The following is a 229,525-nucleotide window of genomic DNA, read 5'->3' on the forward strand; positions in this document are numbered from 1 at the left end:
GGGCCGCCCATGGCGAGGCCGCATTCAGCCTGGAGGTGATCGAGACCTTCGACGAGGAGACGCTGGCCTATGTCCGCGACCGCGTGTTCGCGGAGCGTCAGGCACATTGGTGTGCCGTTCATCAGGCCGAGGCGATCTGACGCGGAGTCGCGCTGCTGTCATTGCATCGCAATAAGAAGGGAGCGGCGCGCGCGTCGCTCGGAGCGATCTCGACACTGGCGCGGGCGCGCCGGGTTGCTTAAGGAAGCGTTACCGCTCTCTTTGTATCCCGGCGGGAGAGTTCCTATCTCCGCAAGACTTCGTTGCGAACAGCGTCATATCTGCGTCATCCTGCCATAGCCGATCGGCTCGGAGGTTGACGTTCGAACGGCGGCAGTATTGGTACACCGGATGAATATTGCGACCACACGCGTGCCCAGCAAGACGTCGACGTCCCTGCCGAACATCCTGACCTATACGCGCATCGCCGCGATACCGGTCGTGGTCGGTTGCATCTACGCGCAGTCGATCATGGACTATCCGCTGTGGCTGCGCTGGGTCGCGGTGGCCGTGTTCATCGCCGCCGGCGTCACCGATTATCTCGACGGCTATTACGCCCGCATCTGGAACCAGCAATCGGCGTTCGGCCGCATGCTCGATCCGATCGCCGACAAGCTGCTGGTCGCCTCGTGCCTGCTGATGCTGGCCGCCGACAACAGCATTCATGGCTGGACCCTGTGGGCCGCGATCGTGATCCTGTGCCGTGAGATCCTGGTGTCGGGCCTGCGCGAATATCTCGCCGCGCTGCGCGTCAGCGTGCCCGTCACCAAGGTCGCGAAGTGGAAGACCACGATGCAGCTGATCGCAATTGGCTTCCTGCTCGCGGGCGAGGCCGGCGACCTCGTGGTTCCCGTGGTGACGATGATCGGCATCGTGCTGCTGTGGGCGTCGGCGATCTTCACCATCTACACCGGCTACGACTATTTCCGCGCCGGCATCCATCACCTCATCGAGGAAGATTCGCGATGAAGGTGAAGTATTTCGCCTGGGTGCGCGAGCGCATCGGCAAGGCCGAGGAAACGATCGAGCCGCCGGCCGATGTCCGCACTGTCAGCGAGCTGATCGCGTGGCTCACGGCGCAGGGCGAAGGTTACGCCTATGCGTTCGAGAAGCCGAAGGTGATCCGCACCGCGATCGACCAGACCCATGTGCAGCCGGAGACGGCGATCGCCGGCGCCCGCGAGATCGCGTTCTTCCCGCCGATGACCGGCGGCTGACGCCAACGAAGATTCGTCCATGACCGCGATCGTCACCGTCCGGGTGCAGCACGAGGATTTCGACACCGCCGCCGAGATCGCGGCGCTCGGCAGGGGACGCACCGATATCGGCGCCATCGTCAGCTTCTCCGGCCTGTGCCGCGGCAACGACCCATGAGACGCCGATCTCGGCGCTGACGCTCGAGCATTATCCAGGGATGGCCGAGGCCGAGATCATGCGCCATGCCGAGCAGGCGATGGCGCGCTGGCCGCTGCAGGGCCTCACCGTGATCCACCGCTTCGGCCGCATCACGCCCGGCGAGAACATCGTGCTGGTGGTCACCGCCTCCAGCCACCGTCAGGCGGCGTTCGAGGCGGCCGAGTTCCTGATGGATTATCTCAAGACCAACGCGCCGTTCTGGAAGCGCGAGGAAACCGAAGACGGCGGCAGCTGGGTCGAGGCCAGGAGCCACGACGATGCCGCCGCGGCGCGCTGGACGAAGTGATGGCGAAGACAGCGAAGGCGGCTGCGCCGCGCAAAACGGCGGCTCCGAGGCTGCCGAAGGTCAATGCCGGCGAGCTCGTCACGTTGCTCGACTACCTGCGCTATGCGGTGAGCTGCTTCCAGAACGCCGATCTGGTGTTCGCGCACGGCACCACCGATCCGGTCTCCGAGGCCGCGTTCCTGATCGGCGAGGCGCTGCATCTGCGCCCGGAGCAGTTCGAGACCTTCGTCACGGCGCGGGTCACCGCCGCCGAGGGCAAGACCATCCTCGACCTGGTCAATGCCCGAATCGCCACGCGCAAGCCGGCGGCGTATCTCGTCAACAAGGTCTACATGCGCGGCCTGCCGTTCTATGTCGACGAGCGCGTCATCGTGCCGCGCTCCTTCATTGGCGAGCTGCTGGAGACACATTTTGGCGGCGCCGAAGCCGACGGCACCTCGCTGATCGACGATCCCCTGGCGGTCGACAGCGTGCTCGACCTCTGCACCGGCTCGGGGTGCCTCGCGATCCTGGCCAGCCGCCACTTTCCGAACGCTGTCATCGATGCGGTCGACATCTCCAAGGATGCGCTCGCGGTCGCAGCGAAGAACGTCGCCGACTACGATCTCGGCGAGCGCATCTCGCTGCATCGCGGCGACCTGTTCGCGCCGCTGAGCCAGCGCCGCTACGACCTGATCATCAGCAACCCGCCTTATGTCGATGCCGAGGGCATGGCGGGCCTGCCCCGGGAATGCCGCGCCGAGCCGGCGCTGGCCTTCGACGGTGGCCCCGACGGGCTCGACATCATCCACCGCATCATCGCCGAGGCCCGCGACCACCTGACCGCCGAAGGCGGGCTGCTGTGCGAGGTCGGCCGCGACCGGCCGCAGATCGAGGCGGCGTACCCGGACCTGCCGCTGCTGTGGCTCGATACCGAGGATTCCGAGGGCGAGGTGTTCTGGATCACCGCGCGCGATCTGGTGTAAATCTCCGCGCGAAGCGCTGACGCGAAATGACGCAGCGGACTTCCAATATTCGGCACAAACTGCTGCCGCTGTGCAGAATTCGCTCACCAGGGCAGCGGGAACGCCGGACCTTTGACGTTTCCGTTGGCCCGCGAAACTGATAGCTTGCCGCCGGCCCGGATCATCGGCTGACCACGTCGGCGCGCGCATTCAGGCCGCTCACGCATGATCCGTTTCGGTCCGTGTCTGGCAACCGGTTTGCCACCTTTCCGGGTCATGCTGTCGCCGTCGCACAATCTGCCTTGAACGTCCGAAGAGGTCCCCATGCTGGACAAGAGCCCCCGCCCCGCCGTCACCGTCCCGAATGATCTTGCCGCGCATTGGATGCCGTTCACGGCCAACCGGGCCTTCAAGAAGAATCCGCGCCTGCTCGCCGGCGCCAAGGACATGCACTACATCACCGTCGACGGCCGCAAGATCATCGACGCCGCCGCCGGCATGTGGTGCTGCAATGCCGGCCACGGCCGCACCGAGATCGCCGAGGCGATCGGCAAGCAGGCCGCAGCCCTCGACTACGCGCCTCCGTTCCAGTTCGGCATTCCGCAGGCGTTCGAGCTGGCGAACCGCATCGCCGACCTCGCGCCCGCCGGGCTCGACCACGTGTTCTTCTGCAACTCCGGCTCGGAAGCCGCCGACACCGCGCTGAAGATGGCGCTTGCCTATCACCAGATCAACGGCCAGGGCAGCCGCACCCGCCTGATCGGCCGCGTCCGCGGCTATCACGGCGTCGGCTTCGGCGGCACCTCGGTCGGCGGCATCGTCAACAACCGCAAGATGTTCGGCACCCTGCTGACCGGCGTCGACCACATCCCGGCGACCTATGACCGCGAGAAGCAGGCCTTCACCAAGGGCGAGCCGGAGTATGGCGCGCACTTCGCCGAGGAGCTCGAGACGCTCGTCGGCCTGCATGGCGCCAACACCATCGCCGCGGTCATCGTCGAGCCGATGGCCGGCTCCACCGGCGTGATCCCGGCGCCGAAGGGCTATCTCAAGCGGCTGCGCGAGATCACCCAGAAGCACGGCATCCTGCTGATCTTCGACGAGGTCATCACCGGCTTCGGCCGCCTCGGCCACGCCTTCGCCGCCGAGCGCTACGGCGTCACGCCGGACCTGCTGACCTTCGCCAAGGGCGTGACGAATGGCGCAGCCCCAATGGGCGGCGTGCTGGTGCGCGACACCATCCACGACGCCTTCATGAGCGGCCCGGAGCACATGGTCGAGTTCACCCATGGCTACACCTACTCGGCGCACCCGATCGCCTGCGCCGCCGGCCTCGCCACGCTCGACATCTATCGCGACCACAAGCTGTTCGAGCACGCCAAGGCGATCGAGCCGACATGGGCCGACGCCGTGATGTCGCTCAAGGGCCTGCCCAACGTGCTCGACATCCGCACGGTCGGTCTCACCGCCGGCATCGACCTCGCGCCGCTGCCCGACGCCGTCGGCAAGCGCGGCTATCAGGCGATGGAGCAAGCCTTCCACAACACCGACATGATGCTGCGCATCGCCGGCGACACCCTCGCTCTGACCCCGCCGCTGATCATCAGCGAGGATCAGGTCGGCGAGATCGTCGAGAAAGTCGGCAAGGTCATCAAGGCCGTGGCGTAAGCTGCGCGACAACAATCGACAGCAACAGATAAAAATGGCGGCTCAAGGAGCCGCCATTTTTATTTGCGAGCGCCCGGCGCAGCCTTTGCTATGCTGCAACAGTCACCGTTCTATCCGTTCCCTCCCCCCTTGTGGGGGAGGGTCAGGGAGGGGGGTAGCCCAGGATGCCGCACGCAGTCGTCAGCGACCGCCAGCGCAACAGAGCGAAGCAACTTCGCCAGACGATGACTCCGGCCGAGACGCTGCTATGGCGGGACATCAAGGCGAATCGAATTGAGGGCGCAGGCTTTCGCCGTCAGGTTCCGATTCAGAACTACATTGCAGACTTCGTCTGCTTCGCGGCAAAGCTCGTGATCGAGCTCGACGGCGAGTCACACGACTTTGCCGAACGGCAAACGAAAGACGCCAAGCGCGACGCGTTTTTCGCAGACGAGGGATTTGCAGTCCTTCGTTTCACCAACGCGCAGGTGATGTCGAAGCTGGAGGGTGTTGTTGAAGCCATCCGCCAGGCCGTCGTCGACCGCGCCCGCGGCTCACCCCCCTCCCCGACCCTCCCCCACAAGGGGGGAGGGAGCGGAGAGAGTGTCGCCAGCGGCCCGGATGACACGGACGGTGCGGGCACCGGCAAAACTCCGCCATGCAATTCAAGCAACGCCAACTAAGGCCAACTCGACAGTAGTAAGCTCGGATGAGCAGGCGACGACCAAGTTGCAGAGTTAGCGGGCTCGGGAACCTTCCCAAATCCTCCACGTTCATGTCGCGAGCCGGCGGTTCGCGCGCGGCAACGACTTTGGAGGACGCGCATGCTCGCACCGCCAGGAGAGCTCCTGCAATTGGGCCTCGAGCAGAGGCTGAACCGCGTCAAGCGCGCCACCCAGGCCTATATGCGGGATCGCACGCGGCAGGCGACGGGCACGGTGACGTCCTACGCCGTTGCCGCCGGGCTGTTTGCCACGGCGGGCATCTTCCTCATCGCCGCCTGCATCGTTGGACTCACCGCCCTGTTCCGTTGGGTGGAAATGACCTACGGCCTGTTCACCGCCTTCGCGGTGGTCGGCGGCATCTTCGTCGTCCTGGCGGTGATCTGTGCGGTGATCGCGGCGATCAAGCTGCGCAGCCCGACCCCGCATTATCCCTCGCTCGGCAGCCGGTTGCGGGTGGCGATCGCGGCTCCCGTGGCGCGGCAGCCGGACAGCGACGACATCGATCCGGATACGATTCCGCTGGCGCCGTCATCGACGGACCATACCAGCGGACGCGCCGGCGCGCTCGGTCGCGTCAACGTGCCCGTTGGCGTCGCCGTTGCTGCGCTGCTGCTCGGCGTAGCGGCTCTGCGCCGGCGTCAGCGTCATGCTTCAGAGGCCTCCTGAGGCCTCTCGGCGCGGTTCGACACAGGTCGAGACCGCGCGGGATTACTTGAGCTGATCAGCATTGCGCGGCGAGGCGTGAAGCTTCTGCTGCTGACGATCGTAACCGCGCTCCGAGCCAGCGGAGCGCGCATCGTTCAGGGCGGGCTGAACTTGCCAGCACGCATCGACCGTTATTCTACGGGATGCGACCCTACGATGACACTCCACCTCTCCGCGTGAACTTGCGTAAATGACACGCGGCCGGGAAATCATCGGCGTCTCCCGGTATTTGAATCCTGCCGACTATCCTCGCGAATCAACAGAAGTGCTAAGGTCGCGTTTGGTTGGGAGCGTCGCGCAGCATGATTCGTATCTCTACGATTTTCATCGCCGTTTGCATGGTTTTGGTCGCAGCATCGCTCGGCCTGATCCTGTACTCGGTGGCAGGTATCAGTGGATCCGAATCCGCGATCGTCTCGCTGGCCGCGCTGACCTTCCTGATTCTTTACAACGCCGTGTCGATGCGGCTGCGCGACCGCTCCGACGTCGGCAGCCAGATCGCCGATCTGTCGCGTGGAACGGCCGACCTCGCCCGCCAGGTCGCCGAATTCGGCCGGCGGCTGTCGGCCGTCGAGGGCCGGATGGTGTCGTCCAGCTCGGTGAGCGCGGACCGCCTGCAGGGTGTGATCGGCGAGATCAATGAGCTCGGCGGATTGATGAAGCAGCTCGCCGTGACGGTCGCGCAGCACGAGGACCTCATCGCCGCGATTCCGCAAGGTACGGCGGCGCCCGTTGAGCCCGCCGCGACTCCGGTGCGCGAGGCCGCGCCGGTGGCCACGGCGGTCTATCCCGACCCGACCACCGCAAGCTCGGCCAAAGTCGATCTGAAGCCGAAGGAAGCGACCACCACGTTCAGCGCAGCGCCCGCTGCTGCGTCGAAGCCGTCGCCGGCTCCACAGCCCCCAGCCGCGCCCGCCGTCATGGCGCCGGTGCCGTCAGGGCCGCGCAGCCAGCCGCAGATCCTCGCCGCCGTCAAAGGCGCGATCGAGGACAATCGCCTCGACATCTACCTGCAGCCGCTGGTGACGCTGCCCCAGCGAAAGGTCCGCTTCTACGAAGCGGTGACGCGGCTGCGCGACGAGCGCGACCAGGTCGTCGCGGCGGAGGACTTCATCGGCATCGCCGAGGCGGCGGGCCTGGTCGGTCGCATCGACCACATGGTCCTGCTTCGCTGCGTCCAGGTGCTGCGCCGGCTGATGGTCCGCAACAAGGATGTCGGCATCTTCTGCAACATCTCCTCGGCGACCCTGAGCAGCCCCTCGAACTTCTCCCAGTGCCTCGACTTCCTCGAAGCCAACCGGGCGCTGGCGCCGTCCTTCATTCTCGAATTCAAGCAGTCGACCCTGCGCGGCCTGGGACCGACCGAGACCGAGCATCTCGCGGCGCTCGCGCAGCGCGGCTACCGCTTCTCGATGGACCATGTCACCGACCTCCGCTTCGAGCCGCGCGAGCTGGCCGATCGCGGCGTCCGCTTCATCAAGGTGCCGGCCGCGCTGCTGCTCGATCCCAAGCAGAGCTCGCTGTCCGACATCCACCCGACCGATCTATCCGACCTGCTCGGCCGTTTCGGCATCGACCTGATCGCCGAGCGGATCGAGGGCGAGAACAGCGTCGTCGACCTGCTCGATTACGACGTCCGCTTCGGCCAGGGGTTTCTGTTCGCGCCGCCCCGCCCATTGCGACCCGAGGGCGCATCTGCTACCGGCGAGGCCGCTGCCACCCCACCGGGCGGGCAGGAGATCAAGATCCAGGACCCCAATGCCGCCGGCACTCCCTCCCTCGACGCGTCGAATGCCAATGCTGCGCCCCGCAGCGGCAACGCCGCTCTGGTCCGCCGCATCGCCGGAAACATCTAGTTCAAGTTGCCGGCCATGACCGCGTTGCGATTCGAGGAGCGGCTGCGCGATCTGGTCGGCCGCAAGCGGGTGCTGCTGAGCGACATCTGGGGCGTGGTCCATAACGGGTTGGAATCGTTCCCCGAGGCCTGCGACGCCCTGCATCGCTTCAAGAGCGAGGGCGGCACGGTCATCCTGATCACCAATGCGCCTCGGCCCGCCGACTCGGTCCAGCGCCAGTTGCGCAAGCTCGGCGTCGCCGACGACGTCTACAGCGCCATCGTCTCCTCGGGCGACCTGACCCGGCATTACGTTGCCGATCACCCGGGCGGCAAGGTGTTCTGGCTCGGCCCCGAGCGCGACAACTCGATCCATCGCGGCCTCGATCTGGCGCTGTCGCCGCTGGAGCAGGCCTCCTACATCATCTGCACCGGCCTCTACGACGACGAGACCGAGACCGCCGAGGACTACCGGCCGATGCTGCTGCAGGCGCGGGAGCGCAAGCTGCCGCTGATCTGCGCCAATCCGGACATCGTGGTCGAGCGCGGCGACCGGCTGATCTACTGCGCCGGCGCCATCGCCGAGCTGTATCGCGAGCTCGGCGGCGAGGTGATCTTCTACGGCAAGCCGCACCGGCCGATCTATGAGCGCGCCATGCAGCTCGCCGAGCAGCATGCCGGCCGGCCGGTCGCGCGCGAGGAGGTGCTGGCGATCGGCGACTCCGTCCGCACCGATCTCGCCGGCGCGCATGGGTTTGGCATCGACTGCCTGTTCGTCACCCGCGGCATCCATTCCGAGGAGTTCGCCGGCATCGACCAGCTCGACCCGGCCTCGGTCAAGGAGCTGTTCGGCCACCCGCCCCGCGCCCTGATGCGCGAGCTGAAATGGTGACCCTGGCCTGAAACGAAAAACGCCCGGCCAAGTGCCGGGCGTCTTTCATTTCGGCGTGGATCAGGCGGGCGTCAGGCCGTCGCCATGTCCGGGAACACCGCGTCGATCTTGGTCTTCAGGGTCGCCGCGTTGAACGGCTTGACGATGTAGTTGTTCACGCCGGCCTTCTTGGCCGCGATCACGTTCTCGGTCTTGGATTCCGCCGTGATCATGATGAAGGGCGTGGTCGCCAGGTTCGGATCGGCGCGGACCTCGCGGAGCAGGTCGTAGCCGGTCATCGGCTCCATGTTCCAGTCGGAGATCACGAGGCCGTACTTCTTGGCGCGCATCTTGTTGAGCGCCATCGAGCCGTCGCTCGCGTCGTCGATGTCCTCGAAACCGATCTGCTTCAGAAGATTCCTGATGATACGGATCATGGTGCTGTAATCGTCGACGACGAGCACCGGCATCGTCAAATCAACCGCCATCTTGACTCCCCCAACGCGAACACAACGCGCAGACTGTTACCAAAAATGCTCTTTTGGCAGGTCTTTCAGCGACCCCGCCATCCGGCCCCAGGAGTAGCATCAGCCGTTAAACAGCGCGTTAACTGCGCTGCGGCTGCATGTCGCTATTGCTGCGCTGCATGAAATCCGGGCCCCCTTTGGCTTGACTTCGGCAGGCCGCCCGCCCACGGTCGAACCCGCCCGCCGGATCGGCGGCTTGAAGAAATTCGCGAGATATTTCCGACAGATGCCCGCCTTCACGATCATCCGCGATTCCACCCCGCCACAGGACATCCTCAAGGGCGCGGTGGTGGCGATGGGAAATTTCGACGGTGTCCATCTTGGTCACCGGGCCGTTATCGAGGCCGCCATCGAGATGGGCCGAGCCAAGGGCCGCCCCGCCCTGGCGCTGACCTTCGAGCCGCATCCGCGACGGTTTTTCAGCCCCAATACCCCGCAATTCCGGCTGACGGACGAGGCCGCCAAGCTGCGGCTGCTGGCCGGAACCGGCCTTTCAGGCGCGGTGGTCATGAGCTTCGACAAGGGCCGTGCCCAGACCTCGGCGCAGGACTTCATTCACCACGATCTCATCGGCCGGCTCGGCGTGGCCGGAATCGCGGTCGGCTACGATTTCCATTTCGGCAAGGGCCGGGTCGGCTCGCCCAGCCTGCTCGCCAACGAGGCGCCCAAGCTCGGCATCACCGTCGAGGTCCAGCCGCATGTCGACATCGACGAGCGGCCGGTGTCGTCGACCGCCATCCGCGAGGCGCTGGCCGAGGGCCAGGTCGCAGAAGCGACCGCCATGCTCGGCGGCCCCTGGTTCGTGACCTCGGAGGTCATCCACGGCGAGAAGCGTGGCCGCGACCTCGGCTATCCCACCGCCAATATGCGGCTCGACCGCGATTGCGGGCTGCGCCACGGCATCTATGCCGTCCGGGTCGGCCGCGGCCGCGGCGCCAACCGGGTCCTGATCGACGGCGTCGCCAATTTCGGCCGCCGCCCGACCTTCGACAACGGCGCGCCGCTGCTGGAAAGCTTTCTGTTCGATTTCAAGGACAGCCTCTATGGTGAGGTGCTGGACGTCGCCTTCATCGGCTTCATCCGCGAGGAGGCCAAGTTCACCTCGATCGAGGCCCTGATCCGGCAGATGGACGACGACAGCGCCAAGGCGCGCGCCTTGCTTTCGGCCAATGCCGGCCTCTTCCCCCGGCTCGGCGAGATCGAATAGGCCCCGTCAAGCGAGCCGGCCGCAGGATGACTTTGCGATTTGGCCGTCCGGCTGCTAAGAGGAGGCCCCATGTTGATACGGCGCACCATCGGCATTAGCGGCCCGGCTTCCGCCTGAGCTTTTCGAGCTCGGCGCAAGACCGGGATGTCTCTGCTCGTTCCGCCGCCCGCGATCCTCACATCGCGCCTCCGCGCCCCTCTTTGAGCTCATCAGATCACGATGTCCGACAAGCCGCAAAAATCCGACGCCCAAAAAGCCGACACAAAAGATTATTCGAAGACCCTCTATCTGCCGCAGACGGAATTCCCGATGCGCGCCGGCCTGCCGCAGCGCGAGCCGGAGCTCCTGAAGTACTGGAACGACATCGATCTCTACGGCAAGTTGCGCGAGACCGCCAAGCACCGGCCGAAATTCGTCCTGCATGACGGCCCGCCCTATGCCAACGGCAACATCCATATCGGCCACGCGCTCAACAAGATCCTCAAGGACGTCGTGACCAAGAGCCAGCAGATGCTCGGCCACGATTCCAACTACGTGCCGGGCTGGGACTGCCACGGCCTCCCGATCGAGTGGAAGATCGAGGAGGAGAACTACCGCAAGAAGGGCAAGACCAAGCCCGACTTCCGCGACTCTGCCGCCATGGTCGCGTTCCGCCGGGAGTGCCGCGCCTATGCCGAGCATTGGCTCAACGTGCAGCGCGAGGAGTTCAAGCGCCTCGGCGTGATCGGCGACTGGGACCATCCCTACGCCACCATGACCTATCCGGCCGAAGCACAGATCGCGCGCGAGCTGATGAAGTTCGCCGCCAACGGCACGCTGTATCGCGGCTCCAAGCCGGTGATGTGGAGCGTGGTCGAGAAGACCGCGCTCGCCGAGGCCGAGGTCGAGTACGAGGACTATCAGTCCGACACGGTCTGGGTGAAATTCCCGGTGACCTCGCCGGCGCATGGCGCGCTCGCGGGTGCTTCCGTGGTGATCTGGACCACCACGCCTTGGACCCTGCCCGGCAACCGCGCCATCTCGTTCTCGCCGAAGATCGCCTATGGCCTCTATGAGGTCACCGACGCCCCCGCCGACAATTGGGCGAAGACCGGCGACAAGCTGATCCTGGCCGACGCGCTCGCCGAGGGCGTGTTCAAGCAGGCGCGCGTCACGTCCTATAATAAACTGCGCGACATCCCCGGCGACACGCTCGATGCCGTCGAATGCGCGCATCCATTCAAGGGCCTCGAAGGCGGCTACAATTTCATCGTGCCGCTGCTGTCGGGCGAGCACGTCACCGACGACACCGGCACCGGCTTCGTCCACACCGCCCCCGGCCACGGCCGCGAGGATTTTGACGTCTGGATGGCCAATGCCCGCGAGCTTGACGGCCGCGGCATCGCGACCACCATCCCCTACACTGTCGACGAGAACGGCGCGCTGACCGATCACGCGCCGGGCTTCACCGGCAAGCGCGTCATCAACGACAAGGGCGAAAAGGGCGACGCCAACGAGGCCGTCATCAAGGCGTTGACCGAAGCCGGCCAGCTGCTGGCGCGCGGCCGTCTGAAGCATCAGTACCCGCATTCCTGGCGCTCCAAGAAGCCGGTGATCTTCCGCAACACGCCGCAATGGTTCATCGCGATGGACAAGCCCATCGTGGACTCCCCTCCCCCTCGCGGGGAGGGGTCGGGGGTGGGGGGCCACACGGGCGCTGCATCTGCGGCTCCCGGCGATACCCTCCGCGCCCGCGCGCTGCAGGCGATCTCGGTCACGCAATGGGTGCCGGCCGCCGGCCAGAACCGCATCAACGGCATGATCGCCAACCGTCCGGACTGGGTGATCTCGCGCCAGCGCGCCTGGGGCGTCCCGATCGCCGTGTTCGTGCGCGAGAAGGGCGACGGCTCCGCCGAGATCCTGCAGGACGAGGCGGTGAACGCCCGCATCGCTGACGCCTTCGAGAAAGAAGGCGCCGACGCCTGGTACGCCGACGGCGCGCGTGAGCGCTTCCTTGGGTCCCGCGCCAACGAGGACTGGAAGAAGGTCGACGACATCTGCGACGTCTGGTTCGATTCCGGCTCGACCCACGCCTTCGTGCTCGAAGACCCCGTGCACTTCCCCGGCCTCGCCGGCATCAAGCGCAAGGTCGATGGCGGCCAGGATACGGTGATGTATCTGGAAGGCTCGGACCAGCATCGCGGCTGGTTCCACTCGTCGCTCTTGGAGAGCTGCGGCACCCGCGGCCGCGCGCCTTATGACGTCGTGCTGACGCACGGCTTCACGCTCGACGAGAACGGCCGCAAGATGTCGAAGTCGCTCGGCAACACCGTCGAGCCGCAGAAGGTGATCAAGGACTCCGGCGCCGACATCCTGCGACTCTGGGTCTGCGCCACCGACTATGCCGACGACCAGCGCATCGGCCCGGAGATTCTGAAGAACACCATCGAGACCTACCGCAAGCTGCGCAACAGCATCCGCTGGATGCTCGGCACCCTGCACCATTACAGGCGCAGCGAGGCGGTCGCGTTCACCGAGATGCCGGAGCTGGAGCGGCTGATGCTGCATCAGTTGTCGCAGCAGGCCGAGGTGATCCGCCGCGCCTATGCCGCGTTCGACTACAAGACGGTGATCGCCTCGCTCGCGGCGTTCATGAACACTGAGCTCTCAGCGTTCTATTTCGACATCCGCAAGGACACGCTGTATTGCGATCCGCCATCCTCGGTGGGCGCGCAAGGCGGCGCTGACAGCCATCGACCTGATCTGCGACGCCATCCTGAAATGGCTGGCGCCGGTGCTGTCATTCACGACGGACGAGGCGTGGCGCATGTATCGCCCCGACGCCGAGCCGTCGGTGCATCTGACGCTGTTCCCGGAGGCGATGGCCGGCTATCGCGACGACGCGCTCGCCGCGAAGTGGGAGACCATCCGCAACGTGAGACGCGTCGTCACCGGCGCGCTGGAGCTCGCCCGTGCCGCCAAGACCATCGGCTCCTCGCTCGAGGCCTCGCCGATCATCTATGTCGCCGACCGCGCGCTGCTCGGCACCTTGTTCGACACGGATCTCGCCGAGGTCTGCATCACCTCGAACTACGAGGTCCGCGAAAGCGAGGCGCCGGCCGAGGCGTTCCGCCTCGATGCGGTGCCGGGTGTCGGGGTCGTCGTTGAAAAGGCCGTCGGCAAGAAGTGCGCCCGCTCCTGGAAGATCCTGGAGAGCGTCGGCGAGGACGCCGAATACCCCGACGTCTCCCCCCGCGACGCCCAGGCGCTGCGCGAATGGAAGGAGCTGGGAGTCGGCGTGTAGTGGCTCGAACACTCGTACTTGGTTTGGATCGAGGTCGCGGCGCGCTCCGCCCTAACCTCTTCCCGCTTGCGGGGAGAGGTCGGATTGCATCGCCAGATGCAATCCGGGTGAGGGGGTACAGGTCTCGCCATGAACACCGCCCGTGCGTCTGCCCCTCACCCCAACCCTCTCCCCGTAAGAACGGGGAGAGGGAGCGCACCGTCGTCCGCGGAGCACCTCGCGCCCAATGACCCCCCGCCTCCGCCTCGGCCTCATCGCCGGCCTCGCCACCCTGGTCATCGACCAGGCCACCAAGCTGTGGCTGCTCTACGGCTTCGACCTGCCCAACCGCGGCACGGTCAAGGTCACGCCGTTCTTCGATCTCGTCCTCGCCTGGAACATCGGCATCAGCTTCGGCTGGCTGCAGAACGACTCTCCGCTGGCGCAATATGGCCTGATGGCGGTGAAGGTCGTGGCCGTGGTGCTGCTCGCCATCTGGATGGCGCGGTCGGAGACCAAGCTCGCGACAACAGCGCTCGGCCTGATCATCGGTGGCGCGATCGGCAACGGCATCGACCGGCTGGCCTATGGCGCGGTGGTCGACTTCGCGCTGTTCCACATCGAGATCGGCGGCACGGTTTACAACTGGTACATCTTCAACATGGCCGACGTGGCCATCGTTGCCGGGGTGGCGGGCCTGCTGTATGACTCCTTCTTCGGGGGTCCCGCCGCAAAAGCGCCCTGATCGGGGTCGATACCGGCCGGTATCGATCCCAGGTCAAGAGCCTGACGTTCTTCACGTTTTTGAGATCGGCCCGACGACCGGACGGCCCGTGGAGGTCGTGGGTCCTCTGTAGTTGGATTCGCGGCCGGTTCGTCGAGCACGAGCACTGGACAAGCGAGGACAGGGAAAGCCATGCGCAAGACCGAAGTCTCAAGCCGGATCGTGACCCACACGGCCCTTCGCGCCCTGCGGCTGTCCGCCGTTGCGCTCGGCATCGGCCTCGTGATGGCCGCGGGCACTGCCCGCGCCCAGGAGGACGAAGAGGACGACAAGACCTTCGAAGAGAAGATCATCGACAATCTGATGCGCGGTCTCGGCGGCACCAACATGGAGACGCCGACCATCAATTACCGCGAGCGCTCGCCGCTGGTCGTGCCGCCCAAGCTCGATCTGCCGCCCCCCGCCTCTGCCGCCCAGGCCACTGCGCCGAACTGGCCGAAGGACCCCGACGAGCAGCAGCGCCGCGCCGCCGCTGCGGCGCGCAAGAAAGAAAACAAGGACCCGGTCGCCGCGGCCCGTCCGCTGACCCCGGCCGAGATGAAGATGGGCCGGACGGCCGCCACCAAGCAGACCGAGCCGATTCAGCCGGGCGCGAACACCAATCCGATGCTGAGCCCGGCGCAGCTCGGCTTCAAGGGCTCGCTGTTCGGCCTGTTCAAGGGCGGCAGCGATACCGAGACCAAGCAGTTCACCACCGAGCCGCAGCGCGAAACCCTGACCCAGCCGCCCCCGGGCTACCAGACCCCGTCCCCGAGCTATGCCTATGGCACCGGCGGCGCGCAGGAGCCGATCGGCGGCAAGCAGCTGGACATCATGACCGGCAAGGAACGGTGACGGCGGCTGCGGTCCGTCGTTGTCCGGAGATGCCGGCTTGGCTGGCATTAGCGAAATTTAATGTCTTGCGGCGGCAGCATGTCGCCGTTTTGTGACGCCGGGCCCCGTCCCGCGCGGTGTAGCATGCTGCGCTCAAACCCGATCGCCCGATCTCGCGGGCCTTCAGAAGGATCATGATGTCCTCGCACCGGTTCACCTTCGTCGCCGCCGCGCTCGTCTCCCTCCTCGCGCTCACGGCCGGCGCTTCGGCGCAAACGACGTTCGCCTCCGAGCCCCCCGCCAGCTTCACGCTTCCCAACGGCCTGCAGGTTGTCGTCATCCAGGATCACCGCACCCCCGTGGTGACGCAGATGATCTGGTACAAGGTCGGCTCCGCCGACGAGACACCCGGCAAATCGGGCCTGGCGCACTTCCTCGAGCATCTGATGTTCAAGGGCACCGAGGCGCATCCGGCCGGCGAGTTCTCCAAGACCGTGCTCAAGATCGGCGGCAATGAGAACGCCTTCACCTCCGTCGACTACACCGGCTACTTCCAGCGCGTGCCGCGCGACCAGCTGCCGAAGATGATGGACTTCGAGGCCGACCGCATGACCGGCCTGGTGCTGAAGGACGAGAACGTGCTGCCCGAGCGCGACGTGGTGCTCGAAGAGTACAACATGCGCGTCGCCAACTCGCCGGAAGCCCGCCTCAACGAGCAGGTCATGGCGGCGCTCTACGTCAATCATCCCTACGGCCGTCCCGTCATCGGCTGGAAGCCGGAGATCGAGAAGCTCAGCCGCGAGGACGCGCTCGCCTTCTATCGCCGCTTCTACGCGCCCAACAATGCGATCCTGGTGATCGCCGGCGACACCGACGTCAACGAGGTGCGTCCGCTTGTCGAGAAGACGTTCGCGAAGATTCCCTCGCAAGCCGACATTCCCGCCCGCCGCATGCGGCCGCAGGAACCGGAGCCGATCGCGCCGCGCACCGTCACGCTCGCTGACCCGCATGTCGAGCAGCCCTCGATGCGCCGCTTCTATCTGGTGCCCTCGGCGACGACGGCCGCGCCCGGCCAGTCGGCCGCGCTCGACGTGCTGGCGCAGCTGATGGGCAGCGGCAGCAACTCCTATCTCTACCGCGCGCTGGTCGTCGACAAGCCGCTCGCGATCAACACCAGCGCGTCCTATCAGGGCACATCGCTCGACCCGACGCAGTTCTCGATCGCGGCCTCGCCCCGGCCGGGTGTCGACTTCGCCCAGGTCGAGGCGGTCGTCGACAGCGTCATTGCCGAGCTGGCGCAGAACCCGGTGCCCGCGGCCGACCTCGAGCGCGTCAAGACGCAGCTGATTGCGGAGGCCATCTACGCCCAGGACAACCAGGCGACGATGGCGCGCTGGTATGGCGGCGGTCTCACCACCGGGCTCTCCATCGAGGACATCCGAAGCTGGCCCGATCGCATCCGCGCCGTGACAGCCGAGCAGGTCCGCGCCGCCGCGCAGACCTGGCTGCAGAAGAAGCGCTCGGTCACCGGCTATCTGATCAAGGACAATGCCGCCAAGCGCGAGGAGAAGCGGTCGTGATGAACACAATGAGCTTCACCCGCCGTCTCGCCTGCACGCTCGCGGTTGCCGCTGCCGCGCTGGCGCTTTCTCCCGCCGCGCAGGCCGCCACCAAGATCCAGCGCCTGGTCTCGCCCGGCGGCATCGAGGCCTGGTTCGTGCAGGACGCGACCGTCCCCTTGATCGCGATGGAATACGCCTTCGAGGGCGGCGCCGCGCAGGATCCCCAGGGCAAGCCCGGCGTCGGCAACCTCGTCGCCGACCTGCTCGACGAAGGCTCCGGCGATCTCGACTCCAAGACCTTCCATGAGCGGCTGGATCGCCGCGCCATCGAGCTGTCGTTCCAGGTCGCGCGCGACAATTTCCGCGGCTCGCTGCGGATGCTGCGCGACAACAAGGACGAGGCGTTCGAGCTGCTGCGGACGGCGCTGACCTCGCCGCATTTCGACGCCTCCGACGTCGAGCGCATCAAGTCGCAGGTGCTGTCCGGCCTGCGCCGCGAGACGACGAATCCGAGCTCGCTCGCGGGCCGCAAATTCCTCGAGCTCGCTTTCCCCAACCACCCCTATGGTCGTCCGTCCAACGGCACTCTTGAGAGCGTGCCGAGCATCACCGTCGACGATCTCAAGGACTACACCAGGCGCATCCTCGCCAAGGACACCTTGAAGGTCGCCGTCGTCGGCGACGTCGATCCGGCCACGCTCGGCAAGCTCCTCGACCAGACTTTTGGCAGCCTGCCGGCCAAGGCTCAGCTCACGCCGGTGCCCGACGTCGTCGCCACCAAGCCGCCGCAGCGCGTGCTGGTCTCGCTCGACGTGCCGCAGACCGTCATCACCTTCGGCGGCCCCGGCATCCGCCGCCACGACCCGAACTTCATGGCGGCCTATGTGGTGAACCACATCCTCGGCGGCGGCGGCCTGTCGTCGCGGCTCTACAAGGAGGTCCGCGAGAAGCGCGGCCTCGCCTACTCCGTCTATGACGCGCTGCTGTGGATGGACCACTCCGCCCTCTTCATCGGCAACACCGCCACCCGCTTCGACCGCGCCGGCGAGACCATCGCCGCGGTCGAGCAAGAGATCCGCCGCATCGCCGAGGAAGGCCCGACCCAGCAGGAGCTCGACGAGGCCAAGTCCTACATCAACGGCTCGCAGATGCTGGCGCTCGACACCTCCTCGAAGCTCGCCCAGGCGATGTTGCAATACCAGCTCGACAAGATGCCGATCGACTACATCGAGAAGCGCAGCGAGATCGTGAATGCGGTGACCTTGGACGATGCGAAGAAGGCCGCCAAGCAGCTCTGGAGCCAGGGCCTGCTGACCGCGGTGGTCGGCCGCACGCCGCAGGCGGCAGCCGAGCCGGCGCAGGCGCCGGTTACGGCCCCGGTGACGAAGACGAACTGAGGGAGCAGCGGCGCTCTCGCCGCCTCGGCGAGTCACGCTCACCATTTCCGCAGCTTGCAGCGGCATGCTCGGTGCGCCTCGCATTGCTCGTGTGACCACAAGCTTGTCGGTGCGGCCGCTGCAACCTCTCCCCGCCCTTTGCGGGGAGAGGTCGGATTGCGTAGCAATCCGGGTGAGGGGCATGGCACACTGCCAGCCCCGGTCGCAGTCCATCGGACGGGCATTGCCGCTCCGAATAAATCGATTGCTCCAGCAAAGCGCACCGCCCGTGCGGCTGACCCTCACTCGGCCTAGAGCGGGGAGAGAGCCGGTCGTGCAGGCTGGCTGAAGTCGCACAGGCGAGCGGCGGCAGCCGGACAGGAGCGCTCACCCGCGACCCTATCGGCCTCGTGCTTCGTCAGCCCTCTTGGCCAGCCACGCGCGTGCAATCGCAACGTCCTCCGACGTGATCCCGTGGCCCGTGTCGAGCACATCGTGCGTCACGACAGCACCGGCGCGCTCCAGCCTCTGCGCCAGTCTCAGACCATCGCCATGCGAACGCCGCGTGTCGTTCCGTCCGTCGAGGATCAGCACGGGCGTCGGCTGCATCGTCGTCGACAGCTCTCTCGACAACGGCGACAGCGGCCGAAACAGAATCGCGCTCCGCAGCAATCCCGGCCGCATCAGGAGCAGCGCAGCCGCCATGATGGCGCCGTTCGAGAATCCCACGGCGACCGGCGCCGATAGTCCGTGATCATGGCGGCACGCGGTGATGAACGCCGCCAATGAAGTGGCGCGCGCGGTGATGTCCGCCTCATCGATCGTCCGGTCCGGATGCCGGCGAAAGAATGCAAAACCTCCATCGATCTCGACGCTGCCCCGCACAGCGAGGGCCGACGCCGCAGGCGCCAGCTCGCCGGCCACGGGCAGGAGGTCACGTTCCGTGCCGCCGGTCCCGTGCAGCAGCAGCAGCGGCGCCCCGACAGGATCGGCGCCCCGAACGAAGAGGTGAACCATTCCGCTCATGACGGCCATCATGCCAAAGCGGCGCGCGGGCTTCCACCTCCATTCATTTCTGAAAAAAATAATCTTCTTGCCATTTTATGGAATTCATGATCTTATCCGCCCATCCCGCCTCACCGCAGAGGGGCGCAGCGCGCGATCGTCACGACACGCGAGGTGGGGATGCGATGGCCGCGAGAGATCGCAGCGTCCTCGGTAACGAGGGCGCGGACGAACGATCTGTTGCGGACGTGAAGTCGCAGCGTCCTGACACCCCGATGCTGGTGTCAAGCCGCGGGGGCACCGACGTGCCGCGTGGTGATGGTGGCCAACGAGCCGGGCACCAGGGAGACTGCGTATAAGCGTTCCACCCATCGCGCAGGGAATGCCGGCGTGTTCCGGCTTTGCCTGTGGTACCTGCCGCCTGCATTTTTTCCGCAGGCGGGCCATGGGTGAGGCTGTCACCCGGCATTCCCTGCGCCCTCTGCATGTTTGCGAGGGGCGGCCTGATTGTAGACCTCGGGCGCAATGTGCCGCGGGAATGCACCGCTATGTCGGTCGCTGTTTGAGATGTAAATCGGACCCAGAGCATGCTGCCGTAGGGTGGGCAAAGCAGCCGCCCGCAGGGCGGTCGCGTGCCCACCATGCATCCGCATTCTCGGTGAGAATGGTGGGCACGGCGCGCGAGAGAGCGGAGCAACAACCACACAAGCGGCGCGCCTTTGCCCCCTACGAACCGTGAAGTCCTTGACGCCGACCGCCGTCGTCCCGGACAAGCCGCGGCGTGGCGCCGATCCGGGACCCATACGCCGCAGCCGAAATGAGGCGGAAGGTGGTCATGACCAGCCTGCCCCAAACCGCTCCCTGTGGTTATGGATCCCGGCGCCGCGTGCGCAATGGCGCACTAGGCCGGGATGACAGCGGAGATTTTGGTAGCGTCGCGGCCCCCTAATGGATCTGGTCACTGCCCACCCGCGCACACCGCGGCTAAACACGCTATGGTGCTCTCAAAATCCTTCGATTCCCCTGGTGCCCCATGCTGCGGATCTCCCGCGACCTTGCCATCGACGAGAACGACATCGAGATCTCGTTCGTCCGCGCCTCCGGGCCCGGCGGGCAGAACGTCAACAAGCTGTCGACCTCGGCGCAGCTGCGCTTCGACACCAGCCGCATCACCCTGCCGGAGGATGCCGCCGCACGGCTCACCCGCCTCGCCGGCCAGCGCATGACCAAGAACGGTGTCATCGTCATCCAAGCCGAGCGCTTCCGCACCCAGGAGCGCAACAAGGCCGACGCGATCGAGCGTCTGGTGACGCTGCTGCGCGAGGCGATGGTGCGGCCGAAGGTGCGCCGCCCGACCAAGCCGACCTTCGGCTCCAAGCAGCGCCGCCTCGAAGGCAAGAAGCTGCGCAGCGACGTCAAGGCCGGCCGCGGCGCGCGCCGCTTCGACGATTAGTTAGCGACGCTGACATATGCTGCATTGCAGACGAATCATGCGCCTGCTTTGTTCTCGCTGAAACAGCCGGCTACTACCACGCCGCATCGGCTGCGACCTACTCTCAGAAAAAACGAGAGCGAGGATCGATGTCGGCATGGCGTGCGGCGCGGCTTGCGCCTGTGTTCTTCGGACTGTTTTGCAGCGCGGTGCTCGGCACCACGATGGCCTCGGCGCAGATGGCGCTGCCCTCGCCCAAGCCCGTCGACGGCGCGACCCTGTTCAAGCAGCAATGCGCTGTCTGCCACACGCTGAGCAGCACCGAGCCGATGCGCCAGGGACCGCCGCTGTCGAAGGTGGTCGGCCGCCGCGCCGGCTCGGTCGACGGCTTCCGCTATTCCGCCGGCTTTGCGAAAGCCGATTTCACCTGGGACGAGGCCAAGCTCGACGCCTGGCTGACCAATCCGCAAGAGCTGATCCCCGGCGCCGTGATGGCCTACCGCCAGGCCAAGCCGGACGTGCGCGCCGCGATCATCAACTACCTCAAGGACAATTGAGATGGCCAAACCCGTTCATTCCATGATCCGCGTCTTCGACGAGGCCAAGGCGCTGGACTTCTACAAGCGCGCCTTCGGCCTGGAGATCGCCGACAATCTCCGCTTCGACGGCTTCGCGCTGATCTATCTGCGCCATCCCTCGTCGCCGTTCGAGGTCGAGCTGACCGTGAATTTCGATCGCAAGGAGCCGTACACGCTCGGCGACGGCTATGGCCATCTCGCCGTCGTGGTCGACGATGTCGATGCCGAGCACGCCCGCTTCGAGCGCGAGAACCTGGCGCCCGGGCCGCTGCGCGACTTCAAGCACAATGGCGCGACCTTGGCGCGCTTCTTCTTCGTCAGCGATCCCGACGGCTACAAGATCGAGGTGATCCAGCGCGGCGGCCGCTTCGGCTGACGTCCGCGAGACTACGGAACTACAAACAAAAAACCCACGGAGGAACTACCCATGAGAGAAGTCGATCGCCGCAACAAATACGACCGCCGCGTCTTTCTCAAGGGCGCGGCCTCGACCGTGCCGGCCGCGGCCGTCGCATCTGCTACCGGCTTAGGGATCACCGATGCCTGGGCCGAGGATGCCAAGGCGCTGACGCCGACCACATTGAAGACACTGGTGAAGGTCGCGCGCGACATCTATCCGCACGATTTCCTCGCCGACCGCTACTACATCGTCGCGGTCAAGCCGTGGGACGGCAAGGCGGCGGAAGATGCGGCCGTCAAGGCGATGATCAATGACGGCGTGGCCCGGCTCGACCAGGACGCGAAAGATCGCCACAAGGTGCCGTATGCGCAGGTGCCGTGGGAGACCGACCGGGTCGCGCTGCTGCAGGGCATCGAGCAGACCACCTTCTTCAAGACCTTGCGCGGCGACCTCGTGGTGTCGCTCTACAATCAGAAGGAGCTCTGGCCGAAGTTCGGCTACGAGGGCTCCTCCGCCGAGCATGGCGGCTACATCAACCGTGGCTTCTCCGACATCGACTGGCTGCCCAAAGCCTGACGCCGGCGAACAACAAAGAGAACACGGAGGAAACCACAATGGCAAAATTCGATCTGAACGATTCGAGCGTGGTCGTGATCGTGGGCTCGGGCGCCGGCGGCGGCACCCTGGGCAACGAGCTCGCGCAGAAGGGCATCAAGGTCGTGATCCTGGAGGCCGGCGGCCGCTACGAGATCCCCGACTTCATCAATGACGAATGGGAGAGCTTCACCCAGCTCGCCTGGACCGACATGCGAACCACCTCGGGAAGCTGGCGCGTGGCGAAGGACTTCGCCAATCTGCCGGCCTGGATCGTGAAGGCGGTCGGCGGCTCCACCGTGCACTGGGCCGGCGCCTCCTTGCGCTTCGAGGAGCACGAGTTCAAGGCGCGCACCACCTATGGCGGCGTGCCCGGGACTACGCTGCTCGACTGGCCGGTGACGCTGGCCGAGATGGCGCCGTGGTACGCCAAGGCCGAGTTCAAGATGGGAGTCACGCGCACCAACGACATTCCCGGCCTTCCCGGCAACAACAACTTCAAGGTCCTCGAAGCCGGCGCCAAGCGGCTCGGCTACAAGACCGTGCACACCGGCAACATGGCGATCAACTCGCAGCCGCGCGACGGCCGCGGTTCCTGCCAGCAGATCGGCTTCTGCTTCCAGGGCTGCAAGTCCGGTGCGAAATGGTCGACGCTCTACACCGAGATTCCGAAGGGCGAGGCCACAGGAAATCTCGAAGTGCGCTCCGGCTGCATGGCGATCAAGATCGAGCATGACGCGTCGGGCAAGGTCACCGGCGTGGTCTATGCCGACGGCGACGGCAAGATGCAGCAGCAGAAGGCGCGCATCGTCGCCGTGGCCGGCAACTCGATCGAGAGCCCGCGGCTCCTGCTCAACAGCGCCTCCAGCCTGTTCCCGGATGGCCTCGCCAACTCCTCGGGCCAAGTCGGCCGCAACTACATGCGGCATATGACCGGCAGCGTCTATGCGACGTTCGAGAACCCCGTGCACATGTATCGCGGCACCACGATGGCCGGCATCGTGCGCGACGAGGCCGCTTTCAATCCGAAGCGCGGCTTCGTCGGCGGCTATGAGATGGAGACCCTGTCGCTCGGTCTTCCTTTCATGGCCGCGTTCCTCAATCCCGGCGCCTGGGGCCGCAGCTTCACCGCGGCGATGGAGACCTATCCGCGCATGGCCGGCATGTGGCTGGTCGGCGAGGACATGCCGCAGGAGACCAACCGCATCACGCTCGATCCCGTCGCCAAGGACAAGTTCGGCATGCCCGTGGCCTCGGTGCATTTCGACGACCATCCCAACGACCTCGCGATGCGCGCCCACGCCTACAAGCAGGGCTCGGCGATCTACGAGGCGGTGGGCGCCACCGTGACCTATCCGACCACGCCCTATCCCTCGACGCACAATCTCGGCACCAACCGGATGAGCGAGAAGGCGCGGGATGGCGTGGTCAACAAGTTCGGCCAGACGCACGACGTGAAGAATCTGTTCGTGTCGGACGGCAGCCAGTTCACGACAGGCGCGGCATGCAATCCCACGCTGACGATCGTAGCGCTGGCGATCCGGCAAGCCGACTACATCGCCGGCGCGATGCAGAAGAAGGAGATCTAGAGCGGATGATATGGGGCCTCATGATTCGAGACGCGTCGCAAGTGCGACGCTCCTCACCATGAGGGGCCAAATGCGAAGCCGGAACGGCTCATCGTCCATGAACACGCCGAACGGCGTGTTCATGGAGAGGGTCTCAGATCTATCCGCGACAAAGGTCCTCATCCTGAGGAGCCTGCCGAAGGCGGGCGTCTCGAAGGATGGCCGCACCCTACTCCGCCGCGTCCATGATCGCGGCCGCAGTGAACTCCGGAATCGCAGCCGTTGCCTTCGACCGATAAATCAAACAGGAGCAGCGCAGCAGCGACGCGAAATTCTTCACCTCGCCGTGATGATCGAGCACCTCGGCATACAGCGTGGTCACGAACTTGGCGACGCTCATGCCCTCCTTCGCCGCGATCTCCTCGAGCGTGTCCCAGAACGCCATTTCGAGCCGGATCGACGTGCTATGGCCGCCGATCCGCAAGGAGCGGGTCTGCGACTCATAATCGCGCTGAGGCTGGTGTGCGAACAGGCGGCACATGGGCTCCCTCCGGCAGATTGTGATTTTCGCGAAACGATATACTGGCCCCGCCTGCCTCACAATCCCGTTGGAGAACGTGGCTTTCGCCTGCCGCACTGCATAAAAAACGCTATTCTCGCAGAATTACGTACCTTCAAAATCCAAGCCAGTCCCTTCATGCCCGTCCGCCAACTCCCCGAGCAGGTCATCAACCGCATCGCCGCCGGCGAGGTGGTCGAGCGGCCCGCGAGCGTGGTCAAGGAGCTGGTCGAGAACGCGATCGATGCCGGCGCCCACCGGATCGACATCTTCACCGACGGTGGCGGCCGGCGAAAGATCGCGATCACCGATGATGGCGGCGGCATGACATCCGCTGATCTCGCGCTCGCGGTCGAGCGCCACGCGACGTCGAAGCTCGATGACGAGGACCTCCTGCAGATCCGCACGCTCGGGTTCCGCGGCGAGGCGCTGCCGTCGATCGGCTCGGTGGCGCGGCTGTCGATCACGACGCGGCACAAGAGCGAGCCGCACGCCTGGGCGATCAGCGTCGATTGCGGCGACAAGTCCGACATCGTGCCGGCCGCGCTGAATCAAGGCACCCGCGTCGAGGTCGCCGATCTCTTCCACGCCACGCCCGCGCGGCTGAAGTTCCTCAAGACCGACCGCACCGAGGCCGAGGCGATCCGCGAGGTGGTGCGGCGGCTGGCGATGGCGCGACCGGACATCGCCTTCACGCTCGCCGGCGAGGAGCGCGCGCCGATCACCTGGGCCGCCGCGCTGCCCGGTGCGCCGGGACAATTGACGCGACTCGGCGACATCTTAGGAGCCGACTTCCGCAGCCATGCGATCGCGGTGCGCAGCGAGCGCGATCATGTCGTGGTCGAAGGCTTCGCTGCCGCGCCCGCGCTGACACGGGCCAATGCGCTCGGGCAGTATCTGTTCGTCAACGGCCGCCCCGTGCGCGACAAGCTGATCCTCGGCGCGGTGCGCGCGGCCTATGCCGATTATCTGCCGCGCGACCGCCATCCGGTCGTGGCGCTGTTCGTGACACTCGATCCGCGCGAGGTCGACGCCAACGTGCATCCCGCCAAGACCGAGGTGCGCTTCCGCAATGCCGGTCTCGTCCGCGCCCTGATCATCCACGCGCTGAAGGAAGGCCTGGCACGCGAAGGCCGCCGCACCGCGGCCAATGACGGCGGCGCGACCATCGCCGCGTTCCGCCCGGCTTTCACGCCGCCGCGGCCCAATCCTGGTCCGATGAACTGGGATTGGCAGCGCTCGCCGTCAGCGCCGGTCGCGCCGATGCCGCGCTATGACGACGCGGCTGCGGGACCGGCAGCGTTCTCATCCGCAGCCTTCGCCGAGCCGATGCAGGCCGCGTTCGACGTCGGCGGCCCGCGCGCCGATCTGCGGCTGCACGAGCAGCCGGCCGCGCCCGACCTGCTCGACCGTCCGCTCGGCGCCGCGCGCACGCAGATCCACGACACCTACATCGTCGCGCAAACGCGCGACGGCCTCGTCATCGTCGACCAGCACGCCGCGCATGAGCGCATCGTCTATGAGCGGCTAAAGGCTTCGCTCGCAGCACACGGCGTGCAGCGGCAGATCCTGCTGATCCCGGATATTGTCGAGCTCGACGAAGCCGCCGTCGAGTCGCTGCTCGCGCGCACCGATGAGCTCGCCTCGTTCGGGCTCGCGATCGAATCCTTCGGCCCCGGCGCGGTCGCGGTGCGCGAGACGCCGTCGCTGCTCGGCAAGATCAATGCCTCGGCGCTGCTGCGCGATCTCGCCGAGCACATGGAGGAATGGGGCGAGGCGCTGCCCCTGGAGCGCCGCCTGATGCACGTCGCCGCCACCATGGCCTGCCACGGCTCGGTCCGCGCCGGCCGACGGCTCAAGCCCGAGGAAATGAACGCGCTGCTCCGCGAGATGGAGGACACACCCAACTCCGGCCAGTGCAACCACGGCCGCCCGACCTATGTCGAGCTGAAGCTCGCCGATGTCGAGAGGCTGTTCGGGAGGAGATAGCGACGACGCTTGAGGCCACGACCATAGCTACAAACTCGGTGTCGTCCCGGACAAGCCGCAGCGGCGCGACGCGCCGCGGAGGCGCCGATCCGGGACCCATACGCCGCAGCGGACGTGAGGAAAAAGAACGGCGTGGCGATCAGCCTGCGTCCCAACTCAATCCTGTGGTGATGGGCCCCTGCGTTCGCAGGGGCGACACCGAGGGTGGATCACGAACCGCGCAAGAACACGAACTCGGTGTCGTCGTAAGCGCGGCGTTCCAACTCTTCGAACCCCTCTGGCGCCTTGAACGCAGCAGCCTTGGACTCCTCGACCACCAGCAACGCCGATGGCACGAGCCAGCCACCCTCGCGCAGCGAGGCCAGCGCCGTCTCCGCCAGCCCCTTGCCATAGGGCGGATCGAGAAACACCAGCGCGAACGGCTCGACCGGATGCGCCGGGCCGAGATTGGTGGCATCGCGGCGATACACCTTGGTGACACCGCCCAGCCCGAGCGCCTCGACATTGTTGCGCAACAGCGCCCGCGCCTCGGCGCCGTTGTCGACGAACAGCGTGAACTCGGCACCGCGCGACACCGCCTCGATGCCCAGCGCACCGGTGCCGGCGAAGAGATCGAGCACGCGCGCGCCCTCGATCGGATTGTCGTAGGCGTGCACGAGAATGTTGAACAACGCCTCGCGCAGCCGATCCTGCGTCGGCCTGATATCCCGCGACGCCGGCGACGCAATGTTGCGGCCCTTCAGCCGTCCACCGACGACACGCATCACGCGCCTCTGCGTGCTTTGAGAGACGCTATGGCTCCGGGCGAGCTGCCCTCCCCTCCCCCTTGCGGGGAGGGGTTGGGGGTGGGGGTGCCACGAGCGCGAATCTTTCCTGGGCCACCGCCCTCCCCAACCCTCCCCCACAAGGGGGGAGGGAGCGGAGAGACCACCCGAGCGTCAGCGAGGAGCGCTGCGCTCGCGGCATGCATCGCAGCCGATCGCATCGCCCTACTCGTCGTCCCGCGGGCTGATATCGCGCTTGCCGTGATAGCCGCGCTTCGGCCGGCGCGGCGGACCGGGGAAGCGGGCTTCGGCTTCGTGACGCTCGCGGGCCTCCTCGCTGCCGGTGCGCTGGACCAGGACGCGGCGGCCCTTGCGGTCGGCGACGACCTCGCGCTTCGGCTTGGGCTTCGGATCCGGCAGCGGCTCGCGATTGCCCGCGCCGGCCGGGCCGAGATCGGCGCCGGATTGCGCGATGACCTTCTCGCCGAGCTGCTCGCGCAGCACCCGCGTCTTGACCTCCTGCACCTCGCCCTCGGGCAGCTCCAGCAGCTGGAACGGACCATAGGAGACGCGGATCAGGCGGTTCACCTCGAGGCCGAGATGCGCGAGCACGTTGCGCACCTCGCGGTTCTTGCCCTCGCGGATGGCGACAACGAGCCAGACATTGGCGCCCTGGTCGCGCTCCAAGGTCGCTTCGATCGGGCCGTACTTCACACCATCCACTTCGACGCCAGCAGCGAGCTGATCGAGCTGCGCTTGCGTGATCTCGCCATGGGCGCGGACGCGGTAGCGCCGCGTCCAGCCGGTGTCCGGCAGCTCGAGCACGCGTGCGAGGCCGCCGTCGTTGGTGAGCAGCAGCAGGCCCTCGGTGTTGAAGTCGAGCCGGCCGATCGAGATCAGCCGCGGCAGGCCCTCGGGCAGATTGTCGAACACCGTCGGGCGGCCCTCGGGGTCGCTGTGCGTCGTCATCAGCCCGCGCGGCTTGTGGTACAGGAACAGCCGCGTCCGCTCGCGCTCCGGCAGCGGCGCGCCGTCCACCTTGATCTCATCGTTCTCGGTGACGTCGAGCGCCGGCGAGTTGATGACACGGCCGTTCACCGAGACGCGGCCCTGCGTCACCATCTCCTCGGCGTCGCGGCGCGAGGCGAGACCTGCGCGCGCCAGCACCTTCGCGATGCGCTCGCCGGTCTTGCCCGGTCGCGGCGCTTCGTCGGGCACGACGCGCTTGCTGCGCTTCTCGGTGTCCTGCTTGCGCTCGCGATACGGACCGCGGCCGCCGAACGCCGGGCGCTTGGCGAAGATCTGGCTGTCGTCCTCATTGTCGCGGCGCGGCCGATCGAATTTCGGCCGGTCGAACTTGGGACGATCCTCGCGCGTGCGGTCGGAGCGCGGCCGGTCGAAACTGCGTCCGCCTTCCCGCGGCGGACGTGCGCTGCGCTCCGGACGGTCGCCATCGGCGCCACGTTTCTGCCACGGCTTGCTCTCGCCTCTCGGCGGACGATCGCCGAACTCCTTGCGCGGGCCGCTGCTGAACTTCCGCTCGCCGCGATCGCCGTCGGCGCCGCGCGAGAACTTGCGCTCGCCGCCGAACTTGCGCTCCGCACGCGGACGGTCGCTGCGATCACGCGCGCCCTCTCCGCGCGGCGTATACGGCCGCTTCTCACCATCGCGCTCACGCGGGGCGTAAGGTTTGCGCTCGCCGAACTTGCGGTCCGACGACCACCCTGCCGGGCGGCCCTCGTCGCGACCGCGCGGCGTGTAGGGCCGCTTCTCGCCGCCGCGCTCGTCGCGGTCGAATTTCGGCCGGTCGCCACGCGGCTTGAACGCGCGCTTCTCACCCTCACCCGACCGCGCCGCATACGGCCGATCGCCACGCGGACGATCGTCGCGGTTGAAGCGCGGCTTGTCGCCGTAGGACTTGCGCGGTGCGTCACCCTCGTCGCGGCGGCGCGGCGCCCGGCCCTCGTCGAACGAGCGTTTGCCGCGGCTGCCGGTGTCCTTGTCGCCGAAGCCGCGCTTGGCGAACTTCTTCTCCGGCCCGCGCGCGGCGCCCGAGCGTCCCTTGGGTCCCTCGGACCGCCCCCGCGGGGCGCCGCCGCGGCGGCCGCGGGAATCGTTGTCTTTATCGGTGGTGCGGGGCATGAAGGTCTCACTTCGGGGTGCAGGACGCGGGGTGCTACGCGCGCTTCGGGAGCAGCGCATGTCACGCGAAAATGGGGTCCGGTTGTGCTGAAGGGCGATCCAGTAGCAGACTTGGGCGGGCGTGACGAGCCATGAACAGCCCTTCTTTCATGGATTTGGCGCTGAAAGCGGCCGAATCGGCCGCAATTTCCGGCGAGGTCCCGATCGGCTGCGTCGTGGTGCGGAACGGCGAGGTGATCGCCACGGCCGGCAACCGCACCTTGACCGATCGCGACCCGACGGCCCATGCCGAAATCCTGGCCTTGCGCCAGGCCGCCCAGGCGATCGGCAGCGAGCGTCTCGTGGATTGCGACCTCTACGTCACCCTGGAGCCGTGCACGATGTGCGCCGGCGCCATCTCCTTCGCCCGCATCCGCCGGCTGTATTATGGGGCGGCCGATCCCAAGGGCGGCGCGGTCGACTCCGGCGTTCGCTTCTTCGCCTCGCCGACCTGCCACCACGTGCCGGAGGTCTACTCGGCCGTCGGCGAGCAGCAGTCGGCGCGGATGCTGAAGGAGTTCTTCAAGGCGCGGCGCTGATGTCACTCGCTCAGAAAGAACTCGCGCAACAGCCGCGCCGTCTCTGCAGGGCTCTCCTCGGTGAGGAAATGCCCGGAATCGACCGGCCTGCCGCGCACATTGGTCGCCCATCTCTGCCAGGTATCGAGCGGCGTCGCCGCCGCCCGCGCGATGCCGGCATCGCCCCACAGCGCCAGCATCGGGATGGTGATCTTCCTGCCCGCGTCGAGATCCGCCTTGTCGATCTCGTAGTCGGCATGGGCCCCGGCGCGATAATCCTCGCACATCGCATGGATACGGGCCGGGTCGCGGAACGGCGCGAGATAGTGCTGAAGCGCGCGAGGGTCGATGGCATCCAGCGTCTTCGATTTGGTCTGGCTCGCCATCTTCTGCTTCAGGAAGAACTCGCCCGCCCCCGAGATCAGCGTCTCCGGCAGCGGCGCTGGCTGGGCCAGGAACGCCCAGTGATAGATCTTGAGCGCATAGGCGCGGTTCATGCGCTCCCAATAATCATAGGTCGGCAGGATATCGAGCACGGCCAGCTTCGACAGCCGACCGGGATGATCGAGCGCAAGGCGATAGGCGACGCGGCCGCCGCGATCGTGACCGGCCAGCGCGAAGTGCGCGTGACCGAGTTGCTCCATCGCCTCGATCATGGTGTTGGCCATCGCGCGCTTGGTGTACGGCGTATGCTCGGCGTCGCTGTCGGGCATGTCGGACCAGCCATAGCCGGGCAAGTCGGCGATGATCAGCGTGAAGCGATCAGCCAGAGCCGGCGCCACGCGATGCCACATCACATGCGTCTCCGAGAAGCCGTGCAGCAACAGCAGCGGCGGGCCGCTGCCGCCGACACGCGCGAAGATCCGTCCCGCTGACGTGTTGATCCATTCGGACGCAAAGCCTGGAAACAGATCGGCGAGCTCGGACATGTTGGCACCTCACAGCAAGCGATCGCGCTGACGGAACCCGCGCTGATCAATCGCTATGCTACCGCCGCGCCGCGCGAGGCGCAAAACGAGATGCGGTGCGTCGGTGGCCTAACAGTTATGGGAGACTGGATACAACGACGCCTCCTGAAAGCGCGCTATGCTCCGTGCGCCGCAGCAGCTCTGTGCGGTCGAACGACCCCGCCGCCGCTACGGCAGACCTGAGCCGACATCCGCTCGGGCGTTGCCGCGCTCATGCGCGACTGCCTGCCAGGCGATGTCGCGGCGGCAGAAGCCGTCGGCCCAGACGATGCGATCGACGGCCTGGTAGGCGCGCTGCTGCGCCTCTTCCACCGTCTTGCCGGAGGCGCAGACATTCAGCACCCGCCCGCCATTGGCGATGATCGCTCCGTCCTTCGCGATGGTGCCGGCATGAAAGATTTCCACGCCCGCGATCTTGGCGGCCTCGTCGAGACCCTCGATCACGCCGCCTTTCTTGTAGTCGCCGGGATAGCCCTTCGCCGCCATGACCACGGTGACGGCCGGATCCGGAAACCAGCGCAGGTCGAAATTCTTCAGCTGCCCGTCGCAGGCTGCCAGCAGCGCCGGCACGAGATCGGACATCATGCGCAGCATCAGCACCTGACATTCCGGATCGCCGAAGCGGACATTGTATTCGAACAGCTTGGGCCCCTGCGCGGTCAGCATCAGGCCGGCGTAGAGGATGCCCTTGAACGGCGTGCCGCGCGCATTCATCCCGGCGATGGTCGGCAGGATGATCTTCTTCATGATCTCGTCATGGATCGCCTGCGTCACGAACGGCGTCGGCGAATAGGCGCCCATGCCGCCGGTGTTCGGCCCCTGGTCGTGATCGAACACCCGCTTGTGGTCCTGCGCCGAGGCCAGCGGAATTGCCGTCTCGCCGTCGCACAGCGCGAAGAACGAGACCTCGCGCCCCTCGAGAAACTCCTCGATGACGACCTCGGTGCCGGCGACACCGAAGCCGCCGTCGAACATCATTCGCACCGCGTCCTCGGCCTCGGCCAGCGTCTTGGCGACGACGACGCCCTTGCCTGCCGCCAGCCCGTCGGCCTTCACGACGATCGGCGCGCCGTGCTCGCGGACATGGGCCAGCGCCTCCGGCGCATTGTCGAAACGGCCATAGGCGCCGGTCGGAATGCCGTATTCGGCGCAGAGATCCTTGGTGAAGCCCTTGGAGCCTTCGAGCTGGGCGGCGAGCTTGCGCGGCCCGAAAATCTTGATCCCGGCAGCCTCGACATCGTCGACGATGCCTGCGGCCAGCGGCGTCTCCGGCCCGACCACCACCAGGTCGACCTTGTTAGCCTTGCAGAAGTCGATCACCGCCGCATGATCGGCGACATCGAGCGCCACGCATTCGGCCTCCTTGGCAATCCCCGCATTGCCGGGCGCGCACCAGAGCTTGGTGAGCAGCGGGGAGCCGGCAAGCTTCCAGGCGAGCGCATGCTCGCGGCCGCCGGAACCAATGAGGAGAATGTTCATCGTCGATGCCGTCACAGGGGGAATGGGTCAATTTGGAGGCCCCAATTGCCCGGCCCTTGCAGCAGAGTCAAATCATGGCTCCGGCGGTTTGGCAGCCGTCCCGGCGATGATTTCCTGCAGGCTGGCGACGTGGCGGGCAAACGCCGTCCGGCCGGAGGCGGCCAGCATCACGGTGGTCTGCGGCTTCTTGCCGACGAAGGCCTTGTCCACGGTGACGTAGCCGGCGCGGGCCAGCGTCTCGATATGGGCGCCGAGATTGCCGTCAGTCGCCCCGGTCAGCTTCTTCAGCCGGACGAATTCCAGACCCGTGCCGGCCGGCAGCGCATTCAGCGCCGCCATGATTCTGAGCCGCAGCGGCTGGTGGATGATCTCGTCGAGCTCCGCCAAGGCCGCTAGCTCCGCCGCATCCACACGCCGCCGAGGATCAGGCCGACACCATTGACGACGGCCATCCACAGCGGAAACGCCGCGCCGATGAAGGCGTAGCCGATCAGGGTCAGCACGATGATTCCGAGCCCGAAGATCGTAAACGCGATGCCGAACCAGAGGCCCGCGAGACAGTAGAACAGCATGAAATAGATCGGCCAGAACGCCCCCATCTCGCGCGGCCCGAAATGGCCGATCGTCTCGACGAAGAAGCCGAAGGCGAACAACATCACGAAGGCGAGCAGCGGCCTGACGTCGAAGCTGCCCATGCCCGAGCGCGCCTTCTCCGCCGCCCCAAGCACGATCGATCCGGCGATCCCGAGCACATAGACCGCGAGCCACGCCTTGTCGGCGTAGACCGGGGTCAGATAGGTGACGAGATTGCCGGCAAAGACCAGCGCGCCCCACAGGATCATCAGCAGGCTGGAGAGCCTGTAGATCTGCGACTGGCGCACCCGCCTCGTGATGTCCTCGATGTCATCGAGGGCGCGTGCGGCTTCCAGGCGGTCGATCATGCGGTTCGAAACCTCTAGCGCGTGGCCACGTCCTCGGCGATCGCAGCGACGGCGGCAGGCGCCGACACGATCTCCATGTGATTGACGCCGGCGACCAGCTTGACGTCGACAGCGGGCGCGACCGCGTGCACGGCATCGGCATATTTGTCGGCAAGCATCAGCTCGTCGGCGGCGCCCGCGATGACGGTGACCGGATGCTTGGCCGCGGTGAGATCGGCCTTGTAGCCGGCAGTCGCGAAATTGCGAAACAGCCGATAGCTGTAAGCCGAAACGACATATTTCTCCGCGTTCGGCCGCACGGCAAAAGCCAAGGCGGGCAGCGCCTCGCAGCACGGCAGGCCGGCACGGCTCAGAAAGCCCAGCGCAAGGATGCGCGGAATGTCGGGGCTCGCCCAGCCGCCGGAATTGTCGCGATTGGTCGGCGCGTCATAGCCGAGATAGGGCGCGAGCAGCACGGTGCGAGCGAACAGGTCCTGGATCGGCGAACCGGCGACGCGGAGTGCGAATCCGCCGCCGGCGGAATGGCCGAGCAGCACGATGGGCTGGGTCGGGGCTGATCTCCGCACCTCGGCGACGAGATCGGCGAGGTCGTCTTCGAGCTGGCCGCGATAGCCGATGTCGCCGCGGGTGCCGGAGCCGCCATGGCCGCGGATGTCGGGCGCGAAGGTGTCGATTCCCTTCGCCGCCAGCCCATCAGCGAGGGCATGCACAGCTATGCTTGAGCCCGATGAGCCGTGGACGAGAATAGCGATCTTGCCGACCGGCGTCGCGCGTGCCGGGTAGTGGCGATAGGCGAGCTCAGTGCCGTCGCGGGCGCTGAAGCGCTGCAAGGGAGGCATGGTGCTGCGGTCGACCCGGCCGGCCGTCTCGGAGATCGACGTCAGCTCAGGCGGGCGCACCAGCGGGGTCGCGAGCATTGCGCCGAGGATCAGCGCCAGAGCCCCCGCGAGGCTAAGTCCCAAGCCAACCAGCCGAAACACGATTTTGACGGCTCTCATCCGTCCCTCCTGAACGTCTCTCAATAGAGTACTCTGTATAATAGAGTTATCGAAAAGGCAACGGCTTGATTGGCGGAGCTGGCCGAAAGCCCCTACCTTGGCGCCTACTCCCAAACCCGAATCAGCCAGCAATGCCGCCTGCGGAAGCCCTGCCCAACGCGCCCGAATTCACCGTCACCGAGCTGTCCTCGGCGCTGAAGCGCACGGTCGAGGACCAGTTCGGCCATGTCCGGGTGCGCGGCGAGATCACCGGTTTTCGCGGACCGCATTCCTCAGGTCATTGCTATTTCGCGCTCAAGGACGAGAGCGCCAAGATCGAGGCGGTGATCTGGAAGGGCGTGCATGGCCGCATGCGCTTCAAGCCTCAGGAGGGGCTCGAGGTCATCGCGACCGGCAAGCTCACGACCTATCCGAACTCCTCGAAATACCAGATCGTCATCGAGGCGCTGGAGCCGGCCGGCATCGGCGCGCTGATGGCGCTGATGGAGGAGCGCAAGAAGAAGCTCGGCGCCGAGGGCCTATTCGATCCCGCGCGCAAGCAGCTCTTGCCCTGGCTGCCGGAGGTGATCGGCGTCGTGACGTCGCCGACCGGCGCGGTCATCCGCGACATCCTGCACCGGCTGGAGGATCGCTTTCCGCGCCGTGTGCTGGTGTGGCCGGTGAGGGTGCAGGGCGACGGCTCGGCCGAGCAGGTCGCGGCCGCGATTCGCGGCTTCAACGATCTGCCGGAGGATGGCCCGATTCCCCGCCCCGACGTGCTGATCGTCGCGCGCGGCGGCGGCTCGCTGGAGGATCTCTGGTCGTTCAACGAGGAGATCGTGGTTCGCGCGGCCGCTGAGAGCATGATCCCGCTGATCTCGGCCGTCGGCCACGAGACCGACGTCACCCTGATCGATTTCGCCGCCGACAAGCGCGCGCCGACGCCGACCGCTGCGGCCGAGATGGCGGTGCCCGTACGCAGCGAGCTGATGCAGGAGGTCGCGAGCCTCGCCCGCCGCGTCAGCGTCTGCTGGCAGCGCGGCCAGGAGAGCCGCCGCAACGAGCTACGCGCCGCAGCCCGCGCTCTGCCCGGTCCGAGCGACCTGCTCGCGATCCCGCAGCAGCGGCTCGATGCGGCCGCGGCCAGCCTGCCGCGGGCGCTCAAGACCAACACGCACGTCCATTTCCGCCAGTTCGCCGCGGCCAGCGCCAAGCTCACCTTGCGCGTGCTGCATGGACAGATCACGCAGGCCGATCATCGCCTGGTCGTGTCGTCCGAGCGGCTGTCGCTGTCCGCGCGCAGCCTGCTGCATCGGCGGCGCGAGCGGTTCGAAGCGCTCGATGCCCGCTTCAAGGCGTCGCGGCTCGCTTATGCGCAGGCCAAGCGGCAGGCGATCGCGCGCGAGCGCGACCGCACCGAGCGGCTCGCCGATCGCGCCAGCCGTGCGCTGGCGACCTCGATCCTACGCTTACGGGCACGAACCGATCATGCCGGCCAATTGCTGTCGGCGCTGTCCTATCGCAGCGTGCTCGCGCGCGGCTTTGCTTTGGTGCGCGACGAGGCCGGCCATCCTCTGCACCAGGCGGCAGGCATCGAGGCCGGCGCGACGCTGTCGCTGGAGTTCGCCGACGGCAGGATCGCAGCGACGGCCGGCGCTGGAAGCCCTGCCCCAACGTCTGCTCCGGCTGCGCCAAAGCCGGTGCGGGAGAGCAAGCCGGCCGCGCCGAAGCGCACGCCTGATCCTGCCGATCAAGGCAGCCTGTTCTGAGGACCGATCAGCGCGCCAGCCAGTCGGCGACAAGCTTCTGTGCGTCGGCGCGGGCTTCCGGATCAGAGCCGACATGGCCGCGCTCGGGCGCGGCGGCATCGGCGCCCGCGACCTGATGCACCGGCAGATTGAGCCGATCGAAATCATGATAGGCGCCGGGATAGACCACGATGCGGGTCAGCGCGCTGCGGCCGCGCGCGCCATCGATCATCTGCCGGCACGCCGGCGGTGAATAGACATCGTCGAGGCCGCCGATGAGAATTAGCGTCGGAACCCGCGCGCTCCAGCCGAGGCCCGATGACGCCCGGCAATCTGGATAGAACGCGACGGCCGCACGGAAGTCCGGCGAGGCGTGGTCGGGCAATTGCGGCCGCACCGCCCAGAGCAAAGCGCTGGCGCCGCTCGCCCAGCCGACCAGGCTGATGCGGTCCGGCATCGCCCAGGATTGCTGCAGCAGCCATTTCTGCGCGATCACGATATCGGCGACCCGCTCGCGCCGGCCGCTGATGCGGCGTTCCTTGACGCGGCATTGCGGCCCGAGCCCGCGCGAGCCGTAGCTGTCCGGCAGCAGCACGGCCTTGCCGTCCTTGACGAGATCCAGCGCCCAGTCGCGATAGCGCGGCTGCACCGGCTCGCTGCGGCCGGCCAGCCCACCGCAGCCATGCAGCGCGATCACGGTCGGAAACGGCCCCTTCCCGCCCGGGCGGTAGAGCTGCGCATGCAACACGTAATTGTCGGCGGGAATCTCGACCGCAACGGGCGACGGCTCGGCGGAGGCCGCCGATGCCGTGGCGCAGAGCAGAGCAACGACGACGGTGGTGAGGAAGCGCATCAAACCAGCCGGGGAAGACAAGCGGCGGAGACCTGAAACCTAGCTAGCACGGCCCTTCCGGCCGCCGCATCACAAATCGGTGGGTTTGCGGAAGCGACAGTCCCCCCTATCTATGCTACTGAAATCACCGGACATCATGAGGTTGTGCGCACGGTGGCGGCGTACAGGGAGTGGAGATCGCGGACGTGCTCAACAAGTTCGGTCCCTCGGGCCAGGGCGAAGCGCAGGTGCAGTATCTGGATGGGGATTTCCGCGTGATCTCGCCGGGAAGCTATGTGCGCTGTGCGGTCACCGATGCACGGATACCGCTCGACGAGCTGAAATATTGGAGCGTCGACCTGCAAGAGGCCTATGCGGTGCCGAGCGCGGTCCTGCAGCGGCACTATCCCGGCGCGCTGAAGGCGAATGGCTAGTCTAGCGCTTTGTCAGCGCCGACAGCCGTTGCGTGACGTAGCTGCGCACCGCAGCCTGATCTGCGAATTGCAGCGTCACCGGAAATGCGGTGATGCCGCGGTCGGCGTGAGCTGATCCGCTGCCGCCAAGCCGCGCCAGATCTTTCTCGGTCGTCACCAGCGTCAAGCCGTGACGCGCCGCCTGATCGCTCAGGGAGGCGATGTCCTCGGTTGAAAAGGGATGATGGTCGGGAAAGGCGCGCTCGGCCTCGATGTCGAGCCCGCTGGCACGAAGCGTCCTGAAGAAGCGCTGGGGATCGCCGATCCCGGCGAAGGCCAGGAGCGGCCGTCCCGCCAGCGCAGCGATGACCTTTGCGTCCGGCCGCAGATGGGCCCTGAAGACCGGCTTTCCCTGGGCAGCGACGGGTGACGCGACGGCCTCGCCCGCGTCCCCGTCCCCGACCACCAGCAGCGCGTCGGTCCGTGCCAGTTGCGGCGGCAGCGGCGCGCGCAGCGGCCCGGCGGGAAACACCCTGGCATTGCCGAGCCCACGCGCGCCATCGATCACGATCAGCGCGAGGTTCTTGGTGATCGACGGGTTCTGAAATCCGTCGTCCATCAGGATGACGGAGGCGCCCTGCGCCTTGATCAGGCCGATGCCGTCGGCGCGATGGCGCGACACCACGACCGGCACACGGGCCGCCATCATCAGCGGCTCGTCGCCGACATCGGCGGCAACATGAGCTTTGGGATCGACCAGCACAGGCCCGCGCAGCCGGCCGCCATAGCCGCGGCTCAGCACGACCGGCCGCTCGCCGAGCTCGCGCAGCAAGCCGGTCAGCGCCAGCACCGTCGGCGTCTTGCCGGCGCCGCCGACATGGAAGTTGCCGACGCAGATCACCGGCAGCCCGGCGTCGATCCCCGGCTGTCGCATCCGGCGCGCGGCGACAGTGCCGTAGAGCATCGAGAGCGGAGACAGCAGACGCGATTGCCAGGATCGGGGCCGATGCCAGAAGGCCGGCTCACGCATCGCCGGCGGTCCCCATCTCCAGCCTGATCTGCAGCAGATACGGCTCGAGCGCGGACAGCGTTCGCTCCAGCGCACCGCCGAGCTGATCGACGACGCGCGATCCCTCGGCGACCAGGCTGTTGCAGGCCGCGGGGTCCGACAGCAGCTGGCGGAGCTGCCGCACCAGCGCGTCCGGATCATGCGCGAGCCGCGCACCGGCCGCCCTGTCCAGCGCCTCATAGACGTCGGTGAAGTTGAAGACGTGCGGCCCGTGCACGATGGCTGCGCCGAGCTTGACGGCTTCGATCGGGTTCTGGCCGCCATGCTCGACCAGCGAGCCGCCCATGAAGACGACCGGCGCCAGCCGATAGAACAGGCCGAGCTCACCCATCGTATCCGCGACATAGACATCGGTGCCGGCGAGCGGCTGCTCCTCGCGCGAGCGCAAGGCGGGCTGCAACCCCGCGCCCGCGACGAGCTCGGCGACCGCGGGACCACGATGCGGATGACGCGGCACGATCACGGTGAGCAGCGACGGATAGATGCCCGCAAGCACCTTGTGAGTTGCAATCAGGATCTCTTCTTCGCCGGGATGGGTCGACGCGGCGACGATCACCGGACGGCCGCGCGTCATCGCGGCCAGCCGGTCGAGCTTGGCCGGATCGGCAGGCGGTGCCGGCACGTCGAGCTTCAGGTTGCCGGTCGTGACGACGTTGCGCGCGCCGAGCGCGGCGAACCGGTCGGCATCGGCCTGCGACTGCGCCAGGAACAGATCGAAGCGGCCGAGCAGCGCGGAGATCGTGCCCGCCATGCGCCGCCAGCGCGGGAACGAGCGCGGCGACATCCGGCCGTTGATCACGACCATCGGCACCCGGCGCGAGGCGCCGGCCAGGATCAGATTGGGCCAGAGATCGGATTCGATGAAGAGGCCGAGCGAGGGACGCCAATGATCCAGAAAGCGCTCCACGAAGCGCGGCGTGTCATAGGGCACGTATTGATGGATCACGTCGGGCGGGAAGCGCTTGGCGACGATCGCGGCCGAGGTCACCGTTCCCGAAGTGATGAGGATACGAATGTTGAGCCCACGCAGCCGCTCGATCAACGCCGCCGCCGCCAGCACCTCGCCGACGCTGGCACCGTGGATCCAGACCAGCGGTCCCTCGGGACGGGTATCGTGACTCAGGCCACGCCGCTCGTCGGTCCTGTCAGGATCTTCCTTGCCGTGCTTGAGGCGTTGCCGGATCAGGGCCGGCGCAAGCGGCACCGCCGCCGAGGACAACCCGCGGTAGACGCGCAGGGCCATCGGCAGCGGGCTAGCCACGAGCGGCTCCTAAAGAGTCGGCTCCCAAAGAGTCGGCTCCTGACGTCACCGGCGGCGGACAGGCCTCGGGGCGGCCGACGAGCTCATAGGCGCGGCGCATGCATTCGTTCAGCGTGGCCTCGAGATCGAGGCGCGCCTGCTCCATCATGGCAGCGTCGGCATCACGCGGCACGTTGATTTCCTTGATTCCCACCAATGCGCCGCGGCCGAATGGCAAATTGATGGTCGTGCTGTCCCAGTTCTTCAGGCGAATGAAGCGGCTCGTGACCATTGCGAACGGCATGATCGGACGTCCTGACTCACGCGCGAGCATGATGATGCCGAGACCCGCAATCCGCGCGCGCTTCGGCACATCGGCGGTCGATGCAACATTATAGTTGTCTTCGAGCGCCTGCACCATCTCCCTGAACGCCCCGACCCCACCTTTGCGGTGGAAGGAGCCGCCGTGATCGCCGGAGCCGCGGATGGTTCCGATGCCCAGCCGCTCCGCGGCGATTGCGTTGAACTCGCCGTCGCGATGCTTGGAGATCAGCACCTTGGCGCGGTAGCTCGGCTTGTTCCTGATGAAGGGCGTCAGCAGATGCTGGCCGTGCCAGAACGCGAAGATCGCCGGCATCTGCGGCTCGACGATCTCATAGACCTCGGGCGGCTCGAAGGTGAAGCGGTTGGTCAGCCACACCAGGCGCAGGTACTCGGCCGCGAGGAACCCGACGGCGCGCTGGAACCAGCCGCTGCGCAGCGTATTGCGGATCAGATGTTTCAAGTCGGCAGCTTCGCGTCTTACTTCGCGTCCTGACCGGGATCGAGCAGCCGGTGCAGGTGGACGATGAAATAGCGCATATGGGCGTTGTCGACCGTCATCTGCGCCTTGGCGCGCCAGGCGGCGTGGGCCGTCGCGTAGTTCGGATAGACGCCGACGATATCGACCTTGTCGAGATCCTTGAACTCGTTCTTGTCGAGGTTGACGAGCTCGCCGCCGATCACGAGGTGGAGGAGCTGCTGCGAGGCGCTGTCTGTCATCGGTCTCGTTCCTAATCAACGCGCCTGCGGGTGGCCTGGCGGCGCGGTCCGAGGGGATGATCAGCTCTGCGGCAACCGGCGATAATGGCTGACGATGTCAGCATGTCGATCGCGTCCCGCTGCTACCAGCACCCCATGGGCCACGTCCGGACGATTATAGAGGATCGCCTCGCCCGACAATGCGCTCATTTTACCACCCGCTTCCTGCACGATCAGATGAGCCGCCGCAAGGTCCCAATCGCGGCTTTGTCCGCCTGCAAAAGCGGCATCGAGCGCACCATGGGCGACACGGCACAGTCTGAGCGCCAAAGACCCGATTCGCGGATGCAGCTCGATCTTCTTCGAGTCCTGCGCGAGCCGCTCAACCAGCGGTTTGGGCCCGGCGACCCGACTGAAGTCGATGTCGTTACCCGTGGAAGCCCGGACCGTCTCGTCGTTCAAGGTGGTGCCGGCGCCGTGCGCCGCGAAGAAGAACTCCTCGCTGACGGGGACGTAGACCGCGCCAAGGATCGGCGCCCCCTGCTCGACCAGCGCGACGCTCACGCACCAGTCGTTGCGGCCGCCGAGATAGGAGCGGGTGCCGTCGATCGGATCGACGATCCAGACCCGGGGACCGGTCGAGCCTGGCGGGATCATCGACGCTCTCCTCGGACAGCCAGCCGTAATCGGGTGTTGCCGATCGAAGCCTGCGCTCGAGCAGATCGTTGACAGCCATGTCGGCTTCGGAGACCGGGGACGACGCCCCCTTGGTCCATTTGCGCAGATCGGTGCCGAACATCGCGTGCGCCAGCTCGCCGGCCTCGCGCACCGCCTGCTTCAGCAGCCCGGCATCCGCAGCCAGGCTCACCCCGCCGGAGCTCTCGATTTCACCGTCCGCCAAGCGTCAGCCCTTCGATGCGCACCGTCGGCGCATTGACGCCATAGCGGAATTCCAGATCGCTCGCGGGGGTCATCGACTTGAAGATCTCGAACAGGTGGCCTGCGATCGTCACTTCGCTGACTGCATAGCCGATCTCGCCGTTCTCGATCCAGAAGCCGGATGCACCCCGGCTGTAATCGCCGGTCACGCCGTTGACGCCCGAGCCGATCAGGTCGGTGACATAGAAGCCCTGCTTGATGTCCGAGATCAGCTCCTTGGCGGTCACGACGCCGGCTTCGAGATGCAGGTTGAACGGGCCCGGCGACGGCGAGGACGACACGCCGCGATGCGCGTGGCCCGTCGTGGTCATGCCGAGCTCGCGAGCGGTGGCGGAGTCCAGCAGCCAAGTCGTGAGAACACCGTCATCGACCAGCGCCGTCTGCTTCACCTTGACGCCCTCGGCGTCGAACGGCTGCGAGCGCAAGCCGCGCCGGCGCAGGGGATCGTCGATGATGCGGATGCCCTTGGCGAACAGCTGCGCGCCGAGCTTGTCCTTGAGGAAGCTGGTCTTGCGCGCGATGGACGCGCCATTGATCGCACCGACGAGATGGCCGACAAGCGAGCCGGATACGCGCGGATCGAACACCACGGGCACCTGGCAGGTCGCGACCTTGCGCGGATTGGCACGCGCCACCGCGCGCTCGCCGGCGCTGCGCCCGACGGCTTCGGGGGCCAGCAGATCGACGCCGTGAGGCGCCGCCGTGTAGTCGTAGTCGCGCTCCATGCCGGTGCCTTCGCCGGAGATCGCCGTGGTCGAGATGCTCTGGCTCGAGCGCAGATAGGCGCCGTGAAAACCGCTGCTCGTCACCAGCACCATGCCGCCGATGCCGGCCGATGCCGATGCGCCGCCGGACTTGGCGACGCCCTTGACGCCAAGCGCGGCTGCCTCCGCCTCCTGCGCCCGCCGCTCCAACTCGGAGGTGCCGGGGATGTTGGGATCGAGCAGATCGAGCTCGGGAATGTCGCGCGCCAGCAACTCGGGATCGGCGAGCCCGACATATTTGTCATCGGGCGCCACGCGCGCCATCGCGACCGCCCGCTCCGCCAGCCGAGCCACGCCGTCGCCGCTGACGTCGTTGGTGGACACCACCGCCTGGCGCTTGCCGACCAGCACGCGCAGGCCGACATCGTCGCCTTCCGAGCGTTCGGATTCTTCGACGCGGCCGTCGCGGACCTCGACGCCCTGTGAGATGCCGCGCACTGCGATGGCGTCGGCGGCATCGGCGCCGGCCTTCTTCGCAGCCTCGACCAGCCGCTCGGCGAGCGTTCGTAGGGCGGACTGATCGAGCAGGTCTGATTGGGCTGAGGTCGATGATGCAGCGGCTGAGGGGGAAGAGGTCACGAACACGATCCGATCGATGTCAGGTGGGCGGCGAAGACGTCTCAATCCAGACGAAATGTGGCCTGTTCACGCCGACTTCAAGCAGGGCGGCAGCACCACGTCGGATTGTCGGCAAATCGGCAAGGTCTCGTCAATCATGCGGGGCAAGCGCTTGTCAATCATGACGGTAAGAGGATCATGCGTGAGATCTGATTAACCAGCAATCTTAAGCTGATACGGGCGAGGCGCGTGGCAAGGTCTCACGCATCGACCGGGAGAATAATCCCGGCGGGGAGACCAAGCCGTGAGGCGTCAAACAGCATCAGGCGGAAGCAATTCCGCTGGGTCGAGCCGCGTGCTGCGGCTCGACCCCCTTTCCCTGCCCGTCTCGTACAGCGCGCACGACATTCGTGCCGATGGCGGGATCCGGCAGATCGAATTGCACCGGGAGCGCGTCGTGCTGCGCCGTGCCGTCAGCGGCATGCGCATGGCCGTGAATCTCCGGGTCAGCGATTTCCTCGGCATCGCGCTGCGCGAGGTCGACGACACGCAGATGATGCTGATCCTACTGCATCGCGACCCCTCGCTGAGCATTCCGCTCTGCGTCAGCGACGACCAGGACGACATCGTCGCCGCCTGGGCAATGTGGAGCGAGACCTTCGCGCTGCCACAACTGCAAGAACCGAAGCGTGACGCTGCGCCGCGCCGCCGGCGTCGCAACGCCATTCGCGCGCGCCGTCCGCGGTTCCTGATGCGTCGCCGTGTCGGGCACCTGCTCAACCCCGCGATGATCTATCGCGGCGAGCGCGAGATCATCGCGCGGACCTGATCAGGCCGCGCGGAGCACCGCGTCAACCAAGAGAGCCGCGAACAGCAGCAGGCCTGCATCACGGTTCGATTTGAAGAGCCGCAGGCACAGCGCGGGATCCGCCGTGTTCAGCCGGCGAACCTGCCAGGCGAGATGCGCGGCGAAGCCGCCGAGTCCCAGCCACGCTGCGACGTGCACATGGGCAGTGACAAAGGCTGCGCCAATCAGCACGACGGCAAGTGAATAGAACACCACCAGCGCCAGATGCGTGCGCTCGGCGAACAGCCGCGCTGTCGACTTGATGCCGATCAGCGCATCGTCCTCGGCGTCCTGATGCGCGTAGATCGTGTCATAGGCGATCACCCACGAAATCGACCCGGCATAGAGCAGCAGCGCCGTCGCATCGAGGCGTCCGAACGCCACGGCAAACCCCATCAGCGCGCCCCAGGAGAAGGCGAGGCCGAGCACGACCTGCGGCCACCAGGTGACGCGTTTCATGAACGGGTAGATCGCGACGATCAGCAGCGAGGCGATGCCGGTCAGAATCGCGAAGCGGTTGAATTGCAGCAGCACCACGAGGCCGATCAGGGCCTGCGCCACCAGAAAGGCTAGCGCCTGCTTCACGCCGACCTGCCCGGCCGGAATCGGACGGGAGCGCGTGCGCTCCACCTTGGCATCGAGATCGCGGTCGGTGATGTCGTTCCAGGTGCAGCCGGCGCCGCGCATGACGAAGGCGCCGACGAAATACAACACGATCCAAACGGGCAGCATCGAGAGGTCGCCGGACATGCCGGCTGCCAGCGCCGCCGACCACCAGCACGGCATTAGCAGCAGCCAGGATCCGATCGGGCGATCAAAGCGCGCAAGCCGCAGATACGGCCGGCTCCAGGCCGGCGCCAGCGTATCGACCCAATTGCCGGTCGCGTCTGCAACGCGGACGGCGCTGTCGCTCATCGGGTCAGGACGTTGCCGGTCAGCGTGTCGAAAGCCGAGCCGCCCTTCTTCGCCGTATTGGCTTCGGGCAAGGCGGCCGACGAGCCGAGCACGTCGCTGAGGCCGGGCGCGGGAGCCGGTCCGCCGCCCTTCTGCATCTGCTCGGCGACGTTACAGACCTTCTGCTGAATGCCTTCGGTGCCCTTGTGGTTGGTCTTCAACTGTTCGGCGATCTGGGCGGGAATGCCGCAGCGCGCCGAGTTGGCCTCGATGTATTTGATCATCTTGACCTCGGCCTGGCTGAAGTTCTTGAACAGCTTGCAGGCCTCGACCGGCGTCGCCTTCTTCTTGCTCGCCTCCTGGATCAGCTTGCCCCGGCGCTCGGCTTCCTCACGCAGCGGCACGAAATCCTTCATGCAGCTGTCGGACGGCCCGGCCTGCTGGGGCGCGCCGAAACCAGCACCTCCGCCGCCGCCGAACGCGGCCGGACCGGCCGGCGGGAACGCATTTGCCGGCGCCGCCATCGGCGGCGGCGCGCTGCCATTGATCGGCGGGAACGGCGATGATGAGGAGTTGGTCTGCGTCTGGCCCGGCAGCGGCGCGGGAAACGCGCCTTGCGCCGCGACCTGCCCTGCGGAGAGCATGACGGCGGCAATGGCGAGCGGCACGATGGAATGGCGGACGATCAAGGCTGGTTCTCCGGCAAGACCAAGAATCCTCAACACTTCCGGACGAAAGCACGATCCGATCAGGGGCTTTTACGATTCCCGCCCGCCCGGCACAACCGCGGATTTGGGCAGCCGCGGCCGAGAGACGCAGTGCGGCCTCAAAAGGGATCGAATCGCCGCCTGATCACGTTGTGTTCATCTTAGCCGTGGCAGCCACTGCAGGATCGCCACTCGTCCTCTGGAGCTGCGGACCGGCCTGTCGCGCCACCCATCCACGTCGAGCCGGGAACCACGCTCAGGTCGCGGTGCAGACCTTGCGCATCACCGCGAGGGTATTTTCGTGATTCGCCTTCAACTGGTCGGTGATCTTCGCCGGGATTCCGCATGAGGAGGCGTGCGCCACCGCGAAATCGATCATTTTCGTCTGGGCGAGCTCGTAATCATGCACCAGCTGACACGCTTCCCCCGGCGCGAACCGGCGCTCGGTCGCAGCCTTGAGCAGCTTGGCGCGGCGTGCGGTCTCGTCCCGCAACGGGGTGAAGTCCTTGACGCAGCTTTCGGGCGGGCGGAAGCCGGCTACGCCCGCGCCTCCCTGACCCGCAGGGGTCGCCGGCTGCGGCGCGGCTGCCTTGTCGTCGGCCCTGACAGCTGCGGAGAGCGCCATCACGACCGTCGCAGCGATGGCCCAAGTCGAATGTCTAGAGATCACGGCTGTTCTCCTCGCAAGCCCCCGCCAAGGCTTCCGGCAGCGCCGGAGTCCCGCCCGAATGGACGACCGCCATTTCCGCACCGATCGAAGCGGACAAATCTGTCGGCAGCACGGCCGAAACGCGCCCTCTCCTGTCCGGCTGGCGCGGCGTGCCGGCTTTCCGCCCTGCGTCGCCTCGGCTAAGCAAGCATCACTCCCGCCAGCAGCTTCGTGCCATGCCCCAATACGACTTCACCGCTCCGCGCCTTTACGTCGATGCGCCCCTCCTTGAGGGCGGCGCAGTCCCGCTGGAGCGCAATCAGAGCAACTATCTTGGCAACGTGCTGCGGCTCGGCGCGGGCGATTCGGTGCTGGTGTTCAACGGCCGCGACGGCGAATGGCAGGCTGCGATCGCCGGGCGCAAGCGGCCCGAAATCCTGGCCATCCAGCAGCGGATCCGGCCGCAGGACCGGCTGCCCGACATCGCCTACGCCTTCGCCCCGCTCAAGCACGCCAGGCTCGACTACGTCGTGCAGAAGGCGGTCGAGATGGGCGCCGCTCGGCTCGAGCCGGTCCTCACCCGACACACGCAGGTGGCGCGGGTCAATGGCGAGCGGATGCGCGCCAACGTGATCGAGGCGGCCGAGCAATGCGGCATCCTCAGCCTGGCCGAGGTCAGGGATCCCGTGCCGCTGGAGCGGTTCCTGCGCGAGCGGGCGGCCACACGGCTGCTGGTGTTATGCGACGAGGCCGCCGATGTCGCCGCGCCGCTCCAGGCGCTGCGCGACGACGCGCCGGCCGGCATCGACGTGCTGATCGGCCCGGAGGGCGGCTTCGCGGCCGAGGAGCGCGAGCTGCTGCTGCGGCAGCCGCGCGTGATCAGGCTGGCGCTCGGCCCGCGCATCCTGCGCGCCGACACCGCGGGCGTGGCCGCGCTCGCTTTGGTCCAGGCGACCCTGGGTGATTGGCAGGGAGGCGGCGGTTAAGGCATCCCCGCGGATTGTGGCCCGCCCCGGCCATTCGCAGTCGAAACCGTCAAATGACCATGCTAAGGGGCAGCCGCCGCCCTTGAGGGGGCGTCTCATCCACTTTGGAACTCGATCGACATGACCGGACCCGCTCCGACCGGACCCGCCGCGTGGGCGGACACGCTGTTGCAGTCCTTCGCGGACGCCGGCTACGCGCGCGCCGAGCCGGCCATCCTGCAACCGGCCGAGCCGTTCCTCGACCTCTCCGGCGAGGACATCCGCAAGAGCCTGTATCTGACGACGGATGCCGGCGGCGAGGAGCTGTGCCTGCGGCCTGACCTGACCATCCCCGTCGCCCGCGACTATCTCGCCTCGGTCCGCGCCGGCCAGCCGGCCGGGTTCAGCTATCTCGGGCCCGTATTTCGCTACCGCAACGGCCGTTCCAGCGAGTTCCTCCAGGCCGGCATCGAATCCTTCGGCCGCAAGGACCATCCGGCGGCGGACGCCGAGATGCTGGCGCTGGCAATGGAGGCGACGGCCGCGGCGGGGCTGGCCGAGGTCGAGATCCGCACCGGCGACGTCGCGCTGTTCACGGCGCTGATCGACGCGCTGAATCTCTACCCGGTGTGGCGGCGCCGGCTGATCAAGGATTTCAACCGCAAGCGCACCTTGGCGCAGGATTTGGAGCGGCTTTCCATTGCCGAGGTGGCGCCGCGCAACGAATATGAGGGCGTGCTCGCAGCACTGGCCGGCTCCGACCGAAAGGCGGCGCTCGCGCTCGTCACCGACCTGATGTCGATCGCCGGCGCCACCGCCGTCGGCGGCCGCACGGTCGCTGAAATCGCCGACCGCTTCCTGGAGCAATCGACGCTGAAGAGCGGCGCCCTGCCCCGCGATGCGCTCGACCTGATCAAGCGCTTCCTCTCGATCTCAGGCACTCCGACGGACGCGGTCAAACAGCTCCGTGCGCTCGCCGCCGACGCCAAACTCGACATCTCCGCGGCCATCGACGCGCTCGACGCACGCACCGGCTTCATGGCCGCGCGCGGCATCGAGGTCGCAAAGGTACGCTTTGCCACGTCGTTCGGCCGCGGCCTCGATTACTACACCGGCTTCGAGTTCGAGCTGCATCATTCGGGCAATGGCGACGAGCCGCTGGTCGCGGGCGGACGCTATGATGGCCTGCTCAGTCAGCTCGGCGCCGCCTCGTCCATTCCGGCCGTGGGCTTCTCGATCTGGATCGAGCGCCTCGCCCAGAGCAGCGCCGCGGGCACAGCCGCGCGCGGGAGAGCATCATGAGCGGCCCCCTCGTCCTCGCCGTTCCCTCCAAGGGACGCCTGCAGGAGAATGCGGAGGCGTTCTTCGGCCGCGCCGGGCTGAACCTCTCCAAGCCCGGCGGCGCGCGCGACTATCGCGGCACGATCTCCGGCCTCGACAATGTCGAGATCGCCTATCTGTCTGCGAGTGAGATCGTCTCGCAGCTGGCGCGCGGCACCGTGCATCTCGGCGTCACCGGCGAGGACCTCGTCCGCGAGGGCATCACCGACGCCGACAAGCGCGTGCTGCTGATCGACACGCTCGGCTTCGGCGGCGCCAATGTCGTGGTCGCCGTGCCGCAGGCCTGGATCGACGTCCGCACCATGGCCGATCTCGACGACGTCACCACCGGCTTCCGCGCCCAGCACAATCGCCGCATGCGCGTCGCGACCAAATACATCAACCTGACGCGCAGCTACTTCGCGAGTCACGGGATCGTCGACTACCGCATCGTCGAGAGCGCCGGCGCCACCGAGGGCGCGCCTGCCGTCGGCACCGCCGAGCTGATCGTCGACATCACCAGCACCGGCTCCACGCTCGCCGCCAACGGGCTGAAGGTGCTCGACGACGGCGTGATCCTGCGCAGCCAAGCCAATCTCGTCGCCTCGCGCGATGCCGACTGGTCGGACGGTCCCCGCGAGAGCGCGCGGATCATCCTCGACCACATCCACGCCAGCGCCCGCGCCAGGAAATACCGCGAGGTCCGCACCCGCTTCAAAGGGTGCGACGCAGCAATGCTGACCAAGGCGCATAACCGCTTCGGCGTCGTCGCGCCGTTCGGCGGCCCGACCTCCTCGGGGATGCTGACGCTGCACTGCCCGCCCGCGCAGATCTACGCGCTCGGCAGCTTCCTGCGCGCGCATGGCGCAGAGACGGTGTCGGTGGCCTCGCTCGACTACGTGCTCGACCGCGAGAATCCGCTGTTTGCCCGCCTCGAGGCCTTCCTGCGATCATAAATCGCCGTTCATCGTAGCGACAGGCAGCGGCAGCTACCATATGTTGGCGGGCGAATGAGGATTCCAAAGCGATGCTGGGAACTGACGTCTCCGACCTGACCACGACTGCGGCCGACGCCGCGTCGCAGGGACTGTCGATCGTTATCCCCGTCTACAACGAAGGCGCGGGACTGACGGCGCTGCACGAGCGCCTGAACAATCTCGCCCGCACCCTGCGCCAGCGCTTCGGCCTGGCTTGCGAGCTCGTCTATGTCGACGACGGCAGCCGCGACAACACGCTCGCCATCGCCCGCACCTTGCAGGCCGATGCGCTCGACGTGCAGGTGGTGTCGCTGTCGCGCAATTTCGGCAAGGAGGCGGCGCTGATGGCCGGCCTCGACCATGCCCGCCGCGGCGCCGTGCTGTTCATGGATGGCGACGGCCAGCATCCGCCCGCGCTGGTCGAGCAGCTCGTCACGCATTGGATCAAGGACGGCTATGACGTCGTCTACACGGCGAAGGCGCATCGCGACAACGAGCCGTTCCTGCGCCGCGTCGCGGTGCACGGCTTCTACGCGCTGATCAATTGGGGCGCGCGGCAGAAGATCCCGGAGGATGCCGGCGACTTCCGCCTGCTGTCGCCGCGCGCGGTCGCGGCGCTGCGCCAGCTGCCGGAGCGCAACCGCTTCTTCAAGGGACTGGCGAGCTGGATCGGCTTCCGCCAGATCCGCGTCGACTATGAGCCCGCGGCACGCGCGCACGGCGTCACGACCTTCAATCTCACCGGCCTGCTCGGCCTGTCGATCGAGGGCCTGACCTCGTTCTCGGTGGCGCCGCTGCGGGTGGCCAGTCTCTTAGGAATTTTGCTCGCCTCGGCCGCCTTCCTGTTCGGGCTCTCGATCCTGTGGGAGACCTTCACCACCGGCAAGTCGGTGCCGGGCTATCCCTCGCTGATGGTCGGCCTGATGACGATCGGCGGCGTGCAGCTGATCATGATCGGCATCATGGGCGAGTATATCGGCAAGATCCTGTCCGAGCTGAAGGCGCGGCCGATCTACTTCGTCGCCGAGCACAGCGAGAAGCGCGCGAACCTCGATGCGCGCAGCGACGGCGAGAGGACCGCCGCAGAATGAGCGAGGCGCCGCACCGGCGCATCTGGCTGTGCGCCGATGACTACGGCATCAGCCCCGGCGTCAACACAGCGATCCGCGACCTGATCGCGCGCGGCCGGCTGAACGCCACCTCGGTGATGACGGTCGGCGCGGCGATCGGACGCAGCGAGGTCGCGGAGCTGACCAAGGTCGCCGCCGACAGTCCGCGCTGCGCGATCGGCCTGCATGTGACCCTGACCGCGCCGTTCCGGCCGCTGACCATGCATTTCCGCCCCGCCGAAGGCGGCATGTTCCTGCCCTTTCCAAAGCTGCTGCGCGCCGGGCTGATGCGCCGGCTCGACCCCGAGCTGATCCGCGCCGAGGTGATGGTTCAGCTCAACGCCTTCGGCGAGCTGTTCGGCCGCGCGCCCGATTTCGTCGACGGTCACCAGCACGCCCAGCTCTATCCGCAGGTGCGCGAGGGGTTCCTCGCCGCCGTCAAGGACGCCGCGCCAGCGGCCTGGGTGCGCCAGGGCGGCCGCAATGCGCCGCTGATGCAGCGGCTGGCGGCGCCGAAGGCGCTGCTGCTCGACGTGCTGAGCGCGCAATTCCGCCGCCACGCCAAGCGCGCCGCGATCCCCTTCAATCCCGCCTTCGCCGGCGCCTATGACTTCACCAAGGCCGCCGATTTCGGGACGCTGATGGACGGCTTCCTGCACGAGCTTCCCGAGGACGGCCTCGTGATGTGCCATCCCGGCTTCGTCGACGATGTCCTGATCGAGCTCGATCCGCTGACCGTGCAGCGCGAGCATGAGCACGCCTATCTCGCCGGCGAGCATTTTCCGGGCCTGCTGGAGCGCCGCCGGGTGACGCTCGCCTGAACGAACAAAATGCCCGCTGACCGCGTTTGATTCGCACGCTCGTCAGACGCTTTGTCGCATACGGAAATTTAATCCGCGGCCCGGCTGGCCGGACCACAAAGTCCCCCTAAATGTTGGCCGCGCTTCGCTGGAACCGGCAAGCGGCAGGAGAACCACATGACACCGCAAGAACGCCAACTCATCGACGACCTGTTCGACCGGCTTGCCAAGCTGGAGGCCGCGCCGCGTGATCCGGAGGCTGCCGCCGCCATTTCTCGCGGGCTGCAGCAGGCCCCCAACGCCGTCTATGCGCTGGTGCAGACGGTGCTGGTGCAGGACGAGGCCCTGAAGCGCGCCAATGCCCGGATCGAGGAGCTGCAGCACGCGCAAAGCGCGCCGCCGGCGCAATCCGGCAGCTTCCTGGATTCGATGCGTGACAGCATCTTCGGCTCGTCGGGCAGCCGCGGCTCCGTCCCGAACGTGCCGCCGCCGTCGTCGAGCCGGCCGGTCTGGAACAGCGGCCAAGCGATGCCCGGCGGCTATCAGGGCCAGCCCGGCTACCCGCCACAACCCGGCCCCTATGACCAAGGTGGCTTCGGCCAGCCGCGCGGCGGCGTGTTCGGCGGCGGAGGCGGCTCGTTCCTAGGGACCGCGGCGGCCGCAGCGGCCGGCATGGTCGGCGGCTCGCTGCTGCTCGGCGGCATTCGCTCGATGATGGGCGGCGGCTCGCATCAGGCGTTCGGCGACACCACGATCATCGAGGAGCGCGGCGGTGGCGGCAGCCCCTGGGGCGGCAGCGATCAGTCGAGCGGCTCGCTGGCGCAGGATGCAGGTCTCAACGACATCGGCCGCTCCGGCGATGGCGGCAGCCGCGCCGGCCTGTTCGACCAGGCGAACTACGACGACAACAACGGCAACGACAGCGATCCGACGGACTTCGATGTCGATGACAGCTTCGGCAATGATGATGACGGCGGCAGCGACTACGCCTGATCGCCAATTGCGATGACACAGCCAGGAACGACGAAGGCCGCCCGGAAGGGCGGCCTTTTGCATGACGCATGACGCGGAACCAACGCTACATCACGATGACCCGGGCGCCGACATTCACCCGGCCATAGAGGTCGATGACGTCCTCGTTGCGCATCCGGATGCAGCCCGAGGACACGTTGGTCCCGATCGTCCAGGGCTCGTTCGAGCCGTGGATGCGATAGAGCGACGAGCCCAGATACATCGCGCGGGCGCCGAGCGGGTTCTGCGGCCCGCCCTCCATGTGCCGCGGCAGATCGGGCCGGCGCGCCAGCATCTCCGGCGGCGGCGTCCAGTCCGGCCATTCGCGCTTGGCGGAGATGGTCTTCACGCCCGACCAGGTGAAGCCCGGACGGCCGACGCCGATGCCATAGCGCAGCGCCGTGCCCTGCCCCTGCACGAGGTAGAGGAATTTGTTCGGTGTATCGATGACGATCGTGCCCGGCCTTTCTTTGCCGTCATAGTCAACGACCTGTTTCTCGTATTTCGGATCGAGCGGCCGCTGCGTCTGCTCATACGCCTCCTCGTCAGGATATCCCTGTTGGGGCACGACGCCCGGCATCGCCGGCTGCGTCCCATAGGTGGACGGCTGCTGCTGATACATGGGCTGTTGCGGGGGCGGAGCGCCGCGGACGCCTTGGGGATCGCCGAACAGGAATTCGATGAAGCCGCCGCCCATCCGCGAGCGCTCGACATAGGCGGTGCGCACCGGCGCCGTCTGCTGCGGCGGCCCGCTATAGATCACCGTCGGCTGCTGAAATCCCTGGGCCGCAGCCCGATCCACACCGCAATAGAGGACGCATGCGCCGGCCAGCAGCGCTGTAGAGAATGATCTGAACATCGACGTACTCTGTACTGTTTCGTCTGAAGACTGTTCGCCGCGCGCAGGCGGCAACGCCGCCCGCGTATCGTCAATAAAGAGCAAAACCCGATCGCTTTGGTAAACGCAGAGGCCTCCGGGATTCACCATCGCCGCAGCGAAGCGCTGATTTGATAGCTAGCGTTTATTTTGCGTGAAGCGCGGCGGAGCTTGGTTAATCGTTCGTATCAGGCGCACGCAGGCGTTGCGCCGCCGCAGTTCCTGGCGTGAACGCGATGTTAAATAGCCACAGCGTAGAACTGAGCCCAACAAGAGGTCAGGGATACTATCATGGCTGTTCGCAAGCGTTTCCGTATCGAAGAAGCAATCGTCGGCCATATGCCGGAGCCCGACTTCGTGGGTGGCGAGATCGGCCCCAACCACAAGGAAATCATGGACGAGCTCCGCGCCATCCGCGCCCAGATGGCCAATGCGATGCGCAGCGGCGGGAGCAACTCGACGGCCGCGGCCATCGAGGAATCAGCCCAGCGCGAGGTCGCCGAGGCGCGCGCGCTGCTCGAGACCTATCGCGCGCAGATCGAGCAGTGCGAGAAGCTCAAGGTCGAGCTCGACCTGATCCACGACGCCATCAACCGCACCAAGGGCGAGATCGCCACGCTTCATGCCAAGAGCTTCAACGGCGAGGAGATGGCCAAGGTGAATGGCGAGCTTGGCGCCGTCGTCGGCGGCACGGAGCAGGCCACCCAGCAGATCCTCGAAGCGGCCGAGGCGATCGACCAGGCCGCCAGCGCGCTCGGCAAGGTCGACTCCGCCGACCAGCAGAAGATCCTCAGCGAGGACATCCAGGAGCGCGTGGTCTCGATCTTCGAGGCCTGCAACTTCCAGGACCTGACCGGCCAGCGCATCAACAAGGTCATGACCACGATGAAGTTCATCGAGCACCACATCGTGGTGATGATGGACATCTGGGGTGGCGTGGATGCCATCAAGGCGCATGTGCCGCCGATCGTCGACACCCGCGAGGGCGACGCCAGGCTGCTGAACGGCCCGAAGGCCGAAGGCGATGTCGGCCACGCCTCGCAGGACGACATCGACGCGATGTTCAACTGAGCGGCCCTCGCTCCTCAGCCCCAACAAAAACGCCGGCGGAACGCCGGCGTTTTTCGTTTGTCTGGTCTAGTCTGGCCGGGCGAGCGGAGCTCAGGCCCGCGGTCCGCAGCGGACATAGACCATGGTCTGGTAGCGGGTGGCCGCATCCTTGTCGACGAAGCGGGTGATCAGCACCCTGCCGTCGAACGAGACCACCTCGCGGTCCTGCTCGCCGCCGGGAGGACCGGCGGGACCGATGTAATTCTTGCCGCTGGCCGAGCCCTTGAGGCGCAGCTCCTGCGGGGTGGCCTGGTCCGCCAGATGCATGATGACGCCGCCGGAGGTTCCCGCGCCGATCACGTAAGGCTGCTTGCACTGCGCCAGCGCCATCTTCTCGGTGCGCGCCCGGTCGTTGGGATTGTTGTAGGCCGCGAGGCCCCATTTGCCCACGAGGTCCTCCGCGCGGATCGTCGCCGGAACCTCGGGCTCCACAGCCACCTCCGGCGGCGCCGGACTGGAGGGCGACAAATTGAAGCCGCCGCCGCACGCTCCCAGCAGCATTGTGAGCGCTGACGCGATCGCGAGATTGGCAACCGGCCGCGCGCACCGTGAACTCGTCATGGCATCCCCTTAGGAACAAGATCGTGGCTGCCCCGTCCGGCAACCAAGCGCAAAACGCGCATCAGAGCAATGACGTCGGATGACGACGCCGCTCCACTAACATGTCTGGCCCGCGACAACATCCCCCTAACAGCCTGAACAACCGCTTAACCGGTGCCCCTTGCTTGACAGGAACAGCGGCAAGCCATATTCCGGCGATGGCCTTTAGCACTCGGAGGGCTTGATTGCTAAAGCCCCGAGTCTCGTGGCCCCAACTGGGCGCCAAATGTGGCCGGATTCAGAAATCCAGACGATCACCTACCAAAGCACCCGCAAAGGGACCTGTCATGGCTAAATCGAAGTTTCGTCCCCTGCACGACCGCGTCGTGGTTAAGCGCATCGACGCTGAAGAGAAGACCAAGGGCGGCATCATCATCCCCGACTCCGCCAAGGAAAAGCCCTCGCAGGGCGAAGTCGTCGCCGTCGGCCCGGGCGGCCGCGACGAGAGCGGCAAGCTGACCCCGCTCGACGTCAAGGTCGGCGACCGCGTGCTGTTCGGCAAGTGGTCCGGCACCGAGGTCAAGCTGGACGGCGAGGAGCTCCTCATCATGAAGGAGTCCGACATCATGGGCGTCGTCGCCTGATCCGAACCGCCTGATCCGAACAGCTCTGGGCGGCCTCCCGGCCGCCCCGGGCCACCAGCGTTTTTCAACCTCGTTCAGGCGACAGGCCGGCGATCACGCCCCTGGCCGTCGAGGTCCACTCCAGGAGAGATTTCAAATGGCAGCCAAGGACGTCAAATTCTCTGGCGACGCGCGCGACCGCATGCTGCGCGGCGTCGACATTCTCGCCAACGCCGTCAAGGTGACGCTCGGCCCGAAGGGCCGCAACGTGGTCATCGAGAAGAGCTTCGGCGCTCCGCGCATCACCAAGGACGGCGTCACCGTCGCCAAGGAGATCGAGCTCGAGGACAAGTTCGAGAACATGGGCGCGCAGATGCTGCGCGAGGTCGCCTCCAAGACCAACGACCTGGCCGGCGACGGCACCACCACCGCAACCGTGCTCGCCCAGGCCATCGTCCGTGAGGGCGCCAAGGCGGTTGCCGCCGGCATGAACCCGATGGACCTCAAGCGCGGCATCGACACCGCGGTGGCCGCCGTCATCAAGGACATCGAGAAGCGCGCCAAGCCGGTCGCCTCCTCCGCCGAGGTCGCCCAGGTCGGCACCATCTCCGCCAACGGCGACGCCGCGATCGGCAAGATGATCGCCCAGGCGATGCAGAAGGTCGGCAATGAGGGCGTGATCACGGTCGAGGAGAACAAGTCGCTGGAGACCGAGGTCGACATCGTCGAGGGCATGAAGTTCGACCGCGGCTATCTCTCGCCGTACTTCGTCACCAATGCCGAGAAGATGACCGCCGAGCTCGACGACGTCTACGTGCTGCTGCACGAAAAGAAGCTGTCGGGCCTGCAGGCCATGCTGCCGGTGCTCGAAGCCGTCGTGCAGTCGGGCCGTCCGCTGCTGATCATCGCCGAGGACGTCGAGGGCGAGGCGCTGGCCACCCTGGTCGTGAACCGCCTGCGCGGCGGCCTCAAGGTCGCCGCCGTCAAGGCGCCGGGCTTCGGTGACCGCCGCAAGGCCATGCTCGAGGACATCGCGATCCTGACCGGCGGTCAGCTGATCTCGGACGACCTCGGCATGAAGCTCGAGAACGTCACCATCAAGATGCTCGGCCGCGCCAAGAAGGTCGTGATCGACAAGGAGAACACCACGATCGTCAACGGCGCCGGCAAGAAGGCCGACATCGAGGCGCGCGTCGGCCAGATCAAGGCGCAGATCGAGGAGACCACCTCGGACTACGACCGTGAGAAGCTGCAGGAGCGTCTCGCCAAGCTCGCGGGCGGCGTCGCGGTGATCCGCGTCGGCGGCGCGACCGAGGTCGAGGTCAAGGAGAAGAAGGACCGCGTCGAGGACGCCCTCAACGCGACCCGCGCCGCGGTGCAGGAAGGCATCGTCCCCGGCGGCGGCGTGGCGCTGCTGCGCGCCAAGAAGGCGGTCGGCCGCATCACCAACCCGAACTCGGACGTCCAGGCCGGCATCAACATCGTGCTGAAGGCGCTCGAGGCTCCGATGCGCCAGATCGCCGAGAACGCCGGCGTCGAAGGCTCGATCGTGGTCGGGAAGATCCTGGAGGAGAAGTCCGAGACCTTCGGCTTCGACGCCCAGACCGAGGACTATGTCGACATGGTTGCCAAGGGCATCATCGACCCGGCCAAGGTCGTCCGCACCGCGCTGCAGGACGCCTCGTCGGTCGCCGGCCTCCTGGTCACCACCGAGGCCATGGTCGCCGAGCTGCCGAAGGACGCGGCGCCGGCGATGCCGGCCGGCGGCGGCATGGGTGGCATGGGCGGCATGGGCTTCTAAGCCCAACCATCATCACCAAGCCTCCTTCACCAAGACGTCACGAAGGCCGCCTCCGGGCGGCCTTCTTTTTGGCGGAGTGTCCCTGTGGGGGTGCAGTGATGGCCAATTGGCGCTACAGCTAGCCGCCGATTCCGCTCCCACAAGGATTTTCAGATGCGCGCTATTTTGCTTGCGTTGGCCGTGATTGCAGCGGCCGCGCCGGAACTCGGTTGGGCCCAGAGCAAGAGCGGGACCAAGGCCGCTCCCGCCAACGAGACCCGCTATTTCACCTCGATCGATGGCCTGATGGACGGCAATGCCGACGTGATCCTCAAGGAGACGCGCCAGGGCAAGACGGTCACCGCGGCCACCCTCGACGTCTGCTATCCCGTCGCCAAGAATTCGGACCGCAAGGACCGCTTCGTCGTCACCCTCACCGTCAACGGCCAGACCCTGACCGGCGCGACCCAGAGCAACGGCGCCAAGGAGCCGGTGACGGTGAAGCTCACGCGCAAGCCGACCGGCGACAATTTCGAGTTCCGCGGCCAGATCGCGATCGGCAAGACCGTCACCGAGGTCGCCTCGACCGACAACTCGGATGTCAGCGAGAAGGAATTCCAGGAGAGCCAGTCGACCGACGACGGCATCAGCGCGCAGCCGAAGGATTTCACCGACGTTTCGCCCGAGGCGGTCTCCGTTCGCCTCAAGCTCGATGCGGTGCCCGACTTCCTGAAGAGCCTGAAGGGCGAGAATGTCGAGGTCTCTCTCTCCAGCCTGATTGTCGGCTGCGACGCGCTGCGCGCGGGCGAGCAAACCATCAGCATGACCGTGGACCCCGAGCGCGCCGGCGCGCTGATCGCCAAGGCGCGGGCCACCAACGGCGTCGTCACCGCCGGCTGGACAGCCGGCACCGTCGAGATGGACCGCACCATCCGCTTCGCGGCCGCTGACTGGCGCGACGGCGACAAGATCAACCGCGACAAGCTGGCGAACGCGATCTCCGACGTGCTCGCCAAGACCTACAACGCCAAGCCGACCAGCGCGTCCTGGAACCCGGTCACCGGCAAGCTGAAGCTGACCCTGAAGCGGCCGAGCCAGCTGATGCCCTCGCTCGAGCTGACCGATGTCATCGAGGTCACCGGCCTCGTCTCCACGGACAAGCCGGGCGGCGCGGACGCGCTGATGCTGTGGATCAGCAGCCCGACCACGACCACCGTGGACGAGAGCTCATCGGCCAAGCTGATCCTGTCGGACGAATCCTCCGGCGACGAGGAAAGCGACACCCGCGACGACGGCGGCGCCATCGACGAACTGGCCAAGGTCTTCAAGGCCAAGCGCTGGGACGCCGACAACTCGGTCTGGAAGTAAGGCGAGCCCGACGGCAGGCGCCGCGATTTCGGTCGCACCCTCCCCTGGAGGGGGAGGGTCGATCGCACGCGAAGCGGGCGAGCGGGGTGGGGTGAACCGCGGACATCGGTGCGAGTGGAGAGATCACCCCACCCCGGCTCACATTTCGCTTCGCTCAACGTGAGCCGACCCTCCCCCTCCAGGGGAGGGTGACAGCGGGACTGGCCCAAGGCTGCTCAGTCGCACCGAAACTCATCCTTCTCTCTTGGATCGTCGGGAGAAGGGGGGCGGCCGCACTGCGCGACCATCGCTCGATGATAGCACGACAGGCGCCGCGATCTCGGTCTCAACCTCCCCTGGAGGGGAGGGTCGATCGCACGCGAAGCGGGCGAGCGGGGTGGGGTGAACCGCGGACACCGGTGCGAGTGGAAAGATCACCCCACCCCGGCTCACACGCGCTTCGCGCCTATGAGCCGACCCTCCCCCTCCAGGGGAGGGTGGCAGCGGGGCCTCCACTTCGATGATGCGTCACTACGATTAGAAGCGGCGGTCTCTCCTCAATTCGTATTCAGCCGGAAACGCAGCGTCTTCGGGCCGATGAAGGTGATCAAGTCACCCTGGCGCTTCCAGTTGGTCGCCGCGCTGAGCGCCGCGATCAGCTCGTCGTCGGCCTGGGCGCGCGCCGCCGGGCAGTTACGATCCTCGATCTGGCCTGCGATGAACACGATGGTGTTGCCGGCGACCGAGAACTGGCCCTTGCCGCCCTTGCACCAGAGCTCCAGCACGGTCTCGCCGTGGTCGCCGATGTCGAGATCCGGCACCCGCTTCGAGCCTGCTTGCGGCAGCGCATCGAGCGTCATTTCCATGCCGAACGGAAACTCCTCCGCCGCGGCCACCGGCCCGGCTGACATCACCAAGGCCGCGACCATGCCGACAACGGCCCGCTTCACAACTCGCATCTTTCCTCTCGATCGATCATCACGCAAACGAAGCCGCCTTGTAGGCGATCGACTCGATGGCGGCCAGCACGGCTCCCGCACAATTGTGTTCCAAACATAGCAAACCCCGCGCTGCCGGCGCAGCGCGGGGCTCTTGTCACCAGCCGTTTGCGTCGCAATCCCCAGCGCTACTTCAGCACCATCGCGGTGAACGGATAGACATAGGCCTGCAAGGTCACGAACAGGCCGACCAGACAGGCCAGCACGATCGAGTGCAGGAAGACGTAGCGCAGGATCGAGCTCTCGTGGCCGTACCAGTTGGTGGCGGTCGAGGCGACGACGATCGATTGCGCATCGATCATCTTGCCCATCACGCCGCCCGAGGAGTTGGCCGCGCCCATCAGGATCGGCGACAGGCCAAGCTGCTCGGAGGTGATCTTCTGCAGATTGCCGAACAGCACGTTCGAGGCCGTATCCGATCCCGTCAGCGCCACGCCCAGCCAGCCGAGCAAGGTGCCGAAGAACGGATACAGCACGCCGGTCGCGGCGAAGGCGAGACCGAGGGTGGCGTCGACGCCGGACAGCCGCGTCAGCGTGCCAATCGCGAGCATCGCCGAGATCGTGATCAGCGAGATCGCGCACAGCCGGATGGTGCGGCCATATTCGGCGATCAGCTTGCCCGGTCCGACGCCCATCAGGAAGCCGGAGATGATCGCCGCGATCAGCATGCCGGTGCCGGTGAAGGTCAGATAGGTGAACGAGAACACAGCGCCTTCCGGCGTCGGCTTCGCCGCCACCGGCTGAACCTTGTAGATCAGCTTGTCGAGTTCGGGCACCGGATAGTTCCAGGAGAAGATCCCGTTCGCCCAGGCCTTGAATGCCCCGTTGCCCCAGATCAGCATGATGATGCAGACGATAATCCAGGGCAGCATCGCGCCCCACAGCTCGGCTTGCGTCAGCGGCGTGCGGTCGAGCGGCTTGGCCGCCGCCATCGTCGCTGCCGATTCGTCACGGCCGCGCAATGCCGGGGACAGCCACAGCTGCTTCGGCTGCCACACCTTCAGGAACAGGATCAGCGCGCCCATCGAGATCAAGGAGGCGCCGATGTCAACGATCCATGGATTGATGTAGTTCGAGATCAGGAACTGCGGCACGGCGAAGGAGACGGCTGTGACCAGGATCGCCGGCCAGACGTCCTTCATGCCCTTCCAGCCCGCGAACGCCCAGATCACCCAGAACGGCACGATCAGCGAGAACACCGGCAGCTGCCGGCCGACCATCGCACCGAGGATATAGGGGTCGAGACCCGTCACCGAGGCCAAGCCCTGGATCGGCGTGCCCAGCGCGCCATAGGCGACGGGCGCGGTGTTGGCGATCAGCGACAGGCCGGAAGCCGCGAGCGGCGAGAAGCCGAGGCCGATCAGCACGGCGCCGGTGATGGCCACGGGGGTGCCGAAGCCGGACGCGCCTTCAAAGAAGGCGCCGAACGAGAACGCGACCAGCAGCAGTTGCAGCCGGCGGTCTTCCGTGACGCCGCCGATCGCCCGCTTCAACAGCTCGAAGCGCCCGGTCGAGACGGTGACCTGATAGAGGAAGATGACGTTCAGCACGATCCAGCCGATCGGGAAGAAGCCGGTGACGACGCCGAGAAGCGTCGCGCGGATCGACATGTTGGCCGGCATCGTGAAGACGAAGATGGTGATGACGTTGGTCAGGATCACCGCGATGATCGCGGCGATATGCGCCTTCACCTTGCCGCTGGCGATCAGCACCAGCAGCGTCACCACCGGCACGGCGGCAGCGAGCGTCGACAGCGCCGGGCTGCCCAACGGGTCGTAGATTTGATTCCACATGACGACGTCTCCCCCCAATTGTTGTTGTTGGACCCGGTCCGGCGGGGCGGATCAGGTCTGTCCGGTCCGGCGGCCAGACCGGACGGGCCGGCCCGAAAACCAGATCACAAACGCGGCAACGCCCCACTCTGCTCAAATTCTCGCGAAATCTGGCAGCGGCCACCGTGCCTCTTGTATGCAGCATGCTACGGTTTGCCGCATATGACCGACAAGCCGGTGGGCGCCGGCTCCCTTACGACTTTCGTCTAGACAGGCGTCCCAGGGTGCGGAATTCTCGTTCCAGGTCAGCCCATTAAGCCCTTTTTTCAGGAGCAGTCCCTCTGTGAACAATTTGCGCTCGACCCTCGCCATCGTGTGGCGGATCGCCATTCCCTACTTCCGCTCCGAGGACAAGGTCGCCGGCCGCATCCTGCTCGCCGCCGTCATCGCCATCGAGCTCGCGCTGGTCGCGATCAACGTGCTGGTCAATCAGTGGCAGAACCGGTTCTACAACGCGCTGCAGGAGTACAACTGGGACAGCTTCATCCGGGAGATCGGGATCTTCGCCCTGCTCGCGACGACCTTCATCGTGCTCGCGATCTATCAGCTCTACCTCCAACAATGGCTGCAGATCCGCTGGCGGCGGTGGATGACCGAGACCTACCTCCGGCAATGGCTCGACAACGCCAATCACTACCGCATGCAGCTCAAGGGCGACGCGGCCGACAACCCCGACCAGCGCATGTCGGACGACGTGAAGCTGTTCGTCGAGAAGACGCTCTACATCGTGGTCAACCTGCTCAGCTCGGTGGTGACCCTGGCCTCGTTCGTGGTCATCCTCTGGGGCCTCTCGGAGGCGGCGCCGCTCATTTTGTTCGGCACGGAGTACCACATCCCCGGCTATCTGGTCTGGGCGGCCCTGATCTACGCGGTCGCCGGCACGGCGCTGACGCATTGGATCGGATCGCCGCTGATCAACCTGAATTTTGAGCAGCAGCGCTTCGAAGCCGACTTCCGCTTCAATCTGGTTCGTGTTCGCGAAAATTCCGAGCAGATCGCGGTGCTGCGCGGCGAGGCCGCCGAGCATCGCCTGTTGGCGGGCCGGTACGGTCATGTCGTGCAGAACTGGTACAAGATCATGAGCCGGACCAAGCGGCTGACCGCGGTCACGAGCGGCTACTCGCAGGTCGCCACGATCTTTCCCTACGTCATCGTCGCCCCCGCCTTTTTCGCCAAGAAGGTCCAGTTGGGCGGCATGATGCAGACGGCATCGGCCTTTTCGAGCGTGCAGAGCGCGCTGTCCTTTTTCGTGAGCACCTATAGCTATCTGGCCGAGTGGCGCTCGACCGTCGCCCGCCTCGACGGCTTCGAGATGTCGATCGCGAGCGCCGCCAAGCTCGCCGAGGAGCCGCAGACGATCGATGTCGTCGGCCATGCCGGCGACGCGATCGAGCTCGCCCAGCTGCTGCTCAAGCTGCCCAACGGCCTGCCGCTGATCGTGGCCGATGAGTTCAGCATCAAGAGCAGCGAGCGCACCTTGCTCACGGGGCCGTCCGGCGCCGGCAAGTCGACCTTGTTCCGCGCCATTGCCGGCGTCTGGCCGTTCGGCACCGGGGCGATCAGCGTGCCCGGCCATGCCAAGCTGATGATGCTGCCGCAGCGGCCGTACTTCCCGATCGGCACGCTGAAGGCCGCGATCGTGTATCCGGCGGGGACGGACGCGTTCGGCGCCGAGCAGATCAAGGACGTGCTCGTCGCCGTCGGCCTGCCGCAGCTGGCCGACCGGCTGGACGAGGACGGGCACTGGAACCGGATGCTGTCGCTCGGCGAGCAGCAGCGGCTGGGCATCGCCCGCGCGCTGCTGCACAAGCCTCAATTCCTGTTCCTGGACGAGGCCACGGCGTCGCTCGACGAGCCGAGCGAGGCCCGGCTCTACCGCGTCATCGCCGAGCGGCTGCCGCAGACCACCGTCGTCTCGATCGGCCATCGCTCGACCTTGCACGACTTCCATGACCGCAAGGTCGAGCTCGTTCGCGACGGCGACCGGTTCTCGTTGCGGCCGACCGGACAGGCCGCTGATGCCCCGGCGGGCGGAGCGGAGTAGCGGATCCAGGCTTGGCGGCGACTCGGGGATCGCGATCTCCGTCACCCCCTTCCTTGCGGGACGATCGCATATCACCGTCGGAGGTTGGCGCTCGTCCTTCTCCGCGTCGTCATGGCCGGGCTTGTCCCGGCCATCCACGTCGTTCGGCCTGCCGAGAACGACTTGGCTTGCCCCGGACGAGCCGGGGCATGGCGGGGAGGAACGAGAGACCAAAAGCAGAAGGGCGGCAGATTGCTCTGCCGCCCTTGCTGGACGTTCGATCCGCCGTTGGCGATGATTATTACTTCAGGTTGGTCATCGCGGTCAGGTCGAAGGAGAGCTTGGCGATGCCGGTCGCGCCGCACCACTTCGAGCCGGCGCCGCCCGGGTTGATCGGGCTGACGTTGGTCGTTCCGCCGGCCGTGAAGTCGCTGGTGAATGCGTTGCAGCTCGCCTTCGACAGGTTGGTGTCGGAGTAGCGCAGGTCAAGAGTCATGACCTTGTAGGTGAAGCCGACGCCGATGTTCCAGGTGTTGTAGTCGGCGTATTTGATGCCGTTGGCGAAATTGCCGAGCGGGCTGACCACGCCATAGAACGAGTCAGACGTACCCAGCCACTGGCGGCCGAACTCACCCGACACATACATGCCGACGCCGCTGGAGCCGAACGTGGTGCTCGGCGCCGTCCACTTGCCGGTGATCGAGGCATAGTTGCCCCAGGCGCCGGAGTTCAGGAAGCTCGGGGTGTAGAATTCGGTGACGCCGAACGTCCAGTTGTCGTTCACCGTGTAGTTCATCTTGCCGTAGACTTCGAAGAACGACAGGTCCTTCTTGATCACGTTGGCGTTCGCCAGGAAGTTCGTGGCGCACTCGGCGCTGAGCGGACGGCCGGCCGTATCGGTCGCAGCGCCGTAGTAGCAGGTGCCGCCCGGATACAGATAGCCCCACACGCCGATGTCGAAGGCGAAGGCGCCGAAGGTCGGGCGGATACCGCCGTAGATGTCGACCTCGGCCGCGGCGCGGTTCGGGAACGAGATGCTCTCCGCCGACACGCCGACGTAGAACTGCAGGTCCTTGTTGACGTTGAAGCGCGGCTCGAAATAGGCCGTCACCGACGGCTTGTGGTTGGACTGGGTGATGCCGCGGAAGACGTAGTCGCTGACGATGCCGCCACCGAACGCGATATCCCAGGGATCGAACGCCGGAGCCGGAGGAGCCTTCAGAGCCTTCACCGCCATGTCAGCGGCCGAAGCCGAACCCGAGAACATTGCCAGCGCCGTTGCCAACAAGGCCAACTTCTTCATGAGCATTCCCCATCACCCTGATTTTCGAGCATCGACCCCGGACCGGCCCCCCAGGGCACAACACGATCGACTGCGTCATCCGGACGCAATTTGTGACAGGGTGCCGCCGCACGTGAAGCAAAAAAGCGCGGCATCTGCCGCCTTTTTGGGCGTTTTGGCTTTTTCTGCGGCAGGTTGTTAGTGCGTGTTGCAATTGAACAACAAATTAGCGTGTGAAAGAGCCCTCTCCCGTGCACATGAGCGTGCGATCGGCCGCTTTCGGGGGATCTCCCATCGATCAAAATCGCCCGTTATGGGGCACGGATTCGCGCGGCCGTAGATTTTCGGGTGTCGTGCTTCAGAAGCGCGCGCCAAAAAACAACGAGGCCGCAAGCGTCGCCGCTGCGGCCTCGTCGAATCAATCTGGGGTGGAGACGATCGGAGCTGAGCTTTACGAGCCCGCCCCCTCCTCGCTTTCGTGAGCCTCAGGGGCGGCGCTCGGGGTCGCCCAGCTGGTCTCGGCGGCGGTCTCGCTCGCCTCGGGGGTCTCGACCAGCGGGGCCATCTTCGGCGCCCGCTTCTTGGCGGCCTTCTTCTTCGGCGCCGCGGGAGCCTTCGCAGCGGACTTCGCAGCCTTCTTGGCCGGAGCCTTCTTGGCGGCGCCCTTCTTGGCAGCGGCCTTCTTCGCCGGCGCCTTGGCCTTCTTCACCGCCTTCTTGGCGGGGGCCTTCGCAGCCTTCTTGGCAGCTTTGGCGGCCTTCTTCGCGGCTTTCTTGTCCGCCTTCTTGCCGGCCTTCTTGCCGGCCTTCTTGGCAGACTTCTTCGCCGTGCCCTTGGCCGCCTTGGCCTGCGCCATCAGCTTCTTCTCTTTCTTGTCCTTCTTCTTGTCCTTTTTGTCTTTCTTGTCCTTCGCCATCGAAACCTCCTGTAGCCGCCGAGCGATCAGATCATCCGGCGGGACGGGCCGGCAGACCGCACGCGCCCATCTGTCAATTCAGTCCTGGGCGCGGACCGCCCGTCGCCCAGTCGAGAAGCTCAACGGTGTGGACGACGGGGATGCCGGTGCCGCTGGCAATCTGCATCATGCAGCCGATATTGCCTGCCGCGATCACATCCGGCTTGACCGTCGCGATGTTGGCGACCTTGCGATCGCGCAGTCTCATCGCAATGTCAGGCTGGAGAATGTTGTAGGTCCCCGCCGAACCGCAACACAAATGACTCTCCGGTATATCTTTCACCACGAATCCGAAATTGGAAAGCAATTCTTTCGGAATGCTCGTGATTTTCTGCCCATGTTGCAGCGAGCATGCGGAGTGATAGGCGACGGTGATGTCGTGATGCTTCGCCTGAGCGCTCAGCTCGAGCGTGGCGAGATACTCGCTGATGTCCTTCGCCATCGCCGAGACGGCAGCTGCCGGCGCTGCATATTGCGGGTCCTCGCGCAGCATGTGGCCGTAGTCCTTGATGACGGTGCCGCAGCCCGACGTCGTCACCAGGATCGCATCGAGTCCGCCGCGCGCGGCCTCCGCCGTCCACACGCCGACATTCGCCCGCGCCCGCGCCGTGGCGTCGTCGTCCTGACCCATGTGATGGGTGAGCGCACCGCAGCATTGCTCGTCCTTCACCAGCACCACCTCGATGCCGTGCCGCGTCAGCACGTTGATCGCGGCCTGGTTGATTCGCGGCGCCAAGGCTTGCTGCGCGCAGCCCTGCAGCAGCGCGACGCGGCCGCGCCGCTCGCCCTGCGCGGCAAACACGTTGCCCCCCGCGGGTCCCGGCGGCGGCAGCGCCGCAGCGGGCGCGAGATCGAGCATCGCCCTGAGGCGGCGCAGCAGGCTCGGCGCGGGCCCCGTGGTCTGCGACGACGCCGGCAACAGCGCCTTGAAGGGACGGCCGAGCCGCGCCAGGGTCATCGCCCAGCGAAACGCGCGCGGCCGCGGCAGCACGTAGGCCAGCGCGGCCCGGAGCCAGCGGTCGGTCAGCGGCCGCTCATACGTCTCCTCGATCCGCACCCGCGCCTGGTCGACCAGGTGCATGTAGTGCACCCCCGAGGGACAGGTCGTCATGCAGGACAGGCACGACAGGCAGCGATCGATATGCTTGACCACGTCCGAGGTCGGCGCCTGCTCCTTCTCCAGCATCTGCTTGATCAGGTAGATGCGGCCGCGCGGACTGTCGAGCTCGTCGCCGAGCAGCACATAGGTCGGACAGGTCGCGGTGCAGAAGCCGCAGTGCACGCAGGCGCGCAGGATCTTGTCGGCCACCGCGATATCGGGATCGGCGAGCTGCGCCAAAGTGAATTCGGTCTTCATGACGCAACGCTCCGACGCATCCGCCCACGATTGAGAACAGCCTTCGGATCGAAGGACACGCGAACCCGCTCCTCCAGCGCGGCGACGCCGGATGGCTGCGGGGGAAACACATCGACCGCCTGGCGCACCTCGTCGAAGGCGCGCAGCAAGGTGGCATGGCCGCCGGCGGCGCCTGCGAGCTTGCGCACCACGCTCGCCGAGCCGTCGGCCGCCGGCGGCAGCGCCGCCCAGATCAGCCCGCCGCCCCAATCATAGATCACCTCGCCGCCGGTCTGGCGCGCCAAGGCCTGCCCGAGCGCGCCGCCGGAGACCGGCGGGCAGACGATCCGCCACACCGTCCAGGCGCCGAGCTGGCCATGGGCCGCGAACGGCACGACGTCGCGCACCGCGCTCCAGATCGCCGCCGACGCCTCATCCGCAACCACATCGGCAGCGCCGAACGGCGCCAGCAGCTTGGCGAGCGATCCCGCGCGATGCACGGCCGAGGCCGTGATGCCCTCCAGCCTGACCACCGTCACAGCCTCGCGCGGCGAGCCGGCCGCGCTCAAGCCCTCGACATCAGGCCGCAGCGACGACGCCGGCAGATGCGCCGCGCCGGACACGTCGAACGGCGAGCCCAACGCCGCCGTCATCGCCTGGTTGGCCTTGAGATCATCCAGCCCGCGCAGCACCAGCGTGCGCTCGGCCTCCGGCCGCGGCATCACCTTCAAGGTCGCTTCGGTCATGACCGCCAGCGTGCCCCAGGAGCCCGCCAGCAGCTTGCAGAGGTCATAGCCGGTGACGTTCTTCACCACCTTGCCGCCGGTCTTGAAGCTCTCGCCGAAGCCGGAGACGGCATGCGCCCCGAGCAGATGATCCCGCACCCCGCCGGCGCGGACGCGCCGCGACCCCGCCAGCCCCGAAGCGATCATCCCGCCCAGCGTTCCCCGGCCCGTGGTTCCGAGCAGCGGCCCGGTATCCATCGGATCGAACGCGAATTGCTGGCTCTTCGAATCGATCAGCGACAGGAGGTCGCCGAGCGGGGCGCCGGCCTGCGCCGTGATGATCAGCTCGTTCGGCTCATAGGAGACAACCGCGCTCAGCGCCGACAGGTCGAGCACGGCATTGGTCGCCGTCACCTGCCCGATCCCGCGCTTCGAGCCATGCCCGATCACCTCGAGCGGCTGCTCACTGGCGATGGCCGCGCGGACCACCTCCTCCACATCGGCCGCATTGCGTACTTTGAGGGCGTCCACCACTGCTCGCCTTGCTTGTTGATGATGAAGGCAGCCGCGACGCGCGGCCACCGGCGTTGGACTCGTTCTAGAGCATGATGGCTGAAAAGGGCAGCCCGGGGTGACGAAAAGATCGTGCGGGGACAAGGGGATGGGAGGGAACGACCGACGCGTCGAGCGGAACGTTCGAGCTTTGGGCCGCAGACTCACCAGCAGCGCTGCCGAGGCGACACGGGCCGTTACCCCACGTGCAGTGCGCTCCCTCTCCCCGTCCTTCACGGGGAGAGGGTTGGGGTGAGGGGCAGCCACACGGGTGGTGCACTTGTAGTTCGTAGGGCGGGTTAGCGAAGCGTAACCCGCCGCCCTTTCGAGCCACTCGGCGGATTACGCCTTCGGCTAATCCGCCCTACGCGCTATAAATCCGCGCGGCGCAAACGCTGGTTCAACCGACGATATCCACAGTCAACCCAGAGTTTAAGTAGAAAATGTTCTGTGATTGTTCTACAATCGAGAACATGAAAAAACTCACGCCCAGCCAAGTCATAGGAGAGATCGGTGAGGCGGCGGCGCGGCTGCAGTTTTTAAATATCGGCTTTCAGTTCGACTGTCGTTCGCGCCTGGAAGCGGGCATCGACGGCATCGCCGAGGTTATGGACCGAGGAAAGCCGCTAGCGCGAATGATCGCGGTCCAAGTGAAGGCGACTGCGACAGGCAAATACACCTCCGAAAACGACGAAGGCTTTACGTATCTTCTTCGTGGCGAAGATCTCGAATATTGGAGAGGCACGAACCTGCCTCTTATCATCGTCCTATACCGTCAGTCCGACGAGACGTTCTTCTGGCAAGAGATCAAGGTTGGCGTTGGTCTGGAAGAGCGGCGTTTGAGCTTCAATAAACAGCGAGACGCTCTGACAAAAGACTCAGTCGACCGCCTAGCATCGCTGACAGTGCCCAAGGCAGGTTTCGGATACTACGTGCCGCCTCTGGGAGGAGGCGAAGACGCACTGGTCAATATCCTGCCGATTAGCTTGCCAGCGGAAGTTTTTGTTGCGACGACGCAGTACACCGGAGGGCGAGCTGCCGCGATTCTTTTAGACCGGGACGAGCCGCCGCGTTTCGATTGGGTGATCAATGCTGGGACCTTTTGGTCGTTTTCTGATCCAAGAAACTCCTGCTGTCGCGCATTAGTTGATCACGATCAGGTTGAGGGTATAGAGACACACTTGCTCGCCTTCCATGAAGATGAGAACGAACGAAATAGATTTTCTCACCTTCTGCGTCAGACGCTCCGCCACCAGACTTACGCTGATCTACGCTGGGACAAAGAGAGGCGACTGCTTTACTTCAAAGCGACTGATCGCAACACTTCGCGTACCTTTTTCTATGAATCCGCAAAGAAGAAGACGGACGCTGATGTTGTCAACGTTGTACGCGCCAAGAATGACGAGACAAGAGTAGATTTTGTTCGCCACCACGCGTTCATTCCTCGATTCGAGCACCTTTACGATCAGTGGTTCCTCATCATAGCCCCAACCTATTTTTTCACGATCGACGGCTTCATTCCACATTCATATCCGCAGGCACTGCTAGCCGGCAAAAAACGGATGGATAAGAGCGCATCGCTGCGCGGGCAAGTCATCATGTGGCATCGCTTTCTGACTCAAGAGGATAGAGCAGAAGGCGGCCTTTTCGCTGCAGTTAGCAACGAGCCTCGACTTCGGTTTGGCGAGCCTCCGAGGGTCAGCCTACCAACCCGTGTACCGGAAGATGTATGGTCTACCTCGAAGAAGGCAGCGCAAGATGACGAAGACGCTCAGACATCAATGAGCTTCAAATGACGCGCTTTGAAACAACGATATTCCCCGAACCCGAGCTAGAATTCGGCGATCAGCATCACCACCCCGATCCGCGCCTGGGTCTTTTGGAGGCAGGTCCGCTACAGTATCCGCTCGGCGAATTAATTAAGATAGCAGTAGTTGGAAGCACGAAAACGATCGAGGATGCTCAAAAGTTTATGGAATCCGCTTCGGCGGGCCTGGCTGGCAAAACGGAGAAGCACCCTAATCTACATCCCGACTTCCCTGGACTAGGGAACAAAAATCCATTCCGGTGCAAGTTAGAAATTGTTCAAACTGTCGCGCTGCCTCAAGCACGCATCGACAAGATTCGAAAAGAGCCGCTGAATGAGAAGGCCGTTGAATTGGCCGTGGACGAAATTGTTGCTCAACTACAGGCGCTGGACGAGAGCAGCACTCGGCCAGATGTTGCTATAATCGCCCTCCCCGTCTCCTTGATCGAGCGCGTCTGGAATGCAAAGGTCGACTCGGGCGGTACGACGGAAAAGGACGACAGCGGGGGCTCGGATGCACCCAATTTCCGCGGAATGCTAAAAGCTAAGGCCATGCGGCTGAGCTTTCCCACTCAAATAGTGTGGGAAGATGTATTCGACGAAAGGGCGCTAATTCCGCGCAAGATAAAAGAAAGCACGGTTCGAAAAATTCAGGACCAGGCAGATCGCACATGGAATCTGCTCACTACGGTTTACTACAAGGGAACCGGTCGCATTCCTTGGCGGCGCCTCCCTAAGGAAGGAGAATTTTCCGCCTGCTATATAGGCATTAGTTTTTATCGTGAGGTTGGGGGACAGCAGCTCTTTACAAGCGCGGCCCAAATGTTCGATGAACGCGGGCGCGGCTTTGTTCTAAAAGGCCGTCGCGCACACACTGAGAGCCGGGGAAGGCACCCCTACATGACGCGCGAAGATGCGCGCCACTTGGTTGATCAAGCACTCGCTGCCTACAAGCAGCATCATATGAATTATCCGGCACGCATCATCGTCCTGAAAACTTCGAAATTTCGCAACGAAGAAGCCGAAGGAATTATAGAGGCGCTCGACGCAGTTGGGGCTGAGCTCCGTGATCTAGTTTGGGTTCAGGAGTCCGTGTCAGTTAAGGTGTTGCGTGACGGCAACTACCCTGTACTGCGTGGTACTTTCGTCGAGCTCGACGGTAAGGGATTGCTCTACACAAACGGCAGCATCCCCTACTATGGCACGTACCCGGGACAATACGACCCGAGGCCACTCCTTATCTGCCCTCATGAACGGAGCGATAGCACCGTCGCGCAACTCGCTGACGAAATTTTCTCTCTGACAAAAATCAACTGGAACTCGACTCAAATCAATCAGAAGCTACCTATCCCTATTAGGGCATCGCGAGCGGTAGGCGAGGTCTTGAAATATGTTACTGACGACTTCGTCGTGTCGGATTACCGGAAGTACATCTAGGAGCACCATCTTGCATTTAATCTTGGTTCACTTCGCGTTTTGCCTTCCCCAAATATCCCACCACCTCGACTTTTGACTCTCGTTCATTTTTTGCTTCCAACTCAACCGCACTTTCTGCAATTCCTGCTCATCCTCGCTGGTCCAAGCAACCCAATCTAGCGCAAGGACATTTTCGCAAAGTAGCTTTAGTTCATTGGGAGTGAGATCACCTTTCAGCCGATTTGCTTTGTGCGAGATGACCCAGACATTACCCTTGACGTAACCAAGGCGCGGATCTTTTCGGTCGAGCGTTGGAGAATTCTCCGTGTGCTGGCCTTTGCCGACAGCTAGCGGAACGCGACGAAGTGGACACTCCTTTGGAATATCGAAATCTAACCTGGTGATATCGAACTTGATCGAGTACTTCTTAGCTCTGTGCCTTGCACCATAGAAAAGACGATCTCTTGCATCCCAGTAGTCGTAGAACCGATCGCTAACCCAAGTATCACAGGCGTCCAACCCCGCTACGTGTTCTTCGACATTCAATCCGCGCTCTCGCCAAGATTTAGCAATTTCATAGTGCAGTTTGTGAAGCGGCTTCCATCCTCGATTCGTCTTGATATAGAACATGGGTCGGCTCCCCTGCGTCCGAGGTAGACTCTATTCCTTTGTACTCTCAAATTCGAGCGCACGCCCGAACCACAAATTTATCTTTCGCTTTTCCGAATTCCATGCCATACTCCCCCCGACTCACCCCTCCGAGAGGGGCGTACGCGCGGTCGTCACGATACGTGGGGTGGGGATGTGGTGGCCGTGTCGGGTCGCAGCGTGGCTTCGTGCCGCGCCGACGAACGAATCCGATGCGGACGCGAAATCGTGTGGGCCTGGCCTCCCGGTGCTGAGGTCAAGCCGGCGATGACGCCTTTCGCGCGTCGCGTCGGCGACGGGGACAAGACAGCCGATCCCCGGGGCGAGCACGTATAAGCGTTAAGACCGCCACGCGGGGAATGCCGGATGTTCGGCTGAACCTGTGGTGACTGCCGCCTGCTTTTTTGTTGCAGGCGGGCCATGGGTGAGGCCTTCACCCGGCATTCCCTGCGCCCTCTCGATTGGATTTGGAGGGCAGACGGACGCATCACCTGGGCGGAGGACGCCGCGGGGCTGCGAGGTCATGTCTGGTGCAGTTGCGACGAACAGATGAATCTCACGCGGAGGAGCTGGCTGTTGGGGCCTCATGGTTCGAGACGGCGCGCGGAGGTCGTTATTTGCTCTCATGCGCGGACGGGCGCGCGCCTCCTCACAATGAGGGTCTTGCACCCAACGGGGTCCTGCACACCGACCATGAACACGCCGAGAGGCGTGTTCATGGAGAGGAGGGAGATAAACGACGGAGCTGTAGGGTGGGCAAAGGCGAAGTACTGAGCTCTCCTCACGCGGGATCGCAGTGGCGCCGTGCCCACCGTCTTGCCGCGCGACGCGCTGATGGACGGTGGGCACGCGCCGCCTTTCGGCGTCGCTTTGCCCACCCTACGATCTCGTCGCTGCGTGATCGGGCGGATGTGGCGTCGGGCTCTCTCCGCCGTTATTGCGAGCGCAGCGACGTGTCCGCCGAAGCTCGAAGAGCGAAGGCGGAAGCAATCCAGAGTCCCGCCCACGCCCCTGGATTGCTTCGGCGCAAGGGCGCCTCGCAATGACGGCGTGGAGAGGTCTGCGCGCCTCAGAACCGCGGCAGATCCGGGAACGCCAGCTTGCCCGCGTGCACGTGCATCCGCCCCAACTCCGCACACCGATGCAGCGTCGGAAACACCTTGCCCGGGTTCAACAGCCCCTGGCTGTCGAACGCACATTTCACGCGCTGCTGCTGGTTGAGGTCGATCTCGGTGAACATGTCCGGCATCAAATCGCGCTTCTCGATGCCGACGCCGTGCTCGCCGGTGAGGACGCCGCCGAGCTCGACGCAGCAGCGCAGGATGTCGGCGCCGAAGGCTTCGGCGCGCTCCATCTCGCCGGGCTTGTTGGCGTCGTAGAGGATGAGGGGATGCAGATTGCCGTCGCCGGCATGGAAGACGTTGGCGCAGCCGAGCTGATACTTCTCCGACAGCTCGCGGATGCGCGCCAAGGCCTTGGGCAGCGCGCCGCGGGGGATGGTGCCGTCCATGCAGAGATAGTCCGGCGAGATGCGCCCCACCGCGGGGAACGCCGCCTTGCGACCGGCCCAGAACAGATTGCGCTCGGCCTCGGAGGTCGAAATCCGGCAGGTGGTCGAGCCGCAGCCGTTCGCGATCGCCTCGACGCGGCTGATCAGCTCGTCGACCTCGACGCCGGGGCCGTCGAGCTCGATGATCAGCAGCGCCTCGACATCGAGCGGATAGCCGGCATGGACGAAGGCCTCGGCGGCGTGGATGGCGGGCTTGTCCATCATCTCCATGCCGCCCGGAATGATGCCGGCGCCGATGATGCGGGCGACGCATTCGCCGGCGGCCTCGACCTCCGCGAAGCCGACCATCAGCGCACGCGCCGTCTCCGGCTTTTGCAGGATGCGCACGGTGACCTCGGTGACCACGCCGAGCAGCCCCTCCGAGCCGGTGATCAGGCCCATCAGGTCATAGCCGGCGTTCTCCGTGCACTTGCCTCCGATGCGCAACACCTCGCCATTCATCAGCACGAGCTCGCAGCCGAGCACGTTGTTGGTGGTCATGCCGTATTTCAGGCAGTGCACGCCGCCGGAATTCTCCGCGACATTGCCGCCGATCGAGCAGGCGATCTGCGACGACGGATCGGGCGCGTAGTAGAAGCCGGCATGCGCCACCGCCTGGCTGATGGCGAGGTTGGTCACTCCCGGCTCGGTGACGACGACGCGGTTGTCGAAATCGATCTCGCGGATGCGCTTGAACTTGCCGAGCCCGAGCAGCACGCCATCTGCCAAGGGCAGAGCACCGCCGGACAGCGACGTGCCGGAGCCGCGCGGCACCACTTTTATGCCTTGAGTGTGGCAGTACTTCAAAACCTGCGAAACTTGTGCCGTCGTCTCCGGCAGCACCACGACCATCGGTGGCTGGCGGTACGCCATCAAACCGTCGGACTCGTAGGGAAGCATCTCCGCGGCGCTGTCGATGACGCCCTCGCCCGGCACGATTACACGCAGTGCAGCAACGATTTCGCCGCGGCGCGCCAGCACCGCAGAATCAGCCTCCGGCATCATGATCGCCATTGCGCGCCTCTCCTGAAGTCGATTTCGACCGTCATATCAACCACAACCGCGGCGCTTTGGGTAGGCGGCCGCGCGGCTTTCGCTGTTTGCGGCCGCGCAAAGATCGCGACGATATTGCTGAACCCGATCGCGCCGAGCGACTTGTGTGAGCGTGGAGGCCATGCAACAAACCTCCGCACAGACTTGTCTCGTAACCCACAGAGCCTGATCCATGAAGAAATTGACTTTGAGCGCGCTCGTCATCCTCGCCTCGTCGTCGCTGGCGACGGCCGCACTGGCGCAGGATGCCGCCGCCGGCAAGACGTCCTTCAACAAGTGCCTGCCCTGCCATGCGATCGGCGAAGGTGCGAAGAACAAGGTTGGTCCGGAACTGAACGGTCTCGACGGCCGCAAGTCGGGCACCGTGCCGGACTACAATTATTCGGAAGCCAACAAGAACTCGGGCATCACCTGGAACGAGGCCGTGTTCAAGGAATACATCAAGGATCCGAAGGCCAAGATCCCCGGCACCAAGATGACCTTCGCCGGCATCAAGAACGAGACCGAGATCAACAATCTCTGGGCCTACGTGTCGTCGTTCGACAAGGACGGCAAGCAGAAGCAGTAAGCGGCGCGACGTCAGCTCCGCCCTCGAAGCCCCGGCCGCGCGCCGGGGCTTTTTCGTTTTCAAGGCGCAACCGCCTCCGTCGCGGTGAGCGCGCCGACCATGCGGTCGACCTCGGCGGTCACGAGCTCCGGCACGGCGTTCTGGACCATGTGGCCGAGATCGGGCACGACGATCAGGCGGGTCTGCGGCAGCACCTGCGCCAGCCGCCGCGCGTGGATGTCGGTGTAGACGGTCTTGTCGGCATCACCGGCCAGGATCGTGACGGGGACCTTGATCTCGCCATAGCGCGGCGCCTGCTCGATCACAGCCTGCTTGAGGGTGACGAGGTCGAGCGCATTGGCGAGGAATTCGCGCGGGCGCAGCAGCAGCGGCGTCGCGCTCTGGTCGACGAAATCGTCCGGCATTGGCTGCGGCGCAAACACGCCGCGGGCGCCGGGGCCCATCAGCGCCAGGCCGAGCGGCAAAGTGATGGTGTGGGCCAGCAGCGGGCCGATCACGGGGGTCGTCACCGCCGCATTGTACTGCCCCACCCCGCCGCGCCAGGGATAGGCGACCGGCGCGAGCATCACGAGGCCGGCGACCCGATCCGGGAAGTCCAGCGCCATGCGCAGGCCGAGCGCACCGCTCCAGGAGTGGACCACCAGGATCACCGGCCCGGTGCCGAGCCGGCCGAGCGCCTCGTCGAGCATCCGGGCCTGCGCGGCGGGCGTGGAATCCTCCGCACGCTCGCGCGGGCTCCAGCCATGGCCGGGACGGTCGACCAGCAGCACCCGGTGGCGCTCCGCCAGCATGTCGCCGAGCGGCTTGCGCATCGCCTCGAGGTTCGAGCTGGCGCCATGAAGGAGCAACAGCGGAGGCTTTTGGCTGTCGCGCGGACCGATATCCACAAGATTGATGGTGGCGCCGTTGACAACGATCGGCTGTCCCTGGGGCGGATAGCGGCGCTCGACCACCGCCACGCCAGCCCGTGTCACCAGCGCGAGCACGGCCAATGCGCCCACTAAGAACATTGAAATCATTGAGAGTTTTCTGCCTGTCACAAAGACAGTTACGGGCGCGAAGGCTGGGGGTTGCAGATCCAGCGGCGTTGCCCGGTCGTTTCGGCCTGGAAACCTGTCATCACTGCGTCGTCGGCCATTTTATAACCATGGTCGGGACTTTTCCTCGCAATCGGCTGATGACCGTGAATTACTTCCGGTTGGGTCATTGCAAGACGTCACCTGCGATGACCGGCCCTGCGTTTAGTTTGGTGTTTTGGGAGGGGGTTACCGATGAGCTTTCGTTCGAGCGAGTCTGCGATCGACGAGATCGTCGCGAGCTGCAATGGCGATATCCGCGGCGCGCTGAAGGCGCTGCTGCTGGTCAACGAGCATCTCGAGGCCGAGATCGCGCAGTTGTATGCCGCAGCCGCGCAATACGGCATGCCGGATCGCCGCAGCACCGCGTTTCACTAAGCCGGCTGATCGGAGCGCATAGCGCCGATCAGTCCTGCTGTCAGTCCTCCTGCGTCAGGTCCTTGTTCGGGCATGCGTTGATCGTCGATCGCGCCAGCTTGGCGTCGTCCTTCGATTTGAACGGTCCCGATGCGAACCAGATGTCCCCGATGATGACGGGGTTGCTGGTCACGATCTCGCAGCGATCGGTGGCGCGATTGCCCACCACCCAGAACAGGTCGTCCGCCCAGGCGGCCGTCGCCGTCATTCCCAAACCCGTCATTCCCACGAGCGCTGCCGTCAGCACTGCACGCCGCATTGCGCCGTCTCCTGGCCAAGTTGTGTCCGGTCAACGGCAATTGGGATCGCGTGGATCGCCCGGCAAGCACGGCCGTCCGGATAGGGTTAACCGGCCGTTAAGCCTAGATGTCGCGGCCCTCGACCTTCTCGGTCAGGGTTTTGACCAGCTCCGGCACCTTGTCGAGGTGCGGATTGACCTCGAGCGCCTTGCGGAAGGCATCCAGCGCCCGCTTTTCCTCGCCGAGGTCCTGCATGATCATGCCGAGACCGGCGAGCGCGCCGAAGTGCCGCGGCTCCCTCACAAGCACCTGCTGGATGTCGGCGAGCGAGCGGCCATAGTCGTTCTGGAGATAGTAGATCGTCGCCCGGCGGTTCCAGGCTTCGACATAGTCCGGGCGGAGCTTGATGACGGAATCGAGCAGCTTGAGCGCGACCTCGTTCTGCTTCGCGTCCATCGCGGCCTTGGAGCGCGCCATCAAGAGCGCGACGGTATCGCTCGGGGTCTGCAGCCAGATCGCCCAGATCCGGGCCTCGACATGCTTGGCGCTGATCTCGTCGGGCGCGGCCTTCAGGGCGCCGAACAGGAAATCCAGCCCCTTGGTCTTGTCGGCGCCGACTTTCGGCAGCTTGGACGGCGCTTCCGGGGGTTTTGGCTTGGCGCCCGATCGAGGCTCACCCTGCGCGAAGGCGAGGTGCGGTATGCAGATGACGGAGGCGGCGAGCAGAATCGCCAGGGAGGAGCGCTTTGCCATGCGCCAAGTCTAAACGCAGAAAGCGCGCCCTGCAAAGCAGAGCGCGCGTCAAAGACCTGTGAGCAGGCTGTGCAGAACCGGGCTCAATCAGCCCTGGCGGGCCTTGAAGCGGCGCTGGACCTTGTTGATCACGTAGACGCGGCCCTTGCGGCGAACCAGACGGTTGGCGCGATGGCGGCCACGCAGCGACTTCAGCGAGTTACGGACCTTCATGGGACATCCTGATACGTTCGAAAGGCCGTGTTGGACAGGCCGGACGTGGCAAATAGAAAGGGATTTCCGCAAGCGACCAAGCCGCCCGGAGTGGCCGGTTTCTAACCACCGACTTAGGCGATGTCAACGATTGAGGCGGCGGCTTCAACAGAGCCTGCGCTGGAGGCGGCGGGGGAACCTCGGCCGTCGAACTATTGGCGATTGCCAAATTCGTTATATGGTATAATCAATTTCACAAAGCCAAAAACCGAACGCCGGGAACGCCCATGCCAAAGCTCGCTCTGCCCAAGATCGACGACGTCGTCGCCATCGACATCCACACCCATGCCGAGGAGCCGTGCGGCATGCATGCCGATGACGGCTATGACGATTTCCAGGCCCAGATGGCCGAGTACTTCAAGTCGCCGCACAAGCACCCGCCGACCGTGCCGGAGACCGCGGCCTATTACCGCTCGAAGAACATCGCGGCCGTGATTTTCCCGGTCGATGCCGAGCGCGAGACCGGCTTCCGCCGCTACAACAATTACGAGATGCTCGAGGTCGCCTCGGACCATCTCGACGTCCTGATCCCCTTCGTCTCGATCGATCCGCACAAGGGCAAGCTCGGCGTGCGCGAGGCGCGCAAGCTGATCGAGGATTATGGCGTCCGCGGCTTCAAGTTTCACCCGACCATGCAGGGCTTCTACGCCAATGACCGCCTCGCCTACCCGCTCTATGAGGCGATCAACGAGGGCGGCGCGATCGCGCTGTTCCACACCGGCCAGACCGGCGTCGGCTCGGGCATGCCGGGCGGCATGGGCATGCGGCTGAAATACTCGAACCCGATGTACATGGACGACGTGGCGGCCGATTTCCCGGACCTCAAGATCATCCTCGCCCACCCCTCCTTCCCCTGGCAGGAAGAGGCGCTGTCGGTCGCGACCCACAAGCCGAACGTCTATATCGACCTCTCGGGCTGGTCGCCGAAATACTTCCCGCCGATCCTGGTCCGCTACATCAACTCGATTTTGCAGGACAAGATGCTGTTCGGCTCGGACTGGCCGGTGATCACGCCCGACCGCTGGCTGGCCGATTTCGCCAAGCTGGACATCCGCGAGGAGATCCGGCCGAAAGTGCTGAAGGCCAACGCGCGCAAGCTGCTCGGGATCTGAGATCGTAAGCCAGCATGAGCCTTGACTCCGTCCGCGCGTTCTTCGCCGCAAAGGCCCCCGACATCGAGGTCCTCGTCTCCGCCCAGAGCTCGGCCACCGTCGCGCTCGCGGCGGAGGCCTATGGCGTCGAGCCCGCACGCATCGCCAAGACATTATCGTTGCGCGTCGGCGACCGCGTGATTCTCATTGTCGCGGCCGGCCACGCGCGGATGGACAACAAGAAGGTCAAGGCGCTGTTCGGCGGCAAGCCGAAGATGCTCGGCCTCGACGAGGTCGCCGATATCACGGGACACGAGGTCGGCGGCGTCTGCCCGTTCGGCTTGAAATCGCCGCTGCCGGTGTATTGCGATCTCTCGCTGAAGGCGTTCGACATCGTCGTGCCGGCGGCGGGCTCGACTCACAGCGCCGTGAAGATCACGCCGGAGCGGATGGCCGAGCTGACGGGAGCCGAATGGGTCGACGTCTGCGAGGTGCAGGCCTGAGCGGCGCAGGCGATCACCGCTTCTTTGCTTTCGCGAGCTCCCTGACCAGAAACTCCGAGAGCACCTCGACCCGTGCCGGCCGCGGCCCGCCGGGCGGCATCACCAGATGCATCGCCCCCTCTGGCTGGCTCCAGCCCTTCAGCACCACCTCGACCTCGCCCGACGCGATCGCATCGCCCACGATGAAGTCCGGCAAATCGGCAATGCCGAGCCCAGCCAACACCGCCGGCAGCAATGCCTCGCCATTGTTGACCCGCAACTGCCCCGCTGGCCGCACGCTCGCCTGCTCGCCGGCCGCATTGGTGTAGTGCCAGACGCCGGCGGTGGAGAGATAGGCATAGCCGAAGCATTTGTGCTCGGCGAGATGCATCGGATGCGTCGGCCGCCCGTTCCGCTTCAGATAGGACGGCGCCGCCACCGTGTAGCGCGGCATCGAGCAAAGCCGTCTTGCGACCAGCGAGGAGTCCGGCAGCCGCGCGATGCGGAGCGCGAGATCGAAGCCCTCGCCGATGAGATCGACGGTCGCGTCGCTCATGTGCAGGTCGATCGAGACCTCCGGATACTGCTCGAGGAAGGCCGGCAGCAGCGGCGCGATCTTTTTGACCCCGAACGTCATCGGCACCGCGAAGCGCACCAGCCCGCGCGGCGTCAGCGACTGCGCCAGCGCCTCGGTCTCCGCGGCCTCGCCATCGGCCAGCAGTTGCGCGGCGCGCTCGGAGAGGCGCTGACCGGCATCGGTGAGCGCCAGGCGCCGGGAGGTGCGATTGAACAGTCGCGTGCCCAGCCGCTCCTCCAGCCGGCTCACGGCCTTGGAGACGGAGGCCTTGGACAGGCTCAGCTCCTGCGCCGCGCCCGCAAAGGAGCGCAGCTCGACGACCTTGGCGAAGATCGCCATTGCCTCGAAATCCGGGAGTCGCGCCATCAGCTTGGTCTCATTTTCGGAAACAATAGGTTTCAACAGTTTCTATTTCTATACTCCGGTTCCCGGTCTATTCCAATGCCCAACAGCGCGGCGGCCCTAGCCGACCGTCGCAACCACAGGAGCAGACCCATGATCGAACTGAAGCCCTTTGCGGCGCTGGGCGGCGCCGACCACGGCTGGCTGAAGGCCAAGCACCATTTCTCGTTCGCGAGCTATTACGACCCCAGCAACATGGGCCATGGCGCCCTGCGCGTCTGGAACGACGACGAGATCGCGCCGAACACCGGCTTCCCGGCGCATCCGCATCGGAACATGGAGATCATTACTTACGTCCGCGAAGGCGCGATCACGCATCAGGACAGCCTTGGCAACAAAGGCCGCACCGAAGCCGGCGACGTCCAGGTGATGAGCGCCGGCAGCGGCATTCGGCACTCCGAGTACAATCTCGAGCCGACCACGACGCGCATTTTCCAGATCTGGATCGAGCCGACCACCGACGGCGGCCAGCCGACCTGGGGCGCCAAGCCGTTCCCGAAGTCGGACCGCTCCGGCAAGCTGGTCACGCTCGCCTCTGGCTTTGCCGATGACGCCGACGCGCTGCCGATCCGCGCCAAGGCGCGCGTGCTCGGCACCACGCTGAAGGCCGGCGAGACCGCGGAGTATACGGCCGACAAGGCCCGCCATATCTATCTTGTGCCCGCCGCCGGCAGCGTCGAGGTCAACGGCGTCCGTGTGAACGCCCGCGACGGCGCTGCCATCCGCGACGAAGCCACGCTGAAGATCACCGCGCTCGAAGATTCCGAGCTGGTGCTGGTCGACGCCGCCTAATCGTTTGTCACGGTCGCGGTCGACGATCCGACCGCGACCATCTTTCTCATCACCCTCATCCCCATGGAGACTGTCATGACCAAGGTTCTCGTTCTCTATTACTCCGCCTACGGCCACATCGAAGCCATGGCGAACGCCGTTGCCGAAGGCGCCCGCGAGACCGGCGCCACCGTCGACATCAAGCGCGTGCCGGAGCTGGTACCCGCCGACGTCGCCAAGGCCTCCTACTACAAGCTCGACCAGGCCGCGCCGATCGCCAAGATTGAGGAGCTCGCCGATTACGACGCGATCATCGTCGGCACCGGCACCCGCTTCGGCCGCATGGCCTCGCAGATGGCCAACTTCCTCGACCAGGCCGGCGGCCTCTGGGCCAAGGGCGCGCTGAACGGCAAGGTCGGCGGCGCGTTCACCTCGACCGCGACCCAGCATGGCGGCCAGGAGACCACGCTGTTCACGATCATCACCAACCTCCTCCACTTCGGCATGACTATCGTCGGCCTCAACTACGGCTTCGCCGGCCAGATGAAGCTCGACGAGGTCACCGGCGGCTCGCCCTACGGCGCGACCACCATCACCGGTGGCGACGGCAGCCGGCAGCCGAGCGAGAACGAGCTGGCGGGCGCGCGCTATCAGGGCCGCGTGATCGCCGAGACCGCAAAGAAGCTGCATGGCTGATGCGACTGGGGCGGCACTTCGATCATCGAAGCGCCGCCCCATCTCGTCGAAAGAATGTAAAGGAGTCCGCAATGCCCGCTATGTTCGAACTGGTGACGCTGGCCCGGCTGGCCCGCCATCCCCTGCAGATGATGGCGCGCCATTGGTACTGCAAGGGTTTGTTTCGCGCGAGCCGCGGCCAGCGCCGCTGCGGGGAGTGTACGGCCGTTAAAGCGGCTTGATCTGCACCTTCTTGAACTTCACCACGCCCGAGCCGTATTGCAAGGCGATCGGGCCCGCCGCATGCTTGCTGTCATCGACATCGGCGGTCTTTTCGCCGTTGAAGATCACGGTCAGACGCGTGCCCTTGGCGGTGATCTCGAACGTATTCCACTTGCCGCCGGCTTTCGGCATCGGATCGACCTTGGACACATCGACGATGGCGCCGGTGCCGTATTTCGGATCGGGCCGCTTGTCGAAGATGTTGACCTCGTAGCAGATGTTGGAGTCGATCTTCTCCGCCTGGTCGCAGCGGATGAAGATGCCGCTGTTGGCGGCGTCGTCGACCCAGAACTCGGCCTTGATCTGGAAATCCTTGTAGCTGGTCTTGGTGACCAGATAGGACGGATCCTTGCCGTCGAGCTTGTCGGCCATCAAGGTGCCGTCCTTGGCCTCCCAATTGGCCTTGCCGACCTCGGTGAACTCCACCTTCTTGTCGCCGTCCACCAGCGTCACCCAGCCGTCATCGGCCGACGCCGTCCTGATCATCGTCAACGCCGCGCCTGTCATCACCAATCCAGCCGCGAGCACGCCCCAGCATTTCCGCATCGAAACTCCTCCCTGCATTCTTGTTGCTTCGCCACGATAGCAAAGCGCCGGACAATGCAAACGAGTTTCGATGCTGCACTTGCTCTCGCCTACACAGCGGTCGCCCGCGCAAAATCGACATAGATCTCGCGCAGCCGCGTGGCCACCGGTCCCACCTTGCCGTCGCCGACCGGCTTGCCGTCGATCGTGACCACTGGCTGCACGAACGAGCTGGCGCTGGTGATGAAGGCCTCCTTGGCGGCGAGCGCCTCGTCGACGGTGAACAGCCGCTCCTCGACCTTGAGCTGGCGCTCCTCGGCGAGCTTGACCACCGCCTTGCGGGTGCAGCCCGGCAGGATCGCGTTCGAGTTCGGCCTGGTGACGATGACGTCGTCCTGGGTCAGGATGAAGGTCGATGACGAGCCGCCCTCGGTGACATGGCCGTCCTCGACCATCCAGGCTTCGCTGGCGCCGGCCGCGGCCGCCGCCTGCTTCGCCAAGACCTGCGCCAACAGCGCCACGCTCTTGATGTCCCGGCGCGGCCAGCGGATGTCGGGCACGGTGATGACGCCGATGCCGGTTTTGGCGGAGGGCGCGTCGACGATGTTCTTTGCGGTGACGAACATCACCAGGGTCGGCTTGACGTCGCCTTTCGGAAACGGGAAGTCGCGGCCCTTGTCAGCGCCGCGGGTGACCTGCAGGTAGACCATGCCCTGGTCGAGCTTGTTGCGGGCGACCAGCTCTTTTTGCAGCTCTTCGATGCGCGCAAGACTCTCCGGCAGCGCGAGGCCGATCTCGCCGACGGAGCGCTCCAGGCGGGCCAGGTGTGAGTCGCTGTCGACCAGCTTGCCGTCGAGCACGGCGGCGACCTCATAGATGCCGTCGGCGAACAGGAAGCCGCGATCGAGCACCGAGACCTTGGCCTCTGACAGGGGCACGAAGGCGCCGTTGACGTAAGCGATCGGGTCCAAGGCGATATCTCCTATCAGTTACGCGATGGGCGACGGGCGCACCGCTCTCTCCTCACCTCTCTCCCCGCGCTTGTCCGCCGTAGCTCGAAGAGCGAAGGCGGATGCGGGGAGAGGTCGGATTGCATCGAAGATGCAATCCGGGTGAGGGGGGCTCTCCGCACGGCCGGTGCGCGTGGCTGCCCCTCACCCCAACCCTCTCCCCGTGAAGAACGGGGAGAGGGAGCGCACCGCCGCTGGGGCGATGGCGCTCGTACACGATTCACATCAGTGCGACAGGATCTTGGACAGAAACTGCTGCGCGCGCTCGCTGCGGGGCTGGCCGAAGAACTCTTCCTTCTTGGCGTCCTCGACGATCTCGCCGCGGTCCATGAAGATGACGCGGTGGGCGACCTTTTTCGCAAAGCCCATTTCGTGGGTGACGACCATCATGGTCATGCCTTCGCGGGCGAGGTCGACCATGACGTCGAGCACCTCGCTGATCATTTCCGGATCGAGCGCCGAGGTCGGCTCGTCGAACAGCATCGCGATCGGGTCCATCGCGAGCGCGCGCGCAATGGCGACGCGCTGCTGCTGGCCGCCGGAGAGCTGCGCCGGGAATTTCTGCGCGTGCTCCTTGAGGCCGACGCGCTCCAGCAGCTTCATGCCCTTGGTCTCGGCCTCCGCGTGGCCGCGGCCCAGCACCTTCTGCTGGGCGAGGCAGAGATTATCGATGATCTTCAAATGCGGAAACAGCTCGAAGTGCTGGAACACCATGCCGACGCGCGAGCGCAGCTTCGGCAGATTGGTCTTGGGATCATTGACCTTGAGGCCGTCGATCGTGATCGTGCCGTCCTGGAACGGCTCCAGCGCGTTGACGCATTTGATCAGGGTCGACTTGCCCGAACCGGAGGGCCCGCAGACCACCACGACCTCGCCCTTGGCGACGGATGTCGTGCAGTCCTTCAGCACCTGGAAGGTCGGGCTGTACCATTTGTTGACGTGGCTGATTTCGATCATGGGAGCCGACTACCTGATGATGGCGATGCGCGACTGCAGGCGGCGGACGCCGTAGGACGCGATGCAGGAGATGGTGAAGTAGACCAATGCGGCGAACAGGTACATCTCGACCAGGCGGCCATCGCGCTGCGCGACCTTGGAGGCGGCGCCGAGGAAATCCGGGATCGAGAGCACGTAGACCAGCGATGTGTCCTGGAACAGCACGATGGTCTGGGTCAGCAGCACCGGCAGCATGTTGCGGAACGCCTGCGGCAGCACGACGTAGCGCATGGTCTGCGCGTAGGTCAGGCCGAGCGCGGAAGCCGCGGCCGGCTGCCCGCGCGAGATCGACTGGATGCCGGCGCGCATGATCTCGGAGAAATACGCCGCCTCGAACATGATGAAGGTGATCAGCGACGAGGCGAAGGCGCCGACCTTGATCGGCCTGGACGAGCCGGTCAGCCACTGCCCGATATAGGGGACCAGGAAGTAGAACCAGAAGATGACGAGCACCAGCGGCAGCGAGCGCATGAAGTCGACATAGAGGCCCGCGATCCAGCCCATCACGCGATAGCCTGAGAGCCGCATCAGCGCGATCAGCGTGCCGAAGATCAGGCCGCCGGTCGCCGACAGCGCGGTCAGCGTCAAGGTGAAGGTCATGCCGTCGATGAAGAGATAGCTCAGCGAGCGGCGGATGACGTCGAAATCGAAATTGGCCAGCATCTCATTTGCCCGTGATGTAGCCAGGGATCGCCACCGCGCGCTCTAGGAGCCGCATGCCGATCACGACGATGATGTTGATGACGAGATACATCAGGGTCGCGGCGCTGAACGCCTCGAACACCTGGAAGGAGAATTCCTGCATCGCGCGCGCGGCACCGGTCAACTCGATCAGGCCGATGGTGATCGCGACCGCGCTGTTCTTGACGGTGTTGAGAAACTCCGACGTCAGCGGCGGCAGGATGATGCGGAAGGCCATCGGCAGCAGCACGTAGCGGTAGACCTGCAAGGTGGTGAGGCCGAGCGCGGTCGCCGCCATCTTCTGGCCGCGCGGCAGCGAGCCGATGCCGGCCGCGAGCTGCACGGCGACGCGCGCCGACATGAACAGGCCGATGCCGACGGCGGCCGTGTAGAACGGCGCATTCGGCAGTTGCTTCAGCCACAGGCCCGCCGCGCGGGGCAGCAGCTCCGGCAGCACGAAGAACCACAGGAACAGCTGCACCAGCAGCGGCATGTTGCGGAAGAATTCGACGTAGAGAAAGCCGATCCAGGTCGCGAGCTTGGACGGCAGCGAGCGCAGGATGCCGACGATCGTGCCGAAGATCAGCGCGATCACCCAGGCCGACAGCGAGGTCACGATCGTGACCTTCAGCCCCGCCAGCAGCATGTCGAAATAGGTGCCTGCCCCGGTCGGGTTCGGCTCCAGGAAGATGTGCCAGTTCCAGGTGTAGTTCACGGGGACATCCAGAAAGGGTTAGCTGGGGACTGAGCCGATGCGATCAGCTGATATGATCGGGGTCATCGGATCAAGCTCATTCCGTCCAGCGAAGGCAATCAACGGGCCAGTGTTGCCGCATTCACTTCAATTCATAGCCCGACTGTTTCCGCACCGGCAGTGCGCTCCCTCTCCCCGTTCTTCACGGGGAGAGGGCTGGGGTGAGGGGCAGCCACACGGAAAGTCAGTACGCATGGAGCGATTCCCATCTTACGGATCGCATCAGCAGGCAAATCAGGACCGTCACACGCACCACCCGTGTGGCTGCCCCTCACCCCGACCCTCTCCCCGTAAGAACGGGGAGAGGGAGTGGACCGTCGTCGCCGCGCGGTCGGTGCGCTCCCCTTCCCCCGCGCGAAGCGGAGCTTCGCTAGGCGGGGAGAAGTTGGGGGTGGGGATCTCAGCAAAGGCTGGCCGTGGTGGCCCCCCTCCCCAGCCCTCCCCCACAAGGGGGGAGGGAGCGCACCGGCGTTGCGGCGAAAACTTAAGACGACAGCGCCTTACGGCTTGTACGACTCCGGGTCCGGCGAATCCGAGGGCTTGGCGAATTCGGCCTTCAGCTCGGCGGACATCGGGGTGTTCAGGTTCAAGCCCTTCGGCGGAATCTTCTGCATGAACCACTTGTCGTACAGCTTGGCACCCTCGCCGCTGGTGTAGATCTTGGCGGTGGCGGCATCGACGACCTTCTTGAACTGCGGGTCGTCCTTGCGCAGCATGATGCCGTAGGGCTCGGGCTTGGAGAACGCGTCGCTGGAGACGACGTAGGCAGCCGGATCCTTGGAGCCGGCGACGAGGCTGGCGAGCAGGATGTCGTCCATCACGAAGGCCACGGCGCGGTCGGTCTCGACCATCAGGAAGGCCTCGGCGTGATCCTTGGCCGGGATGATGTTGATGCCGAGGCTGCGCGCGGCATTGGCTTCGGTGAGCTGCTTGATGTTGGTGGTGCCGGCGGTCGAGACGACCGTCTTGCCCTTCAGGTCATCGATCTTGGTGATGTTGCTCGCCTTCTTCGTGACGTAGCGGCTCGCCGTCAGGAAGTGGGTGTTGGTGAAGGAGATCTGCTTCTGGCGCTCGGCATTGTTGGTGGTCGAGCCGCATTCCAGGTCGATGGTGCCGTTGGCGAGCAGCGGGATGCGCGTCGACGACGTCACCGGGTTGAGCTTGACCTCGAGCTTATCGAGCTTCAGCTCCTTCTTCACGGCATCGACGATGCCCATGCAGATGTCGATCGCGAAGCCGACCGGCTTCTGGTTGTCGTCGAGATAGGAGAACGGAATCGAGGAGTCGCGGACGCCGAGCGTGATGGCACCGGTCTCCTTGATGTTCTTCAAGGTCCCCGTCAGGTCCTCGGCCTGCACCTGACCGGCGCACAGCGCGGCGGCAAAGGCCAGACCAAAAAGGCGAAGCTGCTTCATCTGTATCTCCTCAATCCGGCAGGCCGCCGGATGCTTGCATAAACCAGAGTGAACTCAAAATAGTCCCGCCGGCCTCGGACGATCTCCGGCCGGACAAGCGGGCACCATAGACCGCCCTGCGGCGGGAAGTTCTCGGACGCTTGCGACAAATTGCCTGTCCAGCGCCCCGTTCGACAAGACATTCGGGTTGATGCGGCAGCGCCGAACGCCGGGATGGTAAACTACGAGGGGCGCAACGGTCGGGCGACGCGACGAAAGTCTGAAGCGGGCATCGCATTTGCTCATCATGCTTCGGTTCCCATCCGTAGCGGACCTCATGACTTCAAAAGCGACGCTGCTGCCGCGATCGCAGTGCGCTCCCTCTCCCCGTCCTTCACGGGGAGAGGGTTGGGGTGAGGGGCAGACGCACGGGTGGTGTTCGTGGAGAGACCTGTACCCCCTCACCCGGATTGCATCTGGCGATGCAATCCGACCTCTCCCCGCACGCGGGGAGAGGTGAGGACCGCCCGCGCTGCGAGATGTGTGGCACATACAAGCTCCCAACTCACAGGGGCTTCCGCAACTCCCCCAAATCCCAGAACAGCCCCGCCATCAGACCCAACGCCTCTTCCGTGACATCCACAAGAATGTGCTCATCCGGCGCGTGCTGCGAGCAGCCGGGATAGGAGTGCGGGACCCACATGGTCGGCATCTTCAGCACGTCGGCAAACACGTCGTTCGGCAGCGAGCCGCCGAAGTTCGGCAGCACCGCCGGCGCCTTTCCGGTGCTCATCTTGATCGAGTCCGCCGCCCATGTGATCCAGGGGCTGTCGATGTCGGCCCGCGAGGCCATGAAGCCTTGCGTCTTGCTGACCTCGATCATCGGGAAGCCGTGCGCGACGAGATGGGCCTTCACGTCCTCGACGATGGTGTCGACCTTGGTGCCGACCACGAACCGCAGTTGCAGCACGGCGCGGGCGACGCCGGGAATCGCATTCGCCGGCTTGTCGATATTGCCCGAGGAGATCGCCAGCACCTCCAGCGTGTTCCAGGCATAGAGCCGCTCCGCCGGAGTGAGTCCCTCCTCGCCCCAATTGTCCGACAGCGCCGGCTCATCGGCTGTGGGCTCGACCTTCACGTCGGCGAGGATGGCTCGGATCGCATTGGTGAGGCGCGGCGGCTTCAGCTGCTCCAGCTTGATACGGCCCTGGCCATCGACCAGCGTGGCGATCGCGTTGGCGAGGATGGTGGCGGGGTTGGCGAGCACGCCGCCCCAATTGCCGGAGTGGTTGCCGCCCTCGCGCAGATTGACGTCGAGATGCAGCCGGATGCCGCCGCGGCAGCCGAGAAAGATGGTGGGACGCGCGGTCGACAGCCGCGGGCCATCGGAGCCGATAAAGACGTCGGCCTTCAGCGCTTCGCGCTTGAGATCGGCCACCTTGGCGAGGTCGGGTGAGCCGATCTCCTCGCCCATCTCGATGATGAACTTCGCATTGAAGCCGAGCTTGCCGCCGCGGGCTTCGCGCACCGCGCGTAGCGCCGCCATGTTGATGCTGTGCTGGCCCTTGTTGTCGGCGGTGCCGCGGCCGTAGAGGCGGTTGCCGGCCGGGGTCACCGCCCAGGGATCGCGGCCGTCGCGCCACTCGCCGGTCATGCCGTCGACGGTGTCGCCATGGCCGTAGCTCAGCACGGTCGGCGCGCTGTCGCTCTCATGATAGGTCGCGATCAGGAATGGTGACTTGCCGCTCGGTGAGGGCACCAGTTCTGAGATGAAGCCGAGCTCGGCAAAAGACGGCGTTAGCTCGTTGGTGAGATACGACGCGAGCTCCTCCTTGCGCTCGGGATTGAGGCTTTCGGTCCGGTAGGCGACCCGGCGGCCGAGCTCGGCCACGAAGTCTCCGCTCGTCAGGCTTTGACGGGCACGGGCGATTGCATCAATCCTGGTCATGGCGCTTTTCCAGTCACAACGAAGGCGGCGTCATATCGGGATCAGGGGAGAAGCGGAAGGGGCTGGATTTGAATTCAGTGGGAGAAAGGCCCGGTCTCGGTTTTCGGAACCGTTCCCCGCTCGCCTTAGGGACATCAAACCACGAGCGCGCGCGCCTCATCCTCGAGGCGCAATCGCGCGCCCGAGCTTGTCGCACTGAACACCCTCGAAAGACGGAGGGCGCGGGGAATGCCGGGTGGACGACGGAGAGCGCGGGCTACGCGCTCACCGTCGCGTCATACGCCGGATAATCCGTGTAGCCCTTCTCCTCGCCGCCGTAGAAGGTCGGGCGGTTGTACGGCGTCAGCGGCCAGCCGTGTTGCAGGCGGGCGGGCAGGTCCGGATTGCTGATGAAGTAGCGGCCGAAGGCGATGGCGTCCGCCTGGCCGCCGGCGACCGCGGCTTCCGCCGGCTCGCCGGTGAAGCCGCCGGCGCCGATCAGGACGCCCTTCCAGATCGGACGGAACAGAGCGATCGCCGACGGCGCGTTCTGCCAGTTGACGTCGGCGCGGCCCGCGCCGGAGGAGCGCGGCTCGATCAGATGCAGATAGGCGATGCCGAGCTTGTTCAGCGCCTCGATAGCGTAGGTGTAGAGCGGCATCGGATCGGGCTCGCCGGAGCCGTTGGCGATGCCGTAGGGCGACAGCCGCACGCCGACCTTGTCGGCGCCGCAGGCCGCGATCACGGCCTCGGTGACCTCGAGCAGGAAGCGGCAGCGGTTCTCGATCGAGCCGCCGTAGCGGTCGGTGCGCTGGTTGCTGCGGGTCTGCAGGAACTGCTCGATCAGATAGCCGTTCGCGCCGTGCACCTCGACGCCGTCGAAGCCGGCTGCCATCGCGTTGCGCGCGGCCTGGCCGTAGGCGGCGACGAGCGGCGGGATCTCCTCGGTCTCGAGCGCCCGCGGCGTCTCGTACGCCGCGCCCTTCCCCTCGGCCGTCATCGCCTTGAGATCGTCGGGAATCGCGATCGCCGACGGTGCCACCGGCAGCGCGCCGCCCGGCTGGAACGACGAATGCGACACGCGGCCGACGTGCCAGAGCTGCAGGAAGATGATCCCGCCCTTGGCGTGGACGGCGTCGACGACCTGCTTCCAGCCGGCGATCTGCGCCGCGCTGTAGATGCCTGGCACGTTCGGGCTGCCCGTGCCGGTCGGCAGCACCGGCGAGGCCTCGGCGATGATCAGGCCGCCGGGGGTCGCGCGCTGCGCATAATATTCGACGTTGAGCGGACGCGGCGCGAGCGTCTCCTTGGCGGCGCGCATGCGCGTCAAGGGCGCCATCACGACGCGATGCTTGAGATGATACGGACCGATCGTGAGCGGCGAAAACAGCGCAGGCAGCATTTCTCCCCCAGAGGCATCGTGATTGTCGGTTGGGATCATCTTGTTCGCAAAACATGACGGTGGCAATGTCAACGCGACCTCGGCACGAGCAGACCCTGCATGCCGAAAGCGGACGTCCTGCAACCCCAGACCATCCCTCGCGTTGCAGCCGCGATGACCTATCATGCGGTGACCCGTATGATCTTGCGGCCGCCCTCAGACGTCATACACCACGATCTCATCGTCCAGCCGGAGACCCCCGCCGTGCCCCACCCTGCTCTGTCAGCCGATCACACCGCCATCGTCACCGGTGGCGCCTCCGGCATCGGCCTCGCCGCCGCCATCCGCTTCGCCGCGCTCGGCATGAACGTCTGCATCGCCGATCTCGACGAGGCCCGGCTGCGCGATGCGGCTGCCAAGGCCGGCGCCGCCGCGACGCGCGGCGAGGCCGCGGTCATGACGGCCAAGGTGGATGTCAGCAGCCGCGACAGCGTGGTTGCGCTGGAAAAAGACGTGCGTGCGCGCTTCGGCCGCGTCGACGTGCTGATGAACAATGCCGGCATCCAGCCGGGCAGCAAGATGTTCGGGCCGGAGGAGAATTGGCAGCGCATTCTCGGCGTGAACCTGTGGGGCATCATCCACGGCTCGCAGGTGTTCGCGCCCAACATGATCGCGCAAAGGCGGCCGGCGCTGATCATCAATACCGGCTCCAAGCAGGGCATCACCACGCCGCCCGGCGATCCCGCCTACAACGTCTCCAAGGCCGGCGTGAAGGCGTTCACCGAGGCGTTGCAGCACGAATTGCGCAACACGCCGGACTGCCGGGTGAGCGCGCATCTGTTCATTCCCGGCTTCGTGTTCACGCCGCTGACCGCCAATGGCCGGGTCGAGAAGCCGGCCGGCGCGTGGACGCCCGAGCAGACCATCGACTTCATGCTGGAGCGCGTGACGGCCGGCGACTTCTACGTGCTGTGCCCCGACAATGACGTGACCCGCGCGCTCGACGAGCGCCGCATCCTGTGGGCGGCCGGCGACATCGTCGAGAACCGTCCGCCGCTGTCGCGCTGGCATGCCGACTACGCGGAGGCGTTTGCGGCGTTCGTCAAGGGATCATCCTGACAGCGTGTCCGGGCTTGCCTCAGGCGCCTGCACCAGCAGGCGCCTGACCAATGCCAGCGCGGTTTCCGTGGCCGGGTCGGCCGCGATCACGGAGACCGCGAGCACGATGAGATCGACCGGCTGATGCGACAGCACGATCACATGCGTCGCATGCCGCGCGGCCATCAGCGCCACCATGCGCTCGACCGCGGGATCAGTGGCGGCCAAGCCCCAGGGCGCATCGGCCCGGCGCAGCACGCGACGTGAGGCGAGGAAGTCGCGCAGCAGCGGCGGATCATAGGCGGCAAGCTCCGCCTCGCGATAGCGTCGCGCGCTTTCGAAGATCGGCTGTCGCGTGAGCTCGGCGATCAGCTCGTCGCGCGTCGCCGCGGTTGCGGCGCCGATCGAATCGAGCACGCCGGGCTGTCGCGCTTCGAGCATCGCGCGCAACGCATCCCCTAAAAGGCCGATCGTCAGCACGCCTGCGACCGCGACCGCGCAGAAGCGCATCAATTGCGCTGCGTCGACATCAGGCGCCAACGCCGCTGTGGCGGCGCCGAGCAGGGCCGCGCCCGCCATCCGCAACCATGTCAGCCACACGCCCTGACGCTGCGCCTCGGCGCTGGAGCCTGCGATCAGCATCGCGGTCACCGCGAGCAGCGCCCCTAGCGCGCCGAGCCGCACCGGCATATCCGGAGCGAGCACGCGGAAATCGGTGACGATGAAGGGAATGACGATCAGCGCGCCGAACGCGACGCGGTCGATGGCGCGGTTTTCCCAGGCGAGCAGGCTAGCGCGATCGCGCCGGAGCAAGAGCCAGGCGCAGGTCGCAAAGCCGGCGAGCTGGAATGCCGACAGCACGGCGGTATGATGGTTCTCCAGCGCGACCGGGCCGAGCGCGCCGGCCAGCGCGAGCACGATGCCGCCGATCAGCGCGGCGAGCTTCAGCCCGCGATGCGCATGCCGGCGCAGCAGCCCCTCGGTGACGACGAGCGCGCCGAGCGGGATCAGCGCCGCGGGAATCAGCGAGATGCGGTCGAGCGTGGCGTTATCCGTCCACCAGGCGATGCCGCGCAGCAGGAACAGCGACGCGACCAGCGCCAGCAGCGCGACGAGCCGCGCGGTCAGCGGTCCCCTGGGATCGCGCCGGTACAGCATCGCCGCGGCGACGGCGAGGCCGATCGCGCCACAGAGGTTGACGATGGAGTCGGCGACGACGCTCGGCATCATCGCCCGGCCTCGCTCGACGGAACGCGCGGACGCAAGGTGCCGAACGGCCTGGTGTCGTCGAGCCAATGCAGCAGCGGCAGGATCATCCGTTGCAGCGCCAGCACGGCCGAAGTGGCCAGCAGCGCCGGCAGCGAGCCGGAGGGAATTTCGCGCAGCAGATAGCGGCGGGCGGCGGCGAGATCGATGCGACCGAGCTGCAGCAGGTCATCGCCCCTGGCGTAGTCCAGCTCGCGGGCGCAGAAGCCGTTGTAGATGTCGTCGCGATGCTTGGGCGCGTCGGCAAAGGTCTTCTTCAGCGCATCCGAGCCGCCGGTATAGGCATTGGTGATGACGAAGCGCGTCTCGTCGAAGCCGGCCTCGTCGCCGACGCCGAACACCGCGCGATGCGCGGCCATGATGCCGCGCGCGAGCTCGAGATGCGCAAAGCTTTGCCGCGCCTCGGGCTGCGGTGAGGGATAGACGTCGGAGAAGGTCTCGCAGACTATGCCGGCCACCGCCGGCACCTGCGTGACATTGGAGATCCATTTCGGCCGCAAGCCATCGCGGATGAAGAGGAGCAGCGTGGTCAGGCCGTAGAGCACGCCCGACAGGCCCTTGCCGCGCGCCTCCGGGTCGACCATCACGAGCCCGAGATGGACGACCTCCTGCGTCTCGCCGTCGCGCGAGACCTGCATCACGGCAAGCGCATTGAAGGCGATCGGCTTGCCGGTTGCGGCGTCCGACACCAGCGTGATGATGGCGCGCGCGAGCGCCTCGCGCTGGCCGGAGAAGATGCCATAGGTGAGGTCGCCCGCGGACAGCGTCTTGGCGGCGACGGTGCGGAGATCGGCAGTGAGCGCGACCAGCGCCGCGTCGTCCAGGGTCGTGCCCGGGCTCTCGACGATGCGCGTGCAAAACTCCGGATGCGTGCGCAGCGACAGGTCCATCGCTTCCTGGCCGAGCGCGGTCAGCCAGAAGCCGATGTTGTCACGAATGCGCCTTGCGGCTGCGACGATGTTCATTCCCCTCATCCGCCGGGCGCGAACGCAAATGGCTCGCCGGAGCCCTGCCTGCCTTTCGCGTCATATGCGCTGCCCGCGTTAATACGTGATCACGCCGAGCCGCGAAGCCGCCGTCAGGGTAAATGCAGCTTGAACGATGGTCATACAGCAAAGTCTGCCCATGTGGCTGCCCCTCACCCCAACCCTCTCAGCGCGAGCGAAGCTCGTCGCGCCCCCGTGAAGAACGGGGAGAGGGAGCGCAGCGGGGCCGCGGTGATCTGGTGCGCTCAAAGCAGACGTCAGAAGGATCATGATGCTGATCTCAACTCCGAGGCGGAGATACGCATGATGGAGATCTCGCCGGCTCGGCAATGGCGGTCTGCTCCCTCTCCCCGTTCTTCACGGGGAGAGGGATGGGGTGAGGGGCCGCCCCGCGCGCCGGCCTCTCCTGGAGTGAGCAGGGAGGCCAAGGGCTACGCCTCACGCCGCCTTCGACACTTCCATCAGCAGGCGCTCAGCGCGGGCGTCCTCGATGCGGTTGACGAGCTTGCTGCTCTCGTGACGGTCGCGCAGGGTCTTGGTCAGGGTGACGCAGGTCTGCACCAGCATGACGATGCCCATCGTCAGATAGCCCTTCATCCAAAGATCGATCGGCATGAAGAACAGGCCGAGGACGACGAGGAGAGCGGCGGCAGCGAACGAGACGTAGGAGAAAGTGACGAAGGCACCGCTGTGGGGCTGGGCGTTCTGGTTCATGGTAGGCTCCTATGAGGTTGGTTGGTTGGATGCGTTGAGAGTGGTCGTTCGAGAAAATCAGTTCGCAGGCGCGGTGCGGCCAGCCTTCAGCCGCGCCAGCACGTCGTCAGCCGTGGTCTTGATGCGCGGGCCAAAGCCCTGCTCGGCGAGCTTCTCGGCGGTGGTGATCGGACCGGTGGCGGCGTCGAGCTCCATCAGCGCCTCGTCGGCGGCCTGCGCCTCCATCTGCCGCTCGCGCAGCCGCTTCAAGGTCGCTTCCGCCTCCGGCAGCGTGCATTCATAGGGACGCGCCGCCTCGATGCCGCCGCGGCGCAGATTGCGCACGGCTTCCGCGGCGCGGGCGATGCGGCGGCCGCGGTCGAGCTCGGCGATGCGGGCTTCAGCGCCGGCGACATGCTTCTTCAGCCGGCCGATCTCGGTCGCGAACAGCGCCCTTGCCGTCTTGGCCGCGTCGCGCTCGGCCTCCAAGTTGGCGATCGCCTGCGCGGCCTCGCGGGCCAGATCCTCGCGGCCGCCATCAAGGGCGGCAGTGGCGCGGACCTCGAGATCGGTGATCCGGGCGAGCGTCGCTTCCAGGCGCTTGCCCTCCTGCTGGTCCTGCGCGATGGCCAGCGCCAGCGCGCGCTTGCTGCGCTCGACGGCCGCGGCCGCATCGCGCATCTGCTGATCCAGGATCACCAGCGCGGTCCGGTCCTGCAGCTCCTCCTGCGCAACGGCAACGGTTCCCCGAAACAGCGTCAGAACGGTCTTGAACATTGTGAACTCCCTGCTATGAGCATCGCTCATGAATATTCTCTAGCTCAAATTTGAGCGCCGCTCAAGAGATATTTTGAGCGCCGCTCATGATCGTGGTTAACAATGTCTAAAACCCTGGAAAGACGCGCGAAACAGCGCGAGGCCCTGATCGAGGCCGCCGAGCGGATGATCCGGACGCGGGGTCTAGCCGGCCTGAAGACGCGCGATCTCGCCCAGGAGATCGGCGTCGCCAACGGCGCGGTCTACAATCTCGTCGCTGATGTCGACGAGCTGGTGCTGATGGTCGGCTCACGCACGCTGGCGCGGCTCGATGCGGAATTGTCGGCGGCGGAGAGCGCCGGCCCGCCCGGCCCGGCGGCCGCGCTGGAGCGCATCGCGATCGCCTATTGCGACTTCGCCGCTGATAATCTCGAGCTCTGGCGCGCATTGTTCGAACATCGCATGCCGGCCGACAAGCCCCTGCCCGATTGGGCCATCGCCGACCAGATGCACCTGTTCCGCCACATCCATCAGCCACTGGCGGCGCTGTTTCCGCAGCGTTCGTTCGACGACATCAGCATTGTCGCGCGCAGTCTCTTCTCCGCCGTGCATGGCATGGTCGCGCTCGGTCTGGAGCAGAAGCTGATCGCCGTGCCGCTGGCGCTGCTGCGCCAGCAGATCGCGACCATGGTGAGGGCGATGGTGGCCGGGCTGGTGGTGAATGAGACGAGTGGTGGCTGACGAGAGCTTGATAGAGCGCACCCCGCGGTCATCTCCTTGATGCCAACCAATCAGACACCGCAACGAACATCACGCCACCCCCGCCTCGCTGATGCCACAGCGGCTCTCGCCCGCTTGATGCTGATCGCGCGAGGCGAACAAACAACCGCCGCATTGCTTCGCAGTATCATGCCGAGGTTCGGACGTGTTCCAGACAATATCGGGAACTGCTGATCCACGAGTACTCATCCACTGACGCTCGATGGCGAGTGTTAGTTCGTGCGACATGCGCAGATGTCGGAGCATGGCCAGGTTCGCCGGCCGGCAGATCCTGCAGCGTATTGCGCCGCGCGAGCCAAACAAGAAAATCCAACGAGAGCGGCCGCGCGAGCCAAGGGGGAAATCGTGAGACATTTGCGTGCGCCCAATGACGACCGTGATCCGCCATTCTCGCCCGGCCATGCCGATGGCCGGCATCCGCATTATGAAGCGCCGTGGCGTGACGAGTACGAGCGGCCGACGCCGGCCGAATTTGCCTCCCGCTTCGGCGTGCAGCAGGTCCCACCGCCGCCCCCCGAGCGCAACATCACCGGCCTTCTGAGCATTGTCGGGCTCATCGCCGTGGCCGCCGGCGTCGCCGGATTTGCCGCGATGAAACTGCCGGCGCGGTGGACCGCTGCCCTCTCTGCCAACAGCACCGTGGACGTCGCCGCCGCGACCGCGGCGCCGTCATCGCCGCCCCGAGCGCCGCAGAGCGCAGCACCCGTGCAGGATAATCTTCCGACCGGCGCGCTTGCGAGCGCCCTCCCTGCGGCCGCGCCGGACCAGACCATGCCGTCGCGCGAGGAAGACCGTGCGCCGAAGTTCGACCCGCGGATGGCAAATGCCGCGGTGGCGCCGCCGGCCAGCACACGGCCTCCGGTGCAGGGCGTCACCGACACGGAGATCAGCTTCGGAATGGCGGCGCCGTTCTCGGGGCCGGCCAGGGAGATGGGCCATCAGCTCAAGCTCGGCATCGACCTTGCATTTTCTCAGGCCAATGAGGAAGGGGGCGTGAACGGCCGCCAGCTCAAGCTCTACACCGCCGACGATGCCTACGAGCCGACGCGGACCTTGAACGCGATGAAGGAGCTTTACGAGCAGCACAAGGTGTTCGGCTTCGTCGAGAATTACGGCAGTCCGACCGCTCTGGTCTCGGTGCCCTATGCGCTCGAGCATCACACGCTGTATTTCGGCGCCTTCACCGGGGCCCCGTCGCTCCGCCACGATCCGCCGGACCGCTACGTCTTCAACTACCGCGCCGGCTATGCCGAGGAAGCCCACGCGCTGGTGAATTATCTCGTCAAGACCCGCAAGCTGCGTCCGCAGGAGATCGGCGTTCTCACCCAGCAGGACGCCTATGGCGACGCCGGCTGGGACGGTGTCAGCAAGGCCATGCACGGCTTGCGCGGCGGCACAGGCGAGGTCTTCCGCATGAGCTACAGCCGCAACACCGTCAATGTCGACGAGGCCATCGCGCAACTGCGCCGGCAGAAGCATGGCATCAAGGCCGTCGTGCTGGTCGCGACCTTCCGCGCCGCGGCGAAGTTCATCGAGAAGACCCGCGACCTCTATCCGGACATGATCTACGCGACGATCTCGGGCGTCGGCAGCACCGGGCTGGCCAGCGAGCTGACGGTGCTCGGTCCCAAATATGCCGACGGCGTCATCTGCACCCAGGTCACGCCGGCGGTCGACGGCTACGCCTCCGTCACCCTGAACTACAAGAAGGCGCTCGCTAAATATTTCCCGGGCGAGCCGGCCGACTACACCTCCCTGGAAGCCTATCTCACCGCCAACCTCCTGATCGAGGGCCTGCGCCGCGCCGGCCCCGCCGTCGATACGGAGTCGCTGGTCGACACCCTCGAAGCGATGCAGAACTACGAGCTCGGCGTCGGATCCAAGGTGAGCTTCGGCCCGTCCGACCACCAGGCGCTGCACAAGGTCTGGGGGACGCAGCTCGACAAGACCGGCCAGTACCACGCCATCGATCTGGAATGAGGCGACGGCCTGAGCGCTCGCCTGCCTCGCGAGCGCTCTGCCCTGGTCAAAATTTCATCAGCGCAAGCAGGCATGCCCGCGCTAGATTCGCCGGCGGCGGCGCATGGACGCTGCAGGCGATGCGCGGGCGAGAGGCGATCCATGTCATTGTTCATCCGCGGCGGCACGGTGGTGAACCACGATCACTCCCGGCGCGCCGATGTCCTGATCCAGGGCGGCACCATTCTCGCGGTGGGCAACTCGATCGAGCCGCCGCTGTCGGCGGAGGTGATCGATGCCGACGGATGCTACGTGATGCCGGGCGGCATCGATCCGCACACCCATCTCGAGCTCGGCTTCATGGGCACGGTGTCGGCGGACGATTTCGAATGGGGCACCAAGGCCGGGCTCGCCGGCGGCACCACCATGGTGGTGGACTTTTGCATTCCCGATCCCGGCCAGTCGATGCTCGCGGCCTATCAGGACTGGCGGCGGAAGTCGGAGAAGGCGGCGGCCGACTACGGCTTCCACATGGCCGTGACCTCCTGGTCGAAGCAGGCGCTCGACGAGATGGCGGTCGTCGTCCAGACCTACGGCATCAACACCTTCAAGCACTTCATGGCCTACAAGGGCGCCTTGATGGTGGATGATGACGAGCTCTACAACTCGTTCGCGCGCTGCGCGGAGCTCGGCGCCATGCCGCTGGTCCATGCCGAGAACGGCGACGTCGTCGCGCGGATGCAGGAGGCGATGCTGGCGCGCGGCATCGACGGGCCGGAGGGCCACGCCTTCTCGCGGCCGCCGGAGGTCGAGGGCGAGGCGACCAGCCGCGCCATCATGATCGCCGACATGACCGGCGCGCCGCTCTATGTCGTCCACACCAGCTGCCGTCAGGCGCATGAGGCGATCGCGCGCGCCCGCGCCGCCGGGCAGCGGGTCTATGGTGAGCCGCTGATCCAGCATCTGCTGCTCGACGACCGCGAGTATCGCGCTGCGGATTGGGACCAGGCCGCGGCCTGCGTGATGTCGCCGCCGTTCCGCGACAAGGCGCATCAGGACAGCCTGTGGGCCGGGCTGCAATCCGGCTCGCTGCAGGTGGTCGCGACCGATCATTGCGCCTTTACGCTTGCGCAGAAGCGGCTCGGCCGCGGCGATTTCCGCAAGATCCCGAACGGCACCGGCGGGCTCGAGGACCGCATGCCGCTGCTATGGAGCGCCGGCGTCGGCACCGGGCGGCTGACCAAGGAGGAGTTCGTCGCGGTCACCTCGGCGAACATCGCGCGCATCCTCAACATCTTCCCGCGCAAGGGCGCGGTCATGGCCGGCTCCGACGCCGACCTCGTGGTGTGGGATCCGGCCGCGCACAAGACGATCAGCGCGAGCCGACAAGTGAGCCGCATCGACTACAACGTGTTCGAAGGCTTCACCTGCACAGGCGGTCCAACCGTCACCGTGTCGCGCGGCCGGATCGCCTTCCGCGACGGCGAGCTGCGTGCGGAGGCCGGCGACGGGCGCTATATCGAGCGGCCGGCCTTCCCGCCGGTGCACGTTGCGAACTCCACCTGGAAGGAGATCACCGCGCCTCAAGGCGTCGCGCGCGACATGATCACGCCATGATGCCCGCTTCAGATGATGCGCGACCCGGCGGCATTTACCGGGCGGAAACCGTTCCTGTCGTTGAATGCGAGCATGGCACAGTTGCGCATGGAAGTTCGTGATTCGGCCGGCACTCCGCTGCCGGGCTATGGCGATGCATTCTTCGACCTCAGGCTGCCCGGCGATCATTGCCGCGTGGCGCAGACCCTGCTCCGGATGATTCGCGGCGACGATGTCCGCTCGCCGGTCCACAGCGTCCACTTCTTCCGTGACGGCGCCGAGATCGGCCGCTGGTCGATGGAAGACGAGCATGTGGAGCAGATGCTGATGGACGCCTTCGCGCACACGCCGCCGGCAGCTGCGTAGCAGCTCTCGCCCTCTTCCCGACGCGCCGCTCAGGCGATGCGCGGATGCGCCGTCTGGTGCCAGGCCCAGGCCGAACGGATGATCGTGCCGAGGTCCGAACAGCGCGCCTGGAAGCCGAGCTCCTGCCGGGCGCGACGTGGATCGGCGACCAGCACCGGCGGATCGCCGGCGCGGCGCGCGCGATGAACCAGCGGGACCTGCTCGTCGGTCTCGTGCCGGATGGCATCGACGACCTCGCGGACCGAATGGCCGGCCCCGGTGCCGAGATTATAGGTGCCGCCGGCACCGCCTTCGAGCAACCGCACGAGCGCGGCGATGTGCGCCTCGGCGAGATCGTCGACATGGATGTAGTCGCGCACCGCGGTGCCGTCGGGCGTGTCGTAGTCGGTGCCGAAGATCGCGAAATCCGTGACATGGCCGAGGATCGCCATCAGCGCGCGCGGGATGAGATGCGTCTCGGGATTGCGCAGCTCGCCGATCCGCCCCTCTGCATCGGCGCCGCTGGCGTTGAAATAGCGCAGCACGCTGGCCGAGAAGCCGTAGGCAGCGCGATAGTCGGCCAGGATCTGCTCGATCATGTATTTGGAGCGGCCATAGGGATTGATGGCCGGTCCCGCCGCGCTTTCCGGAATCGGATCGCGCCCGGCCTCGCCATAGACGGCGCCGGTCGAGGACAGCACGATCGACGTGCAGCCGGCCTCGCGCATGCCCTGTAGAAGGCCGAGGGCTCCGGTGACATTGTTGCGATAATAGGTCTGCGGATCGGCGATGGAGTCACCGATGATGCTCGAGGCCGCGAAGTGCATCACCGCCCGAACATCGTATCGCCGGATGGTGTCCGCGACCAAGCGGCTGTCGGCGATGTCGCCTTCGACAAGCGGTCCCCATTGGACGAAGCTGCGATGGCCGGTGGACAGGTCGTCATAGCAGACCGGCGTGAAGCCGGTCGCGGCGACCGCCTTGCAGCAATGAGCGCCGATATAGCCGGCACCGCCGGCGATCAGTAACGCGCCCCTCGTTGTCATGCGCCCGAATGCTTTCGTCGTGGAGATGAAAAGGCAGAGCCCGAACGCAGAACGCGCGGCAGCATAGGTCGACGTTGCAGGTGAGGCAAATGCAACGGATCGCAGTGATCCCGTAGGCGACACGCGATGCTTGCGCAGCCGCGCATCGCCCGGCCGGCGCCGTTAACCTCCGCGCACCGCCGCCATCGCGTGACGCGCACGCCGGATGCTGCATGTGGTCGGGCGTCTGCTGATCACGCCGACATCTAGCCGTGAACAGATTTCAAACCGTGAGTCGCGGCTGATTCGGACGCGGTTCGTTCCAGCCGCGTTCTGAACGTTAACGGCCCTGCCATCAGCGTCGCATTCCGGGACATCGCGCTCGGCCGTCGCTGACCCCGGTTCCGTGGCATGGGACCACGACCTGCGAATGCATATCTCCTCACCTGGGAGTCCAGGTGGCACGTCCCGCAGAATGGGCTACTACTCGTCCGGGCGGTGAATGGCGCACGACGGAGGCCTGTCTTGAGTGAAACATCGAGCAATGTCGATGCGGCCTCGCGCGCGGCAGCACCTCCGCCCTCGCCCGCTGCGGCTCCCGGTCTATGGGCGCGCCTCGCGATTCCCCTGCTGGCCGTCATCGTCGCACTCGCCTTCGTGGCGCTCGCGACCACGCGCTGGAATGCCTGGACCGGCAACGCCACCACGCAGACCACCAATGACGCCTATGTCCGCGCCGACCTCACTCAGTTGTCGAGCCGGGTCGCCGGCGAGGTGCTGAAGGTCGCGGTCAGCGATTTTCAGCAGGTCAAGGCCGGCGATCTCCTGGTGCAGATCGATCCGGCCGACTACCAGGCGCAGGTCTCGCAGGCCGAGGCCAATGTCGAGGCCGCGCAGGCGGCACTCGACAATCTCAGCAACCAGGTCGAGCTGCAATATGCGACCATTGCGCAAGCCGAGGCGCAGCAGGTCTCTGCAGGCGCCGCCGAGGTGCAGGCCCGGCAGGAGGAAGAGCGCCAGCAATCGCTGTCGCAGAGCGAGGCCGGCACCAAGCAGCGGCTGGAGCAGGCCACGGCCGCCTATGCCAAGGCGCAGGCCGATGTGCGCGCCAGCCGCGCCGTGATCGCCGCCCAGCGTCATCAGTTGGAGGTGCTCACCGGCACCAAGAAGCAGCGCGGCGCCGACCTCGCCGGCGCCAAGGCAGCGCTCGCCGCCGCCCGCCTCAAGCTCGGCTACACCAGGATCACCGCGCCGTTCGACGGCGTCGTCGGCCAGCGCCAGGTGCAGACCGGCGACTACGTCAATATCGGCAGCAGCCTGATCGCGGTGGTGCCGCTGCCGCAGGTGTTCGTGATCGCCAACTACAAGGAGACGCAGCTCACGCATGTCGCGCCCGGCCAGCCGGTCGACGTCAGCGTCGACTCCTTCCCCGGCGAGATGCTGCACGGCCGGGTCGAGCGCATTGCGCCGGCCTCCGGCTCGCAATTCGCGCTGCTGCCGCCCGACAACGCCACCGGCAATTTCACCAAGGTCGTGCAGCGCATTCCGGTGCGCATCGCGCTCGACGCCAACCAGCCGCTGCTCACCCGGCTGCTGCCGGGCATGTCGGTGGTGACCCACATCCGCACGGCAGGCGCGGCCGATGGCGCCAAGTGATAAGACAAGCGAGAGCATCAACCCGGCCGATCGCGGGCCGCTGTCGCGCGGCGGGCAGGCGACGCATCCGCTGTTCGCGGTCGGCGCCGTGCTGCTCGGCGCGTTCCTCGCCAATTTCGACAGCCGGCTGACGTCGGTCGGCCTGCCCGATCTGCGCGGCGCGTTCTCGCTCGGCTTCGACGAGGGCGCCTGGCTGTCGACCGCCGCGATCGGCTCGCAGATCGTCATCGCGCCCGCCGTGGCCTGGCTCGCGACCGTGTTCGGCCTGCGTCGCGTGCTCGGCATTCCCAGCCTGATTTACGCAATGGTGTCGCTGATCATTCCGTTCGTGCGCGACTACCCCACTTTGATCACGCTCGCGATCATCCACGGCATGCTGCTCGGCACCTTCGTGCCGGCGACCCTGATGATCATCTTCCGCAATTTGCCGATCCGCTGGTGGCTGCCGGCGATCTCGATCTACTCCATCCGCGTCGGCTTCGCGCTGGACACGTCGACCTCGCTGGTCGGCTTCTATGTCGAGCATCTCGGCTGGCAATGGCTGTATTGGCAGGGCGTCGTGCTGGCCCCGCTGATGACCTTGATGGTTTATCTCGGGACTCCCGCCGAGCCGGTCAATCGCGCGCTGCTCGAGAAGGCCGATTGGGGCGGCATGCTGCTGCTCGGCAGCGCGGTGGCGATGATCTATGCCGGCCTCGACCAGGGCAACCGGCTCGACTGGCTGCAATCCGGCACGGTGGTGGCGCTGCTCGCCAGCGGCGCCGTGCTGTTCGTGCTCTTCCTCGTCAACGAGACGCTGGCGCCGCAGCCCTGGGCGCATTTCAACGTGCTGTTCTCGCGTAACATCGGGCTCTCGCTCGCGGTCATCCTGCTGTACACGCTGACCAGCCTGTCGAACGCGTCGCTGGTGCCGAACTTCCTCGCCACGATCACGCAGCTCCGCCCGGAGCAGAGCGGCTCGCTGCTCTTGATCTATGGCGCGCTGCCGATGATCGTGCTGGTGCCGCTGTCGATCTGGATGCTGCGCCATCTCGATCCGCGCATCGTCGTCGTGCTGGGCCTGAGCGCCTTCGCAGCCGCCAATCTGATGGGCACGCAGCTCACGCACGCTTGGGCGCGCGAGGACTTCATCGGCATCGTCGTGCTGCAATCAATCGGGCAAGCCCTGACTCTGCTGCCGATCATCATCCTCGCGCTGTCGAATTCCGATCCGGCGCGCGCGACTTCGTTTGCCGCCTACATCCAGATCATGCGGCTCGGCGGCGCCGAGATCGGCGTCGCGCTGATGGGCACGTGGCTGCGGGTGCGCGAGCAGGTGCATTCGGCCAATCTCGGCCTCAACATCCAGAGCGGCGACAGCGACGTCGCCCGCGCGCTGCAACGACTCGCCGGCTATTTCGCTAGTCACGGCGGTGCACAAGCCAAGGCCCGCGCCGTCGGCACGCTCGCCGGACAAGTGCAGCGCGAGGCCAACGTGCTCGCTTATCTCGACGCGTTTTGGCTGTGCTTCTGGCTGGCCATCGCCGCGCTGGCGCTGCTCGCGCTGATCACGCGCGCGCCACAGGGGCCGTTCTCGCCGACGCCGCTCGGCTTGCGCGCCGCGTGGATGCGGCGGTTCGGATCGTCGGGCGACGTGAGCAGCCCACGCCGTCGCGTTTAACGTTTGCACAGACGACGAGCCACACGAGACGCGCGCAAGCTCTGCATGTTGCGCGTCGCCTTGCGGAGCCACGACATCTAGCCGTGAACAGATCTCAAACCGTGATTCGCCAGCGATTCGGACGCGGTTCGTTCCAGCCGCGTTCCGAACGTTAACGGCAGCACGCTACGCCGTCGCATTCCGGGACATCATGCGCGCGAGGGTTGCGGCAGCTCGTCGAGCGGCCATTTCGGACGCTTGATCTTCTTGTAGGGCAATTTCGTCACATCGCGCGCGACCACGCCGGGCGCATCGACCATGATGATGCCGGCCGCGATCGGCGCGAACGATGCGCGGAAATGCTGCGCGGATTTCACCACCACGAGCTTGCGGGTCGACGGATCGCAGCCGAGCTGGGTGAAGAAGTCTTCCCCGAACGCCTGACAGCGGAACGTCGTGATGACCACCTCGACGCCGCCGGTTGCGATCAGCGCGCAATCGCCGAGCTTGGCCGGCGTGCCGGCCAGCCCCGTCATCACCATGTTCTCCTTCAGCGCCTTGACCTCCCAGGTCGCATCGACCGGATCACCCGACAGCGGGCCGATCTTGCCGCCGATCCGCAAGGGCAGCTTGGCGCCGACCCCGGCATCGAAGGCGATGCGAACCGCGATCGGATCCCACATCGGGCCGACACAGACGTTCTCGATCTTCCGCTCGAGCACGCGGCGCAGGATGAAGGTGGAATCGCCGGGCGCGCCGCCGCCGGGATTGTCGCTGGCATCGCCGAGCACGATGGTGCCGTCCCTGGCGAGCGCCTGGTCGAGCGCGGCATCGACGCCGGGCATGCGCTCGGTCACGGCCTCGCGCATGCCGATCAGCTCGTCCGCGAGCTTGCGCGCCAGCGCTTGCGCCTTCGCGCCATCGGGATCGACGGCGGCATCGCTGTAGACCAGCACCTTGGTACCCATCGACGGCGTGTCGCCCCAGCCGAAGCCGTGCACGATGGACGCCGAGACGATGCCGTCCTTGCCCTCCAGCGCGGTGATGCGATCGACGAAGCTGCGCACCGGCTCGCGCGTGGTGTGCAGGGTCACGATCATGTCGGTGTCGACCAGTGCCTTGCGCAGCGTCAGCCGCTTTTCGGCCAGCTCGGTGCAATGCCTCACCAGATCCTGCGCGCGCTCCAGGATGTCGGTGTGCGGATATTCCTTCCAGCAGATCAGGAGATCGGCGCTCTCCACCATCAGCTCGCTCATATGGACGTGCGGATCGAGCGTCGCGCCGATCACAACGTCGGGGCCTGCGATCTTGCGGATCTGCGACAGCAGCTCGCCCTCGCAATCATCATAGCCGTCGGCGATCATCGCGCCGTGCAAGCCGATCAGCGCCATGTCGATCGGCAGCGCAGCCTTGAGATCGGCGAGGATCTGGTCGCGCAAGGTCTCGAACGCCGCGCGGGTGACGAGCCCGTTCGGCACGGCCGCCGCCATCAGGCCCTCGATCAAGGTCCATCCCTTGGCCGGCCCGACCTGCCGCGCTGCCCACAACGGCCCGCCATGCATCTGCATCTTGTCCGGATGCTGGCCCGCCCGGAAAATACGCGCGCTCATGGAAGGTCCCGAGCCCCGTCGGCATCGGCGCAAAGGTGTTGGTCTCGGTAGCAAGGGCGGCGGAGAAGACACGCATGAAGGATTGGCTCTTGGTTGGCGCGATGACAATGGCGGCCGCAGGGGACCGCATCGCGCCCGCGAGCACAAGACAGTACGGCGGCAGGGCGCCTCGTCGCCCAGCGCATGGGGCCTCCTAGGCTGGAGCAGCCTGAAACTATCTCAACGTCACGTTGGGTTTTTGCGAGAGGCGGTAAAGATTCAAAGCCTCTCTGACCTTCGCAAGGTATTTGCCCGGCACATATCCGTAGAGGCAGGTCGGTTCGGACGAACCTCGCTGCCCTGCCGGTCGGCGGAGGGGTCTCAGATCAGGCCCCGGCCAAACAAACGCATTGTACTCGCTGACATCGATCCACGATCGATCATCGTCAAGGCCAAGCCGCTGCTTGATCGACACAGGAATTCCGAGTTTGGAAACATCGCTCGCGGACGGCGCAGTGTGGGTAATCGGCACCACATAGACCAAACGTCCTGGGCCGATGTCAGTCTTGATGAGGACGACCAGCGACGGCCTGTCCTTCCGGCCCGATGTCTCTCCCCGGGCCTGCTCATGCTTCCAGAGAAATGAATAGCTCAAGACCATTCCGACTTTTGGTTCGTCGGGAATGAACACCGTGCAACTCAGCGCTTGTTGCTGGGATTCATCTCCGGGTCCGGATCGTCCTCGTAGTCATAATCATGCTCAGGAGGGACCTCGGTGTTATCCATCATCGCCAGATCGGCCTCGGAGAGCTCAAGTGTCGATCCGGCTCGCCTGTAGGAAGCCCAGAGCTGGTGAAAGGTTTCCGCAGACACAAGGTAGATTGTCTCACGCCCTGACTGCGTGATCTGCACCGGCTCTTTCAGGGCCTGATCGTGCCAAAGGCCGAAGTTCTTTTGAACGTCTGAGGCGGCGACTGATTTGCGCAAGGGACTCTCCCAAACGAACCGACCCCAATTTATTCCTCCGCAGAGCTTGTTTCAATGGATCCGATCCGCACCGACTGATCCGCGATGGTCTTGATCGCGACCTCGGCGACCTGCGCCAGCGACTGACGGTCGGCGCCTGAGGACGCCATCACGCTCATGCCGGTGATGACGGCGGAGACGTAGCGCGCGAGCGCGGCGGGGTCGGCGCTCTCGGCGAGGTCGCGCTCTTGCTTCGCCCGCTCGAAGCGATGGCGGAGTTGCTCCTCGGTCTGGGCGCGGCGTGCCGCCAGCTCGAACGGCACATTGGATGAGCCGGAGCCGCAGGCGAGACCGCCCAGCACCAGCAGGCAGCCGGGCGGGTTGGACGGATCGGTCTGCTTCTCGGCGACGCCCATCAGCATCCGCGCGGTGACCTCGCGGGCGGTCGGCGCGCCCAGCACCTCCTCCATCCACTCTTCGCGGCGCTGGGTGTAGCGGTCGAGCGCGGCCTTGAGCAGCGCCTCCTTGCTGCCGAAGGCGGCATAGAGGCTCGGCGGGTTGATGCCCATGGCGTCGGTGAGCTGGGCGATGGTCGCGCCCTCATAGCCATGACGCCAGAACACCTCCATCGCCTGGTCCAGCGCGGTGTCGCGATCGAAATTCCGGGGCCGTCCGACGCCCATTGTGCAAAACTCCTGTTTTCGTCTCCGCCCCGACTGATTCTTATCTATTTGCGATTCCTAGCCATTTCTTTGATCTGCCGCAGCCGCCAAAGTTCCATCTAGGATTTTCGTAGCATCCGTTACATAAGTCTCTTGCGAACGAGTTGCCAGCGCCACATTTGTAGCGAGCACTACAAATCTGGAGCGCGACAATGCCTTCGCCTGAGACAAGTTCCCCGAGCCGCCTGAACCGGTGGCTGAGCACCGTCGCCGTCGCCGGCGTGTTGATTGCTGCCGGTTCTTACGCCGGCTCGCAGTACTTCCATTTCAGTCCCGTGCCGCAGGCGGCTCACGCCGCCGCGCCGGAGCAGGCCGTCCCGGTGACGGTCTCCGTCATCGAGCCGCGCAAGGCGAGCCTGTGGGACGAGTTCTCCGGCCGGCTCGAAGCGGTCGAGCGGGTCGAGGTCCGGCCGCGCGTCGCCGGCGCCATCCTCGCCACCAATTTCACCGAGGGCTCCCTCGTGAAGGCCGGTGATGTCCTGTTCAAGATCGATCCCGCGCCTTACGCCGCCGAGGTCGATCGCGCCCAGGCGCAGCTCGACGCCGCCCGCGCCCGCGCCTCCTTTGCCGCCAATGAACTCGAGCGCGGCGCGCAGCTGGTCGGCAATTCCATCGTGACAAAGCGCGACTACGACCAGCGCGACAACGGCAATCGCGAGGCGATCGCCAACGTCAAGGCGGCGGAGGCGACGCTTCAGACGGCCAAGCTCAATCTCGACTACACCCAGGTCCGCGCGCCGGTGGACGGCCGCGTCGGCCGCATCGAGGTCACCGTCGGCAACCTCGTCGCCGCCGGATCGGCTTCGCCGGTTCTGACCAATTTGGTCTCCGTCAATCCAATCTATGCGAGCTTCGACGCCACCGAGGACGTCGTGCTGCGCGCGCTGGCCGCCGTGGCCGACGCCTCCGGCAAGCGCGGCAATCTCGACCGCATTCCCGTGGAGATGACGACGTCGGGCGGCATCACCGCGTCAGGCCATATCCAGCTGATCGACAACCAGGTCCAGGGCCAGACCGGCACGATCCGCGTCCGCGCCGTGTTCAAGAACGAGACCGGCACCTTGATCCCCGGCCAGTTCGCCCGCGTCCGCATGGGCCAGCCGCAGCAGCAATCCCTGGTGCTGCTCGACGAGCGCGCCATCGGCACCGACCAGGACAAGAAATTCGTGATGGTCGTCGGCGACGACGAGCGCGCGGTGTACCGCCCGGTGACACTCGGCGGCAGCGTCGAGGGATTGCGGATCATTTCGGCCGGGCTGAAGCCCGGCGAGCGTGTGGTGGTCAACGGCCTGCAGCGGGTGCGGCCAGGCGCACTGCTCAAGACGCAGGTGGCCGCGATGGGCGCAAGGGATGGGGCCAACACGAAGCAGATGGCGCAGCGCTGATCATGATTAGTCGACTCTAGTTCGACGCAGGCGGTGTGCTCCCTCTCCCCGTTCTTTACGGGGAGAGGGTTGGGGTGAGGGGCAGCCACACCCACCGACCGTGCGGAGAGCCCCCTCACCCGGATTGCATCTGGCGATGCAATCCGACCTCTCCCCGCAAGCGGGGAGAGGCGCAGACCGAGCTCGCAGCCCGACCGATCAAGACAACTAACAACGTCAGCCACACGCTGACCTTCCCGACCACGGGGCCTCCCATGAACCTCTCCAAATTCTTCATCGACCGGCCGATCTTCGCAGGCGTGCTGTCGACGCTCATCTTTCTCGGCGGACTAATCGCCCTGTTCTCGATGCCGATCTCGGAATATCCCGACGTCGTGCCGCCCTCCGTGGTGGTGCGCGCGACCTATCCCGGCGCCAATCCGAAGGTCATCGCCGAGACGGTGGCGACCCCCATCGAGGAACAGATCAACGGCGTCGAGAACATGCTCTATATGAGCAGCCAGGCGACGACCGACGGCGCGATGACGCTCACCGTCACGTTCAAGCTCGGCACCGATCCGGACAAGGCGACGCAGCTGGTGCAGAACCGGGTGCAGCAGGCCGAGCCGCGGCTGCCCAACGTCGTGCGCCAGCTCGGCGTCATCACCAAGAAGAGCTCGCCCGACCTCACCATGGTCGTGCACCTGATCTCGCCCAACGGTCGCTACGACACCACTTACTTGCGCAACTACGCGGTGCTCAACGTCAAGGATAGGCTGGCGCGCATCGACGGCGTCGGCGACGTGCAGCTGTTCGGCGCCGGCGACTATTCGATGCGGGTGTGGGTCGATCCGCAGAAGGCGGCCGAGCACGGTCTCTCCGCCAGCGACATCGTCAAGGCGATCCAGGCGCAGAACGTCGAGGCCGCCGCCGGCGTGGTCGGCGCGTCACCGAGCGTTAAGGGCCTCGACCTGCAGCTCTCGGTCAATGCTGAAGGCCGTCTCTCGAACGAGGACCAGTTCGCCGACATCGTGGTGAAGACCGGCGCCCATGGCGAGGTCACGCGGCTGCGCGACATCGCGCGCATCGAGCTCGGCGCCTCCGAATACGGCCTGCGCTCGCTGCTCGACAACAAGCAGGCGGTGGCGATCCCGATCTTCCAGGCGCCCGGCTCCAACGCGCTTCAGATCTCCGACAATGTCCGCGCCACCATGGCCGAGATCGCCAAGACGATGCCGGAAGGCGTCGAGTATCAGATCGTCTACGACCCGACCCAGTTCGTGCGCTCCTCGATCGAGGCCGTCGTGCACACGCTGTTCGAGGCGATCCTGTTGGTCGTGATCGTCGTGATCCTGTTCCTGCAGACCTGGCGCGCCTCGATCATCCCGCTGCTGGCGGTGCCCGTCTCCATCGTCGGCACCTTCGCGGTGATGCATCTGTTCGGCTTCTCGATCAACGCGCTTAGCCTGTTCGGCCTGGTGCTGGCGATCGGCATCGTCGTCGACGACGCCATCGTCGTGGTCGAGAATGTCGAGCGCAACATCGAATCGGGGCTGTCGCCGCGCGACGCCACCTATCAGGCGATGCGCGAGGTGTCCGGGCCGATCATCGCGATCGCGCTGGTGCTGGTCGCGGTGTTCGTGCCGCTCGCCTTCATCTCCGGCCTCACGGGTCAGTTCTACAAGCAGTTCGCGCTGACGATTGCGATCTCCACCGTGATCTCGGCGGTGAACTCGCTGACTCTGTCGCCGGCGCTGTCGGCGCTGCTGCTCAAGGGCCACCACGATCCGAAGGACCGCCTCACCCGCATCCTCGACCGCTCGCTCGGCTGGTTCTTCCGCGGCTTCAACCGCGCCTTCGTCCGCGCCTCCGACAATTACAGCGGAAGCGTCTCCCGGGTGATCGGCGGCAAGGCCGCCGTGATGGTCCTCTACGTGCTGCTGATCGGCGCCACCGCCTTCCTGTTCAAGCAGGTGCCGGGCGGCTTCGTGCCAGGCCAGGACAAGCAATATCTGGTGGGCTTCGCCCGCCTGCCCGACGGCGCCACGCTCGACCGCTCCGAGGAGGTGATCCGCAAGATGAGCGACATCGCGCTGACCCAGCCCGGTGTCGAAAGCTCGATTGCCTTTCCCGGCCTGTCGATCTCCGGCTTCACCAACTCCTCCAACGCAGGCATCGTGTTCTCAGGGCTGAAGCCGTTCGACGAGCGCAAGGATCCGTCGTTGTCGGGACCGGCGCTGGCGATGCAGCTCAACAAGAAATACGCCGGCATCCAGGACGCCTTCATCGCGATGTTCCCGCCGCCGCCGGTCAACGGCTTGGGCACGATCGGCGGATTCAAGCTGCAGATCGAGGATCGCGCCGGCCGCGGCTACGACGCGCTGAATGACGTCACCACCGCCTTCATGGGCGCCCTGCAGAAGTCACCGGAGATCGCCGGCGCGTTCTCGAGCTTCCAGGTCAACGTGCCGCAGCTGTTCGCCGACATCGACCGCACCAAGGCGCTGCAGCTCGGCGTCCCCGTCACGGAGGTGTTCAACACCCTGCAGATCTACCTCGGCTCCTACTACGTGAACGACTTCAACAAATTCGGCCGCACCTATTCGGTGCGCGTGCAGGCCGACGCGCCGTTCCGGGCCCGCGCCGACGACATCCGTCAGCTGAAGGTGCGCTCGTCCTCCGGCGAGATGGTGCCACTGTCGGCGCTGCTCAACGTCCGGCAGAGCGCAGGTCCCGAGCGCGCCATCCGCTACAACGGCTTCCTGTCCTCGGACATCAACGCCGCAGCCGCGCCCGGCTTCTCCTCTGGTCAGGCGCAGGCGGCGGCCGAGAAGATCGCGGCCGAGGTGCTGCCTCCTGGATTTGCTTTCGAATGGACCGACCTGACCTATCAGGAGTTCATCGCCGGCAATTCCGGCCTCTGGGTCTTCCCGCTGGCGATCCTCTTGGTGTTCCTGGTGCTGGCTGCGCTCTATGAGAGCCTGACGTTGCCGCTGGCGATCCTGATGATCGTGCCGATGGCGCTGCTGGCGGCGATGGCCGGCGTCTGGATCTCGAAGGGCGACAACAACATTTTCACCCAGATCGGCCTGATCGTGCTCGTCGGCCTCTCCGCCAAGAACGCGATCCTGATCGTCGAATTCGCGCGCGAGCTCGAATTCGCCGGACGCACGCCGCTGCGCGCGGCGATCGAGGCCAGCCGGCTGCGGCTGCGGCCGATCCTGATGACCTCGATGGCCTTCATCATGGGCGTGCTGCCGCTGGTGCTGTCGACCGGTGCCGGCTCGGAGATGCGGCGCGCGATGGGTGTGGCGGTGTTCTCAGGCATGATCGGCGTGACCGTCTTTGGCCTGTTCCTGACGCCCGTGTTCTACGTGCTGCTGCGGACGCTGACCGGCATGAGGCCGCTCACCCAGCATGGCGGCCACGGCACCGTGGCGGCTCAACCCGCGGAGTAAACGCCGATGTGAACAAGCGTGATGTCGGACACGGAGAAACGCGATCGTCTCTTTTACGTACAGGCAAGTGACGGTTGGCGTCCTCATCACGCTTCCCCCGATGATCCGGTGCACGATCAATTTTCGCAAGATGTGAACCGGATCACAGACCAGCGCAGCGAGATGGAGGACGCCAACTCCAGCACGTTGCGCCGACCCGGCGGCCTGTCCCGCACCAGGCCGCCGGGTCAATTTGACCAAGGAGTTGCAGCATGGATTTTTTGAATCAAATGGTCGCAGCCCGGCTCATGAAGACGGCCGAAGGTTTTCAGCGCATCGGCGCGCATCGCGCATTCCGCCATCTGGCGGGCCCGGCCAGCGCCGCTGTCAGCGCACGCCCCACGGTCGGCTTGGTCGTCGATAATTCGTGCGACCCATCGCTGTCGCAGATCTGCCCGGAGCGCGACGGCTGCGGCGCCGGCCTTTAAGCCGGCGCTGGTCTGTCGACGCCGACCGAGCATTCCCGCAGCCATCCCGACGTCACGCTGTTGCAGTGCCGTTTCGCATGGCGCTAACGCCAAAATAGCATCAACATCCGGTGAAAACTCGCGCTTGCCAGCGGAATGGGCAGCCGATAGCTTTTTTGCACCTTTCAAAGTGCGACGGATCATTGAGCATGTTTTCTCTGCGAACCAGCCTTCGGACTGCAACGGCGTCAACCAGAACGGACCGGGCACGCGCGATGCGACCTGGTTCACGCACTGTGCTGGTGGCCGCGGCTGCGATGCTCGCGCTTGCCGCGTCGGCAGAGGCGCGCGACCTCACGGTCGTGTCGTGGGGCGGCAACTACCAGGACGCGCAGCGCAAGATCTACTTCCAGCCGTTTGCCGCCAAGCTCGGGGCCACCGTGCTCGACGAGAGCTGGGACGGCGGCTATGGCGTGCTGCAGGCCAAGGTCAAGGCCGGCGTGCCGAACTGGGATGCGGTGCAGGTCGAGGCCGAGGAGCTCGAGCTCGGCTGCAGCGACGGCATCTATGAGAAGATCGACTGGAGCAAGCTCGGCGGCAAGGACGGCTTCATTCCGGCCGGCGTCAGCGATTGCGGCGTCGGCGCCATCGTCTGGTCCACCGGCATGGCGTTCGACGGCGACAAGATCAAGGACGGCCCGAAGACCTGGGCTGATTTCTGGGACACGACCAAGTTTCCGGGCAAGCGCGGCCTGCGCAAGGGCGCCAAGTACACGCTCGAATTCGCGCTGATGGCCGATGGCGTGCCGGCCACCGACGTCTACAAGGTGCTGAAGACCAAGGAGGGCGTCGAGCGCGCCTTCAAGAAGCTCGATGCGCTGAAAGCCGATATCGTCTGGTGGGAGGCCGGCGCGCAGCCGCTGCAGCTGCTGTCATCGGGCCAGGTGGCGATGACCTCGGTCTATAACGGCCGCATCACCGCGATCAACCGCACCGAGGGCAAGCATTTCGGCTTCGTCTTCCCGGGCAGCATCTACGCGGTCGACAGCTGGGTGGTGCTGAAGGGCTCGCCGAACAAGGACGCGGCGATGAATTTCATCGCCTTTGCGAGCCAGGCCGAGAACCAGGCCAAGCTGCCGGAATACATCGCTTACGGCCTGCCGAACATCGCCGCCGCCAAGCTGGTGCCGGAGAAATACGCCGCGGAGCTGCCGACCACGCCTGACAATCTCAAGCAGGCGATCGCGCTCGATGTCGGCTTCTGGACCGACAATTCGGAAGAGCTGTCGAAGCGCTTCAACGCCTGGCTGGCGCGCTAAGAACCCGACGATTCGGACGCACGATCCTCGCATCGTGCGTCCGCCTTAACGTGCAAGCGTACCGGCGCGATTGGCGCCGAAAGCCTCCGTCATGGACACCCCCTTCATCTCGTTCCGGCAGGTGGTCAAGCGCTTCGGCCCGCTGACCGTCGTCGACCATCTCGATCTCGACATCACCAGAGGCGAGTTCATCGCCCTGCTCGGCCCCTCCGGCTCCGGCAAGACCACGCTTCTCATGATGCTCGCCGGCTTCGAGCAGGCAACCAGCGGCACGATCGAAGTCGGCGGAGTGAGAGTCGACGGGCTGCCGCCGCACAAGCGCAACATGGGCGTGGTGTTCCAGAACTACGCGCTGTTTCCGCATATGAACGTGCGCGACAACATCGCCTTTCCGCTGAAGATGCGGAACACGCCCAGGGCCGAGATCGCCACGCGCGTCGCGCGCGTGCTCGACATGGTCAAGCTCTCCGCGATGGCCGAGCGCAAGCCGACGCAGCTCTCAGGCGGCCAGCAGCAGCGCGTGGCGCTGGCGCGCGCGCTGGTGTTCGAGCCGCAGGTGGTGCTGATGGACGAGCCGCTCGGCGCGCTCGACAAGAAGCTGCGCGAGCAGATGCAGCTCGACATCCGCGACCTGCACCGCCGACTCGGCCTCACCATCGTGTTCGTCACCCACGACCAGGACGAGGCGCTGACGATGTCCGACCGCATCGCCGTGTTCAACCACGGCAAGATCGAGCAGATTGGCACGCCGCGCGAGATCTATGAGCTGCCGCGCACGCCGTTCGTCGCCGAGTTCATCGGCGAGACCAACCTGCTCTCGTGCAAGGTCGACGCCCACACCGACGATGCGGCGCGGCTGACGACCGACTCCGGATTGACGCTGTCGGCCCATGCCGGCGCGGGACTCATCGACGGCGGCAAGGTGCGTGTGTCGATCCGCCCCGAGGCGATCCGGATCAACGATCACGCCGCGGCAACCGCGAACCGCGTCACCGCGCGGATTCTTGACGCCGTCTATTTCGGCGATCACATGCGCCTCGTCGCTGCTGTCGGCGAGCAGCGGCTGATCATCAAGGGCGACCGCATGAGCGAGGCGGCGGAGATCGGCCGCGAGGTGGCGCTGTCCTTTGCCGCGTCGGATGTCTGGGTGGTGGGATCATGCGACCAGTCCTCAGCCAGCGCCTGAGGGCCGCCCTGCTGCTCGCGCCGCTCTTGGCGTTCATGCTGTCGTTCTTCGTCGTGCCGCTGGTGACGATGATGAAGTCGGCGGTCTCCGATCCGGTCGCGACCGAGGCGCTGCCCCGCACGGCGAAAGCATTGTCGGGCTGGGACCGCATGGGCGCGCTGCCCGCATCGACGCAGGCGGCCTTCGCCGAGGACATCCGCGCATTAAAGAATGACGAACAATTCGGCGACCTCGTCCGCCGCCTCAACAGCGCCCAGTCCGGCTTCCGCAGCCTGCTCGGCAAGACCCGCCGTGCGCTCGATGGCAGCAGCGCGGTTGATCTCGCAAACATCGACTCGCGCTGGAGCGAGACCTCCTACTGGACGACGATTGCCGAGGCCGTCGCCTCGCCCTGGACCGACAAGAACCTGCTCGCCGCTGTCGATCTCGAGCGCAATGCCTCGGGCAGCATCGCGGCGATGCCCGAGGGCGCCTCGGCCAACCGGCTGATCATGATCCGGACCTTCGTCACCTCGGCGCTGGTCACGCTCGCCTGCATCCTGATCGGCCTGCCCTATGCGATGGTCGCGGCGTCCGTCGAGGGCTGGCGCCGGCAGATCCTGCTCGGCGCCGTGCTGCTGCCGCTGTGGACCTCGCTGCTGGTGCGCACCGCGGCGTGGTATGTCGTGCTGCAGGACAACGGCCTGATCAACGCGACCTTGAAGGGGCTCGGCCTGACATCTGCGCCGATCCCGCTGATGTTCAACCGTCTCGGCGTGGTTATCGCGATGACCCATGTCCTGCTGCCGTTCATGGTGCTGCCGATCTTCAGCGTGCTGATCGCGATCCCGCGCAATCTGATGCCGGCCGCAGCCTCGCTCGGCGCCCATCCCTTGCGCGCCTTCTTTCACGTGCTGCTGCCGCTGTCGATGCGCGGCGTCGTCTCGGGCGCGCTGCTCGTGTTCATGGCGGCGCTCGGCTACTACATCACCCCCGCGCTGATCGGCGGCGCCAACGACCAGATGATCTCGTCGGTGATCGCCTATTACGCGACCGGCGCGGCCAACTGGGGCATGGCCGGCGCGCTCGGCCTGGTGCTGCTGGCGATGACCATCCTGCTCTATGCCATCTATATGCGCCTGACGGTCGAGGAGCAGCGCGCATGAGGCCGCTGCCGATTATCAAGCTCGTGTTCGCCGCGCTCGTGGTGATCTTCCTGCTCGGCCCGCTCGTCGCCTTGCTGCCGCTGTCACTCACCGACAGCGTGTTCCTCAACTATCCCATCCCGGGCTATTCGACGCGCTGGTTCAAGGAGCTCGTCACCGCCGACTCCTGGCGGCTATCGATCGTCAACAGCCTGCTGATCGGCTCTGGCACCACGCTGCTCGCGACCCTGCTCGGCACGCTCGCCCCGCTCGGCCTGCGCGGCAAGCGCGCGTCCCTGCTGGTCTCGACCTTGCGCACCGTTTTCCTGCTGCCGATGGTCGTTCCCGCCGTGGTGCTCGGCGTCGGCATGCAGCTGATGTTCGCGCGCTACGGCCTCACCAACACTTATCTCGGCGTCATCATCGCCCACACCGTGGTGGCCGTGCCGTTCGTGCTGGTCAACGTCTCCTCGGCCTTGCAGGGCGTCGATATCCGCCTCGAGCAGGCCGCCGCCAGCCTCGGCGCCGCGCCGCCCACCGTGCTGTTCTCCGTCACCCTGCCGATCGCACTCCCCGGCATCATTTCCGGCGCGCTGTTCGCCTTCGCCACCTCGCTCGACGAGGTCGTGCTGACCCTGTTCGTCGCCGGCCCCAACCAGCGCACTTTGGCACGGCAGATGTTCGCCACGATCCGCGAGAACATCAGCCCGGCGATCGTCTCGGCCGCCGCGGTCTTCATCGTCGGCACCATCGTGCTGTCGCTCGCGATGCTGGCGATCCGGCGGCGGACGGCGTGACGCGCTGACCTTAGCACACGCGCCGCCACAGCGCGGCCTCATGGTTCGAGACGCGCCGCAACTGCGGCGCTCCTCACCATGAGGTTCTGGCACCCAAAGGGATCCTGCACTCCTCTCCATGAACACGCCAATCGGCGTGTTCATGGAGAAGAGTGAGCGTCAGGGGCGGCGCTGTACATGAGCATGTTGCCTATAGAGAGCTGGACGAGCGCGGCGCGGCGAGGTCGGTGCGCTCCCTCTCCCCGTTCTTCACGGGGAGAGGGTTGGGGTGAGGGGCAACCAGGGGCACCGGCTGAGCGGGAGAGCCCCGAGCGAGCGTTCGGGTTGGACTGTCCGGACAACTGACTGCTAGCGCCTGGAGTGCCCTACCCCGCCTTCACATATTTCCGCCAGTCGTGCTCCTCCTTGAACCCGAGCACCTCGCGCGCCTTGCGGTTCGACAGCGGCGCCTCGCGCTCGCCGAGCTGGCGGGTCACCGGCACATTCGGACAATAGCGCCGCAGCAGTTCCTGCGTCGGCATGTTGGCCGTCACCGTGTCGTTCACCGCGTTGAACACCTGGAAGCCGAGCCCGTCCTTGGCGATCGCCAGATGCACGATCTCGCCGAGATCGCGCGCGTCGATATAGGACCACGCATTGCGCTTGCGCGACGGCGGGTCGGCGAGGAAGCGCGGGAACATGTCGTATTCATGCGGCTCGATGACGTTGCCGATGCGCAAGCAGTAGATGTCGATGCCGTAGCGCATCGCGAACGCCCGCGCCGTCTTCTCGTTGACCACCTTCGACAACCCGTAGGAATCCATCGGGTCGATGTCGTAATCCTCCTCGAGCGGGAAGCTGTGGAAGTCCTTGTCGCCCTCCGCGAAGCAGACGCCATAGGTGGTCTCGCTGGAGGCGATGATGATCTTGCGCACGCCGAGCTTGGCCGCTGCCTCGATCACATTGTAGGTCGAGATCGTGTTGACCCGGAACGTCTCGTTATCAGGCTCGATCAGCACCCGCGGGATCGCCGCGAAATGCACCACGGCGTCCGGCGCCTGCGCGGGGCGGCCCGCATTGAAGCCGCCGAAGCCGTAATGCGTCGTCAGCGCGTTGAACGCCTGGCCGCTATCGGTGAGATCGGCGATCAGCGTGTTGATCCCGGGATGATCGAACGGCTTGAGGTCGACATTGAGCAGCTCATAACCCTTGCCTTGCAGATGCGGCAGCACATGCCGCCCCGCCTTGCCGGTTCCTCCGGTGAACACCACCCGCTTTGTTGTCATTGGTCTTGCCATCCTCGTGAGTGCGTCGACGCGACCGTTCTACCAGCTTTCCTCGCCACTGCTCCATAGGAACCTGAATCAGGGCGGCCCTAGCCGCTCGGAACGCTCGCCCGATGCCCATTTGCCCGCTCGACGGACCGCTACGGCGCAGGCCGAAATGAACCTTTATGCCGGTTGCGCTGACTTAGGTCATATCGGACGAGACGGACGGTCGCAAATGACGACTCTGGCCAGAGCTATTTCAAAGGCCTTTTCTGATTCAGAAAACGGCATTTCAGACGCGCTGCTCAAGCAGCTCCTTTTGGCCGCTGCCGCAGTCCTGCTGGTGGCGGCGCTGACGCTGACCTACGGGCTCGATCTCAGCCCCGGCTTGTTCTGACCGGGCGACGTCCGGCACAGCACGACCGGCCGGCAGATCCAACAGCAACCTTGGTCAGCCACTTGAGATTCGTCTTGCGGGACATCCGTTTCTGACCCCGGTCATGCGAGAGCCCATCGAAGATGCGACTTGCAGATCAGGGATCGCGATTGGTCCGATCAAGACGTCGGCAATCTGGCGAACCGACTGAACAATCTCCGGGAGGAGAAATCGACTTCCGAACCCAGCCAATGAGGTAGTCTGCCTCGGCAACAGCGACTCTTGGCATCATCGATCGCCAACTTCCGGTTGCCGCCCGGCAGTGGACATCGCTGGTGCCGGTCGATAGGTTCGGAGTAGGCCAGCGGAAGTGAACGCGACGAATGAGCTAACACCAAGGGCTATTTGCCGCCATCAATACGATGAGCAATGTAGAGATGCGTTTCATAATCGACGTCGAGGCCGCCTCCTTCATCGTCGATTGCCTTTGTGATGTCATCGAGCAGGCCTTGACGCGTCTCTGCCCCGAGTAACCGAACGTCTGATCGCGTGCTCAGTAAGTCCGTGTAGCTGGATGTCGTGTGCTGCCATTTCCACGGGTAGGACTTGTGCTCCACGGGTCCGAACAACTGCGACTGGTCAAAACAGTCCTTAAACTGGCCATTTGGCAGGTACCAAGCTTCGGGGGGCAGTCCGCACGAGCCCGTGTGACGTCGCCAGATGTCCTTCATCCGTCCCACTAAGCGTGAGGTAGTCCGACGGGCACGTGTCCGAAGACCGCGAGTGTTCCGTTCGTCGAAAGAAGTTGGGCGGCTTTTACAAACCGAACTTCTGGGGATACCCAGTGCCACGCCTGCGCCGCGAAGATGAGAGCGAACCTTGAACTATCAACTGGCCACGCCTCGAAAGTCGCTTCAGCCAGCTTCACGTTGGCGAAGCTCGCCAAAGCCTCGCGCGCGGAGCGGATCATTGCCGGTCCGGGATCAATCGCGACGATCTGCAAACCTCGCTTCGCAAAACTTTTCGTTGCTTGACCCGTTCCACAGCCAATTTCGAGAGCAGCATCGGTTGGCTCCAGGTTTGCGAACGATATGACATCGTCAATCAGAGCCTCTGGGTAGCCGGGACGTGAGGTCCTATATGCGTTCGCAACCTGATCGAATGTGAAACGCTGCTCCATCCTTTGCCCCTTTTTTGGCGGTCAGGGAACATAGCCTGAGCGGCGTCTGTGGGTCCAATAGCCGACTTCCGGTTTGTCAAAGCGAACGTTCAGCCGTCCGGCGGCTTAAATCCGGCAGCTTTCCGAGCCCGCATTTTTCTCTTTCCTTTTTTCCGAATTCATGTATATCTATCGCCATCCCGTCTCACAAGAGGGGCGCTTCGCGGTCGTCACGAACGTCGAGGCGGGATGCGGTGGGCGTGTTGTTGCCGCAGCGTGGTTTTCCGCGCCGACGAACGGCAGCGATGCGCACGGTCAAGTCGCGTGGTCCTGACACCCCGACGCTGGTGTCACGTCCGTGGTGGCGTTCACGCGCCGCGCTGATAACGGTGGCCAGAAAGCCCGGCGCACCGGGGAGATCGCGAAGCAGCCGTCAAAACCATCGCGCGGGGAATGCCGGGTGTTCTCGGCTGAACCTGTGGTGACTGCCGCCTGCTTTCTTTTCTGCAGGCGGGCCATGGGTGCGGCCAGCGCCCGGCATTCCCCGTGCCTCTTCCGAGGGAAGAGGGACATCGATCAGCAAGACTCGGACGCGACAGCGCGCCGCGAGGCAGCGAAGCCATGTTTCATCACTATCATCACGATCCAGCCGCCGTCATTGCGAGCGAAGCGACGCAATCCAGGGGCACGCGTGCGACTCTGGATTGCTTCGTCGCAAGTGCTCCTCGCAATGACGGAGATAGAGAGAGTGACAGAAGCCATCGGCCTGGATTGCTGGTTCAAGCCAGGGCTGTACCCGGTCATGGCGACCCAGCGGCAGAAGGAGCTACGCTGGCGTTCGCAACGCCGCAGCCCTGGGAGCGTCTCGGCAAGGAGCGCCGATCACTGCGCGTTCACAACGGAGGATCTTCAGTGATCGAAAACTGGGACCAGGCTGGGCCACCGGCGCTTTCGGCCGATGGTGGGCACGACAGGGATCGAACCTGTGACCCCTACCATGTCAAGGTAGTGCTCTCCCGCTGAGCTACGTGCCCTAATCCAACGATCCGTTCGGGTGGGCGTCCCTATATCGGCTCCCACGCAGGCAGGCAAGGACGCAAAATGCCGAAATTGGGAATAATCCCCGAATTGGCGGCGCGAGATCCCGGCGGCTCAGGCCGCCAGCATCTTGTTGACCTCGCTGACGAGCTCGCGCAGGTGCACCGGCTTGGACAGCACCTTGGCGTTCTTGGGCGCCTCCGAATCGGAGTTGAGCGCGACCGCGGCGAAGCCGGTGATGAACATGATCTTGATGTCCGGATCGAGCTCGGAGGCGCGGCGCGCCAGCTCGATGCCGTCCATCTCCGGCATCACGATGTCGGTGAGCAGCATCTCGAACGGCTCCTCGCGCAGCCGCTGATAGGCCGACATGCCGTTGTCGTGGGGCGAGACCTGGAACCCGGCATTTTCCAATGCCTTGACCAGGAAGCGGCGCATGTCGTTGTCGTCTTCGGCGAGCAGGATCTTGTGCATGGCTTGGGAGTCTGAACCGGTGAGAGGCGGAGCGTTGCCGCCACTAAGCCTGACGGGCGGTAAATTTCGGGTGAAAGATTGCGCCTTTTGATCCGACATCGGCAAGGCAATTTGAGGGCTGAAGCTTGGCCGTTCGCGGCGCCGTGGCGCCCCAGGTCAGAGTTGTTCCAAACGGCGGGTGAAATTTTCCATTGCTTTTCGCTTGGCAGAACCGCCCGGATTATCGAAGATGCCGGCTTGCGCATCAGCAGTAACGGCGTTGTCCAGCGCTCTACGGCCGGAGGATACCGGCGCATCGACGGACATGACATCGAGCGACGTGACATAAACGGACGTGACATAGACGGACGTGACATCGACCCAAATGACGTGGAAGCACGTGACACTGAAGCACGTGACCGAGGGGACGGCGCCCAGCAATGACGGACTTTGAAGGCGAATTGCCGCCGTTCGAGATCATGGAGCCGGCCGAATGGCGCGCGCCCATCATCTTCAACTCGCCGCACTCCGGCTCCGTCTATCCCGACGAGTTCCTGCTGGCCTCGCGAATCGACCTGCCGTCGCTGCGACGCTCGGAAGATTCGTTCATGGACGAATTGATCGCCGATCTGCTGGAGCGCGGCTTCCCGGTCGTGCGCGTGCACTTTCCGCGCTGCTATGTCGACGTCAACCGCGAGCCCTATGAGCTCGACCCCCGGATGTTCACCGGGAGGCTGCCGAGCTTCGCCAACACCCGCTCGATGCGGGTCGCGGGCGGCCTCGGCACCATCCCGCGCGTCGTCGGCGACGGCCAGGAGATCTATCGCGACCGGCTGAACGTCGACGAGGCGCTGCACCGGATCGAGACGCTGTACAAACCCTATCACCGCGCCTTGCGCCGGCTGATCAACCGCGTGCACCAGCAGTTCGGCACCGTCGTGCTGGTCGACTGCCATTCGATGCCGTCGGTCGGCGTGTCCCGCGACGAGCCGCGGCGGCCCGACATGGTGATCGGCGATCGCTACGGCACGAGCTGCGCCTCGCTGCTGCCGGACCTGTTCGAGGACGTGCTCGGACGGCTCGGCTACTCGGTCGGCCGCAACAAGCCTTACGCGGGCGGCTTCATCACCGAGCATTACGGCAATCCGGCCTCCGGCCTGCATGCGATCCAGATCGAGCTCAACCGCGCGATCTATATGGACGAGCGCAAGCGCGAGCGCGGCCCGCGCTTCGCCCAGGTCGCCTCCGATCTCGCCGTGCTCGCCGAGGTGCTGGCGACCGTGCCGCTCGGCGACCTCGGACCGTTCCAGGCCGCCGCGGAATAGACGGCGCACGCCGTCTCCTGCGGAGGCGAGGCTTCGCGCGATCGCGTCGGCGCAGGCTCGGCGTAAAAAAAAGGGCCGCTTGAATGACAAGCGGCCCAAGTCTAGGGAGGAAACGCCCAAGGAGGGCAGCGATAACGCAAAGCGCTACCGCACCGCAACAATATGCAGATGCGCTGCACAAAACGCAAGGGTTTTTCGGCTGAACTCCATGCAAAAAACACAGGCCGGGTTGCATTCAGCGCGACCCCGACGGTATTTCATATGAAACGTCAATGGCTTGATCAAAAAGTCTGATCAATCGACGGGCGCCCCGTACCTTTCGGTTTGAGTTTCGATTTGAGAGGGAACATTGGAAACCCGCGTAAGGCGAAGCCGGCGGTGACGGAGCGATATCCAAGGCCACCGCGCCGCTCCATCTCCGGGTGCGCAGCTATGGGCTTTGCGATAGGCATAGCCGCATCATCTGCCATTCCGATTCCCTCATCGAAGGACGCGCCGTGACGGTCATCGATTTCTCCGCCTTCATCGGTCGCCTGGCGACCGCCTCGGGCGAAACCATCCTGCCGTTCTTCCGGACCTCGCTGCTGGTCGACAACAAGAGCAACCGGCACGATTTCGATCCCGTCACCGAGGCCGACCGCGCCGCCGAGGCGGTGATGCGCCGGCTGATCAAGGCGAACTTCCCCCAGCACGGCATCGTCGGCGAGGAGTTCGGCAATGAGCGCGAGGATGCCGATTACGTCTGGGTGCTCGACCCCATCGACGGCACCAAGTCGTTCATCGCGGGCTTTCCGACCTGGGGCACCTTGATCGCGCTGCTGCACAAGGGCACGCCGGTGTTCGGCATGATGCACCAGCCGTTCATTGCCGAGCGCTTCGCCGGCGACAACGGCTCGGCCAACTACAAGAACGCCAGCGGCGAGCGCCGGCTGTCGGTGCGGCGCTGCGAGCGGCTCGAGGACGCGGTGTGCTACACGACGAGCCCGCTGCTGATGAACGAGAGCGATCGCGCGACCTTCGCCAAGGTCGAGGCCGAGACGCGGCTGTCGCGCTATGGCGGCGACTGCTACTCTTATTGCATGCTGGCGGCCGGCCATCTCGATCTCGTCATCGAGACCGAGCTCAAGCCCTACGACATCGCAGCCCTGATCCCGATCATCAACGGCGCCGGCGGCATCGTCACCGACTGGGAAGGTGGCCCGGCGCAGAACGGCGGGCGGATCATCGCCGCGGGCGACAAGCGCGTGCATGAGGCGGCGCTGAAGCGGCTCGCGGGCTAGTCCCCGTAGAACTACGTACTACGCACTTCACCGTGCTGTGTTAACCCCTCATTGAGAGGCCCTGCCTAGCTTTTCAGCAGATGCAATTAAAATGCACATGAAATTCTGCTGAACTGGAAATGCTCGCGATGATGGGTCTGTCGCTCCGCCTGACACACAAGATCATGGCCATCGGCCTGATCGGCGTCGTTGCCCTGGTGACCTTTGGCGCGATCTATTGGGCGGGAAGCACAACCCAGGACGCCTCCCGCGCCCTTGCGGCGCAAGCGCGGGACATCGAGGACCTGAACCAGAAGCTTGCGACCGACCTTCTGGAGGCGCGGCGGGCGGAAAAGGATTTCCTGCTCCGCCACGACCCGAAATACGCCACCCGCCACGCCGAGCTGAGCACAGCCATCCAGCGCGATCTCGACGAGCTCGGCCGCAAGAGCCGCGCCGCCGGCGAGCGGACGATCGTCGACAAGGTCGACGCCGTCAGCAAGGGTGTCGCCGCCTACCGCCAGGAGTTTGCCGAGGTCGAGCGCGGTCAGGTCCGGCTCGGATTGAACGAGACGCTCGGGCTGTCCGGCTCCTTGCGATCAGCCGTGCACGACATCGAGGCCAAGCTCAAGGAGATCGACGATCCCAAGCTGATGAGCGGAATGCTGATGCTGCGGCGGCATGAGAAGGATTTCATGCTGCGTGGCGATGCGAAATACGTCGCGCAGCTCAAAAGCGCCGTCGCCGACTTTTCCAAGGCGCTCGCCGCGACCGATCTCGCCGCCGACATGAAGTCGGATATCGGCCAGAAGCTCGACAGGTACCAGAAGGACTTCCTCGCCTGGTCCGACCAGTTCCAGGAGGCCGCGCGTCACAGCGCCGCGATGTCCAAGACCTTCGCCGAGATCGAGCCCTCGATCGCGGAGATCGGCAAAGCGGTCGCCCAGCAATATGCCGCCGCGCTGGCGGCCAATGTGGACGCCGAGCACGCCGTCAAGCGCGGCATGCTGTGGACGCTCGGGATCGCGCTGATCCTCGTCAGCTGCGTGTCGTTCCTGATCGGCCGCGGCATCTCCCATGCGATTCGCAACATGGCGCAAGCGATGACGCGGCTGGCGGGCGGCGACGCGTCGATCCGGATTCCGGGTGTCGGCCGGCGCGACGAGATCGGCGAGATGGCCGGCGCCGTGGAGATCTTCAAGACCAACATGATCGAGACCGAGCGGCTGCGCGCCGAGCAGGCCATGGTCGAGCAGCGTCAGGCCGCGCAGCGCAAGGCCGACATGGCGGCGCTCGCCGCGAGCTTCGAGGCTGCCGTCGGAGAGATCATCGAGACGGTGTCATCGGCCTCCACCGAGCTCGAGGCGTCGGCGACAACCTTGACGCGGAATGCTCAGCACGGCCAGACCTTGGCGACGACGGTCGCTTCGGCCTCCGAGGAGGCCGCGGCCGGTGTGCAATCCGTGGCGTCGGCGACCGAGCAGCTCTCGGCGTCGGTCGACGAGATCAGCCGCCAGGTGCAGGAATCCGCGCGGATCGCAGGAGAGGCGGTCGGTCAGGCGCGTCGCACCAACGAGCGGGTCAGCGAGTTGTCGCATGCGGCAGCGCGCATCGGCGATGTCGTCGAGCTGATCAACTCCATTGCCGGCCAGACCAACCTGCTCGCGCTGAACGCAACCATTGAGGCCGCGCGCGCCGGCGATGCCGGCCGCGGCTTTGCCGTCGTCGCCTCCGAGGTCAAGGCTCTGGCGGAGCAGACAGCAAAGGCGACCGGGGAGATCGGACAGCAGATCGCAAGCATCCAGTCGGCCACCGCCGAATCCGTCGACGTCATCCGGGAGGTGTCCGGGACGATCGAGCGGCTGTCCCACATCTCCGCGGCCATCGCTGCGGCGATCGAGCAGCAGGGCGCCGCGACGCAGGAGATCTCCCGCAACGTCCAGCACACCGCGCAGGGAACGCAGCGCGTGTCCGACAACATCGTCGAGGTTCAGCAAGGGACCGCGGAAACCGGCTCGGCATCTGCACAGGTACTCTCGGCAGCGCAGTCGCTGTCGGAGGAAAGCAGCCGGCTGAAGCTCGAAGTCGGCCGTTTCCTTGACACCGTCCGCGCCGCCTGACCGCTCACGCAGCGCTCCTGCGCAGGTGCTCGACGAGCAGCCTGGCGGGGCGCGGCAAGGTCTTGAAGCTGCGGGCGCAGATCACCAGCCGGCGATCGGCCCAGGCATCGCGCAGCGCGATCAGGCTGATCGGCATCGACCGCACGCAGCGCCGCGCGGCCGCTTCCGGCACCACGGCGATGCCGATGCCGGCCGCCACCATCTGGCAGATCGCGTCGAAGTCCCGCAGCCGCGCGCGCACATGCTGGCGTATCCCGAGCCGCGCGACGTGACGGCCGATATGGACGTTCAGCGCAGTCCCCTGGGTGAGGCCGATGAAGTCCTGCCCCGCCGTCTCGCTGAAATCGATCTGCCTGCGCCCCGCGAACGGGCTTGGCTTGCCGGCCACCAGGATCAGCCGGTCCTCGCCAAATGCAAAGCGCTCGATCGTCTCGGGCAGCGCGTGCTCCGCCGCGAAGCCGAGATCGGCGCGGCCGGACGCGATGGCTTCGGCGATCTCGGTGCTCTCGCGCTCCTCGACGTCGACATTGATGTCCGGGTTCTCGCGCAGGAAGCTCGCGAGCGCCCGGGGCAGATGCTCGGCCAGCCCGACCGTGTTGGCGAGCAGTTGCACATTGGCGCGCTGGCCGGATGCGAAGCCCGACAGCTCCCCCTGCATGGTCTCGACATTGGCCATGATGATGCGGGCGTGCTCGAGCAGGCTCTCGCCCGCGGCGGTCAGATCGACGCCGCGGCGGCCCCGCTTGAACAGCGCCACGCCGAACGCATCCTCCAGGCCCTTGATGCGGGCGCTGGCGGAGGCCAGCGCCAGATGCGCCCGGTCCGCGCCGCCCGTGATGCTGCGCGCCTCGGCGACGGCAATGAACAGCCTCAGATCCACCAGATCGAAACGCATGCGTCTATGCCTCTGTCCAGACCGAAGGCTATCTCCGTAAGCTCCACATTGTGTCGCGGTCAGCCGTTGGTCAATGTCGCATCATGATCGACCCGCTCCTGATCTTCATTGCCTTCGCCTTGACCTTGGCCGGCTTCGTCAAGGGCGCCCTCGGCCTCGGCCTGCCGACCATCTCGGTGGGGCTGCTCGCGATCGCCATGCCGCCGGGCCGCGCCTTGGCCATCGTCATCGTGCCGGCGGTCATCACCAACATCTGGCAGACCTTCGCCGGCCCTTATCTCCGCGACATCGCCAAGCGTCTCTGGCCGCTGATGGCGGGCACGGCAATCGGCATCTGCCTGAACGCCGGCGCGCTCAGCCACGCCTCGACGCGCTGGGGCAACATCGCGCTCGGCGTGCTGCTCATGCTCTACGCCGTGCTCGGCCTCACCCGCTTCGCCTTCAAGGTCGCGCAACCTCATGAAAAGTGGGTCGGCGGCATCGTCGGACTGATCACCGGCCTGATCTCGGCCGCCACCGGCGTGCAGGTGGTACCGTCGGTGCCGTACATGCAGGCCATCGGGCTGGAGAAGGACGAGCTGGTCCAGGCGCTCGGCGTGTTCTTCACCGTGGCCACCGTCACCCTGGCCTTCAACCTGACGAGCTCCGGCCTGCTCAGCACCGCGACCGCCCTGCCCGGCGCGGTGGCGATGGCTTGCGCCTTTGCCGGCATGTATGCGGGCCAGGCTGCGCGGTCGCGCTTGCCAGCCGAGGCTTTCCGCCGCGTATTCCTCATCGCCATGATCGTGCTCGGGCTCTATCTCGCCGGCAGTGCGATCATCGAGCTGATATGGTGATCAGCGCGCCTCCAGCATCGCGATCCTCACACCGAGATAGACGAACAGCCCGCCGATCGCGCGGTTGAGCCAAAGCAGAGCTGCGGAGGAGCCGCGCACACGACGTGCGGCGCGGGCCGCGACGATGGCGACACCAAGACACCAGATCGTGCCGTTGACGATGAAGATCGTGCCGAGCAGCAGAAAGGCGAGCGGCTTATGCGGCGCGTCGGCTGCGACGAATTGCGGCAGGAAGGCGAGGAAGAACATCGCCACCTTCGGATTGAGAACATTGGTGAGCGCGCCCTGCCAGAACACCTGGCCCAGCGCCACCGGCGGCGTTGCAGCGGCCGCGCTCGTTCCTGAGCCCGCCTGGCGCCGGGCCAGCAGTTGCGTGATGCCGAGATAGACCAGGTAGGCGGCCCCCGCCCATTTCACCACCGCAAACGCCGTTGCCGACGCGGTGAGCAGAGCCGACAGCCCGATCGCGCTGCCGAAGACATGGACGAGGCAGCCCGCGCTGATGCCCAAGGCAGCCGCGGCGCCGCCGCGCCAGCCCATCTGTACGCTCCGGCCGACGATGTAGGCCGTGTCCGGCCCCGGCGTCATATTGAGGAGAAGCCCGGAGACGAGGAAGAGCAGCAGGTCGTGAATGCCGAACATGATTGAACGTTTCCTAACGATATCGGTCTAAATCTCAAGCCATCCTGGTTTTGCCGTCCCGAGTGGCGGCCGACCCTATGACCGCAGGTAGCCAATTGGTTCTGGAAAAGGATTGGATTCGGCCGCCTCAGCCATGGTATGCGCGAGGCGGGAGCACGACGTGATGGAAAGACGCCTCGCTGCCATCCTTTGCGCCGACGTTGCCGGCTATTCGCGCATGATGGGGATCGATGAGGCCGGCACGCACGCCGCCTTCAAGGCCCATCGCGGCGCCATCCACCCGATCATCCTCAATCATGCCGGCCGTATCGTCAAACACACCGGCGACGGCTTCCTGCTGGAGTTCGCGAACGCCGCCAGCGCGATCCAGTTCGGGGTCGAGATGCAATGCCTGATGGCGGAACGCAATGCGCATCTGCCGACCGACCGCAATATGCGCTTTCGTCTCGGCATCCATAGGGGCGAGGTCACGATCGACGATGGCGAGGCCTTCGGCGACGGCATCAATGTCGCCGTCAATCTCGAATCGATCGCCACGCCGGGCGGCGTCGCCATCTCGGGACGCGCCTATGAGGAGGCGAGCCCGCAGCTTCCCGTCAGTCTGACCAACGCCGGAAGCTTCCAATTCAGGAATCTCCAGGAGCCGATCCAGGCGTGGACGTGGGAGCCCGACAGCGATGCCGCGCTTTCGGCGCGCAGAACTGCGGCCAGCGTGCCGCCGCCCTACCGCACGGCGGTCGTCGGCGTGTTGCCGTTCGCCAATCTCGCCGACGGCACCGACGAATATCTCGCCGACGGCCTCGCTGATGACCTGATCCATGCCCTGTCGCTGCAATCATTCTTTCGCGTCCTGAGCCGGACGTCGACGTTTCGCTTCAGGGACCGCGGGATCGACCCTCGGCTGGTCGCCCGCGAGATCGATGCCACCTATCTGATCCAGGGAACGGTGCGGCGCTCACAGCAGAAGATCCGCGTGACGGCCGAGCTGATCGCACCCGAAACCGGCGCACAATTGTGGGCCGGACGGTATGATCGGGACATCGGTGATCTCTTTGCGATGCAGGACGAGATCACCACCAGCCTCTACGCCGCGCTGATGCCCGAGATCTATCGCGCCGAAGCCTCGATTCCCCTGCGTTCGCAGGCGGCCGATCCGACGGCATGGGACCGTTTCCTGCGAGGCCTGTCCCACTACTATCGACCGACCAAGGCCGACTACGAGATTTCGATCACGCTGTTCCGCGAAGCGATCCGGCTCGACCCGACGCTTGGCATCGCGCATGCCTATCTCGCGACCATCCTGATGCAGGGCATCAGCTTCGGCTGGATCAAGGGCTCGCGTGAGCTCTGGGACGAGGCCAAGAGCCTCGCACTCGACAGCGTCCGGCTTGACCCTCGCTTCTCCTACGCCTACGCGATCCTGGCCTTCGTGCACGCCATGCAAGGCGCACACGACGACGGCATGAAAGCGGCGCGCAAGGCGACCGAGCTGAATGCTTACGACATGGGTGCGCGCGGGGTGCTTGGCCTCTGCCACATGGTCATCGGCGAGCATCAGCAGGCGATCGATCAGTTCTCGGTCGCCGCCCAGCGCGGCAACAGCGATCCACGCTATCAATGGCCGGCGCTGAACGCCTACAGCCACTATCTGCTCGGCCGGTATGAGGCGGCGCTGTCCTGGGCGCGCGAGGAGCTGTTCCTCTATCCCAACCATCTGCAGGCAATGACGATCCGGGCCGCGAGCCTGGGCCAGCTCGGCGACCGCGATCAGGCCCGGGACGCCATCGCGGCGCTGGGCGAGCAATATCCGTGGCTGACGTTGGACCGCCACCTCAAGAACATCCGGTGGAAGCAGCGGGCCGATATCGACCACTACCGCGAGGGACTGATCAAAGCGGGGCTGAGCTGAGGCCATCGCGGGATCGATCGCCGAGCTGCCACATGGCCTACACATTGCTTCCGCAAAATCATTGGATTCGAGCAACACTGCCGTGTTATCGCCCTGAGTAGGAGCGAGGAAACGAATGGAGAGACGGCTGGCCGCCATTGTCTGTGCCGATGTGGTCGGTTACTCGCGGATGATGGGCGCCGACGAGGCGGGAACCCATGCCGCCTTCAAGGCCCATCGCGGCGCCATCCATCCGATCATCCTCAATCACGGCGGCCGCATCGTAAAGTACACCGGCGACGGGTTTCTGCTGGAGTTTCCGAGCATCGTCGGCGCCATCGCGGCCGCGGTCGAGCTTCAGAAGCTGATGGCCGAGCGCAATGCTCATCTGCCGGCCGATCGCGTCATGCAGTTCCGCCTCGGCGTGAACATGGGCGATGTCATCTTCGATGAGGACGAGGTGTTCGGCGACGGCGTCAACACCGCGGTGCGACTTGAAGCCGCAGCCCCTCCCGGCGGAATCGCGCTGTCCAACAAGGCCTATCAGGAGGCCTTCAAGCATCTGACGGTCACCTTCGTCGACCGCGGTCCGTTCCGCTTCAAGAACATCGAAGGCACCATCAACGTCTGGACCTGGGACCCGTCCTCGCCGGAAAAGAGCCGCGAGACGCCGCCCGCCACGTCGCTGCCGGCGGAGTACCGGACCGCCATCGTGGGCGTGCTGCCCTTCGCCAATCTCAGCAGCGAGACCGATGAGTACTTCTCGGACGGCCTGGCGGAAGACCTGATCCACGCGCTGTCGCTGCAATCCTTTTTCCGGGTGCTCAGCCGCAATTCGACCTTTGCCTTCAAGCATGCCGGCATGAGCGCCCGCCTGATCGCGCGCGAGATCGATGCGACCTATCTGATCCAGGGCTCGGTGCGGCGCTCCGGCAACAAGATCAGGGTCACCGCCGAGCTGGTCGCCCCCGAGAACGGCGAGCAGATCTGGGCCGGCCGCTACGACCGCGACATCGGCGACCTGTTCGCCGTTCAGGACGACATCACCGCCAATCTCTGCACGGCGCTGATCCCCGAAATCTACCGCGCCGAGGCGGCCGTGCCGGTGCGGTCGTCGACCACGGATCTGACGGCCTGGGACCGTTTCCTGCGCGGATTGTCGCACTACTACCAGCCGACCAAGGTCGACTACCAAAGCTCGATCGCGCTGTTTCGCGACGCGATCAAGATCGACCCGGGCCTCGCGATCGCCCACACCTATCTCGGCACCATCCTGCTGCAGGGCATTCATTTCGGCTGGATCCGGAATTCGCGGGAGCTATGGGACGAGGCGATGGCGCTCGCCGAAGCCGGCGTACGGCTCGATTCCCGCTCGTCCTTCTCCTATTCGCTGCTGGCCTATGTGCACGCCATGCAGGGACGGGTGGAAGCGGGCATGGAGGCGGCACGCAAGGCCCTGCAGCTCAACCCCTATGACATGGGCGCGCGTGGCGTGCTTGGCGTGTGCCATCTCGTCGGCGGCGAACACCGCCAGGCCATCGAGCTGTTCTCGGTGGCGGCGCAGCGTGGCAACAGCGATCCGCGGTACCAGTGGTCGGTGCTCAGCGCCTTCAGCCACTACATGCTCGGCCAGTATGACGCGGCGCTGTCCTGGGCGCGCGAGTCGCACTATCAAAATCCCAACCATCTGCAGTGCCTCGCCATCCGCGCCGCCGCGCTGGCGCAGCTCGGACGGTCGGTCGAGGCAGGCGAGGCCGTCGCCGCGCTGCTCAGTCAGCATCCGTGGATGACGATCGACCGGCTTCTGAGCAACATCCGCTGGCGTAATCCTGCTGATATTGCTCATTATCGCGACGGCCTCGTCAAAGCCGGCGTGCCGCTCACCAAGCTGACCCTGGTCGACACCAAGGCGAAATACGCGGGCGAATAACGTAATCTCGACTTGAGGTTGACACGGCGGCGGGTTACGCCATCATTCATAATTGCATTGTAACGTTCAGACGCTGAGGGCTTTCGCCCTTCCGCGGCGCAATTCGGCGCCGACCTTGTTTGTTTGCGTGCCGTTTGTTTGCGTGCCCGTTTTCATCACTCAGGTGCTTTTCAAGGATGTCGCACGATGCAAGAAGACAGCGCCCGCGTCCGTGACGCCCTTCCGGGACAAGTCCCCGTCTCGCCCGACAATCCCTGCCCCTTCCTGCGCGCGCTCGTCGCCGGCGGCTTCGTCGAGGGGCACAGCGTCCCGCTGAGGACGATCGGTGATCGGGTCGAGGCGGCCAGCGGCGAGACCGGTTTCAAGAAGCGCATCGTCGGCATCGAGACCTTCGGCGTCGCGCTGATTGCCAACGGCCTCTCGCCGCTGCGGCTGCTGAGAAGCCTGTTCTCCGGCGCCGATCTCGATGAGCTGCGCAACGGCCCGCTCGACAAGCATGGCGGCGGCTCGCGCATCCTCGATGCCGAGGCCAAGGTCCACCCCGAGGAGATCGATCGGTTCGCGAGCTTCGGCAGCGACTATCCCGATCCGAATGGCGGCACCGAGCGCGGCTTGAACGCGGCGCAGATCCAGACCTTCATGAAGGCCAATCTGCAGCGCGACGGCGACCAGGCGCGCTGGTATTTCCCGATCCTGATGCAGGGCGAATGGCCGGTGCTGCTGAACATCCTCGGCAAGGGCGAGGGCGACGGCCGCTATCTGTCGGTCGCCGAGGTCCGCACCCTGTTCGTCGAGCGCCGCTTTCCGCAACGCATCGTCTCGCGCCTGATGGCCAAGCCTAAGCCCGCCAACATCATCTGGCGGATCGGCAAGGCAGTCGTCGGCACGGCGCTGCTGGCTGCCCTCGCGGTGCTGCTGACCTGGATGGCCGCCCCCGATGCAGTCAGCGACAAGCTGAGCGCCATCCTGCCGAAGAAGGCTGCAGCCCTGATCCCGCCGGCGCTGCCGGAGGTCGAGCCGACCAAGGCCGCCTACTGGCTCGACCAGGGCTGGACCACCAAGGACCGGCACTGGTTCCACCATGTCACCCAGGGGACGGCGACCTTCCCGATCCCCTACGCCTGGTTCATGGCGATGGAGCAGCCTTATTTGTCGCTGTTCGGCACGCCCGGCCTGATCTCCGACAGCGCCTATCTCGAACGCTTCGGCTTCATCCCCAGCCCGAAGAGCGTCGACGGTGATCCCAGCGCGCTTCGCGCGTTCGGCTATGCGGCCACGACGGCTGCCAAGACTGACATCGCGCCCGCCCTTCCCGCCACCTTGAAGCCAACGCCGGCCGGCAATGAAGGCGGCCTGCCGGTCGGCTTCGCCCGGCTCTCCGGCGCGACCGATCCCGCCACGGGCGCCGCCCAGTCGGACAAGATCGGCCTGACCTGCGCGGCCTGTCATACCGGCAGCATCCACTACAAAGGCGTCAGTGTGCGCTTCGACGGCGGGCCGGGGATGGTCGACCTGCGCAAGCTCGAAGAAGCCATGGGCTTTGCGATGATCTTCACGCAATATGTGCCCGGCCGCTTCTCGCGCTTTGCCGACCGAGTGCTCGGGCCGAATGCTTCGGACGCCGATCGCGATGCCCTGAGGAAGGGGCTGAAGGCGGCGACCGACTTCGCGCTCAACATGCAGGCCAAGAACTACCAGACCGCGATCGAGGCGAAGGGCCAGACCGAGACCGAGGAAGGCTTTGGCCGGCTCGATGCGCTGAACCGGATCGGCAACCAGGTGTTCTATCTCGACATGGCCGTCAGCGGTCTGCCGAACATGCTCGGCAACCAGGAGGCCATCGACGCGCCGGTGTCCTACCCGCCGATCTGGACGGTGCCCTGGTTCTCCTGGGCGCAGTATGACGGCTCGATCTCGCAGCCGCTGATCCGCAATGCCGGCGAGGCGCTCGGCGTGTCCGCGCAGATCAACTTCTCGCCGGAGACGGCGAGCGACAAGCTCTGGCGGTCGACGATGGCGATCGAGAATCTCGTCCATATCGAGGACATGCTGCGCGGCCCCGATCCGTTCGCGACCACCTCGCCGGCCTTCGGTGGACTGACCTCGCCGAAATGGCCCGAGAAGCTGTTCGCCGGCGACGATGCCTGGAAAGTCGATCCGGCCCGCGTCGAGCGCGGCCGCAAGATCTACGCGACGATCTGCGTCGAATGTCACCTCGGCCCGGTTGCCGATCCCGTGTTCGACAAGACCTATCCGGACAAGAGCTTCTGGAAGATCAAGCCGGCCGATGACTGGGAGACCAAGGGCTGGAACGCGAAGGGGCCGATCCTCGATCTCGTGCAGAAGCCGGTCGAAGTGATGCAGACCGATCCCGGACAGGCCAGCATTCTCGCCACTCGAAAGGTCACGGTGCCGGGCTTCCTCAATGTCGATCCGGCCAAGGACCTGAAGGGCTGCCAACTGCCGCAGGGCTCGACCACTGAGATGTCGTATGCGCTGGCGCTGATGGCCGTCGTGCAACGCGCCAGCGACAAATGGATGGAAGACCGCAAGCTCTCCCCGGCCGAGCAGGCGGCGCTGTGGGGGGATCGCCCGAACTGTCCCAATCCCGCCGGCAAGACCTATCGCGCGCGCCCGCTCAACGGCGTCTGGTCGACCGCGCCCTATCTGCACAATGGCTCGGTGCCGTCGCTGTACTGGCTGCTGACGCCGGCGGCCGAGCGGCCGACCTCGTTCTGCCAGGGCGCCCGCGACTATGACCCCAAGCATGTCGGCTTCGACGTCGCGAAGGGCGGCGAGACGGCCTGTAAGGTCGGGCAATCCCTGTTCGCCACCAAGGACGGCAGCGGCAAGCCGATCAAGGGCAACAGCACGCTCGGCCATTCCTTCGAGGGGCCGACCAAGCCCAATCCCAAGGACTATCCGAACGGCGTCATCGGCGGCGCTTTCTCCGAGGAGGAGCGCTGGGACCTGATCGAGTACCTGAAGACGCTGTGAGCCCATCAGGCGACGCGCCTTGCCGATGGCGAGGCGCGCCGCCGCTGTCATGCAGCCCTCCATTCGCCGGGGCCGACGCAGCGCCGGATCGCTCCCTGCTCGCCGAGGGAATGCAGCATCACCCAGCCATTGACGACGAGATCGCGCACGCCCTGATGGCGCAGCATCACCTCGTCCATCGCGCTCTCCGGCGCGGCGATGAAGACGTTCAGCCGGACCGGCTCGTGAATGAAGCGGCTGCCGTCATGCACCGACTGCCATGGCAGGCCGACGCGGAGATCGCCGGCATTGCCTTCGAGCACGCCGAGCTGGCCGACGATGTTGTGCAGCACCTTGTTGCCGCTGCCGAAGGCCGCGTTGTTCACGGTCGAGCCGTAGTATTGCAGATTGATCCAGCTCGCGACCACCATCGGCGCCGTCATGATCAGCTCGAGCGTCCGGTAGCCGTCGTCACGCGCCGCCTCGTAGGAGTGCAGGAAGGCGCGGCCGCCGAGATCGAGCCCACGGGTGAAGGTCCGCGGCGCGGCGATGAAGGCGGTGTTGCCGGCGAGCCCCCATTCCGGGCGCACCTGCGACCAGTCGCGGCTGCGTGCGATCACGGCGTCGTCGACATCGGACTTGTCGCGGATGCCGAGCAGCGCGCTGCGCTCGAGCCGCGCCAACCGGCCTGCCTCCGTCAGTCGCGCCTTCAGCCGCGCGAGATCCTGCGCGAGCGCCGCCGGGACGTCGTCCTCGTCGAACAAGGTCACCGCGTCGGTGGTGGTGTCGTGCAGCGCGCCGAAGAACCAGCAATCGGCGGGGATGTCGATTCCCTTGGCCCGCAGCCCCTCGCGCACCCGCCAGTCGTTGAGCACGGCCGCCGCGACCCGCGCGTTCGCCTCACCCGTGTGGCCGCCGCAGGCGCCGCAATCGAGCCCTGAAGCGTGCGGGTTGTTGACGGTGGTGCTGCCATGGCCGGCGAGCAGCACCAGCCGCGCGAACGGCCCGGTCATCGACATCGCCTTCAACACTGCCTCCGCCATCGCGACCCGCTGCGGATCGGTGAAGCCGGTGGCCCGTCCGCCGAGCTCACCCGGCACGAGTCGCGGCTGGACACGCGCGGCGATCTCGGGATCGAGACCATCGACCACCGGTGACGGCACCGGCCGTGTCACGCCCGCGCTGTCGGTCGCGATCTTGGCGGCAAAGCCGAGGCCGGCGGTCTCGACGAAGGAGAACGACGACACGGCCGAGACCTTGAACGACTTCCACGCCTTGGCCGCCCGCCGCCGCAACAGCCGCAGCCCGAGCACCTCGGCCTGCTCCACGTCATCGGCGTCTTTCACCGCCTCGCAGACGATGAAGGCTGGTTTCAGCAGCACCGGACATTGCGCGCCGCCCCGGCTGTGGCCGATCGGAACGTATTCGATCGGGAAGCCGAAGAATCCGGCGAAGCCGATGGTCTCGGCTTCCGGATACGCAGTCTCCAGCGCCCGCCGGAAAATCTCCGAGCGCACGTCGATGCAGAACGCCGCCTGCACCGGCGGCCGTGCCGGCAGCCGCGTCACCGCCGCCTGGGTGCCGTGCTTGGCGAGCCGGGCAACGAGCTTGCTCCGGATCGCGATCTCATAGGCCTCGTGCAGGACCAGATCGATCGCGAGCTCCGGTGTCTCTTCGAGCCGCTGATCGGCCGGCAGCTTCGCCGCTTCCGCCATCGCCTGCGCCCAGGCCGCCTTGAAGGCGTCGTCGGTGCGTTCCTGATACAGCGCGTAGCCCCAGGCGAGCCGGATCGCCAGCAGCTCCAGCAGCGTGTCGTCCCGCAGGCCGTCGAGGCCGGCGCTCCAGCCGATGTAGCGCGCATAGGCCGACCAGCCGCCGAGATCGAACAGCGCTCGCACCAGATAGTCCTCGACCGCGCGCGCGGGGATGCCGAGCCTATCGACGATCAGGCCGATCGCCTGCACGGGATCGGCAGGCAGCTCGGCAACAGCCTTGCGGAATCCGGTGAGCCCCATCACCTGCGGATTGCGGTCATAGGCCGCAATTGCCCGCCACGCGGCGTACGGCTTCAGCTTGCGCACCGGGCTCGGCCAGCTCGCCTGGCCCTCATCGAAATAGGTGGCGCAGAACGCCGAGATCTCGTCGATCATGAAGGCGACCAGCGAGACGTAGCGATCCCCCTGGGCGAGCCGGTCGAGCACCTCGGCCACTGTTGCCACCACCGCGGGCGGCGACGACGGCGCGGCCTCGGCGCGGGCCTTCTGCTTGAGCGCCTCGACATCGAGCCCCGTCGAGGGATGAAGCGCGAGCGCCCGCGCCAGCGCGGCATCGTCGATCCGGCCGTCATCGAGCGCCTGCCGATAATAGGCGCGCGGCATCAGCATCCGCGTCCGTACCACGCGCTCGAACGTCGCGGCCGTGGCGGCGAAGCTCTGCGAGGTGAAGCCGAGGAACGGATTGACGGCGACGAAGTGCTTCAGCGGCCACAGCGGCGCGATCCGCTGGCAGGCGCTGTCGATACGAGCCATCAGCGCGGCCTCGGCGGAGGTGTCGATCGGGTCGGTCATGGACATGGCAAGGGCAGCGTGGGTCATCTTGATCTCCGGCTCACGGCTTGGACGGAAGGTGCGAGGTCGAGCTTCGCGGCCACACCGTCAGCACGAGGCGGTTGGCGAGGGTGTTGAGATAGAGGCCGTTGCGCAGGTGGACGTAGGCTGCGATCCAGAACGGCGCGTCGGCGCGGCGCATCATCTGGTTCTGGAACACGGTCACCGCCGCGAACGACACCACCACCGCCGCCGCGATCAGCATCGGCACGATGCCATCCACGGGGCGCGATGCGGGGATGCTGCCGCCGACCAGCCAGGCCGTGCCGGCCTGCAGCGCAAAGTACACGATCGCAACGCCGGCTGCGGTGACCGCGGCGCGGGCGATGACGAAGGCGTTCGGCCGCTCGTCGATCGCGTTGGCCATCAGGTGCACCAGCCCCATCAGCAGCACCGAGCCGAGCGCGATCTGCGCCGGGTTGGTGCGGAGCGTCATGCCGAAGGCGAGCCCGGTCAGCAGTGCGAGACCGATCACCGCGACCAGCGCCAGGATCAGCCGCGCCGCATGCGGCTGGCCGCCGGGGCTCGGCGTCCACGACGCCCGGGCGAGGTCGATGATGCTGCCCGACGACAGGAAGGCATGCGCCTTGTAGAGCGAGTGCGCCACGATGTGCAGCAGCGCCGCCGAGAAGGCGCCGAGCCCGCATTGCAGCAGCATGAAGCCCATCTGCGCCACGGTCGAATAGGCGAGCTGCACCTTGACCGAGGTCTGCGTCAGCATCACCAGCGAGCCGAACAGCGCAGTGGCGCCGCCGACGACCGCGAGCACGTCGAGCGCCGGCGTCGCCAGCAGCAGCACGTCGCTGAGCCGGAGCACCAGGAAGCCGCCGGCATTGATGATGCCGGCATGCAGCAGCGCCGACACGGGTGTCGGTGTCTCCATCACCTCGATCAGCCAGCCATGCAGCGGCAGTTGCGCGGATTTCAGCATCGCGGTCGCGACGATCAGGAGCGCTGCGATGGTGACGATCGCCGAGCCTGCGCCCTCGCCCGCCCGGGCCTGCGCAGCGAGGCCTGCGATCTCCAGCGTGCCGAACCGGATGTAGAGCAGCAGCGCAGCCGTCGCGAGGAAGGCGTCTCCGAGCCGGCTCGCGACGAACTTCTTGCGCGAGGCGCGGATCGCGGCTGGCCTCGTCTCGTAGAACAGCAGCAGCTTTCCGAGCGACAGGCTGGTCGCGACCCAGGCCGCGAACAGCAGCACCACATTGCCCGCGATCGGCAGCATCAGCACCGCGGCGAGCGTCAGCAGCAGCCAGCGCGTGAACCGGACCTGGCCGGGATCGCCGTCGAGATAGTTGCGGCTGTAGCGCACGACGACCAGGCCGATGAAGCTCACCAGCACGGAGAGGATCGCAGCCAATGCGTCGAGCTGCAGCGACAGGCCGAGCCCGTACGCGCCGAGCAGCGGCGTCCGCCCTGCCCCGAGCACGGCTGCAGCGAGGCTCGCCGTCGCGGCGAAGCCGAAGGCAATCGCAGCGGCGGCGATGGCGCGGCTGGCGACGGCGCGGGCGTCGGCTTTCGTGCCCAGCAGGGCGGCGAGGGCGAGCGTGAGCGGCGCGAGCGCCGCGAGGCAGGGCAGGATCTGGGTCATGGCGGCTCGGAGGGTTGATCAAATGAGACGATGGCCCCCTCGTCTTACCGGCCCCGAAGCCTTCTTAAAATTTCAATCATTGAACCTGATCGTTAGAAAATATAGAACGATCGCCATGCCCCATCTGAACTACCATCACCTGCGCTATTTCTGGATCATCGCCAGCGAAGGCAGCATGAGCCGCGCCGCGCAGCGGCTCAACGTCTCGCCCTCCTCGTTGTCGGTACAGGTCAAGGCGCTGGAGGATCAGCTCGGCCAGAAGCTGTTCGAGCGCACCGGCCGCTCGCTGCAGCTGACGGAAGCCGGGCGGATCGCGCTCGACTATGCCGGCAGCGTGTTCAAGTCCGGCCATGAGCTGATCGAAACCTTGTCGGGCCTGCGCCCGGGACGGCAGCTGCTGCGGGTTGGGGCTGCAGCGAACCTGTCGCGCAACTTCCAGATCGCGTTCCTCAAGCCGCTGATCGGACGCGGCGATGTCGAGCTGATCATCCGTACCGGCCAGTTCGCCGATCTGCTGGAGCAGCTCGATGCGCACAAGCTCGATCTCGTGCTCGCCAACCATCCGGCCGCGCCGGACATGCGCAGCAATTTCGACAACACGCTGATCGACGAGCAGCGCGTCAGCCTGGTCAGCCGCAAGCCTACAAAGGCGGCCCGCTTCCGCTTTCCGCAGGATCTGGCGACGACGCCGGTGATCCTGCCCGGCCGCGGCAGCGCGTTGCGCTCAGCCTTCGATGCGCTGGTCGGCTCCAGCGGCATCCGCCCGATCATCGCCGCCGAGGTCGACGACATGGCGATGCTGCGCCTGATGGCGCGGGAGAGCGGCAGCGTCACCCTGGTGCCGTCGATCGTCGTCATCGACGAGCTGCGCACCGGCGTGCTGGTCGAGCGCGCGCGGCTCGGCGCGCTGAAGGAGCAGTTCTTCGCCGTGAGCCAGCAGCGCCGCTACCCCAACCCGCTGGTCGCCGAGCTGATCGGCTCGCGCGGCAGGACGGCGGGGTGACGCCATACGAGTCGCAGCGGTGTGCGCTGCCAGATCCAGCGCCCTCTCCCCCCAAGGCGAAGCGAAGCTTCGCCAGGGCGGGAGAGGGCACAGTCATGTGCACCGCGCTTATTCTCCAGAAGCAGTCGCTGCCGTGATGAACCTAATAGCGGGTAGGGTGGGCAAAGGCGCGCTCGCGAGGTCACGGCGTCATACGCAACTCTGTCGCGCGACGTGCCCACCGCGTCGATCCGAGATCAAGATGGTGGGCATGACGCTCCGCGCTCTCGCGGCGGCATCCGTCCGAGCTATGCGCATCTTCACTTGGGCGATGCGACGGCGACGGGGCCGTCACCCCTCGCGCATGAGAGGCATGTCATCATCGTTAGGTGGGCGATGACCGCAGCCGGGCCTGGATGGCCATCGGCGGGCGAGCCGCCTGTGAGGCGGCTCAGGCGACCGGCTCCCAACTCTGTCGAACCGGGAGCGGGCCAAATCGTGTGGGCAGCCCGATCAGAACATGCCGGGAGGGCTGACGTCGATCCCGCGCTGAACGAGCACCAGCGAGGCGACCACGCCGGTCAACGCGAACATCGTCACCAGGCCGAAGCCGGAATTGAGAGCATGAGGGCCAAGCAGCTTGCGCGCAATCATCTTCAACATGAACGTCTCCTCCAGAATGTCTTGAATGCGCTTCACTACAGCGACGGCGCGTTACCGGCGAGTTTCCAGACACAGGGAGATCGGCACGTAGTGAACGCATGGTTGAGCGGGCCGCGCAGCCGGCGTGAAGCCCGCTTAACTGTGACCGGCGCGATCTAATTACTTCGCTGGAAGCACGGAACGTCGCACTAATAAGTTGCGCGACCCTGCAACCTCTCGCTGGGCGGAGCACTGCCTCCCGGGCAGGAGACCAACGACTCGAAGGCGAATGATCGGACGACCATTACCAGGACGTGCAGAAGATGGCGCCGGCAGATCGGAAGCCGGTTGCGACGCGAGCCACTTCGCACGCCGGCCATCGATCACTGCCGATGACGACGTCCGTCCTCGAACTAATAGAATGGGATCGGGCTCACCGCGCCGCCTGCGGGAGCAATGTCGGCGGATGCGGCGCCACCGGCAAAACGATCCCCGGGGCTCATTGGGTGGCGGGCCGTTTCATCGTCCGGGCACATGGCGCGCGCGGATCTCGAGTCGTGGCATCTGTCGTGCCCGCCTCGACGATGGCTCAGCAGCGAACCGAGGTTGTAGTTGACAGACGAAGACAACAACGCGATCAGTCGACAGCGGCTGAAGCGCGTCAGAATCGCGGGAACAAAAGTTCCACACGGTAGTTCGGGTTCCGCCGCGGCAGGCAGCTTTCCTCGCAAAAGCAGATGTGACGACGCCCGCGGCTGGAGCGTTGAACCGCGCAAGCGGGGAGGAGATGGCGTGTTTCCTGGGGCATTGCGGATCGCGAGAAAATCCCGGACGATCCGGTTCGGGACTTGGCCGATCTCGGCCTACCTCCTCATTCTCGCGCTCGCGACTGCCGTTCCGATCACCGCCTGCGCCGCGTTCCTCGCCTATCACTTCGTCGCGGAATCCTCGCAGTATCGCAAGGTCGAGTATGAGGACAGGCTGCGGCTGATGCGCAATGCGACCGAGCTGCGCCTCGCCAACATCATCGAGGATCTTCAGATCCTGGCGCTGTCGCCGCTGCTTGCGGAAGGCCGCTACGAGGAATTCAGGGATCACGCGATCGACGCCGTGAAGCTGATCGGGGGCGTGGCGATCGCGTTGTATCAGCCTGACGGGCAACAGCTCGTCAACACCCGGCTGGAGCCGGGAACACCGCTGCCGAAGCGCGTCGCCTTCGATGCCGAGCGCCGCGCGATCGAGACCGGCCGTCCGCAAGTCTCGGGCCTGCAGAGGGCGGTGGTCGATGGCCAAGCCATCGTCACGATCGCCGTGCCGGTGCGGATCGCCGGAGAGATCCGCTACGCCCTGAACGTCGGACTGTCGCCGCGCTATCTGTCGACCTTGATGGACGACTACGTGTCGGGGAATCTCGTCGGCAGCATCATCGACCAGCAAGGGCTGCTGCTCGCGCGGCGGCCGCTGCTGGGTGACGACGATCTGATCGGTCAGCCCACGATCCCGGAAGTCGGAGGTCACATCGGACAGGCCGCAGCCTGGTGGATCAAGGCGGTCTCGCGATCCGGCATCCCGACCTACACGTCGCTGCTGCGCTCCGAGCAGAGCGGCTGGACGGTCAATCTCGCTCTGCCGCGCGATGCGATCGATGGCCCCTTGCATCGGACGATCGGCTGGATCGTGGCGCTCACCGTCTTCACATTTGCGCTCGGCATGGTGCTCGCTCGCCTGCTCGCGCATCGCTTTGTCGCCGAGTTCGCTGATCTCGAGCGCTACGTCTCGGGGCTGCAGGCCGGCGCCGTGGCGCCCCGGATGAGGCGGATCGCCGAAGTCAATCGCATGAAGCACGTGCTCTACGAGGTGGGCGGCGAGCTCGCGGGCGCCCTGCGCCAGCAGCGCGACCTGCTCGACGAGATCAATCACCGCGTCAAGAATACGCTGGGGACCGTGCAATCCATCGCGCGCCTGTCACGCGCGAGCGCCGTGGATGTCGAGCATTATGTCGCTGCATTCGAGGCGCGCATCCTTGCGCTCTCCGAGGCCTATAATCTGTTGACCGAGAACAACTGGGTCGGCGCCGACGTCACGGCCATCGTCGACCGCACGCTGGCGCCCTATGCCGGCCCCGACCGCCTCACCATCAGCGGCCCCCGCCTGCTGCTGCCGCCCAAGCTGACGCTCGCGCTCTCGGCCGCGATCCAGGAGCTCAGCACCAACGCCGCCAAATACGGCGCCTTCTCGACGCCCGCGGGCAAGCTCGACATCGCCTGGACCGTTCAGGAGAGCGGCATGGTCCGGCTGGTCTGGATCGAACGCGACGGGCCGCTGGTGCGCAAGCCCACGCGGCGCGGCTTCGGCACCAAGATGATCACGCGGATGTTCGGCTCGGAGACCGGCTGGTCCGTCACGCTCGACTTCGATCCGGGCGGCCTGCGCTGCGCGATGCAGTTCGGGGTGCAGGAGGAGCACACCGGTGAGCCGCGGTTGACCGCCTGAGTTCCGCGTTCCGCGCAGATCCTTTGCCCCCTGAGCGGGCCTATGACCGGCCCTGGTCTCAGTGGGGTGCGCACGCGGCCTGAGCGACTCTCCGTCGGCGGGAACTTTGCCGCTGAGAAGTAATATAAAACCTCCAAACTTTTCAACGGCTTAAACTCAAATGAAAGACCCATGCGCGATATTTTGACGCATGGCGGTCGGACTTGCGACTGCTCGTGCGCAAGCCGACCGGGCGCGCCGGAAACCGGCCCCTGCTCGTCATGGACACGGGTCAATGAACGGCAAGTCACCGCACCGGACAGGGAACGGGATCTTGGAGGTCAAGCGTGGGTAACAGCCGACGACTGCGCCGGGCCGCGGCTCTCACGGCGCTCTTCTTCCGGGACCGCAGGGCCAACATCGGCGTCACGTTCGCGATAGCCCTGCTGCCGATCCTGGCGGGGATCGGATGCGCGACCGACTATTCCATGGCGATGCGGTTGAAGGTCAAGCTGCAATCCGCCGCGGATGCCGCGAGCATCGCCTCGATCGCGGTCAACTCGGCCGGCTATGCAGCGGCCATGGCGATGACATCCGACGGATCGGTGAGCGCCGGCGTCGCGGAAGCCAACAGCATCTTCAAGGGCAACGCCTCCACGATCCAAGGCTATACGCTGACGGCTGAAAGCAGCACCGTCACCAAGAGCGGGGCGTCCCTGACCTCGCAGGTCCAATTCACCGCCAGCATGCCGACGACATTCCTGGGCGTGATCGGATTTCCCAATCTGACGCTCACCGGCCGCTCGTCATCCTCCGTCACGCTGCCGCTGTATCTGGACTTCTATCTGACCCTCGACGTGTCGGGCTCGATGGGCCTGCCCTCGACGACGGCGGAAGCGCAGCGCATGCAGGCGATCAGCCCCGACAATTACAGGCAATATCCCACCGGCTGCACGCTCGCCTGCCACTTCTCTCCGCAGAACAGCGCCTGCACGGATTCAGGCACGCAAGGCTACCCGACCAACAATTATTGCCTGGGCTATGCGATCTCGCGCGTCAGCCAAAGCGGCTACAAGAGCCTGCTGACCACCAACAAGAACAATCCCAAGGGCGTTCAGCTTCCGTCGACGATCGTGTCCGGGCTGCCGAACTCGCTCTACAACAAGCTGCCGACGGTTGCGAACTGCCCGACCGACGGGACGGATGCCTGCATCCAGCTCCGCCTCGATGCCGTCGGCTACGCCGTCAATCAGCTGTTCACGACGGCGAACAACACCAAGAAGGTCAGCAACCAGTTCCGGATCGGCCTCTACCCGTTCATCCGCTATCTCTATTCCTATTATCCGCTCACCACCAATATCAGCGGCTCGACCAGCGATTCGACGACCATCAACTACGCCGCGGCGAACCTCGCGACCTTGCTCGACACCAACACCAACGCTTCCCTCGGCTCGGGCGGGACGCATATCGATACGGCGCTCTCCAGCGTCAACACCCTGATCACCAGTGTCGGCAACGGAAGCGCCACCAACAACACCCTGCCTTACGTGTTCCTGGTGACCGACGGCGCGCAGGACCCGCAGGTGAAGGGCGTGCCCAACGGCTCATGGTCCGGCAGCAATCACGCCACCACGATCAATCCGGCCACCTCATGCACGCCGCTGAAGAACCGCGGCATCATCATCTCGGTGCTCTATATTCCCTATCAGCCGATCAACCCGGTCAATGCGTCCTTCGCCGGCGACGAGGACGACTATGCCAACAATAACATCCCCAACATCCCACCGAGCCTGCAAGCCTGCGCATCACCGGGCTTCTTCTACACCGCGAACACCCCGGCGGACATCACCTCGGCGCTGAATGCGATGTTCAATCATGCGGTCTCGGAAGCGCATCTGACGCGATGAGGGAACGGCCTGGATCAGGCACAGCCCGCAGCTAGCGGACTGCACGACGTCAATGAGCAGGGTCGCGCGCGGCGGCGATTGCCCAGGCGAGGAAGATCGAGATGACGTCGCCGAGGTGATGCGGGCCGCAGAAGGCTTCGAACACCGCGCCGCGGACCCGGCAATGACACCAATCATCATCCTCGTCGCCCTGAACCTTCACCTCGGTGAACGGGCGCTCCGCCAGCTCCGTGTCGAACAGGTCGATCCTCAGGACCCATCCTGGATTGTCCAAGGTGTCGATCTTGATCCCGTATTGATGCTCCCACTGGCCGTCGCATTGGGAGGCGTACCAATCCTGGAGGACCTTCAGAGGCTCGCGCTGATCCCGCATCTGCATCTCATTCATTGGGGCGCTGCGGCCCGTGTCGAGGCGGGTCGGAAACGTCAATTGCCCGCATCTGGATCCGGGCGGCCGGAGCAGGATGACGCAACCCGCCGATCTGCGCGAGAGCCGCCGGGGCACATTGTTCGGACATGCTTTCGTGGACGTCACCTCGCCGCTCCATCGCGGCAGTTGCAAGCAGCGCCGCCTCGATCGTGTCGCTTGTATTGGCGCGGCGGACCGTCATGATCGTCATTGCTGGCGGGTCGGGACACCCTTAAGCTTCCCACAAATGCCGCCGTCAGCGCGGTGACCCGGGAGGTGTCTATGCGAAGTGCCCTCGCAGCCGCAGGGCTGGCCGTCGTCTCGTCCGCATTCACGATGCCCGCTTGGGCGGAGGATCCGCCCGGCATCACCGCGAGCGAAATTCGCATCGGCCAGACCATGCCCTATAGCGGGCCGGTGTCGGCGTTCGGCATCCTCGGCAAGGGCGAGGTGGCCTATTTCAAGATGGTCAACGACCGCGGCGGCATCAACGGCCGCAAGGTCAACCTGCTCTCGCTCGACGACAGCTACGTGCCGCCGAAGACGGTGGAGCAGACCCGGCGCCTGGTCGAGAGCGACGACGTGTCCTTCATCTTCTCGACCATGGGCACGGCGCACAACACCGCGATCGCAAAGTATCTTCAGGGAAAGAAGGTGCCGCAGCTGTTCGTGGCCTCGGGCGCCTCGAAGTTCGGCGATCCCCAGCAGTTTCCGCTGGTCTTGATGGGCGTGATGGCGCCGTTCCGCAACGAGGCGCGGATGTATGCGCGCTACGCGCTGCAGACGAAGCCGGACGCGACGTTCGCGATCCTGGCCCAGAACGATGATTTCGGCCGTGACTATCTCGCCGGCCTGAAGGACGTGCTCGGCGAGCGCTTCGACACCGCGGTGACGGTGGCGAGCTACGAGGTGACCGAGCCGACCATCGATTCCCAGATCGTGAAGCTGAAATCGAGCGGCGCCGATGCGCTGATCATCGCGGCCACGCCAAAATTCGCAGCGCAGGCGATCCGCAAGGCCCATGAGATCAGCTGGCGGCCGATGACCTTCCTGACCAACGTGTCAGTGTGGGTGTCCTCGGTGATGGAGCCGGCTGGCCTGGAGGCCGGCACCGGCATCATCTCGACGGCCTATGTGAAGGACCCGCTCGATCCGGCCTGGGCCGACGATCCCGGCGTCAAGGGCTGGCGCGACTACATGGCGAGATACGTGCCGGACGGCGACATCCGCGATTCCAACTACGTCAACGGCTACAACAACGGCATGGTGCTGGAGCACGTGCTGAAGGCCGCCGGCAATGACCTGTCGCGCGAGAACATCCTCAAGCAGGCGTTGTCGATCAAGGACCTGGATCTGCCGATGCTGCTGCCCGGCATCAAGGTCAACACGTCCGAAGGCGACCACCTGCCGGTCGAGCAGGTGCAGTTCATGCGCTTCACCGGCAAGCAGTGGGAGCGGTTCGGCGAGGTACTGTCGACCAAATAGCGGCGGGTTGGCGTTTCGGCGCCGAAAGCGTAGACCTCTCCTGTCGACCACAGGAGAGCCGCGGCGCGATGTCCGAGACAGATGCCCTGACGCTGAAATTCCGCTGCCCCCGGGAGCTCGAGGGTCTAATCCCGCAACCGGTGCCGGCGCCGATGGGCATACCCGACTGGGTCAAGACGATGCCGGCGACCGCGTTCAGTCAGCTCAACCAGGCGGAGGAGCAGACGGTGAAGCGCTGCCCGCCCTTCATCGACGCGATGACGGCGGGCTTTCTCATCCCGCTGGTCTGCGACCTCAAGGTCGAGGACGGCGGCATTAGCTGGGACAATGAGCTGCCGCCGGGCGGCGCGATCGACTTTCCGCGCTCGCCGGTCAGCTTTCACGACGTGTCGCAGGTGACGGGATCGCCGCTGTTCGAGGCCGACCGCTTCCTACTCAAGTTTCACAATCTCTGGACCATCGAGGCGCCCAAAGGCTGGTCGCTGCTGTTCACCCACCCGCTCAACCGCTTCGACCTGCCGTTCACGACCGTCACGGGCCTCGTCGACAGCGACCGTTTCCACGACAGCTTCGTGCATTTCCCGGCGCATTGGCACGACACGGCGTTTCGTGGCGTGCTGCCCAAGGGCACGCCGGTCGCGCAGTGCATCCCCGTGAAGCGCCAGCCATGGACGCTCCAGACCTCGGCCTTCACCGACGAGGACGTCCAAGAGATTCACAGCGTGCGTGACGCGCTGAAGCGCGAGCAGGGCATGTATCGCAAGCAGTTCAGGGCTTGACCGCCCCTGCTCCATTGGCGCCGAGGAATTTGGCGGCATCGCTCGGGCGGAAGAAGAAGCGGCCGTGCGAGCTGACGGCCATCGTGTAGGCGGCCCTGCTGAGCAGATGCGGCCGGCCGCGCATGACCGTGCGCAGCGCCGCCTCGGCGCCGGCGCGGTCGCCGAGCTCCATCAGGCACATCGCGAGATTGGCGCGGCTCTGGGTGTCCTCTGGCCGCAAGCCGAGCGCATGTTTGTAGGTGCCGGCCGCTTCCGCGTAGTCGCCATCGAGGAACTGCACCCAGGCGAGCTCGATCAGGATGTCGGGACGGCCCGGCGCGGCCTCGCGGGCAGCCACGAAACTCTCCCGCGCGCGGGCCCGCTGATTGCCCTGCAGGCAGAGCCGCCCGAGATCGAGCTTGAGGTCGACGCTCTCCGGCAGCAGCGACAGCGCCTGCTCGATGATGGATATGCCCTCAGCGAGCTGGCCGGATTTCGCCAGCCGCCCGGCCAGCTCCTGGAACGCCGGCAGGTAGGGCGGACGCCGCGCCGCGGTCTTGCGCAGTTGCGCGAGGCCATCGGCCACGCGCCGGGACTCGCACAAGGCCGCTCCGAGCAACGTCTCCAGCTCCGGATCAGGGCCACGCAGCACCGCCTTCTCAAGCGGCACGATCGCCTCGCCGGCGCGCTGCTGGCCGAGCAGCGCATGGGAATGAACCAGCAATGCGGCGCGATCTGTCCTGGCGTTGCGCAGGATAGACGCCGCGATCTGCTCGGCACGCGCGAACTGCCGCGCGCGCAGCGCCTGGACCGCCTCCTGCAAGGCCTGCGCCTGCAATTGTTTGCGTCGTTCACTCACTGCTGCTGCCGTCCCAGTGACACGATGCGACGACTAAACCGGCAGCCCTGGCCTGTCCAGCAGACGCCCCGCGCAGGCAAAAAGGCCTTGGCACCGGAAGCGCGCCCGCCGCGTTGACGATCCGTAGCAACAAGGAGAGAGACGATGAGCGGGAACGCACGCGACAACGACCTGCGTCTGCAGGACTCCGAGGCTACGCTGAACCCCGGCGATGAGGCGCCACGCGGAACACCGGGCACCGGCGAGGATGTCTGCCCCGACTGCAACGGCAGCGGACGGCTCCATGAGGCGCCGTGCCCGACCTGCGGAGGCCGCGGCACGATCGTCCGAGGTGTCGGCGGCGGCTGATTGTCTACGCGACGACGCTGCGTTCACCCGAACAGCGGCGTGCCCGGCACGAAGGCGTCGAAGGCGGCCCAGAACTGCGAGCGGTAGCGGTCCTGCTCCTGCAGGATCTCGTGCTTGGCGCCGGCGATGACCAGATGCGAGCCGGCGCGCAGGTGATAGGCGAACTCCTCGATCGCCGCGGTTGACACCACGGTGTCGCTGGAGGCGGCCAGCATGAGGATCGGCTGGCGGATCTGCGAGGGGTAGGTCATGCCGCGGAACGTCACCATCGCCGAGAACGCGGCGTCGGCCCAGGCCACCGTCGGCGAGGCGATGCCGAGCGTCGGATCCTCCTCGAGGATCGCGGCGTTGCGCGCGTAGCGCACGGGATCGGAGGTCAGCGGGTTGTTGACGAACGGCGCGAGCCCGCTGATGTCGTCATTGCCGCCGGGCACGTAGCGGCCGCCCTGCCCCGCGATCCGCATCGCGCGCAGCAACAGCCGGGCAGGGAGCGAGGTGCGGTTGCCCGGCAGGTCGATCATCGGCGCCGACAGCACGATACGGTCGAACCAGCGCTTGCCGGCATGGGAGAGCCGCAGCAGCACGGTGCCGCCCATCGAATGCGCCAGCGCGAAGTAAGGCGGCGGGCAATCCGGCAGCACCACCTCGGTGATGAAGGTCTCGACGTCGACCTCGTAGTCGGCGAACGAGCGCACATAGCCTTTGCGGGAATCGCGCAGGCGGCGGGACGAATGGCCCTGGCCGCGCCAATCGATGATGGCGACCGCAAAGCCGCGGTCGCGCAGGTCACGCACCGTCTCGAAATACTTTTCGATCGACTCGCTGCGGCCGGTGAACACGCAGACGGTGCCCTTGCGCCCGGCCGGCGGCGCCCAGCGCGCAAAGCGCAGCTCGGCGCCATCAGGGGTCTTGATGGTGCCGGCGGTGGCGTTCTCGGGGACGGGATTGGCGGGAATCGAGACGAGCGTCATGAGGCGCCCATCGAATAGGTGAAAGGCCCAGGGAATCAAGGGGTGGAACGGCAAAAAGAGCCCGTTTGGGCGCTCTTGAAGGTGCAAACGTCCGACCCATATCGAGATCGTGCAGGCCGTCACGGCTGCACGACAGCCCGGCCCGATGGCGGGCGGGTTTGCCTAACAGTCGCTCAATGGAGGACTTGACCATGCGTACCTACGATCTCACCCCGTTCTATCGTTCCACCGTCGGTTTCGACCGTCTGTTCTCGCTGCTCGACCAGGCCACCGCCGAGCCCAGCCCCGGCTATCCGCCCTACAATATCGAGCGCACCGGTGAGAACGCCTACCGCATCACCGTCGCCGTCTCGGGCTTTGGCAAGGATGAGCTCTCCCTCGTCGCGAAGGAAAACACGCTGACGATCAAGGGCGAGAAGGCCGCCAACGAGAACGGCAAGAAGAGCGAGGTGCTGTATCGCGGCATCGCCGCCCGCGCCTTCGAACGCAGCTTCCAGCTCGCCGACCACGTGGTGGTGAAGAACGCCAGCCTCGAGAACGGCCTGCTCCACGTCGATCTCGTCCGCGAGATCCCCGAGGCCAAGAAGCCGCGGTCGATTCCGATCTCGACGTCGGCGCAAGGCACCGAGCAGCCGGCGCTTGAAGGCACCGCCGAGAAGGCCGCCGCGTAAACGGCCCGACGCTCTGCTAAGAATACGAACGCCCCGGGACACCGGGGCGTTTTTGTATGCTGGGTTCGGTCGAGGTTTTCGCGGCCGTCGCCGGCCCTGGGCTTGGTTCTCAGAACGATAGCCGATAGGTCCTCGGCTGTTGTCACTCCAGCCCCTGGGCCGGCGGCATCTTCGCGGTGGGCAGGATCTGCGGCGCCGGCTTGGCTGCCGGCGCAATCGATCCGATCGTCTGCGGAGCGGCTGCTGCCGACTGAACGGGCTTGGCGTCCGAGGGCTTGGCGTCAGACGATTTGGCCTCGGCCGGTTTGGCCTCGACCGCCTTCGCCGTATCGGCATTGGCTTCCACTGGCTTCGTTTCGGCCGGCTTGATGTCGGCGATCTTCGGCACAGCAGCCTTTGGGGCGTCGGTCGGCTTTGGCGCGAGCGCGGCCGTTTGCGGCGACGGCGCCGCCGGTTGGACGGCCGGAGCGGCTGGCCTCGGTGCCTGCGTCGGCGCAACGGCTGCCACCCGCGGCGCGACTGGTGCCGGGGGCACCAGGCGCGGGTCGGCGCGGATCACGGTCGGCGGCGGCAGGCGGTCGAGGCCGCCGCGCGGGGCCGGCTCGAAGCGCATGCGCTCGTAGTCGTCGCCCGACTGGAACGCCGGCACGAAGCGGAGGATGCGGCCGGAGCGGGCATCTACGACCAGCTTGCCGTCCTCGCCCTGGCGGTCGAGCACCGCGACGACATAAACGTTGCCGCGCTGGCGCGGCGCGCCGAGCGGCGAGAAGCCGTTATCGCGCAGGATGGCATAGACCTCATGCACCGGCAGGAACGCCGGCGCGTAGCCGTAATCCTGCTGATAGCCTTCACGGTAGCCGTCCTGCCGATACCCGTCCTGGCGGTACACCGGCGCCGGCGGCGCGTAGCGCTCCTCCCGGTATCCGTAGTCCGCCCCTGGTCCATAGCCGTAGCGCGGCGGCGCGGGCACGACCGCAGGCGGCGGCGCCTCGGAATAAGGCGCATCGAAATCGGAGACCGCCGTGTACGGCCCGCGCATCCCCGGCAGCGGCTCGGCCTGGGCGGCAAAGGCTGCGATCAACGAGGCCGAGACGGCTCCAACTAGCAACTTCATGGCTCAAAGCTCCTGCATGCCCCCGCACGTGAAGCTGTTCGCTTCTTCTCAAGTGCCGCGGAAGGTCTGCCGCGATTCCGGCGGTCCTGGGTCGGAGTGTGGGCGGGATCGGGGCGCGGTGTTGCAAAATCGAGCGATGCTCGTGATCGGCTGGCGCCGACGGGTCGTTCGGAGAGCGAAGAAACGGGAGATTTGCCGGGAGAATGCCCGCATCGGTGCGGCGGAATCGGGGACTCCGGGCCGCTTGTGTGATAACGTCAAGTTTGGCATCTTGCGGTTTAGGACAGAATTGCTGTCTAAAATTTCGTTGCAAAGGTGACCGAGACTTTGCAATGATGTTACGGCGCCCGATGACCTTGCGGCATGGGCGTTGCGACATGAACAGGCCGTGATCATCCAGCGGGGACGTGGTCCCCCGGTGACTGGCCTGAACTCTGCAAATGCGGCTCGCTGAGAAGGACGAGCGTTGGTTCCGGAGAGGAACCCGCGCAGCGCCCGGGGTGCGCCGGACTGTGTACCGGACTGTGGTGAAGGCCCTGACCAATAACTGATGGGGACGGATATGAGCGGATCGAAGGTCGAGCACGGAAAGTTGGGCGGCGCGGTGCTGGCTGTGGATTCGCACGAAAAACCGGCCGAGATCACCCGCGAATTGCATACGTGGCGCCCGGAAGCCGAGGGTCTGTATGACCCCGCGCAGGAGAAGGATTCCTGCGGCGTCGGCTTCATCGCCAACATCAAGGGTGAGAGGTCGCACCAGATCGTTGCGGATGCGCTGAACATCCTGTGCAACCTCGAGCACCGCGGCGCTGTCGGCGCCGACCCGCGCTTCGGCGACGGCGCCGGCATCCTGGTGCAGATCCCGCACGCCTTCTTCTCGCGCAAGGCGAAGGAGCTCGGCTTCACGCTGCCGGCTCCCGGCGAGTACGCCATCGGCGCGCTGTTCATGCCGCGCGACGAGGCCTGGCGCAACGTCATCAAGAGCATCATCGCCGACCAGATCGAGGATGAGGGCCTGGTGCTGCTCGGCTGGCGCGACGTGCCGACCGACAACTCCTCGCTGGGCGTGACGGTCAAGCCGACCGAGCCGCGCAGCATGCAGGTGTTCATCGGCCGCAACGGCGCCGCCAAGACCGAGGACGAGTTCGAGCGCAAGCTCTACATCCTCAGAAAGTCGATCTCGCAGGCGATCTATCAGCGCCGCGACCGCGGCATGTCGGGCTACTATCCGTGCTCGATGTCGTGCCGGACCGTGATCTACAAGGGCATGTTCCTGGCCGACCAGCTCGGCAAGTACTACGCCGACCTGCACGAGCCGGACTTCGAGAGCGCGCTGGCGCTGGTGCATCAGCGCTTCTCGACCAACACCTTCCCGACCTGGTCGCTGGCGCATCCGTACCGGATGATCGCGCATAACGGCGAGATCAACACCTTGCGCGGCAACGTCAACTGGATGGCGGCGCGCCAGGCGTCGGTGTCATCCGAGCTGTTCGGCAAGGACATCAGCCGGCTCTGGCCGATCTCCTATGAGGGCCAGTCCGACACCGCCTGCTTCGACAACGCGCTCGAATTCCTGGTGCAGGGCGGCTACTCGCTGCCGCACGCGGTCATGATGATGATCCCGGAGGCGTGGGCCGGCAATCCCTTGATGAGCGAGGAGCGCCGCTCGTTCTACGAATATCACGCCGCGCTGATGGAGCCGTGGGACGGCCCCGCCGCGATCGCCTTCACCGACGGCCGCCAGATCGGCGCCACGCTCGACCGCAACGGCCTGCGGCCGGCGCGCTATCTCGTCACCAAGGACGACCGCATCGTGATGGCGTCCGAGATGGGCGTCTTGAAGATTCCGGAGGACCAGATCGTCACGAAATGGCGGCTGCAGCCCGGCAAGATGCTGCTCGTCGATCTGGAACAGGGCCGCCTGATCCCGGATGACGAGATCAAGGCGCAGCTCGCCGCCAGCCATCCCTACACCGAGTGGCTCGCCCGCACCCAGATCCAGGTCGAGAAGCTGCCGGACGCGCCGACCAAGGGCGCGCGCACCAACCTGCCGCTCTTGGACCGGCAGCAGGCGTTCGGCTACACGGCCGAGGACATCAACATCCTGATGACGCCGATGGCCGCCACCGGCGAGGAGGCGACGGGCTCGATGGGCAACGACGCGCCGATCTCGGCGCTGTCGGACAAGCCCAAGCTGCTGTTCACCTACTTCAAGCAGAATTTCGCCCAGGTCACCAACCCGCCGATCGATCCGATTCGCGAGGAGCTGGTGATGAGCCTGGTCTCGATCATCGGCCCGCGGCCGAACCTGTTCGATCTCGAAGGCGTCGCCTCGACCAAGCGGCTCGAAGTGCATCAGCCGATCCTGACGGATGCGGACCTCGAGAAGATCCGCTCGATCTCGGAGGTCTCGGACAGCCACTTCGTCTCGCGCACGCTCGACACCACCTTCGATGCGAGCCTGGGCGCCGCCGGCTTCGAGCAGGTGCTCGATGACCTCTGCGGCCGCGCGGAGGCTGCCGTCCGCGAGGGCGTCAACATCATCATCCTGTCCGACCGCATGGTCTCGAACGACCGGATCCCGATCCCGTCGCTCTTGGCCTGCGCCGCCGTGCATCATCACCTGATCCGTACCGGCCTGCGGACGTCGGTCGGCCTCGTCGTCGAGAGCGGTGAGCCGCGCGAGGTGCATCACTTCGCGTGTCTCGCCGGCTATGGCGCCGAGGCGATCAACCCGTATCTTGCCTTTGAGACCATCATCGCGCTGAAGGACAAGCTGCCGGGCGCGCTGAGCGACTACGAGGTCGTCAAGCGCTACATCAAGTCGATCGGCAAGGGCCTGCTCAAGGTCATGTCGAAGATGGGCATCTCGACCTACCAGTCCTATTGCGGCGCGCAGATCTTCGACGCGGTCGGCCTTCGTGCCGAGTTCGTGCAGAAGTTCTTCGCCGGCACCCACACCCGCGTCGAAGGCGTCGGCCTCGCCGAGATCGCCGAGGAGACCACGCGCCGCCACCGCGATGCGTTCGGCGATGCGCTGGTCTACAAGTCCGCGCTCGATGTCGGCGGCGAATATGCCTTCCGCACCCGCGGCGAGGATCATGCGTGGACCGCCGAGTCGGTCGCGACGCTCCAGCATGCTGTGCGCGGCAATTCCAAGGACCGCTATCAGGCGTTCGCCAAGCTGCTCAACGAGCAGTCCGAGCGGCTCTTGACCCTGCGCGGCCTGTTCCGGATCAAGTCGGCCGAGGACGACAAGCGCAAGCCGGTCCCGCTCGACGAGGTCGAGCCGGCCAAGGAGATCGTCAAGCGCTTCGCCACCGGTGCGATGAGCTTCGGCTCGATCTCGCGCGAGGCGCATACGACGCTCGCGATCGCCATGAACCGGATCGGCGGAAAGTCGAACACCGGCGAAGGCGGCGAAGAGGCTGATCGCTTCAAGCCGCTGCCGAACGGCGATTCGATGCGCTCGGCGATCAAGCAGGTCGCGTCTGGACGTTTCGGCGTGACGACGGAGTATCTCGTCAACTCCGACATGATGCAGATCAAGATGGCGCAGGGCGCGAAGCCCGGCGAAGGCGGCCAGCTGCCCGGCCACAAGGTCGATGCGACCATCGCCAAAGTGCGTCACTCGACCCCGGGCGTCGGCCTGATCTCGCCGCCGCCGCATCACGACATCTATTCGATCGAGGACCTCGCGCAACTGATCTACGACCTGAAGAACGTCAATCCCGACGGTCAGGTCTCGGTCAAGCTGGTCTCCGAGATCGGCGTCGGCACGGTTGCCGCGGGCGTTGCCAAGGCGCGCGCCGACCATGTGACGATCGCGGGCTTCGAGGGCGGCACCGGTGCCTCTCCCCTCACCTCGATCAAGCATGCGGGCTCGCCGTGGGAGATCGGCCTTGCCGAAACGCACCAGACCCTGGTGCGCGAGCGGCTGCGCAGCCGCATCGTGGTCCAGGTCGACGGCGGCTTCCGCACCGGGCGTGACGTCGTCATCGGCGCCCTCCTCGGCGCCGACGAGTTCGGCTTTGCAACAGCGCCGCTGATCGCGGCCGGCTGCATCATGATGCGCAAGTGCCACCTCAACACCTGCCCCGTGGGCGTCGCCACCCAGGACCCGGTGCTGCGCAAGCGCTTCACCGGCCAGCCCGAGCACGTCATCAACTACTTCTTCTTCGTCGCCGAGGAAGTCCGCGAGATCATGGCTTCGCTCGGCTACCGCTCGTTCAACGAGATGGTCGGCCAGGTGCAGATGCTCGACCAGTCCAAGCTGGTCGCGCACTGGAAGGCCAAGGGTCTCGACTTCTCAAAACTGTTCGTGAAGCAGAAGGAAGCGCCGGGCCAGAAGATCTTCCATTCGGAGAAGCAGGATCATCACCTCGACGCCGTGCTCGACCGCAAGCTGATCGAGCAGGCGAGGCCCGCGCTCGACCGCGGCGCGCCGGTGAAGATCGAGGCCGAGATCAACAACACCGACCGTTCGGCGGGCGCGATGCTTTCCGGCGCGGTGGCCAAGATCTACGGCCATGCCGGCCTGCCGCAGGACACGATCCATGTCAGCCTGAAAGGTACCGCCGGCCAGGCGTTCGGCGCCTGGCTTGCCAACGGCGTCACTTTCGAGCTCGAAGGCGAAGGCAACGACTATGTCGGCAAGGGCCTGTCGGGCGGCCGCATCATCGTCAAGCCGCCGCGCAACTCCGGTATCGTGCCGGAGGAGTCGATCATCGTCGGCAACACGGTGATGTACGGCGCCATCTCCGGCGAGTGCTTCTTCCGCGGCATCGCCGGCGAACGCTTCGCGGTGCGTAACTCGGGCGCGGTGGCCGTCGTCGAGGGCGCGGGCGATCATTGCTGCGAATACATGACCGGCGGCATCGTCGTCGTGCTCGGCAAGACCGGGCGCAACTTCGCCGCGGGCATGTCGGGCGGCATCGCCTATGTGCTCGACGAGGCCGGCGACTTCGACAAGCATTGCAACATGGCGATGGTCGAGCTCGAGCCTGTCTTGTCGGAGGAGATGATCGCGGAAGCTTCCTATCACCAGATGGGCGACCTCGAGGCGCATGGCCGTGTCGACGTGTTCAAGAACCTGCTGGCGTCCGACGTCGAGCGCCTGCACGTCCTGATCTCGCGTCACGCCAAGGCCACCGGCTCCAAGCGTGCCGCCGACATCCTGGCGAACTGGAAGGAGTTTGCGCCGAAGTTCCGCAAGGTCATGCCGGTCGAGTACCGCCGCGCCCTTCGCGAGCTCGCGGCCAAGGCCGACGCCGAGCCGAAGATCGCGATCGGGGCTTGATGTCGCTCCTCATGGAGAGGAGGCGCGAAGCGCCGTCTCGAACCATGAGGCCGAGAGCGGGGCCTCGCCCTTCGAGACGCGGCGCAAGCGCCGCTCCTCAGGGTGAGGAGAAGCAGGACACGAAACCCTCATGGTGAGGAGGTGCGCAGCACCGTCTCGAACCATGAGGCCGAGATCGAGGCCTCATCCTTCGAGACGCGGCGAAGGCGCCGCTCCCCGGGGGTGAGGAGAAGCAGGAAACTAGATCCTCATGGTGAGGAGGCGCGGAAGCGCCGTCTCGAACCATGAGGCCCGAGCAGTCAGGGACGTCGTAGGTCATGGGCAAGGTCACAGGTTTTCTCGAAATCGAGCGGCACGATCGCAAGTATGCGCCGGTTGCCGAGCGGCTGAAGCATTTCCAGGAATTCGTGGTGCCGCTCTCCGAGAAGGAGCTGCGCGACCAGGCGGCGCGCTGCATGAATTGCGGCATCCCCTATTGCCACGGCACCGGCTCGGCCGCGCCGGGCACGCCCGGCTGCCCGGTCAACAACCAGATCCCGGACTGGAACGACCTGATCTACAACGGAAACTGGGAAGAGGCGTCGCGCAACCTGCACTCGACCAACAACTTCCCGGAGTTCACCGGCCGCATCTGCCCCGCCCCCTGCGAGGCGTCGTGCACCCTGAACATCGACGACAACCCGGTGACCATCAAGACGATCGAATGCGCCATCGTCGACAAGGCGTTCGAGCAGGGCTGGATCAAGCCGGAGCCGGCCGCCGTCAAGACCGGCAAGAAGGTTGCGATCGTCGGCGCCGGCCCCGCGGGCCTCGCGGCCGCGCAGCAGCTCGCGCGCGCCGGCCACGAGGTGCATGTCTATGAGAAGCACGCCAAGGCCGGCGGCCTTCTGCGCTACGGCATTCCCGACTTCAAGATGGAGAAGGGCATCATCGACCGCCGCATCACGCAGATGGAAGGCGAAGGCGTCGTCTTCCACTATGGCGCCCATGTCGGCGGCAAGGACGGCATCGATGCCAAGTCGCTGCTGAAGGATTACGACGCCGTGGCGCTGACCGGCGGCGCGGAAGCCCCGCGCGACCTGCCGATCCCCGGCCGTGACCTCGCCGGCGTCCATTATGCTATGGATTTCCTGCCGCAGCAGAACCGCCGCGTCGGCAACGAGGCCGTCAACGCCACCGACATCCTCGCTACGGCTAAGCATGTCGTCGTGATCGGCGGCGGCGACACCGGCTCCGACTGCATTGGCACCTCGCTCCGCCAGGGCGCCCTCTCCGTGACCCAGCTCGAGATCATGCCGGCGCCGCCGGAGCGCGAGAACAAGGAGCTGACCTGGCCGAACTGGCCGCTGAAGATGCGGACCTCATCGAGCCAGGCCGAAGGCGCGGTGCGCGAATTCGCGGTGCTGACGCAGAAGTTCGAGGGCGAGAACGGCGCGGTCAAGAAGCTGCACTGCGTGCGCGTCGACGCCCAGTTCAAGCCGATCGCCGGCACCGAGTTCGTGCTCGATGCCGACCTCGTGCTGCTGGCGATGGGCTTCGTGCATCCCGTGCATGAGGGCCTGCTCAAGAGCCTCGGCGTCGACCTCGACCCGCGCGGCAACGTCAAGGCCAATTTGTCGGACTACCAGACCTCGCTGCCGAAGGTCTTCTCCGCCGGCGACATGCGCCGCGGCCAGTCGCTGGTCGTCTGGGCGATCCGCGAAGGCCGCCTCTGCGCCCAGGCCGTCGACAAGTTCCTGATGGGCAAGACCGAGCTGCCGCGCTGAAATCGCCGTGGTTGATCGGAGTCTCGCTGTGCGTCAGCGGATATGTATCAAGGCAGAGCAGCGCGCCCGTCCGATGGACTTGTGACCGGCGATCCAGCTGTGCCATGCCCCTCACCCGGATTGCTGCGCAATCCGACCTCTCCCCGCAAGAGCGGGGAGAGGTTGCACCTCTCGCGCCGAGAGAGACTGCCTCAAAGCATCAGACTTCCCATTTGCGCCTCGACCCAAGCCTCGACCCAAGCCTCGACCCAAGCCTTGCCACAAGCCTTGCCCAAGAGCGCGGTGCGCTCCCTCTCCCCGTTCTTCACGGGGAGAGGGTTGGGGTGAGGGGCAGCCGCACGGGCGGTTCAATTTTGCGTCCGAATGGTGAGTACGCCCAGAGAGATGCGTGTCTGGGAGCAAAAAGGGGTGGGGGCTTCCACGACGTGAGTCTCCGCGCGGCCCGAAGTGGCAGGTCAGGCCGTCGTTCTCAGATCGATCGGATGAGCGTCGAAGCGTCAGGGTCGACGTTTCAGCCGTGAAGCCCCCACCCGTCCTGGCCGTCAGGCCAGCTCGGATGAGCCGCGCATGTCGCGGCTCTAGATCATGATGCGTTTCGGCGGAAACGCATCATGATCTTATCTCTTTGTTTGAGCATGATCTCTTCGGAAAACCGGTTTCCACTTTTCCGGATCATGCTCTGAGGTCAGGCGGCGCGCGGGCCACAGCGGGCGCGGCCCTGCCCTATGATCTCGCGCGGGATTGGTCGCGTCGCGTGCACCACCGTGTCAGCCATGCTGGACGATCCCATTGTTCCACGGCTGGATGCCGCGAGCCCCGTCAGGTCTGCGCAACCTAAAGGTGCGATTCTTAAGATCGACCAAACGGAAGTTTCGACCTTCGAAACAAATGACGCACGCGAAACATCTGCGTTCGTCAGAGTTCAGCAAGTGATCATTGTTCGATCTACGAACAATGCAGTACCGTATCTTGATACCGCCGTCAACCTACTATCCGCGCCCAGATCGCCTCGACCGGAACCGGTGGCGTCACGCGAAACACGTCATCGATGATCCGGCCAAGCTCGGCGGCGCTGGCGATAATCCGCTCCTCGATCACCTCGCCGTCGCGCGCTTGGCGCTGATAGCGGCGGCTGACCAGCTTGTGCCGCACGGTCCGCTCCACGCGCTCCATCATCAGCGTGTGCGTGGCCGGCACATTCGCATTGGTGGACGTGTACCAACTGCCGAGCACGTAGTCGGCGTGGATCTGCGGCGCGAGATCGAACGCATACATCATCCGCCAGCCGGTCGGCTGCTTAGCGCTGATCGTGTAGAGCGCATCCCAGGTGCCGATACGGAACGTGCCCATCGGCGTGACCTGCTCGGGCCCGACCTCGATCGCGATCGGCGCATCCATCAGGCAGATGCCGAAGCCGACGTCGACGAGATACGGCCGGCCTTCGGCTTCCACCAGCAGCATCATGTGCTGCCGCGGCCCGAGCGGATCGGTCGGCTGCGAGCGCCAGCGCACCCGCCCGGTGAGGCCGGTGACCTTGAAGCCGATGGCCTCCAGCGCCGCCTGGAACAGCACGTTCTGCTCGAAGCAGTAGCCGCCCGCGACGGCTGTGCACGAGCTTCTGCTGCACCGAGGCGAGATCGACATGGACCGGACGCCCCATCAGCGGATCGAGCGCCTCGAACGGCAGCGCGTCGACATGCGCGGCCTGCAGCGCGCTCAGCGTGGCCCGGTCGGGCGCGAGCGGTCCGCGATAGGCGATGCGGGCGAGATAGGACTTCAGCTCGAACTCATCCGCCATCGCAGCGCCTCCCTTCAGCTCTCGATCCGCGCCCAGACCACATCGACATCGACCGGGAATGTGACGCCGAAGATTTCCTCGACCACCCGCTGCAACGCCTCCGGCGTCTCGATGATCTGCTCGCTCCGGATCTCGCCGTCGCGCGCCTCGACGACGAGGCGACGGTTGACGAGCTTATAGCGCAGCTCCGATGTCAGCCGCTCCAGGATCAGCATCGAGGTGAACGGAGTCAGCGGGCTGGTCGAGGTGAACCAGTTGGAGAGCATGTAGTCGGCGTGGATCTGCGGCGTCAGATCGAACACATACATCATGCGCCAGCCCGTCGGCTGCCTCGCCGCGAGCCAATACATCCCATCGGACAGCGTCAGGCGGAACGTGCCCATCGCCGTCCGCTGCGCGATGTCCGGCACCATCCGCAGCGGCGTATCGAGCAGGCAGGAGCCGAAGCCGACATCGGCGATATAAGGTCCCTCCGGCAGGTCGACCTTCAGCATCATATGCGTGCGCGGCGTATGCGGCGCGGTCGCGTCGAGCCGCCAGCGTACCCGCGCCGACAGCGGCGTCACCGCGAAGCCGATCGCCTCCAGCGCGGCCTTGAACAGCGCGTTCTGCTCGAAGCAATAGCCGCCGCGACGGCCGTCGACGATCTTGGCCTGCACCGACGCGAGATCGATGTTCACGGGCCGCCCGAGCAAAGGATCGATGCCCTCGAACGCGATCGCATCCACATGCGCCGCCTGCAATCCGGCGAGGGTCTCAAACGTGGGCGTCAGCGCCCCGCGATAGCCGATGCGCGCCAGATATTTGTCGAAATTGAAATCGGAAGGCATCGTACGAAAACTTCCAGCGGCCCAGGGCGCGATATTAATCATCGTCATTGCGAGCGCAGCGAAGCAATCCAGGGCTCAGCAAGGATTCTGGATTGCTTCGTCGCTGCGCCCCCCGCATGACGGTGGAGTGAGATCACGCCACCCCGGCGCGCAAGAGATCGTGCATGTGCAGGATGCCGACCGGCTTCGCGCCATGGGTCACGATCAGCGTCGTGATCTTGGCGGAGTTCAGGATCTCCAGCGCCTCGGACGCCAGCGCCTCGCGGCGGACGGTGCGCGGGTTGGCGGTCATGATCTCGTCGACGGAGACCGACAAGAGATCAGACCGCATCTTCCGACGCAGATCGCCGTCGGTGATGATGCCTGCGACATGGCCGCGGCCGTCGACGATGATGACGCAGCCGAGGCCCTTGGCGGTCATCTCTTCCAGCGCATCGGCCATGCCGGTGCCCATTGGCTTCAGCGGAACGGCATCGCCGGAGCGCATCAGATCGGAGATGTGCTTGAGCATGGCGCCGAGCTTGCCGCCCGGATGGAAGTTGGCGAACTCCAGCGCGGTGAAGCCGCGGCCTTCGAGCAATGCGATCGCCAGGGCATCGCCGATCGCGGCCTGCATCAGGGTCGAGGTGGTCGGCGCGAGATTGTGCGGGCAGGCCTCGCGGGCCTTCGGCAGCTCCAGCACGATGCGCGCCGCCTGCCCCAACGACGACTGCGCATTCGAGGTGATCGCGATCATCGGGATGGCGAAGCGCTTGGTGTAGTTGACCAAGGTCTTCATTTCCGGCTGCTCGCCGGACCAGGACAGCGCGATGACGACGTCATCCGAGGTGATCATGCCGAGATCGCCATGGCCGGCCTCGGCGGAATGGACGAAGAAGGCCGGCGTGCCGGTGGAAGCCAGCGTCGCGGCCATCTTGCGCGCGACATGGCCGGACTTGCCGAGGCCGGTGAGGATCGCGCGGCCCTTGGCCTGGCGGATCAGCTCGACGGCGGCGGCGAAGGCCGCCCCCAACGGGCCACGCAGCGCGGCGGAGATCGCGGCGATACCGTTGCTGCCGGCGTCCAGTGTGCGCAGCGCCGATTGGATGTCCGCGTTGGCGGGAGGGGCTTCGGTCAACGGCTTCGATCTCGGCATTCTCTCATCCAAGGCTGAGACAGTCAGGCGCCGCTCTTTAGCATGGGTAAGGCGGCAAGGCGCCATCAACAGCCCATTAACCATATTTGTTTTTACTCCCTTAACGACGGTGTTGGCCGGCGGCGCGGGACTCCCCGACGACGCATTTGATTTTGTTGGAGTATTTTCATCGTGGGGTGGAGGCCTGACAGCGGCCGCAGGGGGCGCGCAATGCGGCGCGGCGTCTCCGCCGCGTGCCTGCTGCTCGGCGCGCTCGGGACCGGCGCTGCTCAGGCGCAAACCCTTGATGTGCTCCGCCCCGTTCGCGACGGCTTCCTCGCCCCGCAGGAGTCGCCGCTGCGGCGCACGGCGGTGAGCGGCCTTTCCGACGCCGTCCCGACGCCGGGCGTCCCGGCCGCCCCTGCTCCGGTCAGCTCAGCCCCCTCCGCCAACCGTGTCCCGCTGCCGGGCGTGCCCGCCGCCAGCGGCGCGGCCGATGTCGGCTATGATTCGCTGAACCGGACGCGCAAGAAGGCGAAATACTATCCCGCGCAGCCGCGGCCGAAGCCGGCGCCCGGGCCCGGCACGCGGCCCTCCGGCGAGCTGACCGGGCAGTTGCGCCCGACCCTGCCACCTTCTGCCTCCGCCAACCGGCAGCCGGTCCCGCCGGCGATGGCCGGCACCGTGCCCGGCCAGCCGCCGCGCAAGCGGCTGCGGATCGACGACGACCCGTTCGGCGCGGTCGGCGACTATGTCGGGCCGTTCCTGGTCAAGGGCGCGGTCGAGCTGTCGGCCGGCTATGACAGCAACCCGGCGCGCCTGGCGCGGCCGCGCGGCATGCCGGCCTGGATGATCGCGCCGGAATTTCTGGCGGTGTCGAACTGGGAGCGCCATGCGCTGGTCGCCGATCTCCGCGGCTCGTTCACCGGCTATGGCAGCACCCTGCCCGCCATCATGGACGGCGGCATCAATTCGGCGCCGACCACGCTCGATCGCCCCGACTTCACCGGCCATGTCGACGGCCGCCTCGATGTCACCCGCGATACCTCGGTCGGCGCCCAGCTCCGCCTGCGCGCGGCGACCGACAATCCCGGCAGCCCGAGCGTGCAGGCCGGCCTCGCGCGCTATCCGGTCTACACCACGCTCGGCACCACCGTCGGCTTCGACCAGCGCTTCAACCGGCTGCAGGTCTCGGCCCGCGCGACCGCCGACCGCACCAGCTATCAGCAAAGCAAGCTGACCGACGGCACGATGACGTCGAACGACGACCGCAACTACAACCAGTTCGGCGGCATCGGCCGGGTGTCCTACGAGGTCACGCCGGCCCTGAAGCCGTTCGTCGAGGTGCAGGGCAACACCCGCACCTATGACCTGCAATACGATCGCTCCGGCTATCAGCGCGATTCCGCCGGCGGTTACGCCAAGGCCGGCACCTCGTTCGAGTTCACGCGGCTGCTGACCGGCGAGCTCTCGCTCGGCTACGCCACCCGCAGCTACACCGATCCGCGGCTCAACCGGCTGCAGGGCTTCTTGACCTCGGCCTCGCTGGTGTGGTCGGCGACGCCGCTGACCACGGCGCGCTTCCTCTCGGACACGCAGGTCGCCGAGACCACCGTCGCCGGCGCCTCCGGCGTGCTGGTGCGCACCTACACGGTGCAGGTCGACCACGACTTCCGCCGCTGGCTGACCGGCATCGGCAAGTTCACCTTCGGCACGCTGGACTACCAAGGCTACGGCCGCAACGACCGGACGTATTCGGCCGAGGGCAATCTCGTCTACAAGATGACGCGCAGCCTGTGGGTGAAGGGCACGCTTCGGTATGACAAGCTGGACTCGAATATTGCGGGTGCGGCGTCGTCGGGGACGGTGGTGATGCTGGGCGTGAGGCTGCAGAATTAAACAGCAAGTTTTGGCGTTTAACTAGCAAGATAGTGAACGACACGCTACTCATGACCGCTCCCTCTCCCCTTGCCGGAGAGGGCATGTAGGACAGAGCAGCAAACTCGGTTGGGTGAGGGGTATGCTTCGGCGATCACGAATCGCAGAGAGATACCCCTCACCCAACCGAGGATGTTGATGGGCCGGCGATGCCCTCTCCCGCAAGGGGAGAGGGCGCTGCATCTAACAGCGCAGAAGGCCTATGCCGCGGTCACCGTCAGATGCGCGCCATCGGCCTGCACGATGCGCACGCGGCTGCCCGCCGGGGTATCCGGGCCGGCGACGCGCCACACCGTGTCGTCGATCCGCACCGTGCCGTTGCCGTCGATGATCGGCTTCTCCAAAGTGAACTCGCGCCCCACCAGCGCCGCGGAGCGGCGGTTGAGGAACGGGTTGTCGCCGGCCTCCGCCGTGCTCCTGCGCGCGACGTGCCGCCACAGCGGCACGGCGGCGATCGAGAACAGCGCAAACATCAGGATCTGCAGCTGCCAGGCGGGCGCAAAGCCGAACGAGATCACGCCGACCACGAGCGCGGCGAGGCCGAGCCAGATCAGGAACACGCCCGGCGCCAGCAGCTCCAGCGCCATCAGGATGACACCGAAGATCAGCCAGTTCCAGGTGCCGAGCGTCACGAACAGGTCGCTCATGATGACCTCCCCTGCCTCACGCCTGCGGCGGCACAGGCGGCTTCGGCGGCGTTCCGGCTGACGGCACCGAGCCGCCGCGGCGCGCCGCTGCGACCGCCGAGGCCGCGCTCTCGCCGAACGTCGCCTTGGCGATCTCGCCGATGCCGGCCAGCGAGCCGAGCATGCCGGTCGCTTCGATCGGCAGCATGATCACCTTCTGGTTCGGGGAGTCCGCGAGCTGCCCGAATGCCTTGATGTATTTGTCGGCGATGAAGTAGTTCAGCGCCGCGACGTCGCCCTTGGAGATCGCATCCGACACCATCTGCGTCGCCTTGGCCTCGGCTTCCGCGGCGCGCTCGCGCGCTTGGGCGTCGAGAAACGCTGATTCGCGCCGGCCTTCCGCCTGCAAGATCTGGCTCTGCTTGGCGCCTTCCGCGCGCAGGATCTCCGACTGGCGCTGGCCTTCCGCCTGCAGGATGTCGGCGCGCTTGACGCGCTCGGCCTTCATCTGCCGGCCCATCGCCTCGACAAGATCCGCCGGCGGCACGATGTCCTTGATCTCGATGCGGTTGACCTTGAGGCCCCACGGTGACACCGCGGCGTCGACGACGCGCAACAGCCGCTCGTTGATCTCGTCGCGATGCGAGAGCACCTGGTCGAGATCCATCGAGCCCATCACCGAGCGGATGTTGGTCATGGTCAAGGTGATGATCGCCTGGTTGAGGTTGGCGACCTCGTAGCTCGCTTTCGCCGCGTCGAACACCTGGTAAAAGGCGACGCCGTCGACCGTCACGGTGGCGTTGTCCTTGGTGATGACCTCCTGCTCGGGGATGTCGATCACCTGCTCCATCATGTTGATCTTGCGCCCGATCTTGTCGAAGAAGGGGACGATGAGGTTCAGGCCCGGCGACAAGGTGCGGGTGTATTTGCCGAACCGCTCCACGGTCCAGTCGAACCCCTGCGGCACGGTTTTCACGCCGGAGTACAGCGTGAAGATGACCAGCAGCACCAGCGCTATGGCGAAAATGTCGAAACCGCTCATGGATCCTCCAAGGGAGGAGACAGCGTCTCCTCACCGAACTCTGCAGCAATCACAATCTAGGGATTGCCGCACGATTTTGTCGGAGGTCCGATGGGCGCGGTTCAGGAAGATATTTTCGACGGCCGCGGGGCCGCCGATCTTGTGCCGAGGTGCAGCTGACCTACGGCCCGCAATACCGTTGCCGGCTCAGAGCCAGCCCTGCAGCTCGCGGAGCACCAGCTGCCGCAGCACCTCCATGCCGGGCTCGCTGTCGTTCAGGCACGGCACGGCCGAGAATTCCTCGCCGCCATTATGCTTGAAGATCTCGCAGTTCTCGCCGGAGATCTCCTCCAGCGTTTCCAGGCAGTCGGCCGAAAAGCCCGGCATCACCACCGCGATGCGCTTGACGCCGTCCTTGGCGAGCTTCTCGATGGTCTTGTCGGTGTAGGGCTGCAACCACTCCGAGAAGCCGAAGCGCGACTGGAAGGTCAGCAGCAGCTTGGTGTCGTCCATGCCGAGCCGCTTGCGCAGCAGCTCCGTCGTCGCAATGCACTGCTCGCGATAGGGATCGCCCTTGTCGACATATTCCTTCGGCATGCCGTGGAACGACGCCACGATCAGCTCGGGCGTATACGACAGCGTCTTGAGGTGCTCCTCGATCGAGACCGCCAGCGCCTCGATGTAGAAATCGTCGTTGTAATACGGCGGCGTCACCCGGATCGTCGGCTGCGCCCGCATTTCGGTCAGCACGCGGAACGCCTCGTCACAGACGGTCGCCGAGGTCGCCGCCGAATATTGCGGATAGAGCGGCACCACCAGGATGCGATCGCAGCCTTTCGCCTTGAGACCGTCGATTCCGGCCTTCATCGAGGGATTGCCGTAGCGCATCGCCCAGTCGACGATGACGTGGCTGCGGTCGGCCATGCTTGCTGCGAGCTTCTCGCTCTGCGCGCGCGTGATCGTCTTCAGCGGCGATTCGTTCTTCTCGGTGTTCCAGATCGACAGGTAGTCCTTGGCCTTCTTGCGTGGCCGGACGTTCAGGATGATGCCGTTGAGGATGATCTTCCACAGCAGGCCCTGGTCCTCGATCACGCGGCGGTCGGACAGGAATTCCTTGAGGTAGACGCGCACGCCGGCGGCATCCGCCGTATCGGGCGTGCCGAGATTGACGAGCAGCACGCCGACCCGCGACGTGGTCGCGGCCGGTGACGGCTTCGCATCGACGGGCCTGACTTCGACAGGCCTGGCATTGTCGAGAGAGATGGCGGCGGTCATGATGCCCGTGACTGGTGAAGGGCGTGGCTTGGCGGCTTGTTTCGACATTGTCAAGATAAGGGCCATTTCACCGATGTCATCGGGCTGGAGGAGCGGGGCTGGAGGAGCCATGACGATTGCTGAGCTATGCATTTTCGCCAGCGTAATGCTCTACCTCATAACGATCGTGCCGGCGAAATGGATCAGCGTCGACGGCGCCGGGCGCTACGACAATTCTAGACCGAGGGATCCCGCCTTTTATGACGGCGGCATCCGCGAGCGGGCGCTGGGCGCCCACCAGAACGGCATCGAGGCGTTCCCGTTCTTTGCGGCGGCCGTGCTGCTGGCCGAGTTCCGGGCCGCGCCGCAGAACCTGATCAACGAGCTGTCGGTGCTGTTCGTGATCGTCCGCGTGGCTTACGTGCTGACCTATATCGGCGACCGGCCCTCGCTGCGCTCGATCCTATGGACGATCGGCTTCCTGATCACGGTTGGAATCTTCTTCCTCCCCCTGCTGCGGCAATACCTGCAAGTGTGAGCCCCACCGCCCGTGAGCGGCGTCACATCCCTGTCCTCGCGGGGATGCTAACCACAAGGGCGGAACACCCCCGTCTGTACGCCTTTCGTTTCTGATCTGATCTCGCGCGCTACGGCCAGTTGATTGGATTTGGCAGTAAAATTCCCTATAGGGCGGGGTGAATTCGACGGCTGTCGCGGCGCTGGAAGCCGCCAGAGGGATTGTGATGAACGTGACCAGCTCGGCCTCCGCGCGCGCGGCGCGCGACCCGGGAAATTACCAGACCGCCCTGCAATCGACGGTGCGGGCGGCGTCGGACTGGCTGATCGCCAACCAGAAGCCTGATGGGCACTGGGTCGGCCGCGCCGAATCCAACGCCTGCATGGAGGCGCAATGGTGCCTCGCGCTGTGGTTCATGGGCCTCGAGGACCATCCCTTGCGCAAGCGCCTGGGCCAGTCGCTGCTCGACAGCCAGCGCCCGGATGGCGCCTGGCAGGTCTATTTCAACGCGCCCAATGGCGACATCAATGCGACCGTGGAGGCCTATGCGGCGCTCCGCTCGCTCGGCTACCCGGATAGCGAGCCGGCGGTGCGCCGGGCGCTGGAATGGATCGAGGCCAAGGGCGGCCTGCGCAACATCCGCGTGTTCACGCGCTACTGGCTGGCGCTGATCGGCGAATGGCCGTGGGAGAAGACGCCGAACATCCCGCCCGAGGTGATCTGGTTTCCGCTCTGGTTTCCGTTCTCGATCTACAATTTCGCGCAATGGGCCCGCGCCACCCTGATGCCGATCGCGCTCTTGTCGGCGCGGCGGCCGAGCCGGCCGCTGCCGCCGGAGAACCGGCTCGATGCGCTGTTTCCGCGCGGGCGCGACGCGTTCGACTATGAGCTGCCGGTGAAGGCCAATGCCGGCGGCTGGGACACCTTCTTCCGCGGCGCCGACAAGGTGCTGCACGCGCTCCAGAGCTTCGGCGACCGGCTCAATCTCGGCCTGTTCCGGCCCGCAGCCCGCAGCCGCGTGCTGGAATGGATGATCCGGCACCAGGATTTCGACGGCGCCTGGGGCGGCATCCAGCCGCCCTGGATCTACGGCCTGATGGCGCTCCATGCCGAAGGCTATCCGGTCAATCACCCTGTCGTGGCGAAGGGCCTCGATGCGCTGAACGACCCCGGCTGGCGCGTCGATGTCGGCGAGGCCACCTACATCCAGGCCACCAACAGCCCGGTGTGGGACACGATCCTGACCCTGCTCGCCTTCGACGATGCCGGCGTGCTCGGCGACTATCCGGAAGCCGTCGGCAAGGCCGTCAACTGGGTGCTCGCGCGCCAGGTGCGCGTGCCCGGCGACTGGTCGATGAAGCTGCCGCACGTCAAGCCCGGCGGCTGGGCATTCGAATACGCCAACAATTACTATCCCGACACGGACGACACCGCGGTGGCGCTGATCGCCCTCGCCCCGCTGCGCCATGATCCCAAATGGAAGGCCAAGGGCATCGACGAGGCGATTACGCTCGGCGTCGACTGGCTGATCGGCATGCAGAGCCAGGGCGGCGGCTGGGGCGCGTTCGACAAGGACAACAACCAGCAGCTCCTGACCAAGATCCCGTTCTGCGACTATGGCGAGGCGCTTGATCCACCGTCCGTGGACGTCACAGCTCACATCGTCGAGGCATTCGGCAAGCTCGGCATCTCGCGCAACCATCCGTCGATGGTGCAGGCTCTCGCCTATATCAAGCGCGAGCAGGAGCCGAGCGGCCCATGGTTCGGCCGCTGGGGCGTCAACTATATCTACGGCACCGGCGCGGTGCTGCCGGCGCTGGCCGCAATCGGCGAGGACATGACCCAGCCCTATATCGGCCGCGCCTGCGACTGGCTGGTCGCGCATCAGCAACCTGATGGCGGCTGGGGCGAGAGCTGCGCCTCCTACATGGACATCTCAGCCGTCGGCCGCGGCACCGCCACGGCGTCGCAGACGGCGTGGGCCTTGATGGCCCTGCTCGCCGCCAACCGCCCCCAGGACAAGGACGCCATCGAGCGTGGCTGCATGTGGCTGGTCGAGCGCCAGTCCGCCGGCACCTGGGACGAGCCGGAGTTCACCGGCACCGGCTTCCCCGGCTACGGCGTCGGCCAGACCATCAAGCTGACCGACCCCGCGCTGTCGGAGCGCCTGATGCAGGGCCCGGAGCTCTCCCGCGCCTTCATGCTCCGCTACGGCATGTACCGCCACTACTTCCCGCTGATGGCCTTAGGCCGCGCGCTGCGGCCGCAGGGGCATGGGTAAGGCAGGGCTGGTGACGCAGGGGGCGAGCAACTAATAACTATTGCCTCCGCGCGGTGCCTTTGAATGCGCCCTCTCCCCTTGTGGGAGAGGGCATGTAGGACAGCGCGGCAAGCTCGGTTGGGTGAGGGGTCTCTCTCCGCGAGCGTGTTCGTGGAAAGAACCCCTCACCCAACCGCATGCGCGGACAGGCCGTACATGCCCTCTCCCACAGGGGGCGAGGGCGCTGTATCGCACAGCGAATTCGCTGCAACATTGAATAGGTTCTAGGTCCGCGCGGTTGCTTTGCCACGCGGACAAACAATGAGGCACGCTGTCGCCACGCACTCGCCGTCGTCTCGGGCTTGACCCGGGACCCATACCCCCAGGGAGCGGTTCGAGGCAGGCGCGTCGTTGGCACTTCGCCCAACATGACCGCCACGGCGTATGGGTCCCGGATCGGCGCCACGACCGCGCTGTCGCGCGCTCGTGGCTTGTCCGGGACGACAGTAATTGTGTTGCGCGATCTCGGCCCGCCACCCACCGCTGTCATGCCCGCGCAGGCGGGCATCCAGTACGCCGCGGCGGATGCGTTGGACAGCAGCGTCGTAACAAAGCGCCCTCCCCCGCTCAGAAGCAGGTCGTCCGTTCCGCCGCCATGTAGCCGAACAGCAGGCCGACGCCGAACAACAGCACCAGCCCCGCCGCACCAAGCTCCAAGCCCCGCATGATCAGAGCGCCGCCGCCGTCGCGGCCGGCGCTGAGGCGGCGGGCGATGTCCTTGGCGGCCACCGCGATGACGGCGATGGTGGCGACGGTGATGGCCGTGCCCATGCCCATCACGATGGTGGCGGCGACGCCGGCCCAGAACATGCCTTGGGCCAGTGCGAACACCAGCACCAGGATCGCGCCCGAGCAGGGGCGGATGCCGGCGGCGAAGATCGCCTGGAAGCCGCGCTGCCAGCCACCGGGGCCGGCGAGCTCGCTCGGCGCGGGCCCGTGGGAATGGCCGCAGCCGCAATCGTCGCCGTGGACGTGATCATGGTGAGCATGATCGTGGTGGACGTGATCGTGACCGGCGTGCCCATGCGCCGCCGCATGCGCATGCCCGTGGTGATGATCATGCCCATGATGGCCGTGGCCGTGGTGGTCGTGGCCATGATGGTCATGGCCATGGTGATCATGCTGAGGCCCGCGATGCTGATGATCCTGCGCATGGCCATGATCATGACCAGCATGCGCCACCGCGCCCGCGGGCGCACCAGCCAACGCCAGCGCCGGCGCCGGCGCCGGCGGCTGCCATGTCCGCAGGAACGCCGCGCCTTTCACCCAGACCAGCCGCGCGCCGAGCAGCGCGATCAGGCCGTAGCTCGCGATCTCCACCACCTTCTCGGCGCTGCACATGCTGGCCGCCGTGGCGTTGAGCAGCACCGCGCCGATGCCGACGATGGTGACCGCGACCAGCGCCTGCATCAGGCCGGAGGCGAATGACAGCACGATGCCGCGCTTGGCCGTCTCCTGGTTGGCGACGAGATAGGACGCGATCACCGCCTTGCCATGGCCGGGACCCGCCGCATGGAAGATGCCGTAGGCGAAGGAGATCGCCAGCAGCCACCACACCGCCGAGCCGTCCTCCTTGGCCGCGCGGATCGTTGCCGACATCTGGCGATAAAACTCCGACTGCTTGGCGAGCAGCCAGCCGACGATGCCGCCGACCTGCGGCTCGCCCGCGGGCGCGCCGAACGGAGACTTGGCAAGCAGCACGTGCGAGGCGGCATCGGCAGCCAAAAGCGCAGCGAGGATCGCGGCGCAAGTGAGAAAGGGTCGGGCGGAGATGGGGCGAGGCGTCATGGACATTCCACTGAGATCTTGTTGGCGAAGTTCATTCCGAAATTGGCGTTCGCCCCGCCGCTCAGGAATGTCTGCTCGTTCATGGTCTGCGCGACGGATCCGCCGTCGCTCGGTCTCACCAGGCCGAGCTTGCAGCCTGCGGGAGCGCTGACCAGCTTGACGGGATCCTTCTCCGCCATCTGGAAATCGATGAAATAGCTGGGATCATAGACCTCGACCTGGAGCTGGCTGGACTTCACCGGCGCCTTCAGCGGCAAAGTGAAGTGCAGGGTCAGCTTGGTGTCCTTGTATTCGAGGTAGTAGTCGACGGGATCGACGAGCTTCTGCTTGCGGCCGTCCGCCTTCACGAAGGTGAAGTAGGCATATTCCTTCAGCGACTCGGCGTTGGTCTGCGCCAGCGGCGCCAGCTCCTCCCTCGTGTAGACGCCCTTCTGCTTGGTCTCGAGCCCCTGCAGCGCATAGGTCGCGAACATGTCGTCGAAGGTCCAGGCATGGCGCACGCCGGTCACCGTGCCGTCGGCTGCATAGAGCAGCTCGCTGGTCGCGGTGACCCAGACATGCGGATGAGCACTCGCCGCGCTCGCGCCGAGCACGAGCGTCAGCGCCGCGAGAACGACACGAACCACCGCCATCACCTTCACCTCAAGCCGCCGCGGGGATATCGAGCAAGCCGCGCCGGCGCAGCAGCGCATCAGGCTCGGGCTCGCGGCCGCGGAAGGCGACATAGGCCGCCTCCGGATCGAGCGAGCCGCCGGACGAGTAGACGTTGTCATGCAGCCGCTTGGCCACCGCGGGATCGAAGATGTTGCCGGCTTCCTCGAAGGCACCGAAGGCATCCGCATCCATCACCTCCGACCACATGTAGCTGTAATAGCCCGCTGCATAGTGGTCTCCCGAGAAGATGTGGCCGAATTGGGTCGGCCGGTGGCGCAGCGCGATCTCCTGGGGCATGCCGATCTTCTCCATCTCCGCCTTTTCGAAGGCGCGCACGTCTTTCGACGCTGCGGCCGGCTGAGTGTGGAACTCCAGATCAATCAGCGCCGAGGAGACGAACTCGACCGTGGCAAAACCCTGGTTGAAGCGGCGCGCAGCGAGGAAGCGCTCCAGCAGATCCTGCGGCAACGACTCACCGGTCTGGTAGTGCTTCGCGAAGGTCTGCAGCACCTCCGGGCGCTCCTGCCAGTGCTCGTAGAGCTGCGACGGCAGCTCGACGAAGTCGGTGAAGACAGACGTGCCCGACAGCGACGGATAGGTCACGTTGGAGAGGATGCCGTGCAGGCCGTGGCCGAACTCGTGGAACAAGGTGCGGGCGTCATCCGGCGACAGCAGCGACGGCTGGCCGTCCGCCCCCTTGGCGAAGTTGCAGACGTTGATGATCAGCGGCGCGGTGTCGCCATCGAGCTTCTGCTGGTCGCGCAGCGAGGTCATCCAGGCGCCGGAGCGTTTCGACGGCCGCGCGAAGTAGTCGCCATAGAACAGCGCCTTATGGCGGCCGTCGGCTTCCTTGATCTCCCACACCCGGACGTCCGGGTGCCAGACCGGGATGTCCTTGCGCTCGGCGAAGGTGATGCCGAACAGCCGCGTGGCGCAGTCGAAGGCGGCCGCGATCATGTTGTCGAGCGCGAGATAGGGCTTGATCGCGGCGTCGTCGAAGTTCGCCTTCGCCTGGCGCAGCTTCTCGGCGTAATAGCGCCAGTCCCAGGCCTCGAGCTTGAAGTTGCCGCCCTCTTCCGTGATCAGCCGTTGCAGCTGGTCGCGATCGGCCAGCGCCTTGGCGCGCGCCGGCTTCCAGACGCGCTCCAGCAGGCCGCGCACCGCCTCCGGGGTCTTCGCCATGGAGTCCTCGAGGCGATAGGCCGCGAAGTTCGGGAAGCCCATGATCTTTGCGGACTCCTCGCGCAGCGCCAGGATCTGGCCGATGACCGCATTGTTGTCGTTGGCATTGCCGTTGTCGCCGCGCGCGGTGAAGGCCTTGAACACCTTCTCACGCAGGTCGCGCCGGGCCGAGCTTTGCAGGAACGGCTCGACCGAGGAGCGCGACAAGGTCACGATCGCCTTGCCGGGCATGCCGCGCTCCTCCGCCGCAGCCTTGGCGGCCGCGACGAAGCTGTCGGACAGGCCGGCGCGGTCATCCTCGCCGAGCTCCAGGAACCAGTCCTGCTCGTCGCCGAGCACGTGATGGCTGAAGGTGGTGCCGAGCTGGGCGAGTTGCTCGTTGATCTCGGCCATGCGCGCCTTGGCCTCGTCCTTGAGGCCGGCGCCGGCACGGCGGAAGCGGGTGTAGGTGCGCTCGAGCAGCCGCTGCTCCTCGCCGGTGAGCGTCAGCGTCTTGCGGTTGTCGTAGAGCAGCGCGATGCGACCAAACAGCACGGCATTCATCATGATCGGGTTCCAGTGCCGCGCCATCCGCAGCGACACCTCCTTGTCGATCTCCAGGATCGCCGGGTTGGAATGCGCCGACACCAGGTCGTAGAAGACGGCGGCGACCTTCGACAGCAACTTGCCCGAGCGCTCCAGCGCCGTGATGGTGTTGGCGAAGTCGGGCTCGGCCGGATCATGCGTAATCGCGGTGATTTCCGCAGTGTGGTCGGCGAAGGCGCGCTCGAAGGCCGGCAGGAAATGCTCGGGCCTGATCGCGTCGAAGGGCGGTGTCTGGTGCGGGGTGTCCCAGGCCACGAGCAGCGGATTGCTTGGGGCGTCGGTCGAGGCGGTCGTGTCGGACATCGGCTCTTGCTCTCCGGATCAAACAGGCGCCCCTCTTACCACGGAGCCGGTCCTTTTTGGGTCATTTCCCCTTGAAGGGCGGGACCTTTTCGGAGAGATTGCGCCCCTCAAAAGGACCCTGGACCATGTGCGCAGACACCACCTCGAAGCCCGCCCGCCAGATCGCCTGGCAGAGCGTGATCACCGTCATCTCGGCGGCGATCCTGATCGGCGCGGAAGTGTTCGGCGCGGCCTTCGCCGGCGGCTGGGCGCTCGCGATTCTGTTCGGGCTCGGTGATCAGGGCGCGCACATCCTGCAGGCCGTGCTGTTCGCGGTCGGCGTGTTCGTGATGATCGGCTTCATCCGCGGCGCACAGCGCATCGAGCCGTTCACGAAGCGCGCCTGAGTGCCGCGAAAACACTGTCCTGCAAGCGTGAACGCGTTACAGAAGTTTAAGCTCGCTTAACGTTCGTTCAGACACTGCGCTGCTCTGTGTGTCGCGTAAGCACAGATTAGGGAAATCTTTCGCGGCGCTGAAAAATTCCTTGCGAACGAAATTCAAAACGCATATTTCCGGTCTTGCCCAATTTCGCACGTGCCTGTGGTCGTGTGTCAGTCGGTAGGTATCCGGACAAGAGGCCGGACAGCCGCCAAGGGATGAGGAACCGAGGGGCGCTCGGATCGTTGCGATCAAGATCATCATGATCGAGATCGTCATGCTCCAGGAGCCCAGCATCTCTCTCAAGAGATGCCGCTGAAGGTCACCTCCTCTTTTGCAACCGTGACTGGCAGCCGGAGGCGAACCGGCGCACCCCGCTCTCAACGGGGGACGCGACTTAAAGCAACGACGGATCGGGCTTTTTTGGTCTCTACCGGCAGTCCAACGCCGGCGCGGGCTACTGAAAAGGCTTGTCCTTCATTGCCAGGTGTGCGGGCGGGAAATTCCCAACCAATCCACGGCAGCACAATTCGGCTTCGGGTTCGAGGTTTTGGCGCCTTTCCATCGGGCGGCAAGGCCAAGGCACCCGTGTCGGGATCATTTTGAACGGGCCACGTCGCAAACGGGCCGTTTGGAGGGTGCTATGACCGAACGTATCCGGGAATTCCTGCGCAATCGCCGTGAGGAAGGTCTGGACCACGAGCCCTGTCTCGTCGTCGACCTCGACATCGTCCGCGACAACTACATGAGCTTCGCGAAGGCGTTGCCGGACAGCCGCGTGTTCTACGCGGTCAAGGCCAACCCGGCGCCGGAAGTGCTGTCGCTGCTCGCCTCGCTCGGCTCCTCCTTCGACACGGCGACAGTCGCTGAGATCGAGATGGCGCTGGCTGCCGGTGCGACGCCGGACCGCATCTCCTATGGCAACACCATCAAGAAGGAGCGGGACATCGCGCGCGCCTATGCGCTCGGCATCCGCCTCTTTGCCGTGGACTGCGCCGCCGAGGTCGAGAAGATCTCGCGCGCCGCGCCCGGTGCCAAGGTGTTCTGCCGCATCCTGTACGATTGCGCCGGCGCCGAGTGGCCGCTGTCGCGCAAGTTCGGCTGCGATCCGGAGATGGCCGTCGAAGTGCTGGACCTGGCGAAGCGCCTCGGCCTCGAGCCGTGCGGCATCTCGTTCCATGTCGGCTCGCAGCAGCGCAAGGTGAAGGCGTGGGACCGCGCGCTGGCGATGGCCTCGACCGTGTTCCGCGACTGCGCCGAGCGCGGCATCAACCTGACCATGGTCAACATGGGCGGGGGCTTCCCGACCAAGTACCTGAAGGACGTGCCGCCGGTCGTGCAGTACGGCCGCTCGATCTTCCGCGCGCTGCGCAAGCATTTCGGCAACCAGATCCCGGAGACGATCATCGAGCCGGGCCGCGGCATGGTCGGCAATGCCGGGATCATCGAGTCGGAAGTGGTGCTGATCTCGAAGAAGAGCGACGAGGACGAGCTGCGCTGGGTCTATCTCGACATCGGCAAGTTCGGCGGTCTCGCCGAGACGATGGACGAGTCGATCCGCTACGCCATCCGCACCCCGCATGACGGCGCGGACATGACCCCGTGCGTGCTCGCCGGCCCGACCTGCGATTCGGCCGACGTGATGTACGAGAAGCTGCCGTATCCGCTGCCGGTGACGCTCTCGATCGGCGACAAGGTGCTGATCGAGGGGACCGGGGCGTATACCTCGACCTACTCGTCGGTGGCGTTCAACGGCATCCCGCCGCTGAAGACGTATCACATCTGATCTGGCTTGCTTCACCTCTCCCGCTTGCGGGAGAGGTCGACGCGAAGCGTCGGGTGAGGGCAGCCCCACCCCACCTCTCTCCCGCCCGCGGGAGCGAGAACGAAAGCCGTCCTCATCAACCTGACATCACGTGTTTGCGCGCGGGCGACAGCTCGCCGCGCAGGCGGGGACTGACATGCCATGACCGCTTTTCGCATCCCTTCGACCACGCCCCTTCGGACTGCCGCTCCGTTCGTGATCCGCAGCGAGCGTGCCTCCGACGTCGCGGCGCGCGAGACGCTGCTCGACCTGTGCTTTGGCGACAATCGCCATGAGCGCACCTGCCAGCGCCTGCGCGACGGACGCGCGCCCGCCGCAGGCCTTGCCCTGTCGGCCGTGCGCGGCGGCAAGCTCGTGGGAACGCTGCGGTTGTGGCACGTCAGCGCCGGCGGACGCGATGCGCTGATGCTCGGGCCGCTGGCGGTCGACCCGGAGGCCCGCAGCCTCGGCGTGGGCGCTGCGCTGATGAATGCCGCGCTTATGATCGCGGCGTCGCGCGGCCATGGCGCGGTGATTCTGCTCGGCGATGCGCCCTACTACGCCCGCTTCGGCTTCTCCGTTGCCAAGACGACCGAGCTGGAGCTGCCCGGCGCGTTCGAGCGCGCCCGCCTGCTCGGGCTGGAGCTGGTCGAGGGTTCGCTGGATGGCGCTGCCGGCATGATCGTCGCGACCGGCTCTGCTGAACGTAAGGCGCGCCGCAGCCGCCGGGACCGGGCGATATCATGCGCGGCATGACCGCGCCCGATCGGCCGGCGCCCGCGAAGCGACGAACCTTGCTGCCGACAATCGTCCTGATCCTGCTCGGGATCATGATCGTCCGCGACATCGTGATCCGGCGCTGGTCGAGCAGCCCGCCCGCCGGACCTGATGTCACCAGGCTTCGTTAGGCATTCTAGCAAGCCCCGGTTCCTGCGCTCCTCCAGGGGTTGCGCAGGTGCAGCAAAAGCTCTTTAACCCCCGAAATTCCCCCGACGAGGTGTCCCATGGCGCGCCGTTTGATCTCTACCGGATCACCGTTCGAGAAGACCGCCGGCTATAGCCGCGCTGTCATTGACGGCGACTTCGCCTTCGTCGCCGGGACCACCGGCTATGATTACACCACGATGACGATGCCGGCCGATGTCACGAGCCAGTCACGCAACTGCTTCAAGACCATCGCAGCCGCCCTGCAGGAGGGCGGGTTCGAGATGGCCGACATCGTCCGCGCGACCTACTACCTGACCGACGTCAACGACGCCGACGCCCATTTTGCGGTCTGCGGCGAGGTCCTCGGCGACATCCGCCCGGCCGCCACGCTGGTGGTCGTCGCCGCGCTGTTGAAGCCCGAGATGAAGGTCGAGATCGAAGTCACCGCCAAGCGCCGCACCGTCTGACCACATCCCAAAATCCCATCCACCCACGCACCTTCCGCGGAGACCCCATTCATGAGCTCGCAGATGCACGCGAAGATCACCGGCCCCATCGTCATGATCGGCTTCGGCTCGATCGGCAAGGGCACCCTGCCTTTGATCGAACGCCATTTCGATTACGACAAGAGCCGCTTCGTCATCATCGATCCGCATGACGACGGCGCGCTGGCAACGAAGCACGGCGTGCGCTTCATCCAGCAGGGCGTGACCCGCGACAATTACCGCGAGCTGCTGGTGCCGCTGCTCACCGAAGGCGGCGGCCAGGGCTTCTGCGTCAACCTCTCGGTCGACACCTCCTCGGTCGACATCATGACCCTGTGCCGCGAGATCGGCGCGCTCTACATCGACACGGTCGTCGAGCCGTGGGCCGGTTTCTATTTCGACAAGCAGATGGGCCCCGAGAAGCGCTCCAACTACGCGCTGCGCGAGACCCTGCTCGCCGCCCGCCGCAAGAGCCCGGGCGGCACCACCGCCGTTTCCACCTGCGGCGCCAATCCCGGCATGGTGTCCTGGTTCGTCAAGCAGGCGCTGCTCGACATCGCCCGCGATACCAACACCGAGATCGTCGAGCCCAGGAGCCGCGAAGGCTGGGCGCAGCTGATGCAAAAGCTCGGCGTCAAGGGCGTGCACATCGCCGAGCGCGACACCCAGCGCTCCAAGAACCCGAAGCCGATGGACGTGTTCGTCAACACCTGGTCGGTCGAGGGCTTCGTGTCCGAGGGCATGCAGCCGGCCGAGCTCGGCTGGGGCACGCATGAAAAGTGGATGCCGGACAATGGCCGCTGCCACACCGAGGGCTGCGGCGCTGCGATCTATCTGCTGCAGCCGGGCGCCAACACCCGCGTGCGCTCGTGGTGCCCGACCCCTGGCGCGCAATACGGCTTCCTGGTGACGCACAACGAGTCGATCTCGATCGCCGACTACTACACGGTGCGCGACGGCGACAAGGTGGTGTACCGTCCGACCTGCCACTACGCCTATCACCCGGCGAACGACGCGGTACTGTCGCTGCACGAGATCTTCGGCGCCACCGGCAAGATGCAGGAGAAGTGGCACATCCTCGATGAGAACGAGATCGTCGACGGCATCGACGAGCTCGGCGTGCTGCTCTACGGCCACGGCAAGAACGCCTATTGGTACGGCTCGCAGCTCTCGATCGAGGAAACCCGCCGCATCGCGCCATACCAGAACGCGACCGGCATGCAGGTGTCCTCCGCCGTGCTCGCCGGCATGGTCTGGGCGCTGGAAAACCCGACCGCCGGCATCGTCGAAGCCGACGAGATGGACTTCCGCCGCTGTCTGGAAATCCAGACGCCGTATCTCGGCCCGGTGAAGGGCTACTACACCGACTGGACCCCGCTGAACGATCGCCCGGGCCTGTTCCCGGAGGACATCGACACGTCCGATCCCTGGCAATTCCGCAACATCCTGGTGCGGTAAATCCCCGCTGTCGTCCCGGTCCAGCTGCGACGGCATCGCCGTCGCAGCGCCAACCCGGGACTCATACGCGCAGCAGATGTGAGGCGCGAGCTGGAGCGTCGAGCCTGCCCCAAGCCACTCCCTGTGGCTGATGGTGTGGACGGCCCCCTACGGCATCAGTTGTGCCAGAATGAGGTTGTCGAAGTCTCATACCAGGGAGCCGTCCGTGAGCCAGATTATCCGCATTGGAATGGATACGTCGAAGTATATTTTTCAGCTGCACGGGGTGGATGCGGAAGAGCGTGTGGTGCTGCGCAAGCAGCTGTCGCGTAAGGCGATGTTGAAGTTCTACGCCGATTTGCCGCCGACAGTGGTGGTGATAGAGGCCTGTGGGGCATCTCACCACTTGGCGCGGGAGCTCGGCAAGCTGGGCCATACGGTCAAGCTGATCGCACCGCAGCTGGTGAAGCCGTACGTTCAGCGCAACAAGAACGATGGTCGGGACGCAGAGGGGCTGTGCGAGGCCTCGAGCCGGCCACGGATGCGTTATGTGCCGGTCAAGACGGCGGATCAGCAGGCCGCCTTGATGCTGCTGGGCATCCGGGAGCAACTGGTCGCCCGTCGCACCCAGCTGAGCAACATGATCCGTGGTTACGCGGCTGAGTTCGGCCTGACCGTGGCCAAAGGACTCGACAAGCTCGCCTCGTTGCTGACCACGATCGAACAGGACGAAAGCGTGCCAGAGCCGGCGCGGGAGCTGTTTGCGATGCAGGCCAGCGAATACGCGCGCGTCCAGGGGGATTTGAAGGCGATCGATGCCAAGCTTCTCGCCTGGCACCGCGCCAATGCCTTGAGCCGGCGTCTGGCACAGATCCCGGGCATCGGTCCCATCACTGCCGCGGCGTTGGTGATGAAGGCGCCAGATCCCCACGCCTTCCGCTCCGGCCGACTGTTCGCAGCCTGGCTCGGCCTTACGCCAAGGGATCATTCGACCGCAGGAAAGACCCGGCTCGGCAAGATCACGCGGGCAGGCGACGAGCGATTGCGCCAACTGCTCGTGGTGGGCGCAACCGCGGTCGTCCAGGTCGCCAAGGCGAAGGGAAAAGGGCCTGCCTGGCTCATCGATCTGTTGAAACGCAAGTCGGCGAAGCTTGCCGCGGTAGCGCTTGCCAACAAGATGGCGCGCATCGCGTGGAAGCTGATGACCACGGGCGAGACCTTTGATGCGGCTCGACTGGCTGGCCTGGCGAAGGCCCCCGTCGCGGCCGCCGCGTAACAAACAAAAGTTTTCGGCTGACCGGAGGGCTATCCCACCGGCCGAACCGGAGCTGCAAGAGCAGAGGAGATGGTGCGATCGATCGAACCGAGATGCGAGGAATTCCGTGGGACCCATTGGCTGAACAAGGTCGCGTGGTTGATTGGAACTCGTGTCGCGGAAACCATCTTGGCCAGCGGTCCGAAAGGCCGCACCCAAAGGCCGGACATATAGATGCAAGCGATCTGGTCGAACCTCAACGAAGCTCTTGTGCCACGGGGGCCGTCCACATATGGGTCCCGGCGTTCGCCGGGACGACGTCGGAATTTGTCGCCGCATTCGCGCGCCGCTCTCTCCTCCGTCATGGCCGGGCTTGACCCGGCCATCCACGAAGCCGCACGGGCGGACAGACGTGGATGCCCGGGACAAGCCCGGGCATGACGATGTTGAGGCAGTATGCGTGCTGTCGAGCACTTGTCTCGCGGCGGCCAGCTACTTCTTCTCCATAGGAGGCGCGACCTTCTCGGCCGGCGCGGGCGGCAGCGCTGGCTTGGCGGCTTCCGTCTGAGCGGACGTGTCCGGCCGCGCGGGCTCCGGCGCCGGCGTGGTCGGGCGGGTGCCGCCGGGCTTGGATTCGGCCGGGGTCGCCGACGGCTCGGGGGTTGCCTGGGCCATGTGGTCGAGATGGCCGGCCTTGATCTCGGTGAACGAGATGATCGCGACCAGCGCGCCGATGCCGAGCAGGCCGGCTGCGAGCCAGAGGTCGCGGCGAAGGATGCGTTTGCTGTTGATCGGGGCCATCGGTCGTCCTCCGCATCGTCCGACGCGCCTCACGCCACCGCATGTGGCGCTCGCATCGGATCATGCGCGGGAACAACGGATTGACAGCGGCGCGGTTCCCATTTGGGCCTGCGCCGCTATGTCCCATGAACCCTTGGAACGGACCCTCAGAGCCGCAGTAGCCCCGCCTCGCCGCTCTCGTCGGAGAATGCCAGCCAGGTTCCCTGGGAATTCCAGGCCAGCGCCACCACCGGCGGCGTCTCGTTCCGCCGCACCAGGATCTCGGCGCCGTCATGCATCCGCACCATCAACACGGTGCCATCCTCGTAGCCACAGGCCAGGATGTCCTGCTTGGGATGGCAGGCGACCGCCGTGACCTTGGCCTTCATCGGCGCCAGCATCGCCGGCTCCTTGCCCATCGGCCCGTCCTTGCCGACGAACGGCCAGAGGATGACCATGTCGGCGCCTGAGGTGGCGAGAAACCGCCCGCCGCTGCCCCACGACATCGACTTCACCCGCGACGGATAGCCGGTCATCCGCATGTGACGGCTGTCCGCCAGCCGCCAGCCATGCAGCGCCGACTCGTGCATCGAGGTCACCAGGAATTTGTTGTCGGGACTGAAGGTGACGCCGAGATGCGATCCGGCCCATCCCAGGAATTCCGGCTCGCCCGCCATGTTCGGAAACCACAACGTCGCGCCGTTGTAGTGCGCGATCGCCAGCCGCAGCCCCTTCGGCGCGAACGCCAGCCCGCCGGCGGTCGAGGGCACCTCGAGCGACTTCTCCTCGCCCTTGGGCGCGCGCACGAACGCGGTCTTGCCGACCGACCAGGCGATGGCGCCGTCCGGATGCACGGCGACATTGTCGATCCAGCGCCGCTTCGGATCGGTCGCGAGCACGGTCACGCTGCCGGCCTTGTCGAGCGAAGAGACCTTGCCGTCATCGCCGCCGAACAGGATGCGCGAGCCGTCCGACACCGCCGACAGAATGCCGCCGCCGCACACTTCGACCTTGCTGACCTCGCCCTCGGGATCGACGATTGCGACGCTCTCCTCGGTGCCGACGAAGGCGGCGCGATCGCCGAGATAGTGCACGGATGTGACCGCCATGCCGAGCGAGACCGGCTTCACCTTGTCGGTGACGGAGACGATGGATGCGGCCTCGCCGCCCTGGTCGAACGAGCTCATCAGGATACGATGCAGCGCTCGAAGCCTTCGCGGATGGCGTCCTCCGGCAGCTCGCGGCCGATGAAGACGACGCGGCTCTGCCGCGCCTCGTCCGGCTTCCACTTCCGCTGGTGATCGCCTTCCAGCATCATGTGCACGCCCTGGAAGACGTAGCGGTCGTCATCGTCCTGGAACGCCAGGATGCCCTTGGAGCGCAGGATCTTGCCGCCCTCGGTCTGCACCAGGTTCTGCAGCCATGGCATGAATTTCGACGGATCGAGCGGCTTGTCGGAGCGCAGCGACAGCGACTGCATCTCCTCGTCGTGATAGTGCTTCAGGCCGTGGTCATGATGGTGGTGGTGATCATGGCCGTGGTCGTGATCATGGTGGTGATGATCGTGATCATCGCCGGCGTTGAGGAATTCCGGCTCGATTTCAAGAATACGATCGAGATCGAAGGCGCCGCGCTCCAGCACGTCAGCAATCGCGATCTGGCAGCGCTCGGTGCGATGCAGACGGGCGTAAGGATTGATCGCGCGGATGCGCGCCTCGACTTCGGCGAGCTCCGGCTTGGTGACCAGATCGGTCTTGTTCAGCACGATGACGTCGGCGAACGCGATCTGGTTCTTGGCCTCGGGGGCATCCTTGAGCCGGTCCGACAGCCACTTCGCGTCGGCCACGGTGACGACGGCATCGAGCCGCGCGTTCTTCTGCACGTCCTCGTCGACGAAGAAGGTCTGCGCCACCGGCGCCGGATCGGCGAGGCCGGTGGTCTCGACGATGATGGCGTCGAACTTGCCCTTGCGGCGCATCAGGCCGGAGATGATGCGGACGAGGTCGCCGCGCACGGTGCAGCAGATGCAGCCGTTGTTCATCTCGAACACTTCCTCGTCGGCGCCGACGATGAGGTCGTTGTCGATGCCGATCTCGCCGAACTCGTTGACGATGACCGCGTACTTCTTGCCGTGGTCTTCGGAGAGGATGCGGTTGAGAAGCGTGGTCTTGCCGGCGCCGAGATAGCCGGTCAGCACCGTTACGGGGGTCTTGCTCGCGTCGGACATGCGCACTCCGAAAACTTGCGTCGAAAATGGCTCAAGAGCACGGATAGCCGCGAGGGTAAAACCCTAACGGACAAGCGCGCTCGTCAGGGCCCTTATATTGTGCCTGACCAGGGCAATGTAAGTGGGAACGGGGCCGTTTTCCGCGCTCAGGGCGTCCGAATACAAGGTGCCGCCGATCTTGGCGCCCGTTTCGGCCGCGATCCGGCCGATCAGCCGGTCGTCGTTGAAGTTTTCCAAAAAGACCGCCGGAATCCCGGCTTTTTTCACCTGGCGGATGATCTCTGCGACATCGCGGGCCGACGGCTCGGTCTCGGTGGAGACGCCGAGCGGGGCGATGAAGGCGATGCCATAGGCATCGGCGAAATAGCCGAAGGCGTCATGGGTGGAGATCACCTTGCGCCGCTCGGCCGGGATCTTGTCGATCTCGGTCCGGACGTCGCGGTCGAGCGCATCGAGCTCGCCGAGATAGCGCTCGGCATTGGCCTTGAACGTCTCGGCATCGGCGGGATCGGCGGCCACCAGCGCGTCGCGAATGTTTGTCACATAGACCTTGGCGTTGCCGACCGACTGCCAGGCATGCGGATCGGCACCCGAGCCGCGCTTGCGCGGCGTGATGCCGGCCGTCGCCGTGATGATCGGCGCCTTGCTGCCGGAGGCCTGCTGCAGCCGCGGCAGCCAGCCTTCCAGCCCGAGGCCGTTGACGATGAGGAGCTTCGCAGCGCCGACCTCCTTCGCGTCATGCGGCGTCGGCGTGTAGACATGCACGTCGCTGTCGGGGCCGACCAGCGAGGTGACGGCGACCTTGTCGCCACCGACCTGGCGGACGAAGTCGGCTGTTATCGAGAAGCTGGTGATGACGCTAAGCTTGGTCTCCGCGGATGCGGGGACCACGAGCGACAGGAGCAGGAAGAGGACGGGCAGCAGACGTTTCATGGGAATGGGCTTCATGCTTCGAGGTGACGTCCCGGAAACAGTTGCGGAAGCACGCCGCCCACGCGTCCGAACAGCACCGAGCCGAGATAGATCAGGGATGCGACCAGGATGATCGCGGGACCCGAAGGAATGCGGGTCTGGAACGACAGCACCAGGCCGATGTAGCCGGAAACGATCGCGGAGCCGACCGCGATGCAGATCATCGGCGTGACGTCGCGCGACCAGAACCGCGCGATGCCCGCGGGGAGGATCATTAATCCGACGGCAAGCAGCGTGCCGAGCGCCTGGAAGCCGTTGACAAGATTGACCACGATCAGGCCGAGGAAGATCAGATGTGCCGGCGCGCCGGCCCGGCTCACCGTCCGCAGAAACAGCGGATCGACGCTTTCGACGACGAGGGGCCGATAGATCACCGCGAGCACGACCAGAGTGATCGTCGCGTTGGTCGCGACCATCAGCAAGGTGGGATCATCCATCGCCAGGATGTTGCCGAACAGCACGTGCAGCAGGTCGACATTGGTGCCCTTGACGGAGACGATGGTGACGCCGAGCGCGAGCGAGGCCAGATAGAAGGTCGCGAGCGAGGCATCCTCCTTCAGCCCGGTCGAGCGCGACACGAGGCCGGACAGCAGCGCCACCGCAAAGCCCGCGACGAGGCCGCCGGTGGTCATCGCGAACAGATTGAGGCCCGAGAGCAGGAAGCCGATCGCCGCCCCCGGCAAAATGGCGTGCGCCATGGCGTCACCGACCAGGCTCATACGCCGGAGCATCAGGAAGACGCCGATCGGACCGGAGCCGAGCGCCAGCGCGATCACGGCCGCGAGCGCGCGGCGCATGAACTCGAAATCCGAGAACGGAGCGACCAGCACCTCGCGCAGCATCACGCCGCCTTCGAGGATTGCGCCGGCGCGCAGGGCGCTGCGGCATCGTCGAACGCCTCGCACATCCGCCGTGCCTGCGCGAGATTGTCTGATGTCAGCACCTCGGCCGTCGCTCCCCAGGCGACGGCTTCGCGCGCCAGCAGCAGCGTCTGCGGAAAGTGCGCGCGCACCATGTCCATGTCGTGCAACGCCGCCAGCACCGTGCGCCGCTCGCCATGCCAGTGCTCGATCAGCCGCAAGAGGTCGGACGAGGTCTTGGAGTCCATCGCGTTGAACGGCTCGTCGAGCACGATCACGCGGGCATCCTGCAGCAGCACGCGCGCGAACAAGAGGCGCTGCATCTGCCCGCCCGACAGCGTGCCGATGCCGCGGCCCTCGAAGCCGGTGAGACCGACGGCAGCAATCGCCTGCGCGATCTTCTCGCGCGCGGCAGCGCCAATGCCGCCGAAGATACCGACCGAACGCCACAGCCCGGTGCTGACGAAGTCGAACACCGAGATCGGAAAGGTGCGGTCGATGTCGGCGATCTGCGGCAGATAGGCGATCTCGCGCGGCCTCAAGCCGGCGGCGGAGATGCTGCCGGCCAGCGGCTTCAACAGCCCGACGATGCCGCGAAACAGGGTCGACTTGCCGGCGCCGTTGGGCCCGATCACGGCCAGCAGCGCGCCTTCGGCCACGTCGCCGGAGAGGTGATGCACGGCCGGGTGCCGGTCATAGCCCAAGGTGACGTCGCGAAATTGTAGCTGCGCCATCGCTGTCACCGCATCGCCAGGATGACGATCACCCACAGCACCGCACTGGCCGCGATCGCCGCGCCCAGCCGCGTTGCCACCGGCATCCGCAGGATCGACCAACGCGCCGGCTGCGCCGGATGCGGCGCGGCGGGGCCGTGGCTATGGGCATGAGGGTGATTGTGGCCGTGACTGTCCCCATGCGCGCCATGCGCATGGCTGTGGTCGTGGCTCTGGAGGGCGGACTGGGTCATTTCGTCATAATGTTATATTATAACATCACCCCTGTCCACCGCCGGTGAATGACGCCGTGACCGCCTGGATTGGGAGGACAGACCGAATTCCGGCGGGACTTTCTCCTTGGCCCCTGGATCGCTTCGCTACGCTCGCGATGACGGAGGTTGTGGCGACGCTCGGTGCCGCCTGACTCGTCCTTGAGGCACACGCTGCCCCGGCCTTGCTCCGTCATCGCGAGCGTAGCGAAGCGATCCAGGGGCCAAGCAAAAGGTCGAGATTTTCGCCGTCGCTCGGACGGACACGGCGCCTCAACTCAAAACTCGCACCAGCGCCAGCCCGGCGAACAGTCCCGCGATCGAGATCCCCACCGACCCAAGCACATAGGCCGCCGCCAGCCCCAGCGCTCCGCGCTCATACAGCAAGGCCGTATCCAGCGAGAAGGCCGAGAACGTCGTGTAGCCGCCGAGGATGCCGGTCATCAGAAACAGCCGCCAGTGCTGGGTGGCGCCGCCCTTGAAGGTGAGATAGCCCGCGATCAGGCCCATCACGGTCGAGCCGGTGATGTTGATGATGAAGGTGCCCCACGGAAAATCGGTGCCGAGCGCGCGGGCGCTCGCCATGTTGACCGCGTGCCGGATCGAGGCGCCGCAGCCGCCGCCGAAAAAGACGAGCAAGTAGCCGAACAGCTGATTCACAATTACTCCCCCCGCACGGCATCGAGAGAACGAATGCCCTGCCCTCTTCCCCGCAACAGGCAAAACTTTTGCCGCAGCCACCTCACCCTGGCAAGAATGACCCGCGTCACATCAGCGTCAAAGACCATGCACGTCAAAGAAAAAGGGCGGCGAGCTTAAGCTCACCGCCCTCCTCCGTCGATCACGTCAGATCAGACAGCCTTGCTGTAGAGCTCTTCGACATATTCCCAGTTGATGAGGTTCTCGACGAACGCCTTGAGATAGTCGGGACGGCGGTTGCGGTAGTCGATGTAGTAGGAGTGCTCCCAGACGTCGACGCCGAGGATCGGGGTCGCGCCATGCACCAGCGGGCTTTCGCCGTTGGCGGTCTTGGAGATTTCCAGCTTGCCGTTCTTGACCGAGAGCCAGGCCCAGCCCGAGCCGAACTGGCCGACGCCGGCGGCGATGAAGTCTGCCTTGAACTTCTCGTAGCCGCCGAGGTCCTCGTCGATCTTCTTCTCCAGCGCGCCCGGCAGCTTGGTGCCGCCGCCATTCGGCTTCATCCAGGACCAAAAGTGGATGTGATTGTAGTGCTGGCCGGCATTGTTGAAGATCGGTGCGTTCTTGCCGAACGAGCCCTTGACGATCTCCTCGAGGGACTTGCCTTCGAATTCGGTCCCCTTGATCAGATTGTTGCCGTTGGTCACATAGGCCTGGTGATGCTTGTCGTGATGATACTCCAGCGTCTCCTTGGACATGTAGGCGCCGAGGGCGTCATAGGCGTAAGGCAGGGGGGGAAGCGTAAAGGTCATGGGGTCGGTTCCGCAACTTATGGGAAGACGGGATTTAACGGGACCTCCTTATAGAAGGTTCCGAAGCCGTAAAACACCGTGAATTTGGAAAAAGCGAGCCGGTTTGATGAGCATCGAGATCGACGTGTTGAATGGCGATGCCGGATGGCCACAGGCCAAGCCGCTTTATGATGCGATCTGGCCGCCTGAGGTGGTGGCGACCTTACCCTGGGCCGGTATCACATTTGCGCATGCGGATCTGCGCGTGCTGGTTCAGGACGAGGATGGCGACGTGCTCTGCCATGTCGGGATCTATCGCCGCCTGACGAAATGGAACGGACAGAACGTCAACATCGCCGGCATCGGCGGCGTTTTGACGCGCGCCGACGTGCGCAATCGCGGTCTCGCCACGATCGGGCTGAACGCCGCGATCCAGACGCTGCGGCATGAGGACTCGATCAACTACGCTCTCCTGTTCTGCGCGCCCGATCGCGTCGCCTTCTATGGCGCCCGCGGCTTCATCCCGTTCGACGGCGACGTCTACGCGGAGCAGCCCGACAAGGGCCGCATCCGCTTCGACACGTTGTCAGCGATGGTGCACGACGTGAAGCGCACGGCGCCGACGCGCGGCACGATCGACCTGTGCGGATTGCCGTGGTGAGGCGTCGACCTCCAGCCGTCGTCCCGGACAATCGCGCAACGCGCGCGCCGATCCGGGACCCATACCCCCAGGGAGCAGTTTGAGGCACGGACGGTGCGCTCCCTCTCCCCGTTCTTCACGGGGCGAGGGTCGGGGTGAGGGGCCGCCACACGGGAAGTGCATGCGGCGAGGCACGTCCGAACTCTTTCAACTCTCGCTCCGCTCGGAGCCTGAGGGCTCTGCTTCTTCACGCACATCACCCGTTCCGTTGCCCCTCACCCCAGCCCTCTCCCCGTGAAGAACGGGGAGAGGGAGCGCACTGCCGCTGCCGTACCGGCCGGGCTCTCTCCGCCGGCTGGCCCACAAACAGGAGGCGACTTCCGAAAAAAATAATCCTCTTGCGCATTTCCGAAAATCATGATTATCTCCGCGCATCCCGCCTCACTGCAGTAGGGGCGTAGCGCGCGATCGTCACGACACGCGAGGCGGGGATGCGGTGGCCGCGAGAGATCGCAGCGTTTTCGGCAACGAGGGCGCGGACGAACGATTCCTGGCGGACGTGAAGTCGCAGCGTCCTGATACCCCGAAGCTGGTATCATCCGCGCAATGCGCGTGAGCGCATTGTCGCGAGCGCGACGAGGCTTCGCCTCGCGCGGAGGTGGCCAACAAGCCGGCGCACCAGGGAGACTGCGTATAAGCGTGAAGACCATCGCGCAGGGAATGCCGGCGTGTTTCGGCTTTGCCTGTGGTACCTGCCGCCTGCATTCTTTCCGCAGGCGGGCCATGGGTGAGGCTGTCACCCGGCATTCCCTGCGCCCTCTGCACGATTTGCGAGGGACGAACTGATCACAGAGCTCGGGCATGAGGTGCCGCGAGATTGTGACTGCACGCCCTCGCCCGCCTCAGCTGTTTGAACCGTGAATCCGCTCCACCCACAACTGTCGTCCCGGACAAGCCGTGACGCGCGCAGCGCGGCATGGCGCAGATCCGGAGATCCCATCCGCCGCGGCGCTGGGGATGGGCAAAATGCCAATGACCGGCCTGCCTCAAACCTCTTCCTGCAGGTATGGGTCCCGGCTCAAGGCGGGACGACGCGACTGTTTTGCAGCCGCAATCTTGGCCGCCGAACACCATGAGACAACCGCGCAAGGAATTGAGACGCCCGGTCATAAATGCACCTGATCGTGATGACACTGCTTTGGACAACCACACCTCTGCGATTGCAACTCCGCTGTTTGCTGGTAATCAAGCGCGGCTTGAACGGGGGGTACCATGATTTGGAAATTGCGTCTGGCTGGTCTCGCACTCGCGTCGTTCGTGATCGCGCAGCCGGCCTTGGCCGCCGACGATCCGACCGGCACCTGGCTGACCCAGGCGGGTGACGCCAAGATCAAGGTCGCCAAATGCGGCGCCAATCTGTGCGGCACGGTGGTGTGGCTGAAGGAGCCGATGGACACCGACACCGGCAAGCCGGCGGTCGACAACAAGAACCCCAATCGCGCGCTGGCCAACCGCCCGATCATGGGACTGCAGCTGTTCGAGAACATTCATCCGGATGGACCGAACAAATGGTCCGGCAAGATCTACAACGCCGATGACGGCCAGAGCTACACCAGTCACATCTCGGTGTCCGGTCCGGATACGCTGAAGGTCGAAGGCTGCGTCGGCGCGATGTGCGGCGGCGAGACCTGGACGCGCGCGCGCTGATCGACCTCAGGCGACCGCCGCCTTCAGCGCCGTCGCCGCCGACGCATAGCCGCCCTGCGCCCCGTCGATGAAATGGACGTGGTCGGGGCGGATCGCCGATGGCGTGAAGCAGGTCATCATCGCCGAGGCCTGCCGGTGCAGCCCGTAGCGGACGATGCCTTGTGACGCTGCCGCGCTGAGCCGGCGCTCCAGCTCCTTGGCAAGCTCCTCGGTGCAGTCGAGGATCATGCGCAGCGCGTCGTCGTATTTCCGGAAGTCGGAATTCTCGACCACCTGCTGCCGGTAGAGATCCGGCACGAAGCCGCCGATGCTGATGCCGAAGCGCATGATGGCATAGACGAACAGCGTGCGGCCGAGGACCCGGACCCAGCGCACGACGCCCGGGCCACGCGACGCGCGAACTTCGTAGTTCAGGCCTTGCGGCGGCCATTGCAGCGCCGGCCCGCCGGGGGGCACCGGCCGCCCGGCCTCGGGACTGCGCTCGGTCAGCGTGATGATGTCCTCGATGACCCGGCGATAGGCCTGCGGCTCGGCGCCGGCGGCCGGCAGCACCAGCACCGACAGGATGAGACCACGCGCCGACGGCATCTCCTCGAACCGGCAGGACAGTCCTGACAGATCGGGTTGCGTGCCTGATGGCGCCGGAGGAATCGCGAACTCGCCCCGCTTCATCGCGGCCTCGGCCCAGCCCAGGCCACCGCCGGCGAACATCGCGTAGGACAGATTGGCCGACGGGCCGTAACGCGCCACCCGTACATCCTGGCCCGCCGACCGGATCGCGCTGACCGGCACCAGCGCGACGCGCATCGCGAGCCCAAGATCGTCGCTGACCCAGCGCGCCGTGGCGGCCAGGGCCCCACGGGCCGCTGCGGCATCGTCAGGTCCGACCGCGAAGCTTGCGCCGTCGCCGCCGAACACGAACGGGAATTCGCGTCCCTCAAGCGCATTGGTCACGGCGGCGATGACCGCGGCCCCGGCCATATTGACCGCCTTGTAGCGCTTGTCCGCGATCGCCTTGGTCGATTCGACGATATCGGCCGTGCCGATCAGCCAATCGTCGGGCAGCGGCTTATAGAGCTCGGGATCCATCAGCCGCGAGAAGCCGCGAAACACCGGGATCGAGGCATAATAATCTGCAGCGCTGGGCTTCGACATCGCGAGGTCATCCGTGCGGAGAGCGCCTTCCATGCGGAGCTATGGACATCCCTGTCAAGCGGGTTCGGCTCCGGGACGGCGGCCGCCATGCTCGCGCCATGTTATCGTTCCGTTGGGTTCGGCGTGCTAGCCTTGCGGGATGAGTGCCGATACCCCGCCTGTCCCCCAGCTCGCCGCCCGCGCCCTGCAGATCGCAGACCGCATCAACACCGCCGGTTTCGAAGGTCAGGTCCTGTCCGCCACGCCGCTCGCCGTCCGCATCGGCGAGACCGGCATCGCGGTGGTCTTCCGCTACGGCGTCGTCGTCTTCGTCGGCCTGTCGGTCGCCGAGGAGCTCAACTTCCTCGATCAGCTCAGCCCGCGGCTGTTCGGCCCGATCGCGCCGCATGAGGAGGAGACCGCCAAGGTCCAGGTCGCCCGCGAGTCCGACGAGCCGATTCCGGTCGGCGGCCCGATCCAGGTCAAGGAATTGTCGCTGGAGCGGCTGCTCATTGTCGCCGATGCGCTGGCCAAGAGCGTCGTGCTCGGCCGCAGCGAGCGCGAGATCGCCAACGTGTTCGACACGATCGAGCCGTTCGCGCGCGAGCTGGCCTCGCAGGGGCGCACGTCGCGCAGCCGGGTCGCGATGGTCAAGCTGCTCGGCGCCGCGCTCTTGGTGCAGCACCGCGTCTCCGGCCGCGTCGCTGTCGGCGAGAAGCCTGACGTGCTGTGGGACCGCCCCGATCTCGAGCGGCTCTATGCCCGGCTCGAGGACGAGTACGAGCTGAAGGAGCGCGAGGAGACGCTCAACCGCAAGCTCGCCGTGATCGCCGAGACCGCAGAGGCAGTGGCCGACATCATCGACACCAAGCGCTCGCTCCGGCTCGAGATCATCGTCGTGATCCTGATCGCCTGCGAGATCGTGCTCGGCTTCTACGAGATCTTCGCCCGCGGCGCGCATTGAACGCGCCTGCCACGGACGCGTCATACATCTCTGGTTGTATTTCCGGATCGGCGTCCTATCATTCGCCGCAGTCCTGTCGGGGATCGTGGAGGCACCATGACGAGCCGCGTTGCATGTTCGGGGCAGGGAATCGCGACCATCATGGCTGCCGCACTCGCGACCGCGGTCGTGACAGCAGGCGCGGCTGGACCGGCGCGGGCGGCCTCCGAGCCGGTCACCGTCTGCACCGCGCTCGACATCTGCTATTGCGTGCATCCGGAGTTCAAGGATGCGATCACCGCCAATGTGGCGCGCGTCCGAAAGCTGATCGCCGATCAGCGCGCGCAGGGAAAAGCGGTGGGGTATCTCAGTGTGCCGCTGTCACCGGCCGGCGGCGGTGCCTTTGCGGTCAACACCGCCATCGCGGCCAAGATTGCCGAGCGTGTGACCGAACGCTTCGGGCCCCGCGCGGTTTTCGTGCTCAATCCCGGCGCCGAGGGCGGCGACGGCCTGCGGGGCGCGAGCGGCGCCGACTACATGTACATGTGGACGCAGATCCTCGAAGGCGACAGAGGCCTCGGCGAGGCCTTCGACTTTTTCTACTTCTCGGGCCCGAACGATTTTGCCAAGTACTTCGATCTCACCGGGACGCATGATCTCGAAAAGCTCGAAGCCTGGTTCGACGACAAGATCGCACCCGACCCCACGTTCAAGGACGCGATCGCCAATGGCAGCCTGACCCGTCCCGGCTTCCGCAACTACTACGGCCTGCGCGCCTCCGTCGCATTCAGCTATGGTTCACACGATGAATGGAACATTGCCCGCATGATCAATGATCGGCGCCGGGGTGCGACGGACTATGGCATCGCCAACCAGCTTGCGGTGTTCTTCGACGGCCAGCCAACGTCCCCCGGAGGCTATGAATCGCCGACCACCGCCGGCGATGTCGGTCGCTGCATCAAGTAGCTGCGGGGCGCATCGCTCATTACTCCAGCGCGCTGACGTTCCACGTCGCATGACGGACGCCGGGCAGCTTGGCCAGCTCCGCCGTCACCCGGTCGAGCTCGGCCGTCTCGGCCGCCAGCGGCACCAAGGTCGCGGTGATCTCCGCGATGTCGTCGGAGCGGTAGGCGACCTCGGTCTCGCGCACCGGATACTTCGCCGCCTCCAGCCGCTCATCGAGCGCCTCGCGCAATTGCGCGGCATGCAGGACGTCGGTGGTCACCACGATCTCGTAATTGGCCTCGGAGGTCGCCGCGTTGAGCGGGATGCGGTCGATCGCATTCACCAGCGGCCGCAGCAAGGTGTTGCCGGCGAGCACGAACAGGGTCAGCGCCACCGACTGGGCGACGAGGTCAGCGCCCGCGCAGGCGCCCACCGCCGCCGACGCCCACAAGGTCGCCGCGGTATTGAGACCCCGGACGTTCATGCCTTCCTTCATGATCGTGCCGGCACCGAGAAAGCCGATGCCGGAGACCACATAGGCGATGATCCGCACCGCGCCGTCGGCGCCGGTGAGGCGGTTGCCGAGATCGACGAAGGCCGCCGCGCCCACCGCGACCAGCACATTGGTGCGCAGGCCGGCGCTGCGCTGCCGGAATTGCCGCTCGGCGCCGATCAGGGTGCCCAGCACGAAGGCCGTGAACAGGCTGACGAGCGTGTCGAGGAAGTCATAGAGCTGGAAGGTGTGCAGGAAGCGCATGAGCAAGAACTGTCTTCGGTCCTATGCCGGACCGTCTGCCTGGCAGCAGACATACAAAAGTCCCCCGGCGGCCGGATTGCCGCGAGAAGGCCGTCTTCTTAGGCCGTCCTTGATCGAAATCAAATCCCATTCCCTCAACCCTATCCTAGGCTGACATGATCAACAGGCAGATGACGCCCAACATAGCGCCGATGTCCGACTCGCGAAGGGATCACAGTCCCGCCGTCCGGCTGGGACACGACGCGGTGAGCGCGGTGAAGCTGTCGCAGCAGCTCACCGCCGACATCGATGCGTGGGCCGAGACGCACGAGGTTACGCGCTCCGATGCCATCAGCCAGTTGCTCGCGATCGGGCTGCGTGCCTCCACGCCGATCCCGGCCGCACAGCCCAAGCTGAGGGATCCGCTGACGATCGAGCAGAACGCGATCCGGCAGATCGACCAGATGCTCGACCCGAACCTGCCGGCCGACGAGCGCGAGCGGCGCATTCGCCGCCTGATCGACGGCCCGGCAGAGTTTGCCGGCGAGCGCATCGACCTGCCGAGGCATCTCGACTGAGTTACGCCGCGGAGCGCGCCGCGACGGCCTCATAGATGTCGTCCTCCTGCGCAGTATGCATGCGCACCAAGGTCTCGATCGCCTCGATGACCCGCTGCGCATCGCGGATCAGATAGCGGTCGACCTTCTCGGACGGCAGGTCCTCGACCACCCGCCCGAGCAGCCGCGCCAGATGCAGGATCTCGCGATGCGCGCGGCTCATCGCCGACAGGCCATGGCTGTCTTGCAGCAGCCGCGCCAGCCGCGGATAGACCGAGCCCTCGTCATCGCGCTCATGCGCGACGACCTGGTCCTGCACCAGCACATTGGCCTCCGTGATAAGGCTGACGGCACTCTCCGGCGCGACCTCGTCGAGCGCATCGACGATCACCCGCAGGCGATCGAGCCCACGCAGCAGCGCCTGATGGTCGTGCCGCAGGCCGCGGCCGTCCTCCACGGTGATCTGGCCCGCCTTGCCGCGGCCGGCCGGCAGCAGCGCACGGAGCGCGTTGAGGATGACGGCCACATCGATCGCCTCCTGCACCAGCGCCGCCGGCACCGGCTGCAACAGGCCAAACGCTGCCGCGCCCATCGCGATGAAGGACAGCGCCATGCCGGCAATGATGCTTTCCAGCGCGATGCGTCGGGCACGCTGCGCGATCACGATCGCCTCGCCGACGCGGTCGAGCCGGTCGGCGAGGATGACGACGTCGGCCGCCTCCGACGAGGCGCTCGCGCCACGCGCGCCGAGTGCGATGCCGACATCGGCGGAGGCCAGCGCCGGCGCATCATTGATGCCGTCGCCGACCATGATGGTCGGATGCAACCGCTGCTCGCTTTTGACTGCGTCGACCTTGTCCGAGGGGACGCGGTCGGCGAGCACCGCATCGAGGTCGAGCGCAGCGCCGATGGCCTGGGCCGCCGCGGCGCGGTCGCCGGTCACCATGACCATGCGGACAATGCCGGCCTCGCGCAGCCAGCGGATCGCCCGCGGCGTGTCTGCGCGCAATTCATCGGCCAGCAGCAGCGCGCCGATCGGCTTGCCATCGACAGCAACAAGCACCACCAGCGCCGAGCGCCAGGACGCCCGGCGGATGGCCCGCGCGGCCCATGGCGGCGGCGCGTGATTGCCGAGGATCATGTCCGGCGAGCCGGCGCTGACGCGGCGGCCGTCGATGATCCCCTCGAGGCCCGAGCCCATCGTCTCCCTGACGCGCTCCGGCACCTCGAGCTTGAGTCCGCGAGCATGGCCAGCCTCGACGATGGCATGCGCCAGCACATGATGGGAGGCCTGTTCCAGCGAGGCACCGAGCAGCAACACGTTGTCGGCATCCTCGCCCGGCGCCGCCTCGACCGAGAGCAGTCGCGCGCCGCCGACAGTGAGCGTGCCTGTCTTGTCGAACAGCACCGTGTGCGCCCGCGCCAGTGCCTCCAATTTGCCGCCGCCCTTGACCAGGATGCCGCTGCGCGCTGCCTGCGCGACGCCTGCGATGAACGCGACCGGTGCCGCAAGGATGAGTGGGCAAGGCGTCGCGGCGACCATCACCGCGAGGGCTCGGATCAGATCGCCCGATGCAAACCAGGCGGCGGCCGCGATCGCCAGGCTCACCGGCAGGAAGATCAGCGCGTAGCGATCCGCAAGCCGTACAAACGGCGCCTTCGCGGTCTGCGCCGAGGTCACCAGCTTGACGATCCCCGCATAGGTGCTCTCGCCCGCAGTAGCGGTGACCGAGAGCTCGAACGTCTCGCCGGCATTCAGCGACCCAGACAGGATCGCCATGCCGCGCGTCTTCGACACCGGGATCGGCTCGCCCGTCAGCGCCGATTCATCGACTACCGCTAGGGCCGACTCGACCACGCCGTCGACCGGCACGATCTCGCCGGCGCGGACCATCAGGCGGTCGCCCACGGCCACGTCGGCCACCGCAACATCCTCGATGCGATCCTCACGCCAGCGATGGGCCAGACGCGGCGCCCGGTCGACCAGCGCGCGCAGGTCGTGCTCGGCACGCGCGACGGCGATGTCCTCGAGCACATTGCCACCGGAATACATCAGCGCCACCACGGCGCCCGCAAGCGGCTCGCCGAGCACGATCGCCGCGCTCATCGACACCAGCGCGATGGCGTCGACGCCGATGCGGCCGGCCAGGACATCGCGGATGATCGAGACGATCAGGCCGGCGATGACCGGGACGGTCGAGGCAGTGAAGGCGATGCCAGCCCATTCGGGCCGGCCGACCGCCTGCGCGAGGCCGCCCGCGGCGAGGCCCGCGACGGCGATTGCGACGAGGGTCCATCGCAGGATGCGTTCGAACATGGCGATCAGTTCCGGAATTGCGCCGGCACTATCGCCGCGACCGCCGCTCCGAGGCTTGAGCGAAATCAACCGCAGGCGCGGCCGATCATCGCATCAGGCGGTATTGCCGGCGTCGACCGTCAGCACCGTGCCGGTGACGTTGCGCCCGCCTTCGCCGAGCAGGTACTCGACCATTGCGGCGACGTCTGAGGTCTCGGGCAAACGACGCAGCGCGCTACGGCCGGCGATGCGATGCTGCTGCGCCTGGTCCATTCTCTGCGTCAACTCGGTCGCGATGAAGCCCGGCGCGATCGCATTGACGGTGATGCCGACCTTGCCGACCTCGCGCGCCAGCGAGCGCGTGAAGCCGTTGGCAGCGGCCTTGGTCGCGCCGTACACCGAAAGCCCGTTGTAGCCGGTGCTGGCGATGATCGAGGAGATGTTGACGATGCGCCCCTCGCCCGCCGCCATCATGTGGCGCGCGACGTATTTGGTGAGGATCATCGGCGCCAGCACGTTGAGCCGCACCAGCGCCTCGATCTCCGAATTGTGCATGGTCGCGAGCAGGCCCTCGGTTCCGATGCCGGCATTGTTGACGAGGCCGTAGAGCGGACCGAACTCGTCGCGCACCGACTTCACGAAGGCGGGGATGGCATCGACGGCGCTGAGGTCGCAGGCGCGGAAATGGATGCCGGCGCTGCTCGCGCTGAACTCGGCGATGGCTGCGCGCAGCTCGTCGCTCTCGCGACGGGCCACCGCGATGACGTCGTAGCCGGCAGCCGCGAGCCTGCGCACGATGGCCAGGCCGATGCCGCGGCTGCCGCCGGTGACAAGGACGTTACGCATCGGCGCGCGCCAGCTTGCCGGCCGGCGTGACATCAAGCGCCGGCACGAACCGAATCATCGCCGGCACCTTGTGGGCGGCCAGACGCGCGCGACACTCGGCGAGGATCTCGTTGCGGACGGCATCCGTCCGCGCCGCATCGCTGTCCCTCGTGAGCACCACTTCTGCCACGACGATGCCGCCGGTGATCGGACTTCGCCGCGACTTGGCGCGCGACATCCGCACCTCGGGATGGCCGTTGATCACGGCTTCGATCTCCTCGGGATGCACCTTCAGGCCGCCGACATTGATGATGCCGTTGCGCCGCCCAACGAAGTAGTAGCGGTCGCCGCGCAGCTCGACCATGTCGCCGGTGTCGACATAGCCGTCGGAATCGGTCAGCGCCGCCGCCGTGCGCCCGACATAGGCATGCGCCGCGCGCTTCGAGCGGATCCGCAGCGAGCCGTCGACAACTTTCATATCGACGGGGCCGCGGCCCTCGCCGAGCAGCGTTGCAGGAAAGCCTTCCAGCCCGTCATTGACGGCAAAGCCCACGCCCGCCTCGGTCGACGCATAGGCGTGACCGATCGAGGCGTTCGGGAATGCCTCCCTCAATCCATCGAGCACGGCCTGATCGGCGATCTCGCCCGACAGCCGCACATAACGCGGGGCGAATTGCTCGGCCGATCCGCTCATCAGCAGCTTGCGCCAATGCGACGGCGTGCCGGAGATATGCGTGACGCCGCGCGCAGTGAGGCGCGCGACGTGATCGGCCAGTGCCTCGCCCGGATCGGACAGCACCATGGAGCCGCCGCCGACGATGGCGCGCAGGAAGATCTGCAGCCCGCCATAGCGGCGGATGTCGTAGAACGTCGCCCACACCGGCAAGGCATCGCCAGGCGCCGGCCGATCACCGATGATGGCGCCGCACAAGCCCTCCAGCGTATGGCCGACGATCTTCGGCACGCCGGAGGTGCCCGAGGTCAGCATCAGCCATTCGGTCGCGCGGACCGTTGGCGCGACTTGGGCCGAGAGTTGCGGCAGGCCGACGGAGATAACGAGATCAATGCCACGGCCCGCGAAGCGCTCCGGCTCGTCGGTGACGACGGCATCGATCCCGGCATCGGCAATGATGCTGCCGAGATGCTCGTCCTTCAGATCGGGCGGGCACAGCAGCATGCGCCGGGCGACGCCATCGATCTCGATCAGCGCCAGTCCCGCCAACAATTGGCTGGAGGTCGCGAGCAGGACCGCGCGGCCGTCGAGCTCGCCGGCGCGGCCGCCGAGACAGCTTCCGCGCGACAGCTCGGCCAGCGAGACGACGTGGCGCGGATCGGAGATCGTCCGCTTAGTCAGCGCCGTGCCGAGATGGTCGCGCAGCGCGAAGATCTCACGCGGGGACATTCTCATACGCCCTGATGAAGTCGCCGATCGTGTTCGGGAACGTGACCTCCTCCGACAGAGTGAACGGATCGACGCCGAGATCGTCCTCGAGACGGGCAACAAGGATCGCGAAGGCGAGCGAGTCGAAGCCGGTCTCGTGCAGGGTCAGCTCGTCGGTCAGCGGCGGCAGCTTGACCTTCTGCTCCTCTGCAATCTGCTTGATGGCTGCAATGATTCTTAACCGTACCGACATGGCGAAATCCGTCATTGTTCAAACGATGCGACCGACACTAGAGCGACAAGGTGAAGGAACCCGGACCTTCGCGGTATGTTTTGAGACCGTTGGTAAATGCACCTCGTGGCCTATGATTAAAATCATCTACAAACGGACCTCGCCGCTCGCGATCTGCGCATAGATGCCAGCGTCGAGCGGGCGGTAGGCTCCGGTCGCCGCATCACGGATGTACAATGGCTCGGACACGATCGCGGGATCGAAGCCGTCGCGCATCAGCTGCTGCTTCTTCTGCTTGAACGTCTCGGTCGACTGCAGCGACGGCGTGATGCGCAGCGCCACCGGCTGCGCATAGGCCGGCAAGCGGCGCGCCAGCTCGGCCGACAGCCTCGCGAGATCGAAGTCCGCTGCGACAACCAGCGCCGCCATGCCGGCGCGACCATCGTTGCCCGGCACCGCGACGCCATAGGTCGAGGCCTCCACGACTCCCAGACATTGCAGGATGGCGTCATTCACCTCGCTGGTCGCGACGTTCTCGCCCTTCCAGCGGAAGGTGTCGCCGACCCGGTCGACGAAGTAGAAGAAGCCCTGCTCGTCCTGGCGCATCAGGTCGCCGGTGCGGAACCAAGCATCGCCCTCGGCGAAGACATTGCGCAGGATCTTCTTCTCGGTCTCCGCGCGATCGGTGTAGCCCTCGAAGCGGCCGCCACCGTCATCGGCCTTGCCCATGCGGCCGACGGCCTCGCCGACCTCACCGCGCGCACATGGCAGGCACAGCCCGTCGGGCCCGCGCAGCGGCGCGCGCTGGTCCTCATCGAGCTGAATGATCGCTGCCGGAAAACGATGCGCGAGCAGCGACGGCACGCGACCGATCGAGCCCACTCTCCCCTCGACATTGTAGAGCGAGAAATTGCCTTCGGTCGCCGCGTAGAATTCCATCACCTGCGGAATGGCGAAGCGCGCCTGGAACGCCTCCCAGATATCGCCGCGCAAGCCGTTGCCGCAAGCCAGCCGCAGCCGATGGGCGCGATCGAGATCGGATGGGGGCGCTGCGAGCAGATAGCGGCAGAGCTCGCCGATATATTGCACCAGCGTGCAGTCGTGGTGGACGATGTCGCGCCAGAACTGACGGGCCGAGAACTTCTCCGCCAGCACCGCCGTGCCGCCGGCGCGCAGCATGCTGCAGGGCGCGACGATGCCGCCGACGGAATGGTAGACGGGAAGACAATCATAGAGGCGATCGTCGGGACTTGCACCCGTGAGCCCCGCAAACCAGCCGCCCCAGCTCAGGATGCGACGGTGGCTGATGCTGGCGGCCTTGGGCAGGCCGGTCGTTCCCGACGTATAGATCAGCAGTGCGCGGTCGTTGATCGTGACGGCGGGACGTTCACTGGCCTGCAGCGGGCGCGAGTCGATCGCGGCGAGCGCCGCGTCGAGATCGCCCCCGGCATTCCACACACGCGGCGCCTCGGAGATCAGCGGCATAGCGTCGGCATAAGCAGGTTGAAGCTCGGTGGCGACGATGATGTGGGCTGGTGCGGCGACGTTGAGGCAGTGCGCCAGCGAGGGTCCGACCAGATTGGTGTTGATCAGCGCGACGACGCCGCCGACGCGGCTGATCCCGAGCCAGGCCGCCAGATAGTCCGGCCGGCTCGGCATCATCAGCGCGACGGTGTCGCCGGGGGCGATGCCCTGGGCCAGCGCCCATCGGGCATATTGGTTGATGCGCGCAGACAGCGCGGCGTAGCTGAGCGTCTCGCTGTTCGAGATCAGCGCCGGACGACCGGGCTGCCTGACAGACCAGTCATCGATCACATCGGCAAACAGCAGGGTCGGCTCGGCCTCGATGCGCGATGTCAGCTCGATCGCCTTGAGCCAGATCTTGGCCGTCGACGGCCTCCGCCCGGGCGTGATGGGGTCCGCAGATCGGTCCGCGCGCTCGGTTGTCATGCCTGCCACCGCTTCCAGAATAGCGTCCTTATAGGTCGCGCGGCCTGACCAGGTGTTAACCGGCAGGGTTAACTCGCATGGAGCGGAGCGGGATCGAAGTAGATGCGAACCTTTACGAAGTAATCGGAAATACCGGCTAGGTTGGCTCTCCCAGAACATGCCAAAGCGAAGGCCGGCATGCCCAAGGAATTGACGATCACACGACGTGCCGTGCTGCAAGGCGTGGCCTGGAGCGGCCTTGTTGCCATGCATCCGGCTGCGGCGACCGCCGGCGGCGAAGCTCCCTACCCCGCCCGATCGGTGACCTGGGTCATTCCCTTCGCGCCGGGCGGCGCCACCGGCCGCCTGTCGGTGCTGATCTGCGACCGCCTGTCGCGGCAGCTCGGCCAGGCCTTCGTGCTCGACCACCGCCCGGGCGCCGGCGGCGCCACCGCTACACGAAGCGTCGCGAACGCGGCGCCGGACGGCTACACGCTGCTTGCGACCTCCACCGCCAACATCATCACCGCCTCGCGGGAGTCCGCGCAGGACGGCGACGACATCCTTCCCGTCGCGGGGATGGCGCGGATGCCGCTGCTGCTGCTGGTCAGCAAGGAGCTGCCGGTCAAGACGTTGCCCGAGTTCCTGGCCTATGCGCGGGCGAACCCCGGCAAGCTCAGCGTCGGCTCGGCCGGGCCCGGGACGGTGCAGCAATTGTCCGCGGAGTTGTTCCGGACGCTCGGCGGCATCACCTGGTCCGTGCTCGCCTATCGCGGCTCCGGCCCGGCGCTGACCGACCTCGCCTCCGGGCACATCCACGCGCTGTTCGACAACACCGCCTCGGCCACCGACCTGGTGCGCAGCGGCAAGATCCGGGCGCTGGCGGTGTCGACCCGGGAGCGGGCGCAAGCCTTTCCCGATCTGCCGCCGGTCGCCGACGTGCTGCCGGCGTTCGAGACCTCCGGCTTCTACGGCGTCGCCGCGCCGCGCGGCACGCCGCAGGCGATCGTCGACCTGCTCAACCGCGAGATCAATGCCGCCCTGGCCGATCCCGAGATCCTGCACCACCTCGCCGAGATCGGCGCGACGCCGATCACCGGCGACGCCGGCGTCTATGCCTCGACCTACCGGGCCGAGGTGATGCGCTGGCGCAAGCTCGTCGCCGCGCAGGCGGACCCCACCAAATAGGACGTGGCGCCCGCCCGTCGTCACCTCATGCCGCCACGCCCTGCAGCACCAGCCGGTTGAGCCGCGCCGCGAACGCCGCGGGATCCTCCGGCAACTCGCCGTCGAGGATCTGCGCCTGCTCCAGCAGCAGGAACGAGAGATCGTCGACCTTGGCCTTGTCGGCCGCGGCCTTCGCGACCGCAACGACCAGCGGATGGCGCAGATTGATCTCCAGGATCGGCTTGGTGCGGGCGCCGCGCGCCTGCTGCGAGAGAATGCGCTCCAGCTCGCGATCCGGCCCATGGCTGCCGGCCACGAGACACGACGCGCTGCTGGTCAGACGGGTCGACACCTTCACGTCGGTGACGTGATCGCCGAGGCTCGCCTTGATCAGCGCAATCGTATTCGCTTCGTCCGCCGCCGGCTTGGCCTCGTCCTCGGCCGCCGTCTCGGTCACCGGGATCGGATCGAAATTGATGTCGCCCTGGCTCAGCGACTTCAGCGGCTTGCCGTCGAACTCGAGCCGCGCCGAGGTCCAAAACGCGTCGACCGGATCGGTCAAGAGCAGCACCTCGACGCCGCGCGCCTTGGCCGCCTCGAGCCGCGGATTGGACTTCAGCCGCTCCAGGCTGTCGCCGACCAGGAAGTAGATCTCGGTCTGGTTCTCCTTGAGGCCCTCGACATATTGCTTCAGCGAGCGCTTCTCGCCCGTGGTCGTGGTGAAGCGCGACAGCGCCAGCAGCTTGTCGCGGCGCTCGAAGTCTTCGTAAAGACCTTCCTTGATGACCGCGCCGAACGAATCCCAGATCTTCTCGAAGTTCGCCGCGTCCTTCTCGGCGAGCTGCTCCAGCTCGCTGATCACCCGCGTCGTCACGGCCTTGCGGATCTGGCCGAGCTGCGGATTGTTCTGCAGCATCTCGCGCGACAGATTGAGCGGCAAATCCTCGCTGTCGATCACGCCGCGGATGAAGCGCAAGTAGGCCGGCATCAGATCGGCGTCGTCGGTGATGAAGACGCGGCGGACATAGAGCTTGACCTTGCCCTTGCGCGCCGGCTCGAACAGGTCGAACGGCTTGGTCGAGGGCGCGAACAGCAGCACGGCGTAGGAATAGCGGCCCTCGGCGCGGTAGTGCAGCGTCATCGCCGGCTCGTCGAAGGCATTGGCGATCGACTTGTAGGCCTTGGCGTAATCCTCCGCCGACAGCTCCGACTTGGAGCGCTGCCACAGCGCGCTCGCCGAGTTGATCTGGCGCGGCTCGCCCTCCTCGGCGACCAGCATGATCGGGAACTGGATGTTGTCGGAATAGGCGGTAACGATGCGCTCGATTTCGTAGGTTTCGAGATATTTCTTGGCGTCGTCCTTGAGGTGCAGCACGATCTCGGTGCCGCGCGCCACCCGCTTGGCGTCCTCCTCGGAGGCCGGCGCCACCTCGAAGCCGGCGCCCCCCGTGGAGGTCCAGGTCCAGACCTCGCTGCCGCCGGCGCGGCGGCTGATCACGGTGATGCGGTCGGCCACCATGAAGGCGGAATAGAAGCCGACGCCGAACTGGCCGATCAGGCCGGTGCCGTCTTTGGCTTCCGACAGCTTCTGCACGAAGGCCTTGGTGCCGGAGCGGGCGATGGTGCCGAGATGGTCGATCAGCTCCTGGCGGTCCATGCCGATGCCGCTGTCGGCGATGGTCAGGGTGCTGGCCGCCTTGTTCGGGATGATCCGGATCTGCGGCGGCTCGCCCTCGCCGATCAATTCGGGCCGGGCGATGGCCTCATAACGCAGCTTGTCACAGGCGTCGGAGGCGTTGGAAATCAATTCGCGAAGGAAAATATCGGTCTCGGAATAGACCGAGTGCACCATCAGATGCAGCAGCTCGGAGACTTCGGCCTGAAACGAATGGGATACGGCGGCGGTGTCGGTCATCGTCATGCGTCTTCCCGGACAGAATGGCGGTGGAGGAGAGACCGTCGATATAGCGCCGACATTGCCGTGATCAAGAGTTTGAGCGGGGGCTGGCAGCCGCGGCCGGAGGCGCGCCATCCGCCCGACCGGTGCGCCCCCTCTCCCCGTTCTTACGGGGAGAGGGTCGGGGTGAGGGGCAGCGGCACGGGTGGTGCTTGCGGTCGGACTTGTCCTCTCCAATCCGACTAGCTCTGCTGGCCATGATAGGTTGGATCGCATCACAAGAACCAATCCGCATAAAGGGGATCCGTCTCTCCGCTTGCACCGCCGGTGCGGCTGCCCCTCACCCCAACCCTCTCCCCGTGAAGAACGGGGAGAGGGAGGGCACCGCTCGTGCGGCTGGAAGCGAATGTGGTGAATTTTGACATGGATCAATGACCGCAATTGCCGAGACGACGCATGTTGCTCGATACGCTTGGCGCACCGCGGCGCTTATTTGTTGCATATGCAACAAATCTCTCTCCGCGACGCTCACATTCATTGTGACAACATCATAATGTCACCTCAGCTTCACTGAAGCGCTCTACGGCTCGGTCCCGTTCCACAACGCCCACGGGGATTCGCATGCCGCGCTACTACAAAGTCCTGCAGACGCAGCGCTTCGACGACTATCGCTACTATCATCAGAGCCGGATCAATCAGACGCTGCACCTGGTCAGCGCCGTGATCTTCCTCGTCTGCTACGCCCTGCTGTTCAAGGATCCGGCGATGGCTGGCCTGGTCGGCTGGCTGGCGATGCTGACGCGCCAGACGGGACATTTCTTCTTCGAGCCGAACGGCTATGACCACGTCAACGGCGTGAGCAACGACTACAAGGAAGCGGTCAAGGTCGGCTACAATCAGACCCGCAAGATCATCCTGCTGACGGTGTGGGGCCTGGTGCCGGTCGCGCTGTTCGCCTTCCCCACTTTGTTCGGCGTGTTCGAGGCACCTGCGACGCGGACCGACTTCATCCGTCACGTCGGCGTGCTCTGGCTTGCAGTCGGCATCGGCGGTGGCCTGTTTCGCGTGATCCAGCTGTTTGCCACGCAGGACGTTGCGACCGGCCTGATCTGGGCGTTCAAGGTGCTCACCGACCCCTTCCACAACATCGCGCTGTACTGGAAGTCGCCGCTGGCGCTGCTGCGCGGCGAGCTGATCGACCCGACCATCAAGGACGCCTCGCATTGGGGCGCGGCCGAGGACGACGACGCCGAGGAAGCCGCGCATCTCACCTGATCGGGCGCTCGCGCCTCCACCGCCCGTTGCGCGGGCGGTGGAACCAGGCCACAGCTTCAACATCATGGAACGACTTCTCCGCTGCGCCGTTGCGGCCTCAGTGCTGGTGGTGCCTTCAGGAGCTTTCCATGTGTGACTACAGCCTCCATACTGTCTCTTCCCGTGATGCCAAGATCGACGACGTGCTGGTCTCCTGTCGCTTCCCCGGCACGGAGACCCGCGGCTTCTCGACCAAGGACGATCCCTTGACGGCGGTGTGCCTGCGTCCGGGCACCGAGCTCGCCTTCGAGGGCGACGTGCGGATCAAGGGATTCTTCTTCCGCCGCAAGGTCGGCGCCCATCTCGCCCGCTTCCGCCAGGTCGACACCAACAAGCCGACCGAGCACCACGACGCGCTCGAATTCTCCAACGGCCGCATCGTCAAGGTCACCGACCTCGCCACCGGCCAGCGCGCCCGCGTGCTGCAGATGCCGGCCGATCCGGCGACCAAGCGTACGGGCACGCCCGTGACCATCGAGCTGCGCGCCACGCAGCTGTGAGACCTTCGACCACCGACGGTGGCGCCGCCTCGGCGCTGCCGTCGCACGTATTGTGAGTGATGAGATCCATGTCCACGATCTCCCGAGGTCGATGGACAGCTTTTTCATGACGATAGTGGGCATGCGCGCTCACGATCCCGCGGCACGGTGTGCCCGGGTGATACGGCCGTCAGCCCTCGAAAACCGAGAGGGCGCGGGGAAGGCCGGGTGCTGACCGCGGCCCATGGCCCGCCTGCAACAAGGAAAGCAGGCGGCAGTCACCACAGGTCGGGCCACCAAGCGGCCTCCCCCGCGCAATGGTTTTACGGTGTCCTTCGTGCTCTCCCTGGGGATCGGCGTTCTTGCCCCCATCGCCCGCGCGAGCCGTCACAGCATCGACCGCGAACTTGACCTCAGCGTCGAGAGGCCAGGACCACACGACTTCGCCGTCCGTGCCGGCCAAGCGCTCGTCCAGCGCCGCCACCACGTCCATCGCAGCCCACCTCACGTTCGTGACGACGCGTCCGTCCCTCTGCTCGAGGCGGGATGAGGAGAGATAAACATGATTTCTGAAAAATAGCAAGCTTATTCTGTTTGCAGGATACGCCTTGCCTTGGCGGCAGAGGGCGCAGTAACAGCCGCCGCGAGCTCGGCTGAATGAGCTGCGTTAGATGGCCGCCGGAACAGCGGACGCCTCCGCAACGCTGCGCGATACAGCGCCCTCGCCCCTTGTGGGAGAGGGCAGCGCCGGCCCATCCTGGTGCTCGGTTGGGTGAGGGGTCTCTCTCGGCACGCCGAGCTCGCGGAGACATACCCCTCACCCAAGCGAGGTCGTTGCTCTGTCCTACATGCCCTCTCCCGCCCTAGCGAAGCTTTGCTTCGCCTTGGGGGCGAGGGCACAGTAATAATCACCGCATGCTCGGCTGAAAGGCCGCATTAAATGTCAGACGGAACAGCAGTAACCTCCGCACCGCTGCGCGATGCAGTGCCCTCGCCCCCCAAGGCGAAGCAAAGCTTCGCTAGGGCGGAGAGGGCATCGACGCCCATCCTGGTACTCGGTTGGGTGAGGGGTCTCTCTCGGCACGCCGAGCTCGCGGAGACATACCCCTCACCCAAGCGAGGTCGTTGCTCTGTCCTACATGCCCTCTCCCGCAAGGGGCGAGGGCACAGTAATAATCACCGCATGCTCGGCTGTAAGGCTGCATTAAATGTCAGACGGAACAGCAGTAGCCTCCGCACCGCTGCGCAATGCAGTGCCCTCGCCCCTTGCGGGAGAGGGCATCGACGGCCCATCCTCGTGCTCGGTTGGGTGAGGGGTATCTCTCGGCACGCCGAGCTCGCGGAGACATACCCCTCACCCGAGCGAGATTGTTGCTCCGTCCTACATGCCCTCTCCCGCAAGGGGCGAGGGCACAGTAATAATCACCGCATGCTCGGCTGTAAGGCTGCATTAAATGTCAGACGGAACAGCAGTAGCCTCCGCACCGCTGCGCAATGCAGTGCCCTCGCCCCTTGCGGGAGAGGGCATCGACGGCCCATCCTCGTGCTCGGTTGGGTGAGGGGTATCTCTCGGCACGCCGAGCTCGCGGAGACATACCCCTCACCCGAGCGAGATTGTTGCTCCGTCCTACATGCCCTCTCCCGCAAGGGGCGAGGGCACAGTAATAATCAGCGCGCCCGCGGCGAGATTAGAAGCATGTGTGATACAGGAGGCTGCAGGCCCACTCAATCCGGCAGGTTCGTAAACTTCGGCCGCCAGACGCCGAGGATGACGTTCACCGTCGCGACGCCGAGCATGACCCAGATGGCGCCCTGCTCGGTGCCGAAATTGGGGGCGAGGGTTGCGGGATCGATCTGGCCGGCGACGGCGCGGGCGGCTTCGTCGGCGGCTTCCTGCATCGGGCCCTGCACGGCGGCGAAGCCCCATTCGAAGACGAGGATACCGGAGGCGAGCTTGGCGAGCGCCCAGCCGGCGCTGTGCAGCGCGCGGTTGATGGCGATGGCGAGCAGGCCGGCGACCAGGGTCAGGCCAAGCGAGGGGAAGAACACGTAGCGCACGATCGCCCCCATCGCCGCGCGCATCTCGGCGTAGTGCGCCAGCGACACCGAGGGCTGCGGAATCATCCCGAGCAGCACCACGAGACAGGCCATGGCGCCCATCATGCCGATCGCGCCCATCGTATGCAGGAACTTCATCAGCCGTCGCATGGCGTGCCCCCGGATGTCGCGAACAGGGAAGTTGGAGAGGACTCCCGCATGCCGCCGGTCCCGTCCATGGTCTGCCGCGGTGCAAGGACGCCCGCGCCGACCACATTGGACTATACGATCGATCGGCCGCCGCGGTTCAGCCGATCGCGCCCTCTACCAATGCCGCGTGCCCGGCGCGCCCTTGAACGGCCCGACCACCGCCGAGGTGATCCAGCCGCCGTAGAAATCGCCCTCCTGCGCGGCCACGCGCTCGTCGCCGACAAAGCAGGCCTCGACGCGGGAGGCATAGAAGGCCAGATGGCCGGCGATCGGCGCGAAGGCCGGCGTCGGCTGCTGGTAGCTCCACGCCGCCTGCTCCGACACGCGGCCATCGACATCGATGGTCCAATAGCTCGCAAAGCCCTTGAACTCGCAGAACGACCGGCCGGCCGCGGGACGCAGCCACTGCATCGCAACATGCTGTGGCGGGAGGTAGTAGACCGGCGGGTGGCTGGTCTCGAGCACGCGATAGCCGTCCTGCGTATCGGCGATCGTGATGCCGGCGAACACCACGCGCAGCCGCGTGGCGCAACGCTCCAGCCGCGGCGGCCGCGGATAGTCCCACACCGACTCCTGCCCGGGTCCCGGCGCGATGCGTTGCATGACCATGTCTCCCTATGCGGCGAAGCGGCCGCCTCAGGCAATAAACGTGGGACACATCGATGAGGATCAATCAGGGAAACAGTCGGGCCTCATGGTTCGAGACGGCGCTACGCGCCTCCTCACCGTGAGGATTGGCGCCGGGGCGGCGCTGCACATCGAGCATGAGCATGTTGCTTATGGGGACTGGAACGAACGTCGGCGCGGCGAGGTCGGTGCGCTCCCTCTCCCCGTTCTTACGGGGAGAGGGTTGGGGTGAGGGGCAGCCACACCCACCGACCGTGCGGAGAGCCCCCCTCACCCGGATTGCATCTGTCGATGCAATCCGGCCTCTCCCCGCACGCGGGGAGAGGCTGGCAGCGAGCGTTCGGGTTGGACCGTCCGGAAATCGACCATGAACAAACTGATCATGCAGAGAATTTGCGCCGAGCGCGCGAGTGCACATGAACCATGACCAGCGCGCTCATGTAGACGCGACTTGCACGGGGTGCTCAGCTCACGCGATCGCCTCGAGATAGCGCGTCACGGAACGGTCGAACGCCGCTTTTCCGTCCTCGGCGACGTTCTTCTGCCACCAGGCGCCGTAGATGCGGTCGAAGGCCAGCGGCGCCACGGCATCGGCGATGCGGCGCACGGCGGCGGGGCCGAGTGGGATGTAGTTCGGATAGGAATACATGAAGCTGACATGGCGGCGGTCCATCGCCACCATGGCGATGTCGCCGGCAAACAGTGCGCCCTTGCCGCCGGCGCCGTTGCGCCAATGCAGCATGGTCGCGCCGGCGAAATGGCCGCCGGTGCGCAGCAGACTGATGTCGTCGGAGATCTGCAGCGTGTCGCCGCTCCATGGCACGATGGCGGGATGCGGCCGGGTGACGAAGGCTGCATCCTCGCCATGCAGATAGGCCGGCGCGTTGTCGAACGCGGCGCTCCAATCGGCGACTGCGCCATAGTAATGCGGATGCGAGATCGCGATCGCCTTGAGCCCGCCGAGCGCGCGCACCTGCGCGATCGCCGCCTCGGTCGCCAAGGGGATGCAGTCCCACATCACGCAGCCGTCCGGCTCGGGGATCAGCAGCGCGCGCTGGCCGATCGCGAAGCTCGGCTCCAAGGCGAGGCCGGTCAGGCCACCATCCGCGCGGCAGACGACCTGGTGGCGGGTTGCCAACTCGTCGCGGCTGAGGAAGCTCTGGCCGTTCCAGCTCACATATTGCCGCTCGTCCTCGCAGACGACGCACTGGGCTGGCGGCACTGGGGTGTCGGGAAACTGCGCGCCGCATTGTGAGCAGGTCCAGAGAGCCATGGATCACCGGGATGTGCGAAAGCGGGGATGGCGAGGATAGCATGCCGGCCATCCCGCAACAGCATCGCGCGCGGCATCGTGATTGCCTATCGTCGGCGCGACACTCACCGGGAGCCCTGGACATGCCGACCGCCTTGCGCCGCGCCGCCGTTCACCGCCTGCCGATGCGCGGGCCCGACGATGTCGGCGCGTTGCAGGCGGCGATCGCGCACGGCACGATCGACCCGGCCGGCATCGTCGCCATTCTCGGCAAGACCGAGGGCAATGGCTGCGTCAACGATTTCACCCGCGCCTTCGCGGTGCGCTCGCTGGAGGCGCTGCTCGAAAAACATCTGGCGGCTGACGCGGTCCGGCAGATCGCGATGGTGATGTCCGGCGGCACCGAGGGCGCGCTGTCGCCGCACATGATCGTGTTCGAGGCGCGCGAGGATGAGGCCGGCGCACCGCGCGCTCATGCCAAGTCGCTGGCGCTGGGGCGCGCGCGGACGCCGGTGCTGCCGAGCGAGCATCTCGGCCGGCTTCAGCAGGTCGAGCAGGTCGCCGCCGGCGTGCGCGCCGCGATGGCCGATGCCGGCATCACGGATGCCGGCGATGTCCACTACGTCCAGGTGAAATGCCCGCTTCTGACGATGGAGCGGATCGAGGCGGTGGAGACGCGGGGCGCCCGCACCGCCGTGCGCGATACGCTGAAGTCGATGGGATTCTCACGCGGCGCGTCGGCGCTCGGGGTCGGCGTCGCGCTCGGCGAGATCGCGCTGTCCGACCTGTCGGATGCCATGATCTGCGCGGACTACACGCGCTACAGCGAGCGCGCCGCCACATCGGGCGGGGTCGAGCTGCTCGATCACGAGATCATGGTGGCCGGCATGTCCGCGGATTGGAGCGGCCCGCTCGGCATCGATCACGCCGTCATGCGCGATGCAATCGACATCGAGCCGGCGCGGGCCGCGCTGGCCCGGCTCGGGATCGATGCGGCGGGCCAGGTGCCGGTGGCCGCGCGCGGCCGCATCGCCGCGGTGCTCGCCAAGGCGGAGGCGGCGCAGAGCGGCAGGCTGCGCGGACGCCGCCATACCATGCTCGACGACAGCGACATCTCCTCGACCCGCCATGCCCGCGCCTTCGTCGGTGGGGCGCTGGCCGGATTGTTCGGCTTCACCGACCTGTTCGTCTCCGGCGGCGCCGAGCATCAGGGCCCGGATGGCGGCGGACCGATTGCGATCATCGCCGACCGCGGCTGATCGCGCCCTCAGCTTACCCAGCATTGGTGAAACCCGCAGGGGATGCGCCCCGGTGGGGCATCTTCGCGCGACACGGTATTTCACGACCGGCGAGCGCCCCATCGGCACTAGATGCGACTGATTATCACATGCATATTCCCGGTTCCGCCACCCACGGAACCAGTTTCGGTCCCATTCCACCCCCTTGTTGAGAAGCATTCGCAATTGGAACGGGCCGATTGCGGACCACGAACCAGAGTCAGCTCTGCGTATCCAATGGGGTGGTTGAGTATGGGACAAGCCGTTTTTCCAGCAAGTCTGCGCGCCGGGGTGGCGCATTCAGGGGGCGCCGCTCCCGACCTGACCGGGAGGGACATCTCCGGCGTGAAGGTGTCGGCGGTGGCGAGCCTGATCGCGGTGGCATCGTTCTCCGGGGCCGAGGCGCAACAGGCGCCGCTGCCGTCCGTCACCGTCGAAGCGCCGGCGAGCCGCGCCAAGCCGGCGGCGTCGCGGCCATCAGCCGACCAGGTCCGCGCCCAGCAGCGCGCTGCGCCGCGCCGCGCGCCAGCCGCAGCAGCAGCCGGCGCCCGCCGGCCCGCAGACGCCGCCCGACGCCAATCCTTATGCCGATGCCGCCGCGCCCTATAAGGTCGACCGCGTCGCCTCCGGCAAGTTCACCGAGAAGCTGGTGAACACGCCGAAGACCATCACCGTGATGAGCAAGGAGGTGATGGAGGACAAGCGCATCACCACCTTGAAGGAGGTCGGCCGCTCCACCGCCGGCGTCACGCTCGGCTCCGGCGAAGGCGGCAACGCGTTCGGCGACCGCTTCTTCATCCGCGGCTTCGATGCCCGCAACGACATCTTCATCGACGGCATCCGCGATCCCGCGGTGTCGGTGCGCGAGAACTTCTTCACCGAGCAGGTCGAGATCCTGCGCGGCCCCGCCTCGGCCTATGCCGGCCGCGGCACCGCCGGCGGCGCCATCAACATCATCACCAAGCAGGCCGGCGACCGCAATTTCTATAATGCCGAGTCGACGATCGGCACCGACCAGACCAAGCGCGTCACGCTCGACGTCAACCAGACGATCTCGCCGACCTTCGCGGTGCGCACCGGCGGCCTGTTCCAGGACGCCAACGTGGCGGGGCGCGACCACGTCACCGATGACCGCTGGGGCGGCTTCGTCTCGACCAAATGGACGCCGAACGATTCGCTGAAGGTGACGACGAACTACGTCCACACCGATCTCTCGGGCTATCCGGATTTCGGTGTGCCGTTCTACAAGCAGGGCAACATCCCGGTGACCTCGGCCGGCATCCCGCGCAACACCTGGTACGGCTTTCTCAACCGCGACTTCCAGGCGGCGCGGCAGGATTTCGGCACGCTGGCGGCCGAGCTCAAGCTCAGCGACAGCGTCACCTTCTCGAGCAAGCTGCGCGGCGAGCATTCCGAGCTGAACTATATCGGCACGCTGCCGAATGCGAGCGTGACCGGCACGGCGAGCCCGGATCCGACCAAATGGGTCTTCAACGCCAGCCCGCAGAGCCGCTATCAGACGGTCGACAATTGGGCCAACCAGAACGACCTGACGTTCAAATATGATACGGGATCGATCAAGCACACCACGGTGATGGGCACCGAGTTCTCCAAGGAGAAGATCTCGATCGACCGCTATGCCGGCCTGGCCTCCGAGGCGTTCGGCACGGCGGGCACCGCCACCGGCGGGCTGCAGAACCAGAGCATCTACAGCCCGGCCTATACCAACCTGCCGTTCACGACCGTGGGCTACCTGACCGGCAACCCGACGCGCTACGACGTCGACAGCAAGAGCGCCTATGTCATCGACACCGCGAACTGGCGTGACACGCTGATCTTCACCGGCGGCGTGCGCTATGACGGCTATGCGATGCGCTCATCGAACAACACGGCGTCGGCAACGGTCGATTCCGACCTGTTCAACTACAATGTCGGCCTGGTGTTCAAGCCGCTGCCGATCGGCAGCCTCTATGCGGCCTATGCGACGTCGGCCAATCCGTTCGGCTCGGAGCTCGACGGCACCGCGACGGATTACGGCGGCATTCCGCCGAACAGCACCATCATCCTCGGACCGGAGCGCAACAAGGGCGCGGAGATCGGCACCAAATGGGAGCTGTTCGACCGGCATCTGCTGGTGACCGGCGCGCTGTTCCAGACCACCAAGGACAATGCCCGCGAGACCGTCAACGGCCTGCTGACCTCGGGCGCTGCCTATCGCATCCAGGGCATCGACATCGAGGCGGAGGGCAAGCTGACCGATCGCTGGAGCATCTTCGGCGGCCTGGTGCTGATGCAGTCCAAGGTGACACAGAGCGGCGTCGCCTCCAACAACGGCCTGCAGCTCGCCAACATCGCCCACCAGTCGCTGAGCGTGCTCTCGAAGTACAAGCTCGATGACGGCTGGGAGATCGGCGGTCAGGCCGTGTACCGCTCCAAGGTGTTTGGCGGCACCTTCGCGGCCAACACCGGCAACGAGCTGCCGAGCTACTGGCGCTTCGACGCTTTCATCGAGAAGCAGTTCGACAAGAACTGGAGCGCCAAGCTCTACGCCCAGAACATCACCAACCAGCTCTATTACGACACGTTCTATCGCAGCAACGTGCCGTTCACGCAGGTCGCGCCGGGACGGGCTTTCTACCTGATCACCACTGCGAAGTTTTGAGGGGATCACGACCGAGCAATGTTATCGCCCGATTCCCGCCGCACCTCGCAGGTGCGGCGGGTGCCGCGGCGAGACGAAACGCCGCAGCCTGAGAAATTCCGACACAGGGGGTGGCGTCATCCGGCGGTATCACGTGCCGCCACCCGCCTGATCAAGGATTGCAGCGGATCAGCGCGCGCAACCAGTAGGTTTCATCTGTTGCCGCAATGCGACAACTTGCGAGCAATTGTCATTCTCGGAAACGGATGGACACTTTTCGCATTCCGGCCATCGGCGGATCCAGCTTTGGACCGCTTTCCCTCGCTTCTTGACTTGCATTCGCAACTGGCGCGGCCGGTTGCGGCGTTCAACGAGCCCGAGGCTCCCAGGGGAGCCCGAGGGTTCCAAGCCCAAGTCTCAAGTTGCGTAACGAATGGGGTGGTCGAGTATGGGTAAGGCAGTCTTTCCAAGGAGCTTGCGGGGAGCAAGCTGGCACGCAGAGGAACCCTCCGCCGAGATGTCCGGCGTGACGGTCTCGGCGGTCGCGAGCCTGATCGCGGTCGCATCGTTCTCCAGTGCCGAAGCCCAGCAGGCGCCGCTGCCGTCCGTCACGGTCGAAGCCCCGGTCGCCCGTCCGAAGCCGGCGGCCTCTCGCCCGAGCGCCGAGCAGACCCGCGCCCGCGACGCGATGCGCCGCGCGGCCCGTCAGCAGCAGCAGCAACAGGCGGCCGCGCCGAAGAGCAGCCTGCCGCCCGACCGCAACCCCTATTCCAGCCCCGCCTCAGACTACAAGGGCGAGCGGTTGCAGGCCTCCGGCAAGTTTCCGGAGAAGCTCCTGAACACGCCGAAGACGGTCACGGTGCTGAGCAAGGAGATCCTGGCCGACAAAAACTCCACCAGCTTGAAATCCGCCGTGCTGTCGACCGCCGGCGTGACGCTCGGCACCGGCGAAGGCGGCAACGCCTTCGGCGACCGCTTCTTCATCCGCGGCTTCGACGCCCGCAACGACGTGTTCATCGATGGCGTGCGCGACGCCGGCGTCTCGGTGCGCGAGAACTTCTTCACCGAGCAGGTCGAGATCCTGCGCGGCCCGGCCTCGTCCTTCGCCGGCCGCGGCACCACCGGTGGCGCGATCAACATCGTGACCAAGCAGGCCACGACCGAGAACAGCTTCTACAACATGGACACCACGCTCGGCACCGACCAGACCAAGCGCGTGGTGATCGACGTCAACCAGAAGATCACGCCCACCTTCGCCGCGCGCGTCGGCGGGCTGTTCCAGGATGCCGGCGTCGCCGGGCGCGACTACGTCACCGACAACCGCAATGGCGGCTTCATCGCCACCAAATGGACGCCGCTCGACACCGTGACGCTCGCGGCCAACTACATCCACACCGAGGTCTCGGGCCGCCCGGACTTCGGCGTCCCCTATTATCGTCCGAGCACGCTCACCGCGGGCGCGCCGTTCCCGGAAGTCGGCGCACCGCGCAACGCCTGGTACGGCTTCGTCAACCGCGACTTCCAGCGCATCGGCCAGGACATCGGCACGCTCAACGCCGAGGTGAAGATCACCCCGGACCTGACGATCTCCGACAAGGTCCGGGTGTCGCGCTCGACCCTGAACTACATCGGCACGCTGCCGGAAGGCGCCACGATCACCAACCCGATCGAGAACTCGGTGATCCGCGCCAACCCGCAGAGCCGCTTCCAGCAGACCGACGTGCTCGCCAACCAGCTCGATGCGACCTACAAGTTCGACACCGGCCCGTTCCGGCACACCCTCGTCGCCGGTCTCGAAGTGTCGCAGGAAAAGGCCCTCATCAACAGCTACACCGGCCTGACCTCCGAGCAGCAGGGCCTGCCCTTTTCGGGATCCGGCTCGCTGTCGGGGGTGAGCGTGTTCAACCCGCAGTTCACCAACCTGCCGTTCGGCATTCCCTCGCTGAGCCAATTCCCGACCAACCTGAAGGTCGACACCGTGAGCGTCTATGCGCTCGACAGCGTCAACTACCGGGATCTCGTGATCCTCAATGGCGGCGTCCGCTATGACAAATACGACGTCCGGGTCGATGGCTTCGGCACGGTCAACGGCGTCGCCAACGTGCCCGGCTCGACCGCAGCTTCCAGCGGCCTGCCGAACTTCAACCTCGGCCTGACCTTGAAGCCGGTGCCCTATGCGAGCTTCTATGCGGCCTATGCGACGTCGTCGAACCCGGTCGGCGCGGAGTTCGACGGTCTCAGCGCCGCCTATGGCGGCCTGACGGCGGTCACCAATGGCGGCGCCAACCAGGTGTTCGGGCCCGAGAAGAACACCTCGATCGAGATCGGCACCAAATGGGAGCTGCTCGACGGCCGCCTGCTGGTGACCGGCGCGCTGTTCCAGACCGAGAAGGAGAATGCCCGCGAGTCGTTCAACGTCACGAAACAGACGGCGACCGCGGCGTGCCCCTATAACGCCACCACGGGCAGCGTGCCCTGCATCTCGGCCGGTGCAGCCTATCGCATCCGCGGCATCGACCTGCAGGCGGGCGGCAAGCTGACCGACAAATGGAGCATCTTCGGCGGCCTCGTGCTGATGGAATCCGAGGTGACCAAGTCGAACATCCTGCCCGCGAACACGGCGCTGTTCGCCAGCAATGTCGGCCTGCAGCTCGCCAACACCGCGCACCAGTCGTTCAGCCTGCTGACGAAGTACGAGATCAACGACACCTGGGAGATCGGCGGCCAGGCGGTGTACCGCTCCAAGATCTACGGCGGCACATGGCTGGCGGCCAACCAGGGCACGGAGCTGCCGAGCTACTGGCGGTTCGACGCCTTCGCCGAAGCCAAGATCAACAAGAACTGGACCGCGAAGCTGTTCGTTGCCAACATCTTCGACAAGCTCTACTACGACGCCTTCTATCAGAGTGCCGCGCCGTTCACGTTCGTCGGCCCGGGACGGAGCGCATCGATCGTCGTCTCCGGACGGTTCTGATCGCAGGCGTCCCGCAACCGGGGCCTGCATCCGGCGGGCACATATCGAGTTGATGAGTTCATGCTGATCTGTGTCCCCGGAATTCTGAGCAAGGACGATGTGGCGGAGTTCCGCCGCATCATGGACCAAAGCGACTGGGAGGACGGCCGCTCGACGGCCGGCGCCCAGTCGGCCATGGTCAAGCGCAACGAGCAGCTGCCGCCCGACAGCGAGGTGGCGCGCAAGCTCGGCCACCGCATCATCTCAGCGATGACCGCCAATCCCCGCTTTCTCGCCGCCGCCATCCCGCAGCAGATCTTCCCGCCGCTGTTCAACCGCTACGCGGCCGATTCCGGCCATCATTTCGGCATCCACGTCGACAACGCCGTGCGTGGCGACAAGCTCACCGGCCTGCGCATCCGCACCGACCTGTCGGTCACGCTGTTTCTCTCCGAGCCCGAAGAGTATGACGGCGGCGAGCTTGTCATCGAGGATCTCTATGGCTCGCACGAGGTCAAGCTGCCGGCCGGCGACCTCGTGCTGTATCCCGCCTCCAGCCTGCACATGGTGACGCCGGTGACGCGCGGCGTCCGCGTCGCCTCGTTCTTCTGGCTGCAGAGCATGATCCGCGATCCCCTGGCGCGCAGCATGATCTTCGATCTCGACACCACGATCCAGGGATTGTCGCAGCGGCTGGGACGCGACGATCCGGAGATGGTGCGGCTGACCGGCCTCTATCACAACCTGATCCGCTACTGGGCGGAGGTCTGAGCTCCGCATTCACCCGCTCCCGCGGGTCAATCATCGATCGCGATCGGCCATGAGCCGGGCTGCCCCGACGGAGCAGCCCGGCTCAAATGTTTTCTGGAGCATCTGGCGATGCTCGACGACGGATGCGCCCCACCTGCGCGACCGGGCGCTCTCTCCGTCCCGATCCGTTCACCTCTTGGGTTGCACGTCTTGTGTGCACGTTCGCAAACTGCTGACAGCGCGCGACCATCTTTGTCGAGGTGGACGAGATCGCGCACCGAAGCTGCGCTCCAGGAGACGTGCGCAAGACGACGCCACTTACATGGACAGCGCGGCTCATTAGAATCGATGGAAGACCGAACGGCGGCATTTGCGTGACCAGCGTGTCCCACTGGAAGCGCCCGCATCATTCGAACCATTCCAGTTCAAGGCTTTCAGATAGTTAGCGCCGTCCTCGCCGCCTTGCGCGCTGATCAGGTGATCGCTGGATTCGATCCTACACATCGCACCGCACGCGCCGGCTTGATTGCCGACATCGATGGACCCGCATTGAGTCAAGGCGCCGTCTCAAAACAGCCCCGTTACGCCAGGAAACATTACCGCAAGTTTAACTACCAAGAGGTGTGCAGCAACATGTTCAGGAACGTTCTTCATGTAGGAGCGGTGATTGCCGCCGTCTCGGCCGGCGCGATGGCGCGCGCCGAGCAGCCGGCCACCGCGCCGAAGCCTGTCCAGGCTGCGACTGCGCCGCAGACCGCAACAACGACTCCGGCGAGCGCCGCCGCAGCGAAGAGCGTCCCCACGGCGTCAAAGCCTGTGACCACCGGACAAGCAACGACGTCGCCGGCTCCAACGCAGACAGCGCAAGCCACGCAGGCCGCCGCGCCCGCGTCTGCCGCCCCGGCACCGGCGGCGACGACTCCCGCAGCTACAACCAGCGCGGCGCCGCCTCCGGCCGCGACCACGAGCCAGGCGTCCGCTACCCCACCGGCCGACGCGCAGGCGCCCGCCGCCACCGAAGCCGTGACGGACGCGGCTGCCACCGACAAGTCGAAGGAGCAGGCGGAGAAGCCGGCGCAGTCGGCTGCGCAGGCCGCAACGCATGTTCCGCATGATCTGTCGCCGTGGTCGATGTTCCTCGCCGCCGACATCCTGGTGAAGTCGGTGATGATGGGCCTCGCGCTGGCCTCGCTCGCCACCTGGACCGTGTTCATCGCCAAGACCGTGGAGTTCGCCGTTCTCCGCCGCAAGCTGAGCAGCGCGCTGCGCAAGGTCGACGACGTGCGCTGGCTGTCGGAAGCCAAGGTCGCCTTGGGCTCGAAGCAGAGCGTGCTGACGGCGCTGATCGATGCGGCCATGCATGAGATCAGGATGTCATCGGAGCTGCCGCCGCATGGCGTCAACGAGCGCGCCGCGTCGAGCTTCGCCGAGATCGTCCGCGCCGAAGGCCGCCGCTGCCGCACCGGCATGGGCCTGCTCGCCACCATCGGCTCGATCTCGCCCTTCGTCGGCCTGTTCGGCACGGTCTGGGGCATCATGAACAGCTTCATCGGCATCTCGAAGTCGCAGACCACGAACCTCGCCGTGGTGGCTCCGGGCATCGCCGAGGCGCTGCTCGCGACCGCGATCGGCCTCGTCGCCGCGATCCCCGCCGTGATCATCTACAACCACTTCACGCGCGTGACGAAGGGCTACATGGAGCTCGTCAACCGCTCCTCCGGCGCCACCGCCCGCATGCTGTCGCGCGATCTCGATCGCGGCCAGAGCCACCACACCCCGCAGGGCCGGAGCTTCGAGCCGATCCACGTCCACTCGTCGCCGCCGATGGCGCTGGCCGCGGAGTAAGCGATCATGGCCGTCTCTCTCTCGGAAGCCGATGGCGACGACGATCTCGGTGAATCCGCCGACATCAACGTCACGCCGTTCATCGACGTGATCCTGGTGCTGCTGATCATCTTCATGGTGGCGGCGCCGCTCTCGACGGTCGACGTTCCTGTCGATCTCCCGACGTCGAGCGCGACGCCGCAGAAGAAGCCGGACAAGCCGATCTATGTCAGCATCAAGCCGGATCTGACGCTCTACGTCGGCGAGGAGCAGGTGAAGCGGGCGAGCCTGGTGAGCACGCTCGAGCACATTCCGGATGCCGCCAAGGACAAGTTCATCTTCCTGCGCGCCGACCGCGGCGTCGCCTATGGCGAGCTGATGGACGTGATGGAGCTGCTGCGAACCGGCGGCTATCCGAAAATCAAGCTGGTCACGGTCGAGGGTGTCCCGCAAGCGGCAGCGCAAGCCGCGCATTGAAATCAGTGTAACTGACGGAAGTAGAGAATGGTCGAACACAAGTATCAAGGAGCGACCCGCCGCTTGTGGATCTCGGCGGCGATCGGAGCGTTGATGCTGCATGGCGGCGGGGCGGCGCTCGCGGTCGCTCATCTCAGCGGCCAGGACACCGACGGCGGCCTCGGCGCGGCCGGCGCCGAATTCGCCCTCGAGATGGCTTCTCCTCAGGTCGAGGAGAACGATCTTCCGCCCGGCCCCGACAGCGATGCGGCGGAGGCCGCGCCGGAGCAGATGCAGCAGACAGCCGAGGTGAAGGAGACGGACGCGGTCAAGGACAAGCCGACCGAGACCGAGGAGGAAGCCGACCGCGTCGTCACGCAGAACGAGCCGAAGAAGCCGGAGAAGGAAGAGGAGCAAAAGGCGGAGCAGCAGGCCGAAGCCTCGGTGGCGTCGGCCGCGCAGCAGGAGTCGGCCCGCAAGGCGCTCGACGAAGCCGCGCCGCCTGCGGAGACGGCGAAAGCGCCGAATGTCGGCCTCGGCAAGGACAAGCAAAAGCTGACCGAGAACTGGGGCCGCAAGATCAGCGCCTATTTCGAGCTGCACAAGCGCTATCCCGACGGCAAGAAGCACGCCGGCACGGTGAAGGTCGCGCTGGTGCTGAGCCGCGCCGGCAAGGTGATGTCGGCCTCCGTCATGCAGTCGTGCGGCGATCCGATGTTCGACGACGCGGCGATCTCGATGATCCGCCGCTCCGATCCCGTCCCGGCGCCGCCGGCCGGACTGACCGACGATCAGTTCAGCTTCAGCCTTGATGTGAACTTCAATCAGAAGAAGTAGTCGCGCGGTCCAACGCACACCGGTCTGCAGACTGAGCAGCGCCCGCAATGCCACGGGCGCTGCTTCTTGTTTGCGAGGGGCGAGACGGCTGCGTTGCCAAGTCACGATCGACGAGCTCAGCCGTCACGCTGAGGAGCCCGCGCTGGGCGGGCGTTTTGAGGGGCGAGGCCCCGTTGTGGCGAGCGATCCTGCAAGTTAGTGACTCCGTCATGCCCGGGCCTGTCCCGGGCATCCACGTCGTTCTCAGAATGCCGGCCGACGTGGATGGCCGGGACAAGCCCGGCCATGACGACGCGGAGAGATGAACTCAGACCTCGATCGGCATACACGATTGCCCCTGAGGGTGACGTACGACCGTCGATCGTGGCGCGTTCAAGCGGCGCTCTCGTATCGGCTTGAGAATCCATAGCGCCCTGCACTGACTTAGAGGAGCGCGCCCAAGGCGGGGTCCTGAGGGCGAGGAACTCGATCGTGGCCTCATGGTTCGAGACACGTCGCGAGCGACAACCGCACCTCAGATTGGCGCACTTGGCGCGGCGCTCCTCACCATGAGGTTCGGCACCGAAGGCGGTCCTGCACACCGACCATGAACACGCCGAAAGGCGTGTTCATGGAGAGGGTCAAGAGCCAAGGGTGATGCCGTGGGCGATACTCCGGGACTGCCGGCTCCGCCACCTCAATACTGCACCCTGGCGCCAACCTGCACCACCGTTGCCGACAGGTTGTTCTCCTTGAAGTTCGAGCGCGTGTCCTCGCGCCGGACGCTGGCGCGGAATTGCAGCAGGCGGGAGAACTTGTAGAGCATGCCGAGCTCGACGAGATAGCGGTTGTCGACCCGGGTCGTGCCGGTGAAGGCATCCTGGCCGTAGCCGGCAAGGAAGGTGCCGACCAGCCACGGTTCGAACTGGTGCTCGACGCCGACGGTGACGTCGCGCTTGAGCACGCCGGAGATGCCGACCTCGGTGCTTTCGACGACCTGCGACTTGGCGCCGAATGCGATCGCCGTCTCCTTGGCGAACTGCCAATTCAGATTGGCGTCGGCAATGAAGCCATTGACCGGCTTGAGCAGCGGATCCTGGAAGCGACGCGTGAGATAGCCGACTGCAACGTCGCCCGTCAGCTTGTCCGCATAGTTGAGGGTCACGCCTGCCTCGACCGCGGTGCCGGTGGAGTCGCGGCGAAAGCCCTCGGCATCGACGGCGATGTCGTGCACGCGGCGGTCGACGGCGACGTCGACGAACGGCCGAATCTCCGGCGTGAGATTGTAGGTGACGCGGCTCTGCGAGCCGTACTGCACGAAGTTGCGGTCGGCGTTGCTGACGATCTGGCCGTCCATCAGCGGCGCATTCTGGAACGCGACGCGGTCGATGGCGGCCTTGGTCGAGACCTCGAAATCCTCGAACCGCTTGGTCACACCAGCGGAGCCGCCGACGGTGGAGGCCAGCGGAATCTTGGCGAAACGGCCGGTGAAACGCGGCGTGCCGGGATCATCGGCATCGACGGCAACGTGGCCCTCGCCGTTGAGCGCAAACGTATCGGTGATGTCGTAGCGCCCATTCACCTTCGCGTCGACGGTGGGCCGCGAGAGCTGCCGGAGCTTGGCATAGTCGATGTAGCCGACGCGCACATCGGCGTTGAGCAGATGCTTCTCGAACTGCGAGCGCACGAGCAGCACCGGCGCAACGCTGACGAAGGCGGAGCCCTTGCCTTGCGGAACACGCCCGGGATTGCTGTCGAAGCCTGAGGACATTTCGAACGCAGGCTTCAGGATGAAGTTTCCCACCGTGATGCCCTTCGGCTCGTAGGGATCCTCCTCCATCATCGCCGGCGCTTGAGGCTGCTCCTGCGGCTTCTGTCCTTTCACCGGGGGCAGCCGCATCTTCGGCTTGTCGGCCAGGACCTTCGGGATCGGCTGCGCATCCTGCCGGGGAATCGGCGGCAGATTTTGCGGCAGCACGCCGCGCGTCGCCGGCGGTGGACTGACGGCGAAAGCCAGCGCATCGAGGCAGCGATTGGGGACATTCGTCGTCGACAGCCGGCCGGGCGTCGACAGGCAGCCGCCGACCAGAAGGCCTGCGGAGGGCGCGCCGAAGAAGCCGTTGCGCACCGGGGCGAGGCGCGGCGCCGGCTCGCGGCGCGCAGCCTGAGGCAATGCGCCCGCTCCGGGATCGATCGGCGAGCGCGTCGTCCGCGCCGGCGGGCGCTCCTGCATCTGCTCCGGCGCGTTCGGCTCAGGATCGGTGCCGCCCGGCGAGACGATCACTTGCGGGATGACCACCGGGCCGCTGCCATTCGCCGGCCGCGCCGGCTGGCGGCGGCGATTGGGGACGACGATGACGGGCCCGCCCTCATTGATCCCTGGATCTGCATAGGCCCGGGCCTGCGTGCCGGGGATGACGGTCTGGGCGGAGGACGGCGCGATCCCGAACGATGTCACGAGCAGCACGATGATCGCCACCGCCGCCTCTCGACACCGCAGGACGTCGCCGCGAATGCGACGTCCAGGCGCGATTGCATGTCGTCCTGCTCGTTGCAAAGAGCACCGTCTCCATCGCGTGCGGCAATTCTTCAAAGTCAAAGCTTCCGCGGTGACGTGCCGTGGGTCACGACGCCGCGAAAGCCCTGAGGTCACCGTGTCGTCAGATCACTCGACGACCAGCGTGCCCTTGTTGGTCTGATGGAAGTCGTCGAAGAACTCGTAGCGGCCGGGCTTCTGTGCCTTGACCTTCACGACGCCCTCCATGTTCGGCTTGATCACCGTCTCGAACTGCAAAGGCTCGCTCTCGAACTCGACCGGCGCACCATCCAGGTTCTTGACCTTGAACACGATCGGCGTGTCGGCCGGGACCTTCAGCTCGGCCGGCTGAAACTTGTTGTCCTTCACCGAGATCTCGATGGTGGTCTCGGCTGCACCCGCAGGCATTGCAACCGCTGCGGTCAGCAGCGTCACGGCTCCTGCGGCGAGTACGTTCTGAAAGAGCTTCATGATCTATGTCCCTGTCCCGAATTCACCCGTGTGCCGGATGTCTTCTCTGCCCGCCGCTCGCGACCAGGCTCCGACACTTCATAGAACGACTATAAAGTTTCGAATGCGGCAATTTGCCGTGCCGAATTTTGGCAAACTCGTTGTGTGCGACAAAGCGTGTCGATTTATTAGTTTCGGCACCATCGGCATGAGATGCAGCGCATGGCTCGATGCGCACGCGCGCAACGTCACGCGCCCAGCACCGCGAAATCAGCAGCATTTTCCGCAGGAAATGCGATGGCTGCGCGATCGGATTTAGTTCGCCTTCCGGACTGTTCTGATCTGAGACATTGCGGCCGATCGCCAAGCCGGCGAGGCGTTGCGGAGATCACGATGGCTCCCAGCCGATCACGGCGAGCTTGCGGCATCATCCGGACGCAGAGGCCGAATCATCGATGCAGCTCCAGCACCGAACATGCGTTCGATTATGTCGCCGATCTGCGCACGCGGTGCATCCTGACGTCGTCTCAACCTGGCGCGTGCGCGGATCGCACCTTTCGCAGATCCTCGACGAGCCTACCTGCCGACGCCGAGCCGCTTGTCGTGAACGCTCGGGGAACGCGGCATGCGCGCCGGAGCCGGCGGCTTCGCGGCCACCTGCGGACTTGCACGCAGCGGCGGCAGATCCGGCACGACCGAAATCTGCTCGTCATGAACCACAGGCTCGGCCTCCGGCTTGCGTCTCACGGTCGCGACGGCCGCAGGCGGCGGCGCACGCAGGACGCCCGGCACGCGCTTTCGCCCCGTGAACATCGCGCGCGCCAGATTCTCACGCTGCAGCAGGCTCATCCACAGCGTGCCGAGCACGTGCACGGCGATCAGCGCAATGATGGCATTGGACGACAGCGCATGCGCCTGCTCGATCCAGCCGACGCCGAAGAATCGCACAGAGACCTGCATGAGCCCGCTGATGGTCGAGACGATCAGGAGCGCGAGCATCACGACCAGCATCGCGGCGCCTGCCGGGTTCAGGCCGAGATAGCGTCCGGTCTCTCCGCGCAACATGCCGACAATGTATTGAGGCGCCGCGCGCAGCTTGAGGCTGATCCGCGCGAACAGCGAATGCCGGCTGCCGATCAGCCCCCAGATCAGCCTGAAGGCGAGCAGGCCGATCACGGCATAGCCTGCGGTCCGATGCAGCCGGTCGAACCTGTTGGGCGTGACGCAGGCGACGAGCACGGTGGCTGCGAGAGCCCAGTGCCAGACGCGCAGCGGAAAGTCCCAGACCGCAACGGTCTCCGAACGTGAGTTCGCCGGGGCCTCGGACGAGACGCTCCGGTGTGCCTGTCCTGCGTCACGCATGATCGTCAGATCACTTTGCCTTGGTATGCTTCAGCGCGAGGTCCTCCGGGCTGTAGAACAGCTCGAACAGCTTGCCGCCCTTGACGCCGTAAACCTCGTAGCAGCTGCCCTCGATCTTGGTCTGGCGCACCTCGTAGCCCGCCGCCTTCGCCTTCGCTTCGGCATCGGCCACGGTCTTCCACGACGCCTTGTCGAGCTTGGTGCAATCCTTGTAGCCGTCGGCGAGTGCTGCGGAGCCGGATGCTGCGCCCACCGCGAGTGCCACGACCATGATCTTGATGACCTGCATTATTCAAATCCTCCTCGAAGACTGCGCCGTCGGGCGCCTCCAGCGCTCAATGCGCGAGCTACAAAGGGAGGGAGATTTCAACGAAACTTGGACAGCGCCTGCCGCGCGACGTGGCCTGCGATCGGCCTGTGCGTCGCAACTCGTCCCGCATGCGGCCGCATTGTCGCTGGCACTCGGACGCATGTACGCTCCAGACAAGATCGAACCATGTCGGCGCAACGCTGATGTTTTCTGATGCCGCCCGGCTTGCGCCGTTGCGCTCGCTTGCAAGTGACATTGATTCGCAAGCACGTATCGCCGGCGAGATGGAACGTCCGTGCTCTCCCCGCGCGCGACGCTTGGCTGCTCAGACAGCCAAGACCACACTGCTGCCCGATTGTAGCTGTGACCAGGGTGCGGCAACACGGCAGCCAACAGCGACGCGCTGCGACCTTAGGCCTCGAAAATATTTTTGATCCCAGCGTTTCGTCGCCGGCCGAAGCGACGCAACGGCCGCGACATTCGAGTGTCACGGCGCGCCCCCGCGCCACTCAGCGCACAGCCGGGCGGAGCAACGCGCGCGGGCGCTGATCGTCGCAGGCCGAGCTCAACCGCGATCGGCGCCCTTGCCGACACGGACGGCCGACCAGGACGGTGGATCGCTGCAGGGAAAGGACTCGTCGGACGCTTCGGCAACGCGGTCCCAATGCGCGTCGGGATCTGCCATGCCCTGGGGACCAGACGTGCGACCGTTGCCGGGCGAGCTTCCTTCGTCCTCGTCGCCGCGGAGCGCGGCATGGGAGCGCCGCGAGGGCTGTGATGCGTTCTTGGACATTGGGGCCATCCATGGCGGACAAGGATGGTGACGGATCGCCTCGCCGCTTGGATCGACAAGCGCTGCTGTGATCGTTCGTTCCTGAAGCGTTGGCCGGCGCAGCTCACGACGGCGCGTGCGCGCTGGTGACCGAGATATGCAAGAGCCGGCCGCGCCTCGGCGCGGCTCCTCCGTAGAGCGATCAGCGCGTGCCGGAGAAGACGCGGCTGATGAAGTCGGAGCTCTCCGGCGACTTCGTCATCTCCGGCGTCACCGCCGACTGCAGCGGCAGCGGCTCCGCCGGCGCGGCGGCGCGCTCCATCAGCTTGCGCCGCTCATTGGTGCTCCTGGTGGCGCGCGCCTGCTCCTCGCCGCCCGACTTGCCCACGGTGATCATGATCTTCTCGGAGACCACGGGTGGATCGAAGTTGAGGTGCTTGGTATCGCCGAGCACGAGCTGCAGCGTATGCTTGCCGGGCGGCAGCTCGATCCGCGCCTCGGTCTCGCCGGCGGCATAATGGATGTGCTTCTTGTCTCGCGGGATCGCCTCGCCGGCCTGCATCGTCTCGTCGACATCGACCAGCAGATGATGATGGCCGCTGCCGGCGAAATCATCTCCCGCATGGGTGACGCCCATGTTGCGCAGGCCGAAGCGGCAGATGAAGGCACCGCTCACGGTCTCGCCGTCCGCCGGCGAGATGAAATAGACGCGGGCATCCTTGGCGGCCTTGGTGCCCTTGGCCGAAGCTAGCGACGGCGCCAGCGCGAGCGAGAGGGTCAGGATGAGACAGAATCGGCTGGACGTGGTCCGCAACATTTCAGAGCCCCTATGGTGACGACGCGACACGGAAGCCTAAGGTCGGATGCCGGATGCGGCCATCATAGCGGTCGCGGCTTCCTGCGCGTGCCTCGGCCGCGCCGTTCTTCCACGAACCGGAGCGGATGACGCGCGCGTAGCTGCCCTCTTCGAGCCAGGCCGAGCCGTCGGCCGGCGCGCCCTTGTAGTTCTTGTGCCAGGAGTCCGCGACCCACTGGCCGACGCCGCCGCCCATGTCGAAAAGGCCGAACGGGTTCGCCGGCACGCTGCCGATCTTCGGCGGCTGATCGGAATCGGCATCGCTGCCGCCGTTGCAGCCGCGGCAATTGGCCATGTTCGGGCGCATGCGGTCGCCCCACCAATAGCGGGTGCGCTGGCCGGCGCGGGCGGCATATTCCCATTCGGCCTCGGTCGGCAGCCGGAACGTCTTGCCGGTCGCTCGCGACAGCCAGGTCAGATAGGCCTGCGTGTCGTCATAGCTGACATTGATGACCGGGCGATCGTCGGGCCCCGAGGCGATGTCGGGGCAGCTTGCGGCCGCGACGCACTGCTTCCACTCGCCGACGCTCACCGGGTGCTTGCCGAGCGAGAACGGCCGGATGCTGACCTGATGCGCCGGCTGCTCGGAATCGTCGTCGCCGCCCATCGAGAAGCTGCCGCCGGAGATCGTGATAAGCTCCGGAACGCGCAGCTTCGGCTCGGGCTCCGGCGCGGCGCGCGGCGGGGCCGCAGGCTCGGCAACCGGCGGAGCAACGTCCATGCTCGCCGTCGGGCGCGGAGGGACGAAGCTGCTGGACGGCGGCCGTGAGCCGGACGATGAGTCCGAGGGCGGAGCTGCACTCTCCAGCAGGATCCGGCGCGGCGACGCTGGCGGCACGCTGGAGAGCGCGTCCCGCTGCGCGCCGGACGCGCCCGTCAGTCCGCCGGGGGGCGACTGGATCAGCAGCCTGATCTCACGCAGCGGCAGCAGCACGCCGCCGAGAAAGACGATGCCGAGCACCAGGACGCCGATGGTGGCGCGGATCAGCGTCTTGCGAAGCCCGGCCGATCTGGCGAGCAACGAGCGCCACCAGCCGGCATCCGCCGCCTGCTCTTGATCGTCATGGAGACTCTCGTCCCAGCGCTCGGTGAAGCCGGGCGTGGGCTCGGGAGCGATGTGCGGTCGCGCTGGAGGCACGGGCGGCGGCTCTTGCCGCAGCGTTGCATCGGCCTCGCTCGCCTCCCATTCGGGCTCGAGCGACTGCTCGAGCGCGCCGCACATCATCAGCAGCAGACCGCCATCGCTCTTGCCGGTCCAGCGCTCCTGCACCTCGGGGCACTCGACCTGGTCCTCGACGCTGAGGAAGCTCGGCGGACGCATCGCGCTGAGCGAGACCTGCACCGTCCGGCCGCAGCGCCGGCACGCGACGGCGCGGGAATCCGACGGCAG

Annotated in this window: 198 protein-coding genes, 1 tRNA gene and 6 pseudogenes (2 of these 205 only partly in view); 100 read left to right on the plus strand and 105 right to left on the minus strand. The window is 65.9% G+C overall.

Annotated elements, in window-relative coordinates; all coding sequences use genetic code 11:
- The 10 genes and pseudogenes from ACVILH_RS02085 to ACVILH_RS02130 all read left to right on the plus strand — a co-directional run.
- Window positions 1-140, plus strand: partial view of a GIY-YIG nuclease family protein gene (locus ACVILH_RS02085; protein ID WP_456711399.1) — the final stretch only. It extends 196 nt beyond the left edge of the window; the window shows 140 of its 336 coding nt (coding positions 197-336); its start codon lies beyond the left edge, outside the window; the stop codon is at window positions 138-140.
- Between the two features lie 250 nt (window positions 141-390).
- A complete protein-coding gene (gene pgsA / locus ACVILH_RS02090) occupies window positions 391-1,008 on the plus strand; it encodes a CDP-diacylglycerol--glycerol-3-phosphate 3-phosphatidyltransferase (protein ID WP_456711400.1) in 618 nt (205 codons plus the stop codon).
- Window positions 1,005-1,256, plus strand: a complete 252-nt coding sequence (moaD, locus tag ACVILH_RS02095) for a molybdopterin converting factor subunit 1 (RefSeq protein ID WP_456711401.1) — start codon at window positions 1,005-1,007, stop codon at window positions 1,254-1,256. The genes pgsA and moaD overlap by 4 nt, the downstream gene beginning before the upstream one ends.
- A 19-nt stretch (window positions 1,257-1,275) precedes the next feature.
- Window positions 1,276-1,741, plus strand: a pseudogene (locus ACVILH_RS02100) (molybdenum cofactor biosynthesis protein MoaE).
- On the plus strand, window positions 1,741-2,706 hold the full coding sequence (gene prmB, locus ACVILH_RS02105; RefSeq protein ID WP_456711402.1) for a 50S ribosomal protein L3 N(5)-glutamine methyltransferase: 966 nt from the start codon (window positions 1,741-1,743) through the stop codon (window positions 2,704-2,706). The pseudogene ACVILH_RS02100 and the gene prmB overlap by 1 nt, the downstream one beginning before the upstream one ends.
- 303 nt (window positions 2,707-3,009) lie before the next feature.
- Window positions 3,010-4,353, plus strand: coding sequence for an aminotransferase class III-fold pyridoxal phosphate-dependent enzyme (locus ACVILH_RS02110; protein WP_456711403.1), 1,344 nt, complete (start codon window positions 3,010-3,012; stop codon window positions 4,351-4,353).
- A gap of 164 nt (window positions 4,354-4,517) precedes the next feature.
- Window positions 4,518-5,015 (plus strand): endonuclease domain-containing protein, encoded by a 498-nt coding sequence (locus ACVILH_RS02115; RefSeq protein ID WP_456711404.1) that lies wholly within the window; start codon window positions 4,518-4,520, stop codon window positions 5,013-5,015.
- A 141-nt stretch (window positions 5,016-5,156) separates the two neighbouring features.
- Entirely contained in the window at window positions 5,157-5,723 is a 567-nt protein-coding gene (locus ACVILH_RS02120; RefSeq protein ID WP_456711405.1) for a phage holin family protein, read from the plus strand.
- Window positions 5,724-6,064: 341 nt separating this feature from the next.
- A complete protein-coding gene (locus ACVILH_RS02125; protein ID WP_456711406.1) occupies window positions 6,065-7,618 on the plus strand; it encodes an EAL domain-containing protein in 1,554 nt (517 codons plus the stop codon).
- Between the two features lie 15 nt (window positions 7,619-7,633).
- Complete coding sequence (locus ACVILH_RS02130; RefSeq protein WP_456711407.1) at window positions 7,634-8,488, plus strand: TIGR01459 family HAD-type hydrolase; 855 nt, start codon at window positions 7,634-7,636, stop codon at window positions 8,486-8,488.
- Window positions 8,489-8,559: 71 nt separating this feature from the next.
- Here ACVILH_RS02130 and ACVILH_RS02135 read toward each other — a convergent pair whose 3' ends face one another.
- Window positions 8,560-8,955, minus strand: a complete 396-nt coding sequence (locus ACVILH_RS02135; RefSeq protein ID WP_006613531.1) for a response regulator — start codon at window positions 8,953-8,955, stop codon at window positions 8,560-8,562.
- Between the two features lie 265 nt (window positions 8,956-9,220).
- On the opposite strand from ACVILH_RS02135, the gene ACVILH_RS02140 reads away from it, so the two are divergent.
- The 6 genes and pseudogenes from ACVILH_RS02140 to ACVILH_RS02165 all read left to right on the plus strand — a co-directional run bounded on the left by ACVILH_RS02140 (window position 9,221) and on the right by ACVILH_RS02165 (window position 18,019).
- Window positions 9,221-10,201, plus strand: coding sequence for a bifunctional riboflavin kinase/FAD synthetase (locus ACVILH_RS02140; protein WP_456716851.1), 981 nt, complete (start codon window positions 9,221-9,223; stop codon window positions 10,199-10,201).
- A gap of 219 nt (window positions 10,202-10,420) precedes the next feature.
- Window positions 10,421-13,484, plus strand: a pseudogene (gene ileS / locus ACVILH_RS02145) (isoleucine--tRNA ligase).
- 226 nt (window positions 13,485-13,710) lie between these two features.
- Window positions 13,711-14,208, plus strand: a complete 498-nt coding sequence (gene lspA / locus ACVILH_RS02150) for a signal peptidase II (protein WP_456711408.1) — start codon at window positions 13,711-13,713, stop codon at window positions 14,206-14,208.
- A gap of 171 nt (window positions 14,209-14,379) precedes the next feature.
- Window positions 14,380-15,081, plus strand: a complete 702-nt coding sequence (locus tag ACVILH_RS02155; RefSeq protein WP_456711409.1) for a hypothetical protein — start codon at window positions 14,380-14,382, stop codon at window positions 15,079-15,081.
- Window positions 15,082-15,254: 173 nt separating this feature from the next.
- Window positions 15,255-16,640, plus strand: a complete 1,386-nt coding sequence (locus ACVILH_RS02160; protein WP_456711410.1) for a M16 family metallopeptidase — start codon at window positions 15,255-15,257, stop codon at window positions 16,638-16,640.
- Window positions 16,640-18,019, plus strand: coding sequence for a M16 family metallopeptidase (locus ACVILH_RS02165; protein ID WP_456711411.1), 1,380 nt, complete (start codon window positions 16,640-16,642; stop codon window positions 18,017-18,019). Before ACVILH_RS02160 ends, ACVILH_RS02165 begins: the two co-directional genes overlap by 1 nt.
- Before the next feature lie 378 nt (window positions 18,020-18,397).
- Here ACVILH_RS02165 and ACVILH_RS02170 read toward each other — a convergent pair whose 3' ends face one another.
- Window positions 18,398-19,036 carry an alpha/beta hydrolase gene (locus ACVILH_RS02170; protein WP_456711412.1) on the minus strand — a complete coding sequence of 213 codons (639 nt, stop codon included), beginning with the start codon at window positions 19,034-19,036 and terminating at the stop codon, window positions 18,398-18,400.
- A 1,000-nt stretch (window positions 19,037-20,036) separates the two neighbouring features.
- Here ACVILH_RS02170 and arfB point away from each other — a divergent pair.
- The 5 genes from arfB to ACVILH_RS02195 all read left to right on the plus strand — a co-directional run bounded on the left by arfB (window position 20,037) and on the right by ACVILH_RS02195 (window position 23,596).
- Window positions 20,037-20,456, plus strand: coding sequence for an alternative ribosome rescue aminoacyl-tRNA hydrolase ArfB (arfB, locus tag ACVILH_RS02175; protein ID WP_456711413.1), 420 nt, complete (start codon window positions 20,037-20,039; stop codon window positions 20,454-20,456).
- 218 nt (window positions 20,457-20,674) lie between these two features.
- The gene (locus ACVILH_RS02180; RefSeq protein ID WP_456716852.1) at window positions 20,675-20,992 is read left to right on the plus strand and encodes a c-type cytochrome; all 318 of its coding nucleotides are present in this window, start codon (window positions 20,675-20,677) and stop codon (window positions 20,990-20,992) included.
- A 1-nt stretch (window position 20,993) separates the two neighbouring features.
- On the plus strand, window positions 20,994-21,389 hold the full coding sequence (locus ACVILH_RS02185; protein WP_006610406.1) for a VOC family protein: 396 nt from the start codon (window positions 20,994-20,996) through the stop codon (window positions 21,387-21,389).
- Between the two features lie 51 nt (window positions 21,390-21,440).
- On the plus strand, window positions 21,441-21,989 hold the full coding sequence (locus ACVILH_RS02190) for a gluconate 2-dehydrogenase subunit 3 family protein (protein ID WP_456711414.1): 549 nt from the start codon (window positions 21,441-21,443) through the stop codon (window positions 21,987-21,989).
- A gap of 38 nt (window positions 21,990-22,027) precedes the next feature.
- Window positions 22,028-23,596 (plus strand): GMC family oxidoreductase, encoded by a 1,569-nt coding sequence (locus tag ACVILH_RS02195; RefSeq protein ID WP_456711415.1) that lies wholly within the window; start codon window positions 22,028-22,030, stop codon window positions 23,594-23,596.
- Between the two features lie 208 nt (window positions 23,597-23,804).
- Here the strand turns inward: ACVILH_RS02195 and ACVILH_RS02200 are convergent, their stop codons facing one another.
- Entirely contained in the window at window positions 23,805-24,116 is a 312-nt protein-coding gene (locus tag ACVILH_RS02200; RefSeq protein ID WP_456711416.1) for a ribbon-helix-helix domain-containing protein, read from the minus strand.
- 156 nt (window positions 24,117-24,272) lie between these two features.
- Between ACVILH_RS02200 and mutL the strand changes: the two genes are divergently transcribed.
- Entirely contained in the window at window positions 24,273-26,123 is a 1,851-nt protein-coding gene (mutL, locus tag ACVILH_RS02205) for a DNA mismatch repair endonuclease MutL (protein WP_456711417.1), read from the plus strand.
- A gap of 209 nt (window positions 26,124-26,332) precedes the next feature.
- Here mutL and rsmD read toward each other — a convergent pair whose 3' ends face one another.
- Window positions 26,333-26,887: a 16S rRNA (guanine(966)-N(2))-methyltransferase RsmD gene (gene rsmD, locus ACVILH_RS02210; RefSeq protein WP_456711418.1), complete on the minus strand. Its 555-nt coding sequence runs from the start codon at window positions 26,885-26,887 to the stop codon at window positions 26,333-26,335.
- Window positions 26,888-27,112: 225 nt separating this feature from the next.
- Window positions 27,113-29,029, minus strand: a complete 1,917-nt coding sequence (locus ACVILH_RS02215) for a pseudouridine synthase (protein ID WP_456711419.1) — start codon at window positions 29,027-29,029, stop codon at window positions 27,113-27,115.
- A 131-nt stretch (window positions 29,030-29,160) separates the two neighbouring features.
- On the opposite strand from ACVILH_RS02215, the gene ACVILH_RS02220 reads away from it, so the two are divergent.
- Complete coding sequence (locus ACVILH_RS02220) at window positions 29,161-29,607, plus strand: nucleoside deaminase (protein ID WP_456711420.1); 447 nt, start codon at window positions 29,161-29,163, stop codon at window positions 29,605-29,607.
- Between the two features lie 2 nt (window positions 29,608-29,609).
- Here the strand turns inward: ACVILH_RS02220 and ACVILH_RS02225 are convergent, their stop codons facing one another.
- The 5 genes from ACVILH_RS02225 to ACVILH_RS02245 form a co-directional block, all read right to left on the minus strand.
- On the minus strand, window positions 29,610-30,515 hold the full coding sequence (locus ACVILH_RS02225; RefSeq protein ID WP_456711421.1) for an alpha/beta fold hydrolase: 906 nt from the start codon (window positions 30,513-30,515) through the stop codon (window positions 29,610-29,612).
- A gap of 207 nt (window positions 30,516-30,722) precedes the next feature.
- On the minus strand, window positions 30,723-32,033 hold the full coding sequence (gene purD / locus ACVILH_RS02230) for a phosphoribosylamine--glycine ligase (RefSeq protein ID WP_456711422.1): 1,311 nt from the start codon (window positions 32,031-32,033) through the stop codon (window positions 30,723-30,725).
- A 72-nt stretch (window positions 32,034-32,105) separates the two neighbouring features.
- On the minus strand, window positions 32,106-32,420 hold the full coding sequence (locus ACVILH_RS02235; RefSeq protein ID WP_456711423.1) for a winged helix-turn-helix domain-containing protein: 315 nt from the start codon (window positions 32,418-32,420) through the stop codon (window positions 32,106-32,108).
- Window positions 32,421-32,425: 5 nt separating this feature from the next.
- Window positions 32,426-32,974 (minus strand): hypothetical protein, encoded by a 549-nt coding sequence (locus ACVILH_RS02240; RefSeq protein ID WP_456711424.1) that lies wholly within the window; start codon window positions 32,972-32,974, stop codon window positions 32,426-32,428.
- A gap of 14 nt (window positions 32,975-32,988) precedes the next feature.
- Complete coding sequence (locus ACVILH_RS02245; RefSeq protein WP_456711425.1) at window positions 32,989-33,972, minus strand: alpha/beta hydrolase; 984 nt, start codon at window positions 33,970-33,972, stop codon at window positions 32,989-32,991.
- Between the two features lie 131 nt (window positions 33,973-34,103).
- Between ACVILH_RS02245 and xseA the strand changes: the two genes are divergently transcribed.
- A complete protein-coding gene (xseA, locus tag ACVILH_RS02250) occupies window positions 34,104-35,720 on the plus strand; it encodes an exodeoxyribonuclease VII large subunit (protein WP_456711426.1) in 1,617 nt (538 codons plus the stop codon).
- Between the two features lie 7 nt (window positions 35,721-35,727).
- On the opposite strand, the gene ACVILH_RS02255 is transcribed toward xseA, so the two are convergent.
- Window positions 35,728-36,552 (minus strand): dienelactone hydrolase family protein, encoded by an 825-nt coding sequence (locus tag ACVILH_RS02255; RefSeq protein ID WP_456711427.1) that lies wholly within the window; start codon window positions 36,550-36,552, stop codon window positions 35,728-35,730.
- A 185-nt stretch (window positions 36,553-36,737) separates the two neighbouring features.
- On the opposite strand from ACVILH_RS02255, the gene ACVILH_RS02260 reads away from it, so the two are divergent.
- A complete protein-coding gene (locus ACVILH_RS02260; protein ID WP_035643273.1) occupies window positions 36,738-36,965 on the plus strand; it encodes a DUF2093 domain-containing protein in 228 nt (75 codons plus the stop codon).
- A 1-nt stretch (window position 36,966) separates the two neighbouring features.
- Here ACVILH_RS02260 and lpxK read toward each other — a convergent pair whose 3' ends face one another.
- The 6 genes and pseudogenes from lpxK to ACVILH_RS02290 all read right to left on the minus strand — a co-directional run bounded on the left by lpxK (window position 36,967) and on the right by ACVILH_RS02290 (window position 42,555).
- Window positions 36,967-37,974, minus strand: coding sequence for a tetraacyldisaccharide 4'-kinase (lpxK, locus tag ACVILH_RS02265; protein WP_456711428.1), 1,008 nt, complete (start codon window positions 37,972-37,974; stop codon window positions 36,967-36,969).
- The gene (locus tag ACVILH_RS02270; protein WP_456711429.1) at window positions 37,967-39,274 is read right to left on the minus strand and encodes a 3-deoxy-D-manno-octulosonic acid transferase; all 1,308 of its coding nucleotides are present in this window, start codon (window positions 39,272-39,274) and stop codon (window positions 37,967-37,969) included. Before ACVILH_RS02270 ends, lpxK begins: the two co-directional genes overlap by 8 nt.
- Window positions 39,267-40,037, minus strand: coding sequence for a lysophospholipid acyltransferase family protein (locus ACVILH_RS02275; RefSeq protein ID WP_456711430.1), 771 nt, complete (start codon window positions 40,035-40,037; stop codon window positions 39,267-39,269). The genes ACVILH_RS02270 and ACVILH_RS02275 overlap by 8 nt, the downstream gene beginning before the upstream one ends.
- A gap of 17 nt (window positions 40,038-40,054) precedes the next feature.
- Window positions 40,055-40,294: a DUF4170 domain-containing protein gene (locus ACVILH_RS02280; RefSeq protein ID WP_456711431.1), complete on the minus strand. Its 240-nt coding sequence runs from the start codon at window positions 40,292-40,294 to the stop codon at window positions 40,055-40,057.
- 60 nt (window positions 40,295-40,354) lie between these two features.
- Window positions 40,355-41,102, minus strand: a pseudogene (locus ACVILH_RS02285) (3'(2'),5'-bisphosphate nucleotidase CysQ).
- Between the two features lie 58 nt (window positions 41,103-41,160).
- Window positions 41,161-42,555, minus strand: a complete 1,395-nt coding sequence (locus ACVILH_RS02290) for a TldD/PmbA family protein (RefSeq protein WP_456711432.1) — start codon at window positions 42,553-42,555, stop codon at window positions 41,161-41,163.
- A gap of 283 nt (window positions 42,556-42,838) precedes the next feature.
- Here ACVILH_RS02290 and ACVILH_RS02295 point away from each other — a divergent pair, with 283 nt between their 5' ends.
- A complete protein-coding gene (locus ACVILH_RS02295; protein ID WP_456711433.1) occupies window positions 42,839-43,363 on the plus strand; it encodes a DUF6101 family protein in 525 nt (174 codons plus the stop codon).
- On the opposite strand, the gene ubiA is transcribed toward ACVILH_RS02295, so the two are convergent.
- The 3 genes from ubiA to ACVILH_RS02310 all read right to left on the minus strand — a co-directional run bounded on the left by ubiA (window position 43,364) and on the right by ACVILH_RS02310 (window position 45,607).
- Window positions 43,364-44,296, minus strand: coding sequence for a 4-hydroxybenzoate octaprenyltransferase (ubiA, locus tag ACVILH_RS02300; protein WP_456711434.1), 933 nt, complete (start codon window positions 44,294-44,296; stop codon window positions 43,364-43,366). It abuts the gene before it with no gap.
- Window positions 44,293-44,964 carry a hypothetical protein gene (locus ACVILH_RS02305; RefSeq protein ID WP_456711435.1) on the minus strand — a complete coding sequence of 224 codons (672 nt, stop codon included), beginning with the start codon at window positions 44,962-44,964 and terminating at the stop codon, window positions 44,293-44,295. Before ACVILH_RS02305 ends, ubiA begins: the two co-directional genes overlap by 4 nt.
- 274 nt (window positions 44,965-45,238) lie before the next feature.
- On the minus strand, window positions 45,239-45,607 hold the full coding sequence (locus tag ACVILH_RS02310) for a hypothetical protein (protein WP_456716853.1): 369 nt from the start codon (window positions 45,605-45,607) through the stop codon (window positions 45,239-45,241).
- Window positions 45,608-45,867: 260 nt separating this feature from the next.
- Here ACVILH_RS02310 and ACVILH_RS02315 point away from each other — a divergent pair, with 260 nt between their 5' ends.
- From ACVILH_RS02315 to ACVILH_RS02340, 6 genes are all read left to right on the plus strand, one after another.
- Complete coding sequence (locus ACVILH_RS02315) at window positions 45,868-46,617, plus strand: 16S rRNA (uracil(1498)-N(3))-methyltransferase (RefSeq protein WP_456711436.1); 750 nt, start codon at window positions 45,868-45,870, stop codon at window positions 46,615-46,617.
- A 120-nt stretch (window positions 46,618-46,737) separates the two neighbouring features.
- Complete coding sequence (locus ACVILH_RS02320; RefSeq protein WP_456711437.1) at window positions 46,738-47,898, plus strand: ATP phosphoribosyltransferase regulatory subunit; 1,161 nt, start codon at window positions 46,738-46,740, stop codon at window positions 47,896-47,898.
- Window positions 47,895-48,872, plus strand: coding sequence for an ATP phosphoribosyltransferase (hisG, locus tag ACVILH_RS02325; protein WP_456711438.1), 978 nt, complete (start codon window positions 47,895-47,897; stop codon window positions 48,870-48,872). The genes ACVILH_RS02320 and hisG overlap by 4 nt, the downstream gene beginning before the upstream one ends.
- 71 nt (window positions 48,873-48,943) lie before the next feature.
- A complete protein-coding gene (locus ACVILH_RS02330; protein WP_456711439.1) occupies window positions 48,944-49,984 on the plus strand; it encodes a glycosyltransferase family 2 protein in 1,041 nt (346 codons plus the stop codon).
- On the plus strand, window positions 49,981-50,823 hold the full coding sequence (locus ACVILH_RS02335) for a ChbG/HpnK family deacetylase (RefSeq protein ID WP_456711440.1): 843 nt from the start codon (window positions 49,981-49,983) through the stop codon (window positions 50,821-50,823). The genes ACVILH_RS02330 and ACVILH_RS02335 overlap by 4 nt, the downstream gene beginning before the upstream one ends.
- 156 nt (window positions 50,824-50,979) lie before the next feature.
- The gene (locus tag ACVILH_RS02340) at window positions 50,980-51,795 is read left to right on the plus strand and encodes a DUF2076 domain-containing protein (RefSeq protein ID WP_456711441.1); all 816 of its coding nucleotides are present in this window, start codon (window positions 50,980-50,982) and stop codon (window positions 51,793-51,795) included.
- 85 nt (window positions 51,796-51,880) lie between these two features.
- On the opposite strand, the gene ACVILH_RS02345 is transcribed toward ACVILH_RS02340, so the two are convergent.
- Window positions 51,881-52,672 (minus strand): L,D-transpeptidase, encoded by a 792-nt coding sequence (locus tag ACVILH_RS02345; protein ID WP_456711442.1) that lies wholly within the window; start codon window positions 52,670-52,672, stop codon window positions 51,881-51,883.
- 309 nt (window positions 52,673-52,981) lie between these two features.
- On the opposite strand from ACVILH_RS02345, the gene ACVILH_RS02350 reads away from it, so the two are divergent.
- Window positions 52,982-53,761, plus strand: coding sequence for a protein phosphatase CheZ (locus ACVILH_RS02350; protein WP_456711443.1), 780 nt, complete (start codon window positions 52,982-52,984; stop codon window positions 53,759-53,761).
- A gap of 90 nt (window positions 53,762-53,851) precedes the next feature.
- Here ACVILH_RS02350 and ACVILH_RS02355 read toward each other — a convergent pair whose 3' ends face one another.
- Entirely contained in the window at window positions 53,852-54,361 is a 510-nt protein-coding gene (locus ACVILH_RS02355; protein WP_456711444.1) for a hypothetical protein, read from the minus strand.
- A gap of 326 nt (window positions 54,362-54,687) precedes the next feature.
- Here ACVILH_RS02355 and groES point away from each other — a divergent pair, with 326 nt between their 5' ends.
- From groES to ACVILH_RS02370, 3 genes are all read left to right on the plus strand, one after another.
- The gene (gene groES, locus ACVILH_RS02360; RefSeq protein ID WP_006610368.1) at window positions 54,688-54,984 is read left to right on the plus strand and encodes a co-chaperone GroES; all 297 of its coding nucleotides are present in this window, start codon (window positions 54,688-54,690) and stop codon (window positions 54,982-54,984) included.
- A gap of 136 nt (window positions 54,985-55,120) precedes the next feature.
- On the plus strand, window positions 55,121-56,764 hold the full coding sequence (gene groL / locus ACVILH_RS02365; protein ID WP_012029656.1) for a chaperonin GroEL: 1,644 nt from the start codon (window positions 55,121-55,123) through the stop codon (window positions 56,762-56,764).
- 153 nt (window positions 56,765-56,917) lie between these two features.
- Window positions 56,918-58,111, plus strand: a complete 1,194-nt coding sequence (locus tag ACVILH_RS02370) for a hypothetical protein (RefSeq protein ID WP_456711445.1) — start codon at window positions 56,918-56,920, stop codon at window positions 58,109-58,111.
- Between the two features lie 536 nt (window positions 58,112-58,647).
- On the opposite strand, the gene ACVILH_RS02375 is transcribed toward ACVILH_RS02370, so the two are convergent.
- Window positions 58,648-59,019 (minus strand): META domain-containing protein, encoded by a 372-nt coding sequence (locus tag ACVILH_RS02375; RefSeq protein ID WP_456716854.1) that lies wholly within the window; start codon window positions 59,017-59,019, stop codon window positions 58,648-58,650.
- Between the two features lie 197 nt (window positions 59,020-59,216).
- Entirely contained in the window at window positions 59,217-60,881 is a 1,665-nt protein-coding gene (locus tag ACVILH_RS02380) for an L-lactate permease (protein ID WP_456711446.1), read from the minus strand.
- Between the two features lie 322 nt (window positions 60,882-61,203).
- On the opposite strand from ACVILH_RS02380, the gene ACVILH_RS02385 reads away from it, so the two are divergent.
- On the plus strand, window positions 61,204-62,964 hold the full coding sequence (locus ACVILH_RS02385) for an ABC transporter ATP-binding protein/permease (RefSeq protein ID WP_456711447.1): 1,761 nt from the start codon (window positions 61,204-61,206) through the stop codon (window positions 62,962-62,964).
- 280 nt (window positions 62,965-63,244) lie between these two features.
- Here ACVILH_RS02385 and ACVILH_RS02390 read toward each other — a convergent pair whose 3' ends face one another.
- The 4 genes from ACVILH_RS02390 to ACVILH_RS02405 form a co-directional block, all read right to left on the minus strand.
- On the minus strand, window positions 63,245-64,246 hold the full coding sequence (locus ACVILH_RS02390; RefSeq protein WP_456711448.1) for a TorF family putative porin: 1,002 nt from the start codon (window positions 64,244-64,246) through the stop codon (window positions 63,245-63,247).
- Between the two features lie 430 nt (window positions 64,247-64,676).
- Window positions 64,677-65,141 (minus strand): hypothetical protein, encoded by a 465-nt coding sequence (locus ACVILH_RS02395; protein ID WP_456711449.1) that lies wholly within the window; start codon window positions 65,139-65,141, stop codon window positions 64,677-64,679.
- Between the two features lie 73 nt (window positions 65,142-65,214).
- Window positions 65,215-66,537: a glycolate oxidase subunit GlcF gene (glcF, locus tag ACVILH_RS02400; RefSeq protein WP_456711450.1), complete on the minus strand. Its 1,323-nt coding sequence runs from the start codon at window positions 66,535-66,537 to the stop codon at window positions 65,215-65,217.
- Complete coding sequence (locus ACVILH_RS02405; RefSeq protein ID WP_456711451.1) at window positions 66,534-67,772, minus strand: FAD-binding protein; 1,239 nt, start codon at window positions 67,770-67,772, stop codon at window positions 66,534-66,536. Before ACVILH_RS02405 ends, glcF begins: the two co-directional genes overlap by 4 nt.
- 494 nt (window positions 67,773-68,266) lie before the next feature.
- Here ACVILH_RS02405 and ACVILH_RS02410 point away from each other — a divergent pair, with 494 nt between their 5' ends.
- Together ACVILH_RS02410 and ACVILH_RS02415 are read left to right on the plus strand one after the other, a co-directional pair.
- On the plus strand, window positions 68,267-69,589 hold the full coding sequence (locus ACVILH_RS02410; RefSeq protein WP_456711452.1) for a DUF4365 domain-containing protein: 1,323 nt from the start codon (window positions 68,267-68,269) through the stop codon (window positions 69,587-69,589).
- Window positions 69,586-71,037, plus strand: a complete 1,452-nt coding sequence (locus ACVILH_RS02415) for an argonaute/piwi family protein (RefSeq protein ID WP_456711453.1) — start codon at window positions 69,586-69,588, stop codon at window positions 71,035-71,037. Before ACVILH_RS02410 ends, ACVILH_RS02415 begins: the two co-directional genes overlap by 4 nt.
- A gap of 27 nt (window positions 71,038-71,064) precedes the next feature.
- Here the strand turns inward: ACVILH_RS02415 and ACVILH_RS02420 are convergent, their stop codons facing one another.
- Entirely contained in the window at window positions 71,065-71,646 is a 582-nt protein-coding gene (locus tag ACVILH_RS02420) for a hypothetical protein (protein WP_456711454.1), read from the minus strand.
- Between the two features lie 1,087 nt (window positions 71,647-72,733).
- Window positions 72,734-74,227, minus strand: a complete 1,494-nt coding sequence (locus ACVILH_RS02425) for an FAD-linked oxidase C-terminal domain-containing protein (RefSeq protein ID WP_456711455.1) — start codon at window positions 74,225-74,227, stop codon at window positions 72,734-72,736.
- A gap of 211 nt (window positions 74,228-74,438) precedes the next feature.
- Between ACVILH_RS02425 and cycA the strand changes: the two genes are divergently transcribed.
- Window positions 74,439-74,834 carry a cytochrome c-550 CycA gene (gene cycA / locus ACVILH_RS02430; protein ID WP_006611367.1) on the plus strand — a complete coding sequence of 132 codons (396 nt, stop codon included), beginning with the start codon at window positions 74,439-74,441 and terminating at the stop codon, window positions 74,832-74,834.
- Window positions 74,835-74,893: 59 nt separating this feature from the next.
- Here the strand turns inward: cycA and ACVILH_RS02435 are convergent, their stop codons facing one another.
- Window positions 74,894-75,853, minus strand: coding sequence for an alpha/beta fold hydrolase (locus tag ACVILH_RS02435; RefSeq protein WP_456711456.1), 960 nt, complete (start codon window positions 75,851-75,853; stop codon window positions 74,894-74,896).
- Window positions 75,854-76,105: 252 nt separating this feature from the next.
- Here ACVILH_RS02435 and ACVILH_RS02440 point away from each other — a divergent pair, with 252 nt between their 5' ends.
- The gene (locus ACVILH_RS02440) at window positions 76,106-76,288 is read left to right on the plus strand and encodes a hypothetical protein (RefSeq protein ID WP_257170775.1); all 183 of its coding nucleotides are present in this window, start codon (window positions 76,106-76,108) and stop codon (window positions 76,286-76,288) included.
- Window positions 76,289-76,328: 40 nt separating this feature from the next.
- On the opposite strand, the gene ACVILH_RS02445 is transcribed toward ACVILH_RS02440, so the two are convergent.
- From ACVILH_RS02445 to ykgO, 3 genes are all read right to left on the minus strand, one after another.
- The gene (locus ACVILH_RS02445; protein WP_006611364.1) at window positions 76,329-76,586 is read right to left on the minus strand and encodes a hypothetical protein; all 258 of its coding nucleotides are present in this window, start codon (window positions 76,584-76,586) and stop codon (window positions 76,329-76,331) included.
- 103 nt (window positions 76,587-76,689) lie between these two features.
- Complete coding sequence (locus ACVILH_RS02450) at window positions 76,690-77,319, minus strand: tetratricopeptide repeat protein (protein ID WP_456711457.1); 630 nt, start codon at window positions 77,317-77,319, stop codon at window positions 76,690-76,692.
- An 87-nt stretch (window positions 77,320-77,406) separates the two neighbouring features.
- Window positions 77,407-77,532, minus strand: coding sequence for a type B 50S ribosomal protein L36 (gene ykgO, locus ACVILH_RS02455; RefSeq protein ID WP_006611362.1), 126 nt, complete (start codon window positions 77,530-77,532; stop codon window positions 77,407-77,409).
- A gap of 266 nt (window positions 77,533-77,798) precedes the next feature.
- Between ykgO and ACVILH_RS02460 the strand changes: the two genes are divergently transcribed.
- Together ACVILH_RS02460 and ACVILH_RS02465 are read left to right on the plus strand one after the other, a co-directional pair.
- On the plus strand, window positions 77,799-78,683 hold the full coding sequence (locus ACVILH_RS02460; protein WP_456711458.1) for an amidohydrolase family protein: 885 nt from the start codon (window positions 77,799-77,801) through the stop codon (window positions 78,681-78,683).
- Window positions 78,684-78,697: 14 nt separating this feature from the next.
- Window positions 78,698-79,165, plus strand: a complete 468-nt coding sequence (locus ACVILH_RS02465; RefSeq protein WP_456711459.1) for a YbaK/EbsC family protein — start codon at window positions 78,698-78,700, stop codon at window positions 79,163-79,165.
- A gap of 13 nt (window positions 79,166-79,178) precedes the next feature.
- Here the strand turns inward: ACVILH_RS02465 and ACVILH_RS02470 are convergent, their stop codons facing one another.
- The gene (locus ACVILH_RS02470) at window positions 79,179-80,087 is read right to left on the minus strand and encodes a LysR family transcriptional regulator (protein ID WP_456711460.1); all 909 of its coding nucleotides are present in this window, start codon (window positions 80,085-80,087) and stop codon (window positions 79,179-79,181) included.
- Window positions 80,088-80,216: 129 nt separating this feature from the next.
- Here ACVILH_RS02470 and ACVILH_RS02475 point away from each other — a divergent pair, with 129 nt between their 5' ends.
- Window positions 80,217-80,915, plus strand: a complete 699-nt coding sequence (locus ACVILH_RS02475; protein WP_006611357.1) for a pirin family protein — start codon at window positions 80,217-80,219, stop codon at window positions 80,913-80,915.
- 75 nt (window positions 80,916-80,990) lie between these two features.
- The gene (gene wrbA / locus ACVILH_RS02480; RefSeq protein ID WP_456711461.1) at window positions 80,991-81,590 is read left to right on the plus strand and encodes an NAD(P)H:quinone oxidoreductase; all 600 of its coding nucleotides are present in this window, start codon (window positions 80,991-80,993) and stop codon (window positions 81,588-81,590) included.
- A 207-nt stretch (window positions 81,591-81,797) separates the two neighbouring features.
- Here wrbA and ACVILH_RS02485 read toward each other — a convergent pair whose 3' ends face one another.
- The 8 genes from ACVILH_RS02485 to ACVILH_RS02520 all read right to left on the minus strand — a co-directional run bounded on the left by ACVILH_RS02485 (window position 81,798) and on the right by ACVILH_RS02520 (window position 90,540).
- A complete protein-coding gene (locus tag ACVILH_RS02485; protein ID WP_456711462.1) occupies window positions 81,798-82,397 on the minus strand; it encodes a 3-keto-disaccharide hydrolase in 600 nt (199 codons plus the stop codon).
- 89 nt (window positions 82,398-82,486) lie between these two features.
- Window positions 82,487-83,347 (minus strand): D-amino-acid transaminase, encoded by an 861-nt coding sequence (locus tag ACVILH_RS02490; protein ID WP_456711463.1) that lies wholly within the window; start codon window positions 83,345-83,347, stop codon window positions 82,487-82,489.
- A gap of 264 nt (window positions 83,348-83,611) precedes the next feature.
- Window positions 83,612-84,343 carry an amino acid ABC transporter ATP-binding protein gene (locus tag ACVILH_RS02495; RefSeq protein WP_456711464.1) on the minus strand — a complete coding sequence of 244 codons (732 nt, stop codon included), beginning with the start codon at window positions 84,341-84,343 and terminating at the stop codon, window positions 83,612-83,614.
- Window positions 84,344-84,352: 9 nt separating this feature from the next.
- Entirely contained in the window at window positions 84,353-85,045 is a 693-nt protein-coding gene (locus tag ACVILH_RS02500; RefSeq protein WP_006612548.1) for an amino acid ABC transporter permease, read from the minus strand.
- Window position 85,046: 1 nt separating this feature from the next.
- A complete protein-coding gene (locus tag ACVILH_RS02505; protein WP_456711465.1) occupies window positions 85,047-85,778 on the minus strand; it encodes an amino acid ABC transporter permease in 732 nt (243 codons plus the stop codon).
- A 539-nt stretch (window positions 85,779-86,317) separates the two neighbouring features.
- Window positions 86,318-87,232 (minus strand): amino acid ABC transporter substrate-binding protein, encoded by a 915-nt coding sequence (locus ACVILH_RS02510; RefSeq protein WP_456711466.1) that lies wholly within the window; start codon window positions 87,230-87,232, stop codon window positions 86,318-86,320.
- A 544-nt stretch (window positions 87,233-87,776) separates the two neighbouring features.
- A complete protein-coding gene (locus ACVILH_RS02515; protein ID WP_456711467.1) occupies window positions 87,777-89,159 on the minus strand; it encodes a M20 family metallopeptidase in 1,383 nt (460 codons plus the stop codon).
- A gap of 256 nt (window positions 89,160-89,415) precedes the next feature.
- Window positions 89,416-90,540, minus strand: coding sequence for an alkene reductase (locus ACVILH_RS02520; RefSeq protein WP_456711468.1), 1,125 nt, complete (start codon window positions 90,538-90,540; stop codon window positions 89,416-89,418).
- A 243-nt stretch (window positions 90,541-90,783) separates the two neighbouring features.
- Here ACVILH_RS02520 and ACVILH_RS02525 point away from each other — a divergent pair, with 243 nt between their 5' ends.
- Entirely contained in the window at window positions 90,784-91,638 is an 855-nt protein-coding gene (locus ACVILH_RS02525) for an SDR family NAD(P)-dependent oxidoreductase (protein WP_456711469.1), read from the plus strand.
- Here ACVILH_RS02525 and ACVILH_RS02530 read toward each other — a convergent pair.
- From ACVILH_RS02530 to ACVILH_RS02545, 4 genes are all read right to left on the minus strand, one after another.
- Complete coding sequence (locus tag ACVILH_RS02530; protein WP_456716855.1) at window positions 91,630-92,844, minus strand: hypothetical protein; 1,215 nt, start codon at window positions 92,842-92,844, stop codon at window positions 91,630-91,632. The genes ACVILH_RS02525 and ACVILH_RS02530 overlap by 9 nt on opposite strands.
- Window positions 92,844-93,848 carry a hypothetical protein gene (locus tag ACVILH_RS02535; protein WP_456711470.1) on the minus strand — a complete coding sequence of 335 codons (1,005 nt, stop codon included), beginning with the start codon at window positions 93,846-93,848 and terminating at the stop codon, window positions 92,844-92,846. The genes ACVILH_RS02530 and ACVILH_RS02535 overlap by 1 nt, the downstream gene beginning before the upstream one ends.
- A gap of 459 nt (window positions 93,849-94,307) precedes the next feature.
- Window positions 94,308-94,583 carry a YiaA/YiaB family inner membrane protein gene (locus ACVILH_RS02540; RefSeq protein WP_456711471.1) on the minus strand — a complete coding sequence of 92 codons (276 nt, stop codon included), beginning with the start codon at window positions 94,581-94,583 and terminating at the stop codon, window positions 94,308-94,310.
- 57 nt (window positions 94,584-94,640) lie between these two features.
- Complete coding sequence (locus ACVILH_RS02545; RefSeq protein ID WP_456711472.1) at window positions 94,641-95,339, minus strand: PspA/IM30 family protein; 699 nt, start codon at window positions 95,337-95,339, stop codon at window positions 94,641-94,643.
- Between the two features lie 102 nt (window positions 95,340-95,441).
- Between ACVILH_RS02545 and ACVILH_RS02550 the strand changes: the two genes are divergently transcribed.
- The 4 genes from ACVILH_RS02550 to ACVILH_RS02565 all read left to right on the plus strand — a co-directional run bounded on the left by ACVILH_RS02550 (window position 95,442) and on the right by ACVILH_RS02565 (window position 100,019).
- Complete coding sequence (locus tag ACVILH_RS02550) at window positions 95,442-96,059, plus strand: TetR/AcrR family transcriptional regulator (RefSeq protein ID WP_456711473.1); 618 nt, start codon at window positions 95,442-95,444, stop codon at window positions 96,057-96,059.
- A gap of 384 nt (window positions 96,060-96,443) precedes the next feature.
- Window positions 96,444-98,078: an ABC transporter substrate-binding protein gene (locus ACVILH_RS02555; protein WP_456711474.1), complete on the plus strand. Its 1,635-nt coding sequence runs from the start codon at window positions 96,444-96,446 to the stop codon at window positions 98,076-98,078.
- Between the two features lie 141 nt (window positions 98,079-98,219).
- Window positions 98,220-99,674 (plus strand): dihydropyrimidinase, encoded by a 1,455-nt coding sequence (hydA, locus tag ACVILH_RS02560; RefSeq protein ID WP_456711475.1) that lies wholly within the window; start codon window positions 98,220-98,222, stop codon window positions 99,672-99,674.
- 12 nt (window positions 99,675-99,686) lie between these two features.
- Complete coding sequence (locus ACVILH_RS02565) at window positions 99,687-100,019, plus strand: hypothetical protein (protein ID WP_456711476.1); 333 nt, start codon at window positions 99,687-99,689, stop codon at window positions 100,017-100,019.
- A gap of 29 nt (window positions 100,020-100,048) precedes the next feature.
- Here ACVILH_RS02565 and galE read toward each other — a convergent pair whose 3' ends face one another.
- Window positions 100,049-101,044, minus strand: coding sequence for a UDP-glucose 4-epimerase GalE (gene galE, locus ACVILH_RS02570; protein WP_456711477.1), 996 nt, complete (start codon window positions 101,042-101,044; stop codon window positions 100,049-100,051).
- Window positions 101,045-101,548: 504 nt separating this feature from the next.
- Between galE and ACVILH_RS02575 the strand changes: the two genes are divergently transcribed.
- Window positions 101,549-102,679, plus strand: coding sequence for an HlyD family secretion protein (locus tag ACVILH_RS02575; protein ID WP_456711478.1), 1,131 nt, complete (start codon window positions 101,549-101,551; stop codon window positions 102,677-102,679).
- Window positions 102,666-104,339 carry an MFS transporter gene (locus tag ACVILH_RS02580; protein WP_456711479.1) on the plus strand — a complete coding sequence of 558 codons (1,674 nt, stop codon included), beginning with the start codon at window positions 102,666-102,668 and terminating at the stop codon, window positions 104,337-104,339. Before ACVILH_RS02575 ends, ACVILH_RS02580 begins: the two co-directional genes overlap by 14 nt.
- 188 nt (window positions 104,340-104,527) lie before the next feature.
- On the opposite strand, the pseudogene ACVILH_RS02585 reads toward ACVILH_RS02580, so the two are convergent.
- The 4 genes and pseudogenes from ACVILH_RS02585 to ACVILH_RS02600 form a co-directional block, all read right to left on the minus strand.
- Window positions 104,528-106,004, minus strand: a pseudogene (locus ACVILH_RS02585) (M81 family metallopeptidase).
- A gap of 138 nt (window positions 106,005-106,142) precedes the next feature.
- Window positions 106,143-106,598: a plasmid maintenance toxin (PemK-like) gene (locus tag ACVILH_RS02590; RefSeq protein ID WP_456711480.1), complete on the minus strand. Its 456-nt coding sequence runs from the start codon at window positions 106,596-106,598 to the stop codon at window positions 106,143-106,145.
- Between the two features lie 8 nt (window positions 106,599-106,606).
- Complete coding sequence (locus ACVILH_RS02595) at window positions 106,607-106,894, minus strand: type II toxin-antitoxin system Phd/YefM family antitoxin (RefSeq protein WP_456711481.1); 288 nt, start codon at window positions 106,892-106,894, stop codon at window positions 106,607-106,609.
- A 29-nt stretch (window positions 106,895-106,923) separates the two neighbouring features.
- Complete coding sequence (locus ACVILH_RS02600) at window positions 106,924-107,556, minus strand: TetR/AcrR family transcriptional regulator (RefSeq protein ID WP_456711482.1); 633 nt, start codon at window positions 107,554-107,556, stop codon at window positions 106,924-106,926.
- A gap of 191 nt (window positions 107,557-107,747) precedes the next feature.
- Between ACVILH_RS02600 and ACVILH_RS02605 the strand changes: the two genes are divergently transcribed.
- Together ACVILH_RS02605 and ACVILH_RS02610 are read left to right on the plus strand one after the other, a co-directional pair.
- On the plus strand, window positions 107,748-108,980 hold the full coding sequence (locus ACVILH_RS02605) for an efflux RND transporter periplasmic adaptor subunit (RefSeq protein WP_456711483.1): 1,233 nt from the start codon (window positions 107,748-107,750) through the stop codon (window positions 108,978-108,980).
- 254 nt (window positions 108,981-109,234) lie between these two features.
- Window positions 109,235-112,417 (plus strand): efflux RND transporter permease subunit, encoded by a 3,183-nt coding sequence (locus tag ACVILH_RS02610; RefSeq protein ID WP_456711484.1) that lies wholly within the window; start codon window positions 109,235-109,237, stop codon window positions 112,415-112,417.
- 227 nt (window positions 112,418-112,644) lie between these two features.
- Here the strand turns inward: ACVILH_RS02610 and ACVILH_RS02615 are convergent, their stop codons facing one another.
- The gene (locus ACVILH_RS02615; RefSeq protein WP_456711485.1) at window positions 112,645-113,154 is read right to left on the minus strand and encodes a hypothetical protein; all 510 of its coding nucleotides are present in this window, start codon (window positions 113,152-113,154) and stop codon (window positions 112,645-112,647) included.
- A 26-nt stretch (window positions 113,155-113,180) separates the two neighbouring features.
- Here ACVILH_RS02615 and ACVILH_RS02620 point away from each other — a divergent pair, with 26 nt between their 5' ends.
- From ACVILH_RS02620 to ACVILH_RS02635, 4 genes are all read left to right on the plus strand, one after another.
- Window positions 113,181-114,182 (plus strand): ABC transporter substrate-binding protein, encoded by a 1,002-nt coding sequence (locus tag ACVILH_RS02620; RefSeq protein WP_456716856.1) that lies wholly within the window; start codon window positions 113,181-113,183, stop codon window positions 114,180-114,182.
- A 91-nt stretch (window positions 114,183-114,273) separates the two neighbouring features.
- Window positions 114,274-115,368 carry an ABC transporter ATP-binding protein gene (locus ACVILH_RS02625; protein ID WP_456711486.1) on the plus strand — a complete coding sequence of 365 codons (1,095 nt, stop codon included), beginning with the start codon at window positions 114,274-114,276 and terminating at the stop codon, window positions 115,366-115,368.
- A gap of 35 nt (window positions 115,369-115,403) precedes the next feature.
- A complete protein-coding gene (locus ACVILH_RS02630) occupies window positions 115,404-116,513 on the plus strand; it encodes an ABC transporter permease (RefSeq protein WP_456716857.1) in 1,110 nt (369 codons plus the stop codon).
- Entirely contained in the window at window positions 116,510-117,289 is a 780-nt protein-coding gene (locus ACVILH_RS02635) for an ABC transporter permease (RefSeq protein WP_456711487.1), read from the plus strand. The genes ACVILH_RS02630 and ACVILH_RS02635 overlap by 4 nt, the downstream gene beginning before the upstream one ends.
- Before the next feature lie 365 nt (window positions 117,290-117,654).
- Here ACVILH_RS02635 and ACVILH_RS02640 read toward each other — a convergent pair whose 3' ends face one another.
- A complete protein-coding gene (locus ACVILH_RS02640) occupies window positions 117,655-118,554 on the minus strand; it encodes an NAD-dependent epimerase/dehydratase family protein (RefSeq protein ID WP_456711488.1) in 900 nt (299 codons plus the stop codon).
- Between ACVILH_RS02640 and ACVILH_RS02645 the strand changes: the two genes are divergently transcribed.
- A complete protein-coding gene (locus tag ACVILH_RS02645; RefSeq protein ID WP_456717166.1) occupies window positions 118,529-118,933 on the plus strand; it encodes a hypothetical protein in 405 nt (134 codons plus the stop codon). The two genes, ACVILH_RS02640 and ACVILH_RS02645, sit on opposite strands and share 26 nt — an antisense overlap.
- 380 nt (window positions 118,934-119,313) lie before the next feature.
- Here the strand turns inward: ACVILH_RS02645 and ACVILH_RS02650 are convergent, their stop codons facing one another.
- The 5 genes from ACVILH_RS02650 to ACVILH_RS02670 all read right to left on the minus strand — a co-directional run bounded on the left by ACVILH_RS02650 (window position 119,314) and on the right by ACVILH_RS02670 (window position 122,003).
- Window positions 119,314-119,643, minus strand: coding sequence for a hypothetical protein (locus tag ACVILH_RS02650; protein ID WP_456711489.1), 330 nt, complete (start codon window positions 119,641-119,643; stop codon window positions 119,314-119,316).
- An 8-nt stretch (window positions 119,644-119,651) separates the two neighbouring features.
- On the minus strand, window positions 119,652-120,092 hold the full coding sequence (locus ACVILH_RS02655) for a class I SAM-dependent methyltransferase (RefSeq protein WP_456711490.1): 441 nt from the start codon (window positions 120,090-120,092) through the stop codon (window positions 119,652-119,654).
- Between the two features lie 938 nt (window positions 120,093-121,030).
- Window positions 121,031-121,105: transfer RNA gene (locus ACVILH_RS02660), tRNA-Val, on the minus strand.
- A 118-nt stretch (window positions 121,106-121,223) separates the two neighbouring features.
- Complete coding sequence (gene cpdR, locus ACVILH_RS02665) at window positions 121,224-121,583, minus strand: cell cycle two-component system response regulator CpdR (protein ID WP_006610087.1); 360 nt, start codon at window positions 121,581-121,583, stop codon at window positions 121,224-121,226.
- Between the two features lie 156 nt (window positions 121,584-121,739).
- Window positions 121,740-122,003 (minus strand): hypothetical protein, encoded by a 264-nt coding sequence (locus ACVILH_RS02670; RefSeq protein WP_456711491.1) that lies wholly within the window; start codon window positions 122,001-122,003, stop codon window positions 121,740-121,742.
- Between ACVILH_RS02670 and ACVILH_RS02675 the strand changes: the two genes are divergently transcribed.
- The 3 genes from ACVILH_RS02675 to ACVILH_RS02685 all read left to right on the plus strand — a co-directional run bounded on the left by ACVILH_RS02675 (window position 122,003) and on the right by ACVILH_RS02685 (window position 126,266).
- The gene (locus ACVILH_RS02675) at window positions 122,003-122,887 is read left to right on the plus strand and encodes an N-formylglutamate amidohydrolase (protein ID WP_006610089.1); all 885 of its coding nucleotides are present in this window, start codon (window positions 122,003-122,005) and stop codon (window positions 122,885-122,887) included. The two genes, ACVILH_RS02670 and ACVILH_RS02675, sit on opposite strands and share 1 nt — an antisense overlap.
- Window positions 122,888-123,384: 497 nt before the next feature.
- Window positions 123,385-124,167 (plus strand): histidinol-phosphatase, encoded by a 783-nt coding sequence (hisN, locus tag ACVILH_RS02680; RefSeq protein WP_456711492.1) that lies wholly within the window; start codon window positions 123,385-123,387, stop codon window positions 124,165-124,167.
- Between the two features lie 128 nt (window positions 124,168-124,295).
- Complete coding sequence (locus tag ACVILH_RS02685; protein ID WP_456711493.1) at window positions 124,296-126,266, plus strand: methyl-accepting chemotaxis protein; 1,971 nt, start codon at window positions 124,296-124,298, stop codon at window positions 126,264-126,266.
- A gap of 4 nt (window positions 126,267-126,270) precedes the next feature.
- On the opposite strand, the gene ACVILH_RS02690 is transcribed toward ACVILH_RS02685, so the two are convergent.
- Window positions 126,271-127,161, minus strand: a complete 891-nt coding sequence (locus tag ACVILH_RS02690; RefSeq protein ID WP_456711494.1) for a LysR family transcriptional regulator — start codon at window positions 127,159-127,161, stop codon at window positions 126,271-126,273.
- An 83-nt stretch (window positions 127,162-127,244) separates the two neighbouring features.
- On the opposite strand from ACVILH_RS02690, the gene ACVILH_RS02695 reads away from it, so the two are divergent.
- A complete protein-coding gene (locus ACVILH_RS02695; RefSeq protein ID WP_456711495.1) occupies window positions 127,245-127,997 on the plus strand; it encodes a sulfite exporter TauE/SafE family protein in 753 nt (250 codons plus the stop codon).
- Here the strand turns inward: ACVILH_RS02695 and ACVILH_RS02700 are convergent, their stop codons facing one another.
- Window positions 127,998-128,639: a LysE family translocator gene (locus ACVILH_RS02700; RefSeq protein WP_456711496.1), complete on the minus strand. Its 642-nt coding sequence runs from the start codon at window positions 128,637-128,639 to the stop codon at window positions 127,998-128,000. It lies immediately after the preceding gene.
- A 163-nt stretch (window positions 128,640-128,802) separates the two neighbouring features.
- Between ACVILH_RS02700 and ACVILH_RS02705 the strand changes: the two genes are divergently transcribed.
- The 3 genes from ACVILH_RS02705 to ACVILH_RS02715 all read left to right on the plus strand — a co-directional run bounded on the left by ACVILH_RS02705 (window position 128,803) and on the right by ACVILH_RS02715 (window position 135,454).
- Window positions 128,803-130,548: an adenylate/guanylate cyclase domain-containing protein gene (locus tag ACVILH_RS02705; RefSeq protein ID WP_456716858.1), complete on the plus strand. Its 1,746-nt coding sequence runs from the start codon at window positions 128,803-128,805 to the stop codon at window positions 130,546-130,548.
- Window positions 130,549-130,663: 115 nt separating this feature from the next.
- Window positions 130,664-132,457, plus strand: a complete 1,794-nt coding sequence (locus tag ACVILH_RS02710; protein ID WP_456711497.1) for an adenylate/guanylate cyclase domain-containing protein — start codon at window positions 130,664-130,666, stop codon at window positions 132,455-132,457.
- Window positions 132,458-132,643: 186 nt separating this feature from the next.
- Window positions 132,644-135,454: a di-heme-cytochrome C peroxidase gene (locus tag ACVILH_RS02715; protein ID WP_456711498.1), complete on the plus strand. Its 2,811-nt coding sequence runs from the start codon at window positions 132,644-132,646 to the stop codon at window positions 135,452-135,454.
- Between the two features lie 47 nt (window positions 135,455-135,501).
- On the opposite strand, the gene ACVILH_RS02720 is transcribed toward ACVILH_RS02715, so the two are convergent.
- Both ACVILH_RS02720 and ACVILH_RS02725 read right to left on the minus strand, forming a co-directional pair.
- Complete coding sequence (locus tag ACVILH_RS02720; RefSeq protein ID WP_456711499.1) at window positions 135,502-138,027, minus strand: YbcC family protein; 2,526 nt, start codon at window positions 138,025-138,027, stop codon at window positions 135,502-135,504.
- A 13-nt stretch (window positions 138,028-138,040) separates the two neighbouring features.
- Window positions 138,041-139,630 carry an NADH-quinone oxidoreductase subunit L gene (locus ACVILH_RS02725; RefSeq protein ID WP_456711500.1) on the minus strand — a complete coding sequence of 530 codons (1,590 nt, stop codon included), beginning with the start codon at window positions 139,628-139,630 and terminating at the stop codon, window positions 138,041-138,043.
- Between the two features lie 115 nt (window positions 139,631-139,745).
- Between ACVILH_RS02725 and ACVILH_RS02730 the strand changes: the two genes are divergently transcribed.
- Window positions 139,746-140,633 carry a LysR family transcriptional regulator gene (locus ACVILH_RS02730; RefSeq protein ID WP_456711501.1) on the plus strand — a complete coding sequence of 296 codons (888 nt, stop codon included), beginning with the start codon at window positions 139,746-139,748 and terminating at the stop codon, window positions 140,631-140,633.
- Between the two features lie 492 nt (window positions 140,634-141,125).
- On the opposite strand, the gene ACVILH_RS02735 is transcribed toward ACVILH_RS02730, so the two are convergent.
- The gene (locus ACVILH_RS02735) at window positions 141,126-141,275 is read right to left on the minus strand and encodes a hypothetical protein (RefSeq protein WP_006610101.1); all 150 of its coding nucleotides are present in this window, start codon (window positions 141,273-141,275) and stop codon (window positions 141,126-141,128) included.
- A gap of 771 nt (window positions 141,276-142,046) precedes the next feature.
- On the opposite strand from ACVILH_RS02735, the gene ACVILH_RS02740 reads away from it, so the two are divergent.
- Together ACVILH_RS02740 and ACVILH_RS02745 are read left to right on the plus strand one after the other, a co-directional pair.
- Window positions 142,047-143,747 (plus strand): sensor histidine kinase, encoded by a 1,701-nt coding sequence (locus tag ACVILH_RS02740; RefSeq protein ID WP_456711502.1) that lies wholly within the window; start codon window positions 142,047-142,049, stop codon window positions 143,745-143,747.
- Between the two features lie 326 nt (window positions 143,748-144,073).
- Entirely contained in the window at window positions 144,074-145,633 is a 1,560-nt protein-coding gene (locus ACVILH_RS02745) for a TadE/TadG family type IV pilus assembly protein (protein ID WP_456711503.1), read from the plus strand.
- Between the two features lie 49 nt (window positions 145,634-145,682).
- On the opposite strand, the gene ACVILH_RS02750 is transcribed toward ACVILH_RS02745, so the two are convergent.
- On the minus strand, window positions 145,683-146,006 hold the full coding sequence (locus tag ACVILH_RS02750; protein WP_456711504.1) for an immunity 53 family protein: 324 nt from the start codon (window positions 146,004-146,006) through the stop codon (window positions 145,683-145,685).
- Between the two features lie 7 nt (window positions 146,007-146,013).
- Window positions 146,014-146,253: a hypothetical protein gene (locus ACVILH_RS02755; RefSeq protein ID WP_456711505.1), complete on the minus strand. Its 240-nt coding sequence runs from the start codon at window positions 146,251-146,253 to the stop codon at window positions 146,014-146,016.
- A 71-nt stretch (window positions 146,254-146,324) separates the two neighbouring features.
- On the opposite strand from ACVILH_RS02755, the gene ACVILH_RS02760 reads away from it, so the two are divergent.
- On the plus strand, window positions 146,325-147,527 hold the full coding sequence (locus ACVILH_RS02760; protein ID WP_456711506.1) for an ABC transporter substrate-binding protein: 1,203 nt from the start codon (window positions 146,325-146,327) through the stop codon (window positions 147,525-147,527).
- Window positions 147,528-147,595: 68 nt separating this feature from the next.
- Entirely contained in the window at window positions 147,596-148,306 is a 711-nt protein-coding gene (locus tag ACVILH_RS02765; protein ID WP_456711507.1) for a hypothetical protein, read from the plus strand.
- Here ACVILH_RS02765 and ACVILH_RS02770 read toward each other — a convergent pair.
- Complete coding sequence (locus ACVILH_RS02770; RefSeq protein WP_456711508.1) at window positions 148,296-149,144, minus strand: tetratricopeptide repeat protein; 849 nt, start codon at window positions 149,142-149,144, stop codon at window positions 148,296-148,298. The two genes, ACVILH_RS02765 and ACVILH_RS02770, sit on opposite strands and share 11 nt — an antisense overlap.
- A 144-nt stretch (window positions 149,145-149,288) precedes the next feature.
- Between ACVILH_RS02770 and ACVILH_RS02775 the strand changes: the two genes are divergently transcribed.
- Complete coding sequence (locus tag ACVILH_RS02775) at window positions 149,289-149,492, plus strand: hypothetical protein (RefSeq protein WP_456711509.1); 204 nt, start codon at window positions 149,289-149,291, stop codon at window positions 149,490-149,492.
- 23 nt (window positions 149,493-149,515) lie between these two features.
- Here ACVILH_RS02775 and ACVILH_RS02780 read toward each other — a convergent pair whose 3' ends face one another.
- Window positions 149,516-150,463: an alpha/beta fold hydrolase gene (locus ACVILH_RS02780; RefSeq protein WP_456711510.1), complete on the minus strand. Its 948-nt coding sequence runs from the start codon at window positions 150,461-150,463 to the stop codon at window positions 149,516-149,518.
- A 191-nt stretch (window positions 150,464-150,654) separates the two neighbouring features.
- Between ACVILH_RS02780 and ACVILH_RS02785 the strand changes: the two genes are divergently transcribed.
- Window positions 150,655-151,134, plus strand: coding sequence for an Hsp20 family protein (locus tag ACVILH_RS02785; protein ID WP_456711511.1), 480 nt, complete (start codon window positions 150,655-150,657; stop codon window positions 151,132-151,134).
- Window positions 151,135-151,276: 142 nt separating this feature from the next.
- On the opposite strand, the gene ACVILH_RS02790 is transcribed toward ACVILH_RS02785, so the two are convergent.
- Window positions 151,277-152,248: a hypothetical protein gene (locus ACVILH_RS02790; protein WP_456711512.1), complete on the minus strand. Its 972-nt coding sequence runs from the start codon at window positions 152,246-152,248 to the stop codon at window positions 151,277-151,279.
- 562 nt (window positions 152,249-152,810) lie between these two features.
- Between ACVILH_RS02790 and gltB the strand changes: the two genes are divergently transcribed.
- Together gltB and ACVILH_RS02800 are read left to right on the plus strand one after the other, a co-directional pair.
- Window positions 152,811-157,547 (plus strand): glutamate synthase large subunit, encoded by a 4,737-nt coding sequence (gene gltB, locus ACVILH_RS02795; RefSeq protein WP_456711513.1) that lies wholly within the window; start codon window positions 152,811-152,813, stop codon window positions 157,545-157,547.
- Between the two features lie 317 nt (window positions 157,548-157,864).
- A complete protein-coding gene (locus ACVILH_RS02800; RefSeq protein WP_456711514.1) occupies window positions 157,865-159,313 on the plus strand; it encodes a glutamate synthase subunit beta in 1,449 nt (482 codons plus the stop codon).
- A 981-nt stretch (window positions 159,314-160,294) separates the two neighbouring features.
- On the opposite strand, the pseudogene ACVILH_RS02805 reads toward ACVILH_RS02800, so the two are convergent.
- The 3 genes and pseudogenes from ACVILH_RS02805 to ACVILH_RS02815 all read right to left on the minus strand — a co-directional run bounded on the left by ACVILH_RS02805 (window position 160,295) and on the right by ACVILH_RS02815 (window position 163,076).
- Window positions 160,295-161,111 (minus strand): annotated as a pseudogene (locus tag ACVILH_RS02805) (arylamine N-acetyltransferase family protein).
- Between the two features lie 14 nt (window positions 161,112-161,125).
- Entirely contained in the window at window positions 161,126-161,941 is an 816-nt protein-coding gene (locus ACVILH_RS02810) for an arylamine N-acetyltransferase family protein (protein WP_456711515.1), read from the minus strand.
- Between the two features lie 133 nt (window positions 161,942-162,074).
- Window positions 162,075-163,076 carry a KpsF/GutQ family sugar-phosphate isomerase gene (locus ACVILH_RS02815; RefSeq protein WP_456711516.1) on the minus strand — a complete coding sequence of 334 codons (1,002 nt, stop codon included), beginning with the start codon at window positions 163,074-163,076 and terminating at the stop codon, window positions 162,075-162,077.
- 171 nt (window positions 163,077-163,247) lie between these two features.
- On the opposite strand from ACVILH_RS02815, the gene ACVILH_RS02820 reads away from it, so the two are divergent.
- Entirely contained in the window at window positions 163,248-164,954 is a 1,707-nt protein-coding gene (locus ACVILH_RS02820) for an outer membrane beta-barrel protein (RefSeq protein WP_456711517.1), read from the plus strand.
- Between the two features lie 239 nt (window positions 164,955-165,193).
- On the opposite strand, the gene ACVILH_RS02825 is transcribed toward ACVILH_RS02820, so the two are convergent.
- From ACVILH_RS02825 to hemH, 3 genes are all read right to left on the minus strand, one after another.
- Complete coding sequence (locus ACVILH_RS02825; RefSeq protein ID WP_456711518.1) at window positions 165,194-165,640, minus strand: NfeD family protein; 447 nt, start codon at window positions 165,638-165,640, stop codon at window positions 165,194-165,196.
- 16 nt (window positions 165,641-165,656) lie between these two features.
- Window positions 165,657-166,661, minus strand: a complete 1,005-nt coding sequence (locus ACVILH_RS02830) for an SPFH domain-containing protein (protein ID WP_456711519.1) — start codon at window positions 166,659-166,661, stop codon at window positions 165,657-165,659.
- Window positions 166,662-166,847: 186 nt separating this feature from the next.
- Window positions 166,848-167,915 carry a ferrochelatase gene (gene hemH, locus ACVILH_RS02835; protein WP_456711520.1) on the minus strand — a complete coding sequence of 356 codons (1,068 nt, stop codon included), beginning with the start codon at window positions 167,913-167,915 and terminating at the stop codon, window positions 166,848-166,850.
- Between the two features lie 109 nt (window positions 167,916-168,024).
- On the opposite strand from hemH, the gene ACVILH_RS02840 reads away from it, so the two are divergent.
- Together ACVILH_RS02840 and shc are read left to right on the plus strand one after the other, a co-directional pair.
- On the plus strand, window positions 168,025-168,432 hold the full coding sequence (locus tag ACVILH_RS02840; RefSeq protein ID WP_456711521.1) for an MAPEG family protein: 408 nt from the start codon (window positions 168,025-168,027) through the stop codon (window positions 168,430-168,432).
- Window positions 168,433-168,637: 205 nt separating this feature from the next.
- Entirely contained in the window at window positions 168,638-170,692 is a 2,055-nt protein-coding gene (gene shc / locus ACVILH_RS02845; protein WP_456711522.1) for a squalene--hopene cyclase, read from the plus strand.
- A gap of 606 nt (window positions 170,693-171,298) precedes the next feature.
- Here shc and ACVILH_RS02850 read toward each other — a convergent pair.
- From ACVILH_RS02850 to ACVILH_RS02860, 3 genes are read right to left on the minus strand one after another with little or no spacing between them, the layout of a single operon-like run.
- Complete coding sequence (locus tag ACVILH_RS02850; RefSeq protein WP_456711523.1) at window positions 171,299-172,519, minus strand: nickel/cobalt transporter; 1,221 nt, start codon at window positions 172,517-172,519, stop codon at window positions 171,299-171,301.
- Window positions 172,516-173,151, minus strand: coding sequence for a DUF1007 family protein (locus ACVILH_RS02855; protein WP_456711524.1), 636 nt, complete (start codon window positions 173,149-173,151; stop codon window positions 172,516-172,518). Before ACVILH_RS02855 ends, ACVILH_RS02850 begins: the two co-directional genes overlap by 4 nt.
- Window positions 173,152-173,161: 10 nt before the next feature.
- Complete coding sequence (locus ACVILH_RS02860) at window positions 173,162-175,243, minus strand: M3 family metallopeptidase (protein ID WP_456711525.1); 2,082 nt, start codon at window positions 175,241-175,243, stop codon at window positions 173,162-173,164.
- Window positions 175,244-175,368: 125 nt separating this feature from the next.
- Between ACVILH_RS02860 and ACVILH_RS02865 the strand changes: the two genes are divergently transcribed.
- The 7 genes from ACVILH_RS02865 (at window position 175,369) to ACVILH_RS02895 (ending at window position 181,591) form a co-directional block, all read left to right on the plus strand.
- On the plus strand, window positions 175,369-175,629 hold the full coding sequence (locus ACVILH_RS02865; protein ID WP_456711526.1) for a hypothetical protein: 261 nt from the start codon (window positions 175,369-175,371) through the stop codon (window positions 175,627-175,629).
- 676 nt (window positions 175,630-176,305) lie between these two features.
- Window positions 176,306-177,448 (plus strand): type III PLP-dependent enzyme, encoded by a 1,143-nt coding sequence (locus tag ACVILH_RS02870; protein WP_456711527.1) that lies wholly within the window; start codon window positions 176,306-176,308, stop codon window positions 177,446-177,448.
- A 180-nt stretch (window positions 177,449-177,628) separates the two neighbouring features.
- On the plus strand, window positions 177,629-178,222 hold the full coding sequence (locus ACVILH_RS02875) for a GNAT family N-acetyltransferase (RefSeq protein ID WP_456711528.1): 594 nt from the start codon (window positions 177,629-177,631) through the stop codon (window positions 178,220-178,222).
- The gene (locus ACVILH_RS02880; protein ID WP_456711529.1) at window positions 178,219-178,374 is read left to right on the plus strand and encodes a hypothetical protein; all 156 of its coding nucleotides are present in this window, start codon (window positions 178,219-178,221) and stop codon (window positions 178,372-178,374) included. The genes ACVILH_RS02875 and ACVILH_RS02880 overlap by 4 nt, the downstream gene beginning before the upstream one ends.
- A 96-nt stretch (window positions 178,375-178,470) precedes the next feature.
- Window positions 178,471-178,860 (plus strand): RidA family protein, encoded by a 390-nt coding sequence (locus ACVILH_RS02885; protein WP_456711530.1) that lies wholly within the window; start codon window positions 178,471-178,473, stop codon window positions 178,858-178,860.
- Window positions 178,861-178,911: 51 nt separating this feature from the next.
- Window positions 178,912-180,336, plus strand: a complete 1,425-nt coding sequence (locus ACVILH_RS02890; RefSeq protein ID WP_456711531.1) for a homospermidine synthase — start codon at window positions 178,912-178,914, stop codon at window positions 180,334-180,336.
- 205 nt (window positions 180,337-180,541) lie between these two features.
- Window positions 180,542-181,591 (plus strand): IS110 family RNA-guided transposase, encoded by a 1,050-nt coding sequence (locus tag ACVILH_RS02895; RefSeq protein ID WP_456711532.1) that lies wholly within the window; start codon window positions 180,542-180,544, stop codon window positions 181,589-181,591.
- Between the two features lie 471 nt (window positions 181,592-182,062).
- Here the strand turns inward: ACVILH_RS02895 and ACVILH_RS02900 are convergent, their stop codons facing one another.
- The 9 genes from ACVILH_RS02900 to ACVILH_RS02940 all read right to left on the minus strand — a co-directional run bounded on the left by ACVILH_RS02900 (window position 182,063) and on the right by ACVILH_RS02940 (window position 188,845).
- A complete protein-coding gene (locus ACVILH_RS02900; RefSeq protein WP_456711533.1) occupies window positions 182,063-182,371 on the minus strand; it encodes a hypothetical protein in 309 nt (102 codons plus the stop codon).
- 146 nt (window positions 182,372-182,517) lie between these two features.
- On the minus strand, window positions 182,518-183,537 hold the full coding sequence (locus ACVILH_RS02905) for a WD40 repeat domain-containing protein (RefSeq protein ID WP_456711534.1): 1,020 nt from the start codon (window positions 183,535-183,537) through the stop codon (window positions 182,518-182,520).
- Window positions 183,537-184,577 carry a CobW family GTP-binding protein gene (locus ACVILH_RS02910; protein ID WP_456711535.1) on the minus strand — a complete coding sequence of 347 codons (1,041 nt, stop codon included), beginning with the start codon at window positions 184,575-184,577 and terminating at the stop codon, window positions 183,537-183,539. The genes ACVILH_RS02905 and ACVILH_RS02910 overlap by 1 nt, the downstream gene beginning before the upstream one ends.
- Window positions 184,578-184,640: 63 nt before the next feature.
- Window positions 184,641-185,510, minus strand: coding sequence for a metal ABC transporter substrate-binding protein (locus ACVILH_RS02915; RefSeq protein WP_456711536.1), 870 nt, complete (start codon window positions 185,508-185,510; stop codon window positions 184,641-184,643).
- An 11-nt stretch (window positions 185,511-185,521) separates the two neighbouring features.
- Window positions 185,522-186,391, minus strand: a complete 870-nt coding sequence (locus ACVILH_RS02920; RefSeq protein ID WP_456711537.1) for a metal ABC transporter permease — start codon at window positions 186,389-186,391, stop codon at window positions 185,522-185,524.
- Window positions 186,391-187,143, minus strand: a complete 753-nt coding sequence (locus ACVILH_RS02925) for a metal ABC transporter ATP-binding protein (protein ID WP_456711538.1) — start codon at window positions 187,141-187,143, stop codon at window positions 186,391-186,393. The genes ACVILH_RS02920 and ACVILH_RS02925 overlap by 1 nt, the downstream gene beginning before the upstream one ends.
- A 5-nt stretch (window positions 187,144-187,148) precedes the next feature.
- Complete coding sequence (locus ACVILH_RS02930) at window positions 187,149-187,376, minus strand: hypothetical protein (RefSeq protein WP_456711539.1); 228 nt, start codon at window positions 187,374-187,376, stop codon at window positions 187,149-187,151.
- 291 nt (window positions 187,377-187,667) lie between these two features.
- Window positions 187,668-188,054: a fluoride efflux transporter CrcB gene (gene crcB, locus ACVILH_RS02935; protein WP_456711540.1), complete on the minus strand. Its 387-nt coding sequence runs from the start codon at window positions 188,052-188,054 to the stop codon at window positions 187,668-187,670.
- Window positions 188,055-188,245: 191 nt separating this feature from the next.
- Window positions 188,246-188,845 (minus strand): superoxide dismutase, encoded by a 600-nt coding sequence (locus ACVILH_RS02940; RefSeq protein ID WP_456711541.1) that lies wholly within the window; start codon window positions 188,843-188,845, stop codon window positions 188,246-188,248.
- A gap of 106 nt (window positions 188,846-188,951) precedes the next feature.
- On the opposite strand from ACVILH_RS02940, the gene ACVILH_RS02945 reads away from it, so the two are divergent.
- Both ACVILH_RS02945 and ACVILH_RS02950 read left to right on the plus strand, forming a co-directional pair.
- Entirely contained in the window at window positions 188,952-189,485 is a 534-nt protein-coding gene (locus tag ACVILH_RS02945) for a GNAT family N-acetyltransferase (protein WP_456711542.1), read from the plus strand.
- Between the two features lie 1,251 nt (window positions 189,486-190,736).
- Window positions 190,737-191,171, plus strand: coding sequence for a DUF2147 domain-containing protein (locus ACVILH_RS02950; protein WP_456711543.1), 435 nt, complete (start codon window positions 190,737-190,739; stop codon window positions 191,169-191,171).
- Window positions 191,172-191,177: 6 nt separating this feature from the next.
- On the opposite strand, the gene ACVILH_RS02955 is transcribed toward ACVILH_RS02950, so the two are convergent.
- On the minus strand, window positions 191,178-192,326 hold the full coding sequence (locus ACVILH_RS02955) for a DUF3095 domain-containing protein (protein WP_456711544.1): 1,149 nt from the start codon (window positions 192,324-192,326) through the stop codon (window positions 191,178-191,180).
- Window positions 192,327-192,465: 139 nt separating this feature from the next.
- Between ACVILH_RS02955 and ACVILH_RS02960 the strand changes: the two genes are divergently transcribed.
- Window positions 192,466-193,269, plus strand: a complete 804-nt coding sequence (locus tag ACVILH_RS02960) for an RMD1 family protein (RefSeq protein WP_456711545.1) — start codon at window positions 192,466-192,468, stop codon at window positions 193,267-193,269.
- A gap of 96 nt (window positions 193,270-193,365) precedes the next feature.
- A complete protein-coding gene (locus tag ACVILH_RS02965; protein ID WP_456711546.1) occupies window positions 193,366-194,214 on the plus strand; it encodes a hypothetical protein in 849 nt (282 codons plus the stop codon).
- 19 nt (window positions 194,215-194,233) lie between these two features.
- Here the strand turns inward: ACVILH_RS02965 and ACVILH_RS02970 are convergent, their stop codons facing one another.
- On the minus strand, window positions 194,234-194,950 hold the full coding sequence (locus ACVILH_RS02970) for an MgtC/SapB family protein (RefSeq protein WP_456716859.1): 717 nt from the start codon (window positions 194,948-194,950) through the stop codon (window positions 194,234-194,236).
- Between the two features lie 155 nt (window positions 194,951-195,105).
- Between ACVILH_RS02970 and ACVILH_RS02975 the strand changes: the two genes are divergently transcribed.
- Window positions 195,106-195,507, plus strand: a complete 402-nt coding sequence (locus ACVILH_RS02975) for a hypothetical protein (protein ID WP_456711547.1) — start codon at window positions 195,106-195,108, stop codon at window positions 195,505-195,507.
- Between the two features lies 1 nt (window position 195,508).
- Here the strand turns inward: ACVILH_RS02975 and ACVILH_RS02980 are convergent, their stop codons facing one another.
- From ACVILH_RS02980 to ACVILH_RS03000, 5 genes are all read right to left on the minus strand, one after another.
- Window positions 195,509-197,803, minus strand: a complete 2,295-nt coding sequence (locus tag ACVILH_RS02980) for a heavy metal translocating P-type ATPase (protein WP_456711548.1) — start codon at window positions 197,801-197,803, stop codon at window positions 195,509-195,511.
- 93 nt (window positions 197,804-197,896) lie between these two features.
- Window positions 197,897-198,628 carry an SDR family NAD(P)-dependent oxidoreductase gene (locus ACVILH_RS02985; protein ID WP_456711549.1) on the minus strand — a complete coding sequence of 244 codons (732 nt, stop codon included), beginning with the start codon at window positions 198,626-198,628 and terminating at the stop codon, window positions 197,897-197,899.
- Window positions 198,621-200,009: a class I adenylate-forming enzyme family protein gene (locus ACVILH_RS02990; RefSeq protein ID WP_456711550.1), complete on the minus strand. Its 1,389-nt coding sequence runs from the start codon at window positions 200,007-200,009 to the stop codon at window positions 198,621-198,623. Before ACVILH_RS02990 ends, ACVILH_RS02985 begins: the two co-directional genes overlap by 8 nt.
- A complete protein-coding gene (locus tag ACVILH_RS02995; RefSeq protein ID WP_006611415.1) occupies window positions 199,996-200,241 on the minus strand; it encodes an acyl carrier protein in 246 nt (81 codons plus the stop codon). Before ACVILH_RS02995 ends, ACVILH_RS02990 begins: the two co-directional genes overlap by 14 nt.
- Before the next feature lie 126 nt (window positions 200,242-200,367).
- Window positions 200,368-202,170 (minus strand): long-chain-acyl-CoA synthetase, encoded by a 1,803-nt coding sequence (locus tag ACVILH_RS03000; RefSeq protein ID WP_456711551.1) that lies wholly within the window; start codon window positions 202,168-202,170, stop codon window positions 200,368-200,370.
- A 177-nt stretch (window positions 202,171-202,347) separates the two neighbouring features.
- Between ACVILH_RS03000 and ACVILH_RS03005 the strand changes: the two genes are divergently transcribed.
- The gene (locus ACVILH_RS03005; protein WP_456711552.1) at window positions 202,348-203,337 is read left to right on the plus strand and encodes a Bug family tripartite tricarboxylate transporter substrate binding protein; all 990 of its coding nucleotides are present in this window, start codon (window positions 202,348-202,350) and stop codon (window positions 203,335-203,337) included.
- Window positions 203,338-203,362: 25 nt separating this feature from the next.
- Here the strand turns inward: ACVILH_RS03005 and htpG are convergent, their stop codons facing one another.
- Entirely contained in the window at window positions 203,363-205,237 is a 1,875-nt protein-coding gene (gene htpG, locus ACVILH_RS03010) for a molecular chaperone HtpG (RefSeq protein WP_456711553.1), read from the minus strand.
- A gap of 597 nt (window positions 205,238-205,834) precedes the next feature.
- On the opposite strand from htpG, the gene ACVILH_RS03015 reads away from it, so the two are divergent.
- Both ACVILH_RS03015 and ACVILH_RS03020 read left to right on the plus strand, forming a co-directional pair.
- Entirely contained in the window at window positions 205,835-206,488 is a 654-nt protein-coding gene (locus tag ACVILH_RS03015) for a hypothetical protein (RefSeq protein WP_456711554.1), read from the plus strand.
- Window positions 206,489-206,616: 128 nt separating this feature from the next.
- A complete protein-coding gene (locus ACVILH_RS03020; RefSeq protein WP_456711555.1) occupies window positions 206,617-207,027 on the plus strand; it encodes a hypothetical protein in 411 nt (136 codons plus the stop codon).
- Window positions 207,028-208,731: 1,704 nt separating this feature from the next.
- Here ACVILH_RS03020 and ACVILH_RS03025 read toward each other — a convergent pair.
- The 3 genes from ACVILH_RS03025 to ACVILH_RS03035 form a co-directional block, all read right to left on the minus strand.
- Complete coding sequence (locus ACVILH_RS03025) at window positions 208,732-209,214, minus strand: hypothetical protein (RefSeq protein WP_456711556.1); 483 nt, start codon at window positions 209,212-209,214, stop codon at window positions 208,732-208,734.
- Between the two features lie 153 nt (window positions 209,215-209,367).
- Complete coding sequence (locus tag ACVILH_RS03030) at window positions 209,368-209,856, minus strand: DUF427 domain-containing protein (RefSeq protein WP_456711557.1); 489 nt, start codon at window positions 209,854-209,856, stop codon at window positions 209,368-209,370.
- Window positions 209,857-210,349: 493 nt separating this feature from the next.
- On the minus strand, window positions 210,350-211,153 hold the full coding sequence (locus ACVILH_RS03035) for an MBL fold metallo-hydrolase (RefSeq protein ID WP_456711558.1): 804 nt from the start codon (window positions 211,151-211,153) through the stop codon (window positions 210,350-210,352).
- Window positions 211,154-211,275: 122 nt separating this feature from the next.
- On the opposite strand from ACVILH_RS03035, the gene atzD reads away from it, so the two are divergent.
- From atzD to ACVILH_RS03070, 7 genes and pseudogenes are all read left to right on the plus strand, one after another.
- Complete coding sequence (gene atzD, locus ACVILH_RS03040; RefSeq protein WP_456711559.1) at window positions 211,276-212,391, plus strand: cyanuric acid amidohydrolase; 1,116 nt, start codon at window positions 211,276-211,278, stop codon at window positions 212,389-212,391.
- 270 nt (window positions 212,392-212,661) lie between these two features.
- Window positions 212,662-215,071 (plus strand): annotated as a pseudogene (locus ACVILH_RS03045) (TonB-dependent siderophore receptor).
- Between the two features lie 427 nt (window positions 215,072-215,498).
- The gene (locus ACVILH_RS03050) at window positions 215,499-218,024 is read left to right on the plus strand and encodes a TonB-dependent receptor (protein WP_456711560.1); all 2,526 of its coding nucleotides are present in this window, start codon (window positions 215,499-215,501) and stop codon (window positions 218,022-218,024) included.
- 60 nt (window positions 218,025-218,084) lie between these two features.
- Complete coding sequence (locus ACVILH_RS03055; protein ID WP_456711561.1) at window positions 218,085-218,774, plus strand: Fe2+-dependent dioxygenase; 690 nt, start codon at window positions 218,085-218,087, stop codon at window positions 218,772-218,774.
- A 612-nt stretch (window positions 218,775-219,386) separates the two neighbouring features.
- Entirely contained in the window at window positions 219,387-220,598 is a 1,212-nt protein-coding gene (gene exbB, locus ACVILH_RS03060; RefSeq protein WP_456711562.1) for a tonB-system energizer ExbB, read from the plus strand.
- 6 nt (window positions 220,599-220,604) lie between these two features.
- The gene (gene exbD, locus ACVILH_RS03065) at window positions 220,605-221,054 is read left to right on the plus strand and encodes a TonB system transport protein ExbD (RefSeq protein ID WP_456711563.1); all 450 of its coding nucleotides are present in this window, start codon (window positions 220,605-220,607) and stop codon (window positions 221,052-221,054) included.
- Between the two features lie 27 nt (window positions 221,055-221,081).
- A complete protein-coding gene (locus ACVILH_RS03070) occupies window positions 221,082-221,870 on the plus strand; it encodes an energy transducer TonB (protein WP_456711564.1) in 789 nt (262 codons plus the stop codon).
- A gap of 676 nt (window positions 221,871-222,546) precedes the next feature.
- On the opposite strand, the gene ACVILH_RS03075 is transcribed toward ACVILH_RS03070, so the two are convergent.
- The 7 genes from ACVILH_RS03075 to ACVILH_RS03105 form a co-directional block, all read right to left on the minus strand.
- A complete protein-coding gene (locus ACVILH_RS03075; protein WP_456711565.1) occupies window positions 222,547-224,406 on the minus strand; it encodes an outer membrane beta-barrel protein in 1,860 nt (619 codons plus the stop codon).
- Between the two features lie 108 nt (window positions 224,407-224,514).
- Window positions 224,515-224,856, minus strand: a complete 342-nt coding sequence (locus ACVILH_RS03080) for a cupredoxin domain-containing protein (protein ID WP_456711566.1) — start codon at window positions 224,854-224,856, stop codon at window positions 224,515-224,517.
- 555 nt (window positions 224,857-225,411) lie between these two features.
- Window positions 225,412-226,197 carry a cytochrome b/b6 domain-containing protein gene (locus ACVILH_RS03085; protein WP_456711567.1) on the minus strand — a complete coding sequence of 262 codons (786 nt, stop codon included), beginning with the start codon at window positions 226,195-226,197 and terminating at the stop codon, window positions 225,412-225,414.
- Window positions 226,198-226,207: 10 nt separating this feature from the next.
- On the minus strand, window positions 226,208-226,486 hold the full coding sequence (locus tag ACVILH_RS03090; protein WP_456711568.1) for a PepSY domain-containing protein: 279 nt from the start codon (window positions 226,484-226,486) through the stop codon (window positions 226,208-226,210).
- A 586-nt stretch (window positions 226,487-227,072) separates the two neighbouring features.
- Window positions 227,073-227,300, minus strand: coding sequence for a hypothetical protein (locus tag ACVILH_RS03095; protein WP_456711569.1), 228 nt, complete (start codon window positions 227,298-227,300; stop codon window positions 227,073-227,075).
- Window positions 227,301-227,481: 181 nt separating this feature from the next.
- On the minus strand, window positions 227,482-228,096 hold the full coding sequence (locus ACVILH_RS03100) for a DUF4399 domain-containing protein (protein ID WP_456711570.1): 615 nt from the start codon (window positions 228,094-228,096) through the stop codon (window positions 227,482-227,484).
- Window positions 228,097-228,106: 10 nt separating this feature from the next.
- On the minus strand, window positions 228,107-229,525 hold the 3' portion of the coding sequence (locus ACVILH_RS03105) for a formylglycine-generating enzyme family protein (protein ID WP_456711571.1). Its footprint extends 57 nt past the window's final position; the window shows 1,419 of its 1,476 coding nt (coding positions 58-1,476); the start codon falls outside the window, past its right edge; it ends in the stop codon at window positions 228,107-228,109.

Source organism: Bradyrhizobium sp. USDA 4353, assembly GCF_054063215.1.

Excerpts from the sequence above, each read along its gene's own strand:
- pgsA (WP_456711400.1), top strand. The coding sequence starts at position 391 with ATGAATATTGCGACCACACGCGTGCCCAGCAAGACGTCGACGTCCCTG.
- moaD (WP_456711401.1), top strand. The coding sequence starts at position 1,005 with ATGAAGGTGAAGTATTTCGCCTGGGTGCGCGAGCGCATCGGCAAGGCC.
- prmB (WP_456711402.1), top strand. The coding sequence starts at position 1,741 with ATGGCGAAGACAGCGAAGGCGGCTGCGCCGCGCAAAACGGCGGCTCCG.
- ACVILH_RS02110 (WP_456711403.1), top strand. The coding sequence starts at position 3,010 with ATGCTGGACAAGAGCCCCCGCCCCGCCGTCACCGTCCCGAATGATCTT.
- ACVILH_RS02115 (WP_456711404.1), top strand. The coding sequence starts at position 4,518 with ATGCCGCACGCAGTCGTCAGCGACCGCCAGCGCAACAGAGCGAAGCAA.
- ACVILH_RS02120 (WP_456711405.1), top strand. The coding sequence starts at position 5,157 with ATGCTCGCACCGCCAGGAGAGCTCCTGCAATTGGGCCTCGAGCAGAGG.
- ACVILH_RS02125 (WP_456711406.1), top strand. The coding sequence starts at position 6,065 with ATGATTCGTATCTCTACGATTTTCATCGCCGTTTGCATGGTTTTGGTC.
- ACVILH_RS02130 (WP_456711407.1), top strand. The coding sequence starts at position 7,634 with ATGACCGCGTTGCGATTCGAGGAGCGGCTGCGCGATCTGGTCGGCCGC.
- ACVILH_RS02135 (WP_006613531.1), bottom strand. The coding sequence starts at position 8,955 with ATGGCGGTTGATTTGACGATGCCGGTGCTCGTCGTCGACGATTACAGC.
- ACVILH_RS02140 (WP_456716851.1), top strand. The coding sequence starts at position 9,221 with ATGCCCGCCTTCACGATCATCCGCGATTCCACCCCGCCACAGGACATC.
- lspA (WP_456711408.1), top strand. The coding sequence starts at position 13,711 with ATGACCCCCCGCCTCCGCCTCGGCCTCATCGCCGGCCTCGCCACCCTG.
- ACVILH_RS02155 (WP_456711409.1), top strand. The coding sequence starts at position 14,380 with ATGCGCAAGACCGAAGTCTCAAGCCGGATCGTGACCCACACGGCCCTT.
- ACVILH_RS02160 (WP_456711410.1), top strand. The coding sequence starts at position 15,255 with ATGATGTCCTCGCACCGGTTCACCTTCGTCGCCGCCGCGCTCGTCTCC.
- ACVILH_RS02165 (WP_456711411.1), top strand. The coding sequence starts at position 16,640 with ATGAACACAATGAGCTTCACCCGCCGTCTCGCCTGCACGCTCGCGGTT.
- ACVILH_RS02170 (WP_456711412.1), bottom strand. The coding sequence starts at position 19,036 with ATGATGGCCGTCATGAGCGGAATGGTTCACCTCTTCGTTCGGGGCGCC.
- arfB (WP_456711413.1), top strand. The coding sequence starts at position 20,037 with ATGCTGCGGATCTCCCGCGACCTTGCCATCGACGAGAACGACATCGAG.
- ACVILH_RS02180 (WP_456716852.1), top strand. The coding sequence starts at position 20,675 with ATGGCGCTGCCCTCGCCCAAGCCCGTCGACGGCGCGACCCTGTTCAAG.
- ACVILH_RS02185 (WP_006610406.1), top strand. The coding sequence starts at position 20,994 with ATGGCCAAACCCGTTCATTCCATGATCCGCGTCTTCGACGAGGCCAAG.
- ACVILH_RS02190 (WP_456711414.1), top strand. The coding sequence starts at position 21,441 with ATGAGAGAAGTCGATCGCCGCAACAAATACGACCGCCGCGTCTTTCTC.
- ACVILH_RS02195 (WP_456711415.1), top strand. The coding sequence starts at position 22,028 with ATGGCAAAATTCGATCTGAACGATTCGAGCGTGGTCGTGATCGTGGGC.
- ACVILH_RS02200 (WP_456711416.1), bottom strand. The coding sequence starts at position 24,116 with ATGTGCCGCCTGTTCGCACACCAGCCTCAGCGCGATTATGAGTCGCAG.
- mutL (WP_456711417.1), top strand. The coding sequence starts at position 24,273 with ATGCCCGTCCGCCAACTCCCCGAGCAGGTCATCAACCGCATCGCCGCC.
- rsmD (WP_456711418.1), bottom strand. The coding sequence starts at position 26,887 with ATGCGTGTCGTCGGTGGACGGCTGAAGGGCCGCAACATTGCGTCGCCG.
- ACVILH_RS02215 (WP_456711419.1), bottom strand. The coding sequence starts at position 29,029 with ATGCCCCGCACCACCGATAAAGACAACGATTCCCGCGGCCGCCGCGGC.
- ACVILH_RS02220 (WP_456711420.1), top strand. The coding sequence starts at position 29,161 with ATGAACAGCCCTTCTTTCATGGATTTGGCGCTGAAAGCGGCCGAATCG.
- ACVILH_RS02225 (WP_456711421.1), bottom strand. The coding sequence starts at position 30,515 with ATGTCCGAGCTCGCCGATCTGTTTCCAGGCTTTGCGTCCGAATGGATC.
- purD (WP_456711422.1), bottom strand. The coding sequence starts at position 32,033 with ATGAACATTCTCCTCATTGGTTCCGGCGGCCGCGAGCATGCGCTCGCC.
- ACVILH_RS02240 (WP_456711424.1), bottom strand. The coding sequence starts at position 32,974 with ATGATCGACCGCCTGGAAGCCGCACGCGCCCTCGATGACATCGAGGAC.
- ACVILH_RS02245 (WP_456711425.1), bottom strand. The coding sequence starts at position 33,972 with ATGAGAGCCGTCAAAATCGTGTTTCGGCTGGTTGGCTTGGGACTTAGC.
- xseA (WP_456711426.1), top strand. The coding sequence starts at position 34,104 with ATGCCGCCTGCGGAAGCCCTGCCCAACGCGCCCGAATTCACCGTCACC.
- ACVILH_RS02255 (WP_456711427.1), bottom strand. The coding sequence starts at position 36,552 with ATGCGCTTCCTCACCACCGTCGTCGTTGCTCTGCTCTGCGCCACGGCA.
- lpxK (WP_456711428.1), bottom strand. The coding sequence starts at position 37,974 with ATGCGTGAGCCGGCCTTCTGGCATCGGCCCCGATCCTGGCAATCGCGT.
- ACVILH_RS02280 (WP_456711431.1), bottom strand. The coding sequence starts at position 40,294 with ATGACAGACAGCGCCTCGCAGCAGCTCCTCCACCTCGTGATCGGCGGC.
- ubiA (WP_456711434.1), bottom strand. The coding sequence starts at position 44,296 with ATGAGCGACAGCGCCGTCCGCGTTGCAGACGCGACCGGCAATTGGGTC.
- ACVILH_RS02310 (WP_456716853.1), bottom strand. The coding sequence starts at position 45,607 with ATGGCGCTCTCCGCAGCTGTCAGGGCCGACGACAAGGCAGCCGCGCCG.
- ACVILH_RS02315 (WP_456711436.1), top strand. The coding sequence starts at position 45,868 with ATGCCCCAATACGACTTCACCGCTCCGCGCCTTTACGTCGATGCGCCC.
- ACVILH_RS02320 (WP_456711437.1), top strand. The coding sequence starts at position 46,738 with ATGACCGGACCCGCTCCGACCGGACCCGCCGCGTGGGCGGACACGCTG.
- hisG (WP_456711438.1), top strand. The coding sequence starts at position 47,895 with ATGAGCGGCCCCCTCGTCCTCGCCGTTCCCTCCAAGGGACGCCTGCAG.
- ACVILH_RS02330 (WP_456711439.1), top strand. The coding sequence starts at position 48,944 with ATGCTGGGAACTGACGTCTCCGACCTGACCACGACTGCGGCCGACGCC.
- ACVILH_RS02335 (WP_456711440.1), top strand. The coding sequence starts at position 49,981 with ATGAGCGAGGCGCCGCACCGGCGCATCTGGCTGTGCGCCGATGACTAC.
- ACVILH_RS02340 (WP_456711441.1), top strand. The coding sequence starts at position 50,980 with ATGACACCGCAAGAACGCCAACTCATCGACGACCTGTTCGACCGGCTT.
- ACVILH_RS02345 (WP_456711442.1), bottom strand. The coding sequence starts at position 52,672 with ATGTTCAGATCATTCTCTACAGCGCTGCTGGCCGGCGCATGCGTCCTC.
- ACVILH_RS02350 (WP_456711443.1), top strand. The coding sequence starts at position 52,982 with ATGGCTGTTCGCAAGCGTTTCCGTATCGAAGAAGCAATCGTCGGCCAT.
- ACVILH_RS02355 (WP_456711444.1), bottom strand. The coding sequence starts at position 54,361 with ATGACGAGTTCACGGTGCGCGCGGCCGGTTGCCAATCTCGCGATCGCG.
- groES (WP_006610368.1), top strand. The coding sequence starts at position 54,688 with ATGGCTAAATCGAAGTTTCGTCCCCTGCACGACCGCGTCGTGGTTAAG.
- groL (WP_012029656.1), top strand. The coding sequence starts at position 55,121 with ATGGCAGCCAAGGACGTCAAATTCTCTGGCGACGCGCGCGACCGCATG.
- ACVILH_RS02370 (WP_456711445.1), top strand. The coding sequence starts at position 56,918 with ATGCGCGCTATTTTGCTTGCGTTGGCCGTGATTGCAGCGGCCGCGCCG.
- ACVILH_RS02375 (WP_456716854.1), bottom strand. The coding sequence starts at position 59,019 with ATGGTCGCGGCCTTGGTGATGTCAGCCGGGCCGGTGGCCGCGGCGGAG.
- ACVILH_RS02380 (WP_456711446.1), bottom strand. The coding sequence starts at position 60,881 with ATGTGGAATCAAATCTACGACCCGTTGGGCAGCCCGGCGCTGTCGACG.
- ACVILH_RS02390 (WP_456711448.1), bottom strand. The coding sequence starts at position 64,246 with ATGAAGAAGTTGGCCTTGTTGGCAACGGCGCTGGCAATGTTCTCGGGT.
- ACVILH_RS02395 (WP_456711449.1), bottom strand. The coding sequence starts at position 65,141 with ATGGCGAAGGACAAGAAAGACAAAAAGGACAAGAAGAAGGACAAGAAA.
- glcF (WP_456711450.1), bottom strand. The coding sequence starts at position 66,537 with ATGAAGACCGAATTCACTTTGGCGCAGCTCGCCGATCCCGATATCGCG.
- ACVILH_RS02410 (WP_456711452.1), top strand. The coding sequence starts at position 68,267 with ATGAAAAAACTCACGCCCAGCCAAGTCATAGGAGAGATCGGTGAGGCG.
- ACVILH_RS02415 (WP_456711453.1), top strand. The coding sequence starts at position 69,586 with ATGACGCGCTTTGAAACAACGATATTCCCCGAACCCGAGCTAGAATTC.
- ACVILH_RS02420 (WP_456711454.1), bottom strand. The coding sequence starts at position 71,646 with ATGTTCTATATCAAGACGAATCGAGGATGGAAGCCGCTTCACAAACTG.
- ACVILH_RS02425 (WP_456711455.1), bottom strand. The coding sequence starts at position 74,227 with ATGGCGATCATGATGCCGGAGGCTGATTCTGCGGTGCTGGCGCGCCGC.
- cycA (WP_006611367.1), top strand. The coding sequence starts at position 74,439 with ATGAAGAAATTGACTTTGAGCGCGCTCGTCATCCTCGCCTCGTCGTCG.
- ACVILH_RS02435 (WP_456711456.1), bottom strand. The coding sequence starts at position 75,853 with ATGATTTCAATGTTCTTAGTGGGCGCATTGGCCGTGCTCGCGCTGGTG.
- ACVILH_RS02440 (WP_257170775.1), top strand. The coding sequence starts at position 76,106 with ATGAGCTTTCGTTCGAGCGAGTCTGCGATCGACGAGATCGTCGCGAGC.
- ACVILH_RS02445 (WP_006611364.1), bottom strand. The coding sequence starts at position 76,586 with ATGCGGCGTGCAGTGCTGACGGCAGCGCTCGTGGGAATGACGGGTTTG.
- ACVILH_RS02450 (WP_456711457.1), bottom strand. The coding sequence starts at position 77,319 with ATGGCAAAGCGCTCCTCCCTGGCGATTCTGCTCGCCGCCTCCGTCATC.
- ykgO (WP_006611362.1), bottom strand. The coding sequence starts at position 77,532 with ATGAAGGTCCGTAACTCGCTGAAGTCGCTGCGTGGCCGCCATCGCGCC.
- ACVILH_RS02460 (WP_456711458.1), top strand. The coding sequence starts at position 77,799 with ATGCCAAAGCTCGCTCTGCCCAAGATCGACGACGTCGTCGCCATCGAC.
- ACVILH_RS02465 (WP_456711459.1), top strand. The coding sequence starts at position 78,698 with ATGAGCCTTGACTCCGTCCGCGCGTTCTTCGCCGCAAAGGCCCCCGAC.
- ACVILH_RS02470 (WP_456711460.1), bottom strand. The coding sequence starts at position 80,087 with ATGGCGCGACTCCCGGATTTCGAGGCAATGGCGATCTTCGCCAAGGTC.
- ACVILH_RS02475 (WP_006611357.1), top strand. The coding sequence starts at position 80,217 with ATGATCGAACTGAAGCCCTTTGCGGCGCTGGGCGGCGCCGACCACGGC.
- wrbA (WP_456711461.1), top strand. The coding sequence starts at position 80,991 with ATGACCAAGGTTCTCGTTCTCTATTACTCCGCCTACGGCCACATCGAA.
- ACVILH_RS02485 (WP_456711462.1), bottom strand. The coding sequence starts at position 82,397 with ATGCGGAAATGCTGGGGCGTGCTCGCGGCTGGATTGGTGATGACAGGC.
- ACVILH_RS02495 (WP_456711464.1), bottom strand. The coding sequence starts at position 84,343 with ATGATCGAAATCAGCCACGTCAACAAATGGTACAGCCCGACCTTCCAG.
- ACVILH_RS02500 (WP_006612548.1), bottom strand. The coding sequence starts at position 85,045 with ATGCTGGCCAATTTCGATTTCGACGTCATCCGCCGCTCGCTGAGCTAT.
- ACVILH_RS02510 (WP_456711466.1), bottom strand. The coding sequence starts at position 87,232 with ATGAAGCAGCTTCGCCTTTTTGGTCTGGCCTTTGCCGCCGCGCTGTGC.
- ACVILH_RS02515 (WP_456711467.1), bottom strand. The coding sequence starts at position 89,159 with ATGACCAGGATTGATGCAATCGCCCGTGCCCGTCAAAGCCTGACGAGC.
- ACVILH_RS02520 (WP_456711468.1), bottom strand. The coding sequence starts at position 90,540 with ATGCTGCCTGCGCTGTTTTCGCCGCTCACGATCGGTCCGTATCATCTC.
- ACVILH_RS02530 (WP_456716855.1), bottom strand. The coding sequence starts at position 92,844 with ATGCCGAGCGTCGTCGCCGACTCCATCGTCAACCTCTGTGGCGCGATC.
- ACVILH_RS02535 (WP_456711470.1), bottom strand. The coding sequence starts at position 93,848 with ATGAACATCGTCGCAGCCGCAAGGCGCATTCGTGACAACATCGGCTTC.
- ACVILH_RS02540 (WP_456711471.1), bottom strand. The coding sequence starts at position 94,583 with ATGAACCAGAACGCCCAGCCCCACAGCGGTGCCTTCGTCACTTTCTCC.
- ACVILH_RS02545 (WP_456711472.1), bottom strand. The coding sequence starts at position 95,339 with ATGTTCAAGACCGTTCTGACGCTGTTTCGGGGAACCGTTGCCGTTGCG.
- ACVILH_RS02550 (WP_456711473.1), top strand. The coding sequence starts at position 95,442 with ATGTCTAAAACCCTGGAAAGACGCGCGAAACAGCGCGAGGCCCTGATC.
- hydA (WP_456711475.1), top strand. The coding sequence starts at position 98,220 with ATGTCATTGTTCATCCGCGGCGGCACGGTGGTGAACCACGATCACTCC.
- ACVILH_RS02565 (WP_456711476.1), top strand. The coding sequence starts at position 99,687 with ATGATGCGCGACCCGGCGGCATTTACCGGGCGGAAACCGTTCCTGTCG.
- galE (WP_456711477.1), bottom strand. The coding sequence starts at position 101,044 with ATGACAACGAGGGGCGCGTTACTGATCGCCGGCGGTGCCGGCTATATC.
- ACVILH_RS02580 (WP_456711479.1), top strand. The coding sequence starts at position 102,666 with ATGGCGCCAAGTGATAAGACAAGCGAGAGCATCAACCCGGCCGATCGC.
- ACVILH_RS02600 (WP_456711482.1), bottom strand. The coding sequence starts at position 107,556 with ATGGGCGTCGGACGGCCCCGGAATTTCGATCGCGACACCGCGCTGGAC.
- ACVILH_RS02605 (WP_456711483.1), top strand. The coding sequence starts at position 107,748 with ATGCCTTCGCCTGAGACAAGTTCCCCGAGCCGCCTGAACCGGTGGCTG.
- ACVILH_RS02610 (WP_456711484.1), top strand. The coding sequence starts at position 109,235 with ATGAACCTCTCCAAATTCTTCATCGACCGGCCGATCTTCGCAGGCGTG.
- ACVILH_RS02620 (WP_456716856.1), top strand. The coding sequence starts at position 113,181 with ATGCTCGCGCTTGCCGCGTCGGCAGAGGCGCGCGACCTCACGGTCGTG.
- ACVILH_RS02625 (WP_456711486.1), top strand. The coding sequence starts at position 114,274 with ATGGACACCCCCTTCATCTCGTTCCGGCAGGTGGTCAAGCGCTTCGGC.
- ACVILH_RS02630 (WP_456716857.1), top strand. The coding sequence starts at position 115,404 with ATGCTGTCGTTCTTCGTCGTGCCGCTGGTGACGATGATGAAGTCGGCG.
- ACVILH_RS02635 (WP_456711487.1), top strand. The coding sequence starts at position 116,510 with ATGAGGCCGCTGCCGATTATCAAGCTCGTGTTCGCCGCGCTCGTGGTG.
- ACVILH_RS02640 (WP_456711488.1), bottom strand. The coding sequence starts at position 118,554 with ATGACAACAAAGCGGGTGGTGTTCACCGGAGGAACCGGCAAGGCGGGG.
- ACVILH_RS02650 (WP_456711489.1), bottom strand. The coding sequence starts at position 119,643 with ATGAAGGACATCTGGCGACGTCACACGGGCTCGTGCGGACTGCCCCCC.
- ACVILH_RS02655 (WP_456711490.1), bottom strand. The coding sequence starts at position 120,092 with ATGGAGCAGCGTTTCACATTCGATCAGGTTGCGAACGCATATAGGACC.
- cpdR (WP_006610087.1), bottom strand. The coding sequence starts at position 121,583 with ATGCACAAGATCCTGCTCGCCGAAGACGACAACGACATGCGCCGCTTC.
- ACVILH_RS02675 (WP_006610089.1), top strand. The coding sequence starts at position 122,003 with ATGACGGACTTTGAAGGCGAATTGCCGCCGTTCGAGATCATGGAGCCG.
- ACVILH_RS02685 (WP_456711493.1), top strand. The coding sequence starts at position 124,296 with ATGATGGGTCTGTCGCTCCGCCTGACACACAAGATCATGGCCATCGGC.
- ACVILH_RS02690 (WP_456711494.1), bottom strand. The coding sequence starts at position 127,161 with ATGCGTTTCGATCTGGTGGATCTGAGGCTGTTCATTGCCGTCGCCGAG.
- ACVILH_RS02695 (WP_456711495.1), top strand. The coding sequence starts at position 127,245 with ATGATCGACCCGCTCCTGATCTTCATTGCCTTCGCCTTGACCTTGGCC.
- ACVILH_RS02700 (WP_456711496.1), bottom strand. The coding sequence starts at position 128,639 with ATGTTCGGCATTCACGACCTGCTGCTCTTCCTCGTCTCCGGGCTTCTC.
- ACVILH_RS02705 (WP_456716858.1), top strand. The coding sequence starts at position 128,803 with ATGGAAAGACGCCTCGCTGCCATCCTTTGCGCCGACGTTGCCGGCTAT.
- ACVILH_RS02710 (WP_456711497.1), top strand. The coding sequence starts at position 130,664 with ATGGAGAGACGGCTGGCCGCCATTGTCTGTGCCGATGTGGTCGGTTAC.
- ACVILH_RS02715 (WP_456711498.1), top strand. The coding sequence starts at position 132,644 with ATGCAAGAAGACAGCGCCCGCGTCCGTGACGCCCTTCCGGGACAAGTC.
- ACVILH_RS02720 (WP_456711499.1), bottom strand. The coding sequence starts at position 138,027 with ATGACCCACGCTGCCCTTGCCATGTCCATGACCGACCCGATCGACACC.
- ACVILH_RS02725 (WP_456711500.1), bottom strand. The coding sequence starts at position 139,630 with ATGACCCAGATCCTGCCCTGCCTCGCGGCGCTCGCGCCGCTCACGCTC.
- ACVILH_RS02730 (WP_456711501.1), top strand. The coding sequence starts at position 139,746 with ATGCCCCATCTGAACTACCATCACCTGCGCTATTTCTGGATCATCGCC.
- ACVILH_RS02735 (WP_006610101.1), bottom strand. The coding sequence starts at position 141,275 with ATGTTGAAGATGATTGCGCGCAAGCTGCTTGGCCCTCATGCTCTCAAT.
- ACVILH_RS02750 (WP_456711504.1), bottom strand. The coding sequence starts at position 146,006 with ATGCGGGATCAGCGCGAGCCTCTGAAGGTCCTCCAGGATTGGTACGCC.
- ACVILH_RS02755 (WP_456711505.1), bottom strand. The coding sequence starts at position 146,253 with ATGACGATCATGACGGTCCGCCGCGCCAATACAAGCGACACGATCGAG.
- ACVILH_RS02760 (WP_456711506.1), top strand. The coding sequence starts at position 146,325 with ATGCGAAGTGCCCTCGCAGCCGCAGGGCTGGCCGTCGTCTCGTCCGCA.
- ACVILH_RS02765 (WP_456711507.1), top strand. The coding sequence starts at position 147,596 with ATGTCCGAGACAGATGCCCTGACGCTGAAATTCCGCTGCCCCCGGGAG.
- ACVILH_RS02775 (WP_456711509.1), top strand. The coding sequence starts at position 149,289 with ATGAGCGGGAACGCACGCGACAACGACCTGCGTCTGCAGGACTCCGAG.
- ACVILH_RS02780 (WP_456711510.1), bottom strand. The coding sequence starts at position 150,463 with ATGACGCTCGTCTCGATTCCCGCCAATCCCGTCCCCGAGAACGCCACC.
- ACVILH_RS02785 (WP_456711511.1), top strand. The coding sequence starts at position 150,655 with ATGCGTACCTACGATCTCACCCCGTTCTATCGTTCCACCGTCGGTTTC.
- ACVILH_RS02790 (WP_456711512.1), bottom strand. The coding sequence starts at position 152,248 with ATGAAGTTGCTAGTTGGAGCCGTCTCGGCCTCGTTGATCGCAGCCTTT.
- gltB (WP_456711513.1), top strand. The coding sequence starts at position 152,811 with ATGAGCGGATCGAAGGTCGAGCACGGAAAGTTGGGCGGCGCGGTGCTG.
- ACVILH_RS02800 (WP_456711514.1), top strand. The coding sequence starts at position 157,865 with ATGGGCAAGGTCACAGGTTTTCTCGAAATCGAGCGGCACGATCGCAAG.
- ACVILH_RS02810 (WP_456711515.1), bottom strand. The coding sequence starts at position 161,941 with ATGCCTTCCGATTTCAATTTCGACAAATATCTGGCGCGCATCGGCTAT.
- ACVILH_RS02815 (WP_456711516.1), bottom strand. The coding sequence starts at position 163,076 with ATGCCGAGATCGAAGCCGTTGACCGAAGCCCCTCCCGCCAACGCGGAC.
- ACVILH_RS02825 (WP_456711518.1), bottom strand. The coding sequence starts at position 165,640 with ATGAGCGACCTGTTCGTGACGCTCGGCACCTGGAACTGGCTGATCTTC.
- ACVILH_RS02830 (WP_456711519.1), bottom strand. The coding sequence starts at position 166,661 with ATGAGCGGTTTCGACATTTTCGCCATAGCGCTGGTGCTGCTGGTCATC.
- hemH (WP_456711520.1), bottom strand. The coding sequence starts at position 167,915 with ATGACCGCCGCCATCTCTCTCGACAATGCCAGGCCTGTCGAAGTCAGG.
- ACVILH_RS02840 (WP_456711521.1), top strand. The coding sequence starts at position 168,025 with ATGACGATTGCTGAGCTATGCATTTTCGCCAGCGTAATGCTCTACCTC.
- shc (WP_456711522.1), top strand. The coding sequence starts at position 168,638 with ATGAACGTGACCAGCTCGGCCTCCGCGCGCGCGGCGCGCGACCCGGGA.
- ACVILH_RS02850 (WP_456711523.1), bottom strand. The coding sequence starts at position 172,519 with ATGACGCCTCGCCCCATCTCCGCCCGACCCTTTCTCACTTGCGCCGCG.
- ACVILH_RS02855 (WP_456711524.1), bottom strand. The coding sequence starts at position 173,151 with ATGGCGGTGGTTCGTGTCGTTCTCGCGGCGCTGACGCTCGTGCTCGGC.
- ACVILH_RS02860 (WP_456711525.1), bottom strand. The coding sequence starts at position 175,243 with ATGTCCGACACGACCGCCTCGACCGACGCCCCAAGCAATCCGCTGCTC.
- ACVILH_RS02865 (WP_456711526.1), top strand. The coding sequence starts at position 175,369 with ATGTGCGCAGACACCACCTCGAAGCCCGCCCGCCAGATCGCCTGGCAG.
- ACVILH_RS02870 (WP_456711527.1), top strand. The coding sequence starts at position 176,306 with ATGACCGAACGTATCCGGGAATTCCTGCGCAATCGCCGTGAGGAAGGT.
- ACVILH_RS02875 (WP_456711528.1), top strand. The coding sequence starts at position 177,629 with ATGACCGCTTTTCGCATCCCTTCGACCACGCCCCTTCGGACTGCCGCT.
- ACVILH_RS02880 (WP_456711529.1), top strand. The coding sequence starts at position 178,219 with ATGACCGCGCCCGATCGGCCGGCGCCCGCGAAGCGACGAACCTTGCTG.
- ACVILH_RS02885 (WP_456711530.1), top strand. The coding sequence starts at position 178,471 with ATGGCGCGCCGTTTGATCTCTACCGGATCACCGTTCGAGAAGACCGCC.
- ACVILH_RS02890 (WP_456711531.1), top strand. The coding sequence starts at position 178,912 with ATGAGCTCGCAGATGCACGCGAAGATCACCGGCCCCATCGTCATGATC.
- ACVILH_RS02900 (WP_456711533.1), bottom strand. The coding sequence starts at position 182,371 with ATGGCCCCGATCAACAGCAAACGCATCCTTCGCCGCGACCTCTGGCTC.
- ACVILH_RS02905 (WP_456711534.1), bottom strand. The coding sequence starts at position 183,537 with ATGAGCTCGTTCGACCAGGGCGGCGAGGCCGCATCCATCGTCTCCGTC.
- ACVILH_RS02910 (WP_456711535.1), bottom strand. The coding sequence starts at position 184,577 with ATGTCCGACGCGAGCAAGACCCCCGTAACGGTGCTGACCGGCTATCTC.
- ACVILH_RS02915 (WP_456711536.1), bottom strand. The coding sequence starts at position 185,510 with ATGAAACGTCTGCTGCCCGTCCTCTTCCTGCTCCTGTCGCTCGTGGTC.
- ACVILH_RS02920 (WP_456711537.1), bottom strand. The coding sequence starts at position 186,391 with ATGCTGCGCGAGGTGCTGGTCGCTCCGTTCTCGGATTTCGAGTTCATG.
- ACVILH_RS02925 (WP_456711538.1), bottom strand. The coding sequence starts at position 187,143 with ATGGCGCAGCTACAATTTCGCGACGTCACCTTGGGCTATGACCGGCAC.
- ACVILH_RS02930 (WP_456711539.1), bottom strand. The coding sequence starts at position 187,376 with ATGACCCAGTCCGCCCTCCAGAGCCACGACCACAGCCATGCGCATGGC.
- ACVILH_RS02940 (WP_456711541.1), bottom strand. The coding sequence starts at position 188,845 with ATGACCTTTACGCTTCCCCCCCTGCCTTACGCCTATGACGCCCTCGGC.
- ACVILH_RS02945 (WP_456711542.1), top strand. The coding sequence starts at position 188,952 with ATGAGCATCGAGATCGACGTGTTGAATGGCGATGCCGGATGGCCACAG.
- ACVILH_RS02950 (WP_456711543.1), top strand. The coding sequence starts at position 190,737 with ATGATTTGGAAATTGCGTCTGGCTGGTCTCGCACTCGCGTCGTTCGTG.
- ACVILH_RS02955 (WP_456711544.1), bottom strand. The coding sequence starts at position 192,326 with ATGTCGAAGCCCAGCGCTGCAGATTATTATGCCTCGATCCCGGTGTTT.
- ACVILH_RS02960 (WP_456711545.1), top strand. The coding sequence starts at position 192,466 with ATGAGTGCCGATACCCCGCCTGTCCCCCAGCTCGCCGCCCGCGCCCTG.
- ACVILH_RS02965 (WP_456711546.1), top strand. The coding sequence starts at position 193,366 with ATGACGAGCCGCGTTGCATGTTCGGGGCAGGGAATCGCGACCATCATG.
- ACVILH_RS02970 (WP_456716859.1), bottom strand. The coding sequence starts at position 194,950 with ATGCGCTTCCTGCACACCTTCCAGCTCTATGACTTCCTCGACACGCTC.
- ACVILH_RS02975 (WP_456711547.1), top strand. The coding sequence starts at position 195,106 with ATGATCAACAGGCAGATGACGCCCAACATAGCGCCGATGTCCGACTCG.
- ACVILH_RS02980 (WP_456711548.1), bottom strand. The coding sequence starts at position 197,803 with ATGTTCGAACGCATCCTGCGATGGACCCTCGTCGCAATCGCCGTCGCG.
- ACVILH_RS02985 (WP_456711549.1), bottom strand. The coding sequence starts at position 198,628 with ATGCGTAACGTCCTTGTCACCGGCGGCAGCCGCGGCATCGGCCTGGCC.
- ACVILH_RS02990 (WP_456711550.1), bottom strand. The coding sequence starts at position 200,009 with ATGTCCCCGCGTGAGATCTTCGCGCTGCGCGACCATCTCGGCACGGCG.
- ACVILH_RS02995 (WP_006611415.1), bottom strand. The coding sequence starts at position 200,241 with ATGTCGGTACGGTTAAGAATCATTGCAGCCATCAAGCAGATTGCAGAG.
- ACVILH_RS03000 (WP_456711551.1), bottom strand. The coding sequence starts at position 202,170 with ATGACAACCGAGCGCGCGGACCGATCTGCGGACCCCATCACGCCCGGG.
- ACVILH_RS03005 (WP_456711552.1), top strand. The coding sequence starts at position 202,348 with ATGCCCAAGGAATTGACGATCACACGACGTGCCGTGCTGCAAGGCGTG.
- htpG (WP_456711553.1), bottom strand. The coding sequence starts at position 205,237 with ATGACGATGACCGACACCGCCGCCGTATCCCATTCGTTTCAGGCCGAA.
- ACVILH_RS03015 (WP_456711554.1), top strand. The coding sequence starts at position 205,835 with ATGCCGCGCTACTACAAAGTCCTGCAGACGCAGCGCTTCGACGACTAT.
- ACVILH_RS03020 (WP_456711555.1), top strand. The coding sequence starts at position 206,617 with ATGTGTGACTACAGCCTCCATACTGTCTCTTCCCGTGATGCCAAGATC.
- ACVILH_RS03025 (WP_456711556.1), bottom strand. The coding sequence starts at position 209,214 with ATGCGACGGCTGATGAAGTTCCTGCATACGATGGGCGCGATCGGCATG.
- ACVILH_RS03030 (WP_456711557.1), bottom strand. The coding sequence starts at position 209,856 with ATGCAACGCATCGCGCCGGGACCCGGGCAGGAGTCGGTGTGGGACTAT.
- ACVILH_RS03035 (WP_456711558.1), bottom strand. The coding sequence starts at position 211,153 with ATGGCTCTCTGGACCTGCTCACAATGCGGCGCGCAGTTTCCCGACACC.
- atzD (WP_456711559.1), top strand. The coding sequence starts at position 211,276 with ATGCCGACCGCCTTGCGCCGCGCCGCCGTTCACCGCCTGCCGATGCGC.
- ACVILH_RS03050 (WP_456711560.1), top strand. The coding sequence starts at position 215,499 with ATGGGTAAGGCAGTCTTTCCAAGGAGCTTGCGGGGAGCAAGCTGGCAC.
- ACVILH_RS03055 (WP_456711561.1), top strand. The coding sequence starts at position 218,085 with ATGCTGATCTGTGTCCCCGGAATTCTGAGCAAGGACGATGTGGCGGAG.
- exbB (WP_456711562.1), top strand. The coding sequence starts at position 219,387 with ATGTTCAGGAACGTTCTTCATGTAGGAGCGGTGATTGCCGCCGTCTCG.
- exbD (WP_456711563.1), top strand. The coding sequence starts at position 220,605 with ATGGCCGTCTCTCTCTCGGAAGCCGATGGCGACGACGATCTCGGTGAA.
- ACVILH_RS03070 (WP_456711564.1), top strand. The coding sequence starts at position 221,082 with ATGGTCGAACACAAGTATCAAGGAGCGACCCGCCGCTTGTGGATCTCG.
- ACVILH_RS03080 (WP_456711566.1), bottom strand. The coding sequence starts at position 224,856 with ATGAAGCTCTTTCAGAACGTACTCGCCGCAGGAGCCGTGACGCTGCTG.
- ACVILH_RS03085 (WP_456711567.1), bottom strand. The coding sequence starts at position 226,197 with ATGCGTGACGCAGGACAGGCACACCGGAGCGTCTCGTCCGAGGCCCCG.
- ACVILH_RS03090 (WP_456711568.1), bottom strand. The coding sequence starts at position 226,486 with ATGCAGGTCATCAAGATCATGGTCGTGGCACTCGCGGTGGGCGCAGCA.
- ACVILH_RS03095 (WP_456711569.1), bottom strand. The coding sequence starts at position 227,300 with ATGTCCAAGAACGCATCACAGCCCTCGCGGCGCTCCCATGCCGCGCTC.
- ACVILH_RS03100 (WP_456711570.1), bottom strand. The coding sequence starts at position 228,096 with ATGTTGCGGACCACGTCCAGCCGATTCTGTCTCATCCTGACCCTCTCG.